The organism is Maribacter dokdonensis DSW-8 (assembly GCF_001447995.1).
GTDB lineage: Bacteria > Bacteroidota > Bacteroidia > Flavobacteriales > Flavobacteriaceae > Maribacter > Maribacter dokdonensis.
The window spans coordinates 403,701-634,386 of record NZ_LDPE01000002.1 but is presented as its reverse complement, the minus strand read 5'-3'; the positions used below and the strand labels follow the sequence as shown (position 1 = coordinate 634,386).

At 36.2% G+C, this 230,686-nt stretch carries 210 protein-coding genes and 1 tRNA gene (2 of these 211 only partly in view); 101 read left to right on the top strand and 110 right to left on the bottom strand.

All coding sequences use genetic code 11. From position 1 onward, the window contains the following. Positions 1-567 carry the 5' portion of an amidohydrolase gene (locus I600_RS12330; RefSeq protein ID WP_058104833.1) on the bottom strand. The gene continues 219 nt to the left of window position 1, outside the view, so only the first 567 of its 786 coding nucleotides appear in the window; it begins with the start codon at positions 565-567; the stop codon falls past the left edge of the window. Positions 568-570: 3 nt separating this feature from the next. Beyond that, complete coding sequence (locus I600_RS12325; protein ID WP_058104832.1) at positions 571-1,035, bottom strand: ankyrin repeat domain-containing protein; 465 nt, start codon at positions 1,033-1,035, stop codon at positions 571-573. A 125-nt stretch (positions 1,036-1,160) separates the two neighbouring features. On the opposite strand from I600_RS12325, the gene I600_RS12320 reads away from it, so the two are divergent. The 3 genes from I600_RS12320 to I600_RS12310 all read left to right on the top strand — a co-directional run bounded on the left by I600_RS12320 (position 1,161) and on the right by I600_RS12310 (position 4,340). Continuing rightward, positions 1,161-3,356: a PAS domain-containing sensor histidine kinase gene (locus I600_RS12320; protein WP_058104831.1), complete on the top strand. Its 2,196-nt coding sequence runs from the start codon at positions 1,161-1,163 to the stop codon at positions 3,354-3,356. 10 nt (positions 3,357-3,366) lie between these two features. Continuing rightward, complete coding sequence (locus I600_RS12315; RefSeq protein WP_058104830.1) at positions 3,367-3,774, top strand: response regulator; 408 nt, start codon at positions 3,367-3,369, stop codon at positions 3,772-3,774. A 158-nt stretch (positions 3,775-3,932) separates the two neighbouring features. Further along, positions 3,933-4,340, top strand: a complete 408-nt coding sequence (locus I600_RS12310; RefSeq protein ID WP_058104829.1) for a response regulator — start codon at positions 3,933-3,935, stop codon at positions 4,338-4,340. 2 nt (positions 4,341-4,342) lie between these two features. Here I600_RS12310 and I600_RS12305 read toward each other — a convergent pair whose 3' ends face one another. Then, on the bottom strand, positions 4,343-5,605 hold the full coding sequence (locus I600_RS12305) for a DUF5689 domain-containing protein (RefSeq protein ID WP_245188883.1): 1,263 nt from the start codon (positions 5,603-5,605) through the stop codon (positions 4,343-4,345). 118 nt (positions 5,606-5,723) lie between these two features. Further along, positions 5,724-8,465, bottom strand: coding sequence for a TonB-dependent receptor (locus I600_RS12300; RefSeq protein ID WP_058104827.1), 2,742 nt, complete (start codon positions 8,463-8,465; stop codon positions 5,724-5,726). Positions 8,466-8,572: 107 nt separating this feature from the next. Between I600_RS12300 and I600_RS12295 the strand changes: the two genes are divergently transcribed. Further along, entirely contained in the window at positions 8,573-9,616 is a 1,044-nt protein-coding gene (locus I600_RS12295) for an endonuclease/exonuclease/phosphatase family protein (protein WP_058104826.1), read from the top strand. A 61-nt stretch (positions 9,617-9,677) separates the two neighbouring features. Here the strand turns inward: I600_RS12295 and I600_RS12290 are convergent, their stop codons facing one another. The 8 genes from I600_RS12290 to uvrC form a co-directional block, all read right to left on the bottom strand. After that, positions 9,678-10,118, bottom strand: a complete 441-nt coding sequence (locus I600_RS12290; RefSeq protein WP_058104825.1) for a hypothetical protein — start codon at positions 10,116-10,118, stop codon at positions 9,678-9,680. Positions 10,119-10,210: 92 nt separating this feature from the next. Beyond that, positions 10,211-12,913 carry a TonB-dependent receptor gene (locus I600_RS12285; RefSeq protein WP_058104824.1) on the bottom strand — a complete coding sequence of 901 codons (2,703 nt, stop codon included), beginning with the start codon at positions 12,911-12,913 and terminating at the stop codon, positions 10,211-10,213. Positions 12,914-13,083: 170 nt separating this feature from the next. Further along, positions 13,084-14,721, bottom strand: a complete 1,638-nt coding sequence (gene pgi, locus I600_RS12280; protein ID WP_058104823.1) for a glucose-6-phosphate isomerase — start codon at positions 14,719-14,721, stop codon at positions 13,084-13,086. Next, on the bottom strand, positions 14,708-16,003 hold the full coding sequence (locus tag I600_RS12275) for a M23 family metallopeptidase (protein WP_058104822.1): 1,296 nt from the start codon (positions 16,001-16,003) through the stop codon (positions 14,708-14,710). The genes pgi and I600_RS12275 overlap by 14 nt, the downstream gene beginning before the upstream one ends. Continuing rightward, entirely contained in the window at positions 16,003-16,974 is a 972-nt protein-coding gene (locus tag I600_RS12270) for a tryptophan 2,3-dioxygenase family protein (protein ID WP_058104821.1), read from the bottom strand. The genes I600_RS12275 and I600_RS12270 overlap by 1 nt, the downstream gene beginning before the upstream one ends. A gap of 7 nt (positions 16,975-16,981) precedes the next feature. Beyond that, positions 16,982-17,761, bottom strand: a complete 780-nt coding sequence (locus tag I600_RS12265) for a DUF3108 domain-containing protein (protein ID WP_058104820.1) — start codon at positions 17,759-17,761, stop codon at positions 16,982-16,984. A gap of 361 nt (positions 17,762-18,122) precedes the next feature. Continuing rightward, positions 18,123-20,390 (bottom strand): patatin-like phospholipase family protein, encoded by a 2,268-nt coding sequence (locus I600_RS12260; RefSeq protein ID WP_058104819.1) that lies wholly within the window; start codon positions 20,388-20,390, stop codon positions 18,123-18,125. A 1-nt stretch (position 20,391) separates the two neighbouring features. Beyond that, positions 20,392-22,185, bottom strand: a complete 1,794-nt coding sequence (uvrC, locus tag I600_RS12255; RefSeq protein WP_058104818.1) for an excinuclease ABC subunit UvrC — start codon at positions 22,183-22,185, stop codon at positions 20,392-20,394. Positions 22,186-22,677: 492 nt separating this feature from the next. Here uvrC and I600_RS12250 point away from each other — a divergent pair, with 492 nt between their 5' ends. Then, a complete protein-coding gene (locus I600_RS12250) occupies positions 22,678-23,247 on the top strand; it encodes a 5-formyltetrahydrofolate cyclo-ligase (protein ID WP_058104817.1) in 570 nt (189 codons plus the stop codon). Here the strand turns inward: I600_RS12250 and I600_RS12245 are convergent. Genes I600_RS12245 through ileS form a run of 4 tightly spaced genes read right to left on the bottom strand, consistent with a single transcriptional unit; the run spans position 23,226 to position 28,382 of the window. Next, positions 23,226-23,903 carry a lipoprotein signal peptidase gene (locus I600_RS12245; protein WP_058104816.1) on the bottom strand — a complete coding sequence of 226 codons (678 nt, stop codon included), beginning with the start codon at positions 23,901-23,903 and terminating at the stop codon, positions 23,226-23,228. The two genes, I600_RS12250 and I600_RS12245, sit on opposite strands and share 22 nt — an antisense overlap. A 33-nt stretch (positions 23,904-23,936) precedes the next feature. Next, positions 23,937-24,557, bottom strand: coding sequence for a DUF4097 family beta strand repeat-containing protein (locus tag I600_RS12240; RefSeq protein WP_157490895.1), 621 nt, complete (start codon positions 24,555-24,557; stop codon positions 23,937-23,939). Positions 24,558-24,596: 39 nt separating this feature from the next. After that, the gene (locus tag I600_RS12235) at positions 24,597-24,980 is read right to left on the bottom strand and encodes a TraR/DksA family transcriptional regulator (RefSeq protein WP_058104814.1); all 384 of its coding nucleotides are present in this window, start codon (positions 24,978-24,980) and stop codon (positions 24,597-24,599) included. 3 nt (positions 24,981-24,983) lie between these two features. Then, complete coding sequence (gene ileS / locus I600_RS12230; RefSeq protein WP_058104813.1) at positions 24,984-28,382, bottom strand: isoleucine--tRNA ligase; 3,399 nt, start codon at positions 28,380-28,382, stop codon at positions 24,984-24,986. 188 nt (positions 28,383-28,570) lie between these two features. Here ileS and I600_RS12225 point away from each other — a divergent pair, with 188 nt between their 5' ends. Beyond that, positions 28,571-28,975, top strand: coding sequence for a hypothetical protein (locus I600_RS12225; RefSeq protein ID WP_058104812.1), 405 nt, complete (start codon positions 28,571-28,573; stop codon positions 28,973-28,975). Between the two features lie 56 nt (positions 28,976-29,031). Here I600_RS12225 and I600_RS12220 read toward each other — a convergent pair whose 3' ends face one another. From I600_RS12220 to I600_RS12205, 4 genes are all read right to left on the bottom strand, one after another. After that, complete coding sequence (locus I600_RS12220) at positions 29,032-31,443, bottom strand: TonB-dependent receptor (RefSeq protein ID WP_058104811.1); 2,412 nt, start codon at positions 31,441-31,443, stop codon at positions 29,032-29,034. Then, positions 31,436-32,164, bottom strand: a complete 729-nt coding sequence (gene recO, locus I600_RS12215) for a DNA repair protein RecO (protein ID WP_058104810.1) — start codon at positions 32,162-32,164, stop codon at positions 31,436-31,438. The genes I600_RS12220 and recO overlap by 8 nt, the downstream gene beginning before the upstream one ends. Before the next feature lie 118 nt (positions 32,165-32,282). Further along, positions 32,283-33,626, bottom strand: coding sequence for an NADP-specific glutamate dehydrogenase (gene gdhA, locus I600_RS12210; protein ID WP_058104809.1), 1,344 nt, complete (start codon positions 33,624-33,626; stop codon positions 32,283-32,285). A 160-nt stretch (positions 33,627-33,786) separates the two neighbouring features. Further along, positions 33,787-34,941 (bottom strand): cystathionine gamma-synthase, encoded by a 1,155-nt coding sequence (locus I600_RS12205; RefSeq protein WP_058104808.1) that lies wholly within the window; start codon positions 34,939-34,941, stop codon positions 33,787-33,789. An 84-nt stretch (positions 34,942-35,025) separates the two neighbouring features. Between I600_RS12205 and I600_RS12200 the strand changes: the two genes are divergently transcribed. After that, positions 35,026-35,763: a DUF3298 and DUF4163 domain-containing protein gene (locus tag I600_RS12200; RefSeq protein WP_167342564.1), complete on the top strand. Its 738-nt coding sequence runs from the start codon at positions 35,026-35,028 to the stop codon at positions 35,761-35,763. A gap of 2 nt (positions 35,764-35,765) precedes the next feature. Here I600_RS12200 and I600_RS12195 read toward each other — a convergent pair whose 3' ends face one another. Continuing rightward, the gene (locus I600_RS12195) at positions 35,766-36,230 is read right to left on the bottom strand and encodes a DinB family protein (RefSeq protein WP_236973340.1); all 465 of its coding nucleotides are present in this window, start codon (positions 36,228-36,230) and stop codon (positions 35,766-35,768) included. A gap of 118 nt (positions 36,231-36,348) precedes the next feature. Between I600_RS12195 and I600_RS12190 the strand changes: the two genes are divergently transcribed. Then, the gene (locus I600_RS12190) at positions 36,349-36,702 is read left to right on the top strand and encodes an arsenate reductase family protein (RefSeq protein WP_058104805.1); all 354 of its coding nucleotides are present in this window, start codon (positions 36,349-36,351) and stop codon (positions 36,700-36,702) included. After that, entirely contained in the window at positions 36,699-37,604 is a 906-nt protein-coding gene (locus I600_RS12185; RefSeq protein ID WP_058104804.1) for a DMT family transporter, read from the top strand. Before I600_RS12190 ends, I600_RS12185 begins: the two co-directional genes overlap by 4 nt. Here the strand turns inward: I600_RS12185 and I600_RS12180 are convergent. Together I600_RS12180 and I600_RS12175 are read right to left on the bottom strand one after the other, a co-directional pair. After that, entirely contained in the window at positions 37,601-38,158 is a 558-nt protein-coding gene (locus I600_RS12180; protein ID WP_167342563.1) for a GntR family transcriptional regulator, read from the bottom strand. The genes I600_RS12185 and I600_RS12180 overlap by 4 nt on opposite strands. A 167-nt stretch (positions 38,159-38,325) precedes the next feature. Next, positions 38,326-38,799 (bottom strand): acyl-CoA thioesterase, encoded by a 474-nt coding sequence (locus I600_RS12175; RefSeq protein WP_058104802.1) that lies wholly within the window; start codon positions 38,797-38,799, stop codon positions 38,326-38,328. Positions 38,800-38,921: 122 nt separating this feature from the next. On the opposite strand from I600_RS12175, the gene I600_RS12170 reads away from it, so the two are divergent. From I600_RS12170 to trxA, 5 genes are all read left to right on the top strand, one after another. Further along, positions 38,922-39,896, top strand: a complete 975-nt coding sequence (locus I600_RS12170; RefSeq protein ID WP_058104801.1) for an NAD(P)H-dependent flavin oxidoreductase — start codon at positions 38,922-38,924, stop codon at positions 39,894-39,896. A gap of 9 nt (positions 39,897-39,905) precedes the next feature. Further along, positions 39,906-40,868: a YheT family hydrolase gene (locus I600_RS12165; protein ID WP_058104800.1), complete on the top strand. Its 963-nt coding sequence runs from the start codon at positions 39,906-39,908 to the stop codon at positions 40,866-40,868. Positions 40,869-41,038: 170 nt separating this feature from the next. After that, positions 41,039-41,518 carry a c-type cytochrome gene (locus tag I600_RS12160; RefSeq protein WP_058104799.1) on the top strand — a complete coding sequence of 160 codons (480 nt, stop codon included), beginning with the start codon at positions 41,039-41,041 and terminating at the stop codon, positions 41,516-41,518. 138 nt (positions 41,519-41,656) lie between these two features. Then, complete coding sequence (locus I600_RS12155; RefSeq protein WP_058104798.1) at positions 41,657-42,346, top strand: DsbA family oxidoreductase; 690 nt, start codon at positions 41,657-41,659, stop codon at positions 42,344-42,346. Between the two features lie 35 nt (positions 42,347-42,381). Then, positions 42,382-42,678, top strand: a complete 297-nt coding sequence (trxA, locus tag I600_RS12150; protein ID WP_058104797.1) for a thioredoxin — start codon at positions 42,382-42,384, stop codon at positions 42,676-42,678. Here trxA and I600_RS12145 read toward each other — a convergent pair. Beyond that, the gene (locus tag I600_RS12145) at positions 42,675-43,778 is read right to left on the bottom strand and encodes a lactonase family protein (protein WP_058104796.1); all 1,104 of its coding nucleotides are present in this window, start codon (positions 43,776-43,778) and stop codon (positions 42,675-42,677) included. The genes trxA and I600_RS12145 overlap by 4 nt on opposite strands. A 160-nt stretch (positions 43,779-43,938) precedes the next feature. Between I600_RS12145 and I600_RS12140 the strand changes: the two genes are divergently transcribed. Further along, positions 43,939-44,190, top strand: coding sequence for a hypothetical protein (locus I600_RS12140; RefSeq protein ID WP_157490894.1), 252 nt, complete (start codon positions 43,939-43,941; stop codon positions 44,188-44,190). 23 nt (positions 44,191-44,213) lie between these two features. Here I600_RS12140 and I600_RS12135 read toward each other — a convergent pair whose 3' ends face one another. Both I600_RS12135 and I600_RS12130 read right to left on the bottom strand, forming a co-directional pair. Then, positions 44,214-45,845: a SulP family inorganic anion transporter gene (locus I600_RS12135; RefSeq protein WP_232231345.1), complete on the bottom strand. Its 1,632-nt coding sequence runs from the start codon at positions 45,843-45,845 to the stop codon at positions 44,214-44,216. Between the two features lie 82 nt (positions 45,846-45,927). After that, complete coding sequence (locus I600_RS12130) at positions 45,928-46,902, bottom strand: phytanoyl-CoA dioxygenase family protein (RefSeq protein WP_058104794.1); 975 nt, start codon at positions 46,900-46,902, stop codon at positions 45,928-45,930. A gap of 144 nt (positions 46,903-47,046) precedes the next feature. Here I600_RS12130 and I600_RS12125 point away from each other — a divergent pair, with 144 nt between their 5' ends. Together I600_RS12125 and I600_RS12120 are read left to right on the top strand one after the other, a co-directional pair. Beyond that, positions 47,047-47,895, top strand: coding sequence for a helix-turn-helix domain-containing protein (locus I600_RS12125; protein WP_058104793.1), 849 nt, complete (start codon positions 47,047-47,049; stop codon positions 47,893-47,895). Positions 47,896-47,977: 82 nt separating this feature from the next. Further along, positions 47,978-48,505, top strand: a complete 528-nt coding sequence (locus tag I600_RS12120) for a DUF421 domain-containing protein (protein ID WP_058105129.1) — start codon at positions 47,978-47,980, stop codon at positions 48,503-48,505. A 54-nt stretch (positions 48,506-48,559) separates the two neighbouring features. On the opposite strand, the gene I600_RS12115 is transcribed toward I600_RS12120, so the two are convergent. Then, positions 48,560-49,477, bottom strand: a complete 918-nt coding sequence (locus tag I600_RS12115; protein ID WP_058104792.1) for a hypothetical protein — start codon at positions 49,475-49,477, stop codon at positions 48,560-48,562. Between the two features lie 110 nt (positions 49,478-49,587). Here I600_RS12115 and I600_RS12110 point away from each other — a divergent pair, with 110 nt between their 5' ends. After that, complete coding sequence (locus I600_RS12110; protein WP_058104791.1) at positions 49,588-50,589, top strand: NAD(P)H-dependent glycerol-3-phosphate dehydrogenase; 1,002 nt, start codon at positions 49,588-49,590, stop codon at positions 50,587-50,589. Here I600_RS12110 and I600_RS12105 read toward each other — a convergent pair. The 3 genes from I600_RS12105 to I600_RS12095 form a co-directional block, all read right to left on the bottom strand. Further along, positions 50,586-52,253 (bottom strand): glycerol-3-phosphate dehydrogenase/oxidase, encoded by a 1,668-nt coding sequence (locus I600_RS12105; RefSeq protein ID WP_058104790.1) that lies wholly within the window; start codon positions 52,251-52,253, stop codon positions 50,586-50,588. The two genes, I600_RS12110 and I600_RS12105, sit on opposite strands and share 4 nt — an antisense overlap. A 139-nt stretch (positions 52,254-52,392) precedes the next feature. Further along, on the bottom strand, positions 52,393-53,883 hold the full coding sequence (gene glpK / locus I600_RS12100) for a glycerol kinase GlpK (protein WP_058104789.1): 1,491 nt from the start codon (positions 53,881-53,883) through the stop codon (positions 52,393-52,395). Positions 53,884-54,031: 148 nt separating this feature from the next. Continuing rightward, complete coding sequence (locus I600_RS12095) at positions 54,032-54,388, bottom strand: hypothetical protein (protein WP_058104788.1); 357 nt, start codon at positions 54,386-54,388, stop codon at positions 54,032-54,034. A 78-nt stretch (positions 54,389-54,466) separates the two neighbouring features. On the opposite strand from I600_RS12095, the gene I600_RS12090 reads away from it, so the two are divergent. The 8 genes from I600_RS12090 to I600_RS12055 all read left to right on the top strand — a co-directional run bounded on the left by I600_RS12090 (position 54,467) and on the right by I600_RS12055 (position 61,248). Continuing rightward, positions 54,467-54,991: a CvpA family protein gene (locus tag I600_RS12090; protein ID WP_058104787.1), complete on the top strand. Its 525-nt coding sequence runs from the start codon at positions 54,467-54,469 to the stop codon at positions 54,989-54,991. A 185-nt stretch (positions 54,992-55,176) separates the two neighbouring features. Next, positions 55,177-55,656, top strand: coding sequence for a CAP domain-containing protein (locus I600_RS12085; RefSeq protein ID WP_058104786.1), 480 nt, complete (start codon positions 55,177-55,179; stop codon positions 55,654-55,656). 267 nt (positions 55,657-55,923) lie between these two features. Continuing rightward, entirely contained in the window at positions 55,924-56,430 is a 507-nt protein-coding gene (locus I600_RS12080; RefSeq protein WP_058104785.1) for a CAP domain-containing protein, read from the top strand. A 111-nt stretch (positions 56,431-56,541) separates the two neighbouring features. Next, positions 56,542-57,084, top strand: coding sequence for a 3-hydroxyanthranilate 3,4-dioxygenase (locus I600_RS12075; protein WP_058104784.1), 543 nt, complete (start codon positions 56,542-56,544; stop codon positions 57,082-57,084). Further along, on the top strand, positions 57,081-57,452 hold the full coding sequence (locus tag I600_RS12070; protein ID WP_058104783.1) for a DUF1304 domain-containing protein: 372 nt from the start codon (positions 57,081-57,083) through the stop codon (positions 57,450-57,452). The genes I600_RS12075 and I600_RS12070 overlap by 4 nt, the downstream gene beginning before the upstream one ends. A gap of 80 nt (positions 57,453-57,532) precedes the next feature. Further along, positions 57,533-59,086, top strand: a complete 1,554-nt coding sequence (gene amaB / locus I600_RS12065; protein WP_058104782.1) for an L-piperidine-6-carboxylate dehydrogenase — start codon at positions 57,533-57,535, stop codon at positions 59,084-59,086. A gap of 579 nt (positions 59,087-59,665) precedes the next feature. Next, positions 59,666-60,574 carry an OmpA family protein gene (locus I600_RS12060; RefSeq protein ID WP_058104781.1) on the top strand — a complete coding sequence of 303 codons (909 nt, stop codon included), beginning with the start codon at positions 59,666-59,668 and terminating at the stop codon, positions 60,572-60,574. A 32-nt stretch (positions 60,575-60,606) separates the two neighbouring features. Then, entirely contained in the window at positions 60,607-61,248 is a 642-nt protein-coding gene (locus tag I600_RS12055; RefSeq protein WP_058104780.1) for a hypothetical protein, read from the top strand. Positions 61,249-61,300: 52 nt separating this feature from the next. Here the strand turns inward: I600_RS12055 and I600_RS12050 are convergent, their stop codons facing one another. The 4 genes from I600_RS12050 to I600_RS12035 form a co-directional block, all read right to left on the bottom strand. Continuing rightward, a complete protein-coding gene (locus I600_RS12050; RefSeq protein WP_058104779.1) occupies positions 61,301-62,299 on the bottom strand; it encodes an acyl-ACP desaturase in 999 nt (332 codons plus the stop codon). 63 nt (positions 62,300-62,362) lie between these two features. Then, positions 62,363-63,097 (bottom strand): metallophosphoesterase family protein, encoded by a 735-nt coding sequence (locus I600_RS12045; protein ID WP_058104778.1) that lies wholly within the window; start codon positions 63,095-63,097, stop codon positions 62,363-62,365. Beyond that, the gene (locus I600_RS12040; protein WP_058104777.1) at positions 63,094-64,176 is read right to left on the bottom strand and encodes a hypothetical protein; all 1,083 of its coding nucleotides are present in this window, start codon (positions 64,174-64,176) and stop codon (positions 63,094-63,096) included. The genes I600_RS12045 and I600_RS12040 overlap by 4 nt, the downstream gene beginning before the upstream one ends. A 56-nt stretch (positions 64,177-64,232) precedes the next feature. Then, complete coding sequence (locus tag I600_RS12035; protein WP_058104776.1) at positions 64,233-65,369, bottom strand: SPFH domain-containing protein; 1,137 nt, start codon at positions 65,367-65,369, stop codon at positions 64,233-64,235. Between the two features lie 185 nt (positions 65,370-65,554). On the opposite strand from I600_RS12035, the gene I600_RS12030 reads away from it, so the two are divergent. Together I600_RS12030 and I600_RS12025 are read left to right on the top strand one after the other, a co-directional pair. Further along, a complete protein-coding gene (locus I600_RS12030; RefSeq protein ID WP_058104775.1) occupies positions 65,555-66,499 on the top strand; it encodes a carbohydrate kinase family protein in 945 nt (314 codons plus the stop codon). Between the two features lies 1 nt (position 66,500). Then, on the top strand, positions 66,501-68,432 hold the full coding sequence (locus I600_RS12025; protein ID WP_058104774.1) for an amylosucrase: 1,932 nt from the start codon (positions 66,501-66,503) through the stop codon (positions 68,430-68,432). Here the strand turns inward: I600_RS12025 and I600_RS12020 are convergent. Genes I600_RS12020 through I600_RS12010 form a run of 3 tightly spaced genes read right to left on the bottom strand, consistent with a single transcriptional unit; the run spans position 68,419 to position 71,228 of the window. After that, positions 68,419-69,555, bottom strand: coding sequence for an ATP-binding protein (locus I600_RS12020; protein ID WP_058104773.1), 1,137 nt, complete (start codon positions 69,553-69,555; stop codon positions 68,419-68,421). The genes I600_RS12025 and I600_RS12020 overlap by 14 nt on opposite strands. Before the next feature lie 44 nt (positions 69,556-69,599). Continuing rightward, positions 69,600-70,352, bottom strand: coding sequence for an SDR family NAD(P)-dependent oxidoreductase (locus I600_RS12015; protein WP_058104772.1), 753 nt, complete (start codon positions 70,350-70,352; stop codon positions 69,600-69,602). Between the two features lie 12 nt (positions 70,353-70,364). Next, entirely contained in the window at positions 70,365-71,228 is an 864-nt protein-coding gene (locus I600_RS12010) for an aldo/keto reductase (RefSeq protein ID WP_082642960.1), read from the bottom strand. Positions 71,229-71,399: 171 nt separating this feature from the next. On the opposite strand from I600_RS12010, the gene I600_RS12005 reads away from it, so the two are divergent. From I600_RS12005 to I600_RS11915, 19 genes are all read left to right on the top strand, one after another. Further along, positions 71,400-72,401 carry an AAA family ATPase gene (locus I600_RS12005; RefSeq protein ID WP_058104770.1) on the top strand — a complete coding sequence of 334 codons (1,002 nt, stop codon included), beginning with the start codon at positions 71,400-71,402 and terminating at the stop codon, positions 72,399-72,401. Positions 72,402-72,502: 101 nt separating this feature from the next. Continuing rightward, positions 72,503-73,369 (top strand): DUF58 domain-containing protein, encoded by an 867-nt coding sequence (locus tag I600_RS12000; RefSeq protein ID WP_058104769.1) that lies wholly within the window; start codon positions 72,503-72,505, stop codon positions 73,367-73,369. A gap of 5 nt (positions 73,370-73,374) precedes the next feature. Next, a complete protein-coding gene (locus I600_RS11995) occupies positions 73,375-75,036 on the top strand; it encodes a hypothetical protein (protein ID WP_058104768.1) in 1,662 nt (553 codons plus the stop codon). After that, positions 75,037-76,035 carry a vWA domain-containing protein gene (locus I600_RS11990; protein ID WP_058104767.1) on the top strand — a complete coding sequence of 333 codons (999 nt, stop codon included), beginning with the start codon at positions 75,037-75,039 and terminating at the stop codon, positions 76,033-76,035. A gap of 1 nt (position 76,036) precedes the next feature. Beyond that, positions 76,037-77,083 carry a VWA domain-containing protein gene (locus I600_RS11985; protein WP_058104766.1) on the top strand — a complete coding sequence of 349 codons (1,047 nt, stop codon included), beginning with the start codon at positions 76,037-76,039 and terminating at the stop codon, positions 77,081-77,083. After that, positions 77,064-77,936: a tetratricopeptide repeat protein gene (locus I600_RS11980; protein ID WP_058104765.1), complete on the top strand. Its 873-nt coding sequence runs from the start codon at positions 77,064-77,066 to the stop codon at positions 77,934-77,936. The genes I600_RS11985 and I600_RS11980 overlap by 20 nt, the downstream gene beginning before the upstream one ends. A gap of 59 nt (positions 77,937-77,995) precedes the next feature. Further along, positions 77,996-79,720 (top strand): BatD family protein, encoded by a 1,725-nt coding sequence (locus I600_RS11975; RefSeq protein WP_058104764.1) that lies wholly within the window; start codon positions 77,996-77,998, stop codon positions 79,718-79,720. Between the two features lie 2 nt (positions 79,721-79,722). After that, positions 79,723-80,484, top strand: coding sequence for a tetratricopeptide repeat protein (locus I600_RS11970; protein ID WP_058104763.1), 762 nt, complete (start codon positions 79,723-79,725; stop codon positions 80,482-80,484). 59 nt (positions 80,485-80,543) lie between these two features. Continuing rightward, complete coding sequence (locus I600_RS11965; RefSeq protein WP_058104762.1) at positions 80,544-80,837, top strand: hypothetical protein; 294 nt, start codon at positions 80,544-80,546, stop codon at positions 80,835-80,837. A 61-nt stretch (positions 80,838-80,898) separates the two neighbouring features. Then, entirely contained in the window at positions 80,899-82,491 is a 1,593-nt protein-coding gene (locus I600_RS11960) for a SulP family inorganic anion transporter (RefSeq protein ID WP_058104761.1), read from the top strand. 136 nt (positions 82,492-82,627) lie between these two features. Then, positions 82,628-83,257 carry a carbonic anhydrase family protein gene (locus I600_RS11955; RefSeq protein WP_058104760.1) on the top strand — a complete coding sequence of 210 codons (630 nt, stop codon included), beginning with the start codon at positions 82,628-82,630 and terminating at the stop codon, positions 83,255-83,257. A gap of 203 nt (positions 83,258-83,460) precedes the next feature. Beyond that, positions 83,461-84,480, top strand: a complete 1,020-nt coding sequence (pheS, locus tag I600_RS11950) for a phenylalanine--tRNA ligase subunit alpha (RefSeq protein ID WP_058104759.1) — start codon at positions 83,461-83,463, stop codon at positions 84,478-84,480. Between the two features lie 9 nt (positions 84,481-84,489). Next, on the top strand, positions 84,490-84,885 hold the full coding sequence (locus I600_RS11945; protein ID WP_058104758.1) for a hypothetical protein: 396 nt from the start codon (positions 84,490-84,492) through the stop codon (positions 84,883-84,885). 48 nt (positions 84,886-84,933) lie between these two features. After that, positions 84,934-85,395 (top strand): hypothetical protein, encoded by a 462-nt coding sequence (locus I600_RS11940; RefSeq protein WP_058104757.1) that lies wholly within the window; start codon positions 84,934-84,936, stop codon positions 85,393-85,395. Between the two features lie 165 nt (positions 85,396-85,560). Further along, entirely contained in the window at positions 85,561-86,046 is a 486-nt protein-coding gene (locus I600_RS11935; RefSeq protein WP_245188882.1) for a GbsR/MarR family transcriptional regulator, read from the top strand. A 94-nt stretch (positions 86,047-86,140) separates the two neighbouring features. After that, positions 86,141-87,226: an efflux RND transporter periplasmic adaptor subunit gene (locus tag I600_RS11930; protein WP_058104755.1), complete on the top strand. Its 1,086-nt coding sequence runs from the start codon at positions 86,141-86,143 to the stop codon at positions 87,224-87,226. Positions 87,227-87,261: 35 nt separating this feature from the next. Next, complete coding sequence (locus tag I600_RS11925; protein WP_058104754.1) at positions 87,262-90,399, top strand: efflux RND transporter permease subunit; 3,138 nt, start codon at positions 87,262-87,264, stop codon at positions 90,397-90,399. 15 nt (positions 90,400-90,414) lie between these two features. Then, positions 90,415-91,818, top strand: coding sequence for a TolC family protein (locus I600_RS11920; RefSeq protein WP_058104753.1), 1,404 nt, complete (start codon positions 90,415-90,417; stop codon positions 91,816-91,818). 17 nt (positions 91,819-91,835) lie between these two features. Further along, positions 91,836-92,408, top strand: coding sequence for a TetR/AcrR family transcriptional regulator (locus I600_RS11915; protein ID WP_058104752.1), 573 nt, complete (start codon positions 91,836-91,838; stop codon positions 92,406-92,408). Between the two features lie 8 nt (positions 92,409-92,416). Here I600_RS11915 and I600_RS11910 read toward each other — a convergent pair whose 3' ends face one another. Together I600_RS11910 and I600_RS11905 are read right to left on the bottom strand one after the other, a co-directional pair. Further along, positions 92,417-92,914, bottom strand: coding sequence for a YciI family protein (locus tag I600_RS11910; RefSeq protein WP_058104751.1), 498 nt, complete (start codon positions 92,912-92,914; stop codon positions 92,417-92,419). Then, the gene (locus I600_RS11905; RefSeq protein WP_058104750.1) at positions 92,908-93,375 is read right to left on the bottom strand and encodes a CYTH domain-containing protein; all 468 of its coding nucleotides are present in this window, start codon (positions 93,373-93,375) and stop codon (positions 92,908-92,910) included. The genes I600_RS11910 and I600_RS11905 overlap by 7 nt, the downstream gene beginning before the upstream one ends. 52 nt (positions 93,376-93,427) lie before the next feature. Here I600_RS11905 and dinB point away from each other — a divergent pair, with 52 nt between their 5' ends. The 6 genes from dinB (at position 93,428) to I600_RS11875 (ending at position 101,786) form a co-directional block, all read left to right on the top strand. Then, the gene (gene dinB / locus I600_RS11900) at positions 93,428-94,531 is read left to right on the top strand and encodes a DNA polymerase IV (RefSeq protein WP_058104749.1); all 1,104 of its coding nucleotides are present in this window, start codon (positions 93,428-93,430) and stop codon (positions 94,529-94,531) included. A 108-nt stretch (positions 94,532-94,639) separates the two neighbouring features. Further along, entirely contained in the window at positions 94,640-95,059 is a 420-nt protein-coding gene (locus tag I600_RS11895; protein WP_058104748.1) for a hypothetical protein, read from the top strand. A gap of 153 nt (positions 95,060-95,212) precedes the next feature. Then, positions 95,213-96,298: an efflux RND transporter periplasmic adaptor subunit gene (locus I600_RS11890; protein ID WP_058104747.1), complete on the top strand. Its 1,086-nt coding sequence runs from the start codon at positions 95,213-95,215 to the stop codon at positions 96,296-96,298. A 16-nt stretch (positions 96,299-96,314) separates the two neighbouring features. Then, the gene (locus I600_RS11885) at positions 96,315-99,557 is read left to right on the top strand and encodes an efflux RND transporter permease subunit (protein ID WP_058104746.1); all 3,243 of its coding nucleotides are present in this window, start codon (positions 96,315-96,317) and stop codon (positions 99,555-99,557) included. Beyond that, positions 99,550-100,998 (top strand): TolC family protein, encoded by a 1,449-nt coding sequence (locus I600_RS11880; RefSeq protein WP_058104745.1) that lies wholly within the window; start codon positions 99,550-99,552, stop codon positions 100,996-100,998. Before I600_RS11885 ends, I600_RS11880 begins: the two co-directional genes overlap by 8 nt. A 263-nt stretch (positions 100,999-101,261) precedes the next feature. Next, on the top strand, positions 101,262-101,786 hold the full coding sequence (locus I600_RS11875; RefSeq protein ID WP_082642959.1) for a PAS domain-containing protein: 525 nt from the start codon (positions 101,262-101,264) through the stop codon (positions 101,784-101,786). A gap of 69 nt (positions 101,787-101,855) precedes the next feature. Here I600_RS11875 and pyk read toward each other — a convergent pair whose 3' ends face one another. The 5 genes from pyk to I600_RS11850 all read right to left on the bottom strand — a co-directional run bounded on the left by pyk (position 101,856) and on the right by I600_RS11850 (position 106,215). Then, positions 101,856-103,298 (bottom strand): pyruvate kinase, encoded by a 1,443-nt coding sequence (pyk, locus tag I600_RS11870; protein ID WP_058104743.1) that lies wholly within the window; start codon positions 103,296-103,298, stop codon positions 101,856-101,858. A 2-nt stretch (positions 103,299-103,300) separates the two neighbouring features. Then, a complete protein-coding gene (locus I600_RS11865) occupies positions 103,301-103,765 on the bottom strand; it encodes an IPExxxVDY family protein (protein ID WP_058104742.1) in 465 nt (154 codons plus the stop codon). A gap of 115 nt (positions 103,766-103,880) precedes the next feature. Beyond that, positions 103,881-104,615 carry a ribonuclease III gene (gene rnc / locus I600_RS11860; protein WP_058104741.1) on the bottom strand — a complete coding sequence of 245 codons (735 nt, stop codon included), beginning with the start codon at positions 104,613-104,615 and terminating at the stop codon, positions 103,881-103,883. Between the two features lie 8 nt (positions 104,616-104,623). Further along, a complete protein-coding gene (fabF, locus tag I600_RS11855) occupies positions 104,624-105,874 on the bottom strand; it encodes a beta-ketoacyl-ACP synthase II (RefSeq protein WP_058104740.1) in 1,251 nt (416 codons plus the stop codon). 107 nt (positions 105,875-105,981) lie between these two features. After that, the gene (locus tag I600_RS11850) at positions 105,982-106,215 is read right to left on the bottom strand and encodes an acyl carrier protein (RefSeq protein ID WP_008269813.1); all 234 of its coding nucleotides are present in this window, start codon (positions 106,213-106,215) and stop codon (positions 105,982-105,984) included. 290 nt (positions 106,216-106,505) lie between these two features. Between I600_RS11850 and purN the strand changes: the two genes are divergently transcribed. The 4 genes from purN to I600_RS11830 all read left to right on the top strand — a co-directional run bounded on the left by purN (position 106,506) and on the right by I600_RS11830 (position 110,702). After that, complete coding sequence (purN, locus tag I600_RS11845; RefSeq protein ID WP_058104739.1) at positions 106,506-107,081, top strand: phosphoribosylglycinamide formyltransferase; 576 nt, start codon at positions 106,506-106,508, stop codon at positions 107,079-107,081. Beyond that, a complete protein-coding gene (locus I600_RS11840; RefSeq protein ID WP_058104738.1) occupies positions 107,081-107,716 on the top strand; it encodes a ribonuclease H1 domain-containing protein in 636 nt (211 codons plus the stop codon). The genes purN and I600_RS11840 overlap by 1 nt, the downstream gene beginning before the upstream one ends. Positions 107,717-107,830: 114 nt before the next feature. Then, positions 107,831-108,757, top strand: a complete 927-nt coding sequence (locus tag I600_RS11835; protein WP_058104737.1) for a PfkB family carbohydrate kinase — start codon at positions 107,831-107,833, stop codon at positions 108,755-108,757. A 46-nt stretch (positions 108,758-108,803) separates the two neighbouring features. Then, positions 108,804-110,702, top strand: coding sequence for an amidophosphoribosyltransferase (locus I600_RS11830; RefSeq protein ID WP_058104736.1), 1,899 nt, complete (start codon positions 108,804-108,806; stop codon positions 110,700-110,702). Between the two features lie 864 nt (positions 110,703-111,566). Here the strand turns inward: I600_RS11830 and I600_RS11825 are convergent. Further along, positions 111,567-112,175, bottom strand: coding sequence for a superoxide dismutase (locus I600_RS11825; RefSeq protein ID WP_058104735.1), 609 nt, complete (start codon positions 112,173-112,175; stop codon positions 111,567-111,569). Positions 112,176-112,294: 119 nt separating this feature from the next. Here I600_RS11825 and I600_RS11820 point away from each other — a divergent pair, with 119 nt between their 5' ends. The 4 genes from I600_RS11820 (at position 112,295) to I600_RS11805 (ending at position 120,863) form a co-directional block, all read left to right on the top strand. Continuing rightward, complete coding sequence (locus I600_RS11820; RefSeq protein ID WP_058104734.1) at positions 112,295-115,390, top strand: UvrD-helicase domain-containing protein; 3,096 nt, start codon at positions 112,295-112,297, stop codon at positions 115,388-115,390. Positions 115,391-115,397: 7 nt separating this feature from the next. Further along, complete coding sequence (kbl, locus tag I600_RS11815; RefSeq protein WP_058104733.1) at positions 115,398-116,591, top strand: glycine C-acetyltransferase; 1,194 nt, start codon at positions 115,398-115,400, stop codon at positions 116,589-116,591. A 113-nt stretch (positions 116,592-116,704) separates the two neighbouring features. Further along, complete coding sequence (locus I600_RS11810) at positions 116,705-118,048, top strand: OmpA family protein (protein WP_058104732.1); 1,344 nt, start codon at positions 116,705-116,707, stop codon at positions 118,046-118,048. A 73-nt stretch (positions 118,049-118,121) separates the two neighbouring features. Next, the gene (locus tag I600_RS11805) at positions 118,122-120,863 is read left to right on the top strand and encodes a PD-(D/E)XK nuclease family protein (RefSeq protein ID WP_058104731.1); all 2,742 of its coding nucleotides are present in this window, start codon (positions 118,122-118,124) and stop codon (positions 120,861-120,863) included. 2 nt (positions 120,864-120,865) lie between these two features. Here the strand turns inward: I600_RS11805 and I600_RS11800 are convergent, their stop codons facing one another. Next, complete coding sequence (locus I600_RS11800; RefSeq protein WP_058104730.1) at positions 120,866-121,576, bottom strand: SDR family oxidoreductase; 711 nt, start codon at positions 121,574-121,576, stop codon at positions 120,866-120,868. Between the two features lie 115 nt (positions 121,577-121,691). Between I600_RS11800 and I600_RS11795 the strand changes: the two genes are divergently transcribed. Continuing rightward, the gene (locus tag I600_RS11795) at positions 121,692-123,032 is read left to right on the top strand and encodes a sugar porter family MFS transporter (protein ID WP_058104729.1); all 1,341 of its coding nucleotides are present in this window, start codon (positions 121,692-121,694) and stop codon (positions 123,030-123,032) included. A 96-nt stretch (positions 123,033-123,128) separates the two neighbouring features. Here I600_RS11795 and I600_RS11790 read toward each other — a convergent pair whose 3' ends face one another. The 8 genes from I600_RS11790 to I600_RS11755 all read right to left on the bottom strand — a co-directional run bounded on the left by I600_RS11790 (position 123,129) and on the right by I600_RS11755 (position 129,304). Next, a complete protein-coding gene (locus I600_RS11790) occupies positions 123,129-124,040 on the bottom strand; it encodes a helix-turn-helix domain-containing protein (RefSeq protein ID WP_058104728.1) in 912 nt (303 codons plus the stop codon). 1 nt (position 124,041) lies between these two features. After that, on the bottom strand, positions 124,042-124,554 hold the full coding sequence (locus I600_RS11785) for a hypothetical protein (RefSeq protein WP_058104727.1): 513 nt from the start codon (positions 124,552-124,554) through the stop codon (positions 124,042-124,044). 58 nt (positions 124,555-124,612) lie between these two features. Continuing rightward, positions 124,613-125,218, bottom strand: coding sequence for an SRPBCC family protein (locus I600_RS11780; protein WP_058104726.1), 606 nt, complete (start codon positions 125,216-125,218; stop codon positions 124,613-124,615). Between the two features lie 29 nt (positions 125,219-125,247). Then, positions 125,248-126,198 (bottom strand): SDR family oxidoreductase, encoded by a 951-nt coding sequence (locus tag I600_RS11775; protein WP_058104725.1) that lies wholly within the window; start codon positions 126,196-126,198, stop codon positions 125,248-125,250. A gap of 171 nt (positions 126,199-126,369) precedes the next feature. Beyond that, entirely contained in the window at positions 126,370-126,771 is a 402-nt protein-coding gene (locus tag I600_RS11770) for a biotin/lipoyl-containing protein (protein WP_058104724.1), read from the bottom strand. A 33-nt stretch (positions 126,772-126,804) separates the two neighbouring features. Continuing rightward, positions 126,805-127,422 carry a hypothetical protein gene (locus tag I600_RS11765; RefSeq protein WP_058104723.1) on the bottom strand — a complete coding sequence of 206 codons (618 nt, stop codon included), beginning with the start codon at positions 127,420-127,422 and terminating at the stop codon, positions 126,805-126,807. Further along, complete coding sequence (locus I600_RS11760) at positions 127,422-127,994, bottom strand: hypothetical protein (RefSeq protein WP_058104722.1); 573 nt, start codon at positions 127,992-127,994, stop codon at positions 127,422-127,424. Before I600_RS11760 ends, I600_RS11765 begins: the two co-directional genes overlap by 1 nt. Before the next feature lie 599 nt (positions 127,995-128,593). After that, positions 128,594-129,304, bottom strand: coding sequence for an endonuclease/exonuclease/phosphatase family protein (locus I600_RS11755; protein WP_058104721.1), 711 nt, complete (start codon positions 129,302-129,304; stop codon positions 128,594-128,596). Positions 129,305-130,124: 820 nt separating this feature from the next. Here I600_RS11755 and I600_RS11750 point away from each other — a divergent pair. From I600_RS11750 to I600_RS11740, 3 genes are read left to right on the top strand one after another with little or no spacing between them, the layout of a single operon-like run. Beyond that, complete coding sequence (locus I600_RS11750; protein ID WP_058104720.1) at positions 130,125-133,214, top strand: SusC/RagA family TonB-linked outer membrane protein; 3,090 nt, start codon at positions 130,125-130,127, stop codon at positions 133,212-133,214. 10 nt (positions 133,215-133,224) lie between these two features. Continuing rightward, positions 133,225-134,952: a RagB/SusD family nutrient uptake outer membrane protein gene (locus I600_RS11745; RefSeq protein ID WP_058104719.1), complete on the top strand. Its 1,728-nt coding sequence runs from the start codon at positions 133,225-133,227 to the stop codon at positions 134,950-134,952. A gap of 11 nt (positions 134,953-134,963) precedes the next feature. Then, complete coding sequence (locus I600_RS11740; protein ID WP_058104718.1) at positions 134,964-136,562, top strand: carbohydrate binding domain-containing protein; 1,599 nt, start codon at positions 134,964-134,966, stop codon at positions 136,560-136,562. A 394-nt stretch (positions 136,563-136,956) separates the two neighbouring features. Here the strand turns inward: I600_RS11740 and I600_RS11735 are convergent, their stop codons facing one another. Next, positions 136,957-138,540, bottom strand: coding sequence for a tetratricopeptide repeat protein (locus I600_RS11735; RefSeq protein ID WP_058104717.1), 1,584 nt, complete (start codon positions 138,538-138,540; stop codon positions 136,957-136,959). Between the two features lie 572 nt (positions 138,541-139,112). Between I600_RS11735 and I600_RS11730 the strand changes: the two genes are divergently transcribed. Continuing rightward, on the top strand, positions 139,113-140,282 hold the full coding sequence (locus I600_RS11730) for a glycoside hydrolase family 117 protein (protein ID WP_058104716.1): 1,170 nt from the start codon (positions 139,113-139,115) through the stop codon (positions 140,280-140,282). Positions 140,283-140,417: 135 nt separating this feature from the next. Then, positions 140,418-141,656, top strand: coding sequence for a glycoside hydrolase family 117 protein (locus tag I600_RS11725; RefSeq protein WP_167342562.1), 1,239 nt, complete (start codon positions 140,418-140,420; stop codon positions 141,654-141,656). A gap of 283 nt (positions 141,657-141,939) precedes the next feature. Here the strand turns inward: I600_RS11725 and I600_RS11720 are convergent, their stop codons facing one another. Together I600_RS11720 and I600_RS11715 are read right to left on the bottom strand one after the other, a co-directional pair. Then, on the bottom strand, positions 141,940-142,938 hold the full coding sequence (locus tag I600_RS11720; protein ID WP_058104714.1) for a LamG domain-containing protein: 999 nt from the start codon (positions 142,936-142,938) through the stop codon (positions 141,940-141,942). Between the two features lie 28 nt (positions 142,939-142,966). Then, on the bottom strand, positions 142,967-143,866 hold the full coding sequence (locus tag I600_RS11715; protein ID WP_058104713.1) for a 3-keto-disaccharide hydrolase: 900 nt from the start codon (positions 143,864-143,866) through the stop codon (positions 142,967-142,969). Positions 143,867-144,172: 306 nt separating this feature from the next. Between I600_RS11715 and I600_RS11710 the strand changes: the two genes are divergently transcribed. After that, positions 144,173-144,724 carry a VOC family protein gene (locus I600_RS11710; protein ID WP_058104712.1) on the top strand — a complete coding sequence of 184 codons (552 nt, stop codon included), beginning with the start codon at positions 144,173-144,175 and terminating at the stop codon, positions 144,722-144,724. Positions 144,725-145,066: 342 nt separating this feature from the next. Here the strand turns inward: I600_RS11710 and I600_RS11705 are convergent, their stop codons facing one another. From I600_RS11705 to I600_RS11690, 4 genes are all read right to left on the bottom strand, one after another. After that, positions 145,067-145,801 carry a flavodoxin family protein gene (locus I600_RS11705; RefSeq protein WP_058104711.1) on the bottom strand — a complete coding sequence of 245 codons (735 nt, stop codon included), beginning with the start codon at positions 145,799-145,801 and terminating at the stop codon, positions 145,067-145,069. Between the two features lie 345 nt (positions 145,802-146,146). Further along, positions 146,147-147,244 (bottom strand): imelysin family protein, encoded by a 1,098-nt coding sequence (locus I600_RS11700; protein WP_058104710.1) that lies wholly within the window; start codon positions 147,242-147,244, stop codon positions 146,147-146,149. A gap of 4 nt (positions 147,245-147,248) precedes the next feature. Then, positions 147,249-148,643 carry a di-heme oxidoreductase family protein gene (locus tag I600_RS11695; RefSeq protein WP_058104709.1) on the bottom strand — a complete coding sequence of 465 codons (1,395 nt, stop codon included), beginning with the start codon at positions 148,641-148,643 and terminating at the stop codon, positions 147,249-147,251. A 109-nt stretch (positions 148,644-148,752) separates the two neighbouring features. After that, a complete protein-coding gene (locus I600_RS11690; protein ID WP_058104708.1) occupies positions 148,753-149,916 on the bottom strand; it encodes an imelysin family protein in 1,164 nt (387 codons plus the stop codon). A 221-nt stretch (positions 149,917-150,137) separates the two neighbouring features. Here I600_RS11690 and I600_RS11685 point away from each other — a divergent pair, with 221 nt between their 5' ends. After that, positions 150,138-151,178: a succinylglutamate desuccinylase/aspartoacylase family protein gene (locus tag I600_RS11685; protein WP_058104707.1), complete on the top strand. Its 1,041-nt coding sequence runs from the start codon at positions 150,138-150,140 to the stop codon at positions 151,176-151,178. A gap of 4 nt (positions 151,179-151,182) precedes the next feature. On the opposite strand, the gene I600_RS11680 is transcribed toward I600_RS11685, so the two are convergent. Further along, a complete protein-coding gene (locus tag I600_RS11680) occupies positions 151,183-153,066 on the bottom strand; it encodes a tetratricopeptide repeat protein (protein WP_209439193.1) in 1,884 nt (627 codons plus the stop codon). A 311-nt stretch (positions 153,067-153,377) separates the two neighbouring features. On the opposite strand from I600_RS11680, the gene I600_RS11670 reads away from it, so the two are divergent. Continuing rightward, positions 153,378-154,985, top strand: coding sequence for a thiol-activated cytolysin family protein (locus I600_RS11670; RefSeq protein ID WP_167342561.1), 1,608 nt, complete (start codon positions 153,378-153,380; stop codon positions 154,983-154,985). A 154-nt stretch (positions 154,986-155,139) separates the two neighbouring features. On the opposite strand, the gene I600_RS11665 is transcribed toward I600_RS11670, so the two are convergent. Together I600_RS11665 and I600_RS11660 are read right to left on the bottom strand one after the other, a co-directional pair. Beyond that, positions 155,140-155,213: transfer RNA gene (locus tag I600_RS11665), tRNA-Ala, on the bottom strand. Between the two features lie 103 nt (positions 155,214-155,316). Further along, the gene (locus tag I600_RS11660) at positions 155,317-156,114 is read right to left on the bottom strand and encodes a universal stress protein (RefSeq protein WP_058104703.1); all 798 of its coding nucleotides are present in this window, start codon (positions 156,112-156,114) and stop codon (positions 155,317-155,319) included. A 53-nt stretch (positions 156,115-156,167) separates the two neighbouring features. Between I600_RS11660 and I600_RS11655 the strand changes: the two genes are divergently transcribed. From I600_RS11655 to I600_RS11625, 7 genes are all read left to right on the top strand, one after another. Further along, complete coding sequence (locus I600_RS11655; protein ID WP_058105128.1) at positions 156,168-156,668, top strand: GNAT family N-acetyltransferase; 501 nt, start codon at positions 156,168-156,170, stop codon at positions 156,666-156,668. A 12-nt stretch (positions 156,669-156,680) separates the two neighbouring features. After that, entirely contained in the window at positions 156,681-158,015 is a 1,335-nt protein-coding gene (locus tag I600_RS11650) for an MATE family efflux transporter (RefSeq protein ID WP_058104702.1), read from the top strand. A 69-nt stretch (positions 158,016-158,084) separates the two neighbouring features. After that, positions 158,085-158,852, top strand: a complete 768-nt coding sequence (locus I600_RS11645) for an enoyl-CoA hydratase/isomerase family protein (RefSeq protein ID WP_058104701.1) — start codon at positions 158,085-158,087, stop codon at positions 158,850-158,852. Between the two features lie 216 nt (positions 158,853-159,068). Next, positions 159,069-159,494, top strand: coding sequence for a hypothetical protein (locus I600_RS11640; protein ID WP_058104700.1), 426 nt, complete (start codon positions 159,069-159,071; stop codon positions 159,492-159,494). A 57-nt stretch (positions 159,495-159,551) separates the two neighbouring features. Beyond that, the gene (locus tag I600_RS11635) at positions 159,552-160,001 is read left to right on the top strand and encodes a 6-pyruvoyl trahydropterin synthase family protein (protein WP_058104699.1); all 450 of its coding nucleotides are present in this window, start codon (positions 159,552-159,554) and stop codon (positions 159,999-160,001) included. 83 nt (positions 160,002-160,084) lie between these two features. Further along, positions 160,085-161,071 (top strand): endonuclease/exonuclease/phosphatase family protein, encoded by a 987-nt coding sequence (locus I600_RS11630; protein ID WP_058104698.1) that lies wholly within the window; start codon positions 160,085-160,087, stop codon positions 161,069-161,071. Between the two features lie 84 nt (positions 161,072-161,155). Then, positions 161,156-161,920: a UDP-2,3-diacylglucosamine diphosphatase gene (locus I600_RS11625; RefSeq protein WP_058104697.1), complete on the top strand. Its 765-nt coding sequence runs from the start codon at positions 161,156-161,158 to the stop codon at positions 161,918-161,920. 484 nt (positions 161,921-162,404) lie between these two features. Here the strand turns inward: I600_RS11625 and I600_RS11620 are convergent, their stop codons facing one another. From I600_RS11620 to I600_RS11595, 6 genes are all read right to left on the bottom strand, one after another. Then, positions 162,405-163,667 carry an MFS transporter gene (locus tag I600_RS11620; RefSeq protein WP_058104696.1) on the bottom strand — a complete coding sequence of 421 codons (1,263 nt, stop codon included), beginning with the start codon at positions 163,665-163,667 and terminating at the stop codon, positions 162,405-162,407. Positions 163,668-163,769: 102 nt separating this feature from the next. After that, positions 163,770-164,132: a hypothetical protein gene (locus I600_RS11615; protein WP_058104695.1), complete on the bottom strand. Its 363-nt coding sequence runs from the start codon at positions 164,130-164,132 to the stop codon at positions 163,770-163,772. Positions 164,133-164,192: 60 nt separating this feature from the next. Continuing rightward, positions 164,193-164,579: a VOC family protein gene (locus tag I600_RS11610; protein ID WP_058104694.1), complete on the bottom strand. Its 387-nt coding sequence runs from the start codon at positions 164,577-164,579 to the stop codon at positions 164,193-164,195. After that, positions 164,576-166,264 (bottom strand): single-stranded-DNA-specific exonuclease RecJ, encoded by a 1,689-nt coding sequence (gene recJ, locus I600_RS11605; protein ID WP_058104693.1) that lies wholly within the window; start codon positions 166,262-166,264, stop codon positions 164,576-164,578. The genes I600_RS11610 and recJ overlap by 4 nt, the downstream gene beginning before the upstream one ends. A gap of 50 nt (positions 166,265-166,314) precedes the next feature. Beyond that, complete coding sequence (locus tag I600_RS11600) at positions 166,315-166,671, bottom strand: four helix bundle protein (RefSeq protein ID WP_058104692.1); 357 nt, start codon at positions 166,669-166,671, stop codon at positions 166,315-166,317. 45 nt (positions 166,672-166,716) lie between these two features. Continuing rightward, entirely contained in the window at positions 166,717-167,145 is a 429-nt protein-coding gene (locus I600_RS11595) for an OsmC family protein (protein WP_058104691.1), read from the bottom strand. Positions 167,146-167,267: 122 nt separating this feature from the next. Here I600_RS11595 and I600_RS11590 point away from each other — a divergent pair, with 122 nt between their 5' ends. Further along, a complete protein-coding gene (locus tag I600_RS11590) occupies positions 167,268-167,870 on the top strand; it encodes a carboxymuconolactone decarboxylase family protein (RefSeq protein ID WP_058104690.1) in 603 nt (200 codons plus the stop codon). Between the two features lie 884 nt (positions 167,871-168,754). After that, complete coding sequence (locus tag I600_RS11580; protein WP_058104688.1) at positions 168,755-168,949, top strand: helix-turn-helix transcriptional regulator; 195 nt, start codon at positions 168,755-168,757, stop codon at positions 168,947-168,949. Positions 168,950-168,968: 19 nt separating this feature from the next. Here the strand turns inward: I600_RS11580 and I600_RS11575 are convergent, their stop codons facing one another. The 6 genes from I600_RS11575 to I600_RS11550 form a co-directional block, all read right to left on the bottom strand. Next, positions 168,969-169,541 (bottom strand): uracil-DNA glycosylase family protein, encoded by a 573-nt coding sequence (locus I600_RS11575; protein ID WP_058104687.1) that lies wholly within the window; start codon positions 169,539-169,541, stop codon positions 168,969-168,971. Between the two features lie 29 nt (positions 169,542-169,570). Then, the gene (locus I600_RS11570) at positions 169,571-169,915 is read right to left on the bottom strand and encodes a HopJ type III effector protein (RefSeq protein ID WP_058104686.1); all 345 of its coding nucleotides are present in this window, start codon (positions 169,913-169,915) and stop codon (positions 169,571-169,573) included. 33 nt (positions 169,916-169,948) lie between these two features. After that, a complete protein-coding gene (locus I600_RS11565; protein ID WP_157490892.1) occupies positions 169,949-170,920 on the bottom strand; it encodes a transporter family protein in 972 nt (323 codons plus the stop codon). Positions 170,921-170,923: 3 nt separating this feature from the next. Next, a complete protein-coding gene (locus tag I600_RS11560) occupies positions 170,924-171,961 on the bottom strand; it encodes a cytochrome-c peroxidase (protein ID WP_058104684.1) in 1,038 nt (345 codons plus the stop codon). 51 nt (positions 171,962-172,012) lie between these two features. Continuing rightward, positions 172,013-172,816, bottom strand: a complete 804-nt coding sequence (locus I600_RS11555) for an MbnP family protein (protein ID WP_058104683.1) — start codon at positions 172,814-172,816, stop codon at positions 172,013-172,015. Between the two features lie 207 nt (positions 172,817-173,023). After that, positions 173,024-173,395, bottom strand: a complete 372-nt coding sequence (locus I600_RS11550) for a hypothetical protein (RefSeq protein WP_058104682.1) — start codon at positions 173,393-173,395, stop codon at positions 173,024-173,026. Positions 173,396-173,567: 172 nt separating this feature from the next. Between I600_RS11550 and I600_RS11545 the strand changes: the two genes are divergently transcribed. Beyond that, the gene (locus tag I600_RS11545; RefSeq protein ID WP_157490891.1) at positions 173,568-175,109 is read left to right on the top strand and encodes a hypothetical protein; all 1,542 of its coding nucleotides are present in this window, start codon (positions 173,568-173,570) and stop codon (positions 175,107-175,109) included. Between the two features lie 16 nt (positions 175,110-175,125). Here the strand turns inward: I600_RS11545 and rsmI are convergent, their stop codons facing one another. Next, complete coding sequence (rsmI, locus tag I600_RS11540; protein ID WP_058104680.1) at positions 175,126-175,797, bottom strand: 16S rRNA (cytidine(1402)-2'-O)-methyltransferase; 672 nt, start codon at positions 175,795-175,797, stop codon at positions 175,126-175,128. 157 nt (positions 175,798-175,954) lie between these two features. Continuing rightward, positions 175,955-176,647, bottom strand: coding sequence for a hypothetical protein (locus I600_RS11535; RefSeq protein WP_058104679.1), 693 nt, complete (start codon positions 176,645-176,647; stop codon positions 175,955-175,957). Between the two features lie 104 nt (positions 176,648-176,751). Between I600_RS11535 and I600_RS11530 the strand changes: the two genes are divergently transcribed. From I600_RS11530 to arfB, 7 genes are all read left to right on the top strand, one after another. Beyond that, positions 176,752-177,396, top strand: a complete 645-nt coding sequence (locus tag I600_RS11530; protein ID WP_058104678.1) for a thymidine kinase — start codon at positions 176,752-176,754, stop codon at positions 177,394-177,396. After that, entirely contained in the window at positions 177,389-178,495 is a 1,107-nt protein-coding gene (gene alr / locus I600_RS11525) for an alanine racemase (RefSeq protein ID WP_058104677.1), read from the top strand. The genes I600_RS11530 and alr overlap by 8 nt, the downstream gene beginning before the upstream one ends. Positions 178,496-178,579: 84 nt before the next feature. Beyond that, complete coding sequence (mscL, locus tag I600_RS11520) at positions 178,580-178,987, top strand: large conductance mechanosensitive channel protein MscL (protein WP_058104676.1); 408 nt, start codon at positions 178,580-178,582, stop codon at positions 178,985-178,987. A gap of 237 nt (positions 178,988-179,224) precedes the next feature. After that, the gene (locus tag I600_RS11515; protein ID WP_058104675.1) at positions 179,225-180,214 is read left to right on the top strand and encodes an aspartate-semialdehyde dehydrogenase; all 990 of its coding nucleotides are present in this window, start codon (positions 179,225-179,227) and stop codon (positions 180,212-180,214) included. A gap of 85 nt (positions 180,215-180,299) precedes the next feature. After that, positions 180,300-182,456: a prolyl oligopeptidase family serine peptidase gene (locus I600_RS11510; protein ID WP_058104674.1), complete on the top strand. Its 2,157-nt coding sequence runs from the start codon at positions 180,300-180,302 to the stop codon at positions 182,454-182,456. A gap of 85 nt (positions 182,457-182,541) precedes the next feature. Beyond that, a complete protein-coding gene (locus I600_RS11505) occupies positions 182,542-183,534 on the top strand; it encodes an ABC transporter ATP-binding protein (RefSeq protein ID WP_058104673.1) in 993 nt (330 codons plus the stop codon). 94 nt (positions 183,535-183,628) lie between these two features. Beyond that, positions 183,629-184,030 (top strand): alternative ribosome rescue aminoacyl-tRNA hydrolase ArfB, encoded by a 402-nt coding sequence (gene arfB, locus I600_RS11500; RefSeq protein ID WP_058104672.1) that lies wholly within the window; start codon positions 183,629-183,631, stop codon positions 184,028-184,030. 11 nt (positions 184,031-184,041) lie between these two features. Here the strand turns inward: arfB and I600_RS11495 are convergent, their stop codons facing one another. The 10 genes from I600_RS11495 to pdxA form a co-directional block, all read right to left on the bottom strand. After that, positions 184,042-185,370, bottom strand: a complete 1,329-nt coding sequence (locus I600_RS11495) for a GntP family permease (RefSeq protein WP_058104671.1) — start codon at positions 185,368-185,370, stop codon at positions 184,042-184,044. A 104-nt stretch (positions 185,371-185,474) separates the two neighbouring features. Continuing rightward, on the bottom strand, positions 185,475-185,945 hold the full coding sequence (locus tag I600_RS11490) for a 3-oxoacyl-ACP synthase (protein WP_317038733.1): 471 nt from the start codon (positions 185,943-185,945) through the stop codon (positions 185,475-185,477). Continuing rightward, positions 185,932-186,543, bottom strand: a complete 612-nt coding sequence (locus tag I600_RS11485; protein WP_058104670.1) for a hypothetical protein — start codon at positions 186,541-186,543, stop codon at positions 185,932-185,934. Before I600_RS11485 ends, I600_RS11490 begins: the two co-directional genes overlap by 14 nt. Before the next feature lie 168 nt (positions 186,544-186,711). Then, positions 186,712-187,830: an NAD(P)/FAD-dependent oxidoreductase gene (locus I600_RS11480; protein WP_058104669.1), complete on the bottom strand. Its 1,119-nt coding sequence runs from the start codon at positions 187,828-187,830 to the stop codon at positions 186,712-186,714. Between the two features lie 84 nt (positions 187,831-187,914). After that, positions 187,915-189,267: an acetyl-CoA carboxylase biotin carboxylase subunit gene (accC, locus tag I600_RS11475; RefSeq protein ID WP_058104668.1), complete on the bottom strand. Its 1,353-nt coding sequence runs from the start codon at positions 189,265-189,267 to the stop codon at positions 187,915-187,917. A gap of 84 nt (positions 189,268-189,351) precedes the next feature. Continuing rightward, positions 189,352-189,849 (bottom strand): acetyl-CoA carboxylase biotin carboxyl carrier protein, encoded by a 498-nt coding sequence (accB, locus tag I600_RS11470; protein ID WP_058104667.1) that lies wholly within the window; start codon positions 189,847-189,849, stop codon positions 189,352-189,354. A 30-nt stretch (positions 189,850-189,879) separates the two neighbouring features. Then, entirely contained in the window at positions 189,880-190,875 is a 996-nt protein-coding gene (locus tag I600_RS11465) for a beta-ketoacyl-ACP synthase III (RefSeq protein WP_058104666.1), read from the bottom strand. Positions 190,876-191,108: 233 nt separating this feature from the next. After that, positions 191,109-191,306, bottom strand: a complete 198-nt coding sequence (gene rpmF, locus I600_RS11460) for a 50S ribosomal protein L32 (RefSeq protein ID WP_058104665.1) — start codon at positions 191,304-191,306, stop codon at positions 191,109-191,111. A gap of 7 nt (positions 191,307-191,313) precedes the next feature. Further along, positions 191,314-191,844, bottom strand: coding sequence for a YceD family protein (locus I600_RS11455; RefSeq protein ID WP_058104664.1), 531 nt, complete (start codon positions 191,842-191,844; stop codon positions 191,314-191,316). A gap of 122 nt (positions 191,845-191,966) precedes the next feature. Continuing rightward, a complete protein-coding gene (gene pdxA, locus I600_RS11450; RefSeq protein WP_058104663.1) occupies positions 191,967-193,019 on the bottom strand; it encodes a 4-hydroxythreonine-4-phosphate dehydrogenase PdxA in 1,053 nt (350 codons plus the stop codon). Positions 193,020-193,079: 60 nt separating this feature from the next. Between pdxA and I600_RS11445 the strand changes: the two genes are divergently transcribed. Next, positions 193,080-193,664: a riboflavin synthase gene (locus I600_RS11445; RefSeq protein WP_058104662.1), complete on the top strand. Its 585-nt coding sequence runs from the start codon at positions 193,080-193,082 to the stop codon at positions 193,662-193,664. An 8-nt stretch (positions 193,665-193,672) separates the two neighbouring features. On the opposite strand, the gene I600_RS11440 is transcribed toward I600_RS11445, so the two are convergent. Then, positions 193,673-194,761, bottom strand: coding sequence for an acyltransferase family protein (locus tag I600_RS11440; protein WP_058104661.1), 1,089 nt, complete (start codon positions 194,759-194,761; stop codon positions 193,673-193,675). A gap of 7 nt (positions 194,762-194,768) precedes the next feature. Further along, positions 194,769-196,580 carry a sodium:solute symporter family protein gene (locus tag I600_RS11435; protein WP_058104660.1) on the bottom strand — a complete coding sequence of 604 codons (1,812 nt, stop codon included), beginning with the start codon at positions 196,578-196,580 and terminating at the stop codon, positions 194,769-194,771. Between the two features lie 75 nt (positions 196,581-196,655). Between I600_RS11435 and I600_RS11430 the strand changes: the two genes are divergently transcribed. Continuing rightward, positions 196,656-197,411, top strand: coding sequence for a sulfite exporter TauE/SafE family protein (locus I600_RS11430; RefSeq protein ID WP_058104659.1), 756 nt, complete (start codon positions 196,656-196,658; stop codon positions 197,409-197,411). Positions 197,412-197,527: 116 nt separating this feature from the next. Beyond that, positions 197,528-199,057, top strand: a complete 1,530-nt coding sequence (locus I600_RS11425) for a GH3 family domain-containing protein (protein ID WP_058104658.1) — start codon at positions 197,528-197,530, stop codon at positions 199,055-199,057. A 1-nt stretch (position 199,058) separates the two neighbouring features. Here I600_RS11425 and I600_RS11420 read toward each other — a convergent pair whose 3' ends face one another. Next, positions 199,059-199,688, bottom strand: coding sequence for a hypothetical protein (locus I600_RS11420; protein WP_317038732.1), 630 nt, complete (start codon positions 199,686-199,688; stop codon positions 199,059-199,061). Further along, positions 199,685-201,109 carry a cardiolipin synthase gene (cls, locus tag I600_RS11415; RefSeq protein ID WP_058105125.1) on the bottom strand — a complete coding sequence of 475 codons (1,425 nt, stop codon included), beginning with the start codon at positions 201,107-201,109 and terminating at the stop codon, positions 199,685-199,687. The genes I600_RS11420 and cls overlap by 4 nt, the downstream gene beginning before the upstream one ends. A gap of 133 nt (positions 201,110-201,242) precedes the next feature. Between cls and I600_RS11410 the strand changes: the two genes are divergently transcribed. Both I600_RS11410 and I600_RS11405 read left to right on the top strand, forming a co-directional pair. Further along, positions 201,243-201,653: an arsenate reductase family protein gene (locus I600_RS11410; protein ID WP_058104657.1), complete on the top strand. Its 411-nt coding sequence runs from the start codon at positions 201,243-201,245 to the stop codon at positions 201,651-201,653. 80 nt (positions 201,654-201,733) lie between these two features. Continuing rightward, positions 201,734-203,290 carry an AsmA family protein gene (locus I600_RS11405; protein ID WP_058104656.1) on the top strand — a complete coding sequence of 519 codons (1,557 nt, stop codon included), beginning with the start codon at positions 201,734-201,736 and terminating at the stop codon, positions 203,288-203,290. A gap of 70 nt (positions 203,291-203,360) precedes the next feature. Here I600_RS11405 and I600_RS11400 read toward each other — a convergent pair whose 3' ends face one another. After that, on the bottom strand, positions 203,361-203,543 hold the full coding sequence (locus I600_RS11400; RefSeq protein ID WP_058105124.1) for a hypothetical protein: 183 nt from the start codon (positions 203,541-203,543) through the stop codon (positions 203,361-203,363). Positions 203,544-203,806: 263 nt separating this feature from the next. Between I600_RS11400 and I600_RS11395 the strand changes: the two genes are divergently transcribed. Continuing rightward, a complete protein-coding gene (locus I600_RS11395; protein WP_058104655.1) occupies positions 203,807-204,856 on the top strand; it encodes a helix-turn-helix domain-containing protein in 1,050 nt (349 codons plus the stop codon). Between the two features lie 169 nt (positions 204,857-205,025). Next, entirely contained in the window at positions 205,026-206,063 is a 1,038-nt protein-coding gene (locus I600_RS11390) for a helix-turn-helix domain-containing protein (protein WP_058105123.1), read from the top strand. Here the strand turns inward: I600_RS11390 and I600_RS11385 are convergent. From I600_RS11385 to I600_RS11375, 3 genes are all read right to left on the bottom strand, one after another. Further along, the gene (locus I600_RS11385) at positions 206,060-206,722 is read right to left on the bottom strand and encodes an SOS response-associated peptidase (RefSeq protein WP_058104654.1); all 663 of its coding nucleotides are present in this window, start codon (positions 206,720-206,722) and stop codon (positions 206,060-206,062) included. The genes I600_RS11390 and I600_RS11385 overlap by 4 nt on opposite strands. Positions 206,723-206,924: 202 nt before the next feature. After that, positions 206,925-207,374, bottom strand: coding sequence for a ferritin-like domain-containing protein (locus I600_RS11380; RefSeq protein ID WP_058104653.1), 450 nt, complete (start codon positions 207,372-207,374; stop codon positions 206,925-206,927). A gap of 50 nt (positions 207,375-207,424) precedes the next feature. Continuing rightward, positions 207,425-207,667, bottom strand: a complete 243-nt coding sequence (locus I600_RS11375; RefSeq protein WP_157490890.1) for a hypothetical protein — start codon at positions 207,665-207,667, stop codon at positions 207,425-207,427. A 267-nt stretch (positions 207,668-207,934) separates the two neighbouring features. Between I600_RS11375 and I600_RS11370 the strand changes: the two genes are divergently transcribed. Further along, positions 207,935-208,147 carry a hypervirulence associated TUDOR domain-containing protein gene (locus tag I600_RS11370; protein ID WP_058104651.1) on the top strand — a complete coding sequence of 71 codons (213 nt, stop codon included), beginning with the start codon at positions 207,935-207,937 and terminating at the stop codon, positions 208,145-208,147. A 12-nt stretch (positions 208,148-208,159) separates the two neighbouring features. Here the strand turns inward: I600_RS11370 and I600_RS11365 are convergent, their stop codons facing one another. Beyond that, positions 208,160-209,236: a DNA topoisomerase IB gene (locus I600_RS11365; RefSeq protein WP_058104650.1), complete on the bottom strand. Its 1,077-nt coding sequence runs from the start codon at positions 209,234-209,236 to the stop codon at positions 208,160-208,162. A 225-nt stretch (positions 209,237-209,461) separates the two neighbouring features. Between I600_RS11365 and I600_RS11360 the strand changes: the two genes are divergently transcribed. Further along, a complete protein-coding gene (locus I600_RS11360) occupies positions 209,462-210,067 on the top strand; it encodes a DUF2652 domain-containing protein (RefSeq protein ID WP_058104649.1) in 606 nt (201 codons plus the stop codon). Between the two features lie 109 nt (positions 210,068-210,176). After that, on the top strand, positions 210,177-210,644 hold the full coding sequence (locus tag I600_RS11355; protein WP_058104648.1) for a Dps family protein: 468 nt from the start codon (positions 210,177-210,179) through the stop codon (positions 210,642-210,644). Between the two features lie 77 nt (positions 210,645-210,721). Here the strand turns inward: I600_RS11355 and I600_RS11350 are convergent, their stop codons facing one another. From I600_RS11350 to I600_RS11340, 3 genes are read right to left on the bottom strand one after another with little or no spacing between them, the layout of a single operon-like run. Next, a complete protein-coding gene (locus tag I600_RS11350) occupies positions 210,722-210,916 on the bottom strand; it encodes a hypothetical protein (RefSeq protein ID WP_036150676.1) in 195 nt (64 codons plus the stop codon). An 8-nt stretch (positions 210,917-210,924) separates the two neighbouring features. Then, the gene (locus I600_RS11345; RefSeq protein WP_058104647.1) at positions 210,925-211,272 is read right to left on the bottom strand and encodes a hypothetical protein; all 348 of its coding nucleotides are present in this window, start codon (positions 211,270-211,272) and stop codon (positions 210,925-210,927) included. Continuing rightward, positions 211,273-211,605: a YtxH domain-containing protein gene (locus tag I600_RS11340; protein WP_058104646.1), complete on the bottom strand. Its 333-nt coding sequence runs from the start codon at positions 211,603-211,605 to the stop codon at positions 211,273-211,275. It abuts the gene before it with no gap. A gap of 199 nt (positions 211,606-211,804) precedes the next feature. On the opposite strand from I600_RS11340, the gene I600_RS11335 reads away from it, so the two are divergent. The 4 genes from I600_RS11335 to I600_RS11325 are packed head-to-tail and all read left to right on the top strand — an operon-like array spanning position 211,805 to position 218,385. Next, positions 211,805-213,166, top strand: a complete 1,362-nt coding sequence (locus I600_RS11335; RefSeq protein ID WP_058104645.1) for an NAD-dependent succinate-semialdehyde dehydrogenase — start codon at positions 211,805-211,807, stop codon at positions 213,164-213,166. 4 nt (positions 213,167-213,170) lie between these two features. Further along, positions 213,171-213,341: a hypothetical protein gene (locus I600_RS19210; RefSeq protein WP_156894544.1), complete on the top strand. Its 171-nt coding sequence runs from the start codon at positions 213,171-213,173 to the stop codon at positions 213,339-213,341. Positions 213,342-213,378: 37 nt separating this feature from the next. Next, a complete protein-coding gene (locus I600_RS11330) occupies positions 213,379-217,119 on the top strand; it encodes a hypothetical protein (RefSeq protein WP_058104644.1) in 3,741 nt (1,246 codons plus the stop codon). A 54-nt stretch (positions 217,120-217,173) separates the two neighbouring features. Continuing rightward, on the top strand, positions 217,174-218,385 hold the full coding sequence (locus I600_RS11325; RefSeq protein WP_058104643.1) for a Pycsar system effector family protein: 1,212 nt from the start codon (positions 217,174-217,176) through the stop codon (positions 218,383-218,385). A gap of 49 nt (positions 218,386-218,434) precedes the next feature. On the opposite strand, the gene I600_RS19560 is transcribed toward I600_RS11325, so the two are convergent. From I600_RS19560 to I600_RS11280, 10 genes are all read right to left on the bottom strand, one after another. Then, positions 218,435-218,560 (bottom strand): hypothetical protein, encoded by a 126-nt coding sequence (locus tag I600_RS19560; RefSeq protein ID WP_262493602.1) that lies wholly within the window; start codon positions 218,558-218,560, stop codon positions 218,435-218,437. A 141-nt stretch (positions 218,561-218,701) separates the two neighbouring features. Continuing rightward, positions 218,702-220,138: a rubredoxin gene (locus I600_RS11320; RefSeq protein WP_058104642.1), complete on the bottom strand. Its 1,437-nt coding sequence runs from the start codon at positions 220,136-220,138 to the stop codon at positions 218,702-218,704. 11 nt (positions 220,139-220,149) lie between these two features. Continuing rightward, on the bottom strand, positions 220,150-223,680 hold the full coding sequence (locus I600_RS11315) for a nitrate reductase (protein WP_058104641.1): 3,531 nt from the start codon (positions 223,678-223,680) through the stop codon (positions 220,150-220,152). A gap of 275 nt (positions 223,681-223,955) precedes the next feature. Next, positions 223,956-224,630, bottom strand: a complete 675-nt coding sequence (locus I600_RS11310) for a response regulator transcription factor (RefSeq protein ID WP_058104640.1) — start codon at positions 224,628-224,630, stop codon at positions 223,956-223,958. 111 nt (positions 224,631-224,741) lie between these two features. Continuing rightward, positions 224,742-226,022 carry an alginate export family protein gene (locus tag I600_RS11305; RefSeq protein WP_058104639.1) on the bottom strand — a complete coding sequence of 427 codons (1,281 nt, stop codon included), beginning with the start codon at positions 226,020-226,022 and terminating at the stop codon, positions 224,742-224,744. A 35-nt stretch (positions 226,023-226,057) separates the two neighbouring features. Next, the gene (locus tag I600_RS11300; RefSeq protein WP_058104638.1) at positions 226,058-226,882 is read right to left on the bottom strand and encodes an ABC transporter ATP-binding protein; all 825 of its coding nucleotides are present in this window, start codon (positions 226,880-226,882) and stop codon (positions 226,058-226,060) included. An 11-nt stretch (positions 226,883-226,893) separates the two neighbouring features. After that, positions 226,894-227,733, bottom strand: a complete 840-nt coding sequence (locus I600_RS11295) for an ABC transporter ATP-binding protein (RefSeq protein ID WP_058104637.1) — start codon at positions 227,731-227,733, stop codon at positions 226,894-226,896. A 17-nt stretch (positions 227,734-227,750) separates the two neighbouring features. After that, positions 227,751-228,851, bottom strand: coding sequence for an ABC transporter permease (locus tag I600_RS11290; protein ID WP_058104636.1), 1,101 nt, complete (start codon positions 228,849-228,851; stop codon positions 227,751-227,753). 33 nt (positions 228,852-228,884) lie between these two features. Beyond that, a complete protein-coding gene (locus tag I600_RS11285; protein WP_058105122.1) occupies positions 228,885-230,273 on the bottom strand; it encodes a CmpA/NrtA family ABC transporter substrate-binding protein in 1,389 nt (462 codons plus the stop codon). 249 nt (positions 230,274-230,522) lie between these two features. After that, positions 230,523-230,686: the end of a Crp/Fnr family transcriptional regulator gene (locus I600_RS11280; RefSeq protein WP_058104635.1), read on the bottom strand. It continues 595 nt past the right edge of the window; 164 of the gene's 759 nt are visible here — the last part of the coding sequence; its start codon lies beyond the right edge, outside the window; the stop codon is at positions 230,523-230,525.

The following is a 230,686-nucleotide window of genomic DNA, read 5'->3' as shown; positions in this document are numbered from 1 at the left end:
CTCTATTGCTCTTGCTTTTAACAGCGCATCCCAAGCTGCAATTCGTTTACCCGGCCAATTTGCCGTATACAATAGCATATCAAAGTTTTGGGTATTTCTGCTCCAAACAGGAAAACGAAGATCATAACATATTAATGGACAAATGGAAAAACCCTTGTACTCAACAATCAACCTTTCGGTACCCGCTGAATATTTTTCATTTTCACCAGCCAATGTAAACGTGTGTCTTTTGTCATAAGACTCAAAATTACCCTCTGGTTTTACAAAGAAAAGCCTGTTGTAATAGCTGCTATCTTCCTCAAAAACAATACTTCCTACAATGGCACAATTTTTAATTGATGCCATTTCTTGCATCCAACGCACTGTTATTGAACCTTCTTCTTTTCTAATATTACTTGGAGACATGGTAAAGCCCGTTGAAAACATTTCTGGGAGGACTATAAGATCTACTTGCTCGGTAATTTGTTCAAATTTATCACTGAACATTTGTCTATTTGCAGCAGGGTTTTCCCAATGTAGCAATGATTGAACCAATGCGATTTTCAAACTATCTTTTTTATCCTCCATAAATTATTCCAGCATATCAACAAAGGCGGTCAATCCTTGTGTTTTAGCATGATCTAATGCAGTATTACCTCTATTGTCCTTAATTGTTTTATCTGCTCCATTGGCTATTAACAGTTTTGCAATCTCTAACCTATTAAATTGTGCAGCGTAAATAAGACATGTTGCGCCCATTGCATTGCGTCCATTCAATTCTGCTTTCTTCTCAATTAATAATTTTGCAATATCAGTAAAACCTTTAAAACAAACACCCATTAATGCCGTATTACCAGAAGCATCTACAGCATCTATTTTCGCTCCCTTTTCCAATAGCAACTTAGCTATCTCCATTTCATCATAATAAGTAGCCAATATTAAAGGCGTAGAACCTCTTGCATCTTTACTATTTACTAGTACCGGGTTTTTATCCAACATTGACCTCACCTCATTAATACTTCCTTCCCTTATGGCCTTAAAAAAAAACTCGTTCATAACTTTTAATTTTTTTCAATTCATTAAAACAATAGTTCATCAAAATTTGATGTAATTTCTTACTGAACAACTATTTTTTCCTACTTTAATGGAAATATGTACCTTTAAATCTAAATTAACATCTTTTGAAAACATTAGCCGTTGACTTTCTTGTAAAAGAGTCCCCCAATGCAATTGCTATCGTGGATACTAAGTTAAACTATATTAGCTATTCTAACCAATGGCTAAGTGATTTTAGTTTACATGAATCCAATTTGACCAATAAACATATTTTTGAAGTCACCCTAGAAACTCCCGAATCTTTTAAAGCAGCTCTTAAAAACGCTTTAAAGGGGGAAGAAAATATCAACGAAGAAGAGAGATTTGTTTTACCCAACGGTGAAATTAAATGGTTAAAATGGAAAATTCTACCCATTAAGAATGATGTAAGCAAGATTGACTGTGTAGTTATTTTTCTAGATGATATAACCATCTACAAGAAAGAAATAGAATTATTGCATAAGGCAGAAGACGTTGCCCGTATTGGTTGTTGGGAACTTGATCTTAAGAGCAGTATGGTTTATTGGACCAAAACAACTAAAGATATACATGAAGTAAGCGAAGATTTTGAACCTAACCTTGAAGACGGTATCAACTTTTACAAAAAAGGAATTCATAGAGAGAATATCACCAATTTAGTCAGCACCGCTATAGCTGAAGGCACACCCTTTGACACAGAGCTGATTATTATAACAGCTACAGGCAAAGAAGTTTGGGTCTGCGCAAAAGGTGAAGTGGAAATGCTAAATGGAAAGGCCGTAAAACTTGTAGGTACATTTCAAGATATTGATGAGCGCAAAAAAATGCAGTTGGCACATGAAGAAATAACGGAAAGACTTAAAATAACAACGGAAACTGCCCAAATTGGTTTATGGGATTATGATTTAATAAATAATAAATTAAGTTGGGACAAAGAGATGTACCGCATTTTTGATGTTAACGAAAATGAATTTTCTGGCGTATTTGAAGCTTGGTCCAATACTATTCACCCAGATGATAAAGAAAGGATATTAACGGCCACCCAAAAGGCTGTAGATGGCATTAAAGATTTTGATGAAGAATTTAGAATTACATTTAAAAATGGAACTGTAAGACACATTAAAGGTTTATCCAAGACCATTAAAGACATCAACGGGAAACCCATTAAGATGACAGGTGCAAATTGGGATATATCAGAGCTCAGAAGTGCCGAATTTAAACTTGCCAGAAGCGCAAAGTCATTTTCAGAGACTTTTGAACATTCATCAATTGGTATGGCATTAGTAGCTCCAGATGGAGGTTGGATCAAGGTAAACAACAGTCTTTGCAATAGTTTAGGATATTCTCCTGAAGATTTTTTAAAATTAACTTTTCAAGATATAACTCACCCAGATGATCTTAATAACGACCTTTCTCTTCTAAATGATGTAGTCAAAGGAAGAAGGGATAGTTACCAACTGGAAAAAAGATATATGCACAAGAATGGCAATATTATTTACGCCATTTTAACGGTAACCCCAGTTAGAAAAATAAATGGGGATATTTCCTATTTCATCTCTCAAGTATTGGACATTTCAAATAGAATCGAGAGTGAGAAAAAACTAAATACATTAGTAGAAGTAACTAAAAGCCAAAATGAAAGCTTAATGAATTTTGCACACATTGTGTCTCACAATTTACGTTCTCATTCTACTAATATGACGATGTTGACAAGATTTTTAAATGAAGAAAAAGATGAGGAAGAAAGGTTAAACCTTAACAGAATGATCACCAGTGCTTCTAAAAGTTTGTCTGAAACCATAACACATTTAAATGATGTGGTACAGGTTAAAACCGGTGCTTTGGAAAAACTACAAAGTATTAGCGTTCTTAATACCATTAACCATATTATCACTAGTATTAATGGTTTATTGGAAGAACAGGATACAACATTAAATATTGATGTTTCAAAAACGCACTTTGTAAACGCTGTACCCGCTTATCTAGAAAGTATTTTTTTAAATGTTCTTACGAACGCCCTAAAATATAGCTCTCCCAACCGAAAACCTTCTATAAAAATTAAATCACAAGTTAAAAACGAAAAAATATTAATCACCTTTATAGATAATGGTCAAGGTATAGACCTTAATAGACATGGAGATAAAATTTTTGGTATGTATAAAACTTTCCATAAGCACAGAGATGCAAAAGGCATAGGACTTTTTATTACCAAAAACCAAATTGAATCTATGAACGGTACTATAAATATTGAAAGTGTTGTAGACAAAGGTACAACCATGTTCATTGAACTGAACCAAGGATAATTAAGATATTATGAAAAAAGTTGAGTTATGCTGTATTATAGATGATGATCCTATATTTGTATACGGCACTAAAAGAATCATAAAAGAAGTAGATTTCGCAGAAAACGTTATAGTCTACTCCAATGGTCAAGACGCTATTGACGGTTTAAAGAAAACATGTTTGGCAGACGAACCTTTGCCAGATGTAATCTTTTTAGATTTAAATATGCCTGTTTTGAATGGATGGGAATTTTTAGATGAGTTTAAACTCTGTAAAAGTAAAAGATCAAAGAAAATCTTAATTTACATCATTAGTTCATCAGTAGACCCTAGAGACCTTGAAAGAGTAAAAGACTACGAACAAGTAGATACTTACATATTAAAACCAATTACGCCAGATGATCTTTCTAAAATTTTAGGTGCAACAGTGGAAAGCTAATTTGTACTAATTTATTTAAATTTAATTGTTAATAATTTGGGTGAACTTTAATTTCTCCAAAGAAAATTCACCCAGTTATTTACATAACTTAGTCATTAACAATTATTTATATTTAAAACCTTAAATCTAATATTAGATTTTTTATTGAACCATTTTAAATGAGCGTATTTTCAAGTTGTTGTATTATTGATGACGACGAGTTTTTCTCCGTAAGCACAAAGACCACTTTAAAGCACTATGATTTCTGTGATAATATCTTATACTACTCAGAAGGTCAAGAAGCTATTGATGGTTTGGTGGGCTTATTAGTGGAAAATATAACTTTGCCCGATGTTATTTTTTTAGATTTAAACATGCCAAATAGAGACGGCTGGTCGTTTTTAGAGGAATTTGAGGCACTACCAATGGATAAAATCGGCCATATCAAAATATATATTACCAGCTCTTTTATTAGCCCAAGTTTTATGGAAAAGGCCAAGAAATATAAATTAGTAAAAGATTACCTAGTTAAGCCCTTAACAGAAGACGCTATTAAAAAAATCATAGCCTCTAATGATAACGTTTAAATTTATCTTGCACCAGGTGTAAAATTCATTGGAGCATTTTGAGTTTCATTTATTGTGCCATTTAAACCAGTGTCATTATAAATTATCCATTCATTTGCATTAAAAACCGTATTACCCATTATAACTTCTTCTTTTCTTAGGGCTCTACCGTCTTCAAATTCATGATTGGTATTACTACCATCTTCACCTATAATACCAAATATATCTATTATACTTCCAAATGGATCCACAAGTACCATATTATCATCACCATTTGAATCTGCAGAAGAGTTGGTACCTCCCGCAAGATCCGGAGCAAAACCGTAAACGTTTTCAAACTCGTCTGCGTTTGGCGAGATAACCAGAAAATTGTTGCCTTCTATAGTTAAACCTGACAAGTCTGTTGTTGAGCTAACCTCCAAACTATTGTTCGTGTACCGTTGTAAAGTCCAACCTTTTAATGATAAACTTTCACTAGAGGAATTATAGAGTTCAATAAAACGGGCTCCAGAATTATTATCAGGATCGGCAATTTCCGATATGAGTAAAAATTCTGAAGTAAATTCATCAACAAAATCTTCACAACGGTCTTTGTCGAATTTTACATCATTTAAATCTCTAATTATAAGCTGAAACTCATTGTCATTATAAGTTAAAACCCCAGTTACCGACCCCATTCTATCCGAAAGTATTTCAGGTTGAAAATCTGCATAACCACTATTGTTCAAAGACAATTCATTATCATTGCAATCAATTAGGGTTCTTATGGTTTCCTCTTCTTCAATAGCAAATGGCTTCCCTAATTCATTTTCTTCAAATTCAACATCATCAATCATAATTAATGTATTGATCATCGTCATATTTAGATCTTGTATCGTTGTTTTTAAAGGCTGAATACCAAAATTATTATCACATGTAGTTAGAACGTGTTCAAAAACTTGATTTTTAGGTAATCTACCTACACTTCTATTCCCAAAAGAAGTAAATACACCACCTACTTTGTAAACACCATTAGATTCACCTAGATACAGGTTTTTTAATTTGATGACTATTTTTTGCCCTACATCAAAGAACAAATGTGAATCCCTTAATTCTAATTCAATTTGCAACCCATCTGTAGGCTCGGCAGGTTTATCTTGAAAATGTATTACATTAAAGAAATTACCTTTTTTATCTGAAGAAACTACATAGCCATATATTGCCAAATCTTCATGAATTTGAACAGTTTCCCCGGCATAAAGACTTATTAGATCGCTTATTTCAATAGTTTCAATTTGCGTATCCAAACAATGAGTATCAAGTATTTCAAAATTTCTATCTTTTACACAAGACATAATTACCAGCAAACAACTGCAACTTATTATTATAAAAAATCGGTGTTTAATAATCATCTATAACCCTTTATTAAAAACTAAAAGCAAAATTTAAAAAATAAGTTCTACCGAATCCGTACCAATATTTTGGCGCAAAAGACGGACTACCACTTAAATTATCTTGCTTTAACTGACCAAAATTTCCATTTCTACTTTGTTCATAACCACCAGTTCTAAAACTGGTGTCAAAAACATTGTTCACACTGGCAAAAACACTTACATATTTTCCATTTTTTAACCATGACTTGCCACCTACCAAGTTCAACAAATAAAAATCATCTAATGATTTTTGTTTTAATAGCTGTTGCACATTCTCGTCTGTTGCATCAGGAAACCTAACCTGTGTTTCTGGGTCTATTAGAAAACTTTGTGTTCTGGTAATCGTAGAAATATTTGCATAATTGTTAGCTAAATAATTAGCGGTCATAGCCACCCACCAATATTTTGGATCTCTATACTCAATACCTGCAGCCATTGCTTTTTGTGGACCTTGAGCCAATTTAAATCCTTTTATTTTTGACTGCCCCAGGAACTTTGTACCAGATATATCTATAAGGTCTTCCCTTGCCCCGGCCGTATCGAAATTAATAGTTACAAATGGGTCACTAGCATACAAATGCTTAGCGACAGATCCTACCAATGATAGTTTAACCGCACTTGATAATTGATACTCTAGACCTAATTCTACACCTAAATGTAATTTATCCAAATCTGTCAATACCTCTTGCACAAAATCTGATCCCAAGCCAGAATCAACAAAGAAAAAATTAACATCTGTAGTATTTTGAAAACGGGTATAAAAACCAGTTAACCTGCCAGTTAGTTTTGGTAAACGTAGAAAGTAGTTAGCATCTATACTTGTGATTTTTTCATTTTGAATATTAGGAACCGATTCATTACTTTCCCTAGGGTTTATAAAGACATTTTGAAGTACAGGTGCCTTATTTATATATGCTGCATTTGCCGCTACCCAGTGCCTACCGGTTATACTATAAGACGCACCACTTTTAAACGCCCAGTTGGAAAATCTGATTTTATCACTGTTACCTAAAGAGTTATTAATAAAGCGTTCATTTTTAAACAGACCTTCTCGTTGATAGTCAACAATAGTATACCTGCCAGAGATAAACGACCTCAAACTTTTGAATTCAGTATTTAACTGTATAAACCCATCTATTTCATTTCCCTTTACATTATAGTTGTAGTTGAAAATATCTCCATTATTCTTATTTAATGCTGAAAACAAATCGTTTTTAGTCTCAGAGAATACGTCTATATCGTTATGATATTCCGCTCCAAGCAAATCAAAAATTTGAGCATAATTTCTTGAATTGAGCGATCTGTATGTCAAGCCCATATCTAATTTAAAATGAGCGTTCAACTCCAAATTCGAAGTCATTCTAGCTGTTAATTGATCATCTTTGGTTACATCATCATAAAGAACATATGCGGCCTCACCGTTCTGACCTATACTAGTATTTGCTACATACAGCTTTTCCCAATCTAATTGTGGCTGACTTAAAAATCCATTTTTAGCCTCTATTGCACTTTCAAAATTAGCTCCTATGGGTGAATTCAAATAAAAACTAGGCAAATACCGATAGTATGTAGGATCTGGATTAGGAGCATTAAAGTACCCTAAACGGCTTCTTGTATACTGCCCAGTTTGATATGCTAATCCAGCATTTAAACGGAATTTTTCAGATTCGTGATGATAATTTAATAAGAACAACGGTTCCCTTATATGGCGGTCTCTTGAATTTCTAATTTTACCATCTTGATATCCCCAATATGGATTATATTTATTTCCTTTTAATTTAAATACTTCCTCCGTTATTGCAGAAGAGCGCCCCCTTCTATTAGATGCAACAATTGCCGTAGCGGAAAATGAATTTTTATCGTTTAAAAAATATTCCATTGTTCCATAAAGGGAATAAGAATCATATAGAGTACCATTAATATACCCTTGCTTTGCCCATCTTCTTGAACCGGATATTATAAATGCGAATTTCTCTTTCTCTACTCCAGAATTATAGGTAGCCATAAGTCTACCACTATAGGTTCTATTTGAAATAGAAGATGACAAACGAGTGCCCGCCCTTAATTTTGAAGGCCTTAAGTCTATATTGGTATTTCCCAATATTCCACCAAAGGTGACCTCTGAAGCTGTTAATCCATTAGAGTATTGTTGATTTCTAATTACGTCGTTTAGCCCGCCCCAATTATTCCATTGAGGTCTACCATCATACAATTTATTCATTGGCAGAGAATTAAGGTAAACCTCTCCATATTGAGAATCATAACCCCTTACCCTAAAAAACGCCTGACCAAAATCAAACGCCGCCCTATTAAGAAAAACATCTTTTGTGGATTGCAGAAGTGCAAGTGCATTAGAATTCACTTCTTCATCTAAAAGTTCGTCATCTGTAATTGTTATTAGGTTAATCGATTTTTCTAGAGTTATATCTCGAATTAAAAAAATATCACCTAAGTCAATATTTTCATCTTCTAAAATAACCGGAATACGCTTGATCGTATATTCTCCTGAAGAAATTTGCAGTATGTATTCTCCTTTGTTGGAAAATGACAGTGAGAATTTACCTGATGCATTGGTTACCATCATAGTATCTTCCCCTTCCAAAAACACAGATACATTGGTGAGCACCATCTTACTTTCATTATCTTTTACCACACCTTGAACCAAAAAAGTGTTTTGAGCCCTAAGCCCAATAATTATAAAAAACAGTAATAAGAATAATGTATGCTTAACCATTAGACAGCTTAATGCCTTATTTATAAGTCATTAAGATACTATTTAAGAAATAATTAACGTGAAAAATCCGTATACTCGTTGATATTTAACACCAAATACATTCAACAATGCGCTTTTTTCAGTCAATATTCTTTTTTCTAACCTTATTGTCATTTGCCCAAGAGCCAGATACATATCAAATAAGGACTATTGCATTTTATAATCTAGAAAATTTATTTGATACTAAAAATGATTCTTTAGTCTACGATGACGATAGAACCCCAGATGGCAAAGATCAGTGGACACCACTACGCTATACTCACAAGATAGAACACATGGCTAAGGTATTATCCGAAATAGGTTCAAAAGAAAACAAGACGGCGCCAGATATAATTGGAGTTTGCGAGGTAGAAAATTTAGGTGTTTTAGAAGATTTAGTTCATCACGAATTCTTATCGGCTTTTAACTACGGCATTGTACATTTTGATTCACCAGACGAACGTGGAATAGATGTAGCTTTACTTTATAAGAAAGATGCTTTTGTTCCGGTCAATTTTAATAGTCATAGGTTATTGTTATTTAAATTAGATGGCAAACGAGATTATACGAGAGATCAATTAATTATCGAAGGTATTCTGGATAATGAGCAAATTTACTTTATGGTAAACCATTGGCCTTCTAGAAGTGGTGGCGAAGCCAGAAGTAGACCTTTTAGATTGGAAGCGGCTAAATTGAACAAAAGAATTATTGATTCCGTCAGAAGATTTAATATTCATGCAAAAATTATAAGCATGGGCGATTTTAACGATGACCCTATTGACCCAAGTTTTAAAAAAGTACTGAAAGTTGAAAAAAACTCCAAAAAGCTGGATTCCACAAGCCTTTATGGACCTATGGAAAAGCTTTATAGAAAAGGAAGGGGCTCGCTGGCTTATAGGGACAAATGGAATTTGTTCGATCAGTTTTATATGACCTCTAGTTTAATCAATAATAATCCCAATGAGGGTTACAGATACTGGAAAACCGGCATATTTACTCCGCCTTACTTACTGGACCCTAAAGGAAGGTACAAGGGATATCCATTACGAACTTATGCCGGTGGTAGTTATATTGGAGGGTACAGTGACCATTTTCCAGTTTATCTCTACCTTATTAAAAAAGTAAATCCATAAAAAAAGAACCAAAATGAATCACATTTTGGTTCTTTAATCGTCAACGTATTACAGTCCAAATTTAATTAAACCATTGTCCCCAAGGAATTCTACTTAGTATGAATAACAACCCAATACCGTAGAAAATCGCAATACTTTTAAATTTCTTATTGCCTTCAACAAATTTCTTATGTCTAGACCAACCCACGGTAATTGATACTATTGCCAAAATATTGATAAAAGGATGCTCTACAGCTAACAAACGTGCTGCAGATGTTAAACCACCCATACCAAATTCTTGTATTGCACTTAATCCACTTGGTGAAACAAAATAGAGGATCAAACCTACCAATAATTGAATATGACATAGGATTAAGGCGAACAGACTTACTCTTAAGTCTTTACCCATATCAAATATTCTTTTTGATACAAGACCAGAGATTGCATTGACAACAGCCAATATTAATACGGCCAATGCTATATAAGCCAAGTAAGAATGAAGTATGTGAATAGTTTCGTACATAGTATATAATTTAAGTTTTAAATGTACTGAATTTTGAGCAAAAAAAACCCTGACTGCACAGTCAGGGTTTAATATTTAAGTAAGAAATAATCTTAGAAACTATAACGAGCACTTACGTTAAAAGTTCTACCAAATCCAAAGAATACTTTGTTATCAGTAGAAATTCCTCTAAATACATCATCTCCTTGTCCTGCAAATGTATTTGTCAACGATTCAGCTATATATTCTGTATCAAAAAGGTTGTTTACGTTAGCAGCAATACTAAGCTTGTTGCTTCCTCCTAAACCAAAAGTGTAATATGCACCTAAGTCAAAAAGTGTATAACTTGGTAAACGTAATGAACCTTGATTATCTGCTGAATCAAAATCTTCTGCATTTAAGAATGCATATAATCTTGAAGCATTGTAAAGATTAGCGCTAATCTTAAGATCCTCAATAGGTCTTACAATCATTTCTAAGTTTGTAGTAAATTGTGCGGCATCACCAACTTTTACACCATCTAGAAATAAAGTAACATCTGGGTCAATAACATTTCTATCATCATCAAGAGCTTGACCAGTTGCATTCCCAGCATACTCCCAATCACCTAAAGATATCATACCTCTAAACTGTACAACATCTGACGCACGGTAATCCGCTTCAATCTCAATACCCTTATGAACTTGTTCAACACCATTAATATTAGCATTACCCTCATCTCCTGTTGGAGTTTCAATGCCAATAGAAACAAATCTATCTTTCCAAGATGTTCTATATAAATTCACCTTTGCTCTGAAATCTCCAAGATTAAGACCATAACCCATTTCAAGACCTAAAATTTTCTCATTGGTTAAATCTGGGTTTAATTCGTTTACAAAATTAATGTAAACTGCATCGAACAATGGTTGTTTAGAATAGTATCCACCATTAAAAAATACGTTATTAGCTTCATTAATATTAAAATTAGCACCACCTTTAATGTTACCTCCTAAAATATTTTCCCAATCAGTTTCTTGTAAAGGATCAGAATCTAAATAGGTAAAATAATCGATTCTTTTAAATCCTTGATTAGAAATACCACCTTGAACAAAAGCAGAAACTACACCATCAGTATATTCAACTTGACCAAATGCACCGGCCCATCTTACAAGACCATCATTATAGTAATCAATCTTCTCTTCATCATCAATACTCTTAAATACATTCAAAATAGAAGAGAAATCAGAATCTACAACACCATTTTGACGTACAGTATGGTTAGGGTTATTAATGTCGTCATCATCAAAATAACCATCAGCTCCTAATAAATTATCCACTCTTCTGTAGTGAATACCTTTGTAGCTTCTTAAATCCAAACCTACATCATAACTCCATTTTTCGTTAATTTGAGTATTCAAATTAGCGATTACACCAAACCAGTTGTGAGAGTTGATAGAAGCTCTTCTTGCAAGACCATCACCAAAGCTTGTAGTGATATATTCGCCATCAGCATTAGGTGATAATTGATAATCGTTACCATCATAAAAAGTAACTGCCTCACCGCCATTAAAGCGTGAAATTAAATCATAATCAACTTGACCTGTTTCAGGAATTCTATATCTACTAGAACTAGCATAACCAAAACCCGGTCCTGCACCAATATCACCTGTTCCGCCACCACGACCAAAAGAAGCATAGGCAGATGTAGACAATGTGGATTTTTCAGAAGCTTTCCATTCCCACGTTAAAGAAGTAATAGGTTTGTGGTAGAAGTTTCTTCTCCAACCGAATTCCTCACCATTCAAAGTACCACCATTATAGTTGTATTTAGCACCGTACTCTAAATGATCTGCCAAAGTAGCAACATTAAAGAAACTTGATGTTCTCTGGTTATGTACTTGTGGAGCTCCAGTTAAAACAAACTGGAAATTATGTTTATCATTTGGCTCATAACCTAATCCAATAAAATAATTATAACCTTCAAATTCAGTTCCCTGAATATAACCATCACCTGAAGTTCTACCTAGTAATATAGAAGCTGCAAAACCTTTATCCGATTTCCCAGTATTGTAAGCAACGTTAGTTTTTAAATAACCATCGTTACCACCACCAAGTGTAACAGTACCACCTTCTTCTTTCTCGGTAGACTTTGTAATAACGTTTATTGTACCACCAACAGAAGAAATTGCCAACTTAGATGATCCTAAACCTCTTTGCACTTGCATAGCAGTAGTAACATCGCCTAAACCAGCCCAGTTACTCCAGTAAACAGCACCATTTTCCATATCGTTAACAGGAATACCATTAACCATTACCGCGGTGTTTCTAGAATCGAAACCTCTAACGTTAACTCTACCATCACCAAAACCACCACCTGTTTTGGTAGCGTAAATAGAAGGTGTAGACTTAAGTATTTCAGGTAATTCTTGAGAACCTAATTTTTCTTGTATTTCAGCTGCTCTAATTGTTGAAACAGCCACAGGAGTTTCCCTATCCTTAGCAATATCTAAAATTCCTGTTACAACAACACCCTCCAGCTCTTCAGCATTTGGTTCCAAAACAATTGAACCAATGTTACCTGTTGAAGTAAAGGCAACTTGTTTAGAATTAAAACCAATGTAAGAAACAACTAAGGTTCCAGACTCGGCACTTGCATTAATAGTAAAGTTTCCATCAAAATCAGTTGATGTTCCGTTAGTAGTACCTTTAACCATTACTGTAGCTCCTGGCAACGGAGTGTTTGTGTCGCCATCTAGTACAGTACCAGAAATAGATCCTTGTGAAAAAGCAGTTACGGTCATTAAAAATGCCGCTAATGCAAAATACATTTTTCTCATTTTTTCAAGTATTTGTTTAGTTTTTAACTTGCTGCAAAAGTCAAGTATTTTTAAAGTTCTAACGTTAAGACAACGTTAAATCAATACCTCAAAAATACCTAAAAACCATACACGATTTACTTGAAAATTAAATAGTTACCCTTTTTTGAAAATCTTTATTGTATTCTAAATTATTTCTTAAAATATTGTAAAAGTCGCAATGTAGAACTGTCGTGATCAGAAATTTCAGAATTTTCAATATCCTTTAATATTGTACCAGCTAGCTGTTTACCTAGTTCTACACCCCATTGATCATAGCTGAAAATGTTCCAGATTATTCCTTGAACAAATATTTTATGCTCATACAAAGCTATTAAAGCTCCTAAAGATTTTGGCGTTAGCTTATCTATTAAAACAGTATTGGTAGGTTTATTGCCGGCAAAAACCTTGAACGGAGCAAGCTTGTCTATTTCAGATTCTGTCAGGTCTTTTTCTTTCAATTCCTTGACCACCTCATCCTTTGTCTTACCGTTCATTAATGCTTCTGTCTGGGCAAAATAATTTGCCATCAACTTATTATGGTGATCTTTATCTCCATGTAAAGAATACTTAAACCCAATAAAATCTGTTGGAATTAATTTTGTGCCCTGGTGAATCAATTGAAAGAACGCATGCTGAGAATTTGTACCCGGTTCTCCCCAAATAATTGTTCCGGTTTCATAATTAACCGCATTACCCGCCCTATCTACACTTTTACCATTGCTTTCCATGATTCCCTGTTGTAAATATGCCGAGAATCTACTTAAATGTTGTGCATAAGGAATTATTGCCTCTGTTTCCGCTCCATAAAAATTATTATACCATACACTCAACAATGCCATGACAACGGGAATGTTTTCTGAAAAATCACTTTCCTTGAAATGAACATCCGTTTCATGGGCGCCTTCTAGCAAAGCATTAAAATTATCATAACCAACTGCCAATGCTATTGTTAAACCTACAGCACTCCACAGTGAAAATCTTCCACCTACCCAATCCCACATAGGGAATACATTGGCAGCATCTATACCAAACTCAGCAATTTTCTCGCTGTTGGTAGAAACCGCCGCAAAATGCTTGGCAATATCTTCTTGAGTACCATGCTTTAAAAACCATTTTTTAATGGTGGTAGCATTGCTCAAGGTCTCCTGTGTCGTAAATGTTTTAGAAACCACTACAAATAAGGTAGTTTCCGGATCTAAGTTCTTTAAAATTTCATGAACATGATCACCATCTACATTACTTACGAAATGAACCGATAAATGATTCTTATAGAACTTCAACGCCTCCGTTACCATAGCAGGACCAAGGTCAGAGCCTCCAATACCAATATTTACCACATCTGTAAAAGGTTTGCCGGTATAACCTTTTAACTCACCACTTATTACCGCATTGGTAAATTCTTTAATATGCTCTTTAACCTCATAAACTTCTGGCATTACATTAACACCATCCACTAACACCTCATCATCTTTTTTTGCTCTCAATGCCGTATGAAGCACAGCCCTACCTTCTGTCTCATTGATATGACCGCCAGTATAATAATCATCTATAGCACCTTTTAAATTTACTTCATCTGCCAATTGCAGCAACAACTGCATAGTTTCATCGGTTATTCTATTCTTTGAATAATCGAACAAAAAATCGTTCCATTGAAGTGTAAACTTCTCTGCCCTATTTGCATCGGAAGAAAATAAAGTTCTTAAATGCGTGCCTTTGGTCTCCTCAAAGTGTGCAGTTAATTTTTTCCAGATATCTGTTTGTTGCGGATTTATTTTACTCAGTGCCATTTTCTTGATTAAGTGTTAGTAAGTCCTCTTCGTTTTCCAATAAAACTTTAGGATATATTATACAATCTAACTGTTCTTTATATGTTGATATATATGTAAAGTAATCTTCTTTTAACGAGTCGTGCAGCGGTTCTGCTTGCGGTAACTCTTCTTTTAACGGATCTACTTGCCTACCATTTTTCCAAAAACGATAACATACATGTGGACCACCAGTATTTCCTGTCATTCCAATCCAACCTATGACATCACCTTGGCGTACAAATTGTCCTTTTTTGACATTTTGTGCCTTCATATGTAAGTATTGTGTTGAATAGGTACCGTTGTGCCTGATCTTTACATATTTACCATTACCACCCCTTCTTGTAGACTCTACTACAGTACCATCTGCAGTGGCCATTATAGGGGTTCCTATCGGCGCCGCATAATCCGTTCCTTTATGTGGTCTTAATTTATAGCCATAATATTTGATTCTTCTCTTTAGATTATATCTAGAAGATAGACGGCCATATTCTACGGGCATTCTTAAAAACGTTCTTCTAAGATTATTTGCATTTTCATCAAAATAATCTACTATACTTCTTAGTGAATCGTTTTCATAGGCAAAGGCGTAAATAGGCTTACCATTATGTTGAAAATATGCAGCCTCAATTGGCTCTGCACCTGCATATACCGTATCGTTTATATATTTCTCGTTATAAATGATTTTAAACTTATCATTCTTTTGTAATCTAGAGAAATCAATAGTCCATGCATATACATTTGCCAGGTTGTGGGTTACATTATAATCTACCCCTTGTTGCAATATTGCTTCGGATAAACTAGATTCAATTACCCCCGAAACTTCTCTTTGCACATACTTTACCTTATTCTTATTCTTATATACTTTAACGGTATCTCTCAAATCTACCACAGTATAATTAATTGGGTCATTTTCATAAATGAATACTTGAGCCTGTGCTAGGGTATCTTTGGACTGCAAAATAACATATGGTTTTCCCACGCGTATTTTACGCACATCAAAACTATCTCTAAAGTTTTCTGAAATAGCCGCCACCTTAGGGTAATCAACTTTATGCTGCTGCATTAATTCACCAAAACTATCACCGTATTTAATGGTATCTAGTTTCACATAAAATTCATCTAGATTAAAACCAAATCTTTCATTTAAGACCGGCTTTTCAACTTCACCTATTTCTTGTGCGATATCTTTTTTTTGCACTTCGGCATCTTTACATGATACCATTACGGTCAAAGCCAAGATTATACCCCAATATTTCTGCATTACTCTCCTCTTGATTTATCTGGATTTAACATATGGTCTACCCATTGTTTGCCCCAATTATTTAGTTCTTGCTCTGTATACAACTCTGGGAAAAAAACTATTTTTTGGAAACTTGGCGGTAAATATTCTTTCCAATTTGTACCTCCAGTTGCCTCAATATCTCCCGTTTCTTTTCTTAAGTACCTATGGGCAGAACCCATGTGCATTAACTGCCAATTAATGTTGGCATTCATATCAAGCATTTTCAACGCATCTATCAATGCTTGATCCTCTCTTTGTTTTTTGGGTAAACTTAAGTATTTATGATATATTGTTGAATTCTCAACTTGTTTTGCAATTCTGATCAATCTAGGCGTGTAACGATATTCAAACTGCTTTAAAGTCAAGGTCTTTTCACCTGTAGCCAAATCTGTTGCCCCTTTTTTCCAATAGATATGTTCATAAAGATCTTCTATAGAGACACCCGGGGATGATTGCTCCCTATCTGATACATGTACCAGGTTTTCCAAAGGAGTGGCATACAATTCTATCATTCTAAATTGAGCAGATTGAAACCCGCTCGCCGGTAAAAGTGCCATACGGTATTGCAAGAACTGCTCACGCTCCATACCTTTTATCATAACACTGAACGATGATATCAATACTTTGTAATAACTATTGACTCTTCTAACTTTTTCAATAAAAAAATCTAGATTTCCACTTTTATCATCTACTAGTTGTTTTTGTTCATGTAAGATCAATTTAAAATACAACTCGGTAATCTGATGGTACATGATAAAAATTTCCTCATCGGGGAAATGAGTTCTAGGTACTTGAAGGCTAAGCAACGTGTCTAAATGAATATAGTCCCAATACGTTAAATAACGCTGATGTAGCAAGCCATCTAAATACGAGCTAAGATCTTGCCCTGAATCCTTGTATTTTTCTTCTAATTTAGAGATTTGGGATTTAATCTTCTCTTTATCTTCCATCTATGGGTTAATCCATTATAATTTTAAACTGATGCTTAAGACCATTATACCCATCTAAATCTGCTTTAATAGCACCTACCGCTAAATCTGCTTTAATTCTAATTGGAATTCTATTATCATCATTTGACACCCATAACGACAAACTTTCCTGCTCCTTGAATACACGACCCGATTGAACCAAAGGCCTAAATTTTAAGCATTCTACTTTACCGTACTTAGTGTTGAGCACTTCTAAACCTAAATATTTTAGTTTAAAGTTGAAGATCCCATCATCATCATAAAGCATTTTAAGGGTAATAGCTTTTCCTATTTCAAGATCTTCCGTTTCATAGTTGTTCCTCAAATAATAAAAAGCGGATATTAAATCCTGTATATTGTCCTCTAGTGTAAAATTAAGCTTTTTCTTGTTTTTCTTATCATTAAGTTCCGCTTTAGATGTATCATGATCAAAGTTTATTTCAACATCTTTGGTATAACCACCTTCGTCAATTTTACGCACAAACCTATACGGCTTACCATCTACCTTATCAAAATAGCTTTCATACGTATCATCTACCTTAAAGAACCAACTGGCAACACCCGTGGTTTCACCATGACCCACTACATGATAAACTGGCTTATTGTTTATAGTGGCAGAATTCACCTGCAAAGTAGCAAAGCTGGCATTTAAAAAACCATAATGCATTCTAAACTTTAACCATTCTCCAGTTTTAAATGCAGATTGAGAACTTTGAGCTTGCACACTAAAAGAGGAAATAATAAGAGCAAGTAAAATTAATCTTTTCATAGTTCGCAGTTTATTGTAAAAATAGCAATAGATAATTTCCCATTACTTTAGTTACAATATCTTAAACAAAATTTATTCCAAAGTATTGTTGTATAAAAAAAGCCCAGTTTAAAAACTGGGCTTTTCCTAAATAACCAACCAAACTTTAAATTATGAAAAACCACTACTTAAAGTTGTAAGGGAACCACCCCTTAGCTGATGTAAATTTAAGGCACTTTACCTTACCCAAAGTACGGTTTAACTTACTTTAACGATAAACTTAACAGTTATTCACACTTCCACTTAATAATTGGGAATCCATTAAGAATTTTAGCTTGAAAAGGTCGAATTTCACTCGAAAAATAATAGTGCTTATTTCACTTTAGAACCAATACCCGATACTTACAAAAAAATGAGAACGATCATCTTCCGGTGTCCAAGAGTACATTAGATTTATTGGTCCTACAAAAGATTCCCAACCGTATCCCACACCATAACCGGAATATGTTGGCACTTTAAACCAATCTCCCGTTCTAAAAAGATCATCGTCTACGTTTGCATAATTGGCGGTGAACAAGGCATGGTTCTTTGGTGCAAATTCATAATCAAGTCTAGCATATGCCTTCACAAAGCTGTTACCCACTAAACTTATGAAATCATACCCCACAAAAGGAACTAAATTGTTAATGAAATCCGTTCCGTAGCCTCCCAAAATAAAATCGAAAGAGGTAACATTAGAGGTGCCCAGCTTAAAACCTCCCTCAGTCTCTACATTTAAAGATAAATTTTTCACCAAAGGTAATGCCATTCCCATTCTAGCTTTGGATATTGAAAAGTCTTTAAAATTATTATTATAATCAGAGGATAAAACATAATAGTGCATATCTCCATTAAAATACAAGCCTCTAGATGGGAAATACTTATCATCATAGGTATCTAATTTTAAAGCTCCAAACGCACTTATATAGTTACTTCTTTCAAAATAAGTTCTTCCATTACTAGCCGTATTACCTGGCAAGCTGTCATCGTCTACATCTCCAAATGTTCTAGTACTAAATTGCAAATGCTTAAACTCCCCACCAAGGGTAAAGGCAAACTCTTCTTTAACTACTGTTTGAACATACAATTGATTAGTAAAATCCGATACGTTCAAATTAATAGAATTCAATTGTGTACCATTACCTACTTCAAAATTACCTTGAATGAGATCAAAGTTGATTTCTTGCTCAAAATCATTGAATCTAGAATTTACACCAAAACTCCAATACGTACCTTTATCAACATAATACTCAAAGTTATACCTAATATTATCTCCCAAAATAAAATCAAATGACGCCACATCATCTTTTGACAATAGTCTCTTTTTGGTAAGATTGATTATAGCCCCACTTTTATACAGATCATCATAATGCGCACCTAATCTTAAAAAGGAAGTATTTCTGGTCTCATCTAATGGCAAGATCAAATCTTCTCCGCCATTTAAATTGTCCAATAATTTATACTTTATAGTTCTAAAATTGCCTGTGGCCGACAAGTTACTAATGCCTTGTTGTAGTTTTTTAAAATCTATGGGTTCATCTAAGTTAAATCTTAATTTTCCTTTTACATACCCCCTTGTATGATTTGTATTACCATCAATAAACAATCTGTTGACCGTAAGCTCTTCTGCCGCACCAACAACCGGAATGGTTCTTTTTTCACCAACACCCCTTGTGGCAAGTTTTTTTAAATCATCTATTTTCAAATTTGCGGCGTCTTCCCCTTTTTTAACTATTTCTGACAGCCTGTTAAAATCAATAACAGAGTAATCTTCTATTTGCGGCTTTATGTAAATATCCGTTTTAGCCGATTTAATTTTCATGTCGGCCACGGTTCTGTAATTATTTATTTGAAGTAAAATTTCGGTAGCGGACAAAAGTGCATCTCGATCAGATAAGTCATGCTGAACATCAACACCAATAATTAACTCGGCACCCATAGCCCTTACCTCATCAATTGGATAATTATTGACAACACCGCCATCTATCAATACCTTGCCATCAATTGCCGTAGGCTCAAAAAGAGAAGGTAAGGTTCCACTAGCCAATATTGCTTCTGGCAGATAACCAGAATCTAAAACAACTTGTTTACCCGTTTCTATATCTGTTGCTATACACACAAAAGGTATAGGCAGTTTATTAAAATCCTCTATATCCTTAACATGGTATAAAAGCCTCACAAATTCATTATAGATATTTTGTCCTCCAGAAAATGCAGGTGGTACGGTAACTTTAAAATTTTTAAAGGGTAAGGTAAGCGCATATCTTTCAGAATCTTCTTTTTCATAAAAAGTTTTTGCGCTTCTTGGAAGGTTATCTTGAATTAAGGAGCCAACATTGGTGACTGTAAAGAGAGAATCTAACTCTCTCGCCGAATACCCAGAAGCATACAAAGCCCCTACAATTGCTCCCATACTAGATCCGCCAATGTAATCTATTTCTATACCTGCCTCTTCTATAACCTTTAACGCTCCAATATGTGCCATACCTTTGGCACCACCACCACTTAGCACCAAGCCTATTTTTGGAGCCTTTTCCACATCTACATTTTGCGCAATCAGTGCCGTTACGCACAACATTGACAGTACAATAAGCGCAAATCTTGAAAACATTCTATTTTTGACGAAAAGACTCATAAATCTTCTTTGCTTTTGATGCACCAACTTCTTGACTTAAACTTTCAACAGATGCTTCTTTGATACGTTTTACCGATTTAAATTTTTTCAATAATTGTTGTGCTGTTTTTTCTCCTACACCATTTATACCTTCTAACTCAGAATTAATAGCTCCCTTACTCCTTTTGTTTCTATGAAATGTAATGCCGAACCTGTGTGCTTCATTCCTTAAATATTGAATGATTTTTAAACTTTCAGATTTTTTGTCCAAGTATAATGGTATGGGATCTTCTGGAAAATATATTTCCTCTAATCTTTTGGCGATACCAACAATTGCAATTTTACCTCGTAAACCTAAAAGATCAAGACTTTTTAGCGCTGACGACAATTGACCCTTACCACCATCAATGACAATTAGTTGCGGTAAAGGTTGCATTTCTTCTTGTAGCCTTTTGTATCTTCTAAATACTACCTCTTCCATGGAGGCAAAATCATCAGGACCTGTAACTGTCTTTATATTATAGTGTCTATATTCTTTTTTTGAAGGTTTGCCATCTTTAAACACAACGCATGCCGCTACCGGGTTACTACCTTGAATATTACTATTATCAAAACATTCTATATGGCGCGGTTCTGCAGACAACCTTAAGTCATTCTTCATTTGAGCCATAATCCTGTTCGTATGGCGATCCGGATCAATTATTTTAATTTGATTGAACTTTTCTTGCCTAAAGAACTTCGCATTACGTTCAGACAAATCAAGAATGCGCTTTTTATCACCAAGTTTGGGAATGGTTACCTTAAGACCAGGAGAAACGGCAATTTTAAAAGGCACATATAACTCTTTTGATTCAGATTTAAATCGCTCCCTGATTTCAACAATTGCCAATTCTAACAAATCTTCATCTTGCTCCTCAAGCTTTTTCTTGATCTCCATGGTATGAGACCTAATTATAGAGCCATGCGACAATTGCAGAAAATTTATATAGGCATACGCATTATCCGATACTATACTGAAAACATCAACATTACTGATCTTAGGATTTACTATAGTAGATTTAGATTGATAATTTTCGAGAACATCTATTTTATCCTTTATTTTTTGCGCCTCTTCAAACTTCATTTCTTCGGCCAAAGCTTTCATCTGTCCTTTAAAATAGGATAACGAAGACTTAAAATTTCCTTTTACAATTTCGCGAATATCTTCAATTTGTCTATCATATTCCGTAATTGTTTGGTAGCCCTCACATGGACCTTTACAATTTCCCAAATGATATTCTAAACATACCTTATACTTGCCAGCATTTATTTTCTCTGCCGATAAATCATAATTACAAGTTCTTAAAGGATATACACTTTTAATTAAATCTAAAAGCACCCTTACCGTTTTCATACTGGTATACGGACCAAAATACTCGGACCCATCCTTAATGACCCTTCTAGTAGGAAAAAATCTTGGAAAACGTTCATTTTTAAGGCACAACCAAGGATAAGATTTATCATCTTTAAGTAATACGTTATACCTAGGTCTTAGTTCTTTAATTAAATTATTCTCTAACAAAAGTGCATCTGACTCCGTAGGCACCACTATGTGTTTAATTGCCTTTATTTTTTTTACCAGAACACGTGTTTTACCATACTCATGATTCTTATTAAAATAAGAAGAAACACGTTTTTTAAGGTTTTTGGCTTTACCTACATATAGTATACTTTCATTACTATCATAAAACTGATAAACTCCTGGACCAGAAGGCAATGCGCTTAATTGTATATTTAATGGAATATCTGTCATAATTCTACACCACTAATTTAGGCTATAATAGGCACTTTATATTATTGATAAACGTATAAATCTTATAAGCATAAAAACACACCTCTAAATAGGAATATGAAATTATTAAAACAATTTTTTAAGAATTAGAAAATTAAAACCACTCGAAATTATATTATTAATAATCCAAAAAAATTCAACACTACTGCAACTACATGGTTTTCAGTTAATTAAAACCTAAAATGTTTATTTATATGCATCATAATGTTAATTTTATAATAAAAATGTGCATTTCAACGATAAAAATGTGCATTTCAAAGATATAGTATCGATTATTTTACCTATTTTTAACTCAACAACAACAATTATTGGCTCATTTACAAATCTAGGATTATGGATAGTTATATCATCACTTTAGGAACTTACCTTGTTTTAATGTTATTTTTTAAGGTATTTTTTGCCGTTGCAGGTAAAGAATAGATTGAAAAATCTATCGTTAAAAATCACTTCACTATGTTGAAGAAAGATTTACGCATAAAATATTCAAGACTTCGAAGTTCCCTAACTCCAGCAGAAATATCTCAAAATAGCATTACCATAGCAAATTCAGTATTGAAATTGCCAATTTGGGATATGCAATACTTTCATATATTTTTGCCGATAGCACAAAAATCCGAAATAGATACTGAAGGCATTATCTCTATTCTTTTAGGTCTTGATAAAAACGTAATTGTCCCGAAAATAATTTCTTCTACAGAATTAGAACACTATTTGCTTACGGACAATACTAAATTTACCACCAACACACTCAATATACCTGAACCCATTGATGGTATAACCGTTGAACCAAAAAAAATTGACGTTGTTTTTATACCATTACTAGCCTTTGATAAAGGCGGAAATAGAATTGGATATGGTAAAGGTTATTACGACCGCTTTTTAAGCGAATGCAGAGAGGATGTAATTAAAATAGGGCTGTCTTTTTTTGAGGCCGAAATTGAAATTGATGACGTGGATACTACAGATATTCCTTTAGATTACTGCGTAACACCCTTAAAATCCTATTCATTTACCTCTTCTTGAGTCCTATTCGAATTTTCTTCCGAGATGGACGACTCTACCTTTTCTTCTTTGTTGAAAGCCCTCTTATTAAAAACCAAAAGAATACCTACACCGGTACTTATTGCCGTATCGGCAATGTTGAACACTGGTTCAAAAAATCTAAAATTTTGCCCTCCAACCATAGGCATCCAAGTGGGCCAGGTAGAATCTACCATTGGAAAGTAAAGCATGTCTACTACCTTACCGTAAAACAATTTACCGTAGGGTTCGTCCGAAAATAAGGTAGCCACTTCATTATAGCTTTCATTGAATATGGCTCCATAAAATACTGAATCCAAAATATTGCCCAATGCGCCGGCAAATATTAAGGAAACTGCCCATATCAATGTATTAGAAGCTTTTTTCTTGATGACATCGAACAACCAATATCCTATTCCCAAAATAGCAAATAGCCTAAAAATGGTCAATACCAATTTTCCTATATTATCTGAAATAGGTAAAACATCGCTTAGCTTTGCGCCCCATGCCGCACCTTCATTTTCAATAAATAATATTTTAAACCAACTAAAGACCTCTACAGATTCTCCTAATACAAAATTGGTTTTGATATAAATTTTACTCCATTGATCAATTATTAATATCAATAGAATAAACAATACGGATTTTTTAATGTTCATGGGCTTTCATCAATGAGCGCAAAAATATAAATATTATTCGGTTTTACTTAAAAGTATATTACCGGTAATGGTTTCCAGCAAAAAAGAGGATGTACCAAAAGGAATAGGGTTCCTAGAAACGTCACCATATTTACTGGCCGTTGTAATATTCGCAGCTTTTGCAACAACACTAATATTACCACTCTGAGTTTTCACTTTAGTACTCCCTAATACATTATTTAAAAAGCATGCCCCATCTGATAAAGAAATATTAACTTCTTTATAAGTACCCTCCACAACTACCCTTGCATTTGTTCCAAAAACTTCCAATTTTTTCTGAATCGGCATTATAATTTTTATGGCTATCGATATTACTTTATGGGCACTTAATTTATCGTTCGGATTTTTAAAATTGGGAGTAAAACCCGTATCTATCAAAAGGGTATTGCCATTGGTAAACACTTCAATTTCTAAATCTTGGCTATACTCGCCTTCTATTTCGGTCTGTACGGTAATTTGGTTATCATTGCTTGTTTCTACTTCAACAATAAAGCAATTGGTAGCATCTACCTGAATTAGTTCTACGTGATCGTCCAATACATTTTTATACACTTTCTTTTGTGCATTGACTGCAAAAGAGCATAATAGTAGACAACTAATTATAAAACCTTTCAAAACTACAGCTATTAAAAAACGCCCCTAAAGGCGTTTTAATTATGATTGCATATTTTTTGCTTCAATACTTAGAGTAGCATGGGGCACCAGTTTTAATCTTTCTTTATTGATTAATTTTCCGGTTACACGACAAATACCATAGGTTTTATTCTCTATTCGTAAAATTGCATTCTTAAGGTCACGAATAAATTTCTCTTGCCTAATAGCCAACTGGGTATTAGCTTCTTTGCTCATAGTCTCTGACCCTTCTTCAAAAGCCTTAAAGGTAGGTGAAGTATCATCTGTACCATTATTACCATCATTCATATAAGCACTTTTTAACAGCTCTAAATGACTTTTAGCTTTCTCTATTTTCTCTTCGATCAATTCTTTGAATTCTGCCAAATCCTTGTCAGAATATCTTACTTTTAAATCTTCTGCCATCTTTTAATGTTTTTCAATAAACAATTTAGTGTTCACCTCGTCAAAAGCAATTTCAACGCCTTTATCCAACTTTTCTTCAAAATTTAATTCGGCCGTCAAAGTTTCTGTTTTAATATACTCAATATTATCTTCTATAGCTACTTCAACAAAACCATCTTTCAATATTTTAACCGCAATTTTATCCGTTACTTCAAAACCTGAATCTTTTCTAATGTTCTGAATTCTATTTACAAGTTCTCTTGCGACACCTTCATTTCTTAATTTGTCATCAATAGTAACATCTAAAGCTACAGTTAATTTACCTGATGTTGCCACCATCCACCCTTCAATATCTTGAGAGGATATTTCTACATCTTGTAACTGTAAAGTAATACTTTTATTTTCTAATTGGATTGTTAATTCGCCATCTTGCTCAATTTTTTGGATATCATTCTGCTCAAAAGCATTGACAACTTGGGCAATTTGCTTCATTTCTTTACCAAATTTAGGACCTAAAGTCTTGAAATTAGGCTTAATACGTTTTACCAATATACCTGAAGCATCATCTAACAACTGAATTTCCTTAACGTTAACTTCAGATTTTATTAATTCTGAAACCGCCTCTATTTCTTCTCGATCTTTGGCATCAAGAACAGGAATCATGATTTTTTGTAATGGTTGGCGTACTTTAATTTTTTCTTTTTGACGAATTGATAATACCAGAGATGATATGATTTGTGCTTTATGCATTTTCACCTCTAAGCCTTCATCAATTACAGATTCATCCGCTACTGGAAAATCTGCCAAGTGCACACTTTCAAAACCTTTTTTAACCGTAGCTTTATTCAAATCTAAATATAGCCTATCCATAAAAAACGGAGATATAGGCGCAGAGAGCTTTGCCACCACATCTAAACAGGTATATAGTGTTTGATAGGCCGCAATTTTATCTGCAGCATATTCGCCTTTCCAAAAACGTCTTCTACATAAACGCACGTACCAGTTACTTAAATTCTCCTGTACAAACTCTGAGATAGCCCTTGCCGCACGTGTAGGCTCATACTCCTCATAAGCACTATCCACCACTTTAATCAGTGAATTAAGTTCAGATAGGATCCAACGATCGATCTCTGTACGTTGATCCAAAGGTATATCTTCTTCAGAGTATGTGAACTGGTCTAGATTTGCATATAGTGCAAAGAAAGAATATGTATTATATAAGGTACCAAAGAACTTACGTTTAACCTCTACAATACCTTCCTCGTCAAATTTTAGGTTATCCCATGGGTTTGCATTGCTTATCATGTACCATCTTGTAGCATCGGCTCCATGTTCGTTCATGGTATCGAACGGATCCACGGCATTACCTAATCTTTTCGACATTTTTTTGCCTTCCTTATCTAAAACCAAGCCATTGGACACTACATTCTTATATGCTACCGAATCAAAGACCATTGTTGCAATAGCATGCAAGGTGTAGAACCAACCACGTGTTTGATCAACACCTTCTGCAATAAAATCTGCTGGAAAAGTTTTTCCTTCGTCTATTAATTCTTTGTTTTCAAACGGATAATGCCATTGGGCATAAGGCATAGACCCACTATCAAACCAAACATCTATTAAATCACTTTCGCGTTTCATAGGCTTACCAGAAGCCGAAACCAAAGTTATTTGATCTACAATGTTCTTATGCAAATCTATTTTATCATAGTTCTCATCGGACATATCGTCTACAACGAAATCTGCATAAATATCCTTTTCTAAAACTCCTGCTTCCAGAGCTTTAGCCATTTCCGACTTCAATTCTGCTACAGAACCTATAATTATTTCTTCTTTGCCATCTTCGGTTCTCCAGATCGGTAATGGAATTCCCCAATACCTTGACCTTGAAAGATTCCAGTCGTTCGCATTCGCCAACCAATTACCAAATCTACCTTCACCAGTTGCTTTTGGTTTCCAGTTGACTGTCTGGTTCAATTGAAACATTTGATCCTTAACATCAGTAACCTTAATGAACCAAGAATCTAATGGGTAATACAAAATAGGCTTATCCGTACGCCAACAGTTTGGGTAACTGTGCACATACTTCTCAACTTTAAATGCCTTGTTTTCTTCTTTTAATTTAATAGCGATCTCAACATCAACAGATCGCTCTGGTGCGGTACCATCTTCATAATATTCGTTTTTAACATACTTACCGCCCAATTCTTTAAGCTCTGGCCTAAATTTTCCCTGTAAGTCTACTACAGGCACTAAATTACTGTTTTCATCCAATACCAACATTGGCGGAATTTCCGGCACTGCTTGTTTTGCCACAAATGCATCATCTGCACCAAAAGTTGGAGCTGTATGCACTATACCCGTACCATCTTCTGTTGTAACAAAATCACCAGCAATTATCCTAAATGCATTTTCTGCATTTTCATATGGCAACACATAATCTAACAGTTGCTCATACTTAATGTTCAATAAGTCTTTACCCTTAAATTCTTTTACGACATAAAAAGGAATTTTTTTATCACCAGACGCATATGACAACAAATCCGATTTCTCCGACACCTGATTGTATTTACCCGCGAATTGTTTCCCTACCAAATTCTTGGCAAGTATAACGTTCATAGGTTCAAACGTATATTGATTATACGTTTCTACTAACACATAATCAATTTTTGGCCCTACAGTTAACGCAGTGTTAGAGGGCAATGTCCAAGGTGTCGTCGTCCAAGCTAAAAAGTAGACAGTACCTTCGTTTTGTAAAAAATCCGGTAAGGTTTCTTCTACTGCTTTAAATTGTGCGGTAACCGTAGTATCCGTCACATCTTGATAGGTACCCGGCTGGTTTAGTTCATGCGAGCTTAATCCCGTACCAGCTTTTGGCGAGTACGGCTGAATGGTATATCCCTTGTATATTAATCCTTTTGAATAAATCTGCTTTAACAACCACCAGACCGTCTCCATGTACTTAGACTTGTAAGTAATGTAAGGGTCTTCCATATCCACCCAATACCCAACTTGCTCCGTCATTGAGTTCCAAACATCAGTGTATCTCATCACAGCCTTTTTACAGGCAGCGTTATACTCCTCAACAGATATTTTTACCCCAATATCTTCTTTTGTAATCCCAAGTTCTTTTTCTACACCCAACTCAATCGGTAGACCGTGGGTATCCCAACCCGCTTTTCGTTTTACTTGATAACCTTTCATGGTCTTATACCTTGGAAAGATATCTTTTATGGTACGAGCCATGACATGATGTATACCCGGCATTCCGTTAGCCGACGGAGGACCTTCATAGAATACATAACTATCTTTACCCTCACGAGTTGATATACTTTTTTCAAAAATGGCATGTTCTGACCAATAGTCAAGTATTTCTTCTGCTACCTTTGGTAAATTTAATCCTTTATATTCTGCGAACTTCATACAAAATGCTTCTAGTACTGGGTTTTAAAGGCTGCAAAATTATAAAATTTTGAGCAAAAAGGAGTGTATTGAACCTACTGAAATGCTTATAAACCACCGTTTAGAACATTTATTAACAAGTTGAACATCCAAAAGTTAAAATTACACGTATATTATTGCGAACAATTAACCATTAAACGTTTACACAAATGAAAAAAGTAATTTTAGGATTATTAGCAATTTTAGCACTTAGTATGTCTGTTTCTTGTAGAGATGCTGCGGATAAAGCCAAATCTGCAACTGAAGAAGCCGGAGCTGCATTAGAGAATGCAGGAGAAGAGTTAAAGGAAGCCGGTAAAGAATTGGAAGAAGCTGGTGAAGGCGCTATGGATGCTGCTAAAGAAGCAAGCGAGAATGCCATGGAAGCTGCCGAAGATGCTGCTGAATCAGTAAAAGAAGCAGGACAAGAAGGTATGGAAGCTGCTAAAAAAGCAGGACAAGACGGAGTTGATGCTGCAAAAAAAGCCGGTAACGATGTAAAAGATGCTGCCAACGAAGCTGCAGATAAAGCCGCTCAAAAAGCTGCAGAAGTTGAAAAGGCGGTTAAACACTAATCATATCCTTTTTATATAATTTTAAAAGACCCGTAAATTACGGGTCTTTTTTTATGTCAAAAATAATAGCCCAAGCCCAAAATAACATTAATACCCGGAGCTACAATACCAGACGAATATGTTCTATAACGCTGGTCCGTTAAATTTTCCACATTAGTGGTTATCTTAATAGTACGAGAAACATCGTATTGCGATCGAAAATTCAATGTGTACCACGATGGTGAAAACGGATTACCATTTTCATCAATTGCATAGATATAATCTTTTTCTTGTTCTGACATCGCAAGATCGTCATATGCCACTTCTCCATTATAATTTACGAATAGATCTGTACGGATTCTTTGGTTTTTCCATACAATATGAAAATCACCAAAAGTGGGTGCCGCATGTCTAGCCGCTGTTTCAGTACCATCATCTTCCTCTTCTACACCTTCGGTTAAAGTTAAATTAGACGATAATGACCATTGTTCTGACAAGTACGCTTCCAACCCAAATTCAAAACCATATACGTAAGCTTTTGCCGCATTTTGTATAGCCTGCACATTACTGAGCTCACCACCATACATTATCTCAGATACACCATTATAGCTAAAATCCCTTCTAACCAAAGCATCAACCAAATAGGTGTAGTAGGCAGCTCCTTTAAGAATGATCTTATCATTGATATTACGCTGAACACCTATTTCGGCATTATACGCATATTCTGGCTCTAAATCTGGATTTGGCACAACCACCGAACCTGGTTCAGAATCAAATATTTTACCGACATCGTCAATATTGGGAGCTCTAAAACCTGTTGATCCATTTAAGGTAACCTGAAGGTTTGCCCTTGGAAACCAGCTAAAACCCAAACTACCCGTTAACGCCCCTGTACTTAAGTCAGCTTTTTCAAAAGGAAAGTCATAAAACGTATCGTCAAAAACAGCATTAACCCAAACATGGCTATATCTTAAACCGGACATTAAGGTGAAATTCGGTTTTGCTTTATATTCACCATTTACATACCCGGCCAAACTTTGCCAAGAAGACCCATCTGGATATCTAGATGCGGCATTTGTTTTTTCATTGGTATTGACATTAAGATCAAAACCATTGGACCTTACTTTGTTATAAATATATTCACTACCATAATAAAGTTTAAAATCACCAATTTTTTTATTCTCGAAATCTACATTGAAATTATACGCATCTACTTGTTCTTTTGTAGTATTTCTTATTTCGTCTTGAAAATCCCTATTAATTCTACTTTCCTCAAAAAATTGATAGGCCATACCAAGTTTTAAACCATCATACACTTTTCCGTTTCCTTTTTTTAGCAGCTGGGCATTACCCATAAACCACTTTTGAGGACCATAATACCATTCGGCCGAACGCAAGCCTAGACCATCACTTGTTGGCCTAATCAACCGGTCATACCTAGAATAGTTGGATGTTTCACTATAATATGCACCCAAATTCAAATCCCATTTAGAATTAGGCTTGAATAAGAATTTCTGCATCATATTAATTTGATCATAGCCCGTAGTTACCTGTTTTTTAGGATTACGGTTTTCTACCAGCTCATCTACACCGTTTACCGTTTGTACATAGTTGTTTCGCAAATATGAATCAGGACCATGTGATCCCATTCTCAAATCTTGAAAATTGTTGTATGTCAAACTAGTGAACGATGCCCATTTTCTCATTCCTAAGTTGACATCTGCATGAACTGTATTTTCACTATTGGCCGATGAAAATCTATAATTTGCTTTTCCGCTAACCAATAGACTGTCGTTTTCAGACAACATTGGTTTGTTCGTGTAAAAATTCATTACCCCTCCAATGGCATCACTTCCATAAATTACAGAGCCCGGTCCAAAAATGACTTCGGTATTCTTTATGGTATAAGGATCTATGGATATTACATTTTGCACGTTTCCTCCTCTAAAAATAGCATTGTTCATTCTTACACCGTCTACCGACAACAGCAATCTATTTGTAGCAAAACCCCTGATCATAGGGCTACCGCCACCTAATTGGCTTTTTTGAACGAATACCTTACCGCTGTTTTGAAGTAAATCTGCGGAAGTTTGGGGCGTGGTAAATGTAATGGAACGTGCATCTAATGAAATAATTTTATTAGGAATATCTCTCTTTTGCTGCTCCCATTTAGAAACGGACATAACTACTTCATCTAATTCTTGGGCTTTCATAACCAAGTACACTTTATTCCCTTGTCGTTGAAGCTGTTGTTTTGTGGTATTGAACTCTTGATAACCAACATGCTTTAACGTAATACGTTCTTTATAACCGAATACCGAAGCATTGAACACCCCGTCAAAATCGGTCAAGGCAATTTTTGATTTATCTTTATTAAATACGGCTACATTGGAAATTTGCTCTTTACTGTCTCCATCTAAAACAGTTATTTTTTGTGCATTACCAAAACAACTAAACAACAAAAGTGCAATAATTAGATACTTAGACATACGTATTAAATACTTCATTTAAAACGGCAAGCGACTTCGGTTTTCTAAATCCCTGTAAATGTAATTCAAAGTAAAGTATTAAGGATTTTAGTAGTTCTTGTCGATTGGTTTTGTTCATTTTTATGGTATGAATTGCATCAAAATTTGTGCCTAAGAAGGATTTAAAAAAATAAATATTTTCACCTTTTAGATTGGGGTTCAATGATTCTTTTTCAGCAAATTCGCCTTCCAACAGATCAAAATAAGGCTTATCTATCTGATATACATCTGGGTAAAATCCCAAAAACCTTGTTAGTGACAACATAAAATACAGATGAAAATTTGCAACATTCCTATGCATATCCAACCACTGTAGAGATGCCTCTAAAAACTCAAATAATTCTTCGTTTCTTTCTTCTTCCCGTATGCTGTTCCCCAGCAATTCCGCTAAAAATAAAGTCATTGCATTTTTTGCCATATCTGCATATAAGCTTTGGTAATGATAAAAAACCTTAGCCTCTTTGAGCGTCTCTAAACTACCTTTGTTCTTGTGGTTGGCAACGATTTCCAGTTGGGTCAACGGCTGAAAATATGCTGTCTTTAATTTACCTTTTTTAGAAGATAGAACTCCTCTCAACAAATATGATTTAATTCCGTCCGATGCCGTAAAAGCTTTAACAATAAGGCTGGTGTCGCCATATTTTATCGCAGAAAATATTATAGCCTTGGTCGTTACCTGCATTTTAAAACATCTATTACACAAAGATAGTTGTTTGGTATTTGGCAAATGAAATGCATAAAAAAATGCGAGAACCTAGTTAGGTTCTCGCATTATAAAATTTATACTTTACGGTTGTAACCTAGATTACACCTTGAGCCAACATAGCATCGGCCACTTTTACGAAACCAGCAATATTGGCTCCTTTTACGTAGTTACAAAAACCATCTTCCTCTTTACCGAATTCAATACATGAATCATGAATATCTTCCATAATATCCTTTAAACGCTCATCTACCTCTTCACGAGTCCAGCTGATTCTTAATGAATTCTGAGACATTTCTAAACCAGATGTTGCTACACCACCAGCGTTTGATGCTTTACCAGGTGCAAACAAAATTTTTGCATTGTTGAATTCATGAACCGCATCTGCATTACAAGGCATATTAGCACCTTCTGCAACACATATACAACCATTCTTTAATAGGTTTTTTGCATCTTGCTGATCCAACTCGTTCTGAGTTGCACATGGCAAGGCAATATCACATTTTACGCTCCAAGGCGTTTCGCCGGCAAAAAATTCTGCAGAAGCATATTTATCTGCATATTCAGATATACGACCTCTTCTATTATTCTTTAGATCCATTACAAAAGCAAGCTTTTCGTCGTTAAGACCATCTTTATCATAGATATATCCGCTAGAATCTGAAAGGGTCACCACTTTTGCACCTAGAAGAATTGCTTTCTCCGCTGCATACTGAGCAACATTTCCTGAACCTGAAATTACCACAGTCTTACCATCAAAGCTTTCATTTTTGGTCTTCAACATACTTTGAGCAAAGTACACGGTACCATACCCTGTAGCTTCTGGTCTAATTTTAGAACCACCCCAAGAAAGACCTTTACCGGTTAAGACTCCAGTAAACTCATTCCGTATCTTTTTGTACATACCAAAAAGGAAACCAATTTCACGTGCACCCACGCCTATATCACCGGCAGGTACATCTGTATTTGGACCAATATGACGATTTAATTCTAACATGAAGGCATGGCAAAAACGCATTACTTCATCATCAGATTTTCCTTTAGGGTCAAAATCAGAACCACCTTTACCACCGCCCATTGGCAGGGTTGTAAGGCTATTTTTAAACACTTGCTCAAAAGCCAAGAATTTAAGGATACTAGCATTTACCGTTGGATGAAAACGTAAACCACCTTTATATGGTCCAATAGCAGAATTCATTTGAATTCTATATCCACGGTTTACATGTATCTCACCATCATCATCTACCCATGCAACCCTAAACGAAACCAAACGCTCTGGCTCAACCATTCTTAAAAGAATGTTCTTACCATTATAAATTTCATGCTTTGCAATATATGGTATTACTGTTTCTGCAACTTCTTGAACTGCTTGAATGAATTCTGGTTCGTGACCATTTCTGGCAATAACCTCATCCATAAATGCTTTAATTTTATTTTCCATAAAGCTATTTGAACTAATTTAAATTATTGATTTCAAAATATAACGGCAAAATTATGCTATTTGTGTAATTTGATTGCTTATTTTTTTAAAATTCGATAAAATTTGTTGTTTTAGCAACAAACTACCTCAACTTACTGCATTTAATTTAACATTTAGGCCATTATGCTATCGCTTGATCTAAATCTGCAATTAAATCATCAACATCTTCTATACCAACGCTTAATCTTATCAAAGCATCTACGATGCCACTCTTTAGTCGTTCTTCTTTCGGAATACTTGCATGGGTCATACTCGCAGGGTGACCAACCAAACTTTCAACACCACCTAACGATTCGGCCAATGTGAATACCCGTAACCTTTCCACGATCTTTATTGCCTCTTCATAACTACCGCCTTTAGGCACAAAAGAAATCATTCCCCCAAAATCATTCATTTGTTCTTTTGCAATCTTATGATTGGGATGATGTTCAAAACCTGGCCAATATACTTTCTCAATTTTTGCATTATTGTACAAGAACTCGGCAATTGCTTTTCCATTTTCACAATGACGCTGCATACGCACATGCAAAGTCTTAATTCCCCTTAACACCAAAAAACTATCCATTGGCCCGCAAACCGCTCCACTGGCATTTTGTATAAAGTACAATCTATCCGCTAATTCTTGGTCCTTAACCACCAACGCTCCTACAACCGTATCGCTATGTCCCCCCAAATATTTGGTTGCCGAATGCATTACGATATCTGCCCCCAGTTCTAACGGTTTTTGTAAATACGGGGTCGCAAAGGTATTGTCTACCGCCAACAGAATATCCTCATCAATGGTATAAGATGCTATAGCCTTAATATCGATAATATTCATCATTGGGTTTGTAGGCGTCTCTACCCAAATCAATTTTGTCTTCGAGTTGATTTTTTCTTGAACGGCATTTGCCCCCTGCATACCTATGAAATGGAAAACTATTCCGAAATTTTCAAATATCCGCTTAAAAATTCTATATGATCCTCCATAAAGGTCGTTTGTAGAAATTACTTCATCACCAGGTTGTAACAACTTTATAACTGCATCTATCGCTGCCAATCCGCTGCCAAATGCCATACCATGAGTACCCCCTTCAATACTTGCCAATGAATTTTCTAAAGCCGTTCTTGTTGGGTTTGCACTTCGTGAATACTCATACCCCTTATGCCCTCCAGGTGTAGTTTGCGCATAAGTTGAGGTTTGATATATTGGAGGCATTACCGCTCCATAACCTGCATCGGGTTTTTGACCACCATGTATGGTCTTGGTGTTAAATTTTAAGTCTTTGGAGGCCATAGTAAAGTATTTACCATACAAATGTATCGTTATCTTTTGGGGAATACAATGAAGGTGTATTTTTACATGAAATCTAAATTTTACATGAAATCTACGCTTTCGTTCCTGCTTTTTGGTCTGCTACTTATTGCTTGTAACAATAAAAACCATCTACCCTTTGAACCCTATACCGTTTCTTCCGATTCTTGCGAGAATTGCACTAAAGTCAAGATAGAAATACCACATGCGACAGCGAACACAAAACTTAGCAAAACTATTAATGCTGCTTTGGAAGGTGAAATTATAGCCCTATTGAATTTTGATGAGAAGAGCGATGCAACAAATTTAGTTGAAGCAAAAAATGCTTTTTTGAAAGATTATGAGGAGTTAAGCAACAAGTTTTTGGAAGAATCAATCCCATGGGAAGCAACAATTGAAGGTGCCATCTCTTTTGAGAACGACACGCTTATTACCATTAATCTTATTTCCTATATCTATACCGGTGGGGCACATGGCTATGGCACCAACAGATTTTTGAATTTCAACAAACTGGAAGGTGCGGAATTATATCAAGAAAATCTATTTCATGACTTAGATGAATTCACCCATTTTGCAGAATCGCTCTTTCGCAAACAAGAAAATATTCCTTTGGAAGGTTCCATAAACAGTACGGGATTCATGTTCGAAACTGAACAATTTTACCTGCCTACGAATATAGGATATACAGAAGACGGACTGTTGTTGTTTTACGAACCTTACGAGATAGCTTCTTTTGCCGACGGACCAATAACCTTGTTGATTCCATTTAGCAAGGCAAATCCCTATTTAAAATACCCCAAGTAACCCTAGGCCAAATGTTTTAACAACAATGATATTTGCCCTATATGTAGCCCTTCATGAAATAAATTAAAAGCTATGGCATCATCAACATTTTTCAGTGTCACCCTTGCACTCGTGGTATACTCTTTAAAAGTTTTAAATAGCTCCGTATTGTAATCTTCTATGAGCCATTCTGCCGTAGATATTAAGAAATCCGCAATCACCATCATCTCTTCATCAGAAGCTGTGCCATCGGGCACTGTACCTTTCATGAACTTATCCACTAAATTATCTGGCACGCGCATTTGAAGTCCACTGAACTTATAAATCAGAATCTGTTGAGTAATCACGGTATGCGCTATATTCCAATACACATTATTATTAAATCCTTTCGGAATTTTTAATAGTTTATCTTTTGATGTTTTTGTCAATATCGCATGTAAGTTTCTACGATTCTGCAACATTACCTGAAAAATATTCTCTGTCATCATTTCACATTTAATACCCAGTAAAAATAGCACAATTAATGTTATTTGGGTTTCTTTGCAGTACCAAAGCCTTTATTGAAAACAATATTAAATACTGCTTACCAGTAAGCCTAGCATTAAAATGAAAAAAATATATCACTTAAGCACTTGTTCTACGTGCCAACGCATTATTAAAGACCTACAACCCCTTGTTGATTTTGAACTGCAGGATATAAAAACCCAGCCTATAACTAATGACCAATTAGAGCAAATGCACAGCTTATCAAACAGCTACGAAGCATTATTTAGTAAAAGAGCGGTATTATACCGTGAGAGAAATTTAAAAGAACAAGAGCTCTCAGAAGATGACTTTAAAAGTCTAATTCTAGAACAATATACTTTTCTAAAAAGACCTGTGATCATTGTAGACGACCAAATTTTTATTGGTAACAGTAAAAAAGTGGTTGAAGCCGCTAAAAAGGCAATACATTCGTGAACAAGCGATTACTAGCTATACTTGCAGCCATTGGTGCCACTACTATATATGCATTGAACCATACGATTGCAAAGGGGGTAATGCCTCATTATGTACAACCTTTTGGTTTTATTATTTTAAGAGTTTTAGGTGCTGCCATTTTATTTTGGCTGATTTCTCCATTAGGACCAAAAGAACGTATTGATCCAAAAGATTATGTACGCATGCTCATCTGTGCACTATTGGGCATGGCAATGAATATGTTAGTATTTTTTAAAGGATTATCACTTTCAACTCCCATTAATAGTTCAGTACTCATTACCACTTCACCAATTATAGTACTGATTTTATCAGCCATCATTTTAAAGGAAAAAATATCTGCCAGAAAAGTTATTGGCATTGTAATAGGATTGCTAGGTGCCTTAGGGCTAATCTTATTTGCTACAGAAGTTAGACAAGATGCGCCTAATATTCCATTAGGCAATTTTTTGATTTTTCTGAACTCTATGTTTTATGGCTCTTATCTTGTATTGGTAAAAGTGCTTATTTGTAAATATCACCCATTTACCTTTATGAAGTGGCTCTTCTCATTAGGGGTACTAATATGTCTACCGTTCGGTTTTGAAGAATTTATGGATATATCGTGGAGCACACTGCCTTTTGAAGCATATTTTGGTATTGGCTTCGTTATTTTAGGAACTACCTTTTGTACGTATCTATTTAACATATTTGCCCTAACACAACTAAAGGCATCAACCTTAAGTGCCTTTGTATACGTACAACCTTTGGTGGGTATTGCTTATGCGGTACTTACTGGACAAGATACTATTACTACCGTAAAAATTGTTGCCGCATGTTTTGTACTGCTTGGAGTTTATCTATCCAGTAAAAAACCAAAAAAACAACAACTTCAAGAACATTAAAGGTGTGACCTCTTACTGTTTTCTAGATGAACGGCTATACTCCTTACCGCTTTTTCCTCATCTCGTTGATGCATGGCAGATACTATGTCCAAATGTTCTTGCATAATTGTTTTTAGAGGTCTATTTAACCCCACTAAATCCATAAAAGGTAAAATTTTTGCAGATTTAAACAATTCATACAATGTTCTATTTCCACAATTTCTGGCAATAAACTCATGAAAATATCTGTCAATTTTATAAAAGACATATGCATTTTGTGGTCCTTTTTCAAAGGGGACCAATAAATTTCTTAAATCGTCGATTTTTGATTGAGAAGCATTTTGAGTAAAAAGCTTAACGGTCATTGTTTCAATTGCCATTCGACAATCGAACATTTCCGCAATTTCCTGTTCAGACAATTCTCTTACAGTAAGACCATTATCTAAACTACCCACCAACAAACTTTCTTGTCGTAACTGCAACAATACTACCGGTATGGTATCGTCTTTAATATTTAATGTATGAGATAACCTATGCTCGGTTATTAATTGACCGGGAACCAATTTTTTGGTCACGATCAATTTTTTTACCCTCCCGTATGTTTCTTGAAATATTTCTTCTGGTAGGCTAACCATAAAGTAAATACATGATTATTGGTTCGTTAAAAACTACAGCTTTTTGGGGGGAACTCAACTGTAATTGTTTCGGTCAACTAAAAATAAGCTATTTAAGCTTGAAAATTCTATAAATTTTTAGGAATTTTCATGAACTTTCTAGAGTCTTCTTTTGTAAGCACTTTGAAATGCTCTCCTTTTTCTATTTCACTGAATTTATTTAATAATTCTTCTGTTAACCCAGTCAGTTTTCGGGTTTTCAAATCTATCCAAGCACCCATCATCTCACACCTTGCAATATTCTCTCCTTTATGGTTATAGAAGTTATGATGAAATTCAAAGAACTTACCATCTTCGCTTAAACCCATAATTTCTAATGAAACCTTTATAGGCTTACCAGGAAATGCCTCTTTAAAATAGTATACATGTTCATAAAAAACTACTGGTCCTATTTCATGAATTGCCATTGTCTTATGATCAAAGCCTTGTTCAATTAAAAAAGCCATACGGGTATGACTCATGAAATTAATATATGCCGAGTTTGCTAAATGCCTATTTGCATCTACATCACTCCATCTTATTTCAAAATCTTTAAAGTACATATTTATAATTTTTTGCTATGCATGCATAATACTTCATAAAAATAACATAGTTTTGAAACCTAAGAAACAAAGAACACCGTTTTTTATAGTTATTTTTAAATTACGTTCTAAAACACATCGATATGGCTGATAAACCTGGTTTTATAAAAGAATTGTCCCTTCCTGCTGTTGCAGCACCAATGTTTTTAATTTCTGGTCCACAACTGGTTATTGAATGTTGTAAAAATGGAATTGTTGGTACTTTTCCTGCCTTGAACCAAAGAACCAGTGAAGGGTTTGAAGAATGGTTAGTAGAAATTAAGTCTGCATTAAAAACCTATGAGGAAGAAACCGGAAAAAAAGCTGCTCCTTTTGGAGTTAACCTAATAGTACACCCAACAAACCCAAGATTAGAAGCTGACATTAAATTGTGCGTAAAACATAAAGTACCATTGATTATCACTTCTCTAGGTGCTGTTTCACAAGTTGTTGACGCCATTCATAGTTACGGCGGTTTAGTTTTTCATGATGTCATTAAAAAACGACATGCCCAGAAAGCTGCCGAAGCAGGTGTAGATGGGTTGATTCTTGTAGCTGCTGGTGCCGGTGGACATGCTGGTACGTTGAACCCAATGCCATTTGTTGCTGAAATAAAAAAATTCTTTAATAAAACCATTCTTCTTTCGGGCTGTATAAGTACTGGTAGAGACATAGCTTCTGCTTTACAAATGGGTGCGGACCTAGCCTATATGGGAACCCGTTTTATCAACACTACCGAAAGTAAAGCCACACCAGAATATCGTAAAATGATTATTGATGCCGGTGCAAGCGATGTAGTCTACACTGCATCTATTTCTGGTGTACATGCCAATTTTTTAGCAGCTAGTTTAAAAGCTGCAGGTATTACCGAAGAAGACCTTAAAAAAGATGTAAAGATTGATTTTGGCAAAGAGCTAGATACCGAGGCGAAAGCATGGAAAACCATTTGGTCCGCAGGTCAAGGTTCTGCCCTTATAGAGGATTCTTCATCTGTTGCAGAATTGGTTGGCAACCTTAAAACTGAATTTAAAGATGCTATTGAAGAGCAGATAAAGGTTCTAGAAACATACCCAAAGTAAAACCTGAAAATGCCCTTAGTACACTCTTCATATAACCCGCCATTATTTTTTAAAAATGGGCATATTTCAACTATTTATGCAGGGTTAATTAGAAAAGTTAATGATTTAGAGCAAATACGAATTCGTATTGATTTGCCCGATACAGATTTTTTAGATTTAGATTGGAGCTATGCTTCAACACCTTCAAAAAAACTGGTCATTATTATTCATGGATTGGAAGGAAGCTCAAAAAGGGCCTATATAAAAGGTAGCGCAAAGATATTGTCTAAAGCTGGTTATGATGTTTGCGCTATAAACCTAAGAGGGTGTAGCGGTGCAACCAATAAACTCTACCGCTCATATCATTCTGGCGCTACAGATGATTTACGATCGGTGATAACACATATTACTCAATTAGATGAATACCACAGCATTTATCTACATGGCTTTAGCCTAGGCGGTAACCTTCTTCTTAAATATTTGGGGGAAAAAAGAGATGTCCCTAACACCATAAAAGGTGCCGTTGCTATATCTGTACCCTGCCAATTGGCAGATTCCCTAGAGCAATTACTGCAGTTTAAAAATGCAATATACGCCAAAAGGTTTAAGGGAAACCTTATACAAAAACTGAAGCTAAAACAGCAATTGTTTCCTGATCATATTTCAAATACCGATATTGAAAATATAAAAACCCTTAAAGATTTTGATGATATCTACACCAGTAGAGCACATGGTTTTAAAGATGCCTTGGACTACTACACACAAAGTAGCAGCTTACAGTTTCTAAAATATATAAAAGTGCCTACCCTAATCATCAATGCCTTAAACGATTCTTTTCTTGGTAAAGATTGTTATCCCATAAATACTGCTAAAAACAACAAGAATATATTTCTAGAAATGCCCAAATATGGTGGGCATGTGGGTTTTTATGGAAAAAACAACTTTACATACTCAGAAAAACGCACTTTAGAATTCTTGGATAGCATCACCTAATATTTTACTTGTACTCACAATAAATATCATAAGTCCATAATAAATTGTTATCCTGTTACATTTATTGATTAAAAACAAGCATACAACTACTCTAAAAAGGTACTGAGACACGTAAAAATTCATATATTAGTCGCTCAATTTACAGACAACACTTAAAATTTAGTAAACGTATGCGCAAATTATTCACTTTATTAGTTCTTGGCTCCATGATAATGAGTTGTGGTGAAAAGAAGGAAGAGAAAAAAGAAGGTTTTGAAATGAACAGGACCAAAAAAGAAACTAAAAAAGAAACAGCAACTGAAGGTGTGCCTGTTGATTTAGATAATAAAGGTGTTGGTCCTATAACCAGTGTTACTTTTGACGATGCTGTTAATGAAGATATGGCTGCTGCCGGTAAAGAAAAATTTCAAGCTATCTGTACTGCATGTCATATGGCAGAACAACGTATGATCGGACCTGCGTTAAAAGGGGTTTACGAGCGTAGAAGTCCTGAGTGGGTTATGAACATGATCATCAATCCAGATAAAATGTTAAAAGAAGACCCTATTGCCAAAGCATTATTGAAAGAATACAATAATGCCATAATGCTAAATCAGAATTTAAACGAAGAAGAGGCTCGTAATATAGCAGAATACTTACGTACGTTATAAAAAACGCCAACCTTAATATATCTAAAGCCCTTTCATAATTTTGAAAGGGCTTTATTTTTTAAAATACATTAGAACATAATACATGTAGGTTTTACCATCTATTTACGACCAATTAGATGTAGTAAAATAGAAAGACATATGAAAAACGATAAAATAAAAATAGATATAGTTTCTGATGTAGCCTGCCCTTGGTGTTATGTAGGAAAGAAGCGATTAGAAAGTGCAATTAAACAATGGGATGGTACCGAAATTGAAGTAGAATGGCATCCTTTTCAGTTAGACCCCAGTATACCAAAAGAAGGTCTGGATAGAGATACCTATCTCACCAATAAATTTGGAAGTTTAGACGGACCCATGGAAATGACCAAACGCTTAGAAGAAAGTGGTAAAGCAGAAGGTATTAATTTTAACTTTGGAAAAGAGTGGTTAGCAGTTAACACCTTGCCATTACATCAGCTTTTACATGTAGCAGGAGAAGAAGGGTTTAAAGATGCTTTGAAAGAACGGTTCATGAGAGCTTATTTTGACGAGAACCTTCATTTGAACGATGTTGACGTTCTGAGCAATATTATGGCAGAATATGATTGGACTGCAGAAAAAACAAATCGTATTATAAATGATGACTCTATTGCTTATGCGGTAAAACAAGAAATAGCTCACTACCAACAACGTGGTGTAAACAGTGTTCCTTTTTTTATTATCAACGATAAATATGGCATTAGTGGAGCTCAACCCCCAGAAGCATTTTTAGAAGCCTTTAAACAAATTGCTCCTCTAAAAATCATAGCTAACGGTGATAGTTGCGACCCTAATACCGGAATTTGCTAATTTAAAACAGTATTTAATTATTAAAACTTAAAGATATGAAAGCATCATTTTCTGATATCATTGGTGGGGAAATTCCAGTATTAGTAGACTTTTTTGCAGACTGGTGCGGACCATGCAAAACTCTTGCCCCTATTCTTAAAGATGTGAAAGAAGATTTGGGTGACGATATTAAGGTAGTAAAGATCGATGTAGATAAAAATCAGACCTTAGCATCTAAATATCAAGTGAGAGGTGTGCCAACCATGATCCTATTTAAAAACGGCAAACAGGTATGGAGACAATCTGGAGTTATACCAAAGAATGATTTATTGCAAATAATAAATTCTAATTAATAGAATTTTAAACATACGGGACTGGGCAAATCAACCTGGCTTACAAAAGTTAGGGTTCCATTTTTTTCATCTCTACTAAAAACAACAATATTGTTGCTTCGTTGATTTGCCACCAGTACAAATTTACCAGAAGGATCTAAAACAAAATTTCTAGGCCAATCTCCTTTTACAGGTTCCCTACCTACTAACTTTAGTTTACCCGTAGTTTCATTTACTTGAAATATAACTACGGTGTTCTCACCTCTGTTTGTACCATACAGAAATTTACCATCGGGTGATAAATGAATATCCGCACAATAACTTCCCCCTTTAAAAGTAGCATCAACAGTATTATATTTGTCCAATTCAACGAATTGCCCTGAAACATCTTTAAAAACAGTTATCGTTGAATTCAACTCATTGATGACATAAAGAAAATTTCCATTTTTGGACGTTACAAAATGCCTTGGACCAGCACCTTCAGCAACGACTAATTCTTCTTGCTCATTAGAATCAAACTTTTCTTCTGTTTCGCTATATATCCTAATCTTATCAAGACCCAAATCAGTTACGACCAACTTATCATTTAAGAACATTGCCATGTGAGCATGTGCCGTTTTGGTCGAATCTAAAATTTTATGATCTATTATTTGAGGATCGTTCCTTAAATCACCATTTTCCAATGTATTATATACCGCCACATTGCCTCCTGTGTAATTTGCAACGGCAACTAACCTTCCAGTTACATCTACACCAACATAACACGGGTTGGCACCATAAGTAGATTGCTCGCTAACCTTAATTAGTGTAGTATCTTTTACACTAAAGGTGGTAATTGAACCTTCATCTTTTTTATAATCGTCTACCTCGCTAACTGCGTATAAGGAATTTCTATCTGGTGAAAACGCTATATAAGAAGGATTCTTAATTTTCGCTGTTAATGATTTGTTCGTCAATTCACCTGTATCAGTATTTAAATTGAATGTATAAATACCTTCACTTCCATTATCTGTATATGTTCCCACAAAAAGAACTTCTTCATTTTCTGATTCTTCCATCTTACAACTGTTTACCACAATCAAACCTAATACGCCCAACAAAAATCCGATACTATATTTCATAAACTTTAATTAAATGGCCAAAAGGCAAGATACTGTATAAATTTTGCCAAAAATATAAAAGAATTGTAAAATCATTAAGAATTATTCAGCTATATGTAACAAAAATCGAATTTTATCAACATATAAGAAAGAGAAGACAATGGGGTACAGCGGACAACCTATGAAGGTAATAAAAGCAAATAGAGCATTACTTAAAAAAAGTAGAAGCTTTAGAGAATTGCGTAAAGATTATGTAAACCATGCCCAAGCAACAAAATTACATTTTAAAGAACTCACCGATGTTGAGCGTAAAAATGTACGAGATAAAATTAGAGCGCAAGCAAAAAAAGATAGCATACAAGAAATAGGAATCTACCTCATTTCTTTTGCTATCGTTTTGGGTACTTTTTATGCCATATTCTATTATGGGTAGACCAGTAACTTAAATCACGATTACTACAAACCCCATAATTTAAAAGGGTTTTGGGTTTCCGGATCCTTATCCTTTTTCTTAGCCAGAGGTTTATCAACCATTACTTTATACGTAGGATCTTCCATTACATTTACGTCTATAATATCATCTGCATTTGCTAATAAGCGAATACAGTCCTTACTCAAATGGCGCAATAAAACTTTCTTACCTACTTGGGCGTAACGTTCTGTAATTTTGTTCAATGCCTCTATACCACTCATATCAGAAACACGGCTTTCCTTAAAATCTATAATAATATGGTCTGGATCACCTTGAACATCAAATTTTTCATTGAAAAGGGTTGTAGAGCCAAAGAATAACGGACCATAAATTTCATAATGTTTTACTCCGTTTTCATCTATGTGTTTTCTAGCTCTAATTCTTTTGGCACTTTCCCAAGCGAATACCAGTGCAGAAATAATAACACCGATTAATACCGCTAATGCTAAATTGTGCAAAAACACCGTAATCAAAGTAACCAATATCATTACAAAAATATCTGATTTAGGCATTCTTCTCAATGCTTTGAAACTTGCCCATTCAAACGTTCCCACTGAAACCATGACCATAACCCCAACCAATGCAGCTATTGGCACAAGTTCTATTACCGGCGCGCCAAAAAGTATGATCAACAATATGGTCAACGAAGCAATTATACCAGACAACCTTGCCCTAGAACCTGCAGATAGGTTAACCAATGTTTGCGCTATCATTGGACAACCACCCATTCCACCAAAGAAACCGTTTAATATATTGGCACCACCTTGCGCAACACATTCTCTGTTACTATTACCTTTTGTACCGGTAATTTCATCTACCAAGTTTAAAGTTAGCAGCCCTTCGGTTAAACCAACTGCCGCCATTATTAATCCATAAGGCAAAATAATTTTGAAGTCCTCAAACGTAAATGGAATTTGCGGTATGTGAAAAGTAGGTAATGTTCCACTTAGCGACTTTAGTTCCTCTCCTGGTAATGTATCTTGATTAATGATATCAACTACCTGCTTGGTATCAATATTGAAAAAATATACTATTAAAAACACAACAATAATTCCAATTAAAGATGCCGGTACCGCCTTTGTAAGCTTTGGAACAAAAACAATTATTGCAATTGTAAATAACACCAAACCTAACATGGTATACATTGCAGGTCCCGTAAGCCAAACCGCAGCATCACCCACACCTACTTTAAATTGATCCATCTGGGCCATAAAAATAATGATGGCCAAACCATTAACAAACCCGAACATTACAGGCTGTGGCACTAGACGAATAAATTTACCGAGCTTTAAAAAGCCAATTATCATTTGAATAACACCTGCCAAAGCAACCGCCCCAAAAACATATTCTAGTCCGTGGGAATTCATTAAGGCCATAAGTACTACCACAGTTGCACCCGCGCCACCAGAAATTAGTCCGGGTCTTCCTCCAAAAATAGATGTGACCAAGCCCATAATAAATGCGCCGTACAAACCTACCAAGGGTGAAAATCCTGCAAGAATTGCAAACATCAATGACTCAGGAATCATTGTCATTGCAACCGTTAATCCTGCTAAGATTTCATTTTTATAGTCTACCTTCTGTTTAAAATCGAATATATTAAGGTACTTCTGCATGCTCTATCATTTAAAGGGCGCAAAAATAAGCCATATTTACCGGCCTCACCACTAACAAGCTAATTATTACCAAATTATCTGTTTACCAGTCTTTTAATCCTAAAAGCTTCTCTCCCAATGGCGATAATTTTGCAGTTTCATATTTAGTCTGCTCCCATTTTCTTGGGTCGCCAGGAAATGCAAAGCCTTCTGGCGCTACCCTATTTTTCCAAGAGTTTATTCTCCAATTCTTAAGAGCCTGGTTTTCTGGCTCAGCGGGCATCATTGAAATATACTGCGCTATTCTAACTTTATCTTTAGATTTATTGGGTCGTATACCATGAGGTTCTGTACTATTGAAAATCAAAAGATCGCCCGCTTTCATTTTTACTTTTACAATTTTATCTTCCAATCCTTTTAAACTGGGTTTAAATCGATCTCGGTCATTGGGCTGGGCCAGTTTCCATGAATCATAATTTCTATATAGCCAGGGTATACACTGAAAACCGCCCATATTCTCATCTTCTTGATCTGCAAGGGCCAAAACACCCTGAACATTCTGGGGCTTTGTTTCTGGATCATAATCCCAATGAATAAATCCCTTTTTATCTACACCTTCCGGCAATGGAAAATTCAAATTTGCACGATCAATGGTTACCCATAGTTTTTCTGTTCCCCAAACGTCTACAAATGCATCATAGACCTTTTGTGTTTGCCTATTGTTCCACATATGTTGATGATTGTATACCTCAACCATACCTGTACCTGTTAGCTCTTTCATTTGCATTTCTGCCCTTGGAGCTGCATACCATGTAGATTTGTCATTGGGATCTTTTTCATCGAACTTCCAAAGAAAACCTGCAGTAGCCTTAGCCTGATCCAACGGAACTGCATTTTTAACTACCACATAGCCGTTCTCTTTCCAAAATTTCCAATCATCTTCACTGAGTACACGAAGCGGCTTTCCATTGGTACGATCATTTAGTTTCTGTTTACTACTAGTTGCCGTAGACGGATTTCCTGGTATATCCACATGAGCTTTGTTGCCTTGCTCTACATTATTTTTTGTCTGTTTCATCTTATAAAATTTAAGTCGTTATACCATAACAAAGCTATTGAGCCTTAGCAACTTAAACTACCGTAATATTGACCTAAATTTGAACAATATTGATTTTGATGGACTTAACACCTTGTATATTGCGCAATTTTGTTACATTTAATTATGAAAGTTGAATTAGAAACCATTGAACCCGCAACAAAAAGTCCGTTCCGTTTGTTGCACGACCCTAAACTGAGTCATCTCTTTTATTGGCACTTTCACCCTGAATATGAAATCGTTTATATTGAAGGGGCAAACGGTACAAGACATGTGGGCGATCATATTTCCGAGTATGAAGAAAACGATCTTGTTCTCATTGGATCCAATATACCACATTTGAATTTTGACTATGGTGTAAAAACCACTTATAGAGAAGAGGTTTTACACATAAAACCCTCTTTTAAAAACACCTATGTAGACCCAATACCAGAATTACAAAGCCTGAATAGATTACTGGACCTATCAAGATATGGCATTGCCTTTCATGGAAATACAAAAAAAGAAGTAGGGGAAATGCTAAAAGAACTGCACACCCTTAAACCTTTTGAATATTTTATGGCCATTATGGCTATTCTTAAAAGACTTTCCCAAAGCAACGAGTTTCAACTACTACATAAGAAACCTTATAAAAATAGATACAGCAAAAAGGAACAAAGTAGAATTCGTGACATTTATGCATTGATCGATGAGCGCTACCAAGGAAAAATCTCTGTGGACGAGGTTGCCAAATTCTGCAACCTGACCAAACCGGCTTTTTGTCGTTACTTTAAAAAAGCCACAGGTAGTACATTTATTGAGTTTTTAAATCAATATCGAATTAGCCAATCTAAAAGAATGCTTTTAACAGGCAAAAACGTAAGTGAAACCTGTTTTGAATGTGGGTTTGAAAGCTTGTCCTATTTCAATAGAACTTTTAAGAAAGTAACAGGAGAAAATCCGTCGGCATTTAAAAAAAGATTGCAGACCCATTAAATGCAGTAGTATTCTATTGTATTGAGTATACTATAGGACCATTGAGTTGCTACCATTAGGTGTAAACCCTAAAACCAACATAATGGAAATTTTTGACCCACTTTCAATAAAAACAGTAATTCAAATATGCTTTGCAGCACTGTTTGTTTACGCATACATGATGTTTATTACCCGAGTTACCGGTAAAAGAACATTTGCAAAAATGACCAGTTTTGATTTTGCAGTGACCATAGCTATGGGATCCATACTTGCAGATGCCGTAAACAAACCGGTAGACAATCTAATGCCAGCTTTAATTTCCTTAGCCTTATTGGCTGGTCTACAAGCTTTGTTCGCTAAATTATTGTCATCTTCTGATGCTGCGCAACAATTTATAACAAACACCCCTATTTTGCTTATGGAAAATGGCACCATATTAAAAAACAACCTTAAAAAGGCATTGGTAAGTGAAGCTGATTTAATGGGTAAATTAAGAGAGGCCAATGTGCTACAATTATCTCAAGTAAAGGCTGTTGTTTTTGAAACTACCGGTGATATTTCTGTACTGCATTCCAACAACCCTATAACCATTGATTCCATCATTATGGGAGATGTGAAATCTCAAGCATAAAAAAATGCCCTCTTCTATTTGAATTGGGCATTCTTAAGACAATCAACCTAAAAACTATTTTGCTTTCTTCCTTTCAACATTCATTGTTGGGTTAGAAGATTTACTTCTTTTTTTACTTTCATCGTATCCTTTACCGGACTTTAAGTACTCTATATATCCCCTGCCCCTAAACTCATAGGTTGTTCCACTATCTGGGTGATATAATTCTATAGTGCTGTCGTTTATGACATATAGTTCAAAGTAATCATCACCAAAAAAATCATAATCCAAGGTCAGCGTTTTTAAAGAGTTATCTCCTTGAACGTTATATACCTGATAATCTCCCTCAAAATCCCACTGCAGATTAGAAATACTTGTATTGGGCGTATCTAATGAAGATCTAAAGAAATTAGGTAGAAATTGCAGGTAATTTTCTTCATCAAAATCATTTAACGCGCCTGTTTCACTTGTATAAATTTTTTCCCACGCATCATACTCCTGCAAAAAGTAATTGATGTTATCGTAGAATACCATGTCATAATCAAAATTGTTGATCTGATATCCTTTTAAATAGTACGAAGTATCAGTACCGGCATCATACAGCTCAATGGTATTATTATTAACGGCATACACTTCTAAAAACCAAGACCCATCAATATCATGGTCAATATCTACAGTACCTCTAAGGGTGCCATATGATCCTACGTCTATACCATAACCACCACCGGTCTTACCTATACCCACTATATTATTGTTAGCGTAAAAGACTCCTCTATCAAAAGAAACCGTAAATGCCCTTTGTAAAAAAGGAATTTCACCATTGCCACGTGTAGCATTGATATCTACATACCAAAGGTCATAGCTCTGTAATACTTGATCGGTATTAAAGGCAGATTCCTCAATGAAATCATCTTCAATAATTACCTCTGTATAACAAGAAACCAACATGGTGGCCAAAAGAAAATATCCTGTAAGTAGTTTTATCGTTTTCATATGATTTCATTTAATTGATTATTTACCTAGAAACAATCTCCATGCCAAATTTTACATAAGACTGATACTAAGCTTATACCAAACATGCAATTTATTGGTAAATTTGCAGTATGAACAATGATGTAAAGTTTGCGGTTTTAGGCGGTGGAAGTTGGGCTACGGCGATTGTTAAAATGTTGACCAACAACCAAGATAGGGTAGGTTGGTATATGAGAAACGATGAAGCTATTGAGCATATTAAATCTCAAAAACATAATCCTAACTACCTTACTTCTGTAGAGTTTAGACCAGAGCAATTAGTATTGACTAGCGATATAAATGAGATTGTAAACTATGCAGATGTTCTAATTTTTGCTATTCCTTCTGCTTTTTTGGTGGGTGAATTAGAAAAGCTGAACAGTTCATTACAGGAAAAAATCATTTTTTCGGCCATAAAGGGTATTGTTCCAGAATCTGGGTTGATCGTTGGCGAACATTTTCATGAAGTTTTTGATATACCATTTGAAAACATTGGAGTAATTACAGGTCCTTGCCATGCCGAAGAAGTTGCTATGGAGCGACTTTCCTATTTGACCATTGCCTGTGCTGATACGGAAAAGGCTGAACTGGTTGCCAACAATTTAGCTTGTTCATACATAAAAACCAGTATCAGTAAAGATATTATTGGTACAGAATATGCCGCAATGCTAAAGAATATTTACGCCATTGCTGCGGGTATTGCCCATGGTCTGGGATATGGAGATAATTTTCAAAGTGTATTGATGAGCAATGCAATTCGTGAGATGAAGCGATACACTAAACGCATTCATAACCTAGATCGTAACATTAATAAATCTGCCTATTTAGGCGATTTATTAGTTACTGGGTACTCTATTTTTAGCCGAAACAGGATGTTCGGTAATATGATAGGTAAAGGGTACACCGTAAAAAGCGCACAGATGGAAATGAGTATGATCGCTGAAGGCTACTACGCAGCAAAAAGTGCTTTTAAGATTAAGGAGAATTTTACAAAAAAGGTAAAGACCCCTATCATAGATGCTGTTTATAAAGTTCTCTATGAAAATAAAAACCCTAAAAAGGTTTTTCTAGATTTAACAGAGAAGTTAGACTAACCTCGCTCCAAAGAGAAATCTGAATGCTCTTTTAATTCTTCTTCCAAAGTTGTTCTCCAACTTTCAACTATATCATTAGATACCCCAAATTTATTCTGGAATTCTTTTAAGATAGGTTCCATTAGGGTTCTAATGCTTTCAATATCAAAATACAATCTACCGGTTCTTCTTATGAAAAAGTCCATTGGGGTTTGTACCATTTCATAATCTATACCAAATGCTACTTCTGCTTTTGCCAACCTTACATAGGAATCAGCCTCTACAATGGTTGCATACAGTTCTAATATTTTCTCTGTCTGCTTACCGTAATTGGTTACCAAAAACCAGGCATCATGTTTTGAAAAGCCTTCATCTTTAATGTTATTGTAAACCTCGCTTATGTATTTTTTTACATGTTTGAATTTTTTGAAATCCACATTACCACACAAAAATATCTTCTCTGTATAACATTCTTTTAATTCGGTATCGTATTCTTCTTCCATTTTCTTGGCAATGCGATCTACAACTCTTTCTGCCATTTTACGATAACCGGTCAACTTACCCCCCGCAATACTGATCAAGCCTGTATCTGAAACAAAAATTTCATCCTTTCTAGATAATTCTGATGCAGATTTTCCTTCTTCATGAATTAACGGTCGTAAACCTGCCCAAGAAGAAACGATATCATCTAACTCCAGATTTATATCCGGGAACATATTGTTAACGGCAGATATTAAATAAATAGCGTCTGCAATATCTGTTCTTACGCGGTCTTTATTATCATTATAGTTGGTATCTGTTGTACCTACATAAGTAACTTTACCTCTTGGTATTGCGAACATCATTCTACCATCAGGTATATCAAAATAAACCGATTGCTTCACCGGCAATTTTTCATATGGAAAAACCAAATGTACCCCTTTGGTCAAATGAAGCTGTTTTCCTTTTTTAGAATTATTAAGACTTCTTAGCTCATCTACCCACGGTCCGGCAGCGCTAATTACATACTTAGATTTAATGGTAAACTCCTTACCCGTAGTTTCATCTGTAACTTTTACCCCAGCAACCTTTTCATTGTCATAAAGAAAGTCGTTTACCTTAGCATAGTTCAAGGCCTGTGCACCAAAAAGTAAACTAGTCTTTATGTTTTCTATAGTCAAACGGGCATCATCTGTTCTATATTCCGCATAATAACCCGCCCCGTTCAGTATCTTTTTTGGCAATAAAGGCTCTAATTTCATTGCTTCTTTTTTCTCGAGCATTTTTCGTTTATCGTCACCAGATACCTGTGCCAGTATATCATAAACCTTAAGCCCTATTGACGTTAACCATTTACCGTAAGACCCATTTTCAATTAAAGGTAACAACATCTTTTCGGGCAGAACCAAATGTGGAGCGAGTTTGTGAACAATAGCACGTTCTGAACCTACTTCTTTCACCAACCAAAAATCGAATTGTTTTAAGTAACGGAGTCCGCCATGTATTAATTTGGTGGATTTGCTACTTGTACCCGAAGCAAAGTCTCCTTTCTCGAGCAGCACTACCTTTAATCCACGCGAGGCAGCATCTAAGGCAATACCACCACCAGTGATACCACCACCAATAACTACCAAATCAAATTCCTCCGATTCTAGATTACCTATTGTTTTTTGGCGTTCTAAATTTGTGAATTTTATATTTTCCATTGGTAGTTTCTATTTAAATTAATATGCTTGTGCTCGTTCCATATTGCAGACAAAAGCCAGTACAAAAAATCAAAGATAGCGTGACCCTTATGCTATTTTATGCTCTAAAGAATTAATTAATTGTAAATTCAATGTGTATTTACTCTTCGTCTTCCCAACCTTTTGAGCGTTCTACCGCTTTTTGCCATTTCTTATATAGGCGCTTTCTTTTTACACGGTCAAAAGTTGGGGTAAATATTTTGTTCATTGGTCTACTCTCATCAATATCTGACTGTTGCCAGAACCCGACCTCTATGCCCGCTAAAAATGCCGCACCCATTGCGGTAGATTCAATAATCTCTGGTCTATGCACCTCTGAATCCAAGATATCGGCTTGAAATTGCATTAAATGGTCGTTAGCACATGCACCACCATCTACCCTTAAGTTCTTAAGTTGAATACCAGAATCATCTTCCATAGCCTTTAAAATATCCTTTGTTTGATATGCAAGTGCCTCTAGTGTTGCTTTCGCCAAATGAGCTTTACCGGTATCACGCGTTAAACCGAATACTGCTCCCCTTGCATACATATCCCAATAGGGCGCCCCAAGACCTGCAAACGCCGGCACCACATAAACCGGGTTTTCACCTTCAATGGAGTTGGCCAGTTCTTCTGTTTCCTTAGCGTCATCTATCAACTCAAGACCATCTCGCAACCATTGTATTGCGGCACCTGCAATAAAAATACTTCCTTCTAAAGCATAGTGTACCTTACCATTTAAACCGTAAGCTATAGTGGTCAGCAATCCGTTTTTAGAAAACTGTGGCTTTTCTCCCGTATTCATTAGCATAAAACAACCTGTACCGTAGGTATTTTTAGCTGAACCTTTCTTAAAACAAGCCTGACCAAAAAGCGCTGCCTGTTGGTCTCCCGCTATTCCTGCAATAGGTATTTTAACACCATCAATTTCATAATCGCCAAAATAAGCAGACGATGGTTTTACTTCTGGAAGCATAGTTTTGGGTATATCTAACGCCTTTAGCATTTTGTCATCCCATTTTAAATTTACGATATCGTAAATCATAGTTCGTGATGCGTTGGTATAGTCCGTTACGTGATTATGTTCTTTGGTCATGTTCCAAACCAACCAGGTATCAATGGTGCCCATTAACAAATCTCCTGCCTGTGCTTTCTTTTTTGCTCCCTCAACATTATCCAAAATCCACTTTACCTTGGTGCCAGAGAAATAGGAATCTATAACCAGACCAGTAGTCTTCTTTACATGCTCCGTAAGACCGGATTTTTTAAGATGTTCGCAAATATCAGCTGTACGTTTATCTTGCCAAACAATGGCATTATAAATAGGTTCTCCGGTATTTTTATCCCAAACCACAGTAGTTTCCCTTTGGTTGGTAATACCAATGCCTATAATTTCTGAAGGCTTTACTTCCTCTTTTTCAAGAAGCTCTTTTAAAACCATCATTTGAGAATCTAAAATCTCTTTTGGATCATGCTCTACCCAACCCGATTTTGGAAAAATTTGTTTGAATTCTTTTTGAACTATTCCTTGAATAATTCCATCATGGTCTACCAACAAAACTCTTGAGCTAGTGGTACCTTGATCTAATGATATTATAAATTGCCTTGACATGTGCTATAGTTATTTCTTTAAATATAGCAGATTTCATACCCAATTCAAACATCAAAAATCTAATGGACAAAGTATATTTCTATTCAAGATAATTTCTCTACCTATACATTTTAGGCAGCTTTTTTACAGAGCATTATTTGCGGTGTAATTACTTTATAAATTCTTTTTCCAGGAAGTAAGAGACAATTGCTTCTTTCATGAGCACCGTTTGCTCACCCGCTTTTAGAGAAGGTAGTTCTTCTAACACATTATAATGTGGCCAGCCATCTTCATCAAAAAAGCTAAACTCATAAAAACCGTAAGGCTCCAACAATCTGCAAATTGCTATGTGCATAAGGTCTAGTTTATCATCTTTCTTATACTTTCTGTGATATTGGCCCAATTCTTGAACACCCACCAAGTAGATGATAGCATCCAATTCTAACGGATCTCCATCAGAAAACTTTTCAGATAGTTTCTCTACTAAATAATCCCAACGTTCTTTTAACTGTATATCCCTTGCCATATCAACCTGCTATCTACTATAATCTAGACCTTGCAAAGGTACAAATCAAAGTTCTATATTTGTCAAAACACTATACGAATGGGACTTTTGGATATTTTACTTGGACTACCGCTCATTTGGGGTCTGTGGAAAGGATATAATAACGGACTATTCATGGAAATTGCTTCTATAGTAGCCTTGGTAGCCGGTATTTTTGGCGCTATTCACTTTTCATATATAACAGGCAACTATCTATCTAACCATTTAGATTGGAATGAACGTAATATGAGTATTATAGCATTTATAATTACGTTGATCCTTATCATTATAGTAGTGAACCTAGCCGGAAAATTATTGACCAAAGTCGCCAATTTTGCTATGTTAGGGTGGCTGAATAAAATAGCCGGTGGAATTTTTGGCACCTTAAAAGTCGCTATTCTATTAGGGGCCGCATTTATCTTTTTTGATCGTATGGATACCACCCTGAACCTACTTTCAGATGAAACCAAGAAAGAGTCTATACTTTACCAACCCATTAAAGATATAGGTGCGTTGATATTTGATACTGTTCTTAAGACAGAAGTAATGCCAGAAGAGTCTAGCGAAGAATCGATGACAATCTAAATTTGATCGTTCAATAATCTTACATATTGTGCACTTTGTCGAATAAGTAATATTGTTCCTCCCCTGTGTTTAATTTTTATATAATATTACGTTATCGATAACCCAAATCGAAAATAGAGAACTTAGAACATTCTCACCTTCTTACCTACTTCGCTACGCCGAGAGGCTAATTAAAAGACACTTATATGAAAATGAGATTGCTTAATGCGGTCACTGTCTTTTTATTACTTTTTCTTGGTTCTTGTACTAGCGAATCTCTTGAAGAAACGCCTGTATTGGAAGCTGAAAATGTTTTAACTATAGAGCAGGACCTACTGGATATTGTCAACACACATAGACTTAGTCTCAACACTAATACTTTGCAGTTTAGCGATGTAGCATATAAATATGCAAACCTGCATACAGATTACATGATTTCTAAAGGTAGCATTAGCCATGACAATTTTAGCTCTCGCGCTTCAAACATAGATTCTGAGATATCTGTTGAAATGGTGGCTGAGAATGTTGCCAAAGATTATGATACCGCACAGGAAGCTTTTGAAGGTTGGTATACAAGTAGTAGCCATAAAAAAACCATGGAAGGAGATTTTACCCATACCGCCATTAGTGTCAAAAAAGATGATTTCGGCAATTACTACTTTACACAACTTTTCTACAAGCAGTAATAATTTTTTTTAACTCCTAATTCGTGAATATCCAACGCTTGAACATGACTGCTTTGGGATGACATGTTCCGTTTTGCAGATTAAGTGGGAAAAATCATATTAAATGCCATTTTTTACGATGTAATTCAAAGTGTATTTTATCGATAAGCGCTGCTATATCAAATAGATGTAGCTTATCGAATATTTTACCCTATCTATAGATGTTCTTCTTTATGAGCTTGTTATCTAAACTACTTTTGACACCTATAAAACAAAATAGTTTCCCCTATGAAAACTTTATTTCCTTTTTTGGTAGTGTTGATCATTTCACTATCATCGTGTTCAAAATATGAGAATTTCGCAGGTTACGAGAGTACATCTGAAGACTCCCTAGAGCAATATACTTTGGCATCTTCAAAAAATCACAGTACACTGGAAGATGAACTTTTTGAAATGATAAATACATATAGAGCTAGTATAGGATTAAATGAAATGGAATTTGAAAGTACCACCTATTATTATGCAACGCTTCATACCGACTATATGATTTCTAAAGGAAATACTAGTCATGATAATTTTACGCAACGTGCAGAGAATATTTCAAAGAGAACCGGTGCAGTTTTTGTAGCAGAAAATGTTGCAAGAAATTATGACACTATTGAAGAAGCTTTTGAGGCATGGTTAGAAAGTCCGGGGCATAGAGTAAATATTGAAGGTGAATACAACTACTCAGCCATAAGCATTAACCAAAATAGCAATGGCGACCTATACTTTACACAGTTGTTCTTTAGATAAAATATCGTAAAATATAATTTTAAGAAGCCTTTGTTGTACAAAGGCTTTTTTTATGCTTAACTTTTCAGTGAGAAACGATCGTTTAATTAACTTTCAATTAATTTCACTGAAATGAGTATACAAGCACCATTTAATCTCAACAAATGGATAGAAGATAACAGAGCATTACTAAAACCTCCTGTTGGAAATAAAAACTTATATAAAGATGCTGGCGACTATATTGTCATGATCGTAGCCGGACCAAATGCACGTAAAGATTACCATTACAACGAAACCGAAGAGCTGTTTTATCAATTAGAAGGAAATATAGAAGTTCACATTCAAGAAGACGGTAAAAAAAGGACCATGAAATTAGGTCCGGGAGATATGTATTTACATCCTGCTAAAGTGCCACATTCTCCTGTTCGCAAAGAGGGATCTATTGGCTTGGTCATTGAAAGAAAACGAGCTAGCATGAATGTTGATGATGGTTTGCTTTGGTTTTGTGACAATTGTAATCATAAACTCTATGAAGCCTATTTCACCCTTCATGACATAGAAAAAGATTTTTTAGCACACTTTAAACATTTTTACAGTTCAAAAGAATTGAGAACATGTGATAATTGCGGCACGGTAATGTCTGTTGACGAACGTTTTATTGCCAAGGAAGAATGATAGTATTAGCTAAAATAATTACAGTACTTGTAGCATTTATTCATGTTTACATCTTATGGATAGAAATGTTCGCATGGACCACTACCGGTAGAAAGGTGTTTAAAAATTTCCCGAAAGATTTATTTATACCCACTAAACAAATGGCGGCAAACCAAGGACTTTACAATGGTTTTTTGGCAGCAGGGTTAATTTGGTCCTTACTGATTTCTGATGGTAACTGGTCATGTAACGTAGCCCTTTTCTTTTTAGGCTGTGTTACTGTCGCCGGTATGTACGGTGCCGTTTCGGTAAGCAAAAAGATATTTATTGTACAGAGTGTACCTGCCTTGGCAGGTATTATTCTATGGTTGATGGTCAAATTTGCCTAGTTGTAATTAGTTCTTCCTAAAGACAAAATTCTTTGTATTTTTGTAATATATCTAACATTAATTGCGTAAAAAGTTATAAAATGTCAAAAATAGCAGCAGATTTTGGAATACATGATGCCCTTAAGGCACTTGGAATTAAAGAGGTAAATGACGGTACATCAACCGGATCAGATCATTTCTCCTCAGGAGATATTATCTCATCTTACTCACCTGTAGACGGATCTTTAATTGCAAAGGTAAAAACGACCACAAAAGAAGATTATGAAAAAGTAATGTCTTCTGCTACCACTGCTTTTAAGCAATGGAGAACAAAACCCGCACCTCAACGTGGCGAAATTGTAAGACAATTTGGTGACAAACTTAGAGAGCTAAAAGAGCCCCTTGGAAAACTGGTTTCCTATGAAATGGGAAAAAGCTACCAAGAAGGTTTAGGAGAAGTGCAAGAAATGATAGATATCTGCGATTTTGCCGTTGGTCTTTCTCGACAATTGCACGGATTGACCATGCATTCTGAAAGACCTGGGCATAGAATGTACGAGCAATACCATTCACTTGGTGTAGTGGGTATTATTTCCGCCTTTAACTTTCCGGTTGCCGTATGGGCATGGAATACAGCGTTGGCATGGATCTGTGGTGATGTTTGTGTTTGGAAGCCATCAGAAAAAACCCCTTTATGTGGTGTAGCCTGCCAAAACATTGCTGCTGAAGTTTTTAAGGCAAATAACCTACCCGAAGGAATTTCCTGCCTAATAAACGGCGATTATAAGATTGGTGAACTTATGACCCAAGATAATAGAATACCGTTGGTATCCGCTACGGGTTCAATTAGAATGGGTAAGATAGTTGCCCAAGCAGTTGCCGCCCGTCTTGGAAAATCTCTATTGGAGTTGGGCGGAAACAATGCTATTATTGTTACACCGGATGCCGATTTAAAAATGACCGTTATCGGTGCCGTTTTTGGTGCCGTAGGAACGGCTGGGCAACGTTGTACTTCAACCAGAAGATTGATTATTCATGAATCTATGTATGACAAAGTGAAAGATGCCGTTGTTGCCGCTTACCAGCAATTAAGAATAGGTAATCCATTAGATGAGAATAACCACGTAGGACCATTGATTGATACTGATGCTGTTTCACATTATAAAAATGCTTTGAAAAAGGTAGTTGAAGAAGGTGGTAAATTAATTGTTGAGGGTGGTGTTTTAGATGGTGAAGGCTATGAAAGTGGTTGTTATGTTAAACCTGCCATTGCAGAGGCAAGTAATGATTTTGAAATTGTTCAGCACGAAACTTTCGCACCTGTTCTCTATCTTTTAAAATATTCCGGTGACGTTGAAAATGCCATCGCCATTCAAAATGGAGTTGTTCAAGGGCTGTCATCTGCAATTATGACCAATAATTTAAGAGAGGCAGAACGTTTTCTTTCTGCTTGGGGCAGTGATTGCGGTATAGCTAATGTAAACATTGGTACCTCTGGCGCAGAAATCGGCGGTGCCTTTGGTGGAGAAAAAGAAACTGGCGGTGGTCGTGAAAGTGGTTCAGATGCATGGAAAGTGTATATGAGAAGACAGACCAATACCATTAATTTTACTACCGAACTGCCATTGGCTCAGGGAATAAAATTCGACCTATAATCAAATCATATTTTCTTTTGCATGTTTATTAACTAAGCAGCTTTTCTATTTGGTGGTTCATGAGACCAACTTCCATGTAATAAAGTTTGAGTGCCCAGTACGATAAACATGCAAAGAAAATTAAAACACTTTTTTACTTTTTTCTTCATTTTCAATACAAATACAGCTGTTTCAAGCTAACAAATTGTATCCTTTAATGGTGTGAAATCTGTACAAATTCATGTAAAAATTGTATAGATGGAAACCTACTTTATAAACTATTGAACATAAAAAAATCCTGTCGACATATTGAAGACAGGATTTTTTAACCAACTAACTCAAAACTTTAAATTGTATAATCAATGCCCAAACTTTGTGGGGAGATGCATACCATTTAAATACTTACGCAAAATTGCAATTAATAGTTGTTGCATGATTAACTTTTTTTACAATCTCACCAACTGATCGTATACTTGGTACTATACGCTACATAACTGTTATTACTATAATGATTGACTGTAAGGCAATTAGGCTCAAATGATTTAACATTTTTAAGATTTTTTTAATAAATTGTGGGCTAAACACTAAACAGTATTAATAATGACAAAAACAATAACGTATTTATTAGGTATGTTGATTACCATTCTAATAGGTACTTATTTCTTTATCACTTGTTGTAGCGAATGTAATGCAACAAGTACGCATGAAGAACCCGCTAAAGAAAAAGTAATCGTAAAAGAACCCTCGGCAACATCTTACCCTTTTGCCATTGATGCAAACGGATTTGCCTATAATACCAATGACAACTACAATTTTAATGTCTCTTCCAATGCTATTTTAATGCCTTTAAGCGCCAACCTTACAAAAGGCATTAATGGTCTTAAGAGCTATTTAGAAGCAAATGATGGCAACGTAGTCAATGTCACCGGTTATTACACAAGTGAAGAAGAGAACAACTCAGCGTTTCCTAATTTAGGTTTAGCAAGAGCCAATGCCATAAAAAATGATTTAGCATCTAAAGGTATTTCTACTGCACAAATAAATACTTTGGGCAAACTAATGGATGACATGGTACCTAAAGAAAATACCTATTGGGGTGCGGCTTCTTTTGATATTGAAGAGCGATCTGTTAATGAAAAGGATGACCTTAATGCCCTTTATGAGAAAATTAAGGCCGACCCGTTAATACTTTACTTTAATACTGCAGAAGCTTCTATTTACCTAGATGCCGAGCAGCGCCAAAAGGTTGCAGATATTTCTAGATATATAGATAAAGTTGAAGATGCAACAGTAAGTGTTGTAGGCCATACCGATGCTACTGGACAAGCAAGTACTAACATGAGGCTAGGGCAAGACAGGGCAGAATTCGCCAAAAACTATCTAATGCAAAACGGTATAGCTGAAAGTAAAATCATTGCTACATCCAAAGGGCAGACCCAACCTATTGCAACAAATACTACCGAAGAAGGCAGAGAAAAAAATAGAAGAACAGTTATTACATTAAATTAAAACATACACTAATCCTATAAATAAGTAAAATCATGAATTTTGAAAATATGAGTATTTGGTGCTGGATAATTCCATTGTTAGTAGGTCTTATCTGCGGTATTTTAGGTTATCTACTCGGTAAAGGTTCTACCAAAGTAATTGACAACTCTGCTGAAATAAACAGTCTTAAAGCCAATAATACAAAGTTAAACGCCCAATTGGCAGAATTGAACAACTTAAAGGCTAGCAACACTAAATTAAAAGCCGATTTAGATGCCTGTAACCAAAAGGTAATTGCCGCTAGCAAAGCCGTACCGCCAACGACAAGCACAAATCTTGGTGCTTCTGCTACAGCAGCATCATTTGCCGCCGGTGCCGCTACAAGTAGCGCCTTAGCTTTTGATGGCGCCGCTGCAAAAGCTGCTTTTGGCAAAACCGTTAAACAAGACGATTTAAAACTTGTAGAAGGTATTGGTCCAAAAATTGAAGGTATGTTCAAAGACCATGGTATTAAAACCTGGAAAGCACTTTCTGAAGCCAGTCTTGAAGATTGTCAGAAAATATTGGATACAGGTGGAACACGGTATAAGATACACGACCCGGCATCTTGGCCAATGCAAGCTAAAATGTGTTATGAAGGTAAATGGACAGAACTTGTTAAATGGCAAGATGAGCATAAACACGGTAAACTATAAATCACCGTTTAGCAAAAAAAATCCCGATAATGAATTATCGGGATTTTTTATTTTATAATGCTCCATTAGCTTCTACCCACTTAAAGTGATATTGATCTTCTGGAAATTTCATTCTTTCCGCAATTCGCTCTAACCTTGCCGGTAATTTAATTAAATAATCACGAGCCTTTTCTGCTTCCTCATTTAAAGAACGTACAGAATCTAACTGCCAATAAGCATTTAATTTGCTTAATATATCTACATAATCCTGTGCTGTATATACACCTAAACGTTGTGCGCAATTTGAAAAATTCTCAAATGCCGATCCAATTGTACCACCGGACTCCCTTAAAAAATGAGCAGGCATTACAATCTTCTTCTTCATCATATCTGCGAAGGCAATCATCATACCAGATGGATCTTCGCCAAAAATAGTCTTAACGAATTCTCTATATGCCAAGTGGTGTCTCATTTCATCACCTGCAATAATTGTACACATTTTACCTAACAGGGTATTTCCTTTCTTCTTAGCCATTTGCCCAACACGCTTGTGTGAAATATTGGTAGCCAATTCTTGAAAAGAGGTATATACAAAGTTCTTATAAGGGTCACGATCCGTACCAATATCAAAACCGTCTGAAATTAAATGTTGGGTGGTCAACTCTATTTCTCTCATATTTACCCTACCGGATAAATATAGATACTTGTTCAACACATCGCCATGTCTATTCTCTTCTGCTGTCCAAGCTCTTACCCATTTTGCCCAACCATTGGTCTTATGATCACCATGTTGGTCTATACCTACTACATCCATCAACCAAGATTCATAGGTTGGCAAAGCTTCTTCAGTTATCGTATCCGCTACCATGGTTACCCAAAAATCATAACCAAGTTCTTTAGACTCTTCTCTAATATCTTTTACTTCTTGTAAAAATGTATCTTTTTCAGAATTTGGTAAAAAATCCGTAGGCTGCCATATATCCTCTGGTTTAATAAGGAAAGAATCCATAAATCCTTCTACCTGAGGCTCTAAAGCCTGCATCACTTCTAATCTTATATTTTTAGTAGACATAGTTTATTTTTTATCAAAGATCGTCATTTAAACAATCCATTTTTAGTAAAGTTAACTGTTTTCTTAGTTTCTACCCTTTTCATTAGGGTAAAACGTATGTACGGGATCGCTTTGCCAGTATTCTTTTGAATCTGCATTGAAAATGGTCAAAGGTCCTTTGAAAGCTGCACCTGTGTCAATATTCCAAACATTGGCCGCTTTTTGCGGTGTAGTTTTACCAATTCTTGTTACTGGTGTATGACCAATATAGATCTCAGAATAATTCTTTAGTCGTTTTGGGTAATGTATATGATCTTCTTCTAAATTTTTGTTCAGAGAAAGAGCTAGCTCCCATAAGGTACGGTCCCAGTAAAACGTTTTTGTAAAATATTCATGCTCAATTCCTTTTAAGTTAGTAAATCCTGCATGTAAAAACAACCTATTTTCGGTATCTAAGTGATAATTCTCTAGACTTTCATAAAAATTGAGATGAATCTCTTTATCCTTGCTAGAAATATTGGCGTAAGAATTGGAAGTAGCTTCACCACCATGCATAAACCAAGTTGGGTTATCCGCTTTACCTGTCAACCATTCATAGCAAAGTTCATCATGATTGCCCCTTAGGTATATGCAATTGTATTTTTTCTTTAATTCTAGAAGGTAATCAATAGTTTCTACCGCTTCACTCCATCCATCTATATAATCCCCTAAAAATATTATAGTATCGTGTTCTGTTACAGCTGCTTTACTAAGCACTTGTTTTAACGCTTGTAAGCCCGAATGAATGTCACCTACAACCAGTGTTCTATTTATATTCATTTAGCAAAAATCGCAATTATGGTGATTATGACAAGTATAAAAAGTACTAAAAAGAAGATTTTCCAGAATGAATATGGCCTATTTCCGCTAAGCACCCCGGTTTGTCCATTTATATAAAAGTTATATTCCTTTCCCTCATATCTGTAGGAGCTTATATAAACAGGAAGCAGAATATGTTTAAATTTCTCGTTAGATAATTTAATGTCGGCATTTGCCACTCGTTGGGTATCGCCACCAATGTCTCTTCTGATCCAGTTATAGGCTATATTTTTGGCTTCTTGAAAAGACTTATGATGACCTTCTTTTAATGAAACGGTATATTTCTCTGTTACAAACCCCGATAAATATTTGGAGTTGAATACCACTAAATCCTTTAGGTTCCAAAAAGCAACCTTTGACGGTATTTCTTTTCTCTTTTTTTCCGATGCACTGATCAAGATGTCATCAACAAACCCATCTACTTTACCAGAAGCATACGTCCATCTTGTTTTACGAACCCTTCTAGTTCTTTTGCCCTTATCACTATTATAGGTCTGATTTTCGTAATAATAATCTCCTCTTTGCCCTTGATAAGACGCAAAAAGACTGGCATCAAAAGTCCAGTAAGGAATATAAAGACCATGCAAACCTTCTGGATCTAATGCTGCTTTTTTCAAATTATCCGGTGCAAACCAAATTTTGCCTACCCAAGATTTAAAAATAGATTGTGCCTTCTTTGCATCCAATTCAAACGGCACCAAGGCACCGGGCAAGATCCAACCTTCTTTTTCAACGTCTTCCCGTATTAAAGGTTCACTACAGTACACACAATTTAATGATTTATAGTTTTCCTCTACATGCTGGTTTGCCCCACAATTTTTACAATGCAATAACTCAATGGTGTCCGTATATGCATTTTCACCAACAATTTTTAAGTAGTGCTCTAGTTCTAGTTCTTCAAAACTGCTCTTAGATTGTTCAATAAATTCTTCATAACCACAATATTCGCAGGTAAGTTGATGGGAACCTGGCTTAAATTTAAGTTCTGCCCCACAATTGGCGCACGCTTTTTTATATTCCGATTGTTGAATATCGTCCATAGAGAGTATACCTTATCTAAAAAAAGAAAGATTGTCCAGTAATTTTTTTACATTTTTTAGACCGTTGGTAAAGGTGGTGGTGTATTACCACCCAAGAAAGATTTTAACTCCTCAATTTCTTTAAGTGCCGCCCAATTTTCCATTCCTTGTTTCCAAATTAAGGAGTCTCTATTAATGGTTCTACTTGCAAAGAGCTCCTTTAATTTCTCAAAAGAAACAGGGCCCAGCTGCTGACCGTTTACGGCATAGAAATAACTAACCTGTGCTGGTATTGGTGGTGGCGCCTGTGGTTGTTGTACTGCTTGACCACCAATTGGCTGTGTTGCCGGTTGCCCCATTAGACCACCCATTTGCTGAGCCAGCACAAAACCCATGCCCATGCCCATGCCAGCACCTGCAGTACCGCCTTCGTTCTTTGCTGCCAGCTCCATAGCCTTGGCCGCTTTGAACTGTGCCAGTTTACCCATGTCCAATTTATCTAAACGGCTGTACTCAAAAATTTCCTTTTTAAGTTCTTCTGGCATAGACACATTCTCAATGTAGAATCGCTCTAATTCTATACCTACCCTATTGAACTCAGGTTGCATAACCTCTTGGCAAGTTTCAGAGAGTTCACTGGTATTGGCCGCATATAACTCTATAGGTAAATTGGCTTCACCAACAGTATCTGTAAATCGGGTTACAATTAAACTTTTTAAATGTTCGTTTACTTCATAATTGGTAAAATTACCATCGGTACCCACTACATCTACTACAAACTTACCTGGATCACTTATTCTAAAACTATAAGTGCCAAAAGCACGTATTTCTACCAGACCAAACCGGTCATCACTAAGCATGAACGGATTTTTAGTTCCCCATTTCTCATCTGTAAACAAACGGGTATTTACGAAATATACCTCTGCCTTGAACGGACTATCAAATCCGTATTTCCATCCTTTTAACGTTGTAAGAATAGGTAGGTTTTGGGTGTTTAGTGTGTACGTACCAGGTTTAAAAACATCTGCCAACTGCCCTTCATTTATAAAAACTGCGGTTTGCCCTTCCCTTACGATCAGTTTTGCGTTATTCTTAATTTCGTTTTGATAACGCTCAAATCTATGTACAATGGTATCATTGCTAGTATCTAACCATTCTACTATGTCAATAAATTCATGACTTAGTTTTTTCTTAATTTCATCAAATATGCTCATAGTCGGTTTGTGTTTTAAAAATGTGCAATTCAAGATATGCAATTAGGCAACAGACCCAAAATACCTTGGGTAATAAATCATAAAAATAAACCGCACACAACTATAATTTAATATTTATTTAAGATTATTTAGGCTGAAGCGACCATTTCTATTTAACTTAGACCTCCTAATTTTCTTTTTGTACTATGAAAAAGGTTTTTTGTATTGGTGAATTGCTGATTGATTTTGTTGCCGAGAACCAAGGCAAAGATTTATCAAAAGCAAAAGAATTTTCCAAAAAAGCAGGTGGTGCACCTGCCAATGTAGCTTGTGCCATTAGTAAGCTTGGTGGTGATAGCTTCTTCGTTGGTGCAGTTGGCAATGATCCATTTGGGTCTTTTCTATTGCGTATTCTTGAAAATGAAAAAGTAGATATTTCGTTAGCACAGAAAAGCGATACCTTCACTACTCTAGCTTTTGTTTCTATTGCCGAAGATGGTGAAAGAGATTTTGTGTTTAGCCGTGGTGCAGATAAAGAGCTTACCTATGATTCTTCACTAAAATCAAATTTTGATAATAATATAATACACTTTGGTGCTGCAACAGCTTTATTGGGAGGTCCGTTAGAGGAAACTTATAGCAGATATCTTTTTGATGGTCTTACCAAAAATGCCATTATAAGTTTTGACCCTAATTATAGAGTTGACCTTTGGAAAAATAAAGAGGACGTATTTATTAGAAAATGCCATCCTTTTATTGAAAAATCTCATTTATGCAAATTTAGCCTTGAAGAAGCCCAACTTCTTTCAGGTAAAGAGGACCTTGAAGATGCTTGCCAAATTTTTCATGAAATGGGAACAAAAATTATAGTTGTTACCCTTGGTGGAGAAGGTACATTATTAAGTACCGAAAAATTCAAGAAGACCATACCTAGTATAAAAGTCTCCCCAAAAGACACTACAGGCGCAGGTGACGCTTTCATTGGCTGCTTTCTTCAACAAATTGCGCAATACTCAAATTTTGAAGACTTACTTACAAACGAAAACCTATTGACCAACATGGTTGCCAGAGCTAATAAAGCCGGCGCCATCACTACAGAAAACTTTGGCGCAATAGAATCCCTACCTACTTTACAACAATTAGATTCTTAATATGAACCAGGCGGAATTATTAAGATTGTTGGCCTCTAGGGACCAAAAGAAGAGAAGTACCCAATCTTTGTTTGATCAGAGGTTAGCTACAAACATTTCTCTTATTAAAACCCAATTTTTCTCTTTATACCAAGAGAAAGAACACAAAGTATTTTTCAATACGCTGTTAAACACCTTAGAATCACTCTTTAAAAACCGACCAAGAGAACTGCAAAATCAAGACATTGACCGTTTAAATTCTGGTAATTGGTACCAAAGCGAACAAATGGTGGGTATGCAAATGTATGTTGATAGGTTTAACAAAGACATTAACGGACTTAAAGATAAACTGCCTTATTTTGATGATCTAGGAATTAATTTTCTACATCTAATGCCTATTACCACCCGGCCAGATGGTGAAAATGACGGCGGTTATGCCGTAAACAGCTATCATGATATTGATAGTAAGTATGGTACCAAGGCAGATTTTTTGGATTTCACCAAAAAGGCACGTAAAAACAATATGTTCTTAATGCTTGATTTTGTTGTTAACCATACTTCAGATGAATTTGAGTGGGCACAAAAAGCAAAAGAAGGTGATCTACATTATCAAAACTATTACTATACCTACCCTGACCGTCATATCCCTGACGAGTTTGAAAAAACCATGCCCGAAATTTTTCCGCAATCTGCACCTGGTAATTTTACCTATTGCCCTGAAATGGAAAAATGGGTAATGACCTGTTTCAATAGTTACCAATGGGATTTAAATTATAGAAACCCAGAAGTGTTCATTGAAATGCTCAGTAATTTAGTTGGACTTGCAAATTTGGGGGTAGATGTTATCCGTTTTGATGCTCTTGCCTTTCTATGGAAAAAACTAGGTACACTGTCACAAAATTTACCGGAAGCCCATACCCTAATTTCCCTTTTTAGAATGTGCTTACAAGTTGTGGCACCTGGTGTTATTCTTTTAGCGGAAGCTATTGTAGCTCCTAGAAATATTATAAAGTATTTTGGGGAAGGCATATTAACCGGTAATGAATGTGAAGTTGCTTACAACGCCTCTTTAATGGCGTTGCTTTGGAATTCAATAGCCACCAAAAAAGCCTCTTTATTGGTAAAAAGCGTTTCTGATATTCCTACAAAACCAGAGGATGCCACTTGGATCAATTACATACGCTGTCATGATGATATTGGTCTTGGCTATGATGATGATTTTGTAAGGGCTATGGGTTATGACCCTACGGCACACAAACAGTTTATTCTTAACTATTATTGTGGAAAGTTAGATTGGTCGCCAGCAAAAGGGCTCATGTTCATGTACAACCCTAAAAATGGAGATGGTAGAATAACCGGAAGTGCCGCATCCTTATTAGGTTTAGAAACCGCACTTGAGCAAAAGAATGATAAAATTATTGACTATGCCATCGCTAAAATTTTAATGATGCACGGCATAATTTTAACCTACGGTGGAATACCCATGATTTATGCTGGTGATGAAATCGCCACTTTAAATGATTATAGCTATGAGCAAAACCAAGAGCATATAAATGACAATAGGTGGGTTAACAGACCTATACAAAATTGGGATGTAGTTTCTAAAATTGAAAAAGATATAAAAAGTGCCCCCTCTATAGTTTATAACGGATTAAAAGATATGATCCGCATACGAAAAGAGCATAGCGTATTTGCCGACACTAACGACCTTAAAGTACATGGTTGCCCTAATGAACATATATTCGTTTTTGAACGTACCAATAAAAACGAAACTATTTGGGTACTGAGTAATTTTAACGAGGTCACCGAGATGATAAACGTAGGCTGGCTACTTTCTATAGGTATTCACACGGGCAAAAAATCTACTGATTTGCTTTCCGGAAAAACATTAGAATTAATACGTAACGAATTACCTTTAAAACCCTACGAGCAACTGTGGATTAAGAATATTTAACTTTTCGTAAAACACGAAGTGCTTCTTTGAGCGAAGCATTTATATTAGGATACTTAGGTTTTAAAATCTGTCTTGCTTTTTCCATGCGCTCCTTTGCTTCTTCAAATCCGTTTAAAAAACATATCAAATAAGAATCTGCCAAATATTTTAATTGCTTTATTTCTGCAATGGTCAGTTCTACATTTTTCTTTGCCTTAATCACCAAGGCATTGTTACTTTCATAGATTTTCTTCAATTCCTCTTTATCATGTACAGGTGGATCAAACAACAAATCGCTTTTAATTTGATAGGTGCCATTTTCACTAAAATTAATGACAACCTTTTCTAACGGGTAATATTTTTGCTTTGCGCCCAAGCCCAATTGCACAAACTCTATTGTGGAAAAAGAATCATTGTCATAGGTTATAGTTACCTCATCTAAATTTGAATAGAAGAGTTTTACTTGCTCGTTGATCAATTCTATATCAACACGATAATAATAGGTAACACCATTGACCACCTTCTTATTACCCGCCCAACAGACTACAAACTGTTCTTTAAAAACTTTATAATCACTTTCAAGATCCTTGTGACGGTGATTAATAAAATCAATTACACCGTCTAACGTAAGTTCAATATTATTCTTGGCGTGTTGCTCAATGGTGGCGACCGCTTCAGAATTAATATCTTTCAATTCAATATCAAACACTTTTGGCAAGCTTATACTGCCTTCCCTAAAGAAAACAGAACCTCCATAATACTTCCAAATGTTTTTTCTGAGCGAGCAGATTTTTCCAATAGATTTTATGGTAACCAAGCCCACAACTTTACCTTCGGGCAAATGTGGAAAAGGAATATTTTCATAAGAGATCAACGGTGGATTATCCAAATAAGCGTTCACTAAATTCTGAATCTTGCTGTCATCAAAAAAATCTACACCTACAATACTATTATCCTCATCTTCAACTCCAATAACAATAAATGAATTATTGGATGGGTTGCTATTGGCCAAAGCACAAACGTGCTTTAAGAATTTACCTTTCCCCTCCTTTTCCCCAATGGCAATGAACCGCTTTTTATCGTAAAAACTGTTCTCATCATTATGTGCGAGCAAGTTTTTTACCAAAAGCCGTTTATTGATCATTTTGAGCTATTTTTCTTAAATGTAAACTTCTAAATATTAATGACCTACGTTTTATCTACAATTGTTGAAGAAGCTTGGGCGGTGGGCATAACTACCAAATCTGCAATATTTACATGATATGGCCTGGTAACTACAAAGTAAATAATATCGGCAATATCCTCTGGTTTTAAAGGTTGAAAACCCTTGTAAACACTATCTGCCCTTTCTTCATCTCCCTTGAACCTTACATTACTGAACTCGGTTTCTACCAAACCAGGGTTAACGGCACCAACACGTACACCTGTACCGTTTAAATCTATCCGCATACCTTGGTTAATGGCATCAACGGCATGCTTACTGGCGCAATACACATTTCCTTTTGGGTACACTTCTTTACCTGCAGTTGAACCAATATTGATGATATGCCCAGATTTACGCGCTATCATTTGCGGTATCAATGCCTTTGAAACATATAGCAAACCCTTTACATTAATATCAAGCATGGCATCCCAATCATCTATACTACCATCTTGTATGGTATCTAAACCATGGGCATTACCGGCATTGTTAATTAGAATATCTATTTGAGAAAATTCACTAGGTAAAGATGCTATGGCCGCATGAACAGCTTCCTTACTTCTAATATCAAAATTCAACGAATGAATTTGTACTTCTTTCCCCAATTCTTTTTCAAGGGCATCTAAACGGTCTTGTCTTCTACCGCACAACACCAAGTTTATTCCTTTTAAGGCAAAATGAATTGCCGTTGATTTTCCTATGCCGCTTGTAGCGCCTGTAATAAATGCTGTTTTTGTCATTTTCTTTTTTAATTATGCAACTTCGTGCCCCTCATTAGCCTCAAGTAAAATAAACCAATCTTGTAACTCCATGTCAATTTCAACGGCATCCATGGCTAGTTTCAACCGTTGTAATGTTGCGGTACCAACCACAGGATGTATAGTACTTGGGTGTTTTAAAATCCATGCCAAGAGCAACTGGTCTTCTGTAGCGCCATACTTTTTGGTCAGGTCTGCCAATACCGTTTTTATCCTAAGATTTGCCTTGGAATCTTCCCTAAAATAACTTCCCAATGGGCTCCAGCTCATGGCTAGTCTGTCAAAAGTTACGCAGTCATCCAATGTTCCATCATTCATTACCCCATTGGACGAAAGTGAAAATTCTACTTGATTGGCTTCTACCTGAATCTCTTTCTCTATCAATTGTATTTGGGAAGGTGAGAAATTGGACACTCCAAATTGTTTGATCTTTCCTTCAATTTTTAGTTTATCTATTGCTTCGGCAATTTCTGAAGGATCCATTAAAGGGCTTGGCCTATGTAACAAGAGTAAATCCAAATAATCTGTCTGTAGCATTTTTAATGACCTTTCTACAGATGAAATAATGTAGCTGGCATTATAATCATAGTGCTTAACCCTATTACTTCTTTCTTTTACGTTGAATTGAATTCCGCATTTACTTATAAGCTGAACATCTTCTCTCTTGATACTACTCTTACTAAAAGCCTTACCAAAATCTTCCTCATTTGTATAATCTCCATAAATATCGGCATGATCAAACGTAGTAATCTTATTTTCAACACAATGGTTCATTAAAGCTATCATTTCAGCAGTAGAAAGTTGTTTTCCCCATTTGCCCCAGGTCATAGTTCCTGCAATTATTCTTGAATATTTCAATATATTGTATTTTGTTTAATGAAATTAAAAAGAAATACCTTAAAACGTTCATAAAAATAAGGGCTTTTCCAATTTTTTAACCTATCATTAACAGCGACTGACTGAATTAATTTTCAATTTGCATAACTGTTAAAATTAGAAGCCTTAACAATCAATAATATAATATTTTAAATGGAAGAAAATACCTCAATTGACATTAGTGCAGTAAATGAGAAAATTGCTCAAGAAAGCGCTTTTATCGATTTATTGATGCTTGAAATGAATAAAGTGATCGTTGGCCAAAAATATATGGTTGAACGATTATTAATTGGACTTTTAGGACAGGGCCACATATTATTGGAAGGTGTTCCGGGGCTAGCAAAAACATTAGCGATCAACACTTTATCAAAAGCTGTTAAAGGTAGTTTTAGCAGAATTCAGTTTACACCCGATCTTTTACCCGCAGATGTTGTTGGTACCTTGATCTATAACATGAAACTGAATGATTTCTCAATAAAGAAAGGACCAATTTTCGCAAACTTTGTTCTTGCAGATGAAATTAACCGTGCTCCTGCCAAAGTACAGTCGGCACTGTTAGAAGCCATGCAAGAAAAGCAGGTGACCATTGGCGATGAAACCTTTGTACTTGACAAACCATTTTTGGTAATGGCAACACAAAACCCTGTAGAGCAAGAAGGTACATACCCATTACCAGAAGCACAAGTGGATCGTTTTATGTTGAAAACGGTTATTGACTATCCAAAAATAAACGAGGAGCAATTGATCATGCGCCAAAATTTAAAGGGCAGCTATGAAACGGTTAATCCTGTTGTTTCCATAGATCAAATACTTAGTGCACAAAAAGCCGTTCGTGAAGTGTATATGGACGAGAAAATAGAAAAGTACATACTTGATCTTGTTTTCGCTACCAGATATCCAGAAAAATACAATTTAGAAAGCTTAAAGCCTTTGATCAGTTTTGGTGCATCTCCTAGGGGTAGTATCAATTTAGGTACTGCTGCCAAATGTTATGCCTTTATAAAAAGAAGGGGCTATGTTGTGCCAGAAGATGTACGTGCCGTAGTACATGATGTATTAAGACATAGAATAGGTATTACCTATGAGGCCGAAGCGGAAAATATTACTTCTGTTGATATCATCAACAAAATTGTAAACGAGATAGAGGTTCCTTAAATACAGTACAACTTATTCAGCATGTGCTTTTTATGCATTGATTTATTTTTGTGCTGAACCAATGATACTTAAAACGGAAACTGTAAACTGTTTACCTTACAATGGATACCAAAGAGCTACTCAAAAAAGTACGTAAAATAGAGATTAAGACAAGACGTCTTTCTGACCATATATTTGGTGGGGAATACCACTCTACCTTTAAGGGTCGTGGTATGACGTTTAGTGAAGTACGGCAGTATCAATTTGGAGATGATGTTAGAAATATAGATTGGAACGTAACCGCTCGTTATAACGAACCCTACATTAAGGTCTTTGAAGAAGAAAGAGAGCTGACCATGATGCTAATGGTAGACATTAGTGGTTCAGAATTATTTGGTACTACCAACCAGTTTAAAAATGAAATTGTGACGGAGATATCTGCCACTTTAGCTTTTAGCGCCTTACAAAACAATGATAAGGTAGGTGTAATATTATTCTCCGATCAAATAGAACTTTTTATTCCGCCCAAAAAAGGTAAAACGCATGTTCTGCGAATCATTAGGGAGTTATTGGAGTTTAAGCCTAAAAGTAATAAAACCAACATTGCCCAAGCGCTGAAATTTTTGAGCAGTGTTATGAAGAAAAAAGCCATTGTTTTTGTGCTTTCTGATTTTATTGATGAAGGATATGAGAAAACTTTAAAGATTACAGGTAGCAAACATGATGTCACGGGTATCCGTATTTATGATGAGCGTGAAGAATCTATTCCCAACTTGGGTATGGTACAAATGGAAGATGCCGAAACGGGCAAATTGCAATTGGTGAATACCAAATCTAAAAAAGTACGCAATGCCTATGCTGAGTTTCACAGAGAGCGTGTTACCTATTTCAAGGAGTCTTTTACAAAATCAGGTTGCGGTGTTTTAGACTGTAGGGTAGATGAAAGTTATGTGAAAAAATTATTGGGCTATTTTAAAAGAAGAGGTTGATACGAATGAGTTATACTAATAGAACAAATAAAATAGGTGTATCGTACTTTTTACGTGTATTACCCGTATTCGTATTTCTATTATGCGGCTCTAAAATGAGCGCTCAAGAAAGTCCACGAATATCCACTGAGATAGATACAACTTTTATAAAAATAGGTGAACAGGTTCAATGGAAGGTTACCGTAGATATAGATTCTACAGACTTTGTAATTTTTCCTGAAGGGCAAACATTTTCGCCATTGGAAACCGTTGAAGCCTTTGCAACGGATACCACTAGAAATAAGGATCGGCTTACGCTCCAAAAAATATACGCATTAACCCAATTTGATTCCGGCGCCTATAAATTACCATCTCAACGTATTGACATCAACGGCACCGGTTTTATGACCGATTCTTCTTTGATCAATGTAGCTACGGTTCCTGTAGATACCCTGAATCAGAAAATGTATGACATAAAACCAATAATCAATGTAGAAAAAAGTAATTATACCTTTTGGAAATACCTACTTATCGGTCTTTTGATCCTTTTGATTTTAGGAGGACTTTTCTACTGGTTCGTCTTACGCAAAAAACCATTGACCGAAGAAGAAAAAGTAGCACTGTTACCACCATACGACAGGGCATTACTTGAACTTAAAAAGTTAGAAAACTCCAAGTATTTAATTCAAGATGAATACAAGCAATATTATTCTGAATTAACCACCATTGTACGTTCATACTTAGAAGAAGATGCCCACGTAACTGCTTTAGAGAGTACCACCGGTCAACTGATCGAAAAGTTAGAACTACTAAAGGATGCTGGCGAATTAAAACTAGATGATGATACTATAAAACAGTTTCAACAAATTTTACAAACGGCAGATTTAGTAAAATTCGCAAAGAACAAACCTTCTACAACTGTTGCTGAACAAGATCGAAAACTGGTTGAGCAAATAGTAGAAAAAACACACGAGGCTTTACCTGAACCTACAGAAGAAGAATTGCTGGAGCAAGCTGAATACCAAGAAGAATTAGAGCGAAAGGCAAAAAAGAAAAAAATACAAATTGCAGTAATATCCGCAGTAGCAGTAATATTGATAGGTATTACCATTGCCGGTGTTAAATTTGGTTTCGGTTATTTAAAAGACACTGTTCTGGGCCACCCAACAAAAGAGCTTTTAGAAGGTGAATGGGTACAAAGTAGCTATGGTTTTCCGCCAATACAATTAGAAACCCCACAAGTACTGGTACGCCAAAAGATAAAATTACCGGCAGAAGCAAAAGCTGCCATAGCGGATATCCAAGCTTTTGAATATAGAAGTCCAATTGCACTTTTTAACATTGGTACAACCAGCATCACTTTAGCACAACAAGATATAGAACCAGAATTTGATAAGACCATTGAACAAATACTATCAAATTTTGAAAGTCAGGGAGCTAAGAACATCATTACCAAACAAGAGGAATTTAGCACTATTAGCGGGGTAAAAGGTGTTAAGGTTTTTGGTAGTGGCAAGTTTCCTATGCCCGAATCGGAAGAATTAATTGATGGCGAATATGCAGTATTACTTTTTGGCGGAAAAGGCTTTCAACAATATGTAATACTCACCTGGTTAGAAGAAGACACATACGCACAAGAAATAGTAGACCGTATTTTAACATCGGTAGAAGTAAAAACAGAAGCATAAATGTTCGATAATATATCATTTGCAAATCCTGATTTCTTTTGGCTGTTCCTATTACTGCCATTGGCAATTGTGTGGTATATCTTTAAACAAAAAGAGCAAACTGCATCACTACGAATTTCTAGTGCCAAAGGATTTAGCCATAACAGTATTTTACCAAAACTTAAACCAGTACTTTTCTTATTAAGATTACTGGCTTTGGGCGCCATTATAGTTGCGCTGGCAAGACCACAGACCGAGGATATTTCTACCAGAACAAAAACTACAAAGGGTATTGATATTGTTATGGCCATAGACGTGTCTTCAAGTATGTTGGCACGCGATCTAAAACCCAATAGATTATCGGCATTAAAGAAAGTTGCCGCAGATTTTATAAAAGAGAGACCAAACGATCGTATAGGTCTTGTTGTATATGCCGGTGAAGGTTACACAAAAACACCTATTACCACAGACAAATCTATAGTGCTCAACGCGCTGTCTGAAATTACTTATGGACAATTGGATGACGGTACTGCCATTGGTATGGGGCTGGCAACCTCTGTAAACCGACTTAAAGAGAGTACGGCAAAAAGTAAAATTATCATTTTATTGACCGATGGTGTAAACAATTCTGGTTTTATAGAGCCGCAGACGGCTGCAGACCTAGCTATTGAATTTGGCATTAAAACGTATACCATCGCTATAGGAACTAACGGAAATGCTTTAACTCCCATACAATACAATCCAGATGGTTCTTTTAGATATGGCATGAGACAAGTAGAAATCGATGAAAATCTTCTAAAAGACATTGCAAGTGCTACGGGTGGTAGATATTTTAGAGCTACGGACAATGAGTCATTGGAAGAAATCTACGATGAGATCAATAAGTTAGAAAAAACCGAAGTAGAGGAATTTAAATATTATCGTTACGAAGAGAAATTTAGATTTTGGGCACTTTTGGCACTAGGGTTGCTTTTGTTAGAATGGATATTAAGAAACACGGTATTTAGAAGCTTTGTATAATATGATACAGTACGACGAAAAAATATATTTCTATTTGCTTATTATCATTCCGGTGATAGTGGTACTGTTCCTTTTGTTATTGGTTTGGAAAAAGAGAACACAGAAAAAATTTGCAAATACCGATCTATTAAAAAGGCTAACGCCCAACCGTTCATACAACAAAGGTGGTATTAAACTTGTGGTATTTATATTGGCCTTGGCTTTATTGATCATTGGTTTGGTCAACCCTAAAATTGGCACAAAACTAGAAACCGTTAAACGTGAAGGTGTAGATATTGTTTTTGCTGTTGATGTCAGTAAAAGTATGCTGGCAGAAGACATTGCCCCCAATCGTTTGGAGAAGGCCAAACGTTTGGTCTCCGAAATTATCAACCAACTGGCAAGCGATAGAATAGGTATAATTGCCTATGCCGGTCAAGCCTACCCGCAACTACCTATTACCACTGATTATGGTGCTGCAAAGATGTTTTTGCAAAGTATGAATACAGATATGCTAACATCACAAGGTACGGCAATTGACCAAGCTATTGAATTGGCCACTACTTACTACGATGATGCCGAACAAACCAACCGGGTTCTATTTATAATTTCTGACGGTGAAGATCACTCAGAAGGATCAACTATAGACGCTGTTGAAGATGCTGCAGATGAAGGAATCATTATTTATACTATTGGTGTTGGTAAAGAAAAGGGAGCTCCTATACCCATTAAAAGAAACGGTATACTAGAAAGCCTGAAGAAAGATAGTCAAGGTGAAACCGTAATTACAAAATTAAACGAGAGTGTTCTAGTAGATATAGCAAGTGAAGGTGACGGACAATATATTGACGGGTCTAACACTGATGCTGCCGTAGAGTTCATAAAAGAAGAATTGTTGAAAATGGATAAAAAAGAATTTGAAGCCAAACAATTCGCAGAATATAAAGATCAGTTTCAATGGTTTATTGGCGGGGCACTATTGCTTCTCTTTTTAGATATTTTTATCTTGGACCGCAAGACAAGCTGGTTAAAGAAACTCAATTTGTTCAATGAGAAAAGAAATGAATAACACAAGCACAATTTTAGTATTACTTCTTGTTTGCTTTTCATCTTTTGCTCAAGAGGTAGACGAGAAGGAAAAAGAAAAAGCTTTAAGGTTATCTACCAATTTAACTTGGGATGGTAACAAGGCTTTATCAGAAGACAATTTTATTGCCGCCGAAGTAGATTACAGAAAAGCGATTTCCAAAAGCCCGGATAATAGCGCCGCACCCTATAATTTAGGTAATGCTTATTATAATAATGAAACGTATAATGAAGCATTTAGCAGGTTTAAGGAAGCTGGTGAGACCTCTACCTCCAAAGCTGACAAACACAAAGCCTACCATAATATGGGCAATGTTTTCATGAAACGTAAAGATTACGCCAAGGCTGTTGAGGCATATAAGGAAGCATTGCGTAACGATCCAACCGATGAGGAAACCCGTTATAACCTAGCTTTGGCAAAAGAGCTTCTTAAAAAAGATCAAGACGAAAATAAACAGAACCAAGACGATAAGGACAAGGACAAAGAGAATCAAGACGAGAATAAAGATCAAGACAAAAAGGACGAAGGAGAAAACGAGGATAAGAAAGATCAAGGTGAAGACGGTGACAAGGGTGATGAAGGGGATCAAGATGAAGAGAAAAAAGATGATAATAGTGAAGGTGACGGGGACAATAAATCTGATCAACAAAAAAAGCCTGAACAAGGTGATGGAGAAAATGAACAGAACCAACAACAACCCAGACCTAACCAACTTTCCAAGCAACAAGTTGAGAACTTATTAAGGGCAATGCAAAATGCAGAGAAAAAGGTTCAAGATAAAATTGATGCCAAGAAAGTAAAAGGTGCTAAAATTAAAAACGAAAAGGATTGGTAGACTTTAAGTCCATAACTAAACTAGGGTTAGTATTAACCGTTTTTCTATCATCTGTTTTGATGATGGCCCAAGGCAATAATGACGTTACTTTTGAAATGAAGTTGAGCAAACCAAAGCTTGGCATCAATGAAAGGTTAAGGGTAGACTTTGTCATGAACCGTGATGGTGATAATTTTAGCCCTCCGGACTTTACTGGTTTCAAAGTTATTATGGGTCCGTCGCAATCTATAAGTTCATCTTGGATCAACGGGGTTAGAAGTTATTCCAAATCATATTCATACACCTTGGCACCTACCGCCAGGGGTAAGTTTACCATAAAACAGGCTACTATTGTTATTGGTGGCGAGACCTATAAATCACTAGCGCAAGATGTTGAGGTTACTGCCGCGGTAGACAAACCAAGCGATCAAATGACCGCTGATGATATTGCCGATGAAAATTTACATTTAGTTGCAGAAGTCTCTAAATCCAACCCATATTTAAACGAAGCTATTACGGTTATTTACAAGTTGTATGTGAGTCCTAATATTAGTGTATCCAACTATCAACCGTTGGACAATCCTACTTACAATAATTTTTGGAGCCAAGACATTAAAGTGAATGCCCTAAGTGCCCAAAATGGTATATATAAGGGAAAACCTTATCGCTATGTCATATTAAAACGTGTAGTATTGTATCCCCAAAAATCCGGTAAACTAGATATAGAACCCTTATCCCTAGATGTTACCGTAGACGTACCCACAGGAAGAAGAGATTTCTTTGGTCAGCGTATGTACGCTCAAACAAATAAAACCGTATCTGCCGGTAATAGGACTATTAATGTGAAACCTTTACCATTAGATAATCAGCCCGCCAATTTTAACGGCGCCGTTGGGGATTTTGATTTTGCCGTAACTACTAGTAAAACAAGTTTAAATGCCTCTGAATCTTTGCAAGCTACCGTAGAAGTTAGTGGAAAAGGAAATCTTAAACTGTTTAAGCTTCCTGAACTTGAACTTCCAAGTGCCTTAGAAGTTTATGAGCCAGAATTTACGGAAGGGGTCAGAACTACATTGGCCGGCATGCAGGGTAAGGTAAGCAACCAATATACCATTGTACCATCATTTAGAGGAAAATACCCAATTCCATCTTTAAACTTTAGCTATTTTAATCCATCAACAGGTAAATATGCCACACTTACCTCAGATGAAATAGTAATCAATGTTTTAGAAGGACCTCTAAGCGCATCTTTCAATGCTTCTGCTTCTACCAATAATCAAAAACAATCGGTTGTCGCCAGTGGAAATCAATTCAATTTTATCAAGTTGAACCCTAATTTATCCGGAAAAGGTTATTCCTATTTTTTTGGTTCCACCTCATTTTACCTTTGGTTGTTATGCCCATTATTATTAATCCCTATTGCAATAGTATTTAGAAAGAAGAGAGATGCAATGGCCGGCGATATTGTAGGTAATAAAATAAGAAAGGCAAACAAATTGGCACGTAAATATTTATCTGCGGCCAGAAAAGAATTGGGTAACAAAGACTCCTTTTATATTGCCTTAGAAAGAGCTCTTCATAATTACCTGAAAGCCAAGTTAAAAATTGAGACCTCAGAGTTCAGTAAAGATAAAATTACCGAATTACTCACTGAAAAAAATATAGACCCTACCACTGTTGATAGTTTTATAGCATTACTTAAAAACTGCGAAGCTGCTAGGTACAGCCCTTTTTCAAATGTACAGATGCAGGCAGATTATGATAAAGCGAGCGAAGTAATTTCTATAATGGATAAACAATTATAAACATGTTCAAAAAGCTAGTTACTCTTATTGGCCTATTTATGGTTCTACTGTGTACCGCTCAGAACGATCAATTGTTTGAGCAGGCTACCGATGCATATAATGCGGGAGATTATGGGAAAGCGGTAAGTTTTTATAACAATATCCTGGATAATGGTAAGCATTCATCTGCCCTGTATTATAACCTGGGCAATGCTTATTACAAACAAAATAAGATTGCAGAAAGTATCTATTTCTATGAAAAAGCCCTGCTACTATCGCCAAATGATCAAGAAATAAAAACCAATCTTAGCTATGCTCAAAATATGACCATAGACGCTATTGATACCATGCCCGAGACTGGTTTGGCTAGACTTTATAAAAACGTTACCGGTAAACTAACCTTTGACCAATGGGCATATTTGGGAATAACCTTCATGATCCTTTTTGTACTACTTTATATTTTATTTTATTATTCCAACTATTCAACTAGAAAAAGATTTACGTTTATTGGTAGTTTACTCGCACTGTTTTTCTGTATAATTTCGGTATTGTTTGCTTACGTGCAAAGAGCTGATTTTGACAAAGACCAACCAGCAATTGTTTTTGCAGAAGAGAGTACCGTTAAAGCGGAACCCAATACCACCAGCGCTGAAGTTTTTGTAATACATGCCGGTACAAAGGTGAATGTTCTAGACCAATTGGAAGACTGGAAAAAAATTAAACTAACGGACGGTAAAACGGGTTGGTTACCGCAAGATGATATAAGATTGTTAAAGGATTTTTAGTACCTTGTTAACAGTTTATACCCGTTTGGGTACTATCTTTACCTTTCTTATTTTAGTATATGCAATTAATCGCACGTTTAACTCTTTTAATATTTTGGCTTTTTGCAATTACTGCACCAAGCATTATTACCCTGTGCGATGTTGAAAACCCTATTGTTATTACCAATTTAAACGAAGAAGAGCAAGAATCCGGTAAAAAATCCTTAGGGGAAGAAAAATTTGTAAATGAAAATTTTATTGATTTTTCATTCATTTCAATTTATGAAAATTCCGTAATTGGAAACAACAATAAAATAGGATATCTAGATTTATATTTAGAAGTCTTTTCTCCCCCGCCAGATTATATTAGTTAATTGTACCGTTTTCAATATTTTAACTAATCTGCCCTTAGTTTAGGGCAAAATTTTGTATTTCATGTTCAAACATATTAAAAGTGATATTCCAGCGAGTATCGTTGTATTTTTCGTTGCGCTACCTTTATGTTTAGGTATTGCATTAGCTAGTGGAGCTCCCTTGTTTTCAGGTTTAATTGCCGGTATAATTGGAGGTGTCGTAGTCGGCGGACTTAGTGGCTCTAAAATTGGTGTTAGTGGTCCAGCTGCCGGATTGGCGGCAATAGTACTTACTGCCATTGGTACTTTGGGCGGTTATCAAAATTTCTTGGTTGCCGTGGTTTTAGGTGGAATTATCCAATTAATTTTCGGTGTTTTAAAAGCAGGTGTTATTGGTTATTATTTTCCGTCTTCTGTTATTAAAGGTATGCTTACCGGTATAGGTATCATTATTATATTAAAACAGATTCCTCACTTTTTTGGATATGACGCCGACCCAGAAGGTGATTGGGCATTTTTTCAAGTTGATGGAGAGAACACCTTTTCAGAAATTCTAAATACCATCAACAATATAAGTCCGGGTGCAACCCTTATTGCAATTATAGGACTATCTATTTTGTTACTATGGGATAAGGTGCTGTCTAAAAAAGGAAAAATCTTCCAATTGGTACAAGGTCCTTTGGTAGCGGTTGCCGTTGGTATTATATTTTATATCGTCACCCAAGATAGTGAAGTACTTGGTATATCTAAAGATCATTTGGTGAGTGTTCCAGTTCCTGAAGATGCAGCATCATTTATTGGTCAGTTCAGTTTTCCAAACTTTAGTGCCATAACCAATCCTCAGGTATGGGTAACAGGATTTACCATTGCCTTGGTAGCAAGTTTAGAAACATTACTGTGTGTTGAGGCTACGGATAAGTTAGATCCACATAAAAATGTTACTCCAACAAACAGAGAATTATTAGCACAAGGTACCGGTAACATCATATCTGGATTGATCGGTGGTTTGCCTATTACACAGGTAATTGTTCGTAGTTCCGCGAACATTCAATCTGGTGGTAGAACCAAGTTATCGGCTATCATACATGGATTCTTGCTGTTGATTTCGGTGATTTTAATACCAACTTTGTTGAATATGATTCCGCTATCGGTTTTAGCTGCAATTTTATTTATTGTAGGTTTTAAACTAGCAAAACCATCGTTATTCATGAAAATGTACAAACTTGGCTGGAAACAATCTATTCCATTTTTTGTAACCGTATTAGGCATCGTATTTACGGATTTACTGATAGGTATTAGTTTAGGTCTTGCTGTTGGTATTATCGTTATTCTTTTAAAAAATTACCAAAACTCTCATTTTTTGCATATTGAAGATAATAGTGATGGTAAAAACAAAATAAAAATGACTTTAGCAGAAGAAGTGACTTTTATTAACAAAGGAGCTATTTTAAAAGAACTTGACAGTTTACCAGAAGGCACCTACCTAGAATTGGATGTTATGAAAACTAGATATTTAGATTATGATATCATTGAAATTTTAGAGGATTTTAGCCTAAAGGCAAAGGAGAGAAATATTGATATTAAGTTAATTTCCAAAAGAGGTGTGGTTGAAAACCCTCCTAGCTATATTGAGTTTTTTAAGCAAAAACCAAAATCTAATTTAAGCTTAAGTTAAACAGTACCTTTAACACACAATAAAAAATAATGTCCATATGACTTACCCAAACTTTATAAACGCTTAAGTTTATAACGCTATTATAGCAGTAGTATTAGGAAAAAATTACTGGACAAATTAAAATATTAAAAACATTATGAAAGCACATACTAAAGAAACACAGGCTACAATGACTCCTGAAAAGTCATTAACTTTTTTAAAGGAAGGCAATGAAAGATTTCAAAACAACCTTAAAGCAAACAGAAATCTGTTAGAGCAGGTAAATGATACTAGTGAAGGACAATTTCCATTTGCAACCATATTAAGTTGTATTGACTCTAGAGTTTCTGCAGAACTGGTTTTCGACCAAGGACTTGGCGATATATTCAGTGTTAGAATTGCAGGTAATTTTGTAAACGAAGATATTCTTGGTAGCATGGAATTCGGTTGCAAATTAGCCGGAACCAAATTAATTGTTGTTCTAGGACATACCAGTTGTGGTGCCATCAAGGGAGCTTGTGATCACGCAAGGCTAGGAAACCTAACGGCATTGATCAATAAAATTGAACCAGCTGTAGAAGCCGTAACTGAACCAGCAGATGAAAGCATTAGAAATTCAAAAAATTTAGAATTTGTAGATAAAGTAGCAGCTAAAAACGTGGAGTTAACTATAGAGAATATAAGAAAACAAAGCCCGGTACTTGCAGAAATGGAAGAAAACGGAGAAATTAAGATTGTAGGTGCTATGTATGATATTGCTTCTGGAGCTGTAGAATTTTATGCATAACCGCAAATACATTTTAACAAAGTATTTAAAAAAACCGATGTACATACATCGGTTTTTTTATTAATGAATGTTCTATCTACATTTTTAATATAAAGGTATTTGTATCATTTTAATTCTATAAACTCTACTTAACCTATATAAACCGCCAAAAACATATTAAACCTCTTGTAAAAGTTTTAAATTTGCGGCTTTAATCAACATTTATGATTGATAATATAAAGAAAGAAATTGCCACAGTAGCTTCGTTCACAGCAGATAATATTGACGCTGTTGAGACATTTAGAATTAAATACCTTGGTAAAAAGGGTATTCTTAATGACTTTTTTGCTGAATTTAAAAATGTACCCAATGAACAAAAAAAGGAATTTGGGCAAACCATTAACGAACTTAAGCAAGCTGCAACCGCAAAAGTTGAGGAATTAAAAGAGGCTTTAGAGAATTCAAAAACAGATGAGCAGTTATATGGTGATTTGACTAGACCAGGCAATCCTATTGAATTAGGATCGCGCCATCCAATATCTATTGTAAAGAATAGAATCATTGATATTTTCTCAAGAATAGGTTTTAATGTTTCAGAAGGTCCTGAAATTGAAGATGATTGGCATAATTTCACCGCATTGAACTTACCGGAATATCATCCGGCAAGAGATATGCAAGATACATTCTTTGTACAAACTGATCCAGATATACTATTGCGTACCCATACCTCATCGGTTCAAGTACGTTATATGGAAAATAATAAGCCGCCTATACGAACTATTTCTCCTGGAAGAGTATATAGAAACGAAGCCATTTCGGCTAGATCACATTGCTTCTTTCATCAAGTTGAAGGCTTATATATAGATAAAGATGTCTCTTTTGCGGATCTAAAACAGACACTTCAATATTTTACCTCTGAACTTTTTGGGAAATCTAAAATTAGACTAAGACCTTCATATTTTCCATTTACTGAACCTAGTGCAGAAGTAGATGTTTATTGGGGATTAGAATCAGAGGCAGACTATAGAATAACCAAAGGTACAGGTTGGTTAGAAATTGGTGGCTGTGGTATGGTTGATCCAAATGTATTGACCAACTGTAAAATTGACCCCAATGAATATTCTGGCTTCGCCTTTGGCGTAGGTATAGATCGTATTGCTATGCTTTTACATCAAATTACCGACATTCGTTTATTAAGTGAAAATGATGTTAGATTTTTAGAACAATTTAAAAGCGCCCTGTAAAACCATTACGTGAAAAAAGATATTGAAATACCGGTTGCCAAAGATGTCCATGTTGCCATGATCCGTGAATGGAACAAAGAGTTTTTGGATAAAGATTGGAATGCCTATATCATTAACGATCGCACCACACCTATTGAGATGACCATGGTCGTTTCAAAAGGATATGATAAAGATCGCAAATCTTCAACTATGAGACATGGCATTGGTGATATGCAACCAAAGTCTTTTAGAAAAATCGAAGTTGTTCAAGAAGATGTTCTAGGTTTGAACAATGAATTTTTTGTCACATTTTATGCCGATAATAAATTGTACGAAAAACGTTTTGTGTTTGAAAAGAATACCGTGACAGAAAATAACTTGGTTAATATTCAATTAATCAATAAAGAGGGCATTTTGGCTAAGTAAGATTTTAAAAGCAACCTATGCGTCATGCGGCTATCTAGTAAATAAAACATGAAACTTAAAATTGTAATCTTATTATTCATCATTATTTTAAACAATGCCTGTGATGTTTCTCAGGAGGGAACAGATTGTGCTTTAGTTGATTGTGCAGTTGGACAATTATTTTCTGTTGAGTTGATCGATAATGACGGTAATAATTTGATAACGAACAACACCTACGCGATTTCAGAAATATCAATAACCACTAATGAATCTAAAATAGATTTAATACCCTTTAACTCTAACGATTTTCTAAATTTTATAGTTGAAGATAAAAGTGGAGAAAGCATTTATACCATACGATTTTCAGAATCTGAAATTGATACGTTAAATCTCAATTTGGTTGAATTGAACCAAACTTCCGTTTGCTGCGGTCCCTACTATGCAGTTCAAAGTGCTACTTATAATGGTGCCGATCATGAGATCCTGCCTAACGAGAATGATGATTTTTTTAAAATTACTGTAGTCAAGTAACAATGGTAAATACTGTAGCATACTACTATTAAAAGCCTACACAACAGATAGTTATTTAAATTATATTCTACCAAATACCGCACAAAATATAATTTTAACACTTTTTAAGTTCTTTTGGTTTGTTTGATACCGAACTAATCATACCTTTGTGCTTTCAAATTAAGAATGATGAACAAAGAACAAAGAAAGCAAGTGTTAATAGAGGAGTTAGGAGTATACTTTGAAACAGAGTATGATCTACCACCTCTTGCTGCCAGAATATTTGCCAATCTTGTGGTAACCGATGAAGATGGATTAACGTTTGATGATTGCCTTGAAAAAAGAGGTGCTAGTAAAAGTTCTATTTCCACATCTTTAAACCTTTTACAACAAATTGGTTTTATCAACTATTTCACTAAATCTGGTGATCGTAAACGTTATTTTAAAGTTTCAGAAAAGGATGCATTCTTTAGTAACAAATTAAAACAATCATTAAAAAAATTAGAAACTGAATGCAAAATGATTGATAAAGTCGCTGAATATAATAAAGAGCACAACATTACAAAATATGAGGAAAACAAAGAGAAAAAAGAAATCTACCTTAACTGTTTAGAAGAAACTAGAAAGATTTTTAAACAAACTATTAATAATCTTAAAAAATTAGATGACTAATTTTTTTATTTAATTAGTTCGTTTATTACCGAACTTACAGAATTAACAAAACCTTAACACGCAAAAACAATCATACAAACAACAACTATCTATCATGAAAAAATTATCGATTATAGGAATATTAAGTTCTGCTCTACTATTGAGCTCTTGCTTTGGCTCATCTGAGCAACCGGCACAAGGTGCTACGGCACCACCGCCACCTAGTTTAAAAGTAGCGTCTCTAAGCCCCGAAACTATAACCGTTTACAACGAATTTTCAACCACCTTAGAAGGAAAGCAAAATGTTGAAATATGGCCAAAAGTATCAGGATTTGTACAAGAAGTTTATGTTGAAGAAGGGCAGAAAATAAAGAAAGGACAATTACTTTTTAAATTAGAAACCCAAACCTTAAATCAAGATGCAAATGCTGCTAAGGCTTCTGTTAACGTAGCACAAGTAGAAGTAAATAAATTGAAGCCTCTTGTTGAAAAGAACATTATCAGTGAAGTTCAATTAGAAACGGCAAAAGCCCAATTGGCTCAAGCAAAAGCCAACTATGAAAGTGTAGCTTCTAATATTGGCTATTCTAGAATAACTAGTCCTGTTGACGGTTATATTGGTGAAATTCCATTTAAAGTAGGCGCATTGGTCAGCTCTAATATGACCCAGCCTTTGACTACAGTTTCTGATATTAGTGAGGTACGTGCATACTTTTCCTTAAATGAAAAAGAGCTTTTGAAGCTTAAGGAGTCTATGCCAAAAAATGAGAAGAACCAAATGGACCTTAGCCAAGCTCCTAAAGTATCTTTAATTATGATCAACGGCGAAGAATATCCCGAAGAAGGAAAAATTGCAATGATCAATAACATTATTAATAGTTCAACGGGCAGTGTTACCGCTAGAGCGGATTTTGACAATAAAAACAACATGCTAAGCAGTGGTAGTACCGGTAAAATTAAATTACCCACAGTTTATGAAAATGCATTTGAAATACCACAATCTGCTACCATAGATTTACAGGGTAAAAAACTAGTTTACATTCTTGAGGATGATAACACAGTAACCACACAACCGTTGAATATTATTGCAAATACGCAACATGGTTTTATCATTAAAAACGGATTGGAACCAGGAACACAAATTGTTCTTGAAGGTGTTACAAAAATTAAAGACGGTATGACCATTTCTCCGGTTAAATAAACATCCGCTATTTCATAATACATAAATAAAGAACAATGTTTCAAAAATTTATTGATCGGCCCGTATTATCTACGGTTATATCGATTATTATAGTAATTCTAGGTGTCTTAGGTTTAAGTACCTTACCTATTGAGGAATATCCAGAAATTGCACCGCCAACAGTACAGGTAACTAGTACTTACACGGGTGCCAACGCAGAGACCGTACTAAAAAGTGTAGTAGTACCATTAGAAGAACAGATAAACGGTGTGGAAGACATGCTGTATATGACATCTAATGCCAGTAACGATGGTAGTGCCACCATAAATGTCTACTTTAAATTAGGAACCGATCCAGATATTGCGGCGGTTAACGTTCAAAATAGAGTAGCTAGGGCAAATAGTGTATTACCGCAAGCTGTAATACAAACAGGTGTAATTACACAAAAGTCACAAACAAGTGCACTACTGTTCTTTTCATTATTCTCAGAAAATGATAATTATGATGCTACGTTCGTAGAAAACTATGCTCGTATTAACCTAGTACCTAAGCTTCAACGTATAGAAGGTGTGGGTAACGTAACGGTTTTTGGTGCCAAAGATTATTCTATGCGTATTTGGCTAGACCCAGCTAAGATGGCCGCCTATAAGCTTATGCCTTCTGATATTCAAGCAGCCTTAAACGAACAAAACCTTGAAGCAGCAACTGGTAAAATCGGTGAAAATGCAGATGGTGTTTATGAATATGTTCTTAAATATAAAGGTAGACTTTCTGAAGAAGCAGAATATGAGGACATCATTATTAGAGCTCAAGAAAACGGACAGTTTTTACGCTTAAAAGATGTTGCAGAGGTAGAATTAGGAGCATTTAATTACGGTACCAAAAATGAAGGTATGGGTAACCCTGGAACAGCAGTTGGGGTTTTTCAAACTTCCGGGTCAAATGCAAACGAAATTATTGACCAAATACAGTCTATATTACAAGAGAGTCAACCAGATTTTCCTGACGGATTAGATTATGTAATTCCATATAACACAAAAGACTTCTTAAGTGCCTCAATAGAGCACGTAGTACAAACCTTAATTGAAGCTTTTTTACTTGTATTCTTGGTTGTATTCCTGTTCTTACAGGATTTCAGATCCACCTTAATTCCTGCAATTGCAGTACCTGTGGCCATTATAGGAACATTCTTCTTCCTATCCCTATTTGGTTATTCTATTAACATGTTGACCTTGTTCGCTATGATTTTGGCTATTGGTATTGTTGTAGATGATGCCATTGTAGTTGTAGAGGCGGTTCACGCTAAAATGGAGGAAGGTGCCACCAATGCAAAAACGGCAACGAAATCTGCGATGTCCGAAATATCCGGTGCCATTATTTCCATTACTTTGGTAATGTCAGCAGTATTTATTCCGGTATCATTCATTAGTGGTTCTTCTGGGGTATTCTACCAACAATTTGGTATTACATTGGCCATCGCCATATTAATTTCAGCAGTTAACGCTTTGACTTTGAGTCCGGCATTAGCAGCACTGTTCTTAAAACCACACAATCCATCAGAAGAACATAAAAAAGGATTGAAGCAACGTTTCTTTACAGCCTTTAACACCGGTTTTGACACTATAACCGACAAATATGTAGGATCCGTAAAAGTATTTGCCAAAAATAAATGGCTTACCATTGGTAGTTTAGTAGTATTCACGGTATTAACCATTTTCATGTTTAGGACCACACCTACCGGGTTTATACCAAATGAGGATAAAGGAATCATTTTTGCCGATGTTACTATGCCTCCTGGTACTACATTGGAAGAAACACAAAAAACCGTTAAGCAATTAGATTCTATTTATGAATCAATGGATATTGTTAAAGCAAGAATGAACATTACTGGCTTTAGTATATTAAACAGTGTTAACGGGGGTTCTTACGGCTTCTCTGTAATTCGTTTACAAGATTGGGAAGAAAGAACAGAACCTTCACAAACAGTAGAGGCTACCATTGGCCAGCTTTTTGCTAAAACGGCAGGGTTAAAAAATGCCCGTATCTTTTTCTTTACACCTCCAGCGGTTAGAGGTTTTGGTAACTCGGCCGGTTTTGAGCTGAATCTACAGAATAAAGATGCAGAAGATTGGCAGTCTATTGGTCAAACGACCAATGAGTTTTTGGCAGCTTTAAATGCACGTCCGGAAGTTCAATATGCTATTACTTCCTTTAACCCTAATTTCCCACAATATGAGCTGCAAGTAGATATTGAAAAAACCAAGTCTGCAGGTTTAGCAGTAACTGATGTATTCAATGCTATGCAAGGATATTATGGAGGACTGTATACTACCGACTTTAATAAGTTTGGTAAGCAATATCGTGTCATGATACAGGCGAAACCCGAAGATAGGGCGAATGAGGAGTCACTGAACCACATCTTTGTGACCAATGCCAACGGAGAATCTGTTGCGGTGTCTCAATTTGTATCGCTACAAAAAATATATGGTCCTGAAATTGTTAGTAGATTCAACTTACTGAATTCTGTAAAGATTAACGGTGCCATGAACCCAGGTTATAGTACCGGTGATGCCATTACCGCTATAGAAGAAGTGTCTGCTCAGGTATTACCCAATAATTACACCTATGAGTACTCCGGACTTACCAAAGAAGAGAATAGCGCTGGTAGTCAAACCATCATCATATTTATATTGAGTTTGGTATTCGTGTATTTCTTGTTAAGTGCACAGTATGAATCTTATATACTGCCATTCTCCATTTTATTATCGCTTCCGGTAGGTATTGCAGGTGCCATTGGGTTTGTTAGCCTGTTTGGTCTAGAAAACAATATTTATTTTCAAATTGCATTAATCATGTTAATTGGTCTGCTATCTAAAAATGCCATTCTAATAGTTGAGTTTGCGCTTCAGCGTAGAAAGCACGGCATGTCAATAATGGAATCTGCCATTGATGGTGCAAAAGCAAGGCTTAGACCAATTTTAATGACATCCTTTGCTTTTATCCTTGGTCTTTTACCATTGGCACTATCCAGTGGAATAGGCGCAGTAGGTAACAGGTCTATCGGTATGAGTGCCGTTGGCGGTATGTTGATCGGTACCATTTTCGGTGTATTCGTAATACCGGCACTATACGTCATTTTCCAATCTATTCAAGAAAGATTTACCGGTGCTCCAAAAGAAGCCATAGAAAAATAAAGAACTATAGAAATCATGAATAAAATAATAGCAAATAAACTTATACTGGTAGCCATACTGCCACTGTTATTACAGTCTTGCTTTACGGCAAAAACGTATGAACGCCCTAGTGTAGAAACAGAGAATCTGTACAGAACAGATAATCTGCCACAAGACAGTATTTCTTTTGCCTCAGTGTCTTACAAGGATCTTTTTACAGATACTTACCTAAGAACTTATATTGAAAGAGGTTTACAGAACAATTTAGATATAAGAATTGCACTGCAGAACATTGCGGCCGCAGAGGCTTACGTAAAACAAGGCAAGGCTGGTTATTTACCTACCTTGAACGGTGCCGCAAGTGCTACAAGAACAGCTAGAACTAGTGAGAACGGACAATTCGGTAGCTTTTTTACGCAACCTTTTAACCAATTTGAAACCTCTGGAACATTGTCTTGGGAGGCAGATATTTGGGGAAAGATCAGAAGTACAAAAAGGGCCAGTGATGCAAGTTACTTACAGACTGTTGCCGCTCATAGGGTGGTAAAGACAAGTCTGGTATCACAAATAGCAACTACCTACTATCAATTATTGGCTTTGGACAAACAAATTTCAGTTACCGAAGAAACTATTGAAACCCGCTCTAAAAGTTTAGAGACCATTACAGCTTTAAAAGAAGCCGGGCAAGAAAACCAGGTAGGCGTAGACCAAACAGCAGCGCAATTGTATAGTGCACAAAGTCAATTATTGGATCTTAAAAATGCTCTTTACAAAACAGAAAACACTTTAAGTATTCTTTTAAGTGAGGCACCACAAGATTATGACCGTGGAACTTTAGATGATCAAAAATTATCTGCCAACATGCAACTTGGTGTACCTGCACTTTTATTACGTAACAGACCAGACATTATGCAGGCGGAATACGGATTGGTAAATAGTTTTGAATTGACCAATGTTGCCAGAAGTAACTTTTATCCATCCATTACCCTATCCGCACAAGGTGGATTTCAAAGTTTAGAATTGGATAATTGGATAGATTCCAGCTCTATTTTCGCAAATTTAGTAGGCGGTCTAACCCAACCTATTTTCAATGGCAGAAAAGTAAGAACTGCCTATGAAGTAGCAAAAGCACAACAAGAGCAATCGCTATTAAGCTTTAAACAATCGCTTTTGGTTGCCGGAAAAGAAGTGTCCGAAGCCTTATATGACTACAATATATCTGTTGAAAAAGAGGCTTTTGTAAGCAAGCAAGTTGTTGCCTTGAAAAGAGCTGAAGATAATTCTGAAGAGTTATTGAACAGTGGCTACCTTACGTATTTGGACCTATTAACGGCAAGAGAAAACTCTTTGAACGCAGAACTAAGTTTAGTGGACAACAAACTTGATCAATTATCTGCTACAGTAGAATTGTATCGTTCCCTTGGCGGCGGATGGCAATAAATCTTTGCTCATAAAAAATGCAGAAAAAAACTGAATATATAGAACAGGCATTACTGCTTTTCTCTAAATATGGATGCAAAAGGGTCGGAATGGATGATGTGGCTGAGACCCTTGGCATCTCTAAAAAAACATTATATGAAGTTTTTGAAAATAAGAATAATCTAGTTCAGGAAAGTGTTTCTCTTTTGCTTAATCGTACCCATGATAAAATAAGCAGGTTTATTCAAATTTCTGACCAAGAGCCAAATCCGTTTAATAATATCATTCATATTTATAATGTAGGACTTAAGGAACTTAGAAACCTGAGTCCTACATTTTTTTATAGTTTAAAAAAATATTATCCCCAGTCCTATATTCTTTACGAAAATTTTACCCAAGCCGTTGTTTGGACCTATGTATTAGATTTGCTTGAAGTGGCAAAGAACAAAGGCCTTTTAAAAGATAATATCAATCTTAAGCTCATATGCGAGTTATTTCTCATTCGAATAAATGAGGTTATATTGCCAAATAGAGACTTTTTTGATAGCTACAGTACAGAGGAACTACTGGAACACTTAATTATGGTACCCTTACATGGTATCAAAAAATAAAATGTGAATTACCGAAGTCCAAAACCTTTGGCCGCCCACCACGGGTGAATTTCTATTTTTAATCTACCCGCTTTTACCATGGGATCTGCGTTGGCCAAACTATCGGCAATTTCCATACTTGGTGTATTGTAAATGGTTATTCCCCTTATATCGCCATCATCACCAAATGGTCCAGAAATATCCGCATATCCCAATTCATACATTTTACCCAAGTGTGCCATATGTAGCATTTGCAAACTATCCGCTACAGCTTTTGGCTGATTACGGTTTGGACCACTTTTTAAAAAAGCAATATAATACTCCTGCATAAGTACCGTGTCTTTGGTTTTCTCATCTACATAATCAAAAATCTGAAAACCCTTCTCAGTTAGTTCTGTTTTCAACTGTGTCGCCGATTTCTTTTCTTCATTGGGCACGTTAGGGCTTAATTCTACTTTCTTTTGATTACATGCCAAAATGAGCATCAATACCAGTATGCCAAAAAAAAGATTCTTACTTCCTACCATAGATTAAAAGGTGTTTTACTTAATTGGGAGTTATAATATTTTACCTCACCGGTGACCTCTACCCCCAACCAAGCTGGTTTTTCAAATAATTCATTCTCATCGTTCAATTCAATTTCAGCTACTGTCAACCCTTCATTTTCATCACGGAATTCATCTACCTCATAAACATGGTTCCCTACCGGCACTTCATATCTATATTTATCTAGAATTCCTTTTTCACACAACTTCAACAGACGCTCAGCATCTACTATAGAAATTTCCTTTTCCCATTCAAACCTAGATGTACCTGAAGCATTGGATTTCCCCTTTACGGTAATAAATCCGGTATCGCCCTTTATTCTAATTCTAACCGTTCTGTTGGGATCTGTATTTAAAAAGCCTTGTACTATTCTAGTTTTAGACCTTGCTTCAGATTTATAATCTTCTGATCCTACCAAAAATTTACGCTCTATTTCTAACATATGAATGGATAAAACTACTATTCATAAACTAAGATAAGTCTTAAATTTGCTTATGCCCAATGAAATGCCTCTTCGAAAAATTATTCATGTTGATATGGATGCCTTTTATGCGTCCGTAGAAGAGTTGGACAACCCAGATTTAAAGGGCAAGCCCTTGGCCGTTGGTGGTAGTGAGAAAAGAGGCGTGGTATCGGCAGCTAATTATGAAGCCCGTAAATTTGGTGTGCGTAGTGCTATGAGCGGATTTCAAGCTAGAAAAAACTGTCCTCACCTTATTTTTGTAAAACCCCGGTTTGATCGTTATAAGGAAATCTCAAAACAAATACGGGCCATTTTCTTTGAATACACAGATTTGGTAGAACCATTGTCACTTGATGAAGCATACCTAGATGTAACCATAAATAAAAAAGGAAACCCTTCTGCCACCATGCTTGCCACAGAAATCCGGCAACGTATTCTAGAAAAGACAGGCTTAAATGCATCCGCAGGAATTTCGATCAATAAATTTATAGCCAAAGTAGCAAGTGATATCAATAAACCTAACGGACAAAAAACGGTTAATCCAGAAGAGGTAATTCCGTTTTTAGAAAATTTAGATATACGCAAGTTTTATGGCGTTGGTAAGGTTACTGCAGAAAAAATGTATAAGCTGGGCATTTTTACGGGCAAGGACTTAAAATCAAAATCCATTGAATTTCTTGCCGAAAATTTTGGCAAAAGCGGTCCATACTATTATCATGTAGTACGTGGCATTCATAATAGTGAAGTTAAACCGCACCGCATACCAAAATCTGTTGGAGCGGAACGTACATTCAACGAAAACCTCAGCAGTGAAATTTTTATGCTGGAAAGGTTAGAGCATATTGCTCAAGAACTAGAAAGAAGACTAACGAAATCTAAGGTAGCAGGAAAAACTATTACGCTAAAAATAAAATATAGCGATTTCACTTTAAACACAAGAAGTAAAACTATGCCCTATTTTATTGCGGACAAAGACCTCATTTTAGAAACGGCTAAAGATCTTCTCTATCAAGAGGAGTTACAAAACTCTGTTCGACTATTAGGCATCTCCTTATCCAATTTAAATACAGAAGATAAGAAAACTAAAAAAGTTGACGATAAATCGATTTTAGTGCAATTAAAGTTTGATTTTTAATTATTCACCCCATTTTTTCGCCTTTTGACCAATAATTGAAAATGTTAACAAAAATTAACGGCTTTTAGTTGTACAGCAACTATAGCTAGAATAATTTTGGCTCCTTAAATGAAAAAGAGTTTTTTAAAATTTCTTCTTTCCATCTGTATACTACTAACTGGTATATACAGCCCTCTATACGGTAACTACAATATAGAGCATACCTCTTTTCAAAACATTCAGCAATTTCAACATGCTATAGGCAATACTCAAGAAACGGTTGCTTTACACAAAACTGTTCTTAAAAACTCATTTGGCAACCTAGATAAGGTAATGGCAATTGAGGCCATTGAAATTGAAGAAGAAGAAAGTAAACAATCTCATTTTCAAAAAGATGTAGCGCAGCAACAAGCTTCTGCTTCATTTTATTTATTAGCTGTTTTATTCTTATTCAGCTATTTTACAAATAGCAGCACACTACAAAAGCTATTTACTTTTCTACCCATAGCAAATAGGCGCTTTGTCCTATATCAGGTATTTCGTATTTAAAATTTCTTCAGGTCAAGTCTCTATTTGACCCAAAACACGTCTACATTTTTTTAGCAGCAGCCAATTTTAAGATGTAATCATCTTCTGCTTTATGAATTGTGCGTGTCTCCACATATTCACATTTTATTTTCCAATCAATTAAATATTATACTTATGACCAAGAGCGTACTCCTGATCGCTACCGCATGCACTTTGTTCATTGTGGCAAGCTGTAATTCTAAAAAAGAAAAAAAAGAAGAGCACACCAAATTCTTAATTACCAATCCAATTAAAAAAGACACTTCTATTACCAAAGATTATGTATGTCAAATACATTCATTTAAACACATTGAACTTAGGGCCCTTGAAAAAGGATATTTGAACGAAATTCATGTAGACGAAGGACAGATAGTGAAAAAAGGGCAAAAAATGTTCAATATAATGCCCAACATTTATGAAGCAGATTTACAAAAAGCAAAGGCAGAGGCTAAAGTTGCCGAAATAGAACTACAAAATACCCAACTTTTAGCTGATGGAAATGTGGTTTCTGAAAACGAATTATCCATGGCAAAAGCCAATTTTGATAAGGCCAACGCAGAAGTTTCTCTCGCACAGACCCATTTAGGCTTTACCAATATTCGGGCTCCTTTTGATGGTATCATGGACCATTTACATGTTAGGGAAGGTAGCCTTTTAGACGAGGGAGAACTACTTACCACCTTATCCGATAATTCTAAAATGTGGGTCTATTTCAATGTACCCGAGGCGGAGTATCTAGACTATATCATGAGTACGGACAAAGACTCTAAAAAAGAGGTTCAACTATTAATGGCCAACAATAAAAGGTTCAACCAAAAGGGAATTGTTGAAACTATTGAAGGAGAATTCAATAATGAAACCGGTAACATTGCCTTTAGGGCCACTTTCCCTAACCCAGATCAGATTTTAAGACACGGTGAAACCGGTAGCGTACTCATGACCATTCCTTTCAATGAAGCTTTGATCATACCACAAAAAGCAACTTTTGAGATATTGGACAAACGCTACGTTTTTGTTCTTGATAATGATAATGTTGTTCACCAAACCGAAATTTCGGTTGCCGCTGAATTGCCTCACCTTTTTGTAGTCAACAAAGGTCTTCAACTAAAAGACAGAATTTTGGTAGACGGTATCAGAATGGTTAAAAACAATGAAAAGATTGAAACCCTATTTGCCGAACCTACCAAGGTAATGTCAAAATTGGCCGTTTACGCCGAATAACCAAAAAACAAAGAACATGTTCAGTAAGTTTATAAAAAGACCGGTATTGGCTATCGTCATATCGGTAATCATAGTATTCGTAGGGTTGCTCTCCATAAAGCAATTACCTATTTCACAGTTTCCGGATATTGCGCCCACAACGGTCAATATCTTTATAGCCTACCCGGGCTCTAGTGCAGACGTATTGGTAAAATCAACGCTTATTCCATTAGAAACCGCAATTAATGGTGTACAAGATATGCGCTATATTGCTTCTGATGCTACAAGTGCCGGTGAAGGCACCATCCGTATCATCTTTGAGCCTGGCACAGACCCTGACCAAGCAGTTGTGAGGGTCAAAACAAGGGTGGATCAAGTAATGCCGTTATTACCAGAACTGGTACAACGTGAAGGTGTTATCATTACTCCTGTACAGCCAAGTATGCTTATGTACGTAAACTTGTATAGTGACAATGCAGATGATCACGAGCTGTTTCTATACAACTATGCATACACCAAAATGATTCCTGAAATTCAAAGAATAGATGGTATTGCAAGTGCACAGATCTTAGGTAGCCGTAAGTTTGCCATGCGCGTATGGTTAAAGCCTGATCGTATGCGTGCCTATAATATTTCTGCCGAAGAAATTCTTGAGGCTATGGAAGAGCAAAGTATTTTGGCACGCCCCGGTAGAATTGGGCAAAGTTCCGGCAAAACCTCACAGTCCCTGGAATATGTTCTCATGTACCAAGATAGGTATGATGAACCTCAACAATACAAAGACATTATTCTTAAGGCAAATGCCGAAGGCGAAATTTTAACGCTTGGTGATGTAGCAGACGTGGAGCTTGGTAGCGAATTTTTTGATATCTACTCTAATCTAGATGGAAAACCATCAGCATCTATAGTATTGAAACAAACTTTTGGTAGTAATGCCAGTGATGTTATAGATGAAGTAAAATCCAAGTTGAACGAACTTAAAAAAGACCTTCCCACTGGTCTGGATTACAAAATTAGTTATGACGTTTCCAACTTTTTAAATGCATCTATAGAACAAGTAATACACACACTAAGAGATGCCTTTATTCTGGTTGCCATAGTTGTATTTCTCTTTTTGGGCGATTGGCGCTCTACCTTAATTCCCATTATTGCCGTACCCGTTTCCTTGATCGGGGCATTTTTTATTATGCAGTTATTTGGACTCTCCATTAACCTAATTACCCTTTTTGCATTGGTACTGGCCATTGGTATTGTGGTTGATGATGCTATAGTAGTGGTTGAAGCCGTACATGCCAAAATGGAAGAAACCCATGTGGGACCTTATGAAGCCGTAAAATTAGTAGTCAACGAAATAGGGGGTGCCATAATAGCCATTACTTTGGTAATGGTTTCGGTGTTCATTCCTATTGCTTTTATGACGGGACCTGTTGGGGTTTTCTACCGTCAGTTTTCTATAACCATGGCAGGCTCAATAATTCTATCGGCTATTGTAGCCCTAACCTTAACACCTGTGCTCTGTGCCATGATTCTTAAAAACAACCATGGTAAACAACGTAAAAAAACAATTGTAGATAAATTCATTGATTGGTTTAATAGAGGTTTTGAAAAACTTACGGGTAGGTATGGTAACATCCTTAATAAAATTGTTGCAAGAAGAGTATTGACCTTTGGTATTCTGGGTGCTTTTTGTGTCGCCATATTTTTCACCAACAAAAGTTTACCTGCTGGTTTTATTCCAAATGAGGATCAAGGTATGATTTATGCCATTATACAAACACCACCAGGTTCTACCTTAGAACGTACCAATGATGTAGCCCATAAATTACAGCAAATCTGTGAAGAGACCGAAGGTGTGGAGTCCGCCTCTTCATTGGCTGGTTATGAAATTATGACCGAAGGGCGTGGATCAAATGCCGGTACGGTGTTGATCAACCTTAAACCCTGGAGCCAACGTCATCATTCCGTTCATGAAATCATGGAAGAGCTAGAGGAAGAAACCAAAGATTTAGGTGCGGTAATTGAATACTTTGAACCACCTGCGGTACCCGGTTTTGGATCCTCTGGCGGATTCTCCATGCGTCTTTTAGATAAAACGGACGGAACCGATTATCACGAATTTGAAAAAATCAACAATGATTTTATGGAAGCGTTGTCTAAACGGGATGAGCTTACCGGACTGTTTACTTTTTACTCTGCCAATTACCCTCAATATGAATTAAAAATCAACAATAAGATTGCCATGCAAAAAGGGGTTTCCATTGATAAAGCCATGGAAAACCTGAATATATTAATTGGTAGTACCTATGAACAAGGTTTTATTCGCTTTGGTAGATTTTTTAAGGTGTACACCCAAGCTGCTCCTGAATACAGGGCATTGCCTTCTGATCTAGAAAAACTGTTCGTAAAGAACGAAGAGGGAGAAATGGTTCCATATTCCGCCTTTATGTCCATGGAAAAGAGACTGGGACCAAATGAGATCACCAGATATAATTTATACAATTCTGCTTCGATAAGAGGGCTTCCTGCTAGTGGTTATACCAGTGGTGATGCTATACAAGCTATTAACGAAGTTGCAGAGCAAACTTTACCTAGAGGCTTTGATGTGGCTTGGGAAGGTCTTTCATATGATGAGGCGCAAAGAGGAAATGAATCGCTCTACATTTTTATGGTGGTATTGATCTTCGTATACTTTGTTCTAGCGGCCCAGTATGAAAGTTTCCTACTTCCGTTCGCCATCATACTATCACTACCGGTAGGTGTTCTTGGGTCTTTCTTTATGCTAAAGGCAATGGGACTAGCAAATGATGTTTATGCACAAATCGGACTCATTATGCTTGTTGGCCTACTGGGTAAAAATGCCGTGCTTATCGTTGAATTCGCAGTTCAAAAAAGAAGACAGGGGAGCACTATTCTAGAAGCCGCCATTGAAGGTGCAAAGGTGCGTTTTAGACCTATTCTAATGACTTCCTTTGCTTTTATAGCTGGACTAATTCCTTTGGTTATTGCACATGGCGCAGGGGCAATAGGCAATAGAACCATTGGTGGGTCGGCAATGGGCGGTATGCTTATGGGTACATTAATAGGTGTACTTATTATCCCTGGCCTGTATTACATTTTCGCAAAAATGGCAGATGGTCGTGGACTTATTAAAGGGGAGTCGGACGAACCCGTATCGGAAGAGTTTATGAGACTAAGCGAAGGTGAAAGTAAAACACGCCAAAAGCTTCGCGAATTAAAGCAAATGATTAAAAAACTAACCAAAAAAGAAGATAATGATTAAGATAAACAATACCATGAAGCATGGTAAGATCCTATTGCTATTTTTAATACTAATGGGTCTCTTCTATTCTTGTGTGCCCACAAAGCAATTAAAATCGGCAAATACGGACTTACCTTCAAGTTTTAATGGTTTGCCCGTAGATACTTTAAATAGTGCTCAATTAAAATGGAGCCATTTCTTTGAAGATGAGCATCTTATTGCATTGATAGATACTGCCTTGGCAAATAACCAAGAGTTGCGCATTATGATGCAACAAATTGATGTTGCCCAGAACGAAGTGAAGGCAAGAAAAGGAGAATATTTGCCTTTTATAAATTATGGTGCCGGAGCTGAAGTAGAAAAAGTTGGCGAATATACCCGTAACGGTGCTGTTGAAAAAAACTTGGATATCAGGGAAGGCGAAGAATTTCCTGAGCCTTTAACAGATTACTCCGCCGGTCTATTTGCTACCTGGGAATTGGATGTTTGGAAAAAACTACGCAATTCCAAAAAGGCCGCCACCTTAGAATACCTATCTACTATTGAAGGTAAAAACTTTATGATTACCAGGTTAATTGCGGAAATAGCCCAATCATATTACGAATTGATCGCATTGGATAATCAATTGGCAATCATTGAGCAAAATCTAGAATTACAAGGTAATGCCTTAACTATGGTCCGGCTACAAAAGCAAGCAGCTAGAGCTACCGAATTAGCGGTAAAAAGATTTGAGGCAGAAGTAGCTAAAAACAAAAGCCACAAATTTGAAGTTCTCCAAGAAATTGTTGAAATGGAAAATAAGCTGAATTTTTTGATAGGTAGACAACCACAGCATATTGCCCGTAATTCAGATAATTTTATAGCAACAGCAATAAATACTATTGATGCCGGTATACCATCACAGTTGCTTTTAAATAGACCGGATATTAGGCAAGCGGAATTTGAACTGGAAGCGGCAAAATTGAATATAAAGGTTGCCAGGGCAAATTTTTATCCTTCAATAGGATTGAAGGCTGGCGTTGGGCTACAGGCATTTAAACCAAAATACCTGACACATACCCCAGAATCTTTGATTTATAGCGCCGTTGGAGATATTGTAGGTCCTTTGATCAATAGAAATGCCATTAAAGCAGATTACAATACTGCAAATTCCAAACAAATACAGGCAGTCTATGAATATGAAAAAGCTGTTTTAGGCGGTTATATTGAAGTTGTAAATATGCTTTCTAAAATTGAAAATCTTGAGCAGAGTTATATGCTGAAAGAGGACCAAGTAGAAGCTTTGACCGCTTCGATCGATTTGTCTACACGGCTGTTTCAATCTGCAAGGATAGAATATATTGAAGTATTGTTGACACAACGTGAAGCATTGGAATCTAAAATGGAATTGATCGAAACCAAAAAAGATCAGTTACTTGCAAAAATAAATGTATACCAAGCTCTTGGTGGCGGGTGGAACTAGCAATACTCTTGTTGAAAACTTAGCAGATAAATCCCCAAAAGTGATAACACACTATTGGGGATTTCTATAAAACCACCAATTTTCAACAAATTTTGGCCATGGGTTGTTCAACCTTTTAAAGATCTATTGCCCAATTATCAAGGATTACTTAAACATTTATAGTAAACCATTATTAAAGTTATTCCCGTAGCAAGTATTTTTCATAGCTTTAACTTCCAAAAACCATGAAAAAATATAGATATTTTTAATCTAAACTATACAAGATGATGGAATTAAGAGATTATGATAATGCACATATCAAGTTTAGAAATAGCTTAAAATTCACCATGTTACCTATTCTTTCATGGGATTTTTATGCTTCTAATTATGAGGAGATCAAAAACCTTGATGAAGATTATAACTCATTGTTATCTTTAGTTTCTACTAATTCTTGGAATATTGATACAAGCATTTTAGATAGAAAATTAAGAACAGAGAAAAACATTGTTGTTGTAACAGATACTCACCTAAACATTGTTTTTGCCACAAAGAACATGTGGAACATGAGCCAATATAGACCTGATGAAATAGTAGGTAAGAACCCTAAAATGTTTCAAGGCGACTTAACTTCTAATTCTACATTAAAAATAGTTTCAAGAGCAGTAAAAGAAAAAAGTCCTTTTGAAGTTACTGTTGTCAATTATAGAAAAGACGGTACTACCTACAATTGTAAAATACAAGGAGAACCCGTTTTTGACCATAATGGCAAGGTGGTTAATTTTATAGCCTTTGAAAAAGAAGTTGCTTAACACTTAAACAAAAAGCATAAAAAAAGGACCGCTAGTTAGCGGTCCTTTTATTTTATGAAAATGGATTCATTAGATATCCTTGGATTCAATTTCAGTAACCCTTAAGGTATTTACCATTCCTTTTTCTTTAATAGGCATGGCCGCAAGACTAATTACCATATCTCCAACCTGTAAATGTCCTTTATTAAAAGCAATGTGGTTAACATCTTCTATGGTATCATCCGTTGATACGAATTTATCATAATAGAATGCTTTAACACCCCACAATAGATTCAGTTGCGTTAAAATTCGCTTATTGGATGTAAATACTAAAATGTAAGCACTAGGTCTCCATGCAGAAATCTGAAAAGCGGTATATCCACTATTGGTCAATGTAGAAATTGCTTTAGCCTTGATATCATTGGCCATTAAGGCTGCATGATAGCATATAGATTTTGTGATAAATCTTTTAGTACGAATGTGTGGCGGATTTTGTGGTACCTGAATTAAATCTGAACCTTCAACGCTCTCTAAAATGCTAGACATCTTTTCAATTACCTGTACCGGGTAATTACCCACCGATGTTTCTCCAGATAACATTACCGCATCCGCACCATCCATTACCGAGTTGGCAACGTCATTTACCTCTGCTCTTGTTGGTGTAAGACTTGTAATCATAGTTTCCATCATTTGAGTGGCTATAATTACAGGTATTCTGGCCTTTTTAGCACGCAACACCAATTGCTTTTGAATTAATGGAACCTCTTGTGCAGGAACTTCAACACCTAAATCTCCACGAGCAACCATTAAACCGTCACAGTATGCAACGATCTTATCTATATTCTCAACAGCTTCCGGCTTTTCTATTTTTGCAATAATCGGAATTTTATGATCAGAATGTTTGTTGATGATATTCTGTAGATCAATAAGGTCTTGACTGAATCTCACAAAAGAAAGTGCGATCCAATCTACTTCCAATGAAATTGCAAATTCCGCATCCTTAATATCTTTTTTGGTAAGTGCAGGTAAAGAAATATTGGTATTGGGCAAGTTTACCCCTTTCTTGGATTTTAAAGGTCCGCCTTGAATTACTTTGGCCAAAACTTCGTCTTCACCATTGGTCTTTACAACCTCGAACATTAATTTACCGTCATCCAATAAAATACGCTCCCCAGCTTTAACATCTCTAGGAAACTCCTTGTAATTCATGTAAACACGTTCTGCACTACCTTCAAAAGGCTCACCTGTTACAAATGTTATCTCATCACCAGGGCTCACTACAACGTCACCTGCCATTACGCCTACACGCAATTTAGGGCCTTGTAAATCCGCTAAAATAGAAGTGTTGGTTTCCATTTCGGCATTTAACTCACGTATCATATTTACACGCTCCTTAACATCTTCATAATCAGCATGTGAAAAGTTTATCCTGAATACATCTACTCCAGCATCAATCATGCTCCTGAGCACCTCTTTCTTGCTAGTTGCAGGACCCAGGGTCGCTACAATTTTCGTCTTTTTTACAGTTGGCATATTTAAAAAATTAGATTGTTCTTTGATTTTAGTTTCTCTGTACTTATTTCATACGCTGCCATAATTCTTGGCAACGATTGTATGTTCTTAATAATAGAATTTATATCTAAATCCTTATCCGTTTCAATCTTTAGAAGATAATCAACATCTTTATACTCAGGAAGTAACCTTGGCGTCTTAAATGTTGTTTCGTTCTTAAATAAATCGTCATGTACAATGCTTTCTTTTTCACTGCTATGGTTGGCAATCAACACCCAGTACATATCATTATACTCGTCATCCCATTCAAAGATTGGAAACGATTTATTTTCAGCAAGATTAAAATTCTTTTTTGCCCTTACAAATTTTGCCTTCATACTTTGGTTTAAACCGTAGGCCAAAGCAAAATCTTCTAAGGTAGTGTGTAAAGCTATAAGGCTAAAGGATTCATCGTAAAAATCATCATTTATTTTAATAGTTGCAGCCATAACTCAACAAAAGGGTAAATATAGAACTTCTAAGCTATAATGCCTAGTTTCATAAATTGATAAAAACACTCTAAAAGTTATTAAAATGTTAGCATTTTACCTTTTGGTAAAATGATCAGCTATCCATTTTATCCTGCAGTGCAAAAAAGGCCCTTTTAGCTGCTCTTTCTTCCGCTTTTTTCTTTGAGGTGGCTCTTGCTTTTGCAACTACATCTCCCCCAATGGAGAGTTTAACGGCAAAATGTTTTAAAGGATCATTTCCGGTATCTTCATAAACATCAAAATCAAAAGACTTCTTTTGTTTCTGACACCATTCGATCACCAAACTCTTATAACTAATGACCCGGCCTTCTAACTGTTCTATATCTACGTAAGGTTCTACCACCCTTTTTTGAATGAACTTTTCACAGTATTTATAACCGCGATCTAAATAAATGGCACCTACCAATGCTTCAAAAACATTGCCGTGTATGTTCTGTCCAAAATGGGATTTAGGTATTCTACTCTGTACAAAATCTATTAATCCCAAGTCTTTACCCAACTCATTTAAATGCTCTCTACTTACTATTTTAGATCGCATTTTAGTAAGGTAGCCTTCATCCCCTGCAGGTACCTCGCTGTATAAATGTTTAGATATTATGGTACCTAGCATTGAATCTCCCAAAAACTCTAGGCGCTCATAATTCATTGCATTACCCTTATCATCCTTTTTGTTCATTGACCTATGAAGAAAGGCCTTTTTATAAATAGATAAGGTTTTAGGTTTGAAACCTAAAATTTTGGTAATTCCCCAAAAAAAATCCCCATCCTCTTTAGGATGGGAATTAAATAAGTTCGTGGGAAAAGGCATATAAAAAATTAATCAATTTTCTTAAAAACTACACATGCATTATGCCCACCAAAACCAAATGTATTGCTCATTGCAACTTTAACATCTCGTTTTTGTGCCTTGTTCAACGTTAAGTTTAAACTAGGATCTATATTCTCATCTACCGTAGTATGGTTTATGGTAGGTGGTACCATACCATGCTCCATGGCCAATATTGAAGCAATTGCTTCAATAGCGCCCGCAGCACCTAACAAATGACCGGTCATTGACTTGGTAGAATTAATGTTTATGTCTTTAGCATGCTCCCCAAATACTTGAGTAATCGCTTTTAACTCTGCCACATCTCCCAAAGGGGTAGATGTACCGTGAGTGTTTATAGCGTCTACATCTTCTATGGACAAGCCTGCATCCCTTAGACAATTTTCCATTACCCTAACTACCCCTATACCATCTGGATGCGGTGCGGTCATATGGTAAGCATCACTTGACATACCTCCACCGGCAACTTCTGCATATATTTTTGCTCCTCTGGCAACGGCATGCTCATACTCTTCAAGAACCAAGGCTCCTGCACCTTCACCTAGAACAAAACCATCCCTGGTTGCATCAAAAGGTCTTGAAGCTGTTTCAGGACTATCGTTTCTTGTTGATAATGCGTGCATTGCACCAAAACCGCCCATACCTGCAATAGTTACTGCCGCTTCACTACCACCTGTTACAATGACATCGCAATGACCCAATCGTATATAGTTCAAGGCATCGATCATTGCATTTGCCGATGATGCACAAGCGGAAACGGTAGTGTAATTAGGTCCCATAAAACCATGCTTAATGGATATGTTCCCCGGGGCAATATCAGCGATCATTTTTGGAATAAAGAACGGATTGAATCTTGGTGTACCATCTCCGTTGGCAAAATTCATTACCTCGTTCTGAAAAGTTTCCAAACCTCCAATACCCGCTCCCCAAATAACGCCTACGCGAAATTTGTCTAATTTCTCTAAATCTAATTTAGAATCACGAATAGCTTCATCTGAAGATACAAGTGCGTACTGCGCAAATCTATCCAGCTTACGGCCTTCTTTTCTATCAAAGTGATCTTCTGTCTTGTAATTCTTAAGCTCACAAGCGAATTTTACTTTGAATTTTTCTGTATCGTAATAAGTAATGGGCGCTGATCCACTTTTACCGTTTACCAAAGCATCCCAATACTCTTCAATATTATTACCAATTGGGGTAAGTGCCCCCAAACCTGTAACTACAACTCGCTTTAACTGCATTTAACTTTGTATTTGTTTAAATCTAAACCAAGCGTAAATTAAAAAAAATTATCCATGCGGAGCATTTACCACATGGATAATTTGAATTCTATTTAAGAAAACATGTTTTACTTAGCTTCTTCTATATAGCTGATGGCTTGACCAACAGTTGCGATATTCTCAGCTTGATCGTCTGGAATTTGAATATCAAATTCTTTTTCGAACTCCATTATCAACTCTACCGTGTCTAATGAATCTGCGCCTAAATCGTTAGTAAAGCTAGCCTCGGTTACCACTTCGTTCTCATCAACTCCTAATTTATCAACGATGATAGCTTTAACTCTTGATGCAATGTCTGACATAATAATATTTGTTTTAAAAATTTAAATTGAAGGCAAAAATAAAAAACTTTGGTTTAATTACACTAATTGTCGTTAAAATGTATGGTAATTTAATAAAATTAAAGACATGTGCTGTAATTTTACCGTATTAATATTTTGTTTCGGTAACGTTGATTAAAGGTATTGAAAAGTAGTGAGGTATTAGAACTATTCTATTTAATCGTTTTTTTTCTAAATTCTGACAAGCTTTAAATTTGCTTTATTTGCCAAACTTAATTTCATTGTTCGTTATCTTATAAAGACCCTTTCTATTGAAAACCAAGAAAATTATACTATTTGCCTCAGGTTCCGGATCTAATGTTGAAAACATTGCCAATTATTTTAAGATTCGCAAAGATGTTACTATATGCTGCGTACTTACTAACAAAAGCGATGCCAAAGTCATTGAGCGTTGTAACAGACTTGGAATCAACGCCTTGTTTTTTAATAGGCAAGCATTTTCAAAGAGTAATTTTATTCTAGATATGCTACAATCACTAGAACCGGACCTAATAGTGTTGGCCGGCTTTCTATGGAAAATACCCGAAGCCATTACCAATGCCTTCCCCAATAAAATTATAAACATACATCCTGCCCTACTACCAAAATACGGCGGTAAAGGTATGTACGGTATGCATGTTCATAATGCCGTAAAAGAGGCTAAAGAGGCGGAAACCGGTATTACCATTCATTTCGTTAATGCACATTATGATGAGGGCGCTATTATACAACAGGTAAAAACTGTAGTGAACCCAAAAGATTCGCCCGAGGATATCGCATCAAAAGTACATCTGTTGGAATATGAATTTTTTCCAAAGGTCATAGACGAATTATTATCTAAGCAGTAATGGGCAAAAAGAAAAAGTTCTATGTTGTTTGGAAAGGTAAAAAGCCGGGTATTTATGAAACATGGAAAGAATGTAAAAAATCCATTGACGGCCATGCCGGTGCCGAATACAAATCATTTGAATCTTTTGAGGTAGCCAAAAAGGCATTTAATGGCACTTACGCAGATTTCAAGGGAAAGAAAAAAACTGCACCTACTTTATCCAAAGCAGAATTAGAAAGAATTGGGCTACCAAATTATCATTCCATTTCTGTTGATGCTGCTTCTAGCGGCAATCCCGGTATTATGGAATACCAAGGGGTTGATACCAAAACTGGTAAAAAATTATTTAAACAAGGTCCTTTTCCTAATGGAACCAATAATATTGGTGAATTTTTAGCCATTGTCCATGGTTTAGCTTTTCTGAAAAAACATAATAGCGCCCGTATCATTTATACAGATTCTAGAACGGCCATGAGCTGGGTGCGTAAAAAAAAGTGCAACACCAAACTTACTCCTAACGCAAAGAACAAAACACTTTTTGAATTTATTGATAGAGCGGTAGATTGGCTGAACAAGAATGAATACAAAACCGTTATCGTCAAATGGGAAACGAAAGCATGGGGAGAAATTCCTGCAGATTTCGGTAGGAAATAAATGGCAATTTATATCAACAATTCGCCTTTGATAACTATTACAATTTGTATTCCATAAACCGTTTTAATTAGCTTATCAAAATCGTATATTTGCAGCTTAAATTTTTTCACATTTATGGGCAAGCTTTTAATAGTAGGTACTGTCGCTTTTGATGCAATAGAAACTCCTTTTGGTAAAACGGATAAAATATTGGGCGGCGCAGCTACCTATATTGGCTTAGCGGCATCTCAATTTGATGTTGATTCTGCTATCATTTCTATTGTAGGTGATGACATGCCTAAAGAATATTTAGACCTTTTAACCGATCGCGGTATTGACATTTCTGCCTTGGAAATTGTTGAAGGCGGTAAAACCTTTTACTGGAAAGGAAAATACCACAACGACCTAAATACCAGAGACACCTTAGTAACGGAGTTAAATACTTTAGAGGACTTTAATCCTGTTGTACCGGAAAGTTATAATGATGCAGATGTGGTTATGCTTGGTAATCTTCACCCAATTGTTCAAATGGGTGTAATCAACCAGATGAAAAAGCGACCAAAGTTAATAGTATTGGATACCATGAATTTTTGGATGGACAATGCTTTAGATGATTTAATGAACGTTATTAAACATATAGATGTAATAACTATTAATGATGAAGAGGCCAGACAATTAACCGGTGAATATTCACTTGTTAAGGCAGCGCAAAAGATTTTTACCATGGGGCCTAAGTATGTAGTGATCAAAAAAGGAGAGCATGGCGCACTTTTGTTCAATGAAGATCAGATCTTTTTTGCACCGGCGCTACCTTTAGAAGAAGTATTTGATCCTACTGGTGCCGGAGATACCTTTGCCGGTGGTTTTTCAGGCTATTTGGCAGCAAGCGGAGATAGCTCTTTTGAGAATATGAAGAAGGCAATTATACACGGTTCTAATCTGGCATCCTTTAGTGTAGAGAAATTTGGAGCGGAAAGAATGTTACAGTTAGACCGAAAAGAAATTAGAGAAAGACTGCATCAGTTTAAGAAATTGACCCAGTTTGACATAGAATTACAATAATCCCCTAGCCCCAAAATATTTTGGGGTTTTTTTAATACCAAAAACAATGAGTGACGCAATTAAGCATGAGTGTGGTATATCTGTAATACGGTTATTAAAACCTTTAGAGTATTACAAGGAAAAGTATGGAACAGCATTTTATGGTGTAAATAAAATGTACTTAATGATGGAAAAACAACATAACCGTGGTCAAGACGGTGCAGGTTTTGCCAGCATTAAATTAGATGTTAAGGCAGGTGAACGTTACATGAGCCGTGTTCGTTCTTGCCAGCAACAGCCTATACAGGACATTTTTGCACAAATAAATGAGCGTATCAATACCGAGATGAAAGAGCATCCGGAGTATGAGCATAATGTTGCCTTGCAAAAAAAGAATATACCTTATATAGGTGAACTCCTTTTAGGTCATGTGCGTTACGGTACCTTTGGCAAAAACAGCATTGAGAGTGTTCATCCTTTCTTAAGACAGAACAACTGGATGCACCGTAACTTAATTGTTGCCGGTAATTTTAATATGACCAATGTTCATGAGCTTTTTGACAACCTGGTTCAACTTGGCCAGCATCCTAAAGAGATGGCAGATACCGTTACGGTAATGGAAAAAATAGGTCATTTTCTTGATGATGCCGTTGCTAAACTATATAAGCAGATAAAAAAAGAAGGATACACCAAACAACAAGCTTCGCCTATTATTGCAGAACGTTTAAAGGTGTACAAGATATTAAAAAGAGCCGCCAAGAATTTTGATGGTGGTTATGCCATGGCAGGTTTGTTAGGCCATGGTGATGCTTTTGTCTTACGGGATCCTAGTGGTATTAGACCGGCTTATTATTACAGGGATGATGAAGTTGTTGTAGTTGCCTCAGAAAGACCTGCTATACAAACGGTATTCAACGTACCTTATGACGAGGTAAAAGAACTTGACCCTGGTGCCGCCATTATCATTAAAAAGAACGGTACTAGCGTCATTCACCAAATTCAGGAACCTAAAGAACGTAAAGCATGTTCTTTTGAACGTATTTACTTTTCTAGAGGTAGCGATAAGGAGATTTATCAAGAACGTAAAGCTTTAGGTAAATTGGTATTTCCACAGATATTGGAATCTATAAATGAAGATATCAAAAACACTGTCTTCTCCTATATACCGAATACTGCAGAAACTTCTTTTTACGGTATGGTAAAAGAGGCTCAAAACTATTTGAACCAGAAAAAAGAAGAACAAATACTTGCATTAGGACCTGCAATTACCGGCGAGCAACTTCATGAAATACTAGAGGTTCGTCCAAGAATTGAAAAAGTAGCCATTAAAGACGCCAAGCTAAGAACCTTTATTACGCAAGATAGCAGTAGAGATGACCTAGTGGCACATGTATATGACATTTCTTATGGTTCTGTAAAAAAAGGAGACAACCTTGTTATTATAGATGATAGTATTGTAAGGGGTACTACCTTGAAAAAGAGTATTCTTAGAATTTTGGACAGGTTATCTCCAAAGAAAATAATAGTTGTATCATCTGCACCACAAATCCGCTACCCAGATTGTTATGGTATAGATATGGCAAAGCTTGAAGATTTTATTGCCTTTAAAGCAGCCTTGGCGTTGCACGAGGACAACAACTCCATGCATATTGTAGAGGAAATTTATAAAAAATGCTTAACACAAGTAGAGAGCCGTGATCAAGATGTCATTAACTATGTAAAGGATTTCTATGCTCCATTCACTGCAAAAGAAATTTCTAAAAAGATCGGAGAGCTGTTGAGTCCAGATGATATCAATGCAGAAGTTTCCATAATATACCAAACCATATCTAGCTTACATGAGGCTTGCCCTAAGAATTTAGGTGATTGGTATTTTACCGGCAACTACCCAACGCCTGGTGGAAATAGAGTTGTAAATAGAGCGTTCATCAACTTCTACGAAGGAAACAATGAACGCGCTTATTAAATAATAATTCGATGAAATGCACACTTTTTATGTATTTCATCGACGAATATAGCATTTTAACGACTGAATAGTCGTTTTGACTTAACCCTGTTTACTTTTAAAGCTACCATAGCATAAGTAGGTTAAGTTCATGGTAAGATTTGGGGCAAAAAAGGTGGAGACTTCTCCGCCTTTTTTATTTTATACAGATTACAGATTGTTATTTTGTAATCCAATTCTTCACAAAGCCCCCTTTAACGTTTTAACGGTACGTTTAACTAGTACTATTTTCAATTGTAGTTAAGCATATTACATTTACAGAACCATAGCATAAGTAGGTTAAGTTCATGGTAAGATTTGGGGAAAAAGGCGGAGCAATGCTCCGTCTTTTTATTTTTGAACCTATTTCATCAAAGCTCTCGTTACCTAAGTATCATTTTCATCTAAAATAGTAGTACAACCTAGGTTTACGACGTACATCGATTAGCTTGCCCAACCACAGTAACATCATTTATATTTACAGAACCATAGCATAAGTAGGTTAAGTTCATGGTAAGATTTGGGGAAAAGACGGGGCTATGCTCCGTCTTTTTATTTTAATGCAACCTAGTTTACTTTCAGGCTGTTATCTATCATAATTCACTAAGAGAAATATAACACGACATAAATAAAAGTGAATTTTTTTCTTAAAATTCCTTTTTTTATTTACTCAATACCAGTAATTTAGTATCGCCATAGCATAAGTAGGTTAAGTTTATGGTAAGATTTGGGACGAAAAGGGTGGAGACTTCTCCGCCCTTTTCTATTTTAAAAACAAAAAAACCACCTATGAAATTTTCACAAGTGGTTTCCTACAAGTTAGTTAGGATTTACTTTACCTTTTCCTTATTTGTTACTAGCATAAAGTTTAGATACCTCATCCCAGTTGATAATATTAAAAAACGCTTCAATATAATCTGGTCTCTTATTTTGATAATTTAGGTAATATGCATGCTCCCATACATCTAATCCTAAGATAGGTTGCCCACCACATTCTACTCCTGGCATTAACGGATTGTCTTGATTTGGTGTAGAACAAACTTCTACTTTACCACCTTCATGAACACATAACCATGCCCAACCAGAACCAAATCTAGTACCTGCAGCAGCAGTAAACTTGCTTTTAAACTCTTCAAAAGAACCAAAAGCACTATCAATAGCAGATGCTAATTCTCCACTAGGCTTACCACCACCGTTTGGTGATAATATAGTCCAGAATAATGAGTGGTTATAAAAACCACCTCCGTTGTTTCTAACTGCACCATTACTCATATCCAAACCTGTTAAGATATCTTCAATAGATTTTCCTTCTAGATCTGTACCTTCAATAGCGGCATTTAACTTAGTTGTATATCCGTTATGATGTTTTGTATGATGTATTTCCATCGTCCTTGCATCAATATGAGGCTCAAGAGCATCATAAGCGTAAGGCAATTTTGGTAATTCAAAAGCCATAATTTATGTGTTTTTAGATTTATATTAATTGTATTTCAAAGTTACGGATTTTAACATTTATATTCACGTAATAATTTGTTAAGAACTGTACAGTAATCCTTAATTTGCAGTAAAAATCAGTGTCTAATTATCCGTTTACCATATATAATGCTTCTGCCGGATCAGGCAAAACGTATGCGCTTGCCAAGGTGTACTTGAAGATTATACTGGCTTCTCCTCAAAATTTCAGAAAAATATTAGCGATCACTTTTACCAATAAGGCGGTAAATGAAATGAAACATCGTATTCTTAACAGTCTTTTTGAGTTTTCAAAAACGACTTCTATGGACCATGCAGCACCATTGTTCAAAGATATACTGAATGAGACCGATTATACTTTTGAGGAATTGCCCGCTTTGAGCAAACTGCGTTTAAAGCAAATTTTGCACAACTATGCTTTCTTTGATATTTCTACCATAGATAAGTTTACCCATAGGCTTATTAGAACATTCGCCAAGGATTTAAAGATCCCTCAAAATTTTGAAGTGGTTCTAGATGTGGACCTGCTTTTACAAGAAGCCGTAGAGCGCGTCATAGGCAAAGCTGGTGAAGATCCTGAATTTACCAAGGTTCTTTTAGATTTTGCACTAGAAAAAATAGAGGACGATAGAAGTTGGGACATTGGTTTTGACCTTTTAAAAATCGGAAAATTAATTTTCGACGAAAACAATGCTGCACATTTAAAGAGCTTAAATGCTATTGAGCTAGGTGATTTTTTAAAACTTCAAAATCACCTTAAAAAACAAACTAAGGATATAGAAAAAAAAGTTGAGGAACTTGCAACCGCTTGTCTTGAACTCATTACCAATGCCGGATTGGATTTTAAAGATTTTCCAAGGGAAACCTTACCCAATCATTTTAAAAAAATAGTTGCCGGCAACTATTTACCAACTCAACTTTACAACAATAAACTAGAAGACAATTTAATTGAAGGTAAAATTCTAAAAGCCACGGTAAAAAATGCCCCTATTGATTTAGCACCTCAACTTTTAGTTTATTATCAAACTATAAAGCAACTTATTTACAAAAGAGGGCTGTTTGCCAATATTAACAGAAACATTGTTCCTTTTGCGCTCTTGAACGCTATTCAAAAAGAATTAAAAATCATTCAAGAAGAAAAGGATCAGTTATCCATATCTGAATTCAACACATTAATTGCAAAGGAAGTAAAGGATCAACCTGCCCCTTTTATTTATGAACGCTTGGGAGAAAAATACCGCCATTATTTTATTGATGAATTTCAAGATACCTCGCAAATGCAATGGGAAAACCTTATTCCTCTTATAGGGAATGCCATGGAAGGCCAAGATGAGTTAGGCAATACGGGTTCTCTATTTCTTGTGGGTGATCCCAAACAAGCCATCTACAGATGGCGTGGCGGTAAGGCCGAACAATTTTTAGAATTGGCGACCCATAAAACACACCCTTTTACCGTACCATCTGATTTGGTTACATTACCAAAGAATTATAGAAGTTACGCGGAAGTCATTAACTTCAACAACAACTTCTTTCAAAGTGTGAGTCCTTTTTTGGAAAATGAGGTTTATCAAGAATTTTTTAAAATAGGCAACCAACAGGAAATCAACCATAAAGAAGGTGGCTATGTTCATATATCTCTTTTGGAAGAGGATGACGATGAGCTTTATGCCGAAACCACTTTAGCGACCATTCAAAAATGTATAGCACAAGGTTATACCTATAGTGACATCTGCATTATTATCAGAAAAAAGAAACACGGTCTATTGCTTGCAGATCAGTTGATGCAGCATAATATACCGGTAGTTTCCTCAGACTCTTTATTGTTGAGCGAGAGCAAAAAGGTTATTTTTCTTGTACAGCTAATTAGGCACTTGGTACAACCCACGGAATTGGAAATTCAATATGAATTACTTCATTTCCTTTCTGAAAACAAAGCTGACAAACACGCTTATATTTATGAGAACCTAGATAATCTAAACAACCATTTCCTAAACGTTTACGGCTTTGATTCTTCTAGATTACGACAAACATCTGTTTATGATGGATTGTCATATGCCATTAAAACCTTTGACCTTATACCTACTTCAGATGCTCACTTGACTGCTTTTATGGATCTTGTTTTTGATGTAGAGCAGAAATTTGGCTCAGATATGCAGTCTTTTTTAGATTACTGGGACAAAAAAGGACATTCGGCAAGCATTAGCACACCAGAAAATATTGAATCTGTACAGATAATGACCATTCACAAATCTAAAGGTCTGGAGTTTCCAGTGGTCATTTTCCCCTATGCAAATTCAAACATATTTGAAGAAATAGACCCTAAATTATGGCTGCCGGTTGATAAAGATGAGTTTCTTGGCTTTTCTGAAATACTGATCAATAAGAAACAGGAAGTTCAAGAATACGGAGAAACCGAAGCCTTGTTGTATTCCCTTGATCACCAAAAATTACAGCTAGATGCGTTCAACCTTTTATATGTTGTTTTAACCAGAGCCGTAAAGGCACTTTTCATAATTAGCGAAAACAAACTTGATAAGAAAGGGGAACACAATACCAATTACTACTCTGGGCTATTCATTCATTTCCTAAAAAGTATTGGTGCGTACCAACAAGATAAATTAGATTACCATTTTGGTGAGTTCCCACTTAATCAAGCCAAAAAAGATCTGGATAACGATCCTCTGACCATACCTTATATATATACCAATAAAGACAGGGAAGATTTTAAAATACTGGCACTGGCAGGAACCCTTTGGGATGAAGGTTTAGATATTGCCATTAATCAAGGTAATGTTATACATTTTATACTGGGTGCCATCCATACCGCAAAAGACCTGGAAAGAGCCATGCAACTGGCATTACAAAAAGGTCTGATCAAGGAACAAGAAGTCAATGAGATAAAGGAAGTTGTAAAAAAGGTCATCTATCATAAAGATTTATCGCAATTTTACACTCAAGATTTTGAGGTGCTGAACGAAAGAGATCTTTTAATGGCAGACGGTTCTACCCAAAGACCAGATAGGGTTGTGCTTAAAGATAACCATGCAACCATTATAGATTATAAAACCGGTGAACGCAATAAGTACTATCACCAACAGGTGAACGCCTATGCCCAAAGTTTTTCAAATATGGGCTACACCATTGATCACAAAATCATTGTGTATATTAATACTGAAATAGAACTAGATTATATATAGAAGGAATATGTACGGAAAAATCAAAGAACATTTACAGCAAGAAATTGAAACGATTAAAAAGGACGGACTTTTTAAAGAGGAAAGAATTATTGTTTCTCCACAAGATGCCGTCATTAAAATAAATACCGGGCAAGAGGTCATTAATTTTTGCGCCAATAACTATTTAGGTTTATCATCACATCCAGAGGTTATACAAGCGGCAAAAGACGCTATGGATACCCATGGCTTTGGTATGTCATCTGTAAGGTTCATTTGCGGTACACAAGATATCCATAAAGAATTGGAGCAAAAAATAGCTCATTTCTATGGTACCGAAGACACTATTTTGTATGCCGCTGCATTTGATGCCAACGGTGGCGTATTTGAACCTTTGCTTACCGCAGAAGATGCCATCATATCAGATTCGTTGAACCATGCCTCAATCATAGATGGTGTTCGTTTATGTAAAGCAAAACGTTATAGATATGCCAATAGTGATATGGCAGATCTAGAAGCACAACTTATTAAGGCAAACGAAGACGGGGCACGTTTTAAGATCATTGTTACGGACGGTGTATTCTCCATGGATGGCATTGTTGCCCCGCTGGACCAAATATGTGATCTAGCCGATAAGTACGATGCCCTGGTGATGATAGACGAATGCCATGCAGCCGGTTTTATAGGCGAAAAAGGAAAAGGTACCTTAGAAGAAAAAGGGGTAATGGGTAGAATTGATATTATAACCGGCACGCTGGGCAAAGCCTTAGGTGGTGCCATGGGCGGTTATACTACAGGAAAAAAGGAAATCATTACGTTATTGAGACAACGCTCTAGACCTTACCTATTTTCAAATTCCTTGGCACCCGCCATTGTAGGTGCCTCTATAAAGGTATTTGATATGTTGGAGAACGACACTTCTTTAAGAGATAAGTTGCAAGAAAATACTGCATACTTCAAAAAAGGCATGATAGCGGCTGGTTTCGACATTGTTGATGGCGATTCTGCCATTGTACCGGTAATGTTATATGATGCCAAACTATCTCAAGAAATGGCAAATAAACTTTTGGAAAAAGGCATTTATGTTATCGGGTTTTTCTACCCTGTTGTTCCAAAAGACAAAGCTCGTATTAGGGTACAACTTTCAGCCGCGCATTCAAAAGAGCATTTAGACGCTGCCATTACCGCATTCACAGAGGTAGGCAAGGAATTAAAAATCGTTTAAATGCACCATTTAATCTATTAAATGCATTAAAAAAAATAGGAAATTGATTTTGTTAATAATATTTAACAAGTTACATTTGCAGCTAATAAACACTTAAACTTAAAAATTTGAACATGAAACATCTTAGCAAATTATTGGTTGTTGTACTACTTGTTGTAGGTATCAACAACATACAAGCGCAAGACGAGAATAACCCTTGGCAAGTGCAATTTGGGGTTAATGCCATTGACGTATATCCAACTTCGGATGTAAGTTCTTTCGGTAATGAATTCTTCAATGCAAACGATCACTGGAATATCTTACCTTCTATTTCTTATGTAGGAGTATCTAAATCTATAGGAGATGGTTTCTCTGTTGGAGCTAGAGGTTCTCTTAACAAAATTAGCAAATTAGGTGACGTTAGTGTTGACGATCTATCTCACTACGCTATAGATGGTACAATTAAATATGATATCATAAAAAGACAAACTGTTCTTGACCCATTCATCGAAATAGGTGGTGGTTATACTTGGATCGATGAAATCGGTGCTGGTACTGCAAACGGTGGTGTTGGTCTTAACATCTGGTTCTCTGAGAACTTAGGTCTTACTTTACAATCTTCTTATAAGCATGCTTTCGAAGATTACTTAGCTCCTCATTTCCAACATTTAGCTGGTATCTCAGTTAAGTTTGGTGGTACTGACACTGACGGTGACGGTATCTACGATAAAGATGATGCTTGTCCAGAAGTTGCTGGTCTTGAAGCATTCAACGGTTGTCCAGATTCTGACGGTGACGGTATAGAAGACAGCAAAGATGCTTGTCCTAACGAAGCTGGTTCTAAAGAAATGAACGGATGTCCTGATGCTGACGGTGACGGTGTTGCTGACAAAGATGACGCTTGTCCTAACGAAGCTGGTGTTGCTGCTTTAGCTGGTTGTCCAGATGCTGACGGTGACGGTGTTGCTGATAAAGATGATGCTTGTCCTTCTGAAGCAGGTCCTGCTGAGAACAAAGGTTGCCCATGGCCTGATACTGACGGTGACGGTGTATTGGACAAAGACGATCAATGTCCTGAAGTTGCTGGTACTGTAGCTAACGCTGGTTGTCCTGAAGTAACTGAAGAAGTTCAAAAGCAATTGAACGATTACGCTAGAACTATCTTATTTGATACTGGTAAATCTTCTATCAAAGCTGAGTCTACTTCAGTAATGGTTGACATTATCACTATCCTTAAAGAATACCCTAACGCTAAATTTACAGTTGAAGGTCACACTGATAGCGTAGGTAGCGAAAAATTAAACCAAAGTCTTTCTGAGTCAAGAGCTCTTTCTGTAAAAGAATTCTTAGTTGACAAAGGAATAGAAGAGTTCAGATTATCTGCAGTTGGTTACGGTGAGTCTAAGCCTATCGCAACAAACAACACTAGAGCTGGTAGAACTCAAAACAGAAGGGTAGAAATCAACTTAGTAAAATAAGTAAAAAACATACCTAAGTGTTTTAATAAAATAAAAGCTCCGCAATATTGCGGAGCTTTTTTATTTTTACATCATGCAGAGCTTTATACAAGATGTAGTACAGGATGTTTTAAAACACAATTCTAACATTGCCAATACCATTTTTATCTTACCCAGTAAACGGGCTGGTGTCTTTCTTAAGAAAGCACTATCCAAATCATTGACCAAAACCATACTTGCTCCTGAAATTTACAGTATTGAAGACTTCATTGAAAAAGTATCCAACCTGGTAACAGCCAATACTACTACCCAGTTATTTGAACTGTATAATGCTTACTTGAGCGTTGGTGACTATGACAAAGAATCTTTTGATTCTTTTTTGAAATGGGGACAGATACTATTACAAGATTTTAATGAAGTGGATCGCTACTTAGTAGATGCCACTGGTCTGTATCAAAATGTTGCCGCTATACAAGAGGTAAATCATTGGTCATTGAACAGTGACAAATCTGAAATGATCGAAAATTACCTTCATTTTTGGCGCCATCTTGAAGAAATATATACCAAATTCAATAATAACCTCATACAAAAAGGTTTGGGACATCAAGGTCTTATATATAAAACATCGGTATCCCAACTATCTGGTTATCTTGAATCCAACAGCAAGAAACATATTTTTCTTGGCTTTAATGCCTTGAACACTGCCGAAAGTATTCTTATACAAACCATTCTTGAAAAAACAGATGCCGCTATCTATTGGGATATTGACCCTTATTTTCTAAAAGACAATATTCATGATGCCGGATACTTTATCCGCCAGTATCAAAAAACATGGAATGTTCTAAAAGACAAACCTCTTGCCGGTCTAACCAATTACTACAATACTGATAAGCACATAGAAATTATTGGTGTACCCAAAAATGTATCCCAGGTGAATTATGTAGGTGATATTTTAAATCACATTCAAGGTAACGCACCAGAAACATTGCAAAACTCAGCCATTGTTCTTGGTAATGAAGAATTATTAAACCCACTATTAAATTCTATACCGGATCATATTCCGGCAACGAATATTACCATGGGTCAAAAGCTAGAGTCTACTACCCTAGCAAGTTTTTTTATAAACCTCATAGAATTTCATGAACAAAAAACAGATCGTGGCTGGTTCTATAAACACCTATTGAATCTTTTGACGCATTCATATACTGTCATATTATTCGATGCAAATGAGGTTTCTACCCACCAATTAATTTCAAAAATAAAGTTGAATAATTGGACCTATATCAACCATGGACAAATAAATGCGCTTTTACCTGAGCATGCCACTGTTTCTTTATTATTTGAAGAGATCAGCAACGACCCCAATAAACTTTTAGAAAACTTTCTAGCCTTAATCACTTCTATGAGAAGCATAGAGGCGGTAAAACAGAATTCATTATTGTTAGAGCAGTTATATAAATTCTATACCTTGTTCAATCAGCTCAAGGATCTTTGCAATAACTTTACCTACATAAACAATTTAAAAAGTCTAAAACACCTTTTTAAACAGTTGTTAAGCTCAGAAACCTTAGATTTTCAAGGAAATCCTATAGAAGGCATACAGATTATGGGTATGCTAGAAAGTAGGTTGTTGGATTTTGAGACCATTATCATCACGTCTGTAAACGAAGGTGTACTACCATCGGGAAAATCCAATAATTCCTTTATTCCGTTCGACTTAAAGACGAAAAACGGATTACCCACCTACAAAGAAAAAGATGCGGTGTACACCTATCACTTTTATCGATTATTACAGCGTGCCAGAAACGTATACATCTTATATAATACTGAGCCAGATGCTTTAGAAGGTGGAGAACGTAGTAGGTTGATCACCCAATTACTAACGGATGATAATAGAAGCGATATCAAAGAAGTCATAGCCACACCTACCATACAACCTATTGCCAAAGAAATTGAGCAGATAGCAAAGACAACTACGCTTACACAACTTATTCGTGAAAAAGCCGCTAAAGGATTTTCGCCAAGCTCTTTGAGCAACTACATTAGAAACCCAATTGATTTCTATAAGCAGAATCTATTGAATATCAATGAGGTCATGCAGGTTGAAGAGACCCTTGCCCCTAATACTTTTGGTACTATTGTCCATGATAGCTTAGAAGAGTTGTATACACCTTTAGTTGGCACAACCCTTACCAAAGAGTCTCTAAACGATATCCGTAAAAATGTAACTACCTCGGTAGCCCGTAACTTTGAAAAAACGTATAAGGAAGGGAACATCAGTTCTGGTAAAAACTATATTTCTTTTCATGTCATCCTTAAGTACATTCAAACATTTATAGATGCGGAAATAACCGCTATTAAAGACCATAGCATTAAAATAATTGCACTGGAACAGTCACTATCAGTACCCCTGGAAATTGCCGGTTTGGACTTCCCCATCACCTTAAAAGGAAAATTAGACCGTGTTGATGAATTTGATGGCGTTACCCGAATTATCGATTACAAAACAGGTAAGGTAGAACGACGAAATGTTGAATTAATGGATTGGGACGTACTTACCGAAGATTATCAATTTAGCAAGGCTTTTCAATTGCTTTGTTACGGATTAATGTTTTTTAAAATGCATCCTGCAGATAACTTAACCATTCAAGCAGGTATTATTTCTTTGAAGAATTTTGCCGATGGTACGTTGTTGTTCGCGCAAAAAGAAACTGCCCGAGGACCCAAAAATCACCTTATTACCAATGAGGTCATTTCTGATTTCGAGCAGCTACTTGGTCAGTTAATTACAGAAATCTGTAATGCCGACATTCCTTTTACTGAAAAAGAAGTCTAAACTTATTTCTTGTCCGGTCTTGTTGGCCTTACCTCTATTTTACTAGGTAAGGTTCTTTCGTTCATCTGTAATAGATCTAACACCAATTCACCAATGTCCTCTGGTTGAATTTTCCATGCATCTTTATCACCTGGCTCATTATGGTTAAAATGTGTTGCCACAGAACCCGGCATTATGGTAGATACTTTTATACCGTACTGTCTAAGATCTAGCATTGCCGCTTGTGTAAAGCCTACCACACCAAATTTTGATGCATTATACCCAGCACCTTGAGCAAAGAAATTGGTACCTGCCAAACTTGCTAGGGTAATATAATATCCTTCTGTTTTCTTCAGGGACGCTACAGATGCTTTTAGGGTATGAAAAACACCACTAAGGTTAACATCTATCATTTGGTGCCATTGTTCTTCGGTCATTTCATCTATGGGTGCAAAATTACCTACACCGGCATTTGCTAGAACAACATCTACTTGACCCCATTTATCCGTTATTTTAGCTACGGCATTTTCTTCGTCTGAAAGTTTAGCTACATTAGATACAATTCCTAAAACATTATCGTTATTAAAATCTTTTAACGCCTGATCTACACTTTCTTGAGATCTACCGCTAATGGCCACTTTCATGCCTTGACCCAATAATGTTTGTGCTACGGCAAAGCCTATTCCCTTAGTGCCTCCAGTTATATAAGCTACTTTATTTTTTAAATCTTTCATTGTTCAATTTTAAAATTGATACAAGTTACCAATTCTTTGATTTTTATGTTAACCCAAAAGATTATGATTTTACGATTTTCATTCATTATATTTAACAACAACTTAACACTCAACAATGAACAGAATTATCGTATGGTCCATTACCGTGGCCCTCGCAGGATTTTTATTTGGTTTTGACACCGTTGTCATCAGCGGCGCAAATGAACCTATTAAACAAATTTGGAACACATCACCTTTATTTCACGGCACCTTTATCATGAGTATGGCACTCTGGGGTACCGTAGTAGGCTCTCTTTTTGGTGGCATTCCCACCAAAAACCTAGGGCGTAAGAAAACGCTGTTATGGGTAGGTATTCTGTTTCTGGTCTCCGCACTTGGCTCTGCCTTGGCGCAAGATCCATATTCATTTTCCCTATTTCGTTTTATTGGTGGTGTAGGTGTCGGTATTTCTTCGGTTGCCGCTCCTATTTACATTTCTGAAATTACATCTAAGGAGAATCGTGGAAAGCTTGGCGGACTTTACCAATTTTGGTTGGTATTCGGTATTTTAATCGCCTTTGTATCTAACTGGTTATTAAAAGGTTTTGATGGTGCAAATGATTGGCGTTGGATGCTTGGTGTAGAAGCCATACCCGCTTTCATTTACACCGCAATGGTATTTACCGTACCTGAAAGCCCTCGTTGGTTGGCTTTACACAAAAAGGATGATGCAGGCGCCTTAAAAATATTAGAGATCATACACTCTAAAGAAAAGGCCGCGCTACAATTGGCAGAGATTAAGACCGATTTACAGCACAGCACCAAAAGTGAAAGCCTTTTTCAAAAGAAATACTCAAAAGTACTTTGGCTCGCTTTCTTTATAGCATTCTTTAATCAATTATCAGGCATCAACTTTGTACTGTATTATGCCCCTGAAATTTTAGAGCAAGCCGGGTTAGGCGGTAAAGAGTCTCTTTTCAACTCGATCGCCATTGGTATCGTAAATCTTGTATTCACCTTTATTGGAATTCGCTTATTGGATAAACTAGGAAGACGACAACTGATTATTATTGGTTCTATAGGCTACATTATTAGTTTGGTTATGGTGGGTCTCTGTTTTCAAATGGATCTGGGATCTACCCTTACACTTACCTTCATCTGTACTTTTGTTGCCTCTCATGCCATTGGGCAAGGTGCGGTAATATGGGTCTTTATATCAGAAATATTCCCGAACAGTGTTCGTGCTTACGGGCAGTCTTGGGGTGTTAGTGTACATTGGGTATTTGCCGCGATCATTACATTGATCACTCCCTTTTTCCTAGATGCTACCCAAGGTGTTCTTAAAGACCATGTTTGGTATATCTACTACTTCTTCTGTGCAATGATGGTATTGCAACTTATTTGGGCAATGACCAAAATGCCGGAAACCAAAGGAGTTTCTTTAGAGGAATTGAGCAAGGAATTGGTGAAAGAATAAAACATCAACCTGTTAAATATTCATCAATTACAAAGCCCTCGTTACATCTGTAATGAGGGCTTTGTAGTCTTTTCCCTTTAATAGTAATGGAAGTATCTAATTCACACTAAACTTTTCACGATAAGCCGTTGGGCTAATACCTTCTTTCTTTTTGAACAACCTTGAGAAATAATGCGGATATTCAAAACCCAACTCATAAGCTACCTCAGCAATACTTTTACTGGGATGCAACAACATATTCTTTGCTTCATCTATTAACAACAACTGCAAATGTTCCGTGGTGGTCTTACCGGTCTCCTTTTTTAAGGTATCGCTAAGATAACGTTGCGAAATTGCCATTTTATCGGCAATCTGTTCTATGCTAGGTATACCATTTTCCTGTAGCTGACCAGATTCTACGTACTCCAACAACTGCGTATTAAACTGTTCTAACAAACTTGTAGAAAGTTCTTTTCTGTTTAAAAATTGACGCTCATAAAATCGATTGGCGTATTTCAACAGGGTGCTCAATTGAGATACAATAATGTCCTTACTGAACTCGTCTTGATTGTTTTGATATTCAATTTCAATATTCTCGACAATGGATTCTATCTGCTTTTCTTCTTTTGGTGAAAGGTGCAATGCCTCATTGACCGAGTACGAAAAGAAACCATATTTTTTGATTTGATGCGCCAACTCCGTTCCTTTTAAAAAGTCCTCGTGAAAGCTGATCGAAAACCCTTTTTGTTCAAATACCGCTGCCTCGTTCCATTGCAATACTTGCCTTGGTGCAATAAAAAATAGCGCTCCGTTATTGAAATCGTATTTTGTACGCCCATAGTTTAAATCGCCCTGTACAAACTTCTTAAAACTAATGGTATAACAATCGTTGGTAATGGGTGGCGAACTTTCCTTGGGGCAAGGTAAAAAACCATCTCCCGTTGCCGAAAATACACTCAACATAGGATGTTCCGGACCAGGTAGTTCCAAATACGCTATATAGGACGATAATGTTTTAAAATGCTGCATACTACTTGTTCATTTCTTTAGCTGCCAATTGTAATTGTTTATTATACCCATCTATTCTTGCGTGGGCAGTACCATCTACCAATAAAATAACCGTCAACATGGCTATGGTGGTAATCATACTTGCTCTCCAAACCGGTGTGCTTACAAACAACAGTAGTATGGCACAAGCTATGATTATGATAGGTATCGCCTTAAAGACAATAGTATCGTATTCTTTTAAAGTAGCTTCGGCGCGTTCTAATTCTGATGCTACAAACGCCGGTGCATCCGTTTGGTAGGCTTTTTCAAATTGGGGAATTCTTGATTTATTGGTAAAAAACAACCCAACACCAATGATTAAAAGTAAACTGCCCGCTACCAATGTAGGAATTATATATGCTCTGGCGATATCTGTTTTACCCAATTGCCAAAACCCCAAGCTTGCCACTAAAAATGCCAGACCGAAGAGCATGAAGAACGGAGTTGAAAATAGTTCTGCCTTTGCCCAATCTGTTGCCGCTTTTAATATATCCATGTCTCTATGATTTAATTGCTCTATTCTACTAAATTAAAATTTAATCTATTGTTTTTGTCTATTTCCTAGACCCTATATTATTTACAATTTTTGCCGGACCTTCTGGAAACCATGTTTTTGCCAAGAAATTAGGAACCGAACCCACCGGAACATAATCTGCATTATAGGTGATTTTAGTGCTTGTATTGTCTACCTTTTCAAATTCGTAAACAACTTTATAGTCCGTCATTCTTTTTACATCATCTTTCTTGTAATCATTTGCAGCAGCTATGGCTGTAAAAACAAGTTTATCCTCTTGCTTTGTCCTATTGATTTTTATCACAATATCACTATCTGCCATGGGCCATGGGGCATCAAAATAATAGTAGGCCAACCATGCATTTTCCGACACTTTTTCTATCTCATGGGTTACCGGGGTTCTCTCCAAGAAGTTTTTATGGTTGGCCGTATTTGAAAAATAGGCATCTAGCGCTTCTAAACTTATATTGGCAGTGGTCTGGGCAACATAATAAAAATGCGTTCCTTCTTCTTCCTTTACCAATTCGTATTTTACTATCGTTTTACCGTCCTTAGCAGTTTCGGTCTTCCAGTTTCTTTCTTGTGAAAAAACGTGTAGTGATGCTAATAGCATTACTACGATACCAATGGTTTTTATCCTCTTCATTTTATTCCTATTTCATTATTAGTTAACTACTACACGTTCCATTCATAACCAACGGCTTCTTCTGAAACTTCCCACAGTTTTTCCATAACGGGTTTGTCCTTGGCGTGAGGTTCTAATTTGCACTCCCCTACGGGACCTGTCCAATAATTTTTACCTGTTGGCCCATAAAAACCAGATTGATCTAAATCTGGCTCGGTGGCACACATGACTTCTGGGTATGCCCCTTTCTCTGCAGATTGTACCATGGGCGTTAATTTCATGATCTGCCAAATAAATCTTGTCAACAAGCTACCGCTGGTCTTGATCAATGATGTTGAAGATGCACCCGGGTGGCATGCGTATGACTTTACACCTGTTTTGCCCGCCGCCTTAAGTCTATCTTGCAATTCATAAACGGTCATGATCTGTGCCAATTTACTTTGACTGTACACGCCGTTTGGGCTGTAGTTCTTGTCCCAGTTCATATCATTGAACTGTATGGTCTTTATGCCCAAATTGTAGCCCATACTGCCCACGGTCACTATTCGCCCTTTTGATTCTTCTATACGTGGGTACAGCAAAGCCTGTAATAAGAAATTACCGTAATGGTTTACCCCTAACTGACTTTCAAAACCATCTTCCGTAAATGTTTGTTTGGGTACTTGCGCAATGGCGGCATTGCACATTAGTGCATCTATTTGTGGAACGTTTTTCAGTATTTCATCTGCAGCTTTCCTAACCGATGCCAATGATGCCAAGTCCATTTCTATATTGCTTACCGGTATGGCATTGCCAAGTTCTTGTTTTAAGGTTGACAACGTATCGGCAACCTTTTTGGGGTTACGGTTTAGCATGACCACTTTAGCCCCTTTTTTCAACAGTATTCTTGCCGCCTCAAAACCAGTACCACTGGTTGTACCGGTAATTATGAATGTTTTGCCCTTGAGGCTTTTGATTCTATCTGGGGTCCACCCTTTTTTACCAAATTGTGTTGTACTCATATCGCCTATTTTTTAAATGTCTAAAAGAATAGGACAAAGGTATATGCGAAGTTGCCGTTAGGACTTACACACATTTTCGAATGTTGTGTACTTTTTGGTGGGATAGTGGGATAGTGGGATAGTGGGATAGTGGGATAGTGGGATAGTGGGATAGTGGGATAGTGGAGAATATTAAATACCTTCTAATTTACATAGCTCATCTCCTGGAACCAAGTCTTTTTTATGTTCACAAACCCAAATTACTTTTCCATTATAGAAACTTTCAAATTCTATGGTAACGGCTTCATTCCCTAATTCACATAACACATCACCAGAATTTACCTTATCGCCAACTTTTACATACCACTTTTCTAAAACCAAAGGCATCTGATTTCCTAAATCTGGAGTTGTACATACACTTACTTCTCCTGTTTTTAGTTCTGGAATGACCACCCTATTCGGTTTTGGACCTTCTCTCCCTATTTCTTCCCTAGTCTTAAAATGAGGATTAGCTTTAAAATCCTCCATATATTGGGCGTTTTTCTTATTATACTCAAAAAGCTTAGCTAAATATGCTTCTATTATTTTTCTCAAATTGTATATGGTTTACTTTTAAGGTGAACATATTTAAGCCAATTCTTCAGATACGAATTCTATAATTTCTCCGTTATCATTTGTTGCCCAAATATGTAATGAATCATAGCCATTACGTTTTACACTTTCAAAATCTATTTTAGTACCGTCTATGAGTTCTAACAGCCCATTCTCATCTACCTCTTCTCTAAACTCATCTTCATAATCAATACCATAGTAAGTGCTTATAGTTATTTCAAAAATTTCATTGCCATTACTATCCTTATACAGATGCTCTAATGGTCTATTGGTAATTTCCTCTTGTGTAAATGTATCGCAAAACATAGCATTGTAACCATGTTTGCAACCATCGAATAACAAAATTTCTTCACCTGAAATTACATCAACAGCTATTAGCAAAGCAGGTGCAAAATTAGTTTCGACAATAAGGTAATTATAATCTTCGTGAAGTTCTCCGTAGTATTTAATTTTAAATTTATTGTTACCTGATGTAGATTTCAATTTTCTGCACCATTCATACGAGTGTAACTCTTTAGGATTTTCAATATGATTGGTAAAACCTTCAAGAAAAGTGGGACCTAAAATGCCATTGTCCGTATTTAATACATGGGACTTACTACTCCCTTTTTTAGACATACCGAAAATGCTCATTACTTTATTTTTATCTGTTTTACCACAGAAGTAAGGGGTATTGCAAAAACACCGTCATCATTCAATAAAAAAACAATATCCTTGGTTTTGCCAATGAGTTTACCCTTCTTCATTTCATTATCTACCATAGTAATGGTAATATCTATTTGATTGGTTATTTTTTTCTTCGTGTATTTACCGTAAAAACCAGCAGATAAAAACAAGTATATAATAAAACTTATAGCTATTACTGTAATTCGGTATTGTTTAAACCACTTCTTTTTATCGCGCCCAAAATTCATTTTTGAATATGATTTAGGCCATCTCTTTAACCAAACATAATCAAGGTAAAATAGCATGGAAATAAATAATGTAGATGCGGCTGCAAAAAAAATGATATAAACATCTGCAAATGGAGCTATTAAAAAATCAAAAACGTCTCCGTAATCAAAAATATTTATACCAAACTCAGCATACTTTTTATAATTAAAAATCATACCTATACCAACAGCCACTAGATAACAAACCGTAATAACAGTCTGTATTTCTTTTATAATTAATTCATAGGTATCTTTTATAAAGCCTTCTTTCATTATCTAATAATAAGGATTAAGGTTAAGTGGAGTACTTTGTCTAGATACATATAATAATAATGTCAAAGAATCTGATGTTAGAATCTATGAGTCCAGAATAATAGTGTTCCAGATACTCAAACAAAAAACATTCCTTTTAAAAAATATGTACTCGATTCCTCCACTAATGATTTATAACCAACAAATGTAAATATGTAACCTATAAAAAGGTACACAATGTAGAAATTAATTGCGCCTTTTGTTATTCTAAATCTAACGTTTAAATAAAAAATCTTAATTTCTTCTTTAGGTAATCCTGTAAGTTTACTTGCTTTTTAATTGTAAAATTCTTTTGCATTATTTGAAGCATTTCGTTTGTTAGAAAAACCTCTGATGAATCTTGATTACAATTATGTACAACATTTGACCTAAGCAGAATGCTGAGGCATGAAAATTTTACGTTTCCGTCTTCGGACGCAGCTATAACTTATTGTCTAATTTTATTTTGCCTTGTCCAAAGCTAAATACAAAAACTTTAGTTACATCATAAATATACACAAACCTTTCGTTTAAGCCCGAAGCCTTTATTGTTCATAGGTTGTGTTAGTATTGGTTATTTTTTACGTTTTGAATTCACAAACAATTGGTAAATGGTCGCTAACCACAATCCATTTTTCCAAAGCACCAACCTCCATTTTTTTGATTCCATTTTGAAAGTCCAAACTCCCAAAAATATAATCAATATGATAAGGTTTTTCTATTTTCCGATGAAGAAAAAATGTTGGTTGAGATTCTTCGCCTTGCTTCTCATTCCAATAGTGGTGATAAAGACTTTTAATTCCTATTTCTTCAAGTTCTTTTACCACATCCGAATGATTCCACCATCTGTCCAATTTATCCCAACACACATTGCTATTAAAATCTCCCAGAATTAAACTTTTGCGGAGTTTCGGTTTGTGAATTTGAAGATATTTCCACAATTGACCAATGTAACCAAATGTTGGTGATTTATTACTATGAGTCCAAACTGCCAATAAATCAAAATCATTATTGACTCTACAGGGTAAAAAATGCTTTACTCTTAAGTCTCGATAAACGTCTGTCCAATTTTTTTTATCTAATTCTATACCCTTCTTCGCGAAAATTCCAATTCCCTTATTTTTTGTGTCCCCAATCCAAATATGATTTTCAGCCCAATTCTTATATTCTGTATGTTTAGTTTCTAATGGATTTTCACATTCTTGAATTACGCATATGTCGGCATCGAAGTCTAGTAAGTGTTTAAACTTATTTCTTAAAGCTCCGTTACAATTCCAAGTTATAATTTTCAAAATGCTTGTTTAAAATGAATGCCAACAACTGTATAAAGCATCTAATTAATTCATACCTAAATTTAAACTCCAAAACGGCAGGGGGAAGTAGTGTTTTAGAACCGACCAACAAGGTAGTATTTTTCTTCCATGGAAAATTACGGGTAACCGTAAAAGAAAGAGAAAAAAGGTATGAGGTAAGAAGTTAAAAGTTCAACATAAGTGCTACACTTTTCGTATTCGTCAAAATGGCAACCTTTTAAGTGATAATACCCTATTTTTCACCACTCTATTCTAAACAAACTGCAAGCATCTGTTCAGGTGTCGTTGAATTTTTTACACCATTTGGGCATTAAATACGGTTATACAGCCATCAAATTGATAAATATTAGCAGGTTTTGCCATATAAATAAGATGCTTCATAATTTGACAAAAACCTAAGCTTAAAATAACATTGAACATCTGAACAAAACCTGAACATACTACCTAGACCAGCACTCTTTATGCTATTTCCAAATACCGCTAAACCTACAGTAAAATGCAGAAATAGCTTTGTTTTCCGCAATTTTTACTTGGCAAAAAAATCAACAAATACTGAAATTCAAAAATTTTAAGAATACACAAAAAAGAACCTGCCAAATATTCTGAATTCTTTGTTTAAAAATAGCCCAAGATTAAAAATAGTAAAACAGTGTCTAGTTTTTATTGAGGGCGTTTTTTATTACTCCTTTTCATAATATGATAATTTCATACCTGAATTTTTTTCAATAATTAAATTATTAATCTATTTCAATGACATATTAATAGTGTCATTAAAATACCAACTACCTAACTCATCATTATGAAAGGACAAAAACCAAAATTTATGAAAATGAGTGCCTTTGTGCTCTACCTATTTTTAGGAATAGGCTGGGCTTACGCACAGAAAACCGTTTCAGGTGTGGTAACGGACCAACAAAACACCCCATTGCCGGGCGTCTCCATAGTTGTTGAAGGATCAGGCAAGGGAGCCGTAACCGATTTTGATGGTAATTATACCATTAATGCCAACGTAGGCGAAACTTTAGTGTTCTCTTACTTAGGTTTTAAAACTATAAAACAAGTAGTTTCCGCTAATACCAGTACCATGAACTTAGCCTTGGAAGAAGACTCCCAACAATTAGAAGAGGTCGTTGTTGTGGGTTACGGTACACAGAAGAAGAAAGAAGTTACCGGTGCGGTTGCTAAAGTAGATTCTGACGAACTGGTTAAAATACCTGTATCTGACATTGGAGCTGCCATTCAAGGTAAAGTTGCCGGTGTAAACATACAAGCGGCAAGTGGTCGTCCAGGGGAAGCCGCAAACGTACAAATTCGTGGATTAGTTTCCTTGAACGGTGGAGAACCGCTATACGTGGTAGATAACATACCCCAAGAAGGAAATCCAAATCTTGCTCCTGAACAAATTGAGTCTATAGACATCTTAAAGGATGGTGCCTCTGCATCGGTATACGGTGTGCGTGGTGCCGGTGGTGTAATCTTGATTACAACAAAACGTGGTAAAAAAGGTAAAATGAAGGTAGACGTAAATATGTTTACAGGTATCCAAAACATTACCTCTGGTACACCATTATCTAACACAACCGATTTTCTTTACGTTACGGAGACCAGTGCAGAAGCTGGGGGTGATGAGCCACTAAATTTTTTAATAGATAGCAACGTATTGGATTGGGATACAAACTTTGTTGATGAAGTACAAAACGATAACGCCGTAGTGCGAAATTTCAATGTAAACTTATCTGGTGGTGCTGAAAATTTAACGTATAACTACAATACTACTTTTTACGAACAAGAAGGGGTTTTGATCAATTCTGGTTTTGATCGTTTAACCAACCGACTTACAGGGCAGTTCACCAAAGGAAAATTTAAAGCTTTTGCTTCCGCTAGTTTAACTACAGAAAATCGTGAGCAAGAACCTTGGAATATATTCGGTTTTGCTATTGGTAATGCACCCCACAGTGCGCCTTTTAGCGTATTTCAACCTAATGGGCAAAATACAGTTCAGTTAAGCGTACAAAACGAAATATTTTATGGCTTTTTAGCGCGCCAGTTAGACAATATTGATGAAAGGGAAAACAAAAGCAATAGTATTGCCTTGAATTTGGAATACGAAATTTTAGATGGGTTAACCTACAAAGTTAATATAGGACGTAATGAGAGTCAGTATTTCAGAAAGTTCTTTCAGCCTCAGTATTTAGCTTTAGATCGTAACGGGGAGTTAAGTTTATCCGCTTCTACACCCAATGCTATTCTACAATACAACCAATGGTTTTCAACAAGAGAAACCATTGAGCACATTTTAAACTATAAAAAATCTTTTGGAAAGCACAATTTAGATTTCTTAGCGGTTGCTTCTTACGAAAAGTACAAATATAGAACCTTGAACACGGGTACGGTTTTTGCCGACGATGCTTCAAATGACGTGCAAGTACTAAATGCAGGAGCTAATCCTACAACTCCAAGTGAATTCAGAAATGTTAATACGTTAGCTGGTAAACTAGGTAGAATACAGTACAATTATGATAGTAAGTATCTTTTAAGTGCAAGTATTAGACGTGATGGTTCTTCTAAATTTGCTCCTGAAAACAGAAACAATAACTTCTATGGTTTTTCAGCAGGTTGGAACGTAAGCGATGAAAATTGGTTTAACTCAGGTACTGTAAACAATTTTAAAATTCGCGGTAGTTGGGCCCAAGTAGGTTTTAACGGTATTCCAGATTACTCTTACATACCCGTAATAGAACCTGGTGTAAATTATCCATTTGGCGCTGATGAAGATTTACAAAACGGTCTAGTACAACGTAGATTTCCTAATGTTAATGTACAATGGGAAACCCAAATTTCATCTAACATTGGTTTTGAGTTAGGCATGTTCAACAACAAGTTAAACCTTACGGCAGATGTCTATAGAAATGATAAGAAGGATATGTTAATTAATGAGTTATCCCCTCCTTCTGCCGGTTTATGGCAACCACGAGCGCAAAGCGTTTATGGTGCCGTGGCGGTCAATGCCGGTAACATGCAGAATAAGGGTGTTGAGGTAGCCGCAAACTATAAGGGTAGCATTGGTGATGATTTAACCTTTGGATTTTCAGGTACCTGGACACTTAACGATAACAAGATCACCAATTTAAATGGTAAAACACTTGGTGCTTCTGGCGGTACGCTTACCAATGCAGATGGTAGTACAGGTAGTGACCCCACTACTTTTTTAAGCGTTGGAGACCCAGCGGGATCATTCTACTTGATCCAAAATGACGGTGTAATTAAAACTCAAGAAGAGTTGGAAGAGTACCAACAATTAGATTTAAGCGCAGTTAGTAGCCCACAACTAGGGGATATAAAATATATTGATGCCAACGGTGATGGCGCTATTAATGATAGTGACCGTGTATTCTCAGGTTCTGGTATTCCACAATGGGAAGCCGGTCTAAATTTTGATTTAGGTTATAAAGGCTGGGATTTTGGTGTGCAAAGTTATTTGGCATACGGTGCAGAAATTTATAACGGTGGTAGGCAAATAGCTTTTGCCGGTGGACGCCATCAAGAGCAAGTATTTCAATGGACACCTCAAAACCCTGATTCTGATATTCCTACCTATAGACAAAGTGGTACCCACTCTAATGTTAGGGCATTTTCAGATTATTTCCTAGAAGATGGAACCTACCTACGTATACGTAACATATCTATAGGATACACTATTCCAAACACACAGGATTTCGGCGTAGATAAAATAAGACTGTATTTAAATTCCGTAAACCCTTTTACGTTTACAAATTATACAGGATATGATCCAGAAGTGGGTGGCGATAACCTATTTCAAAGAGGTGTAGATAATGGTAATTACCCAATTACGCGCCAGTTTATAATGGGAGTTCAATTAAGTTTCTAAAAAAAAGACTATGAAATCATTAAAAAAAATAATTGTAAAAAGTTTTGTTCTTCTTACGCTGGTTGGTGTTAGTTGTAACGAAAACACATTTTTAGACGAACCAAATCCAAATGCGCTTACAGAAGCTAGCTTTTGGAAAACAGAGAGCCATTTTAACTCTGCACTTACATCAGTATATGGTGCGTTGCAATACCGTTCTGTTAGTGGCTCTGAATTGGTACAGGAGTTTGTAATGTCAGATTTAGCTGGCACAGAAGCTTGGTATAGACCGTTTCCGTTTAGAAATTTAACCTATACCAACGGTCAAAATCACTTATCGGAAAAGTGGCAAGAGCTATATGTTGGTATTTTTAGGGCAAATACAATTCTTACTCAGCTACAAACAGTTGACGAAGATATTTTAGATGAGACAACTAAAACTGAAATAGAAGCTCAAGCCCGCTTTTTAAGAGCATTCTTTTACTTTCAGCTTGTGCACACCTATGGTGGTGCAATGATTCATGATGAGGTGGCACAATCTCTAGAAGAGTTAAGTAAAGAGCTATCTTCTACGGCAGATGTGAACGCACAAATTATTATTCCAGATTTAGAATTTGCAATGAGCAATTTACCTGAAACCTGGGAAAGTACCGCGGCAGGTAGAGCTACTTGGGGCGCTGCCACTTCACTTTTAGGTAAAGTATATCTTTATGATGAACAATGGCCGCAAGCCGCTAGTTTATTCAAAGAAGTCATAGATTCAGGTATATATAGTTTAACCAGAAACATTGAAGACAACTTTACGCATTTCAATGAGTTTAACGAAGAATCTATTTTTGAGGTCAACTACTCTTTTGATTTAAATCCTGGAAATAGTGGTTTTGCAGAAGATGATACCTCTATCGGTGGAGCAGGTGCGGAATCTACCACACTAAGTACAGAAGTTGGTCATATTCAGTACGGTGCTTTTAATACCGTATTGGCTTCATATAACCTTCATGAAATGTTGGTGAACGACGAGGTTGACCCTAATAATTCAATTAATGACGGCAACCTAGAGTCTCGTAGAATGAACTATACCATTGCTCCTAGAAACGGTGAAGGAGATTGGTACCTAGCACCTTTTTCTGAAGCAAAGGCAACTTGGGGCGGTGGACAAAGTGCTTACGTAAAAAAGCACTCTAACTGGTATCATATGGACGGTGAGCCTGTACGTGGACGTAGCGGTATCAACTTTAGACATATTCGTTATGCCGATGTTTTACTAATGTATGCAGAAGCTGTAATTAATGCCAACGGTGACTTTGCCACAGCTATTAGCTATGTTGATATGGTGAGAAGTAGAGCTGGTGTTGTCACTTTACAGCAATATATGGATATGAACGGTGGTATGTTTCCACAGCTTCATGTTAGTAAGCAGGTTCATGGCGATCAACCAATGGTTACCGCTAACGCGCAAACTGTTTTAACACATATTCAACGTGTGGAAAGAGCCATTGAGTTATGTTTTGAAGGACATCGTTATAAGGATTTAGTGCGTTGGGGTATCGTAAAAGAAGTTTTTGATGATTTACGTGCCGATGAAATTTGGAGAGAAACAAATCTAGATATTACCGGGCAAGGTGTAGCACCTTTATTTATTTCAGGAAGGGTAAGACCAGATTTTAGTCAATCATCTCAAAACTACAAACCTGAAGAACATAACTATTTCCCTATTCCTTCAGGAGAAGTATTAAACAATCCAAACTTTAACAACTAAAATTACTAGACATGAAAAAATGTAAGTTTTTAAGTATACTTTTTGTTTTCACCTTACTTCTAGTAAGTTGTGAAAAGCAAGAAGAACTAAATTTAAATGACCCTAACCACAGAATTATTGTTACCTCTGAAATGGACTTTGAAAACAAAGTAATTGTTGGTGGGGACATAGACTTTGGAGACATTTCACGTGGTGTAGAATCCAGAACTTGGATCTTACCTAGCAATGCCCTTATTGTTGGGGAAAGTGGAACAACGTCATCTGAAAAAGTCGTTAAAGCGATATTCAATAAAGCAGGCGTATATGATGTGGTGTTGAACCAAACATTTAAGGGTAATGTATACCCAAATGATGATAGTACATCACCTATTGACTCTAGAGAGTTGGATACCACTATTGTAGTAACGGTTATTGATTCTATACAATCGGTACTTAAAGCATTTAGAATAAACCCTGATGGTTCTACCGGTGCTGAAATCAACTTGGCAGACGGTGCTGAAAATGAATTGGAAGCCAGCAACTCTATTCGTCTATCTTATACAGCTATAGGAGAGCCACAAAGTGTATCTTGGAAGTCTGTAGGCGGTAAGCCAAATGCCGTAACCATTAGCGACGATTCTGATGTAGACATGAGATTCAATAGATTAGGGTCTTGGGATATTGAATATATTGCTTCTAGGTTTAGACCAACAGATGCAGATACCCTTTCTTTTGAAAACGTAATAAAGGTTATTCCTTCTACTGCGCCTGTTACTTTGGATAGAGTAGCGGAAAGAAATGATAAAGTTACCCTAGAGTTTAGTAGAGAAATAGATGGTACTTCTGTTAATGCTGGTGATTTTACAGTTAGAATAGAAAACAATACGGATGAAATGAATCCTAAAATACTTACTCCTACAGTTGTATCGGCAACCGTGGATAAAGATGAAGCTACTATTGTTATCCTAGAACTAGATGGAGAACAGCTTTATAATGACGACCAAGTTTTTGTAAGTTACACTCCCGGAGCCTTAAGAACGGTAGACGAAGTAGAGTCTGAAGCTATTTCCGATGCGCTATTAACAGAATTTGATCCTCTAGATAACTTTTATACAACTACTTCTTATGATTACGGTTTTGAAACAACAAATGTTAGTAATTATGTTTACCAAGGATGGGGTGCACCATGGGATGGATTTGATATAAGTATGGACTTATTGAATACCCATACAGGATCGCAAAGCCTTAAGGTTAATTTGAGACCTAATGGTGGTATGATCATTAGACCCGAGTCTGGAGGAAATCCTATTACATTTCCATTAGAAACTGGTAAAACATACGAATTTGGCTATTGGCTATACATTGAAAGTGATTTATCCAATTTACCGACCGGAACCCAATCTGCAGATATTCAGCTTTATGCAGATGACTGGGGTGGACCAGGTTTGATACCAACTACATTTACTTCTGACATGCCTACAGGAAAGTGGATCTACCAAAAGCAAATATTCAAAGCAGGTGCCGGTAGAGATATCTCATGGTTTATAAGAGGGTACAACGAATTTCATGACAATAACCTTGTCTTCTATTTAGATGACTTTTTCTTAGCTGAAGTTCCCGTTAGGCCATAATTATAGACTACGCCATAACTGGTGTATTTAATATTACAAAAGGGCAGCCTTAAATAGGCTGCCCTTTTTATTTGCCAATGTTTAGTCTCATCATTACAGGTACGGTTTTAGAAAAACCAACGGCAATACGTGTCTGTACGTAAAGACCTTTTCTGCCCTATTGTCATTTACAGCGAGATGGCAAAAACAATTAAATCTTTGTGAACAATACTTTTAACTTACCATATTACCCTATGATCAGGCATGTAAGTACCAAATTCAACTACCAAAATGAACTACAAGGATATAAACCTGCTTAAATAAGACTAAAGCTTGGTTGTTGACACCAATTTGTTCATGTTATAAGCCTTAAACTTTACACAGTAATTACTTAAAAAAGAGATTTGTACAGTAATTAAATAGTAGACATAAAATCTATTAGGTTTTCACCTTTTTCCAAATTTAGTTTCTTACGAAGTCTATATCTTGAGGTATGTACACTTTCAATGGTAATACCCAACAGAGACGACATTTCTTTACTGGAAAACCCCAACTTGACCAAAGCACACAATTTTAGATCCGTTTGGCCCAAATTTGGATATTTAGCCCTAATCTTTTCATAAAAACTTTCGTTAATAGAAGTAAACCTGGCTTCAAATTCTTTCCAGTTACCACCTGGGGTGTTTTGAAAACCCTTCAGCATATTATGAATGGCCTTTGTATCTACAGCATCACTCTTAGAGATATTCTGTTTTAATTTAGAAATAAATTCTTCTTTTTCAATCAACTGAAGGGCAGATGCCGTTAGCTCTCTATTTTTAAGCATCATTACCTCATTGGTCTTTTGTTTTTCAAGTTTATGTTTTCTCCTAAGATTTCTAAAAAACAGAACACCGTACAAAAACATAAAAACCACTACCACGCCCATTAAGATATTTTGTAAAAAACCAATTCTTTTCTGGTCTTCTAGCTTCTCTATTCTTACCTCTTTTAGTAATGCCTTTTCTTTTTCTTTTTGAAGTCTATATCTATCTTTTATTCCAAATAAATGTTTGTGGTTTTTACTTTTTCTCCCAAATATGCTTTCATTTAACGCTTGTGCTTTGTCTTTATAGAAAAAGGCTTCTTTAAAGTTATTCTGATCATAATATAACTTAGATAACTCTTCATAATTGAATAGTTTGTAACCCAGATGTTTATTATACATTTCTGAAAACCTCAACGATTCTTTGTAATTTTTTATTGCTTTATCATATTCTCCCCTAAACTTATATACCTCTCCCATTAAGAAATGAACCACCGTTAAATATGAAGGGTTTTTCTCTTCAAAAAATAGCTTGGTCTCGTTCAGTTTGCTCAAGGCTTTTTCATAATTACCCGCTACCGCATCAAAATATCCCTTTTCTGTCTCTACGTAATATGATCTTTTATCTGAACTGATCTTTTTTAATGACAGTTCACAACTATCCAAATATGTTTTTGCCATGACATAATTACGATTTACCCTATAGCAGTTTACTATGGCAAAGTAGTTACTTACCAGATAATCCCTACTTATCTTTTTCTCCTCGACTAGTTTCTTCTTAAGCTCCAACGACATATTGAAGTATCGTAAAGATTCTTCTTCCTTTCTATAGGCGGTATATAGCCAACCCAGTTCTTGATATATTCGTGATTTAGAAATATCATCATTAGATTCATCGGCTAATATCAATGCCTCCCAATACCCATCATAAGACTTACCATAATCCAATACATTGTCATACAAACCAGACAATTGGCAAATACTATTAATTAAATTAATGGTATCCTTTTCTATTGAATAATGAACAATACCCTTTTTAAGATAATAGATGGCGCTATCCAAATTTTTAGCTGTAAGCTGGTTTGCCTTTTCTATGTACTCATTAGTACCATAAGGTTGTTGGGCGGTTACGCACAAACAAAAAAGAAGTACCACTATACTGGCCGGTTTTTGAAATGCTATACGTGTCTTCATATCGTGAAAAATATTAACTGAACAATTTTAAAAATCTAAACACTGTCAAAAATTGCACTGAACATATAGCAAAGTGCAGTTGTGAAAATCAATATAATATTTGCTCAGCTTAAATTCATGTAAATAAGGACTGTTTTTAAGAATGTTCAGTTTTTATTCATTAAAAAATCGAAGATTTTACCCGTATATAGTTAATATTTGTCAATATAATGGCAACATAATTATTAATCCAATATGTAATCGTTGCTTTTCATAAATCACGATCATCACATTGAAAAGCAAAAAATTAAAACGGGGAAAGTAAACACCAATGTGATAAAAGCCAAAAAAATCAAATAGACAGATTAGAAATATTTAAAACATTGAACATGAATCTATGCAGTACAACCTAACAAATGAACATTTTGCAAAATGCAATTATCCATATTATGTACTAAGCGAAAATCTGGATTTAATCATTCGGCTTAACCAAAAGATCCATGCAAACTTTCTATAAAATTCGTATAAATTAAACCACAAATACAATGATCAGTAAAACCAAAACAACCTTATATTCCTTTCTATTTTTCGCAATGTTTATCCTTCAAAGTACAGCCCAGGATACAACATATGACCAAAATATTTTAGACTCTTTGGGGGTAACACAAGAACAGATAGACCACTTGGGCATTACAGATATAAACCACTTGAGCTCAGCTTCTAAAAGAGCTTTAAAATGGCCCGTAGACCTAGGCAATGAATGGTTTATCGAGTTTTCCAATCTAAAGCCCTTAAAAGGAGACTTAGCCTATGAAGAAGGTGTTGTGCGTAGAGATCCCAGTGCCGTCATAAAGGAAAATGGAAAATACTATGTATGGTATTCAAAAAGTACTGGGCCAACACAAGGGTTTGGCGGCGACGTTGAAAACGACAAGGTATTTCCGTGGGACCGCTGTGACATTTGGTATGCAACTTCAGAAGACGGTGAAACTTGGAAAGAAGAAGGTTTAGCCGTTCCTAGAGGTAAAGCCGGAGCATATGATGACCGATCTGTTTTTACCGTAGAGATCATGAAACATGAAGACAAATATTATTTAAGCTACCAGACCGTAAAATCTCCTTACACCGTTCGTGTAAAAAACCAAATTGGCCTGGCTTGGTCCAATTCTCCAGACGGTCCTTGGACAAAGAGCAAAGAACCTATTTTGAGTCCTGCCGATAATGGTATTTGGAAAGGTGAAGAACAAGATAGATTTGCGGTTGAACGAAAAGGTGACTTTGATAGCCATAAAGTTCATGACCCTTGTATTATTCCTTTTAATGGTAAGTTTTATCTGTACTACAAAGGTGAACAGATGGGTGAGGAAATTACATTTGGCGGTAGACAAATACGCCATGGTCTTGCCATAGCGGACAAACCTGAAGGACCATATATAAAATCTCCTTACAATCCAATTAGTAATAGCGGACACGAAATATGTGTTTGGCCATACAATGGCGGTGTAGCAGCTTTAATTACGACAGATGGACCAGAGAAAAATACTATTCAATGGGCGCCAGACGGTATTAATTTTGAAATAATGTCCGTTATTCCCGGAGTTAGCGCACATGCCATTGGCTTAAACAGATCAGCTGACAATGAAAAAGAACCTACCGAAATATTACGTTGGGGACTTTCTCATATGTACAATAGCTGGGATTACCAGAGCATTATGAGCTTTACTTCAGAAAGAAAGACCCAACATAGGGCCAAAGGCGAGTAAAATAATTGTTGAGTTTGTTAAGATAAGGACAGTACGCCATAAGAAGCTACTGTCCTTTTCAATATAATGAATTTTCATGTGCGGCGCATAACCATAAAAAGCCTATCAAATATAAAACCAAAATCTACTTTTTTTATGACAAGAAGAGCCTTCATCACAGTAGTAACCATGATATTTTACGCCATATTAGTGGTAAATTTGACTTCATGCCAGAACCAGGAACCTAAAACTTACGAGAGTGCTTCCTATAAACGTTTTCGTGAAAACCACATTTCTTATGAAAAGTACAACGAGTTCAATACTCAATTTAAGTTTCAAAAAATAGAAGGATTCGAAGATGGAGCTGAACGCTATTACCCGTCTAGCATAATAAAGGCAGACGATCAATATTATATGTGGTATTCTAAGCCCCAATCCAACAGTGAGGTTGTAGGTCCTATTGATGCCAACGATACACTAAGGGCTTTTCATTGGGATCTGTGCGATATTTGGTATGCAACTTCTACCGATGGGCTAAAGTGGGAAGAACAGGGACTTGCAGTTTCCCGTGGCACAGCGGGGCGCTATGACCACCGCAGTGTTTTTAATCCAGATATTTTATTTACAGATGGTAAGTACTATTTAGTTTATCAAGCTGCAAAAAGTATAGAAGATGCACGCTGGTCAAAACAATTTAGAACATCTGGAGATTTTACGCCCAACGTAATTGGTATGTCTGTGGGCAACTCGGCAGCAGGACCATGGAAAGCTTTGGACGAACCAATTTTAAAACCCGGTTCTGAAGAAAGTTGGGATGCGGAAGTAATACATGAACCAACCTTTTTTGTTAAAGGAGGGCAATTTTTTCTATACTATAAAAGTCATGGCCGATTACCATGGACCCCCAATATATCTCCGGGTAAATTTAATAAAGATTATGCCGATATACCTTTAGCTACGGGTGTGGCAATTGCAAATGACCCTAAAGGTCCGTATACTAAATCTAAATACAACCCAGTATTAATGGGCGGGCATGGCAGTATGGTATGGCCCTATCGTAACGGTGTATGTGCAATATTACCAGAAGGACCTGAAAGAAACAGCATTCTATTTTCTGAAGACGGAGTAAATTTTTACCCAAAAATTCAAGGTTTAAACATTCCTAAGGGTGGCGGTGCTTACCGACCTGGGAATTTTACCGATGTAAATACAAGCCCAGGAAAAGGGATAACTTGGGGAATTAGCCACCAATTATATCCTAATTACCATTTTGTTCGTTTTGAATGTGATTTATCTTTAGAAAAAGGCAACAGGGTTCGTAAAGAATACAAAATGATCAAAGAGTACATGAATAACGACTCTTATGATTATAATCCAAAATTAAATATCGATTAAACAACTACTCCCTTAGTGTAATACGATTTTTAAGAAAGATGGGGTCAACATAACATTCGTTTTTCTTAATATATTTCCCGTTGTTTAAACACCCAAGCAACTCTTGTGAAAAAGATAAGATAAACCTACTTCTCCATTTCACCATCAATCTAAAGAATCTATAAAACTTAAATGTATTTAAATAGAAAGAGGCATGGTTTTAACCATGCCCCAAATCCATTTTAAACTAACAAACTGCTTCTTTATTTCATTGTTTCACACTACGTGAATAATTGATGTATTACTACTTTGATTCAAGTTTCCAAGTACGTACCCAATCTACACGCATAGTGTTTTTAGAATTGTCATTTAACTCTTCCTTTTGTGGTAAACCTCCTAAATAACACTCTTCAGATGTCCATAGATCAAATATCAACTCTAATTCTCTTGTGAAATCTTGGTTAGTAGTGACAACACCAGCAGGCTCTCCATTTAAATAAAACTGAACCGTTCTGGCATCTTTCCACCAAGCACCAACAATATGGTAGGTTTCATCCCAAGTTTTTCCTTTATTAGGATTGGCATCCGATAACATTCTAGTATCAAAATTATCTTCATGCCTTTCTGTAACACCACTTTTAGCTATAAAATACTGTGAGTTCATTTGGGTAGGAAAATCCCATGGAGTCCATGGATAGTTACTTGGTTTGGTAGATTGATCACTACACTCAGGAGTAGGGTTTGCGTTGCTTTCCACAATATCTATCTCATCCCTATCATTGATATCGCCATTGTTCAACCAAAATGTATTGAACGCCGAAATGCTGGAAGTTTTCATACTACACTCTGTATACATAGGATAACTTATTTTGGTTTTAGAATGTACCCTAGCCGTTTGAAACCATTGAGAACTGTTCTCATCTAAAGTGGCCTGTATATTTAATTGGCCATCTACCACGCTAGAGTTTTCACTACGCATAGAAACTGGGGTGTTACCGTAATTCCAAAATGAATTAAACCACTTGTCCTCGTTCCACGTATCAAACTCATCTGACATGGCTTCTACTTTCACCCACTCCATACCTTCTGGAGTTTCATCTACAACAGACACGAAAGAAGGTAGATCAGGGTCTAGATCAGAAAGTTGAAATGGTTCAATTTCATCTGCCTGGTCTTCATCATTTTCCTCTACTTGTTCTGGGTTTTCCGGATCTTTTACCATTTCCTCTTCATCACTAGAACTTGATGAACATGCAATAAATGCACTAATAATACTTAAAATTAGAAATACGTTGAATTTCATATGATGCTATATTAATTGTTTGATCTGTTTAAAAAAGTGCCTTTTGCTGCTGTGTTAGCGAATCTATCTGCCTTATTTTGATGTCCTTAAAAAATAACTCTGCAGCTTCACTCTGTAATTGAATCTTTCCTTGGATCAGTGGTATTTTTTCACCGTTTTCACCTATGTATCTTGAATTTTTTAAAATCATGACCACCTCTCCGTTTACAATATGCAGGCTTTTGCCTTCGTAACATATTAGATCTAGCGTGTTCCACTCGTCATGGGGTTTTTCATAATTACCGCTTCGTAAACAATAATTGTTGTACTGACTACCCATGCCAATAGGCAAATACTCTTGTGATTCATGTGCCAATGGATCTAAAACAGATTCTGGTTTGTATGCCCTAATATCCATTGCAGAATTAGCTTGACTCCAAAAATCTCCTGTATGCCCTTCCATTATTTGAAATTCTTGAGAAAGCATCCATGAACGCCAGTACTCAACAGCCATAGGCCCTACAGAGTGATATAATATTCCGGAGTCTTTCAACAGATCCTTTCGGTAGGCCCATTTTTTATCTCCCCACTTGTACTTTAATTGAAAGTGATAATTCTTATACTCCTTTTTAGTTATCAGGCAACCATAATATTCTCCCGTATTCTTGATAATGGTTTCTTCGCCCTCTTGTAATGTTGAAAAAACCGTATAATCTTTATTGTTTAACCCAATTGGGGCAATTTCTTCACCATTTTCATCTAAGGGTACAGAACCATCATAACCTGGTTGATGTTGGTAACTTAAATAAGTATCCCACTGAGTTAGATCCTCATCTATTAATTCTTCCCACTCATATGTTTCTTCTAGATTTTTTTGTTCTTCATTTTTTACCTCTGAACAGGAAATCACAAGGAAAAAAAGTGGTAAATAAAGTGTACAATGTTTCATATTACTTGTTGTTGATTAAGTTATATGCCTTGTAGATTGCCGGTCAATATAGAGACCCAATTTCATTCAAATAATTGAATTTTATTGAACATCCCAAAGCGTGTGAGTATGGTAATTTTACAAAGAAATATTCACCAAGAGATAAGATTGAACATGTAAAGCTTCATTGTTCAGTTTTTATTGAAGCTCTCTTGATTATGTTTAAGTTTGCTCATTACAAGCATTGTAAATGTTCAGTTTTTGTTAAGCCATTTTGAGCTTAAGGTTCATCCATAATATCATAGTTTTAACAAAACGATATTTATTATGAAATTTGATTATAACCACAGTACAAAAAACCATGAACTACAACGTCTAATTTGTAAAACTTGCTTCTTTATAGCTTTTGTTTTAACAAGTACCTATTACGGCTTTGCACAAACATCTGATTCTTCACCTAGCGAAATTGAAATGATAGGTTCTGAAAAAGCAAGGGTTACCGGTTTAAAGTACATTAGTGTACATGTATTGGAACTTGAGAAAACCCTAAAATTATATCGAGAAATATTAGGTTTTAAAATGGCTGATGCCGAAGTACTTCACGGACCCGGACTTGAAGGTATGTTGGTAATGAAACTTAAGGCAGATGATCTAACTATTGGACTATCTTTAACGGCTCCAGAATTTATAGACACCATTGGACCTATAGGAAACACCAACCATAACCACTTTATGCTAAAAGTAAATGATATAGCTCCTATTGGTGATATGCTGAAAGAAGAAGGTTACGAACTGGAAAACGAAAACTACGCTCGTGACAAATACACCTTTTTTGTAGGACCCAATGGAGAAATTATTGGGCTTTCCGGTTGGGATTAATGTATATTGTAATCAATTCACTAGATAGTATTTTCCTTTAATGTAAAAAGGGAATGTATAAGAGAAAATGGTACGAGGTACGAAGATTTAAGTACCAAGTATTTAGTATAACGTGATTAGGAGTTAGAAGTTAGGAGTTAGGAGTTAGGAGTTAGGAGTTAGGAGTTAGGAGTTAGGAGTTAGGAGTTAGGAGTTAGGAGTTAGGAGTTAGGAGAAAAAATGGTATAAAGTTCTTAGTACAAAGTATTAGGTAAATTATTTTTAAAAGTAACATCTAAGTACTTCGTACTTAATACTTAATACTTGATACTTGATACTTACTTACTACTATAAACTAAACCACTATCTATATTCCGGATTTTCAAATTCCCAGCGCTTGCCATCGTCCCATTCAGTGCGAGAGTTTCCGTAATTGGGGTAGCCTTTATTGTCTTTCATCATTCTGGCTAAATGTAACAGATTATAGGTCATAAAGGTGGTATTTCTGTTGGTGAAATCGCTATCAAAACCTACAGGTTCTTTAAGGTCTTCGCCTTTCCATTTGGTATCGCCATAGCTTGGTCCGGGTCCTACTTTACCGATCCATCCACTATCTGCTTGCGGCGGTATAGAGTAGCCCACATGTTGCATGGAATATAAAATACCCATGGCGCAATGTTTAATACCATCTTCATTTCCGGTAATAATACAGCCCCCTACTTTACCATAAAATATATACTGACCCTTTTCGTTGGTCTCACCACTCATGGCATACAAACGTTCAATAAGCTTTTGGGCTTCAGATGATTTTTCGCCCAGCCAAATTGGTGTGCCAATAATGGTGATATCCGCATTTAAAATACGCTCGGCTATTTCTGGCCATTCATCAACATCCCAACCATGTTCTGTCATATCTGGATATACACCACTTGCCACCTGATGATCTATAAGCCTAACCTCATCTATTTTTACCTTTTCTTTGGTCATGATCGCTTTTGATACTTCCATCAACTTTTGAGTATGACTTTCCTGTGGCGATTTCTTTAGCGTACAGTTAATGTATATCACTTTTAAATCGCTAAAATCTGTCTTTTTCATACCCTATGTTTTATGGAATTTTATGGTGCTAGTACCATGGGCAATTTCGGGATATTAGGATTAATTTATGTGTCCGTTCACATATAAAATTATCCTATTTCATTATAATTTTCTGAATATCAATATGTTTTGAGTAGTTTTCTACCTTAACGGGCAGATGTCTCAATTATTTACAGCATAGGGAGTTCCGCATAAAAATTTGACGTTTTAATACCCATTGCAAAGTACGAGGTACTGAAAATAAACGAGGTTAAAAGCACTTAGTGATAATTCCTTGCTTTTAACCTCAATTATAATAGCTCTACTTAACTATGTAGAGAGTTTTATCTTCTTTACGGATACTTTTTAATCTCCGTCCGTATCATTAAACGTTACTACAATACTGGCCGCACTGGAAAAATCTGTTTTAAGCAGGCCAATAATGGTTTGCAGGTCTGTTCTAAGGGTTTCAAGCGCGGTAACATCAGACACCAAAATATCTTCAATAGCGCCATCCATAGCCTCTAAATCGTTCATAGCTACCACGAATGCTTCTTGCAATGCCGTATCGATTTCAGGCCTGTCCAAAACCTCTATCAAATAATCGTCTAACCCAAAACCAGATTCACCTTCATACTCGCCCAAATAGCTATTATACAATGTATTTAGGTTTACGATCAAGGCTTCTTTACTAGTTCTACTCCTATACGCTTCAAAATAGGTTACAGCATCTGTTTCCGCATTTAATGCTTCTTCTATCTTGGTGCCTTTCATACCTTCTAAAGAAGCTATTATTGCATTTACCACTTGGTTCTGACTACCATTGACACCAGTCTCTAAGTTGCTTTTAAAACTAGGCTCCACCCCTTCCCAAAAGGTTTGTAAAAAAACGGCTTGTTCCGCTAAATTCTCTATCAATGCCAACAGGTACTGCATACGTCTTTCAGCATGTTCAGCTATGGTCAACTCGGTAAGTATATTTGCATTGGTATCATGAAACAACAAATACTCAATGGCGCTATAGCCCTTTGTATTTGCGCCTACGCTAGAGACAAAGGCACTATTCAATGTTTCTTCACCTTCAATATTCTCTTCCAAAGCCTCAAAATTTGTAGGCCATTGATTGATTCTGGTATGGATAAACGAGCTCTGTATAGCGCCTAAGTTAAATACTTCATTGCTTTTCCAGTTTAAAAATGCCGTTTTCCACGCCTCTTGCAAAGCAACCAGCTCGCTTTCCGTAGCATTAGTTTCAAAAGCTAAACTTTGTGTTACCAAATTATTTAAAACGGCCACATGTTCTGCCTGGTTTACTTTGATCTGATAGTCATATAATGCTGTGATCTGTTGGCTACGCCCTTCTTCAACGGGCAATAATGTGGGTTCTTCATTGGTTACGCTATCATCATTACCACATGAAAATGCGAACAAAATCACCGCCATGCCTAAAATTTTCTTTTTCATAATCTTAAAGTGTATTCAAAAACTGAATAATTTTATCTCTTTCTTCTGCTGAAAGTTCCTTGAATTTTTCTTTTGAAGCCAAAGCTTCACCTCCGTGCCACAAAATGGCCTCTTCTATATTTCTTGCCCTACCATCATGTAATAGATTGGTATGGCCGTTTACTGTTTCTATTAATCCTATGCCCCATAATGGCGGTGTTCTCCATTCATTTCCGTTGGCCTCAAAATCTGGCAGTCCGTCCGCTAGCCCATCTCCCATATCATGTAACAACATATCTGTATAAGGGCGAATGGTCTGGTTGGCCAAGGCATCTATTTCATAAGTGCCTGTCTCCAACTTTGGAATGTGGCATTTGGCACAGTCTATACTTACAAACAGCTCTTTACCCTCTAACACATTTTGATCATCTACATCTCTTCTTTCCGGTACGGATAAAGATGCGGCATAAAAAGTGACATTTTCTAAGTTATCATCGGGAATTTCAGGTGTTCCACCATTGGGGTAATCATCACAATCTAAAGGATCCGGACAGTTTTCATTAGGGAAAAGAGATGACGTTATACCCAAGTCGCCAGAAAATGCAGCGGCTACCTGTTGTTTTATATTGGGCTGATTGGCTTTCCAACCAAAACGACCTACAACACGGGTACCCGTTTCAACATCGTAGACCCTATTGATCTTGCCTGAAATACCATCACCATCGGCATCATTGGGATCGGCATAGCTCAATAACGTTGCTTCCGGTATAGCATCTAAAAGTCCCAAACCGATCATTTGATTGGCCACTCTGGGCGATATTCTTGTTGCTGCACTTAAACCCCCATAGCTTAAACCGGTAAACGAATATTCCGGCACCTGTAAAGCTACTTCTGTACCGTCAGCATACGTTTCGACCAATGGTGTATAGGTAACAATAATAGTACCTTCTTTATCTACGCTTAAAATAGAATTGTCTTGAAATTGTGTACCGTAAATGGGATCACCTATGTTTTCTCCATTTTCATTGGTTTGCAAAATACCCAAACGAAGTAAAAGTCCGCTAGAAAACTCGCCGTCATACACTGGTGGTCTGCCCCTGCCATCCTTAAAATGGCAACCAGAACAATTTCTTGCATTGAAGAAAGGACCTAGACCATCTCTTGCAGTAGTAGATGCCGGTGCAGTTACCCAACTTTGGTTAAAGAGTGAATTGCCCACCCCAAAGGTTACACGCTCATCAAATGTTAGATCCGGGGAAGCAAAGCCAAAGGCTTCTGCAGAAAAATTACTTGATGATGTGGTACCGCCCGAAAGTTCTTCACCTTCCTCTGCCATTAATGGAACCATTACCTCATCTGTACTACATGAGCTTACCACCACACCCAGTAAGCATAAAAACCCTATTGAAATTTTGTTCATTTTATATAACGACAAAACTGGATTCAAAAAAAATCCAGTTTTAATTTATCATTCTGCTATAGAGGATTGCACAACACAATCCTTTAAATAACAACTCTATAGACTTCTTTTAGTTGATACCCAAAGCAACTTTAGCCTCTAAAAGCTTGTCACCAAAAGCAACCAACGCCTGTACCGCTGTTTGTACCTTTGCACCTTCTACACTAGACTCACCATCAACGATCGCCAAATCAAATGGATCCAATGTTGCATCAACATCGGTAACCGCGGTTGCCAATAAAGCATCTAGTTCAGTTGCAAGATCCGCATCTGCCTCTTCTATCAAATCTTGTAAAGAGTTACCATCTACACTACCGTAAGCTCCAGTGTATACGTTTACGATACCTGCCAAATTCAATCTAATGTCCCTGTGGGTGTTATCACTAAAACATGAGTGCTCATCTTCTTGATCTTGGTTCTGTAGGGCCACTGCCATACGCTCAATAGCCAACTCACTTCTAGAAAGCTCAGCTATACTACTGATGATGTTATCCAATGCTTCATCTTCGTCCAAAGCCAAAAAGGTTGATCTGTAGTCACCGCTCCACTCATCAATAATAATCTGCAAGTGATCCGTCAACAAATCTGCAACGATCGCTAAATACTCTCTTCTACGATCTTGGTTGGCAGCCGTACCACCATCTACAAAGTCTGTATATGCTCTTTGACCTGCTAAATTCTCAGAAGGTGCCGTTAAATCTTGACCCCAAAGCAAAAATTCAATGGCATGGTAACCAATAGCAACGTTTTCTTCGCCACCATTACCGTTTTCACCAGTTAAGATTTCTTTTGTCAATGTTGGAAAATCTGCAAGGTTGTTTATAATACCGGCATCAACATCTCCTTCAACATAATCAATATATGCCTCGTCTAAAGGCCAAGAGTTTAAATACCCTTCAATTTCTTCGGTATCACCCGTATCTATAGGTCCGTTTGCAAATCTAAACGCCTCTGAAGGACCATAGCTTTCCCTTGAAGTTAACCATGCTTCTTTGGCCGCCTCAAAATTTTCTTCTGTTGGTGTTGCCACAAAAGTTTGTATAGCTACGTTCATAGCTTCTGCATCTACCAAAGCTGCTTGATAATTGGCCAATACCAAATCTGCGTAGTTTTCTATTACAGATGATGCCTCAATAGCTTCGTCTACTACAACTTCTGTTGTTGAATCATCATCTGATGAACAACCTAATACTATTAGACCGATAAAACCTACCGCCAGAATAACTCTTTTCATTATATTTTATTTAGATTTATTTTAAATAGACGGCAAATCTAAATCATCACCTAGACAAGAGCAAATTATTTTTAATTATTCTAAATTAACATAACAAATTTAACATTTGGTATCAACATGACCTTATTTTAGAAAGAGAAATAACGTTGAATAGGTAATTAAATAATGTCTTTTTAATACTTTGGTCTTGTCATACACATCACATAGAAAATAAACGTTTCATGCAAAAGCTATTCTTTACCCTTTTCTTGTCTTTTTCCCTGTGCTCAGCAATAGCCCAAAACACTTTTAAAGATGTGTTCTCCAACGCTAATAGACCATTAAAGGAAAACATACGCATAGCATTTCAAGACGCTAGAAATAACAAAACCTTCTTGCCCATATCTATACTAAAGGGAAAAAATAAAGGACCGGTTTTCACCATTGTTGCCGGCGTTCATGGGTTTGAATATCCACCCATTGTTGGCGTACAAGAGCTCTTGAGAGAAATTGATGTTGACAAATTGAACGGTACTTTAATTATTATACCCATTGCAAATACCAGCTCTTTTTTCTCGAGAACCTCTATTGTAAATCCGCATGATCAAGTGAATTTAAACGGTGCGTTTCCTGGAAAATCTACCGGTAGCGTTACGCAAAAAATAGCTGATTTTATAACAACGGACATTATACCCGCAAGTGATGTTTTTATAGATATACATGGCGGAGGTGTCAATGAAGATTTAATTCCGTTTGCGCTTTTCTACGACAACCCCAATTATCCGGAACAGACTAAAAAGGCAAGGAAACTTACAGAGATCAGCGGGTTCGAGTATATAGTTTCATACCCTTTTAGTTTAAGGGACGATGAGCCTGCTAAATATGTCTTTAAACAAGCTTCCCAAGATGGTAAAGTAGCCTTGAGCTTTGAAAGTGGCAAATTGGGCAATGTTCAGAAAGATGCCGTACGTTTCATAAAAAATGGAATCTATAATATGCTTGACCATTTAAACATGTACGATAACGATTCCGAGCCAAGTGACAATCTTGTGCAACTCAACAATCAAACCTATTTAAGCGCTACCGAAACAGGGCTTTTCTACAGTAATCTGAAAGCGGGAGATACCGTTAAAGAAGGTGATATTGTAGGCTACACCACAAATGAATTTGGCGAAAAACTTAAAGAGTACAAAGCACCTACATCAGGTATTATTTTGTACAAAATTTCAACCCCACCAGTTAATATTGATGATACTTTAATGTGTATTAGTAAGCGTTTGTAAATAATCAAAGTGAATTCAAAAATTGGTTTAGATCGGTTTCTTTATCTAGCCCAAGTTTCTTTTTTAGGCGGTATTTAGATTTTAAAATACTATCTGGTAGTACGTTCAAGGTGGCTGCAATTTCTTTTGTGGTCAGGTTCATTCTGAGAAAAGCTGCTAATCGAATTTCTTTTTCTGAAACGTCAGAAGATAAAGTCTTTAGTTTCTGGTCAAAGTCGTTATGCACTTCAGAAAAATAAGTTTTGAATACCTCCCAATCTTTGTCAGAAGCATTCTCTTTCTTTAATAGCATGACAATACGCCTAAATTCTGTTTTAAATTTATCTGGCGAATTTTTTATATTCTCCAAATTCTCTTTTAACTCTTGAATAAACGTGTTCTTTTGAACTAGATGCAAGGTCTGGCTCGTGAGTTCTTTTTGCTTATACTCAATTTCCTTCTTATAAATTTCCTCTTGTTTTTCCCTTTCGGCCTTATTCTTCTTCATGCGTTGCCGAAACCCAAAGAAAAGTAATCCTGATAGAGCCAGTCCAGATATGGCTCCACCGGCATAGAGGCCTTTGGTCAATTTATCCACTTTGGCTTTTTCATTAAGTGTTTTTATCTCCTCTAGTTGAAGTACTATTTCTGCTTCTTTTTTTTCTGTCTCGTAGGATATTTGAAGCCGCTCAATTTGTTTCGACTTTTCCGAGGTGAAAAGGCTGTCACTAAGTATTTGAAATTGCCTCTGATCATCCAGCGCTTCTTTAAATAACCATCCTATTTCGTAAGCTTTTGAGCGATATCGTAAAGCCATCTTTAACTGATCCATGGATCTAATCGAATCAGCAAGGTGTATTGTTCGGTTCAAGTAGGTAATAGATTTATTAAAATCACCTTTCATCGCATATGCATTCCCTATTTCCCCCATTGCACTGATAATGTTGAAGTATGAGTTGCTGGTTTTATTCATTTCGACACACTTCAGTAAATTTTTAATTGCCAAATCATAGTTACCTTGTTTTGCAAGGACCATACCTATATTGGCAAGGGCATTGGCAGTATTATCATCAAACCCAAATTTCTCGCTAATCGCTTTACTTTGTTGATAATATTCTAGAGCTTTTTCATGTTCTTCCATTTCTACATAAGAATTGCCAATATCCACCATTGTATAAGCTTTATAGAGATTGTCGGCAGTATCCTCATACACCCCTAAGGCCAGATTAAAGTTTTCGATAGACTTGGTGTAATTTCCTTGATAATAATTAACCTTTCCTAATTGTCGATATAGGTCCGCTTTTCGGAAAGGTTCTCTATCGATTGTATCCAGAACCTTTAATGCCTTAATCGTACCTATTATTGCTTTTTCGTAATCCCCTTTATTTATATAGGTATTTGCTATATCCCCTATGGATATACCATACTGTAGATAACTCTTGCTTTGTAAGTACATATTTGAAACTGAATCCTTAAGCTTTATGGAATAATCATAATTACCTATGGCATCCTCAATTTGTGCTAGGTTGGAAAGGGAATTGGTCAGAAGTAATTTATCTGTTAGTTTTTCAGCGAAATCTATGGCTTTTCTATAATAGATTCGAGCTGAATCATTGACATTGGTTATATAAAAATAGTTGCCCATGCAATAGTTTCCAATGGCAATTCCCTTTGAATAACCTGTATTGTTTGACAGCTCCAAAATCATATGAGCATTTTTTTTTGCGACTGACTGATTATTGTATAATTGCATATTAAATAATTCTTTAAGTGTTGCAACTTTTTCTTTGTGCCCCAATTGCTTTTCATAAACCTGACTAAGACTGTCTATTCTCTCTTGACCTTGGAGTTGGGCTAGAATTGAAATTGGCGTTGCAAGAATTATTAAAAAAATGATTTTCATTTTCATAATTACAATGGTTTGGTTTTCACTAAGATAAATCATAATTCTCTTCATAAAACATGTGCATCTTTGCTAGAAAAATCCTTTGTCCATAAAAAGGTTATACTTTCTTGGAGATCATAGCTATAAATAAAATATGTAAACCGTTGAATATAAAGGGTTTTTGAATTTTTTATGATTTTAGGTTTTTTATGCTGTCCATGGTGTAGTTCATCGAAATCCAAGTTGCTTGTCCATACTTTGTCCATGGACAAAATTAGGGATGGGATCATTTCTACTCTAAGTTTGGAATGTTGAATCCTGAAAAACAAGAAGTTATGAAAACAAATCATTTAAATTTTAAAACCATAAGCGTACTATTGTTAAGTACAATATTATTGACCTTTGTAGGATGTAATAAAGATGAAGTACTTCCTGATGACCCAAGCTCACCAAAGTTTTCCAATAATGATGCCGATGACTTTAATTCTGCAGTGGCCAATCTAAGTGGATTCAACCAACCTGAGGAGTCGAGTATCGTTGAGACCGCCTCGACCAATCCCGAACGTGAGGGAACAACGGAATTTGAATGCTTTACCCAAACATTCAAGGGAGCACCCGGTTTTAGTGAATTGTTCACGTTGGATCCAACTACCGATGTCATATATCCAGGATCTATGTTAAAAGGGGAAACCATACCTACTGGGGAATATGCGAGGATCAACAAGGATCGTGCGCCAATTACCATGTCAATTTCGCTAAACAATGTCAAAGGAAAGACTAGTGTAACTGTTAATAACCCAAATTTGCTAAGTGAGGTTAGAGCTGGTGTTAATGAATTGCTCAACCTTGAAGTTAAAGGTGCTACTCCTGCACAGTTAGAATTTGATAAGTCTCAAGTCTATTCTGAACAGCAATTATCTATAGCCCTTGGAGCAAATTATCGCGATAAAACCAAAGACATTTCGGGTAGTTTTGATTTCAATACCACAACGGTTAAGAAAAAGTACGTGCTAAAATTTATTCAAAAATATTTTACTATTGATTTGGACTCCCCAGGTCAAGTTCCAAGCGATCTTTTTACTGATCTTCCTAGTATTGAAAGTTTGGGATCCACAAGCCCTGTCTATGTTTCAGCTGTTACATACGGTCGTATGGTATTGTATACCGTGGAGTCTGATTATAGTATAACGGAAGTAGAAACAGCCTTTAATGCGGCAATAGAAGCGGGTGAAAAAGGAGGAGATTTTAACCTTGATGTTGATTCAAAGAATGTTCTTGAAGAGTCTAACATTAAGGCATTGATAATTGGAGGCAATGGTGCTAGTGCGGCCCAAACTATTGGCGGAAATCTTGAAAAAATTTATGATTATATTGCAGCTGGCGGCAACTATTCACCAGAAGAATCTCCCGGTTCCCCTTTATCCTATAAATTAAATTATGTAAAAGAAGGTTTTCCTGCAGCAAATGTAGTTCTTGCAACGGAATATCAATCACGAAATTGTGATGTTGCCTATCCAGAATATCTAGCAACCATTGTTAACATTACGGGTACACAATTTACCGATACAGAGGTAAATGGTAAACTAAGGGTGAAAATGTGGGTTGGAGGGGAACGCCTTGACATTAATGAGAACGGCATAGATGATGGTAAAACTTGGAGCGTGGATACCGATAATTTTGTTGATGTACAAAACAATAAAACACATACAATTAATGAATCATACACCTTTAGGCCATACAGACCAAATATGGCAACGGATTATGTTGAATGTTCAGGAGAATTATATGATTATAATGGTATTTTTGGTAATGAAAGTTTGGGTAATGCCGGAGGAATAAACCCTGTTGTTCTGAATAGTTTAAAACTCAACGTTCCTGATACTACATATTTAAATTTTAAAAAGGGAATTACAGCACAGTTTATTATTATAAGAAAAAAATAAAACAAAAAAAGCTTCCAATATGGAAGCTTTAAGTGGAGAATACCGGATTCGAACCGGTGACCTTCCCGAAAGCCTTCGGGACGCTATTCCTTTAATTACACTATTTACATAAAACCAGAAAAAAGCCCTCACTTTCGTGAAGGCTTTAAAGTTGTGGAGAATACCGGATTCGAACCGGTGACCTCTTGCCTGCCAGGCAAGCGCTCTAGCCAACTGAGCTAATCCCCCTTCAATATTGATTGCTTAAAATTGCTTGATATTCACATGGTGAAAACCCCAATTTTCAAGAGGATCAAAGGAAATACATTTTAACAACGTATCAAAGTACAATTTAATCTTTCTTTACACTGAGCACCAATACGGGTACAGGGGCAAAGAACTCTGATTTTGAAATGGTACTTTTTTCCCATAATTTCTTAAAAAAACCTCTTTTTCTTCTAAAAACACATAATAAATCGGGGTGTTTTGCTTGAAAATGTTCCAAAACCCCATGATATGTGGTTGGATTATCCGTAAAGGTTAATTGTGAACTAATGTCCATTAACGCCGTATTGATCTTTAAATCATCATCTGAATACCCAGGCGTTTTCACCATTAAAAGATTCACTTTTGCATTATGCTTGTTCTTTATTTCAATTAACGGATCAAGTATTCTCTTTCTTTTTAAAATACCTGATTTAAAGGCTACCAATATATTCTCAAATGATTTATAGGCAGTTCCTTTAGGGACGATCAGTGTAGGTATATTGGTTCTTTTGATAATGGCCCCAGAGGTATGCCCCAGGTAATATTCTTCTTGTATATCATTACTTCTAGGTGCTAAAATGATAAGATCAATACCTATACCCTTATCAATTTCCCTTAACCCATCTTTAAGCTCGCCATTAAAACTTGCAATTTTGATAGATACATCTTTGGTATCTACCGTAGCTATAACCTCCTTTAATCGTTCTTTAGAATTCTCAGTAACTTTTTGGGTAACGTTCGTAAGGGTTCCCGTTTTTCCACTGACGTTGAAAACTTCCATTACATAAATATCCGCACCAAAGTCTTCTGCAAAATTAACGGCATATTGTAAAGTTTCGTTCGCATTTGTTGAGGTCCCTATAGGAACAAGAATATTCATCATGATAAAAAGTATTGATTATAACTCTAAATTTACAATTTAATTAAATGGCTTTTATGATAGCACCTGCAAAGATATCGCAAATACCCGAAATTTTAACCATGACCAATGCCTGTAGAATTGCCATGGAAGAAAAAGGTATTTACCAATGGACAACGGAATACCCTTCTAAAAAAGCATTTGAAAAAGATATTGAGCGTAATGAACTTTATGTACTTTTAGAAGAGGATGCCATTATTGGCTGCATTGTACTATCGCAAGTAATGGACGATGAATATAAAAATGTTGTCTGGTTAACAGAAAACGGCAACAACTACTATGTTCATAGACTAGCGGTACACCCTAAATATCAAGGCAGGGGCCTTGCACAGCAATTAATGGATTTTGGCGAAAACTTTGCACGTAAAAATAACGCCCTATCAGTAAGGTTAGATACCTTTAGCCAAAACAAAAGAAATCAGAAATTTTATGAGCAACGTGGTTATGTTAAATTAGAGGATATCTTTTTTCCCAAGCAAAGCGCACATCCTTTTCACTGCTACGAACTTGTACTATAGAATCTATATTTTTTGAAAACTTCCGTTAATTTTAAATCTATAAATGCCTTGGCCATACCCGCAACTATAGCAGGTATAGCAGAACCTTTATTATCCATTACCGATACCGCTATAGTGGGGAATATTCCGGTTGACGGACTAGAATCTCTTGCCGCAGCCGGTATAGTAGGTTCTTTTCTTTCTATGCTCATTTGGATTTTAGGGCAAACACGTAGTGCTATTTCTGCCATAATATCACAGTATTTGGGCGCTGGTAGAATAGAAGAGGTCAAAACCCTGCCCGCACAGGCCATTTACCTCAATATTGCTCTAAGTATTTTAATTTTGCTCTCTACCATTTTTGTCATTCAAGAAATTTTTGAGTTGCTAAATGCCTCGGGAAAAATACTGCAGTATTGCATTAGTTATTACAGTATTCGCGTTTGGGGATTTCCCTTGACCTTATTCGTTTTTGCCGTAATGGGTATATTTCGTGGATTACAAAATACCTATTGGCCCATGGTCATTGCCATTACAGGAGCTCTATTAAATGTAATTTTCGACTTCGCCTTTGTATACGGTATTGATGGCTTTATACCAGCAATGTATTTAGATGGTGCGGCCTATGCCAGTTTATTGGCGCAAAGTATTATGGCCATTATGGCATTTTATTTACTTTGGACAAAGACAGATATTAGTCTAAAGCTAAGGCTACCCATTCACCCAGAACTTGGTAGATTAGTGGTTATGAGCCTAAATCTTTTTGTTCGTGCCATAGCATTGAATACGGCTCTTATCCTTGCTGTTAGAGAAGCAACTGCACTGGGCGATAAGTATATTGGCGCACATACCATTGCTATTAACCTTTGGTTGTTCTCAGCTTTTTTTATCGATGGTTTTGGTGCCGCCGGTAATATTATGGGCGGTAGATTGCTGGGAGAAAAAAATTATGATGCACTTTGGTTATTGGCTAAAAAAATAACAAAGTACGGACTCGTAGTCAGTGTAGTGATTATGGCATTTGCCGGTATTTTTTATAAACCTTTAGGTGCCCTTTTTTCTAATGAAAGTTTGGTGCTATCCGCATTCTATGCCATATTCTATATCATTATTTTAGGACTGCCCATAAACACCATTGCCTTTGTGCTTGACGGAGTCTTTAAAGGTCTGGGCGAGATGAAATATTTACGAAACACCCTGCTCGCGGCTACTTTTTTAGGGTTTGTTCCTATGTTGTTTTTAGGTAAATACCTCCATTGGGGGCTAACGGGCATATGGCTGGCCTTTACCGTTTGGATGTTTATTAGAGGTGCCTCTTTAGTGTGGAAGTTTAGAAACAAAATCAAACCTTTATTGCAAAATCAGTAATTTTGTATTCAATACCTTAGGGCAATCCCTAATACAAATCGTCTCGATTATCGAGCAAAAAAAGATGCTATGGTCACCACAAGAAAAAATGGAAGTTTATATACAAGAATAGATGGTAAAGTTGCACATGTAGAATTTGGGCACCCTGCCAGTAACTCTTTTGTTTCTGAACTTTTAGAACGCCTAACCGATACTATTAATGAACTTTCAGAAAACGAGGGTATTTCTGTTATCCTTTTAAAATCTGAGGGAGAAAAGGCTTTTTGTGCCGGCGCTTCTTTTGATGAGCTGTTAGAGGTTTCCAACTTAGAAGAAGGTAAGGCATTCTTTAGTGGTTTTGCCCACGTGATAAACGCTATGCGTAAATGTAAAAAGGTCATTGTTGGCCGTGTACATGGTAAAACTGTTGGTGGCGGCGTAGGTCTTGCCGCAGCTTGTGATTATGTGTATTCTAACGTGAACTCATCAATTAAACTTTCTGAGCTTAGTATTGGTATTGCTCCGTTGGTTATTGCTCCTGCCGTTGCCCGTAAAATAGGAAATGCGGCTATGGGCGAAATGTCTTTAGCCCCTACGGAATGGAAGAGTGCTTATTGGGCTCAAGAAAAAGGACTGTTTAACAAAGTATATGACAATGCCCAAGAAATGGACAAAGAACTTGATTTCTTCATTCATAAATTGGCAAGCTATAATCCTGATGCATTGACCGAGTGGAAGAAAGTTTTATGGGAGGGCACCGACCATTGGGATACTTTATTGACAGATCGCGCATCTATTACCGGAAAATTAGCGCTATCGGAATTTACCCGTAACGCGTTGTCAAAATTTAAAAAATAGACAATAACCGAAACAGCCTGTCGTTCTGTTTCTAAATCATTATTATGGAATTCTTTCAATTTTTAAACGGTAACCTTGTATTTCCAATTCTAGCACTTTTTGTTTTGGTCATTTATTTTGTAAATAAAGTCCGCGCAAAAAGAAAATACAAAAGGTAATGCTGTACCACCACGCAACTAATCGGTATTTATTCATCTTTTAAGAAAATCCGTTTTTATGTTCGCAAAAATTACATTGATACTTCTATCCTTCTTTTTATTGACATGTAGTGATAAAAATGAACCTGATACTGAGGTAGTAGATTGTTCCTCAACGGTATGTACCTTAAATTTTGTAACTATTACCGTGAGCATTAAAGATACATCTGATAATGCCGTAGTTTTAGATAGTTTTGAAGTACTAGACACTGCAACCGGTGAAAATTTGGCAAAAGATATAAGTGCCGAAGAATACCACAGTGATCAAGGCATAAACCCACTGATAAGCGATGCACACCGCATTCAATATCAAAATAAGACTACTACCCTAACTTTTAAGGGTTATATTAATGATGAGTTAGTGGTAAACCAAGAATTTAAAGTGGGAGCAGATTGTTGCCATGTTAGCTTAATCACAGGAAATAGAGAGATTGTATTAGATTAATTTCTTCTGTATAAATACGTTTATACTTTCCCTACCTTTGCCATATAATTATTGGTTATGAGCAAAATTCGCATTACAAAACAATTTAACTTTGAGACCGGTCATGCACTGTATGGTTATGATGGTAAATGTAGAAACGTACATGGCCATAGCTATAAATTATCCGTAACCGTAATTGGAAGCCCTATTACCGATACCAACCATGTTAAGCTGGGTATGGTGATAGATTTTGGAGACCTTAAAAAAATAGTGAAAGAAGACATTGTTGATATTTTTGATCATGCTACCGTGTTCAATAAAAATACACCACACGTAGAACTGGCCAAAGAATTGACCGATAGGGGACACAATGTTATTTTAGCGGATTACCAACCTACCAGTGAAAATATGGTGATAGATTTTGCAGCCAAAATAAAATCGAGGTTGCCAGAGAATATTTCTTTGTTTTCCCTAAAACTTCAGGAAACGGATACCTCTTTTGCCGAGTGGTACGCAAGTGATAATTAAGTTCATCTAAACTTTACACTTCAAATGCCGTTCATCATTATAAATTGCTTTATTTTGAGAGTAATTCCTTAATATATAGCAACATGACCAAACATCATATCTATTGGTGGAATCTTGAAAATTTGTTCGACATTGAAAATTCGCCTAGAAGAAGCGAATTTTTAAACAACCATTTAGGGAACGAACTTAAAGGTTGGGATGCTACCATTCTCAACCAAAAAATTGCCAATCTCACCGCTATCATTTCCAAATTCAAAAATGGTGAAGGTCCGGATATTCTTGGCGTTTGTGAGGTAGAAAACGAACATGTAATTGAATTGCTGATATCTGCCATGAGCACGGCATTACAAAAAAATTACGGTTTTGTTATTTCTGAAGGGGATGATAAACGAGGTATAGATACTGCACTTATTTATGACAAGACCAAATATGGACCAGAACAGTTGACCTTTAGCCTTCGTATCATTAAAAGAAATACTACACGCGATCTATTTCAGGTACATATAAATACTGCCAACGGCAATAAGCTTATTTGTATTCTTAATCACTGGCCATCAAGATCAGGAGGTGAGCTAACAAGCGAGCCTTTTAGAATAATGGTCGCGGAAAACCTATCATATTGGATTGAACGCATTTACGAGGAACAGGGCAGCGATGCCAATATTCTATTAATGGGCGATTTCAATGACAACCCTTACAATAAAAGTATAACCAATTATTTAATGGCCATTAACAACAAGGCATTGGTTAAAAGCAATAGGGTGCGGTTAAAGTACTTCTATAACTTAATGCATCGGTTTTTAGATGCACAGATCGGTACTTTTGTATTTGGCAACACCTATAATATGCTAGACCAGTTTATGATCTCTAAAAGTATTTTATCAGAAAAATCAGGTTTGCCGTTTAAATTGAGTACCGTAGAAATTATTGCATACCCTGAACTAACTTCCGGTGCTTACCAAAAACCTGTAAAATTTGGTAGACCAAACGCTTCAACCTTCAACGTAAATGGTTTTAGCGATCATCTCCCCATTAAAATTGTATTGAACGAAAAAGACCCAACTGTTTAAACCAAGTTCACAAACACCTGTATGTACTTATTTTGATCAACGTATTCCCTAGGTACGCAAAACAGTTATTATATTTACATTCTGATGACGAACATTGAACTTCCAGCAGGGAAAAAAGTATACTTTGCCAGTGACAACCACCTAGGTGCACCTACTATGAAAGAAAGTAGAGTGAGAGAACTTAAGTTTGTGCGTTGGTTAGATACCGTTAAAAAAGATGCAGGAGTCATTTTTTTGATGGGCGATCTGTTCGACTTCTGGTTTGAATACAAGACCGTAATACCAAAAGGATTTACCAGAACCTTGGGGAAGCTAGCAGAACTGTCTGATGCAGGTATACAAATACATTATTTTGTTGGCAACCACGATCTTTGGATGAATGGTTACTTTGAGGAAGAACTGAATATACCTGTTTATCATAAACCACAACAATATACCATTAACGGAACATCATTCTTTATTGGTCATGGTGATGGTCTTGGACCGGACGATAAGGGGTTTAAAAGAATGAAAAAGGTGTTTACCAACCCCGTAGCAAAATGGTTCTTTAAGTGGTTACACCCCGATCTTGGCGTTCGTTTGGCAAAACATCTATCTGTTAGCAATAAATTGATCAGCGGTGATGACGATGCTAAATTTTTAGGAAACGATAAAGAATGGCTTGTACTATATGCCAAACGAAAATTAGAAAGCCAGCATTTTGATCATTTTATTTTTGGACACAGACATCTGCCATTGGAAATTGAATTAAAGAAAGATTCAATGTACACCAACCTAGGAGATTGGATAAAATATTACACCTATGCCGAGTTTGACGGTTCAAAACTTTCGTTGAAAGAATTCAGCTGAATTCCATCAAAATCATCGATGAAATGCAATATTTAATTTGTAATCCTTTTCTTACAACAAGAATTGAGCAGTTCACAACAATAGTTTTATAAAACTTAGCTTTCAACATACCTTTACAGTGTTAGTTAGTTTAAGTGTTGTATCCCAAATCTTCACATTACCTACAAGTTTCCCCACTTGAAGATTTAAACCCTTAAGTGTTACTTAAAAGAATAGCCCCTACGTTTAGGGGCTTTTTTTATGACCTAATACTTGCAAGTCCCACATATCAAAATTGTGTAACTACTTGCATCAACTTCCCATAAAAATTGGCAAAAAATAGAATTTGGTTTTATCTTTACGCACAAGTTTAGATAAAGTGTTTATTCCCAATACTATAACTGACCTACGAGAATGCTACCACTTTACGACGAAAGTCTTAAGTACTACTTACAATATAAAAAAGCCCTTTCATTAGGGCTTTTTTTAATAACACTATAAACCATTAATTTTCATGGTCTTCTACATCTTTCTGTAGATCTAATTTTCTAAACTTGGGCGAAACAATTGCGGTAAGACCTACCGTAAGTAGCGTCATGCTACCCCCAAAAACCACCGCTGTTACCGTACCCATTAGCTTTGCCGTAACACCGCTTTCAAAAGCACCTAGCTCGTTAGATGATCCTACGAACATAGAATTTACCGATGCTACGCGGCCTCTCATATTATCGGGCGTTTTTAATTGTAAAATTGTCTGTCTAATGATCATGGACACTCCATCTACCGCACCACTTAAAAATAAAGCAATAACGGATAGCCAAAAATAGGTAGACAAACCAAATACGATCATACATACACCAAAACCAAATACAGCAAGCAACAATTTTTTACCTGCATTCTTATGCAATGGAAATCTCGTTGATCCTAACATGGTTATTGCGGCGCCCACTGCCGGTGCTGCCCTAAGTACCCCAAAACCTTCTGATCCAACATGCAGTATATCTTGTGCAAATATGGGCAATAACGCTACGGCACCACCAAATAATACGGCAATCATGTCTAAGGTAAGGGCACCCAATACCGCTCTGGTCTTAAATACAAATGTTAGGCCTTCCTTTAAACTTTGAAAAACGGGTTCTCCAATCTTAGGATTAAGAATTGGTTTCTTTGAAATATTGAAAAGTGCCGTTAACGCCAACAAAGAAAATCCGAAAATTACGCACATTGACCAGTGTACTCCTATAATACTAATGGAAAAACCTGCCAATGCCGGACCTAATACTGATGCCATTTGCCAAGTAGTACTGCTCCAAGTTGCTGCATTAGGGTATATTTTTTTTGGAACGATCAATGCAATCAATGAAAATATAGTGGGCCCTAAAAATGCTCGTACCAACCCACCACAGAAAACCAAGGCATAAATACCATATAAAATGGTTTTGGTTTCATAGGTTTCTAAGACCGAAGGCAGACTTAACATAAACAGTCCAAAACTAATGACCGAGAAACCAAATATACATTTTATCAGTAGGTTTCGTTTTTCTTTCTGATCAACTATATGACCCGCAAAAAGCGCCATGCCCACTGCCGGTATTACCTCCATTAAACCAATGATGCCTAATGACAATGGGTCTTTGGTAATGGTGTATACTTGCCATTCTATCACTATAAATTGCATAGACCAAGCAAAGACCATAGCAAAACGAACTAGTAGAAAAATATTGAACTCCTTAAATCGTAAGGCAGCATAGGGATCGTTCACGCTCATATAGCTTTCGGTAAATTGACCTCAAAGATATTTATTAATAAAATGGTCAAATATGATTTAGGCAACAAATATGGTAATTAATGATGCGTGGATTTTTGCATCTTATTCAATACCTAATTCACCAAAGAAAGAATCCAATTCTAACCTAAACATTGTGCCGTTGATCAGATCTCTAATCTCAATAGCTTCTTGATAGCTTACGGCAAAAGTTATTTGATGTGCAGGAGAATTTAAAAGTAATGATCGGCAAGATTCCTTTGATTTACAGTCGCCGCATAAATTACCCTTTCCATTTTCAATGGTATGTGCAATGCATTTAGAAAAATAGCGTAATTCACTAGTGGTCAATAGTAACCCAATATCCCTGAAAATCACCTGAACTTTGTTCGATTCACGGGGTTTATCACGTTTCCATTGAAAGGCAATACCAAAATCGTTCTGATAAATGGGGTTTATATCGTTCATAAGATGTAAATATTTATATAAAAATAACAATCTTATTTAGAACAATTATAAATAATAATGTTAAATGGTGATTTCTATCTGATTTCCTTCAGGATCCAAGATGACACTTTCGTAATACCCATCACCGGTAGTTCTTGGTTCTCCTGCAATAGTAAACCCATCTTTTCTAAGTTCTTCGGTCAAGGTATTTACCCTCTTTTTTGAGCCAACCGATATGGCAAGATGGGCGTAACCAGTGTAGGTAACGTTCATGTTACTAGTTGGGTCAATTTCTGGTTTATGCATAATCTCTAACCGGGCACCTTCATCAAAGCTCAAGAAATAAGAAGTGAAGTTTTTACTAGGATTATGGTATCTCTCCCCTGAAACAGCATTAAAATATTTTTCGTAGAATTTGCGCATCGCCTCTACATCAGATACCCAAATGGCGATATGTTCAATTCTCATTTGATATCCTTTAGCTTCAATTGCAAACTAACATTGCCCTGCCATTCATTTTCGTCAATAGAAAAAACGGCGTTAAAAGGTTTTCTTCCTGTTACCAACGATAGCTTATCCCCCATATTAAAACCAATGCCGTCAATTTTATGACTTTCTTGCTGAACCACGGACAATTTCAAATGTGCTTCTTCTTTACCCACTCCCTTGGCATAACCGGTATCTTGCAGATTTTCTGCCATAAAAACCGGTGACATATTCCCTGGACCAAAGGGTGCAAATTGCTTTAATATGCGCATTAGCTTAGGATTAATATTCTTTAGCTCAATAACCGCATCAATGGTAATTTCAGGAATCAGCATTTGTGGGTCAATAGTTTCTTTGACCACTTTCTCGAACTGATGCTTAAAATTATTATACTGCTCTTCTAATAAAGTTAAGCCCGCAGCGTATTTATGACCGCCAAACTGTTCTATATAATCTGAGCATCCTTCCAAGGCATTATACACATCAAAGCCTCTAACGGATCTTGCAGAAGCGGCCAATTTATCGCCGCTCTTGGTAAAAACCAAAGTAGGTCTATAGTAGGTTTCGGTTAATCTTGATGCTACTATACCAATAACGCCCTTATGCCAAGTATCTTTATATACCACAGAGGTAAAGCCTTCTTGCTCTTCATTTTCTTGAATCTGTCCTAAGGCCTCTATCGTAATTTCTTGATCCAGCCCTCTTCTATCCGTATTGAACTTTTCAATTTCAGAAGCAAATTGAATGGCTTGATCCATATTGGTTTCCGTTAAAAGATTTACGGCATGTTGCCCATGCTTCATTCTACCGGCAGCATTTATTCTGGGAGCTATTATGAACACTACATCTGTAATGGTCAATTCTTTTTTATTGATTTGATCAATTATAGCTTTAAACCCAATTCTGGGCTGTTGATTGATAACCTGTAAGCCATAATAAGCCAATATCCGATTCTCCCCAGTTATCGGTACAATATCCGCTCCAATTGCAGTTGCCACTAAATCAAGGTAATAGATGACATCATCTATAGTTTCTCCTCTACGTGAGCCCAATGCCTGGATCAGTTTAAAACCAACACCACAGCCACATAACTCATCATACGGATATGAACAATCTTCTCTTTTAGGGTCTAAAACAGCTACAGCACTTGGTAATATTGTACCAGGTCTATGGTGGTCACAAATAATAAAATCTATTCCTTTTTCTTTAGCGTAGGCTACTTTATCAATTGCCTTTACCCCGCAATCCAGAGCAACGATCAAAGTGAAATCATTATCCTCGGCAAAATCGATTCCCTTAAAAGACACTCCGTACCCTTCATCATAACGATCAGGAATATAGGTTGCTACATTAGGATAATAACTTAACAGATAAGATGACATTAATGCAACTGCCGTGGTACCATCTACATCATAATCGCCATACACTAGAATGTTCTCTCCGTTGGCAATAGCTTCTTCAATTCTTTCCACGGCAATATCCATATCCTTCATAAGAAAAGGATCGTGTAAATCACTCAACTGCGGGCGAAAGAAATGCTTTGCCTCCTCAAAGGTCGAGATACCCCTTTGCAATAATAATTGCGCCACCAAACTATCAACATTAAGCGCATTGGCCAAAGTGTCAATATCTTCTTGTTTCGGTTTTGGTTTAATTGTCCAGCGCATTCTTTAAAGTTCAAATTCAAAAATCAAGTTCAAGTTCAAAAAACATCAATTCAATTCTGCTTTTTGTTTTTAATTATTGTTGCTATAATTCTTATTAATTGTTCTAATTCACCTAATAATTCAGTTCTTATTACTTGCTTACCATAATCAACTTTAGATAAGATTTTAAGATTGACTCTAGATTCCTTTAATTCTTTTAAAGAAATAGAAGCTTTATTTATATAATCTCTATCTGAGTTTGTCCCCTGTGCCTCTCCAAAATTAAGAGCAGAACTACCTGTAGATCGTAATAGTTGATTACCATAATACTGACCAGTCATATCAGATGGTAAGTCTTTGCAAAAAAGTACAATGTTAGCTGCAAAATCAACTAACCTATCTTCAAGGTCAAACTTTTTATCCGGCATAATGTTTTATTTGAACTTGATTTTTGAATTTGTATTTGAGTTTTTCTAGTTCTTATGAAAAACAGTCTTAATCTCCAATTCAGCAAATTGTCTAAACATCTCCATTACTCCGCAATACTTTTCAATGGATAGGTCTACTGCTCTTTGCAGTTTTTTCTCCGCTAAATCTGCACCGTGAAAATGATACTCAATCACTACCTTATCGTAGTACTTGGGGTGTTCATCCGTAAGATTTGCAATGGTTTCAATATGAAACTCATCTACCTCTAACTTCATTTTTTTAAACATGGCCGCAACGTCTAGTCCTGAACAACCGGCCAATGAAGAAAGCATAAGTGCTTTTGGTCTTAACCCACTACTGTCACCACCATCTTCTTTGGCAATATCAATTTTTAATGAATGCCCAGATGGATTGTTACTTTCAAAGGACATGTTACCCAACCATTTCGTGCTAATATGATTTGTTGTACTCATAATTTTTTGTTTCTTGTAGATTACAAAAATACAACAATAAAGGCTGTTTTAATATCCAATGTGGTGAACTCAATGGCCAATAATCAATTAACACAACTTAAATAAATACTTAAACAAAACGTATGGCATTAGTTACACCTCTTGACCCAAATCATGATCCAGAAACCAAAGAATTGGCTGCATTTTTCAATGAAACTTTAGGATTTTGCCCTAATTCCGTATTAACCATGCAGCATAGGCCTGCAATTTCAAAAGCGTTTATAAATTTGAACAAAGCCGTTATGGCAAATGAAGGCCGCGTAACCTCTGCCCTAAAAAGAATGATTGCATGGGTGAGTAGCAACGCTACGGGTTGTAGATATTGCCAAGCTCATGCTATACGAGCTGCAGAACGTTATGGTGCGGAACAAGAACAGTTGGATAATATTTGGGAATACAGAACACACCCTGCGTTTTCCGATGCAGAACGTGCCGCTTTAGATTTCTCCTTACAGGCCTCACAGGTACCTAACGGTGTTGATGCCGAAATAAAAGAACGTTTATACCAACACTGGAACGAAGGGGAAATTGTTGAAATGCTAGGCGTAATCTCCCTCTTTGGATATCTTAACCGTTGGAACGATTCTATGGGCACATCTATTGAAACGGGAGCTGTTGAAAGTGCCGACCAATACCTAGGTAAACATGGCTGGGAAAAAGGAAAACATGACGGATCGGTTTATTAGCAATTAGCAATTAGCAATTAGCAATTAGCAATTAGCAATTAGCAATTAGCAATTAGCAATTAGCAATTAGCAATTAGCAATTAGCAATTAGCAATTAGCAAAAGTTAAAAATTTTGAATAACAGGAGCTAGTTGACTGCTGAAATAATTTCATTGAATAAGAAAATGTATCGAGAACCCTTCGACAGAGCTCAGGACATCGCCTTTTGGAACACGAAAGCTTCTCGATACTAATTTTCTCGTGCCTCAAAAATTTACTCGAAGTGATCATTAAATACTTGTATCGATTACATAAGTCTTGTTTTAAACTTTATTGAGAAAGTAGCCGTAACCATCTAAATTTGGTAACGCTATTTACCATATTACAATATGTATATATAACCTTAAAACTCTTTACTATTAATTAATATAGCTATTATTTTTGTCATTATGTAAATTATTATGTACTTTTAGTCTATAATAATAGACTATGAGTTTACAAATACTACCTAATAAGTTTAAAATAGTTGGACTATTTACTTTCTTTATTTTCTGCGGAATACCTTCAATTATTTCTTTTTTTATGGGATTTACCCAACCTTTTGAAAGCAATGAAAATTCACCATTTCTTTATGAATTATTGAACCCTACCATAATGAAATATGCGAATATTTTGACGATTCTAGGGATGCTGGTTTACATGCTAGCTAAAGAAAAGATAGAGGATGATTACATTACCAAATTAAGGTTAGAATCATATCAATTAGCCACTATAATATGTTTAGCGATTACCTTCATTTTACATTTAATCAATGCTGAAATGATGTTTAATCTATCCTATCCCCTATATATCTTCATTATTATATTTCTGATTATATTTTATTTCAAAAAAAGACAATTACACTAATGAAAAACCTGGTAAAAGTAGAACGAGCTCGATTGGATCTTACTCAAGCAGATTTAGCAGAAAAACTAGGGGTTTCAAGGCAAACTATTCATGCAATTGAAAAAAATAAATTTAACCCTTCAGTAATTTTAGCAATTAAAATGGCAAAATTGTTCAGCCTTAGTGTAGAAGAATTATTCTTAGTAGAAGAATAACTCATTCATGTTTATAAAATTAGCCTAAAATTTCAGCAACCAATTTCTGCAATTCCCCAACCACCTTTTCTTCGAACCAAGGATTTTTACTTCGCCAAAAACGATTTACTGGTGATGGATGCGGTAAAAGGAAATACTTTGGCAAAAACTCTTCGTAGTACAACACATTCTCCGTCAAGTTCTTTTTAGCTTCTTGGCCCAAATATTGGTCTTGCGCATACTTGCCAATAAGTAGAATGAGTTTTACATTCTTGAACTCTTCCCACACTTTTGGGTGCCACAACGGGGCGCATTCTTTCCTTGGGGGTAGATCACCTGTTTTACCTTTGCCAGGATAACAGAATCCCATCGGTAATACGGCAAAATTTCCGGGATTGTAAAATACTTCGTCTGAAACACCTAACCATTCTCGTAGTTTTTTACCGCTTGGGTCGTCCCATGCCTTATTCTCGACATGGGCTTTTCTACCAGGTGCTTGACTCACCAATATTATTTTAGAATTCTTATTTCCTGCAACAATTGGTCTAGGTTCTAATGGCAAGTGTGCCTCACAAACCGTACAATTTCTTATTTCAACCAATAATTCTTGCATGGGTTTATGATAAAGATTCTTTACTTATTCTATAATAACTTCAATGCTTCGCCCTCAAAATGCAAACCTTCAAAACCGGTCTCTATAAAATTTCTAATATTCTGATGAGAGTCTCCTTTTAAATCCAATAATACCTCATCAAAATAATAAGAACCAAAACAAACCAAGGTCTCTTCTTTTGTAAGACCTTCTTTGATTGCAAACGAAAATAATTTGCACGAACCAGAGTTTTGGCCAGCTTCATTTTTCACTTCTCCATTGGTAAATGCCGTAGGCGTAAAACTATATTTAGAATCTATTACCTGCATAGTGTCTGAAAAAGATATTTCTTTTGGTGCTGCAGTTAGTTTTTTCTTAAACTCGACTAATGTCATGGTCAGTTATTTAGGTTTTTAAAAGGTTATCTATCATATATTGATATTCAAATATAATGAAACCCTGTTTTTTACCTCAACTTTACCTTCATTCAAATTTTGCGAAATGGGCAGCATACTAGAAAACCCAAGTGCATACCTGTTATAATTTAACTCTACGCCCAATCGCCCAAAATAGACATTGCCACCGGTATCTGGTACCGCTAAACTAAACTGTAAATTCTCTTCAAAAAATTCGCCTCCAACACCTATTTGCGGAGTAAGGGATACAGATGGGGATACATAGTAGGTCTTATATGTATTTAAAGCTACATTCCATTGATTTCCAAATTGATACTTTTTACTGTTCTCCGTTTTAATGGTATAGTTTACTAAAGTGGACAAGCCCCAATTTCTATGGCTAATACCATAATTGGCAGCCAAAATATAATCCCAACTTCCGGTACCTAATTGAAAACTTGGATTTACACTACCCTCAATATTTGTGGCATCAAAACTACCCGTAGGCAATTTTAGACCTCCACCAATTTGCAAGGCATGTTCCGGTTTTATAGAAATAATACTATCTGGTGTTTGCCGTAGTACATTGTAATATGCCAAAACAGTAGCATCACCTATGCCCGTTATGGTCTGCTCTGTATTATCTGCAAAGGTTCTGTTATGAAAATGATACGGCAACAGGGCATTGATCAATACCCTTTTCCCAACCGGGAATTTTCCCCAGGCCTGTACCGTATTGAAGTTTTCGTTGATCCAAGGGGAATTATCAAAAATACCATCTCTTGAACGATACTTCTGACCTATATATCTCAAACCTACGAAATTATTGTTCAGCCCTGTTCCAAAACCCATGCTACCACCGTTACCCCCGCAGCCACAGGTGTCGCAGAAATATTCAAATTCGGTATTTTTCCAAATACAATCAGATCCTACTTCTGGCAAATCATTTGCTTTGGCACTAAATAGTCCGCCAAGCAACAACATATATATTATAATCTTGTTCATTTTTTAATATTCTGAAAATCGTTCGTCGTTTATAAAAGTCTCATCTGTCAGTAGTTCAAAGAAGGCCAATAGTCCTTCTTTTTCTTCATTGTTTAATGCTAATCCAAGTCCGTCATCCGTTCTTAAAGAATCATCCAATGTTTCTGAATCTACCACGCCATTGGCATAAAAATTCAGTACGGATTCTAGGCTACCGAACCTACCATCGTGCATGTAAGGAGCCGTTAGTGCTACATTACGTAAACTGGGCACTTTAAACTTGTAATTATCATGAACACTACCGCTAACCTCAGCCCTACCAACATCGTTCAATTGAGGATTGGGAGGCAATCCATTGTTTCTAAAACTACCATCGGTAAATAAATCAGTGGCATGGCAAGTAGTACACTTTTGTTGAAAAACCGTTAAACCATATGCTTCAACTTCGGTTAATTCCCCGCCCTCTTCATTTCGTACAAACTTGTCATACTTAGAATTTGAGGAAATCATCATGACCATAAACTGGGATAAGGCCTTTAAAAAATTCTCCGCGTTTACACCACCTTCTTCAAAAGCATTTTCAAACTGTTGCTGATATTCACTGTCCGCTATGAGTTTATTGATGACTCCCGTCATGGTCTCCCCCATTTCTACCTCATTGGTTATAGGTATAATTGGAAAAAGGTCTAAATGCGATGTAGCTCCATCCCAAGCAAATTCATTAAAAAATGCCATGTTAGCAATGGCAGGCGTATTTCTTGTGCCTTCCAAATCATTTACACCGTGACTAAATTGATGACCGTGGTGAGTGAACGCAAAATTTTGCTCATGGCAGAACCCACAAGAGATAAACCCGTTGGAAGAGAGTTTACCATCATAGAACAATTTTTTACCCAACTCAAAACCTAATTGTGTTGGCGGGTTGGCTTCTATGTCATACACCAAATCAGGGAAATTCTCAGGAACTTCTACCGTCAATAAGGAATTCTCCAATGGTAGATATTCCTCATTATTGCAGGACACCAAACACACTAACAGCAATACCCAAAATAGATATTTCATCTGTTTTAATTTTAAAACAGGGCCGCTAAAATTTAGCGACCCCATATGTGATTAATGTGAGTGATCTGATCCGTTATGGACGTGATCTACCGTAAACATACTTGCCGTATTTAAGGCCACCAATGGCGACTTTTCTTCGCTTACCATAATTACCGACTGTTCAGAAAGTGATAATTTATGCGCTCCGTCTAAAATAGCATTGGCATCTGCCACTAGGTGAACAATGGGAGACATTTCATCACTCACCAAAGCATCTGTACCCAGGCTTAGGGTAACTTCCTTATAATTATCCAAGCTTGAACCATGACTACCCATATGCACCTTAAAATCTGTTGTTTCGGTCACGGTTTCCGAAGTAAACGTTCCTTCGAAATTCAAAAACTTATAGCCTGCCTGCCATGACCACATCATATTGGTCTCTTCGGCTACGGTTAAAAAATCGCCCTGACCTTCAGCACCTTGAAGGTACTTTTCTTGATCTACACCCACACCAAAAGTGATAGACACATAGGTTCCCGCAGGTATGTTCTCTAACACTACCTCTGTATTACCGGTTTCTTCACTGGTAACAAAGTAGCTGTCATCTTTTTCATAAATAAAGGTTTCACCTTGATCATTGGTTAAACGAAAATTACTGACAATATAATTGAGCCTTGTAATTGTCAATGTTTCATTTTGGGAATTGGTATAGCTAGATGTTGCCAGTAAAAGATCATCTGATCCCACACTGTTATCAAACTCAAGCGTTACACTGTTCTCGCCAGTTAACTCCGTAGCAGTATCATCATCGCTGCTACAACTAACGAATACGGTTAATACTAAGGTTATTGCTAATATTTTATATATAGATTTCATCTGTTGATATATTATTGTGAATGCAGAAGCCATGTAAAACTGGCTTGTTACATTCTTGTCATTGTAATGGTTTCACCTTATGCACAGGCATAAGATATTTTTAAATAAAATAATTGATCAGTTACCCCCGACTTCAGGATTTGAGCCGTGGTAATAACACATAGCTGGGCATCACTTTAAATAAGCTTGCCTAATCTACAATGCTATTTAGGAGATGAAATTTGGTGGACGAAAAACAGTAGATATAAACTGTTGTTCGTTCAAGTTAGGGTGCATTGAATCCAATGCTGTTTTGATCAATACACTTTCAAAATCAACATCAAGAATATTTACAAAGCCAATAGGATATTCGCGAAGATCGGCAGAAGGTATATCTTGATGATCTTTTTCTTGTTGCTCTTTAATCATTTGTGCCAAGTAACATTTACCATCACAATTAAGCATGGGCTTGTCTTTATTGATACACAGTACTTCAGCAATATAATCTTGATTTAACACATACTCTAACACAGGCAATACCGGCTTTACCATTGCAGTGAGGTAAAGAAGGATAAAGGTATATGTGAGAATTTTTTTCATGCTAAACTGGAGTAAAGGTAATTCTCATTTTGAAAATTTCTTATTTATTTCTCCAAATTAACACTTAGGGCTATTGATTTTGAATGATTTGGGTGAACAGCGTTTTATGAGTATCAGAAAATCAGAAAAGAAACGTTATATTTCAATATACAAACCCTTTTGCATTTATAATATGAGCAATAGACTCCTAAGGTTATCTTCGATTAAATTCACATTTTCATTCTTGTTTATCTTTATTATAGCCTGCTCTTCAAATGAGGACATCGTTATTGATAATGATGATGATCAAATAACCGAGGAGGTCGAAGAACCGGAAGAAGAAATTGTAGAACCTTTACCAGAAGGACCATCAGAGCAAGAAATATTGCAATCAAAGAATGATTTACTTCAGCTTTTAATTGAGAATACATTAAACAATGGAGTAAAAAAGACTTGGCACATTTCAAGCGCTTCATTAGTTAATGCTACGGGGACATTAGATGTTACCGCTAATAGCAACATTTTGGATGATGAATTTATTTTTACGTCTTCTAATTCTTCCGATGAAGTATCAGGTATTTTAACCTGGAAAAAGAGAAAAGGTATAAACCATATTGCTGATGCAAATTCATCAATCGCGAATGATAATTATTCGTCGCCTGTGGAGCTTGACTTTATTATTAATGATAATATAGAAATAGTACATCCAGATTTCACACTGATTAAGGACACTGAAAATACAATTTCCGGTGAAATTATAGTTGATGAAGCCACTAATTCCAAATTAATGGTTTCATTGGTCCAAAAAACTAGTGACGATTATAAAATAGCTCCCACTAACATTAACTTTAAATCATTTGCAAATTTCAACAATATTACCAGCTATGGTAAAACTACTGGATTTGTAGGGAGCAATAACACCAACAGTTTATATCTATCTTACCGTGATGATAGCAGTTACCCAAGAGTTAGAAGGGTCTACAAATATGATATTAATTCGCAGGTTCTGGATTCTACCGAAATAACGTATACTGGTTCCGAATTTACCTCAAGCAGATTACATTTAATTGATGATCAATTAGTGGTTGTGGGTTCAGGACGAGTATCAACAATGAAAAATACATTGGATTCTGAAATTAGTACCTACCCATATGCTTCTAATTTATCAAGAGCTGGTTCTGCAGCCGTTGATTCTCAAGTGTATTTACTTGGAGGAGATTTAACTGTTCTAGACAATCCAAAAGTTCCTTTCAAAATTCGAAGTTTAAACAACAGCACTTATGATTTACAAGATGTTTTTACCATAGAGGAATCAAGGACTATTGCAGAAGGAGAAATAGTTGATTCTGATTTATATGTTTTTGGCGGATTAGTTGAGAACTCAAATCCATATGAATTAATTAAAACCGGTTTTAAATACAACTTGGATAATGGCTCTTTAGATTATTTTGATTTACCTAAAGGAATATTTGAAACTACAGCTTGCAGATATGAGAATCTAATCTTTGTTTCAGGTAAATTACCTTTTGTGGAGAATGAGCCAAACTTCTTTTTTGGTGTCTTAAATGTAGAAACAAATTCTTTTATAGAAACCTCTATCAATTTTGAAAGTATAGATCCGAGTTTGGTGGATATTGAAGGCTTAACTATTGTTAACGATACTTTATATATTGCTGTAGAAAATATTTCAAATTCTAAAATTGTTGTAGAATATGTAGATTTAAATTCACTTTAATTTAAGTGTAAAACTATTATTTATTCCCCCCAACAATAATAACAATCTCACCTTTTGGCGGTTTTTCCGTAAAATGATTTAAAACTTCTTCGGCAGTTCCACGAACGGTTTCTTCGTACAACTTAGTTAATTCCCTTGATACGGAAACCGGTCTTTCTGCACCGAAATATTCAACAAAATTTCCTAATGTCTTTACAAGTTTATGTGGAGATTCATAAAAGATAATGGTGCGTGGTTCTTCTGCCAATAACTTTAAACGTGTTTGCCTTCCTTTCTTTACCGGAAGAAATCCTTCAAAAACAAATTTGTCATTTGGCAAACCACTGTTGACCAATGCAGGTACAAAAGCCGTGGCTCCCGGTAAGCATTCTACCTCAATACCTGCTTCTACACAGGCACGGGTCAATAAAAATCCAGGATCTGAAATTGCCGGCGTGCCAGCATCGGAAATCAATGCAATATGCTCCCCTACTTTTAGTTTTCCCACTAAAAAATCGACCATTTTATGCTCATTATGCATATGGTGACTCTTCATTGGTGTACCAATTTCAAAATGATGCAAGAGCTTTCCACTGGTACGGGTATCTTCCGCCAGAATCAAATCTACCTCTTTAAGAACCCGTATGGCCCTTAAGGTCATGTCTTCTAAGTTTCCTATAGGTGTTGGCACTAAATACAGCTTTCCCATTCGTTTTAAAGTGAACAACCTCAAGGCACGACCTCGAAGCATTGTATTGAAAATTTAATTTAGATTTAGATGCAAGCGTAGATTTGATTCAACTCTTGATTATCGTATAAAAACCCCAACACAAGTGCTGGGTCTATGATATTTAGTTTTATAACTCTTAAGAAAATCTACGAGAAACCAATTCTATGAATCGTTCTTCAAACGCTTCTTTTCCTACCCAATTATTGTAATCAGGTTTCACCATATTCTTTATAAACGCAATTGACCTTTCTTCAGTATCAATAGTATTCAATTGCGACAACACACGGTTATAATCTTCCATACTATCATTGAACAAATGCTTTACAAAAGCCAAGCGATCATTTAAATCTACCTTTACATTACTTTTTGCCAAGCGATCATTAAGCGACTTTGGTAATGCTTCGGCCTGCTTTAGATCTGCTTTTGTAGGGGTGAACAATTCTTTGTCATTCTTCATTAAATCGGGCTTTGACATAAATTCTGTCAAAACATCTTCTAATTCATCTGTGCTGGGCATTTCAGAAACAAAACCTTTAATGGTATCCATACCTGGGTATTGAATAATATCCTCTTCATGTGGATTACTTTCCGGTACAGATTTATTAGAATCCAAAACGGCATTTGCCATTTCCTCAAATTTTGCCGCTATCGCATTTTTAGAAACATCTACTTCCATGTCATTGAGCTCTACCTCAATGAATTTTAATACTGCTAATTTTTCATACAAGTTCTTAGAAATCTCATACAAACTTGTAACATCATCTAAGTTCTCCGCAGTCAAAATTTCTGTAGATAACTTTCTCAATTCCAGTTTCAACTTGTTTTTCATAGTACAATTTTTAAGGTCAAGACCTAAATAGCAGGATTTTTAAATACCTTTATCATCTTTAAAGAATAAACGAAAATCCACTTATTTTCGTCTAAAATTACAAAATGTTTCTTGAAAACACAGTTAATCATAAAGAACAATTCGGCTGGATAGAAGTCATTGCCGGGTCTATGTTTTCTGGAAAGACAGAAGAACTGATCCGTAGACTTAAACGTGCCCAATTTGCCAAATTAAAGGTTGAAATCTTTAAGCCAATGGTTGATACCCGTTATGATGATGAAATGGTGGTATCGCACGATGCAAATGAAATTAGGTCTACTCCGGTACCCGCGGCAGCCAACATTCGTATTTTGGCAGACACTTGTGATGTTATAGGCATTGATGAAGCTCAATTCTTTGATGATGAAATAGTTACCGTTTGCAACGACCTTGCCAATAAAGGGGTAAGGGTTATTGTTGCAGGTCTGGATATGGATTTTAAAGGAAAACCTTTTGGACCTATGCCTGCGCTTATGGCCACTGCAGAATATGTTACCAAAGTACACGCCATTTGTACACGTACCGGTAATTTGGCCAACTACAGTTTTAGAAAATCGAGCAACGATAAATTGGTGATGCTAGGTGAGGTTAATGAATATGAACCCTTAAGCCGTGGCGCTTATTATAAAGCCATGCTTAAAGAGAAAGTGAAAACGATCGATGTAAATTCCGAAGAGGTAAATACGATCAAAAAAAGCGAAAATGGCTAAGGCAGAAGAGACCGTTTTAGAGATCGACCTAAAAGCACTTGGTCATAATTACAATGTACTCCGATCAAAAATAAAGCCCGAAACCAAATTTATGGCGGTCGTAAAGGCATATGCCTATGGTAGCGATTCGGTCGCTATTGCCAAACACTTACAAGAGTTGGGTACAGATTATTTTGCAGTTGCATATGTTAACGAAGGCATTACCCTTAGAGAAGGTGGTATTACCGCACCCATTTTGGTTTTACACCCACAAAAAGTACATTTTACAAGTCTAATTGAACACCGGTTAGAGCCTAGCATATATTCGCAATCTATTTTGACCGATTTTATTGCTACGGCAAATGCTATGAACATCGTAGACTACCCCGTACATTTAAAATTTAATACTGGACTAAACCGATTAGGGTTTTCTGCAGATGAATTGCCCATAATTGCAAGTCTTGTTGAACAACAAAAAGCCATTAAAATTGTGGCGGTATTATCACATTTGGCAGCAACCGAAGATCATGATGAAAGAGCGTTCACCAATTTGCAATTACAACGATTTAAGAACATTTGCCAGCAGGTGGACCAACTTTTTAAGGATAAACCGATTAAACATGTATTAAATACTTCGGGTATTATAAATTACCCAGAAGCGCAGTACAATATGGTGCGAAGTGGAATTGGCTTATATGGTTACGGAAACGAACCAGAAGTTGACGCTACGTTACAACCCGTAATGACCTTAAAAACCATAATTGCCCAAAAACACGTTATTTCTGAAGGTGAGTCTGTGGGTTATAACAGAAAATATACCTCCAATTCCAAAAGAATTACCGCAACTTTACCCATAGGGCATGCAGATGGTATAGGTAGAGAATACGGTCATGGTAAAACTTTTGTAAGCGTTAACGGTCAATTGGCTCCAATAATAGGTAATGTTTGCATGGATATGATTATGATAGATGTTACTTCTATTGCATGCGATGAGGGCGATGAGGTTATTATTTTTGGAAAACCCTTACCGGCAAACGAATTTGCCGAAACCGCACAAACCATTTCATATGAACTTTTAACAGGTCTTTCACAGCGAATTAAAAGAATAATCGTTCACTGATTTGTTAACATTTATTTAAGGAATCGCTTTTTTTTGTAAATTGCCTCACTTATTATATTTAACCATTAATAAAAACAATAGAACATGTTAAAAGAATTTAAGGAGTTTATTATGACAGGTAATGTCATAGATTTAGCCGTAGCCGTATTACTTGCAGGCGCTATGGGATTAGTTGTTAGCGGTTTCGTTAGCGATGTAATGATGCCAATTGTTGGTCATTTTAGTGGTGGACTTGATTTCGCCGATATGAAAGTTGTATTGGATGAAGCTGTTGTTGCTGCCGATGGATCAGTGACCAAACCAGAGAATGCTATTCTTTACGGTAAGTGGATCAATGCTATCATCAACTTGGTTATCGTTGGTTTTGTATTATTTATCATTGTTAAAGCTTACAACAAAACTAAAACTCCTCCTGCTCCAGTTGAAGAGGCTCCAAAAGGACCTACTGCTGAAGAATTACTGGTAGAGATTAGAGATGCTTTAAAAAAATAATTTAAGATATACCCTTGGAAAAGGGAACCGTTGCACTGCAACCTATTTTAATTTAAACCGTCAACGTTGTTTCGCTAACAACATTGACGGTTCTTTTTTTATCCACTATCCAAGTCCACTCTACTAATTAATTGTTACAAATAAAACATTTTGTTATATTTTGATTATTCTTTTCTTTTTTGCTTGTGCAAGTACTTGTAATACGTATTTTTGCCGCTTAATATAATTGTTTCACAAATGAAAGTAGCTGTTATTGGTGCCACAGGCATGGTAGGCGATGTAATGTTGAAAGTATTGGCAGAACGTAATTTTCCGTTAACGGAATTATTATTGGTTGCCTCTGAGCGTTCCGTAGGTAAGAAAATGACCTTTAAAGGAAATGAATATACGGTTATAGGCTTAGCAGATGCTGTAGCTGCAAGACCCAATATTGCCATATTTTCTGCCGGTGGCGACACTTCTTTAGAATGGGCTCCAAAATTTGCCGAAGTTGGTACTACGGTCGTAGATAATTCTTCAGCATGGAGAATGGACCCTACAAAAAAATTAGTGGTTCCAGAAATCAATGCCCATGAGCTTAGCGCTGAAGATAAAATTATAGCCAACCCCAACTGTTCTACCATACAATTGGTCATGGCGTTACACCCATTACATAAAAAATATAAAATGAAACGTGTGGTCGTTTCAACCTACCAGTCTGTTTCTGGTACGGGGGTAAAAGCAGTTAAACAGCTGGAGAATGAAATTGCCGGTGTTCAGGGCGAAATGGCATACCCTTATCCTATTGGTAGAAATGCCCTGCCCCATTGCGATGTGTTCTTAGAAAATGGTTATACAAAAGAAGAAATGAAACTGGCCCGTGAGCCACAGAAGATTCTTGATGACCGTACATTCTCAGTTAGTGCAACCGCTGTTCGTATTCCTACGGCAGGTGGGCACTCAGAATCTGTAAACGTGGAATTTGAAAATGATTTTGAATTAAACGAGGTGCGCCAATTATTGAACGAAATGCCAGGTGTTACGGTACAAGACAACCCAGATACCAATACCTACCCAATGCCAATTTATGCTCATGACAAAGATGAGGTATTCGTTGGGCGTTTACGTAGAGATGAAACTCAAAGAAACACTTTGAATATGTGGATCGTAGCAGATAATCTTAGAAAAGGTGCCGCAACAAACGCTGTTCAAATTTCTGAATATTTAGTAGAAAAAGGCTTAGTTTAATTTATACCCTTAGAACGTTAAAACCTTCAAAACTTCACAGTTTTGAAGGTTTTTTTATGGTATTTTAGTACAAACTGAACTACACATGAAAAATGTTATACCGGCGCTCTTTGCTGTTGCGCTAATTTCTTCTTGTAAAAACGAATCTAAACCAGAACCCATTATCGTGAATTACCCTGTTACCGCAAAAGTAGATACCGTAGACACTTATTTTGGCACCGAGGTCAAAGATCCATACCGCTGGCTTGAAGATGATAGAAGCCCAGAGACAGAAGCTTGGGTAAAAGATCAAAACAAAACTACATTTGGCTACCTAGAAAAAATTCCATTTAGAAACGACCTTAAAAACCGATTGGAAAAATTATGGAATTATGAGAAATTAGGGTCTCCGTTCAAAAAGGGAGATTACACCTATTTCTATAAGAATGACGGCCTACAAAATCAATATGTTGTATATAGGGCTAAAGGAGATGAAGAACCTGAGGTTTTTTTAGACCCCAATACCTTTTCTGAAGATGGCACCACTTCTTTAGCAGGATTAAGTTTTACCAAAGATGGATCTTTAGCTGCCTATCTCATTTCAGAAAGTGGTAGCGATTGGCGAAAAGCTATTATTCTCAATGCCGAAACCAAAGAGGTTGTAGAGGATACCTTAATTGATATAAAATTCAGCGGACTTTCTTGGAAAGGAAATGATGGTTTTTACTATTCTAGTTATGACAAACCAAAAGGTAGCGAACTCTCTGCCAAAACAGATCAACATAAAGTATACTATCATAAACTGGGTACTCCACAAAAAAATGATGAACTTATTTTTGGCGGTACACCTACAGAAAAACATCGTTATATTGGTGCCAGTGTTACTGAGGACAACAAGTACTTATTGATCAGTGCATCGGTTTCTACTTCTGGAAACAAATTGTTTATAAGAAACCTTGAAGATCCAAATGGATTGTTGATACCTATGGTTGAAAACACGGAATCTGACAACTATGTAATTGACAATGTTGGTTCAAAACTATACATTGTAACCAATAGAAATGCTCCCAATAAAAAAATAGTAACGGTAGATGCCAGTAACCCCGAAGCTAAAAATTGGGTAGATTTTATCCCAGAAACCGAAAATGTATTGAACCCCAATACAGGTGGTGGCTATTTCTTTGCAGAATACATGGTTGATGCTATCTCAAAGGTTTTTCAGTATGATTATGAAGGCAAACTTATACGTGAAGTAGAATTACCAGGTCTTGGTTCTGTTGGTGGTTTTGGTGGTGAAAAGGAAGATAAGGAATTGTATTTCTCATTTACCAATTACAATACGCCGGGATCAACTTTTAAATATAATGTAGAAAGTGGTACATATGAGCTGTATTGGAAACCGAATATAGATTTCAATCCTGAGAACTATACTTCGGAACAGGTTTTCTATAGTTCTAAAGATGGCACTAAAGTACCAATGATCATTACCTATAAAAAAGGAACCGAACTTAATGGTGAAAATCCGACTATTCTGTACGCCTACGGTGGATTCAATGTTAGTTTAACTCCGTCTTTTAGCATCGGTAATGCCGTTTGGATGGAACAGGGTGGAATTTACGCCGTACCCAATTTACGTGGTGGTGGTGAATATGGCAAAAAATGGCATGATGCGGGAATAAAAACTAAAAAGCAAAATGTTTTTGATGACTTTATCGCAGCTGCAGAATATTTAGTGGACAACAACTATACTTCAAAGGAGTATTTAGCAATTCGTGGCGGCTCTAATGGTGGTTTACTTGTTGGCGCAACAATGACCCAAAGACCAGATTTAATGCAGGTAGCGCTACCTGCAGTGGGTGTAATGGATATGCTTCGTTATCATACATTTACCGCTGGTGCCGGTTGGGCCTATGACTATGGTACCGCAGAAGATAGTGACGAAATGTTCCAGTATTTAAAAGGCTACTCCCCTGTACATAATGTAAAAGCAGGTACTGCATACCCTGCAACCTTGGTAACTACCGGCGATCATGACGATAGGGTAGTGCCTGCACATAGTTTTAAGTTTGCGGCAGAACTACAGGAAAAACAAGCAGGGTCTAACCCAACTTTAATCCGTATAGAAACCAATGCAGGTCATGGAGCAGGTACACCAGTTAGCAAAACCATTGAACAATATGCCGATATTTTTGGGTTCACCCTATTTAATATGGGATACTCAGAGCTACCCAATAAAACTGTTTTAAAGGAATTTAAGGAGTAAATATTTTTTTAAATCAATAAATCATCGAAAAATCCGTTTCAAATTGGAACGGATTTTTCAATTTTACAGTTCTAAGCACAAAAGCATGTTACGAGTAGAGAACCTATCATTTTCTTATGACAAACTTCCAGTATTAGCGTCTATCGATCTGCGTATTCAACGTGGTGAACATGTGGCTATCATTGGAGAAAGCGGTTGCGGAAAAAGCACCTTGTTGAAGTTAATGTATGGGCTAATGGATCTGGAACAAGGTGAGATTTTTTGGGAAGATGAGCCAATTTTAGGTCCTGCATTCAACTTGGTTCCAGGTATGCCTTTTATGAAATATCTTTCTCAAGATTTTGATTTAATGCCTTTTATCTCTGTGGCAGAAAATATTAGCCAATACCTTTCTGTTTTTTATCCAGATGAATTAAAGGAAAGAACTCAAGAGCTTTTAGAGATGATAGAACTCACAGCATTTGCAGATAAAAAAGTAAAGACACTTAGTGGCGGTCAACAGCAACGTGTAGCACTGGCAAGGGTTCTGGCTCAAAAACCAGAGGTATTGCTTTTAGATGAACCTTTTAGCCATATTGACAATTTTTTAAAGAACAGTTTACGCCGTAACATCTTTAATTACTTAAAAGAACATAGAATTACGACTATTGTTGCCACGCATGATGTTAACGATGTTCTACCGTTTGCAGACAGAGCTGTTGTACTACGTGATAACAAGATCATTGCAAGGGCAAGACCTATGGAGTTATATAAAAACCCTAAAAGCTTATATGTAGCATCGCTCTTTGGTGAAGCCAGTATGATCTCTATAGATGTGCTTAAAACGTATGCCAATACCAAAAGAAAAATAATTGTTTATGCACATGAGTTTAGGGTTTCACCCTCCTCTGGTTTTCATGTTACCGTAGAAAAAGCATATCCTATGGGCAGTCATTATTTAACCGAAAGCAAGAGTGATGACAATGAAACTATCTATTTCAATGCGGACAAGCTATACCCTAAGGGGAAAGAGGTGTTTTTAAATGTAGCCATTGAAACCATCAATCAGCGTATACAAGAAGCTGCATCTAATCTATAGAGTAATAGCTATGTTTTCAAATTCATAGTATAGTATCTATTACGCCACTACATAGAACGCTTTACTTTTTGACTACATTTACAAAAAGCATATTGTGAACCAAGAACAAATTCTTAATGAACTCCAGTTTAAAGCTATTAGAAGTAGTGGTCCCGGTGGTCAGCATGCAAATAAAGTATCTTCTAAAGTAGAATTGTCGTTTCAGATAGCAGCTTCTGACGGACTCACAGAACGACAGAAAAAAAGGCTTCTTTTAAAATTAGGCAACAAACTCAGCAAAGAGGGCGTTTTGATTTTACAGTGCGATGAATCCCGGAGCCAACACAAGAATAAAGACTTGGTCATTAAAAGATTTTTTAAGCTTCTGGAAAAATCATTGATCGTACCCAAAGCACGAAAGAAAAGTAAGCCCACCCGTTCTTCTATAGAAAAAAGATTGAAAAGCAAGAAAATTGCTTCGCTCAAAAAAAACAACCGAAGTAAACCAGATTATTAAACGCTGTATTTTTAAACGAATATAGTGTAGAATACAAATACAGTTATTGCTCCTGTAAGACCAAGAACGCCCGTACCTAATCCAAAAAGTCGATATCCTGTTTTTACGTTCATACCACTCATTTGTGTTACTACCCAAAAAAAGCTGTCGTTCGCATGGGAAATTACCGCAGAACCCGCCCCAATAACCACTACGACCAAAGCTTTTTGTATTTCTGTATCAAAACCCAAAGAGGACATCATAGGCATTATGATAGATGCCGTAGTTACCAATGCTACGGTAGATGAACCTTGTGCAGTTTTTAAGGCCGCAGCTAAAACAAAAGGAAGAAAGATACCCATATTATAATCGGTCAAGGTTTGCCCTAGAATATCGGCTATGCCCGAGTTCTGTAAAATTTTACCAAAAATTCCTCCAGCCCCAGTAATTAAAAGTATAGACGCAGCGTCTTTGATAGCCTTACCTACCCACCCCGCAGAAGAAAGCATATCGTAATTTAATTTTTTGGGCAAGAGCAGACATAAGAATACGCCGATCAATAAAGAAATAACCGGCTCACCCACAAAATTGATGAAATCCAAAAGTCCGTTTTCTTGACCAATGTTCATGGAATTCAAGACGGATTTTAAGACAATTAATAAAATAGGGACCAAAATAGGAATAGAGGCCTTTAAAGCGCTTGGCGAATCTTTAATTTCTTGTTCTGCTTCTAGCGCATCTTCAACATTGGGCGTTATCATTGTTTTTGAAGCATACTTTTTGGCAAATATGATACCGACAACCAAAGCGACTATACTGGTGGGAAATCCAAATGCGATGACCAAACCTAAATCTGCACCCAAAATACCTGCCGCCGCTATAGGACCGGGTGTTGGTGGTACCATAGTGTGCGACGCCATTAAACCCAAACCCAATGCTATTGCCGGACCGGCAATGGAGATTTTGGCTTTCTTGGAAAGACTTTTATTCAGAGGATGTAGCAACATAAAACCACTATCTGCAAATACCGGAATAGATACGATATAACCAATAATACCCATTGCCGTGGGTACCCGTTTTCTACCTATCCACCCCAAGACTTTTTCTGCAATTGCAAATGCACCACCGGTATGCTCCAAAAATGCACCAATAATTACTCCCAGTACAATAATCAGCCCTATTTTACCAAGTGTACCCCCAAAACCATCATTTATAGATGTAATGATATCGCCATAAGGCATACCAGCAAAAATCCCATATAAAATAGATATGATAAACAAGGCTAAAAAAGCATGGATCTTAAGCTTAGTCGTCAATATAATTATGGCAATGACCGCAATAAGTAAGTAGAATATTTCCATGATTTACTGACTAAAAATTTACTTGAATCAAATGTTACCTGTGATTAAAAAAAGCTATTTAATATAGCACTATAAGTTAGCTAAAATTTAAGCACAAAGGTTCATCAATGAACATCAATGATAGTTAGTTCTTTACCATTAAAACTAAAAACATCCCCTACTTTTTTACCAAAGACAAGCTTACCAATAGGCGTTGCCGCAGAAATACAGTAGACGGACTTACCCGTACCCTTAAATTCGCCTGCTGATATAGCAATGAAATATATGAACGAGTCTGTAATGACAAGACTTCCCAAACCTACAGTTTCTGCATTTCCTTCCTTTGGGACCTTAGATAATAGTTGCTGGGTTTTTTCAAGTTCAGCCAGCTGCTGCCCTAGTTTTTCCCGTTCTAACTGAATCATGGCACGACCGGTTTCATGCTTGTCACCAGCACTACTTTTGGTCTCTGAGGTTAAAGCCGTTTCAAGTTCCTTGATCTGACCTTGAATTCTCGCCAACCTCTCGTTAACGAAAAGAACACAAAAGTTGTAAGCGTCTTTTTTTAGATTTTTAAGTGAATCAATTTCCTTCAATGTGATACAGATCTGCCAGTTTATAGATCAAGTAATTTACAATTTGATTATCACTTTCACCAGCACTGAGCATCTTTTGAATCTCAATTTCATTTTCTGCCTTAAAATATTCCAAATCACCAGAGCGGTCTTCGCTAAAAATATTCCAAGATTTTAACCCGCTAAGCATTGCTTTATGTGCTTCATAGCGATTTGTAATCGCTTGTGCCCTCTTCTTGTCTACTTTTAGTGCTGTTTCATTATCCTTTAGCATCTTGTAGTCTGCTGTAATTTTAGCATCTGCTTTTTCCGCTTCGGTAATAATTTTAAAATAGGCTTTTGAAACTAAAGACTCATATGTGGCATTGAATCCGGAAACCTTTGTTTCCTCTTCTGCTAAAGTCACTTCAGTGTCTGTACTGGCATATAAATCATCTTTGGCATACTCATTATTTGAAATGAGAGATTGTTTCCATGCTTCGCTCTTAATATGCTCTTTCCATACCCTGGCATATTCTCGCTGATAATCGGTTTTTGTCAATCCACAACTTGTTAAACAAGTAAAACCCAATACAACTGATAGCACAGCCGTAGCAATTCTATTAAATAATGTTCTCATATAGTATACATGCTATTACAAACCTTCTTAAAAGTTCACTGTTCTAGGGCAAACTTATAAGCGCATTTAGGGTAATAGATAATCTGAGGGGGCATACAATTTATAAATAAAAACAAGAGTACACCTCTCTTTTGGACAAGATTTAAAAAAACAGGTTAAATGGTGCATTTATTCGCTGACCAAACGTGCTAATTTTTTACCAATTGTGGTACCTATGGCAATGCCCATACCACCTAAACGCACACCACAAAATACATTAGCAGATACTTGTTTTACAATGGGTTTCTTTTGTTGACCAACACCCATAATACCGCTCCAACTATAATCTATTTCAAATGCCGTTTCAGGTAAAATGATATTGGCAAGCAGCTCTTTTAGTTTATTTCCTACCAAACTTGTAGTTCCAAACTCGGTAGTCTCCTCTGTTTTAAAATCTAGATTTCTTCCGCCGCCCAATAAAATACGGTCATCAATATTTCTAAAATAATAATACCCTTCTTCTAAGTGGAACGTGCCTTTAATGGCCAAATTATTTATCGGTTTTGTAATTAACACTTGTGCTCTTGCCGGTTTTACATTTTCCGATAGTAATTGGGCGGCAAAACCATTTGTGGCTATTAACAATTTCTTGGTCACAAATTCTATGTCGTCTGTTTTAACCGTTACGGACGAGCCTGAATCTTCAAATGTTTTTACCTGTGTAGAATTTAGGATTCTGATGCCTTTTTGATGCGCCAATTGTACCAAAGAACACATCATTTTACCCGTGTTTATTTGTCCTTCAAAAACTTGTGAAATGTAGTTTTTATGAAGCCCTTTAAAACCAAAATCATTTGGAGCTATTTTGAAAGCATTCTTCTTAAACACAGGGTATAGTAACTCATTGATGGCTTTCATCTTCTGTATACATCTCTCATATAAGGCTAAATCTTTTTCCAGAAATAATTCATGTCCACCATTATTTTGATATCCTATGGCAGCATCACCCAAAATAGTACGAAGCGATTGTATGCCATTGAACCTATCTTGTACCAATTGCACCACTTCTAGTTCTGTATGTGTTTTAAGGTCCGATAAGATTTCCGAAATACTGCCAAAACAGGCAAAACCAGCATTCTTTGTACTAGCGCCTTGCGGCAGTTTTCCTTTTTCCAGTACTAGAATATGTGCTTTTGGATGTTGCCTACGCAATTCTAAAGCACAATTTAAACCTACTATACCACTACCCACGATTGTAAAATCGATATTAGAAAACCATGATGTACGTTCCCAGTAGCTTAGATTCATTGTACTATTTTGATTGTGATATAAGATAGAAATTCCATCACAAAATAGAACAAAAAAACTCCAACATTGCTGTTGGAGTTTTTATTAATGTTCTTTTGGAGGATCCATTTTAAAATCATCCATAAAGGCCGTAGTATAATTACCCGCCAAATAATCTGGGTGATCCATTAATTGCCTATGAAAAGGTATGGTGGTTTTGATCCCTTCAATTACGAACTCATCTAAGGCGCGTTTCATTTTATTGATTGCCTCTTCCCTAGTTTGGGCGGTGGTAATCAACTTAGCGATCATTGAATCGTAATTTGGAGGAATACTGTACCCACTATACACGTGGGTGTCCATACGAACTCCATGACCACCTGGTGTATGTAAGGTCGTAATCTTACCTGGCGATGGTCTAAAATTATTATAAGGATCTTCTGCATTAATTCTACATTCTATAGAGTGTAGTTTTGGAAGATAGTTCTTACCAGAAATTGGCACACCAGCGGCTACCAATATTTGCTCACGAATTAAATCATAATCTATAACCTGCTCCGTAATTGGGTGCTCTACCTGAATACGTGTATTCATCTCCATAAAATAGAACTTACGGTGCTTGTCTACCAAAAATTCAATGGTACCTGCACCTTCATATTTTATGTACTCTGCAGCTTTAACCGCAGCCTCACCCATTTGCTCCCTTAACTTGTCTGTCATGAAAGGTGAAGGAGTCTCTTCCGTTAACTTTTGGTGACGACGTTGTACTGAACAGTCTCTTTCTGATAAGTGACATGCCTTACCGAATTGATCACCGACAATTTGAATTTCAATGTGACGAGGTTCTTCGATCAGCTTTTCCATATACATACCACCGTTACCAAAGGCAGCGGTAGCCTCATTTACGGCACTATCAAAAAGCTCTTCCATTTTGTCTTCAGACATTACGGCACGCATACCTTTACCACCACCACCGGCAGTTGCTTTGATCATTACCGGGTAGCCCATTTTTTTGGCTACTTTCTTGGCATCGGCAACATCTTTTAAAAGACCATCTGAACCAGGTACACAAGGTACACCTGCCTCTTTCATGGTTTGCTTGGCCGTAGCCTTATCACCCATACGATCAATTTGATCGCCAGATGCTCCAATAAATTTTATATCGTGTTCTGCACAGATACGTGAGAACTTTGAGTTTTCAGATAGAAAACCGTACCCTGGGTGTATTGCATCTGCATTGGTTATTTCAGCAGCAGCAATAATGTTAGGGATCTTTAAATAAGATTCGCTACTAGCGGCAGGACCAATACATACAGCTTCATCTGCAAAACGAACATGCAAACTTTCTTCATCGGCCTTGCTATAAACGGCTACCGTTTTAATACCCATTTCTTTACAGGTACGGATAACACGCAAAGCGATTTCTCCCCTATTGGCAATCAGTATTTTTTTAAACATCTTTTAAATTTTAAGTTCTTGGTTCTACATGATTCTTACACACCGTTCAATAACGGCATCTAACAATGACTACTCAAAATTTAGTTAAGAAGGGTCTACCAAAAATAATGGCTGATCAAACTCAACTGGAGAAGAGTCATCTACCAAAATCTTGACAATTTTACCAGAAACTTCAGATTCTATATCATTGAACAATTTCATTGCCTCAATAACACAAAGTACATCGCCGGTCCCTATAGTATCTCCTACCTCAACAAATACTGGTTTGTCAGGAGAAGGTTTTCTGTAGAAAGTACCAATGATCGGAGATTTGATCGTGATGTATTTATCATCATCCGCTTTTTTCTGCTCAGCTTCAGATGCGGCCGCTGCAGGTGCAGCTACTTCTGCCGGTGCAGCTGCTACAGGAGCAGGTACGGCAGGTTGAGCCATAGGCATTGTATGCACATAGGTTGGCTCAGAATTACCAGTTAAGCTTCCGGTACGGATGGTAATCTTTATATCATCCGTCTCGAGTTTTACCTCGCTAGCGCCAGACTTGGCAACAAACTTGATAAGGCTTTGAATTTCTTTAATATCCATATTTCTCTAAGTTATAATTGGTAGTTGATGTTAGTTATACGCCCATTTAAGGTAGATAGAACCCCAGGTAAAGCCGCCACCAAAGGCTGCGAAAACCAAGTTATCCCCTTTTTTAAGCTGTTTTTCGTAGTCGAAAAGTAAAAGTGGTAATGTACCGGATGTGGTATTACCGTAGCGCTGAATATTCATCAACACTTTTGAATCATCTACACCCATTCTTTTTGCTGTGGCATCAATGATTCTCTTATTAGCTTGATGTGGCACCAACCAGTCAACGTCTGACTCGGTAAGATCATTTCTATCCATGATCTTGGCCGCTACATCTGCCATATTTGAAACCGCAAATTTGAACACTGTTTTTCCTTCCTGAAAAATATAGTGCTTTTTATTGGTTACACTTTCAATTGTGGCCGGCATTAAAGATCCACCGCCTTCCATGCCTAAAAACTGTCTTCCTGTACCATCTGCCCTAAGGTATTCATCTTGTAGACCCAAGCCTTCGGTATTAGGTTCAAAAAGTACTGCTCCGGCACCATCACCGAAAATTATACAGGTTGTTCTATCTGTATAATCTATTATAGATGACATTTTATCTGCACCTATAAGTAATACCTTTTTATATCTACCTGTCTCAATATGCCCGGCAACCGTTGACATTCCAAAAAGAAAACTGGAACATGCCGCTAATAAATCATAAGCAAAGGCGTTTACAGCCCCAATTTCAGAAGCTACGAAAGCTGCCGTAGAAGCTACCATACTATCTGGTGTAGCTGTTGCTACAATGACCAAATCTATTTCGGCAGCATCAAGCCCTTTCTTTTCCATAAGGTCTTGGGCCGCTTTAATGGCTAAATATGAAGTACCTTCCCCTTCTTCCTTTTTTAACACCCTTCTTTCCTTAATACCTGTTCTGGTAGTAATCCATTCATCATTGGTGTCAACCATTTCCTCAAGCATTTTGTTCGTCATTACAAACTGGGGAACATAGCCTCCTACTGCGGTAATAGCTGCTGTAATTTTGGTCATACTTTATTTGCTTTCTTGTAAAAAACTTAAAAAACGAGTCAAAAGTCATGAAAATTAGTGATTTTCAACGACTTTTCGCCTAAAGTTATCGGGTTTTTGAAAAATTGCAATTGATAGCACTAAGGCTATAACCTTTTAAATTATCTGAGTTACAAGGTGATAAAATACAAATTGGACTAAAAAAAACTCCCTACTTCTAATGAAGTGGGAGCTTAGTATATTGTAAAAAAGTCTTAAGCTTCTGCTTCTTCGGTTTTATCAACCAAAACTTGACCTCTATAATGTAATTTACCTTCGTGCCAATGTGCTCTATGGTAAAGGTGTGTTTCACCTGTAGTAGAATCTTTTGCTAAAGTAGGTGCTACCGCTTTATAATGAGTTCTTCTCTTGTCTCTCCTTGTTTTGGAAATTTTTCTTTTAGGATGTGCCATTTAAACCTTATTTATCCGTTAATAGTTTCTTTAATTCATCCCATCTGGGATCGTTTTCTTCTTTGTTTGATCTTTTCTCTTTTGGTTGAAGCTCGTTCAATTTATCCAACACTTCAGATTGTAAAGTGCCATCTTCAATACCAGGGTGTATTCTTTTTTGCGGAACCGCCAACACCAACATTTCATACACATACTGTGCAATGTTCAATTGATGTTCACCATGAGGAAGAATCAAAATTTCATCATCTTCATCGTTATACTCCTCACCGAATTTTACCACCAAATGTAAATCTCCACTTATGGACTGATCGTATGGTTCACTGGTAATATCACAAGCTACATTAACTGTTCCCGATGCGTTCATATCAACCTCCATCATTGTACTTGTTTTATGAAGTACTACATCTAAACTGATGCTGGCTGCGTTAAATTCATCGTATCCAAAAGAATCAAAGAACGTATTGTCAATCTGGTAATTAAAGTTGTGTTTTCCTTGCTTCAAACCTGAGAAAGGAATATTGAACTCCTTTTGCTTCATCACGTACACACTTAAATTAACACTAATCGCCCATAAAAGGCGGGTGCAAAGATACTATTATTTTAATAAAAGACAATAGTTATCAACTATTTATCTTTATAACTTTTTTATTGTACCAAAATTTAACGTTCTCTCTTTAAACGCTGCTTTTTTAATACATCTTGTGTTAGCTCTTGATATTCTGTTCTGTTCTTAAAAATGTTCAATGCCATGAACACAGCTTCTTTAAAAGAACTTTCATCTGCAACACCTTTACCAGCTATCTCAAATGCGGTACCGTGATCGGGTGAAGTTCTTACTTTATTCAATCCGGCGGTAAAATTGACTCCTTGCCCAAACGATATTGTTTTAAAAGGTATAAGACCTTGATCGTGATATGCCGCTAAAATGGCATCGAATTTTTTATAGGCGTCAGAACCAAAAAAACTATCGGCAGAATATGGACCAAAGACCAAATGTCCCTTTTCGGCCATTTCTTTTATGACAGGTTTTAAAACTTCATCATCTTCTTTGCCTATTACTCCATTATCACCACTATGCGGATTAATACCCAGCAAAGCTATTTTTGGCTTGCGAATACCGAAATCCATTTTCAATGATTTCTCTATGGTGTTGATCTTATCACGTATTAACCTAGGCACTATAGCGGCAGATACGTCTTTTACGGCCACATGATCTGTAAGCAAACCAACCTTTAACGTATCTGTAACCATAAACATTAAACTTTCACCTTCTAGTTCTTGCGCTAAAAAATCTGTATGCCCTGGAAAATTAAACTCCTCAGATTGTATATTGTTCTTATTTATGGGTGCCGTTACCAATACATCTATATCTCCATTCTTTAAAGCCTCCACTGCTGCTTTTAATGATTTAATAGCATACTCGCCACCTGCTTTGGTCGCTTGACCAAAATCAACCCTAGGCACTTCTTTCCAAACATTTACAATATTGATTTTATTATCTATTGCTTTTGAAGCATGAGGTATACCATTGAAAGCAATATTTAATTTTAATTGTTTCATTTGAAAGGAAACGGTCTTATTTGAGGCAAAAATAACCGGTGTGCAAAAATCTAACATTCTACTGTCCTCGAATGTTTTTAAAGCGACCTCACAACCTATACCATTTAAGTCTCCTATAGAGATACCTAACCTTATTTTCCTATTTTCGTCCATGATAATCTGTACCTTTGTACTCAATTTTGAATTTTCAAAATTACTTAAATTAAACGACACATGTTTACGGGAATTATTGAAACATTAGGTAAGGTCACCGCTCTTGAACCTAAAGGTGGCAACTTGGACATTACGATAGCATCTAGTTTAACTCCAGAGCTTAAAATTGATCAAAGCGTAGCTCATAACGGTGTATGTTTAACTGTCGTTAGCCTTACGGATACTACTTATACGGTTACCGCAATTGCCGAAACGTTGAGTAAAACCAACCTTGATACACTTAAGATAAATGATACGGTCAACCTTGAACGTGCTATGATCTTGGGCTCTAGATTAGATGGGCATATTGTTCAAGGCCATGTAGATCAGACCGGGGAATGTACAAGTGTTCGAGAAGATAATGGAAGCTGGATTTTCTCTTTCACCTATGATGCGGCAACTGGTAACCCCACTATTGAAAAAGGTTCTATTACTATAGATGGTACAAGCTTAACCGTAGTTAATTCTGGCAAGAATACTTTTGAAGTTGCCATTATACCTTACACCTACGAACACACTAGGTTTAACACCTATAAACCGGGCACCATTGTAAACTTGGAATTTGATGTTATTGGCAAGTACGTAGCAAAATTGATGATTAAGTAAGCCTATTGCTACACCTTTATAAATATCTTTTTCTGATATAGGATATAGCCCACAAGACTATAGAACAGTACTACACTTAGCCCATATAATAAGGATGAAGTTTCTAGCGCAAGAAAGTCATGGACATATACTTTTTGAAACAACCAACCGTGTAATGAGGTGTCGCCCACTTGTATTTGACCCATCACCTTGCTAATGAAGCTAGAAAGAAAATATATTACAATAGCATTTGCTCCTGCATATCTGAATATAGATCCAAATTCAATTTTCTTTACATCTGTCAGGTAATATATAAGTGCCAAAATAAGGTTTGCCCAACCTGCAGTGACCAATACAAAACTGCTTGTCCATAGTGCTTTGTTAATGGGGAACACTAGATCCCACATATGCCCTATGATCAAGAAGCTACCGCCTATGCCCATTAGAATAGTGGCTTTCTTTTCTTGCTTAGCGGTTAGTATCAATCCTGTAAATACCCCTAATAAAGAACTGGCAATAGCTGGTACTGTACTTAACAAGCCTTCTGGATCGTAATCTGCCTTATAGTTATGCGTACCAAAAACTTTTACATCTATCCAGTTTGCCAAATTATTGGGTGCTCTTTCCAAGGTGGATGCCACTCCTTCTACAGGAACGAACGTCATTAATAACCAATATCCTATTAGTAATACCGCCGTTACCCAAATTAGTTTTTTCCAACTTAGGTTAATAAACAAAATAGCTGTTAAAAAGAATACCACTCCTATACGTTGTAATACCCCAGGAAATCTAATGTCCTTGAAATTTTTAAAGAATGAGTAATGAATTAAAAATGCCCCTAAGAAAAGACCCAAAGCAATTAACTTCAATGCCCGGATCGCAATTTTTTTATATGCTTTTACATCAACCGTTCTGTTCTTATAGGAAAAGGCTATTGATGTACCAACAATGAACAAGAAGAACGGAAAAACCAAATCTGTTGGTGTATAACCGTGCCAATCTGCATGTAAAAAAGGCCCGTACACATTTGACCATGTTCCTGGTGTATTCACCAATACCATTAACAGTATGGTAGCTCCTCTAAAGATGTCGACCGAAACAATTCTGTCCTTCTTCATGCTGATCTTATAAAATATTGCCTTTTAAGCGATTCCATGCTTTTACCAGCAATACACCTGCTATTATTGAAACAACCGTTAATACGATTGCTTGGGTAGTTCTACCATAGATCCAATATCCGGTAGCGAACATGATCGAATAGATCAATAATACACCTAATAACATTGCGGTTACCCCTGCAGGCACGCTCCATTTTTCTTTATCCTTTACAATTTCCACTGCATCGGTTTTTGCTTCATCAACTACTTTGGACCAACCCGGTCCACCTGGTTGTATTTTTCTGTAGAAGCTTCTCAACGTTTCATTAGACTCTGGCTGCGTCATAAATGTAGCGATCAACCAAATAATGGTTGTTACCACTACTATAAATATATATTCTGACCAATCTGGCAACAAACCTGTTTCGGTAGCAAATAAATATGCACCTACTGGAGTTAATTTTAAGATGATCGAAATAATACCCGATGCAAACATTGCCGTAATCTCACTCCATGCATTAATCCTCCACCAGAACCATCTAAGTATAAAAATCAGCCCTGTACCTGCTCCGAATGCCAATAGCACATCGAACAGCTGTAATGCGTTTTGTAGCAATAATGCCAGTGCAGCACTGAATATCATTAATACTACGGTTGAAATTCTACCTACTGCTACCAATCGCTTTTCAGATGCATTAGGATTAATCTGTTGTTTATAAAAATCATAAACGATATATGAAGAGCCCCAGTTCAATTGGGTACTAATGGTACTCATGTAGGCCGCCACCAAAGATGCTAAAACAACTCCTAACAATCCGCTTGGTAGTTTGGTCAACATTGCCGAATATGCTAAATCATGACCTAATTTATCTGCCGTTACATTAGGGAAAGCTTCTTGTATACTTGCTAGATCCGGGTATACTACAATAGATGCCAATGCCACTAAAATCCATGGCCAAGGTCTTAATGCGTAGTGCATAATGTTAAAAAAGAAGGTTGCCCCAATAGCATGGTTCTCATCTTTTGCTGCCAACATACGTTGAGCAATATAACCACCACCGCCTGGCTCAGCACCTGGATACCAAGAACTCCACCACTGTACGGCCAGCGGTATTATGAATAAAGTTATCAATGCTTTCTTGTTACTGAAATCTGGCAATATGTTCAATTTCTCTGTTACATTTTCATTCGCCATTAAAGCTTCAATTCCTCCAACTTCAGGAATATTCACTAAATAATATGCTGCTCCTATGGCACCGGCCATGGCAACAAAAAACAAAAGGAAATCTGTATATACCACACCTTTGAATCCGCCTAAGGCACTAAAGGTAACCGTTATAAGACCTGCACTGACCACGGTTTGCCATGGTTCTAGACCCAGCATTATACTACCTATTTTAATTGCTGCCAAAGTTACCGCAGACATGGTAATCACATTAAAGATAACGCCCAAATAAACTGCCCTGAACTTTCTTAAAAAACTTGCCGGCTTACCACCATAGCGCATTTCATAAAACTCTAAATCTGTATTTACGTTAGATTTACGCCAAAGTTTGGCATAAACGAAAACGGTCAACATACCGGTAATCAAAAAACACCACCACACCCAGTTCCCCGAAACTCCATTAGTACGAACAATATCTGTCACCAAATTGGGGGTATCTGTTGAAAATGTCGTCGCTACCATTGAAAGACCTAATAGCCACCACGGCATAGTACGGCCTGATAGAAAAAATTCTGAAGAGTTTTTACCTGATTTCTTTGACACATATACTCCTATTCCTAAGACAAGAGAGAAGAAAACTATAATAAATGCATAGTCTAATGTACTGAGTTCCATAAGTTGGTTTTAGGTTGATTGTTAAAGATATATTATTTTAGGACATTTTTATATCTAATACGCTAAACGTACTACGTGCTACTATCAATAACTTCTGAAATTACCCCAACGGCCTGGATTCTTGCTTCTATAGCCACCTTTATCATAGGATTATCCAAAGCGGGAATAAAAGGCATTGCCGTTTTAAACGTTACGATCATGGCGTTGGCATTTGGCGCAAGACAATCCACGGGTATGGTAGTACCGTTACTGGTTCTCGCCGATATTTTTGCAGTAATTTACTATAACCGATACACACAATGGAAATATGTTTTTAAAGTATTGCCATGGATGTTGGTCGGACTTTTAATAGGGGTTTTTATTGGCAATGAATTGCCTGAGAAATTTTTTAAAATAGGTATGGCCATCATCATCATCATTACCGTAGGTATGATGTTCTATTGGGACCGTAAAAAAGACAAGAACGTACCATCACATTGGTCGTTTGCAGGTTCTATTGGTACCATTGCAGGTATTACCACCATGGTGGGAAATTTGGCGGGGGCCTTTTCCAATATTTATTTTTTAGCCATGCGCCTACCTAAAAATCATTTTATTGGCACTGCGGCTTGGTTGTTCTTGATCATAAACATTATTAAACTACCCTTTCACTTTTTTGTTTGGAAAACCATTTCCGTAGAGTCGTTACAATTAAACTTGATGCTCTTGCCTGGCATTCTATTGGGTTTCTTCGTAGGGGTCAAATTTATTAAATACATTAAAGAAGCATTTTTCAGAAAAATGATTTTGGTGTTGACCGCTGTAGGTGCGGTGCTTATTATGCTTAGTTAAATCTTGCTTATTTTCAAATAAAGCTTAATAAAGTCCACATATTTCAGATTAGGGTTAATCTTTATCTCTACCCAGACCTACCTTTATAGCCATTAATCTAGAAACACTTTTGGCTCATGAATATCATAGGAAACTTTATTAAAGGGGTTATCAATGTTACCGATAAAATTGCCGGTGAAGACAACCCTATTGAAGATCAAAAGTCTGTGCTTCAAAACCTATTGGAAACGGCAAAAGACACTTCTTTTGGTAAAGCGTATGCGTTTGAAGATATTCTAGAGAGTAACAACCCTCAACAGGCATTTCGTAATGCTGTTCCTTATTTTGATTATAATCAGATCAATGACGCTTGGTGGCATAAATTACATGAGGGACAAACCAATGTCACATGGCCGGGTAGTCCCGATTATTTTGCACTGAGTTCCGGTACTACTGGAAAAACAAGTAAACGTATTCCCGTAACAGATGCCATGATAGATGCCATAAGACAAGCAGGTATAAAGCAGGTGCTGGCCATTTCAAACTTCGATCTTCCGGCAGATTTCTTTGAAACCGGCATTTTAATGCTGGGCAGTTCTACGGATTTGGTTGAAAACGATGATCATTTAGAAGGTGAAATCAGTGGTATTAGTGCCAGTAACATTCCGTCATGGTTTAGTGGTTATTATAAACCTGGAAAGGAAATTGCCCAAATTGATGATTGGGACGAACGCGTTGCAAAGATTGCCGAAAAGGCTGCGGACTGGGACATTGGAGCGTTAAGCGGAATTCCTTCTTGGATAGAACTAATGCTGAAGGAGGTCATTAAAAAACACAACCTTAACAACATTCATGAAATATGGCCCAATCTACAGGTCTACACATCTGGTGGAGTGGCTTTTGGTCCCTACGAAAAGAGTTTTAACGCCTTAATGGGCAAACCCGTTACGGTAATTGATACCTATTTGGCATCTGAAGGGTTTATCGCCTTTCAAGCAAGACCAGAAACCGATGCCATGAAGTTGGTGACCGACAATGGTATTTACTTTGAGTTTGTTCCTTTTGATCCAGATTATATTCTTGAAGATGGTTCTCTTGCTCAAGATGCACCATCATTAACTCTTTCTGAAGTTGAAAAAGGACAAAACTACGTGCTCATTATCAGTACGGTCAGCGGTGCTTGGCGTTACCTAATTGGAGATACCATAGAATTTACAGATGTGGAACGTGCCGAAATAAAAATTACGGGGCGCACCAAATTTTTCTTAAACACCGTGGGTTCACAGTTATCTGTCAATAAATTGGATGATGCGCTACAAGATATCATGGAAACCTTTGACATTGAAATACCAGAATATACCCTTTGTGCAAAAAAGTACGATGATGGTTTTTACCATACATGGTACCTAGGCACTACCACTACTCAAAACCCTGAAAAGATTGCGGAAAAACTTGACAAATCATTAAAAGCTGCCAATAAAAATTACAAGGTTGCCAGGTCTAAAGCTTTGAAAGGAGTGAAAGTATTCACGGTAAATCCAGAAGTTTTTTACGATTGGAACGATAGTAACAAAAAGAAAGGCGGACAAGTAAAAATGGAGCGAGTTATGAAAGAGGAAAAGTTTGCCGAGTGGGAAGAGTTCGTTAAAAAACATCATAATATTTAAGCTACTCGTTAAGTGCGGCGTCTCTCTCTTCTACCAATACCATTATTTCTTCTGGGGATAGATAGAAATTCTTAATTCTATCCACATATTTTTGGGTTAAGCCAGCTTTCTTTAAAATGAACTCTTTTGTAGCTAGTATATAGGTTTCCATACCGTGGTTTACCGCATAAGAATCTGCACGGCGTTCTGCTTCACGTATATAATTTTTAGAGGTTATATATTTAAACCCAAATGCAATTAAATTCAAACCACTCCGCTGTTGATAATCCATCACATGCCCAAGTTCATGACCCAACCATCCGATCATAATTTCTGACGGAATGTCTTTGGTATAGTACACAGAATCGGCAATTTTTATTCTTTCGCTTATCAATATTTTATATGACCTGTTTTTCTTTGATTTAAAAACACTCCAAAAAGAAGGTTGTGCCTGCATGGTAGACTTTTTAATGTTCTTCTTGAACTTAAATTCAATAGCAACATCTGTAAGTTCCGGATAATGGGAAAGCGCAATTTTTGCTTCTTGGGTTATTACTTCTGGAATTATATGTTGTGCAGATGCAACCATAGGGAAACTGAATATAAATAAGATTAAATAGTTTAATTTATTGATGGATGCTGATGTAATCATAAAAGCGGACTAAAGAATTTGGCAAGCCCTTCTAAAAATTTACTGAACGGTGACCTCTGCCTAAATTTTTCTAAATCTACTTTGACTTCTTCCGTACAGTGTTTTGTAAACAGTTTTTCTATATGCGATGCTTTTTCTTTATCGTATAAAATAGCATTGGTCTCAAAATTGTGCTCAAAACTTCTGTAATCAAAATTACCTGAGCCTACGGATACTATTTCCCCATCAATAATAATGACCTTGCTATGAGAAAAATCTGGTCTTAAATATATATTGGCGCCCACTTCAAGTAATGCTTCAAAAGTTGAAAACATACTATATTGTGCTAACAATGAATCTGAAATCTTAGGGGTCAACAATGTGACCTTTACTCCGCTCAATGCCGCAATTCTTATGGCTTCCAAGACCGGCTCACCAGGGATAAAATAAGGGTTGGCAATGCAAATACTCTTTGTGGCTATATTGATCATTGCCAAATATTGCTGCATAATTGCAGGGTATCTAGAATCTGGTCCGCTTGAAATAATCTGCGCAACCGTTTTGCCAGAAGAGTCTACTTTGGGAAAATATTTATCCTGTAGCAACAATTCTTCTTTACCTGCAAAATGATAATCCTTTACAAAAACACGCTGCAAGCTATTTACTGCCGGCCCTTTGATCTGTACATGCAAATCTTGCCATATTCCCAGCTCTGACACTGGCTTCATATACTTATCGGACACATTGAAACCACCGGTAAAACCAACGTTACCGTCTATGATTACAATTTTTCTGTGATTTCTATAGTTAAGGGTAAACAGAAGGTTTCCAAAACGAATGGGCATCGTAGAAAATGCTTTTACCCCAATATCCTTAAATCGCTGTACTCTTTTACCTCGCATTGAATTACTACCAAAAGAATCATACAACATTCTAATTTCTACACCTTCTTTTACCTTCTCTTTGAACAGTTCATAAAACTTGTCTAACAACATTCCATCTTCTAAAATATAGTATTGGATGTGTATGAATTTCTTAGCCCCTTTAATGGCTTTGAATATGGCTCCAAAGGCTTCTTCTCCACTATTGAGCAAGGTTACCTCATTACCTTCATAAGGGGCAAAATAACTGTTCTTTCTTATTAGTGATGCTAATTTATCTCTCTTGTAGTCATCAAAATCATGAACGCTTTGTTCGCCGCCCTCCAACTCTTTATAGGTTTCAGAATATAATCGTCTTTTCTCTGTTTGTTTTAATTTAAACAGCTTGAACTTTCTTCTGTTAATACCGAACAAATAGTATAACAGCGGACCCAAAAAAGGAAATATTATAACAGACAAAGACCAACTAATCATCTTAGTTGCCCTTGATCCATTGAAAATAATATTGACGATACTCCACACCGTTACCGCTATATATGCAACCCAAAAAAAAGTATTCACCACCTTATAAATTGTTTATCAACAATATACTATAAAATCGCGCGGCGTACCCCCTAATTAACCTTTCAAGATATTTTTAGTTTTAAACGAGTTAATTACTCGTTGTGGTTGTGAGTACTTTTAAAAAAAAGTGATGGGAGTAATTGCTATGGATAAAAAACAGATAACCCTTTATTACAGTTCAGAAAATTCAATTGGTAAGCAATTGAACGCTTACGTGGAATCTTCTGGTAAAGAACATTTAACAATAGATATCTCTAAGACAAATGTCACCGGCACCCAATGGGCAGAGCTGGCAGATGGCCTAGGCAAGACCATCTCTGAATTGATAAATACCGACCACCCGGATTTTAAGGATGAGTATGGCGATAAAACCGTTAATTTAGATGATGATGGTTGGTTGAAAATTTTAGATAAAAAACCTAGTCTTTTAAAAAATGCCATTGTCATTAAAGGAAAAGATTTCATAGAACTTACCAGCGCATCGGATTTTAAACAATATATGGACCCTGACAGCGCGGGTATAGAAAAGCCTTATAAGTAGCAAGGTCCTAAATCCCATTTTAGAATCTACTTCTCAACAAATAGGTGCTTTACCTTTTGTTACGCTCTAACTTTTACCTTATGTCAAAGATTTTAAAGTGGCTAGTTGTTATTCTCATTTTCTCCATAGGTAGTTATATGCTTGCCGAATGGAAAATGAAGCATGAAATCATCAGTTTTTTAGAGCGAAAAGTACCCGATCACATTAATTTTTCATATGATGAACTTGCAATAAACCTATTAGAGGGCAACATTGCTTTTACCGACGTTGCCGTAGTCAGTTTAGGCAAGCAAACCTCTTCGTGCGAAATAAGAGTAAATGCCAACGAGCTTTCCATTGAAGGATTTAGTTACTGGAAAATACTTTTTCAAAAGTCTGTTCATATAAAAACCTTGACACTGTCAACACCTCATCTTCATTTTAAAACTTGCCCAAAAGACCCTAACAACGTAGTTGCCAACAAAAGCAATCCCATTAATCTCCTGAAAGAAATTTTTGTTGAAGAATTAAAGTTCGAATCTGGTGTTGTGGAAATTTGGGACGCCAATGAAGAAATTGAACTCATTTCAGTAGCATCTTTAGGTCTTCATTTAAAAGATGTAGCTACCGACCCCGAGACAATTACCAAATATGTTCCGTTTACATTTTCTAATTATCAAATAGAAATAGCGCAATTTAAAGCTCCCCTTGGGGAATACGAAAATCTGCAAATGGCCTCTTTAGTGATGAACAATTCTTCTATAGACATGACTGATATTTCTCTTTTAACCAAGTATTCTAAAGCAGAACTCAGTAAGCAAATTACCTATGAGAGAGATCATGTAAGCTTAACAATTCCGGCTATTTCTATCAACGATCACAATTATGTGGCCAACAAAGATTCACTTCAAATTAATTTCAAAGAAGTAAAATTCATAGAGCCCAACTTAGAAATTTATAGGGATAAGTCTCCATTGGAAGATTTAAGTACAAAGCCACTTTACGGTACACTATTAAGAAAATTACCCTTTATGATCGCAATAGATACCATTTTAATTAAGCAAGGAACAATTGTTTATAGAGAAGATGCACCTAATAATGTAAAAGCGGGTGCTTTACGATTTACTAATTTAAATGCAGATATTAATAATCTATCCAATTTGACAACAGTTAACGATACAGTAAGCATAAAACTCAACGCGAATTTAATGGATGCCGGTGCACTGCACTTAGATTGGAAGTTCAATGTGAACGACCCACATAATTCTTTTTTAATATCTGGCAAGCTTTCAAATTTTTATACTGAAAAGCTAAACGATTTTCTTGTGCCTAACTTAAGAACTCAAACTACCGGAACCATTGAACAACTCTATTTTACCATATCGGGTGATAAATACACCTCTAGCGGAGACATCAAAATGCGATATGAAGATTTTAAATTTCAATTGTTGAACAAAGAAAGGAACGGTGTAAAAAAAGTGCTTTCCTTTATTGGTAATTTATTTGTTAACGATGGCTCAAAAGCAGATGAAAACGGTTTTAGGTATGGTACAATTTCCGTTGAACGCACACAACATAAATCGTTTTTCAATTATTTGTGGATAAACCTACAAGATGGCCTAGTAGATGTACTTACCAGCAATGGCAAAAAAGAATAGTCTAAAGGTCAAACATAAAAAAGCCAGATAGAAAATCTATCTGGCTTTAAATTTCATAGCAATTTTTATACTAGTTGTCGTCAGTAGCATCTTCTACCGCATCTTCAACTTCTTCTGCACCGTCTTCAATACCATCACCAACATCTTCAATACCTTCTTCCATTTTTTCTCCTGCTGATTTTTCTTCTCTACAACTGATTGCAACGCCAACAGTCATAATAGCAAATAAGAACATTAATAGTGACTTTCTCATAATATAGATTTTAATAATTAGGTTAATATTTTGATTGTTCATAATGAAATGCTCTAAACAGTATCTCATTATTGTTGGTACAAAAATGACACTAATACCCTGTTTTGCTTGGTTGTAAAAAATTAAATCTTAACTCATCCAAACAATATGGCTAATTGACTAACATATAATTCATTACCTACATTTTTGTGTTAATCTAAAACCTTATTAAGCCAAATATCCTTTCGTAAATTGACTTATCTTGTACACATAATCCAATTAGTATGGGTACAAAAAAAGAGTTTAAGGAGTTGAACGTGGTTGATATCGTAAAGGATATTGCCCACAGATTAGATGTTGATTATAGGGAAGAGAACAATGAAATTTGTATGGATATCCCTAAAGAGGCTGGTACCGGTCATATAAAAGCAATTAGTTTTTCTCATGGTGTGGGCATTTTAGATGTTGATATTACCCTTAAGAAAGACACCCGGTTTGTGCTTAATCAATCTTTAGTGCAGCCATTGGAAATTGTATTTAATAGGGAAAAGAGTATTTGGCATGAGTTTGAAGGCCAAGAAAAACTAACAGAAATAAAGCATTTAGAAAGTGCCATTTTTTCTTGTAACAGTAAATACGGAAATGTACTTACACTTAAAGCCGAAGAACCTGTTTGCTTCTTTAGCTTAGAGATCAACAGAAAATTGTTCGAAGAAAAAATTGAGTCTTTTTTACCGGAAATGAACGAAGACCTAGAGGGTCTGTTTAGAGATGTTAACGGTATTAACCTTTTTTTTCACAAAGCTCATTATAGCCTTGATATTGCAAAATGTATTGAGGAAATCAACCAAACGGAAGATCAAGGTTTTACAAAAAGTGTATTTATTGAAGGCAAATGCTATGAAATACTGGCACACCATCTAAGGCAATATGTAGATGATGCCTCCCCAAGCGAAAAAAGAACAATTCTTAGACAGTCTACCGTTGTTAAAATAGAACACGCCGCAAATATTATAGATGAGAGTTTAGACCAGGCACCAGATGTTTTAACACTTTCAAAAAAAGTAGGCTTAAATCAAAATACACTACAAAACGGTTTTCAAAGCTTATTTGGACTTTCGGTCAAAGAATATTTGCAAAACAAACGCATGGAAAAAGCCAGACATTTAATGGAAAGTACTCATTTGAACATCACTGAAATTACTTATAGAATTGGTATTACCTCTAGAAGTTACTTCTCTAAATTGTTCAAAGAACGATATTCAATGTCGCCAAAACAGTATATGCAAAAATTAGAAGCTACCAAGGAAAAAGATGATACCACTGCTATTTAGATATGCTTTTTAAAATTAATCAAAGTTGCTTTCATTCATTTTTTAACATTTCATACAAAATTAAAAGTACCCATTTGTGTCAATTAACATTTCAAAAGTGTTAACCTAATTCTGCTTTTTACAGTTGTTTTGTAGTATACAATTACCAGTGTATACCAATGATAAAACAATGAGGGAGTTGATTATAAATAGTACTAAGTCAGAAAACATTTTTACCCAGATACAAACGTGTTTGCAGGGTAAACTTAAAGGTGACTGGGGCGAAAAAATCATAACCTTCAATAATAGCACAGGAAAAGGTACGCTGAGAACCATTGATTTTAATTGGGGCCTATCTCTAATTGATTGTGATATTAAGCTCAACGAAGATGTAAAAATTGTGTTTGATACCGATGAACTATCTCCAATTGAATTCATTTTTATTACAAAAGGCTATTTTGAGTATAGCGAAAACTACACCGATGCTTTCAATAGGCTTAAGCAGTTTCAAAATACGATTATCTCCCATAAAAGAAATGCCAAAAAAACATTTCTATTTCCAAAAGGTGAGCATTTAAAAATCAATTTTATACGGGTAGAACGTCAAGAGTATCTACAAAAGAAGAACAATGACATTTCGCAATTAAATCAATTATTGGTTTCAATTTTCAATGACAATGAATGCAACACCGCTTTTCAGCACGGTGGTAGTTATAGTCTAAGAATTGCGGAAGAAATAAAATTGCTCAACAACATAGATATTGACAACGGCATGCTAAGATCCTTATCACTAGAGGGTAGGGTCTATCTTATACTATCTCTACAATTATTAGAACATAAAAATTTTGAAGAAAATATGAATTTACCTGAAGCTATTTCTAAAGAGGATATTCTAAAAATTCACAAATTGACCACTTATATTATTGAAAATATATCCGAGAATATATCAATTACCACCTTAAGTGAAGAGTCTGGACTTAGCCCTAAAAAATTACAATTAGGTTTTAAAATTTTATATTCAAAAACAGTCAATGAGTATGTACGATCTTTAAAGCTTGAAATTTCCAAGAATTACCTAAAAAATTCCGATCTCTCCGTTTCAGAAATAGTCTATGCCATAGGTATTAAAAGTAGAAGTTATTTCTCTAAAATTTTCTTTGAAGCATATGATATACTACCAACCGAGTATAGAAAGCATATAAAGAACAAAAACTCATCTATACGTTAATTTTCAGGATACTCGCAAGAGTTGAGCATGCTATCGTATGATATGTCTTGATTAAAAAGACTTTTAGCAATCGGTCTTACCGCAAGATCTGTTCTATGCGGTGGTCTTAATAGTGCTTTAGCTTGTTCTACTGAAATATCACCAGATAGCCATTCTTGTTTATCTTCATGGTCTATAATGCTAGGCATGTAATCCACTAAATTCTGATAGTCTATAACCACTTCTTCCAGTGGTCCTGTAAGTAACGAACATGTTAAAAACCCATCGTCCAAGATGGTATAAATACCTGCCAGGTATAATATTTCACCGTTTGTTCTACTAACGTGGTACGGATAAATTTCTCCATTTCTTAGTACTGATGTAAAGAAACCTGTAACGGGTATTATACACCTTCTGTTTAAAAAAGAATCATGATACCAGATTTCAGTATCCATCTTATGGGTGGGTATATTGAGTGTATTGTTCAGTTTTTGAAAAAGCTCCCAATCCTCATTAAAACTACTGGGCAATAGACCCCAGATAGCTAAAGATATGGTGTTTGGCTCATCCATAGTTACTATGGGTATAGACACTTCCGTTAGACCGCTGATAACAACTTGGGGGGTATATAAATTGGGATATTTGAACAAAGCATTTACGTCTCGCTCTATCTCCTTCATCTTTGCTGTATTCGAAATTTTAAAATACATATCAATCTTTTGCTTTAGACATAAAGTTCAGTTATTTAGCAAGGATCTCTTATTGCAGAAACTAAAAATGATGACGCATTAAAAATAAGTTTATGTACTACTTAAATTCTTGCATACAATCCAAAAAAAAGAGGCTTAAATAAGCCTCTTTCATTAGTTTAAACACTATTGTTTATCGTGCGTCTTCTAAAATTTTAATATTGGACAAACCATTTTTGATCGCCTCTTTTTGACTTCTTAAAATTGTAGCCGTGGTAGACGGTAAGGAGGTATCTTCCAATACATCTTCATACTCTTCAATAGCTGCTTTTTCACCTCTAATAGCTTCTTCTAACATGGATTCTGCATTATCAAGTGAAAATAAGGCTTTAACGTCCATCCAAGCTCTGTGTGCTTTACCGGTAATACTATCACCCTTATCAATTTTCTGACCAAATGACATAATTTCTGTTTTTAACTCATGACCAAAATCATAACGTTGTTTTGCCTTTGATTCAAAAAACGCCTTTAATTGAGGGTTATCAATGTTTTCGGCCGCTTTTTTAAAGCCTTTCTCGGCATCATAGGTTTTCTCCAACAACTCATTTAATTTATTTCCAACTTCTTCTGTATATGTACTCATTTTATATAGTTTTAATTACGTGACCTCTTTTTTAAAGATGTTGATCACTATTACATCTTGTAAAATTTATTTCTGTTTTTAAAATCTTGTAATTTTCTTTTTAGCTCGTTCAAATCTTTCGCTTTGCTTTGATCGGAATACATCAACATATGATCTAAATCAATTTCGCAAAACTCATCTCTTTGGGTTTTGCTCAAATCATCAACAGTATTATCGATCAAATATTCACTTACCAAAAAACCTAGATACCCTAGACCTATCATTATCGATATCCCTATAACAAAATCTATCATCGTATTGTTTTGATATCAAATATATACGTGATCATCGGTTCTTTTTATCCTTAAAAAAGGAAGCATTAACTCCTTTGAATTGGGTTAATATTCAGGTGTTTAGAGCAAAAAATAAATGCGGCATTTCACACAATAATTTCAAATATTATAGAAATTGCAATATCAAATTTTAGTTCTCGTGTTTGTGCCCCTGAAAAAGGTAATTTCCATCACTGGTTCTCCAAAAAACTAGAAGTGATGGAAATGCACAAACAACAATAAATAAGTATGATAAGAAAAGGTACAGTAGTAAAATGGTCATGGGGTAATGGTACTGCAGAAGGTACTGTTGAAGAAACATATATATCTAAAACCACAAAGACCATAAAAGGAAGTGAGGTTACTAGAAATGGCAGTAGTGACGATAAAGCACTATATATAAAACAAGATGATGGTGATTACGTTCTAAAAAGTGAGAGCGAGGTTGACCGCGCCGATTAAGGTGAAAATACCCTAATTCTTTTTGGACAAATTCAATAACGGATTAAAATCCGAAATTAATTTTATCAATGCTTTCTCTGCCGCTGTTTGATATGCTGACGAGGACTGTTTCTCCAAATTCTGAAATACCTTATGTAACCCTCCATTTTCATAAGTGCTTACCACGTATGGGTGCACATAATACTTCTTACAAACATTTCTGGTATTACCAAGAGCTTTGGCCGTGGCGTCAAAAGCCTTGATTACATTCTTTTTAATTTGGGTTTCATCATTGGTTGGTGCATTCTCTAGCAATGACTCAAAAAAGATAATGGTGCCAGACCAAGTTCTAAAGTCCTTTGCAGTAAACAGGTCTCCGCTTATTTCTTGTAGATACTCATTGACCATACCACTATCTACATTGGTTTTAATTCCGTCCTCGTCAAAAAATTGAAAAAGATTCCAACCCGGTATCTCCTCGCATTGAAGTACCAACCTACGCAAACGTTTATTGTTAAGAGTTATGCTATGCTTTTTGCCCTTTTTACCTATAAACTCAAACTTTAATTTGTTCTTACTGGTTTTTAAATGCTTGTTTCTAAGTGTAGACAGCCCATAGGTCTTGTTTCTTTTGGCATATTGTTGATTACCTATACGAATATGCGTTTCTTCCATTAACCTAACTATAAGTGCAAGTACTTTATCTTTTGGCCAGCCTTGTAATTGTAGATCTTCATCTACCTGTTTGCGTATATTGGGCAATGCCTGCCCAAAATGATGCATTCTCAAAAACTTGGTACGGTTTCTTACCCTTAGCCAAAGTTCATGATACCTATATTGCAATCTATGTTTTAAGTCATAGCCCACTGCTTGTAAATGTGCGTTGGCTATCGATGCTATTTTAACTTCTTGCCAGGCAGGTGGAATTACTAACTTTTTTATCCTTTTTAATTCAGTTTCTTTTTGCAAAGGTTTATTCTTCAGCAAATACAGAAACTTGTCTTTTTCTTTCACCCTTTGTATGGTCAAGGCTTCTCTATCTACATATTTTAACTGCATATGGGCAGCAATATCATGGGGCTCACTAGCCAATAGTTCTGAATAATTCATTTTTAGAGAAGTAAAGTGAAACGTATCTATTTTTGTTTATACTTTTTAATGTATCATGAAACAAAAATAAATAATGAGGTCATCTTTTTAGTGCCCAAAAAAACTGTTTTATAGCCTAAATGACTTTTCACTTGCTAGTTGGATTGTGATATCATTTTTATGAAACGAGGTCTTTTTGATAATAGAAGTTCTCTACCTTGCCCCAATATCTTTATACTGCCGCATATGAAAGGATCACCCATGTTAATTTGTATACCAGACATTAGTGGCTTTACTGAATTTATGAGCGAAACGGATTTTGAACTAAGTTCAAAAATTATTCCTGCGCTTTTAAATCAGATCATCTACACGAATAAGATCGGATTAAAAGTTTCTGAAATTGAAGGTGATGCCGTACTCTTTTTTAAGACCGGAGAAATGCCATCATTACAAGCACTCATTGAACAGTGTAGAATATTCTACACTGAATTCTATAAAGAATTGGATGCGTTGAGAGAAAAATATAAGAAAAACAAAGATGCCGCTTCCATACCGGAAATTTTAGGTCTTAAAATAATCCTGCATTATGGAAAAGAAATAGCATTGACCAAGGTTGGCAACAGCATTAAGCTGTTTGGCGAAGACCTTATCATTGCCCACAAGCTTTTAAAGAATAAGGTAAGAATGAATGAGTATTTGCTATTTACCGAAGGCTTGACCAATTTCTACAAAGAGAACAATTTGGATGATCAATTTGATTGGGGTTCCTTAAAACAAAACTCTACCGAGTATGAACATGTTGGTGAAATAAACTATTCATACATTAACCTAAAGCCCCTTGTAAAGCCTTAATAACACTACTAACGTTAAAAAAGGTTAAAGTGTTGATCATTAAGCTTTCTGGGTCAACACCCTACCGTTAACATGATTAATTTTGTACTAAACAATTAAACAAATTTTTATGAGCTACTTAGATATAAAATCAAAGGATATTAAACCAATTGTCAATGAATTAAATACATTGTTGGCAGATTACAATCTCTACTATCAAAACTTAAGAGGCTATCACTGGAATGTGTCCGGTAAAAACTTTTTTGACCTACACATTAAGTTTGAAGAGCTGTATACTGATGCTAGAATAAAAATTGATGAAATAGCTGAACGTATTTTAACGTTAAGAGATAACCCAACCAGTGAATTTTCAAAATATTTTGAAATGTCGTCCATCAAAGAAACGTCTTCCCTGATCTCTGATACCGAAATGGTAAAAAATATACTTGATCAGCATGAGACCTTATTAAAGCAGATGAGCAAGGTTGTTAAAGTTGCAGAAGCTGGTGGCGATGAAGGAACCATTGATATGATCGGTGGATACATTGGCGAAATTGAAAAAGTAAGTTGGATGTTAGATGCGTGGACCAAAGAATAACATCAACAAACATTACACATAAAAAAAGCACCTCATTAAATGAGGTGCTTTTTTTATGCTTTTTAAATGGTTATATTTTATTTGACCACTTTACGTACCAAATAAAGCATTCCAAATTTTTTGGCAGCGGAGATTGCAGTGGAAACCCAGTTGTACGGACTCAAATCTTGTTTTACGTCATTCTTTATGCCCTTAAGTTCTTCTAAAGCAATTTCACGCTCTAATTTCAAGCGCTTTAAATGAAACTCTACTTCCTCAAAATTTTTATACATAGCTCTATTTAATTAAAGAATTTGACCGACAGCTTTTTCACCAACAGATTATCAATTTTGCTCCTAAATAAATAGGCCAATATCAATAAAAGGATAAAGAAAGCACCGGCAATTAGACATGCGCCTACCATACTATCAATAATCTTTGCCAAGTACACAACGCCGGCAACCGTAATAAAAACAAGTGCCATAAAACCAAGACCACCAAATACAGCTGTTTTCAGCAGCATACCAGTGGTCATAGTTAATTGTTGAAACACTTTTAGCCTGTAGTACTCTTGGGTTTTTTTATAATAAACCTCTCCTACATCAATAGCTTTATTAGACGTTTCGTTAAGTGAATCAATTACTCCCATTTATACTGTTTTCTGCAGTTTCTTATTTTTGGTCTTCAACTCGGCCAATTTTTTCTCCAATGTTGAAATAACATCTTCGGTTTTATAACTTATATCTGAAACCAAAGATTCTACCCTGGTATCTAAAGTCTCTCTTTCATCAGACATTTTTGAAACTACTCTGTTCTTTAGATCTAAAGCACTTTCTGTAAAATTATCTCTTGTAGATGCTGCTTGATCTGCAATTAATCTTCTTGTATTCTCACCCTTATCCGGTGCATAAAGAATTCCTAAGGCTGCACCAATGGCAGAACCTGCAATAATTGCTAATAATGTATTTCCACTATTGTTCATATTTTAAATTTTAGATTAAACGTTTCTTTTATTCAATAATAGCGGTCTAGCTATCATCTTCAACAAAGTTCTTTAATACCTATACAATTACTTAACTCAAAACCTTATAATATTGACCGTAACAATACCTAACTTAAAGGGTTAAGAATAATATGGAACGCATTAATACACACAACCCCTTACACCTAAATTTGCCGTTATGAAAGATTACGATTTAAAAAACCCATACACTGGCGATACCATAGCTACTTACACTTTAGATGATAGCAAGTCTATACAATCTAAGTTAAAGAAAGCATTGGAAATCCAAACTTCATGGGCCAACATGGAATTTGAAGATAGATGTCAATTGTTGACCAATGTGGCCGAGTTGCTTATAGAACGTAAAGAGGAATACGCCAAGCTAATGACCCAAGAAATGGGCAAGCCAATATCACAAGGCATTGCCGAAATTGAAAAGTGCGCTTGGGTCTGTGATTTTTATGCTTTAAATGCCGAGGACCTTTTAGCCGATGAACTTATTGATACAGATGCAAATGAAAGTTTTATTAGTCATGATCCCTTAGGATGCATTTTGGCCGTTATGCCCTGGAATTATCCATTTTGGCAAGTGTTAAGGTTTGCAGCACCTACATTGACCGCTGGTAACACCGCTTTATTGAAACATGCAAAAAACGTTACGGGATGTTCTCTGGCCATAGAGCAATTGTTTTTAGATGCCGGATATCCAGAAGGGTGTTTACAAAGTATAAAATCAGGTCATGAAGAAATAGAAAAACTTATTGCCCACGAAGGTATTAAGGCCGTAACCCTCACCGGAAGTGAGAAAGCAGGTAGGTCTATTGCCCGTACAGCAGGTGAAAATCTTAAAAAATCTGTCCTGGAACTTGGTGGGAACAATGCATGTATTATATGGGAAGATGCTGATCTGGACCAATATATATCAACAATGGCCACTGCACGTATGCAGAATACGGGGCAAAGTTGTATTGCCGCAAAAAGGTTCATTGTATGTGCTGATATTTATGATGACTTCATAGAAAAGTTTACCGCAGAAATTAAATCTTTTAAAGTAGGTGACCCAATGGATAAAGATACTTTTATTGGTGTTATGGCGCGGGAAGATTTGGCTGAAGAACTTCAAAAACAAGTACAGGATTCCATTGATATGGGTGCAGAAATTATTTTGGGCAATGAAAGAAATGGCGCCTATTTTTCCCCTACCATACTTACCAATGTCACCAAAGAAATGCCAGTGTTCAAAGAAGAAACTTTTGGTCCTGTAGCTGCTATTACCAAAGTGGCAAATAGAGAAGAGGCAATACAATTAGCGACCAATTCTAGATTTGGACTGGGTAGTATGTTATTTACCCAAGATATAGATAGTGCCATGGATATGATATCACAAATTCCAGATGGAGCATTCTTTATCAATGACATGGTGAAATCTGACCCTAGATTACCATTTGGAGGTACAAAAGCTTCCGGTTATGGTAGAGAACTGTCTAGGGAAGGCATATTGGAATTCGTTAACAAAAAAACAGTATACATTAAAAAATAAAAACATGAAAGAGAATACAAAAGAGACAAAGTTCGTAAAAGAACCCGAAGAAGAAACCAGGGAATTTATCCTTCAGAAAAACAAAAAAACAAAACTGGGCGTAACCATTTTAATATCATTTTTGGTCATTCTCATAATTGGGATCATTGTTTCAAACGTGTTTTTTACCAATTAAAAAAACCTCTTAGACCAGTATCAACTTAAACATTTATATGACCAACCCACCATACCATTCTTGGGCAAATTATTTGACCGTAAAACCTTTTAGTATTCTAATTGCTTTACTGTTTATATCTTCTTGCGCAACATACAAAGAGCAAAGCAATATTCACAGTGACTCAACTGTGGAAAATACAAATGATATCACCCATACCTTCTACATTGCAGGCGGTCTGGGCAATGCATCTTCGGTACCTAACAATGCACTTTTACAGCGCTTTAAAGAAGAGCTAGATCTAGCTACAGAAAATAGTACGTTGGTCTTTACGGGTGATAATATATCTCCAGAGACCAATAATTGGCTGATCGATAGCCTTTTTATTCAACAACAGTTGGATCTTTCATCTAATTTTAAGGGAGAAACCATATTCTTGCCAGGTAATAACGAATGGAAAAGTTATAAGCTAAACAAGATAGAAAAAGTAGAAAACTATCTAAAAGATGTTGAAAGACAAAACACTGCAGTACTTCCAAATAATGGCTGCCCTATAGAACACAAGGTCATAAATGACGATCTTGATCTTATTTTAGTGGACTCTAAATGGTTTGTATCCAACTGGTCCAGAATTGAAGATATCAACAAAAAGTGCTCTGATATTATTACCCGTAGAAGATTTATGGAGGAGTTGGAAGGGTACATAGGCGATGGCCAAGGCAAGAATATTGTCATAGCTATGCATCACCCCGTATTTACCAACGGTACCTACGCTGGTAAAACAACGGTTAAAGATCACGCTACACCGCTACCGTTAGTGGGTACTATTAAAAATGCCGTGATGGACTTGGGTGCGTTTGATCCTGAACATGTAAATTCCAGAAGATATAATTATCTACGTATTGCAGTAAGTGCCTTGGCACAGGCCAATGATAGAATTACCTTGATTTCCGGTCATGAAGAAAGTCTGCAATTATTGGAAGGTGGTGGCATTCACCAAATAGTAAGTGGCTCTTTAGGAGAAAAAAGTGCTGCCAAATTAACAGCTGGTAGAATTACCGCCATAGGTGGTTCTATTGATTATCATGGTGAATATGTGTATGGCGAGCGTGGCTTTGCAAGGCTAGACTATTTTAAAGATGGTAGTTCTAAAGTAACGTTTGTTTCTGAAAACGATCTTTCATCTAGCAAGACCTTTAATGTCCTTTCTAAAAAAGAACCTGAAAAAGAATTTGATCAATTTACAGTAAATGGTAAGGAAATAGAAGAGACCAATATCTTAGACGACCCAAAGGATTATAATAAAAGTGGATTTTATAAATTTTTGTGGGGAGAGCGTTATCGCAACTATTATGGTAAGCCTGTAGAAGCCCCCATAGTTCAATTAGACACCCTTTACGGAGGTCTCTCGGTTGTTAAAGAAGGAGGCGGACACCAATCTTTCTCCCTTCGTTTAGAAGATGCAAACGGCAAACAATATGCCATGAGATCATTAAAGAAAAGCGCGCTTAAGTTTTTAAAATTCAAGATTCCGGGCATATCGTATAATACGCAAGATTATCAAGATACTTGGGCAGAAAAAGCAATTTCAGATTTCTTTACCACTGCCCACCCATACATGCAGCTGGTCATTAATCCCTTAGCTAAATCCGTAGGAATAAACCATTCTGATACAGATTTGTTTTATGTTCCAAAGCAAGACAGCCTTAAACAATTCAATGAAAACTATGGTGATGAATTATATTATATAGAGCGTAGACCGTCTGAAGAACAAGCACATTATAAGGGCTATAGAAGAACAATCCATGAAAATTCCGGTGAAGTGGTAGACTATGAAAGTACTACGGATATGTTAGAAAAAATAAAGAGCGATGAGTCTTATTGGGTAGATGAAAAGAGCTTTATTAGAGCTAGAATTTTCGATATGCTTATTGGCGATTGGGACCGCCACCAAGATCAATGGAGGTGGATCGAATATGAAAGTCCGGATGGTGAGAAAGAGTTTATGCCCGTTCCAAGAGATAGGGACAATGCATTCCCAAGGTTCGATGGCAAAGTAATCCCTTTTGTACAGTGGTTTGTTCCCGGTACAAGAAATTGGGAAACCTATGATGAGGATGTAGATAATGTAAAATGGCTGAACCTTTCCGGTAACAGATTAGATAGAACATTGGCCACTAGTTATGGACCAGAGGCATGGGTAGAAGAGGCAAGAGCCATACAAGATGGAATGACGGCAGAGGTTATAGAAAAAGCCTTTAAACGTTTGCCCATGGCGGTGCAAGATGAAACTTCAGAATATATTAAGCAAAGTTTAAAACAACGACTAGAAACATTGCCTAAAACCGCTGAAGCGTATGCAAATTACCTTAATAAAATTGTAGCCGTACTCGGTACCGAAAAAGACGACATCTTTACCATGACCAGAATGAAAAATGGTGAAACCAAGGTTGTAGTAAAACGTATTTTAAGTGATGAAAAAAATGAATTGGTCTACTCAAGAACATTCAATGATAGTTTAACGAAAGAAGTCTGGATCTATGGTTTAGGTGATGATGATGTTTTTGTTGTTGAAGGTGAAGAAAACCCTAAAACCAAATTAAGAATAATTGGAGGTTATGGTGACGATACTTACACCATAGGCAATAAGAAAAAAGTAAAATTGTACGATTGGGAACATGAAAAGATTGATATTCAAGATCAAAAACCTAAAACCCTATTAACCGATAATTATAAGACGAACACTTTTCATTTTAGATATTTTGAGCCTAATACCAATGTATTGGTGCCCACATTAGGGTTTAGAACGGACGATGGTTTTTTTCTAGGAGCATCAAACACCTATACCCAAAAAGGAATAGACGGTAATTCATTTAGACAACAGCATAGCATTAGTGCCAATTACTACTTTAATTTTAAGGCTGCTGAACTGTCTTACTCCGGTATTTACGGAAGTGTTTTCCCCGGATGGAATTTTGAAACAAGTGCCTACTTTGCCAATGATCGTTATGTAAAGAACTTTTTTGGCTTTGGTAACGAAACTGTAAACAATGAAGATGCCCTTGATAGAGATTATTATAGAGGCAGAATTAGAATGTTAAAGGCAAGTGCCGGTTTAGCATATTACAGCCTTCGTATCAGAGGGTTATTTGAGTCGTTTAAGGTAGATGACAACCCAAACAGATTGTTCAATAGCAACAATCTTAATAATGAAATATTTGAAACCCAAAACTACGGAGGACTAGAATTGACGGGGGAATATGATCGTGATGATGCAGGTGATTTTCCATCAAAAGCTATTTACTTTGGCTTCTCCGCTGGTTATAAAATGAATATCGCCAATAATGACAACAAGTTTGGTTATGCTTCTTTGAAAGTAGGTTTTGACCATAAATTAGAACATAAGGGAAACCTTGTATTTAGTACTACTGCGGAATACAAAGGACTTTTTGATTACAATGATGTATATTTTTACCATACACCCTCTATTGGTGGTGGTAACGGACTTAGAGGATTTAGGGATGAACGTTTTACCGGCAAGTCTTATTTCTACCAATCTTCAGATCTTAAACTGAAACTAAAGCGTTACATAACCGCTGTATCTCCTGTAACCATTGGTATGTACGGTGGGTTTGATTATGGTAGGGTATGGATGCCCAATGAAAGTTCAAATGTTTGGCATACTTCCCAAGGCGGCGGTTTTTGGATCAGCAGCTTAAAGGCACTTACGTTTAATATTGGATATTTTAATTCTAAGGAAAGTAATCTTATTCAGGTTGGTTTTGGTCTATCAATTTAACATAAGCAGATAATTTTTGTACATTTCTAAAGTATTATCTTTTTCATTAAACTTATGTCTACAATAGTTTCAAAAGCCGAAGTATTTGCCACAGATCTCTTGACCGGCAATATTGACCCAAGATTTTTATATCATAATCTTAGGCACACCCAACGTGTTGTAGAGAGTACTAAAGAATTGATCGAAGGAGAAAATATTTCAGACGAAGAAAGTGAACAATTATTGGTTGCCGCCTGGTTTCATGATTTGGGCTACACAAAATCTTACACCGATCACGAAGAGCAAAGTTGCCTATTGGTAAAAGATTTCTTGGCAGAACATAAAATGTCCGTTTCCTTCTCAGAAGTTGTTTGTAGCCTTATTATGGCCACTAAAAAAAATTACGAGCCAGTAAACGAATTAGAGAAAATAATTCGCGATGCAGACTCATCACACTTTCATATTAAAAATTTTGTTGCATCTACAGAGCTTTTACGTGAAGAACTCGCCCTTATTGGCAAACAAAGCTTTACAACGGCAGATTGGCGCAAAGAGAATATAAAATTCTTACGTACCAATCATCGCTTTTATACAGATTATGCCATAAATAATTGGCAAAAGGGAAAAGATAAAAATATTAAGAGGCTCATTAAAGCGAGAAAAAAGCACAAAGAGCTCGTAAAAAAAGAAAGTTTAAAAGCTAAGTTCAAAGGAGAACTGCCAGATAGGGGAATACAGACATTGTATAGAGTTACGTTACAAAATCATTTAAAACTTAGTGATATTGCAGACACCAAAGCAAACATTCTATTGTCCGTAAATGCCATTATCATATCTATGGCGCTCGCTAATTTGGTGCCCAAATTAGACAACCCCACAAACGATTATTTATTTTACCCTACCTTTTTGTTCATCGTTTTTAGTGTAGTTTCTATGGTAATGTCCATTATTGCCACAAAACCTAACGTAACCACTGGGCAGTTTACAGAAGAAGAGGTTACCACCAAAAAAGTCAATTTATTGTTCTTTGGTAATTTTCACAAAATGAAACTAGAGCAGTACAATTGGGCTATGAAAGAACTTATAAAGGACAAGGATTATATATATAGTTCTCTAACTAAAGACCTATATTTTCTGGGTGTGGTCCTGGAAAGAAAGTATCGCATTCTAAGATGGACATATACCATTTTTATGATAGGTATGGTATTATCTGTAATCGTGTTCGGTATTGCTTTAAAATTCTACGGACCAGACCGCATACTTGAACTTCCTGTAATGCAACCATAGTAGAAAACTGGTAAGGCTGATTACGGTGTTTTTTCAATAACTGTAAAGATTAAATACCAAAAGCCATAAACAGTACACATAACATAATACCGATAACGGCAATTACAATAGTGAACTTTAATGCTTTGGCCAATACCGGTTCTTTACGGCTTTCATTTATATTTACCCTGGTCATGAGTGTTGGTTTATTTAGAATAATACCACAAAATTATGGCTTCACTTTTTTAAGTTTTAACTCCAAAAGCGAATTTATTACCTCCATTAAATATACACTAACTTATTGAATATAGGGCAAGTAGAAAATCATATAGTGTTATTAGCCCATTTGTATCATGGCTTCCTTAAACTTTGATTTAGGAGCGGAGCAGACCGGGCACTCATATGCCTCACTTATATCTTGAAATTTTGTGCCGGCAACTATATTGAAATCTTCATCTCCAAATGATTCATCATATACCGTAAAGCAATCTTGACATTGATATAACTGCTGTTTAGTTTCAACCACCTCAACATCTGTAGTTTTTTCCAAATCGTCAACTTGCCCTAGTTGGTCAAAATACATCTTACTCAACTCCATTAACAGACCGGGCAGTTCTATTTTATCAATATCCTGGGCGTAGGTAATATACTTTTGACTATTGGGATCAAAATGTTCAAAATGTAGCACATTGTACGTTGGGCGAACTTCAAACTCTTTAACAATGGTGGGCAAGCTGTTCTTTTCAATAATCACCGAGGCAAAGTGCGAACGCTTACCCACTTCATTGCTTATACCAAAAGTAAGACCGTAGGTACTAATATCATTTTGATCAAAACTTCTGACCAAATATTTTTTAAGCTCAAGGGCTTCACCGTCATCAATTGGTACGTGCCAGTTCATCTCTAACTGAGAGTGCCTAACATTAATTCCCCTTTTGCCCAAAAACCTTTCAAGTTCTGGTCTACTTGATTTTTTAATTCCTTTTACCACGAAAGATTTCCAGGGTGTAATACAGATTTTACCAATACTGTTATCTAAACAAAAACCACAAAACGCCTTTAAAAACGATAGGTCATATTTATTATTTCTCCAGTACAGTCCCAACCAATAAAGATCGGTACCCAACCGGTTCATACCCTCATAGTACGGGAAGGTCTGAAAAGAAACCTTTAATTCCTTTTCCATGGTTTTATTGTTCGTCTCCAAGTTTTTGTTCATTACAAAGAACAACTCATCTATATCTGAAATGTCTTCATGAATTTCCTCTATTTGCTTTGAAATGGAATTTATATCCCAACTATAGATCAAAACCGGATAAAAAGCAGATGATTTCCAGTGTGGAAGTTTAATGTTTAAATACCAATAATCTTCTTGATCAGATGCAATAAAATTGAGATTGCCACTAAAAATAGGTACTAGTCTTTGTTTAGGATCAGTAATATTGATTTTGAGTTTTGGCAAAAAATCAAAACCTTCTAAAATATATAAATACGTAGACCCCTTTAACCAGTGGGTCATGTCAAAAATATCTGCAGATACGTAAGAGCTTACAATATTCTGATACGATCTATTGGCAATGATATCAGTATTGAATTTTGAAATACTTTCCAATTGCTCTTCTTTGGCATCTTTCAACGGAAACAAAATATCTTGTCTTGAACCAAAGTTTACACTGGTTAGACCGGCAGACTCTAGCATGGTAATTATATCCTTTAATTCGCCCGGGGAAGTAACCCCTCCCTTGATCAATATTCTATGAAGATCATCGTTCATATCTTATCATTTTAATTAGCCAATACAAGCTGTTTTTGTAATAACTCCTTAATCTCTGGCTTACAGCTACCACAGCCCAAACCTGCACCTGTTTCTGAGCATAATTTGTTGAACTCGGAACATCCGCCATTAATAGCATCAATAACATTACCTTCACCCACTTGACTACAGGAACAGACCAATTTACCCTTTAACGGAACAGAGGTAGAAGCGCCACGCAACAGCTCATCCCGCTTTTCAGAGAGTTCAATTTCCTCTTCTATGAGCCTTTTAAATTCTGCAAATTCATTTTTATCGCCCATTAAAATGGCACCTTTAAGCGTGTCGTCTTTTACGATACATTTCTTATAAAAGCGCTTGCTGACATCCATTAGAATAATTTCTTCATACGATGGATCCCCTAACGGTGAGTTGACCATGCCAATGCTGCAGAGATCTAAATTTTCGAACTTTAAAATATTCATTAAAACAGAGCCGTTGTAAATACTGCTGAAATCGCCAAGAATAAAATTTGCCGCAATATCAGCTTGTTGTTCAGCTGCCGACGTAATTCCGAAAAGTGAATTTTTGTATTCCGCTATTTCACCTAGTGCAAAAATAGAAGGGTCGCTACTTTGTAAGTATGAATTTACAACGACTCCCCTACGGGTATGAACCCCAGTCTGTTTTGCCAATTCTATATTGGGCCTAGTACCAATGGCATACACAATGGCATTACATTGAATGGTTCTACCAGTTTTTAGATTTACTAAAAGACTATGTTTTTGGCCCTTATCCTCAAAAACGGTACTTACCTCATTATCAAAATAGAGGTTTATGCCGCGCTCCATTACATCTTCTGCCAGTAGCCTACTTGCAACACTATCCAATTGACGTTCCATTAAACGCGGTGCCCTTTGAATAATGCTAATGTTGATGTTGATCTTTTTCAATGCCGCTGCAAGCTCCAAACCTAAAAGTCCGCCACCTACAATGACCACATTCTGATCTTTTGCCTTTAGACCGGTTTCCGCTAAATATTTTCTAAGTTTATCGGCATCGCCTCTTTCACGCATGGTAAAGCGACCAGGTAATTTTATTTGAACATCACTAGGGATAAATGCCCTACTACCCGTTGCCATAATAAGCAAATCATAAGAATGCACATTACCCAAAGAATCTAAAATCGTCTTTTCATCTGCATTGATATTGTCTATACAAATACCGGAATGCAAGGTGACATCTAGCTTTTGCAACTCACCTTCCTTCAATTTTTCCAAAGCTTCCCAAGAAAGTTCATCACTAACATATTCCGGTAGTAGAACCCTATTGTAAAAAGGATCTTTTTCCTTTGAAAACACATGAAGTTCATCTTCTGTATTTTTTTCTCTGTAAGATTGTATGAAACGATATGCAGCGGCACCGGCACCTACGACTACTACCTTCTGCTTCTCTTTTACAAATTTGGAGACCTCAACCGCACAGTATTTAAAATCCGGCTCTTTAGATATTGGGTCTACCAAATCGTTGGTCAGGTTATTTGCCCTACCAAAATCATTGTTCAATACTTTACCCCAATGCATTGGTAAAAAAACTACCGATTCTCTTATATCATAGTTGAGCTGTACCTTCACCTGTACCTGCCCACGTCTGCTTTTGACCACTGCAATATCTCCATCCTTAATTTTTCTTAAGTAGGCATCAACAGCATTCATTTCTAAATAAGGTTGTGGAATATGGGTCAATAACCTCTTAACCTTACCGGTCTTGGTACGGGTATGCCATTGATCGCGAACCCTACCTGAATTTAATATTAATGGATATTCGTTATCCGTTTCCTCTGACTTGTTATAAAGCGTTGATGGGGCATTAAAATGTGCTTTTTTATCATTGGTGAAAAATTTACGGTCTGTAAATAATCTAGGTGTCCCCTTATGTGTTTTGTGCGGTACGGGCCATTGAAAACTACCCTCATTGATCAACCTTTCATAAGATAGACCAGATATATCTATTTCCGTGCCTTTGGTAAGCAAACAATGCTCATCATAGACCTCACTACTATTTGCATAATCAAATCCTGTATAGCCCATTGCTTGTGCAAAACGCCAAATAATCTCTGCATCTGGCAAGGCCTCTCCTGGCGCATCTATTACTTTTGGCAGATAACTAATTCTTCTTTCAGAATTGGTCATGGTACCTTCTTTTTCTAACCAACCCGCCGCAGGTAGCAAAAGATCGGCAAATTTAGTCGTCTCCGAGTTATGTGATATGTCTTGTACCACCACGAATTTTGCCTTTTTCAATGCTCTTTCTACCTTTTTTACGTTGGGCATACTAACTGCAGGATTGGTACAGATGATCCAAATGGCCTTTAGTTTTTCTTCATCCAAGGCATCAAACATTTCTGTAGCGGTATACCCTGGTTCTGCCTGAATTTCCCCACCTCCCCAAAAGTCGGACACTTCTTTTCTATGCTTAGGGTTACCCAAGTTTTTATGGGCTGCCAATAAACTGGCCATACCACCAACTTCTCTACCCCCCATGGCATTTGGTTGCCCTGTCAATGAAAACGGACCAGAACCAGGTTTTCCTATTTGACCTGTTAATAACGATAGGTTTAATAACGAAACATTTTTAGCAACACCTATAACACTTTGGTTCAGCCCCATGGTCCACATACTAATGAACTTTTTGGCATTGCCTATATACTCTGCCGCTTTACGTATATCCGCTACTGGAATACCACATTTTTTAGCCGCCTCTTTGAGCGTTAATGTATAAGCCATTTCTTTACACGCTTCAAAATTTGCTGTGTGTTTTTTAATAAAGGCAACATCTATTTTTCTTTTATCTATTAATCTACGCGCAATGGCATTAAATAAAATTACATCGGTACCCGGTAAAATCTGCAAATGTAAATCTGCCCCAGCACAGGTTTGGGTTTTTCTAGGATCTACGACAATTACTTTAACCTGCGGATTTTCTTCTTTATGCTTTTCCAATCTTCTATATAAAATAGGATGGCACCAAGCCGGATTTGCTCCTGCTATTAAAAAACAATCTGCCAATTCTATATCCTCATAACAAATTGGAACGGAGTCTTCCCCTAAAGTTTTCTTATATCCTACTACGGCAGAACTCATGCACAGTCTAGAATTGGTATCTATATTATTTGTGCCTATAAAACCTTTGGTCAATTTGTTTATTAGATAGTATTCTTCTGTTAGGCATTGGCCTGACACATAAAATCCCACACTATCTGGACCGTGTTTTGCAATGATACTCTTAAAAACCGCCGCAGCACGTTCAAAGGCGGCATCCCAAGAAACACGTTGTAATGGGTGATTGCGGCTCCACTTCATCTCTGGATATAAAATTCTATCTGTAGTGTCTTGCGCTACGTAATTTAGATTACGCCCTTTGGTACAAAGCATGCCCTTATTTGAAGGATAATCAGGGTTACCATCTACGCTTATTGTTCCTTTTGCATCAACGTCTACCAACATACCACAGCCTACACCGCAATAAGAACATATTGTTTTATGAGTTTTAGTACTATTCATTTTACCAGAGATAAAGAATGGTTTAGAAGTATACTGCAAATTATAAAAAGTACGTATAAATACGTACTTTTTTATGATAAATGTTTTGCCTAAAAACTAGTGATTCAAAATTAAAACGGACAAATACTGAGAATAAGTCAAAGAATAGCATTCTAGAGCTAATACCCGTTAAAGTATTAAACCTCAGCTCTATTTGAAAAAGAGTTGTTTATCATCATATCCGTTTTAGGCTACAGCTCTCTTTTGTAGCACAACAACCTCAAATACAAACGATATTAAATTAAATTATACTTCTGCGATTTTTTAGAAAGATCAATGAGGTTTTTTACATCCATCTTACGCATTAAATTAAAACGATGCGTTTCAATAGTACGCTTACTATTCTGAAGCTTTTCGGAAATTTGCTGATTGGTTAAGCCAGAGAGTACCAACTCTAACACTTTTAATTCTTTATTGGTAAGATCAAAAACATTTTCACCTGTCTTTTTTGGTGTTTCTTCTTTTTTTACAATCTCATTTTTGCTGCCCAAAAGATTGTTTACCAATACATTACTAATATCTCCGCTAAAATATTTACCACCTTCCCTAACGGTATGTATAGCTTTAATGAACTCTGATTTATCAGTATCTTTCAATAAATAACCATTGGCGCCGGAGCTAATGGATTTCAAGATATACTCTTCAGAATCATGCATTGACAAGATTATAGTTTTCACCGAAGATTTGCTTTGCGTCAATTCGGCAACGGCATCAATACCGTTCATAACGGGCATTCTAATATCAATGATCAAAATATCGGGATTTACTACCCCTACCAAATCAATGGCCTCTTTACCGTTAGACGCTTCACCAATTACTTGTAGATCAGACTCTGTTTCCAATAAAGAACGTATACCGTCCCTTACCAAAGCGTGATCATCTGCCAATACTATTCTTGTTATTTCACTCAAAATATAGGTAATTATACGTATGCCGCTAAATTACATATAATTTTAAAAAAATACGGTCTATACAAAAAGTGCTGTATAGACCGTAAAACCAAACTAATTTAAGTTCTAATATTATTCTTTTTTGGTATTCAAAAATTGAGGCTTGATGGTTAACTGTACCCATGCCCAATTTTGGCTACTGGCAGCTAGATCTTCTGTAATTCCCTTAAGTTCATACATACCATCTGCAGCGAACATTTGAGAGTACCCGATTGCCAAACCGTAGCCTTTGAATTTTTTCGCAAATACCAAATCAATTTCAGTACCCAATGATTTCTCGCCACTTGGTAATTCTTGCTCGCCACTAAAGTTCAACACCTTTACCAATAGGCTAGACTGCTTGCCTAAATCGAATTTTGCACTCGCATGAATATCAAAAAGACCTACAGAATTGGCATGGTTACCCACGTAGAAATAATCCATAAATCCGTTGAACTTATGGTTGGTACCGTACAATGGAAAAAATGCCTCAGTTTTGTCCGTAGTATCCGCTTTATTACCACTGATTACTTCTGTACCAATACCCAACGCTACTTTATCACTTGCTTTATAACCCAATTCCAAACCTAATAAATAGGCACTAGATTTTACTTCGTTTTGTCTTTCTCCCGTTTGTAAAAACAAGTTGGCATTAGCATTGAACTTTCCTTGCTTAAAATTTAAGTGTGTACCTATTGTTTGCAAATTGCTTACACCGTCTGCAGCGTCTGTATCATCAAAATTTTGAAAGCCATTGTTCAGGGCTAAGAAACTTGCCGAAAAACCATCCCATTGTTGTTTTGCATATACATATTGCATGGTCTTATAGGTAAAAAATCCTGCTGTATTATATGCCGTACCTACAGACTGAAAACCTGTTGGGTTGTCAAAATCTTGACTAAAGGCCAAACCTATGTCCAAGATAAATTTATCTTTCTTGTACTTTAATAATCCGGCATCATGGTTTCTTCCTTGCTGTGCCCAATCTAACCCGCCAAATATTCGTTGGTCATCATAAGATATCACCTGACGGCCCAATTTAGTAGACCAACCTTTTCCTAAATTTATATTTGCCCATGCTTCAAATACGGCAAAAGAATCGTTTTGATCATCTGGTAGAATTTGTCTGTTCTCTCCCCAAACCATTACATCTTGTAGGCTTAGGTAAAACTGATACGCCTCAGATTCATACTTGGCATTTAAACGAGCACGTGTAGAAATGGCGAATCCGGCATCTGCCGCATCTGGTATTAAACTACCAAAGCCATGTCTGTATTCCGTTCTTGGTCTAAACTGACCATCTAGTGTAAATTGTGCATATATGGCGTTAGCCGTTAGTAATAATAGGGTGATGATTAGGTATTGTTTTTTCATAATCTTTATAATTAAAATTTTGAGTTAGTTAATGGTTAGTGTTCAAGAAAATCTATTAAGTGTTTTCTGTAGGTATAATAATCGTCGCTTTCCAAGACAGATTTGCGAGTTCGTGGTCGTTCAAAGTCAATGGAGAGTATATCCCCAATTTTTGCCCTAGGCCCACTGGTCATCATAATAACACGATCAGCTAAAAAAATGGCCTCATCCACATCATGGGTAATCATGACCGCCGTAATTTTCTCCTTGTTCCAAATTTCTATGAGAATATCTTGCAACTCTCCCCTGGTCAACGAGTCTAGCATTCCAAAAGGTTCGTCTAACAACAATACTTTTGGTTTAATGGCAAAGGCTCTTGCAATACCTACACGTTGTTGCATGCCTTGAGATAGTTCTGATGCTTTTTTATGAAAGGCATTCTCAAGACCTACTTTGTGTAAATAGTATTTGGCAATATCTTCTCGCTGTCCTTTAGTGGCTTGAGGAAAAACCTGGTTGACCCCTAACAAGACATTCTGAAGTGCGGTCATCCAAGGCATTAAGCTTGGAGATTGAAAAATAACCCCCCTATCTGGACCCGGACCTTTTACCGGATTTCCCAGAACTGAAATATTACCGCCAGAGATAGGATTAAGACCTGCTATCATGGAAAGCATGGTTGTTTTACCACATCCTGAATGCCCAATAATGGTTACGAATTCTTCTTTTAAGATCTGTAAATTCAAATCTTCAAGAACTACGTAGTCCCCTTTTGGCGTAGGGTACACTTTTTTTAAGTCGGCCAAATCTAGCATTACCTTGGATGGGTAGATAATACCGTTCTCTGAATATACTTCGTTAGATTGTTCTATTGTATTCATTTTCCAATTCTTTAAGCGACAAAACTTTTTGGTGTAAGCTCTGGCAATTTATATTCTACATTAGATACCGTTTTTCTCTCTTCGCCTATATCCATTAGATATTCTATAATGGCATTTCTGGTTTTCTTGTAAACAGGATTGTCATTCATGGCCGTTTTATCCCTTGGCCTTTCTATATCTATTTTAAACTCCGGACCCAAAGTTGCGTTTGGTCCTGGCTTAAGAGGTATTATTCTATCTGCCATGTAAATACCTTCATCAACATCATTGGTAATCAATAATGCCGTACGCTTGTCCTGGCTCCAAATATTCAAGATCTCATCTTGCAGATTACCTCTGGTCAAAGCATCTAAAGCTCCTAAAGGTTCATCCATAATGATCATCTCAGGGTTCATGGCCAAGGCACGTGCAACCGCTACCCTTTGGCGCATTCCTCCAGAAAGCTCTTTAGGTCTTTTATTGATTGCGGGACTAAGACTTACCATAGCCACATACTCCTTTACCCTTTTCATTAAATCCGCTTTACTTTCTTTTGGAAAAGCTTCTTTTACCGCCATGTAAATATTTTGCCCTACAGTTAACCATGGCAATAGCGAATAGTTTTGAAAAATAACTCCACGTTCATGGCTGGTATCGGTTACCGGTTTTCCTTTAAAAAGTACTTCGCCGCTTGTTGGCTGCAATAAACCGTTGATTAAATTTACCAAGGTGGTCTTACCGCTACCCGTAAACCCTACAATGGCAACAAATTCTCCTTCATCCATGGTGAGGTTAATGTTAGACAGTACTTCTGTACTTCCATCTCCTTCACCATAGGTTTTGTATATATTATTTAGTTCTAAGTATGCCATGCTCTTCTTTTTATAAATTATGCCATCTCGTTTTTGTTGAAAGAAACCATGTTCTGTACGGTCAACATCAACCTATCCAATAAAAACCCAATGATACCTATGACAAACATGGCCACAATGATTTTTGAATTGGAGTCGTTGGCACCATTCTGGAATTCCTCCCAAACGAAAAGACCTAAACCTTGACTTTGTGCAAGCAATTCAATAGCGATCAAAACCATCCAGGCAACAGAAAGGGTAATTCTTAGACCTGTGAAAATTAAGGGTAACGAAGATGGCAGTATTACTTTGAATACTTTTTGAAACGTGCCTAACTTCAATACTTTGGCTACATTGATATAATCTTTATCTACCGATGATACCCCCATTGCCGTATTAACCAAAGTTGCCCACATGGCACATAGCCCAACACTGATAAAAGAAATAACAAAGGCATTATCTGAACTATCGCCTATGTACAAAGTTTTTACGATCATAAAAACCAATAAGTACCATACTACAGGCGATACTGGTTTAAAAACTTGGATAAACCAGTTGAACGCACTACGTAAAGAAGGACTAAGACCTATTATGATACCTATGGGCACAGCAATCAACAATGCCAACAGAAAACCTGCAAATACCGTTTTAATACTAGTAAGTACAATATCTATAAATGACGCCCTACCCGTATAAACAATAGGATCTTTGCCCTGAGCAATTAATTTTTCATTGGTAGCCGACAATTTTTCTGCAAACGCAGCCTTGTCCGCTTTTATAACTTGGTGATCTGCGACCAAAGATTTTAAAGATGCCCAAACCTGTGTAGGTGATGGTAGGGTGTTGGGCTGGCAACTACTGTCACCCGACTCTATACAAGCTCGTTCTGCCGCTGCAGCTTCTTCACCCCGTTCTTGCAACGCTTTTTCTACCTTGTAATCTGCCTCTTTGTTGTAAAGGGCTTTAGATCCCATATGCCATAAACCTATAAACAATAAGATGGATAGAAGTGTTATCCCAGCATTCTTCATAGATTTTATAATGCCATCCTTTTTTACACTTGGTGTAAGTTTTAAAAGTACCTGCTTAAAACTTGCAGACATGCTTTTTTCGTTTTTTAAGACCATTTCTTGCTCCATAATAATTTGTTTAAAGTCAATGAATAAATGTGCTTACTTTTTGTCTTTGTTACCTATAGAAAAACTATTGATATACCCAATTGGATCTTTGGCATCATAGGTTGTACCGTCTATAAAATCTGCCGTAGGGGCTTTGTAGCCATCTGTTGCAGGTATATCCGTTGCAGGAATTTGACCTTCGGCAACCAAAAGATCCGCAGCCTTTTTCCAAATGTCAGGTCTGTAGATATCCTTAATGGTACTAGCGTACCAGTCTGTAGTTTTAGCTTCTGGAATTTGTCCCCATCTACGCATTTGAGTTAAGAACCAAATTCCGTCAGAATAGAAAGGATATGTTGCGTTGTACTTATAGAATACATTGAAATCTGGCATTTCTCGCTTATCTCCTTTTTCGAATTCAAAAGTACCGGTCATAGAATTTGCCAATACTTCTTTTGGCGCACCTACATATTGAGACATAGAAAGGATCTCAACCGCTTCTGCTCTATTAGAAGGCTCATCTAACCATTTACCGGCTCTGATCAATGCTTTTGTAACCGCAATTGCCGTATTAGGGTTCTGCTCTACAAACTGCTTGGTCATTACAAATACTTTCTCAGGATTATTCTTCCAAATATCATAGTTGGTAGTAACCGGAACACCTATTCCTTTAAATACCGCTTGTTGGTTCCAAGGCTCACCTACACAGTATCCGTAAATAGTACCGGACTCCAATGTAGCCGGCATTTGTGGTGGAGGTGTAACAGAAAGTAAAACCTCTGCATCTATTTGCCCTTGTACATTATCTGCAGTATACATCCCTGGGTGAATACCTGCTGCAGCCAACCAATAACGCAATTCGTAATTATGGGTAGATACCGGGAAAACCATTCCCATTTTAAAAGGTTTCCCTTCATTTTTATAAGAGGTAATTACAGGTTTTAATGCATCTGCCTTAATAGGATGAATTGGCTTACCATCTGAATCTGCCGGTACATTTGGTTTCATTTTTGACCAAACATCATTGGATACCGTAATTCCATTTCCATTTAAATCCATAGAGAACGGAGTAACCAATTCTGCTTGTCTACCAAAACCTGCTCCTGCAGCAATTGGCTGACCTGCCAACATATGTGATCCGTCTAACTGACCGTCAATAACACGGTCCAATACATTTTTCCAGTTAGATTGTGCCTCGACCGAAACAAAAAGTCCTTCCTCTTCAAAAAAGCCCTTTTCTTTTGCAATGGCCAATGGTGCCATATCGGTCAATTTTATAAAACCAAAAGTTAACTGTGGCTTTTCAATATCCAGCATTTTTGTATTTGAGGCTACAGCTTCTTCAGAAACCGATTCGGTTTTCTTACTTTTTGTATCTCCACAAGCGGTAAATACCAAAGCGAGGGAAAGGGTTAAAATAGATGAAGTAAAAATGTTTTTCATAATCATATCATTTAGTTTTCTACGTATTAATACTTATTTAAGCAAATATATACGTAAGCTAAATTTTCGTTAATGCTATTAGGTATATTTAAACCTCTTTTTGCACCATATAATTAACCCTTTAAAACACATATCATTTACTGCGAAAAAGCAGTTTTCACAACTAACAATCTCTTTATCAATAGTATATAAATACTGAGGACATTGAGAATAACTACGTAAGTATGTGTGATTAGATAGTACGTACTATTAACTATCCAAATAGAAATTGTGCTCTGAGATTTCTTTTTTAAGCAATGCTATATCAGCAATACCAATTCTTTTGCCTTTGGTAATCAATAAGCCCTCTTTTTTGAGAATAGAGAACATTCTTATGACCTGCTCCTCGGTAGTACCCGCATAATCTGCATATT

Excerpts from the sequence above, each read along its gene's own strand:
- I600_RS12325 (WP_058104832.1), bottom strand. The coding sequence starts at position 1,035 with ATGAACGAGTTTTTTTTTAAGGCCATAAGGGAAGGAAGTATTAATGAG.
- I600_RS12315 (WP_058104830.1), top strand. The coding sequence starts at position 3,367 with ATGAAAAAAGTTGAGTTATGCTGTATTATAGATGATGATCCTATATTT.
- I600_RS12310 (WP_058104829.1), top strand. The coding sequence starts at position 3,933 with ATGAGCGTATTTTCAAGTTGTTGTATTATTGATGACGACGAGTTTTTC.
- I600_RS12300 (WP_058104827.1), bottom strand. The coding sequence starts at position 8,465 with ATGGTTAAGCATACATTATTCTTATTACTGTTTTTTATAATTATTGGG.
- I600_RS12295 (WP_058104826.1), top strand. The coding sequence starts at position 8,573 with ATGCGCTTTTTTCAGTCAATATTCTTTTTTCTAACCTTATTGTCATTT.
- I600_RS12290 (WP_058104825.1), bottom strand. The coding sequence starts at position 10,118 with ATGTACGAAACTATTCACATACTTCATTCTTACTTGGCTTATATAGCA.
- I600_RS12285 (WP_058104824.1), bottom strand. The coding sequence starts at position 12,913 with ATGAGAAAAATGTATTTTGCATTAGCGGCATTTTTAATGACCGTAACT.
- pgi (WP_058104823.1), bottom strand. The coding sequence starts at position 14,721 with ATGGCACTGAGTAAAATAAATCCGCAACAAACAGATATCTGGAAAAAA.
- I600_RS12275 (WP_058104822.1), bottom strand. The coding sequence starts at position 16,003 with ATGCAGAAATATTGGGGTATAATCTTGGCTTTGACCGTAATGGTATCA.
- I600_RS12270 (WP_058104821.1), bottom strand. The coding sequence starts at position 16,974 with ATGGAAGATAAAGAGAAGATTAAATCCCAAATCTCTAAATTAGAAGAA.
- I600_RS12265 (WP_058104820.1), bottom strand. The coding sequence starts at position 17,761 with ATGAAAAGATTAATTTTACTTGCTCTTATTATTTCCTCTTTTAGTGTG.
- I600_RS12260 (WP_058104819.1), bottom strand. The coding sequence starts at position 20,390 with ATGTTTTCAAGATTTGCGCTTATTGTACTGTCAATGTTGTGCGTAACG.
- uvrC (WP_058104818.1), bottom strand. The coding sequence starts at position 22,185 with ATGACAGATATTCCATTAAATATACAATTAAGCGCATTGCCTTCTGGT.
- I600_RS12250 (WP_058104817.1), top strand. The coding sequence starts at position 22,678 with ATGTTGAAGAAAGATTTACGCATAAAATATTCAAGACTTCGAAGTTCC.
- I600_RS12245 (WP_058104816.1), bottom strand. The coding sequence starts at position 23,903 with ATGAACATTAAAAAATCCGTATTGTTTATTCTATTGATATTAATAATT.
- I600_RS12235 (WP_058104814.1), bottom strand. The coding sequence starts at position 24,980 with ATGGCAGAAGATTTAAAAGTAAGATATTCTGACAAGGATTTGGCAGAA.
- ileS (WP_058104813.1), bottom strand. The coding sequence starts at position 28,382 with ATGAAGTTCGCAGAATATAAAGGATTAAATTTACCAAAGGTAGCAGAA.
- I600_RS12225 (WP_058104812.1), top strand. The coding sequence starts at position 28,571 with ATGAAAAAAGTAATTTTAGGATTATTAGCAATTTTAGCACTTAGTATG.
- I600_RS12220 (WP_058104811.1), bottom strand. The coding sequence starts at position 31,443 with ATGTCTAAGTATCTAATTATTGCACTTTTGTTGTTTAGTTGTTTTGGT.
- recO (WP_058104810.1), bottom strand. The coding sequence starts at position 32,164 with ATGCAGGTAACGACCAAGGCTATAATATTTTCTGCGATAAAATATGGC.
- gdhA (WP_058104809.1), bottom strand. The coding sequence starts at position 33,626 with ATGGAAAATAAAATTAAAGCATTTATGGATGAGGTTATTGCCAGAAAT.
- I600_RS12205 (WP_058104808.1), bottom strand. The coding sequence starts at position 34,941 with ATGGCCTCCAAAGACTTAAAATTTAACACCAAGACCATACATGGTGGT.
- I600_RS12200 (WP_167342564.1), top strand. The coding sequence starts at position 35,026 with ATGAAATCTACGCTTTCGTTCCTGCTTTTTGGTCTGCTACTTATTGCT.
- I600_RS12195 (WP_236973340.1), bottom strand. The coding sequence starts at position 36,230 with ATGATGACAGAGAATATTTTTCAGGTAATGTTGCAGAATCGTAGAAAC.
- I600_RS12190 (WP_058104805.1), top strand. The coding sequence starts at position 36,349 with ATGAAAAAAATATATCACTTAAGCACTTGTTCTACGTGCCAACGCATT.
- I600_RS12175 (WP_058104802.1), bottom strand. The coding sequence starts at position 38,799 with ATGTACTTTAAAGATTTTGAAATAAGATGGAGTGATGTAGATGCAAAT.
- I600_RS12170 (WP_058104801.1), top strand. The coding sequence starts at position 38,922 with ATGGCTGATAAACCTGGTTTTATAAAAGAATTGTCCCTTCCTGCTGTT.
- I600_RS12165 (WP_058104800.1), top strand. The coding sequence starts at position 39,906 with ATGCCCTTAGTACACTCTTCATATAACCCGCCATTATTTTTTAAAAAT.
- I600_RS12160 (WP_058104799.1), top strand. The coding sequence starts at position 41,039 with ATGCGCAAATTATTCACTTTATTAGTTCTTGGCTCCATGATAATGAGT.
- I600_RS12155 (WP_058104798.1), top strand. The coding sequence starts at position 41,657 with ATGAAAAACGATAAAATAAAAATAGATATAGTTTCTGATGTAGCCTGC.
- trxA (WP_058104797.1), top strand. The coding sequence starts at position 42,382 with ATGAAAGCATCATTTTCTGATATCATTGGTGGGGAAATTCCAGTATTA.
- I600_RS12145 (WP_058104796.1), bottom strand. The coding sequence starts at position 43,778 with ATGAAATATAGTATCGGATTTTTGTTGGGCGTATTAGGTTTGATTGTG.
- I600_RS12140 (WP_157490894.1), top strand. The coding sequence starts at position 43,939 with ATGAAGGTAATAAAAGCAAATAGAGCATTACTTAAAAAAAGTAGAAGC.
- I600_RS12135 (WP_232231345.1), bottom strand. The coding sequence starts at position 45,845 with ATGCAGAAGTACCTTAATATATTCGATTTTAAACAGAAGGTAGACTAT.
- I600_RS12130 (WP_058104794.1), bottom strand. The coding sequence starts at position 46,902 with ATGAAACAGACAAAAAATAATGTAGAGCAAGGCAACAAAGCTCATGTG.
- I600_RS12125 (WP_058104793.1), top strand. The coding sequence starts at position 47,047 with ATGAAAGTTGAATTAGAAACCATTGAACCCGCAACAAAAAGTCCGTTC.
- I600_RS12120 (WP_058105129.1), top strand. The coding sequence starts at position 47,978 with ATGGAAATTTTTGACCCACTTTCAATAAAAACAGTAATTCAAATATGC.
- I600_RS12115 (WP_058104792.1), bottom strand. The coding sequence starts at position 49,477 with ATGAAAACGATAAAACTACTTACAGGATATTTTCTTTTGGCCACCATG.
- I600_RS12110 (WP_058104791.1), top strand. The coding sequence starts at position 49,588 with ATGAACAATGATGTAAAGTTTGCGGTTTTAGGCGGTGGAAGTTGGGCT.
- I600_RS12105 (WP_058104790.1), bottom strand. The coding sequence starts at position 52,253 with ATGGAAAATATAAAATTCACAAATTTAGAACGCCAAAAAACAATAGGT.
- glpK (WP_058104789.1), bottom strand. The coding sequence starts at position 53,883 with ATGTCAAGGCAATTTATAATATCATTAGATCAAGGTACCACTAGCTCA.
- I600_RS12095 (WP_058104788.1), bottom strand. The coding sequence starts at position 54,388 with ATGGCAAGGGATATACAGTTAAAAGAACGTTGGGATTATTTAGTAGAG.
- I600_RS12090 (WP_058104787.1), top strand. The coding sequence starts at position 54,467 with ATGGGACTTTTGGATATTTTACTTGGACTACCGCTCATTTGGGGTCTG.
- I600_RS12085 (WP_058104786.1), top strand. The coding sequence starts at position 55,177 with ATGAAAATGAGATTGCTTAATGCGGTCACTGTCTTTTTATTACTTTTT.
- I600_RS12080 (WP_058104785.1), top strand. The coding sequence starts at position 55,924 with ATGAAAACTTTATTTCCTTTTTTGGTAGTGTTGATCATTTCACTATCA.
- I600_RS12075 (WP_058104784.1), top strand. The coding sequence starts at position 56,542 with ATGAGTATACAAGCACCATTTAATCTCAACAAATGGATAGAAGATAAC.
- I600_RS12070 (WP_058104783.1), top strand. The coding sequence starts at position 57,081 with ATGATAGTATTAGCTAAAATAATTACAGTACTTGTAGCATTTATTCAT.
- amaB (WP_058104782.1), top strand. The coding sequence starts at position 57,533 with ATGTCAAAAATAGCAGCAGATTTTGGAATACATGATGCCCTTAAGGCA.
- I600_RS12060 (WP_058104781.1), top strand. The coding sequence starts at position 59,666 with ATGACAAAAACAATAACGTATTTATTAGGTATGTTGATTACCATTCTA.
- I600_RS12055 (WP_058104780.1), top strand. The coding sequence starts at position 60,607 with ATGAATTTTGAAAATATGAGTATTTGGTGCTGGATAATTCCATTGTTA.
- I600_RS12050 (WP_058104779.1), bottom strand. The coding sequence starts at position 62,299 with ATGTCTACTAAAAATATAAGATTAGAAGTGATGCAGGCTTTAGAGCCT.
- I600_RS12045 (WP_058104778.1), bottom strand. The coding sequence starts at position 63,097 with ATGAATATAAATAGAACACTGGTTGTAGGTGACATTCATTCGGGCTTA.
- I600_RS12040 (WP_058104777.1), bottom strand. The coding sequence starts at position 64,176 with ATGGACGATATTCAACAATCGGAATATAAAAAAGCGTGCGCCAATTGT.
- I600_RS12035 (WP_058104776.1), bottom strand. The coding sequence starts at position 65,369 with ATGAGCATATTTGATGAAATTAAGAAAAAACTAAGTCATGAATTTATT.
- I600_RS12030 (WP_058104775.1), top strand. The coding sequence starts at position 65,555 with ATGAAAAAGGTTTTTTGTATTGGTGAATTGCTGATTGATTTTGTTGCC.
- I600_RS12025 (WP_058104774.1), top strand. The coding sequence starts at position 66,501 with ATGAACCAGGCGGAATTATTAAGATTGTTGGCCTCTAGGGACCAAAAG.
- I600_RS12020 (WP_058104773.1), bottom strand. The coding sequence starts at position 69,555 with ATGATCAATAAACGGCTTTTGGTAAAAAACTTGCTCGCACATAATGAT.
- I600_RS12015 (WP_058104772.1), bottom strand. The coding sequence starts at position 70,352 with ATGACAAAAACAGCATTTATTACAGGCGCTACAAGCGGCATAGGAAAA.
- I600_RS12005 (WP_058104770.1), top strand. The coding sequence starts at position 71,400 with ATGGAAGAAAATACCTCAATTGACATTAGTGCAGTAAATGAGAAAATT.
- I600_RS12000 (WP_058104769.1), top strand. The coding sequence starts at position 72,503 with ATGGATACCAAAGAGCTACTCAAAAAAGTACGTAAAATAGAGATTAAG.
- I600_RS11995 (WP_058104768.1), top strand. The coding sequence starts at position 73,375 with ATGAGTTATACTAATAGAACAAATAAAATAGGTGTATCGTACTTTTTA.
- I600_RS11990 (WP_058104767.1), top strand. The coding sequence starts at position 75,037 with ATGTTCGATAATATATCATTTGCAAATCCTGATTTCTTTTGGCTGTTC.
- I600_RS11985 (WP_058104766.1), top strand. The coding sequence starts at position 76,037 with ATGATACAGTACGACGAAAAAATATATTTCTATTTGCTTATTATCATT.
- I600_RS11980 (WP_058104765.1), top strand. The coding sequence starts at position 77,064 with ATGAGAAAAGAAATGAATAACACAAGCACAATTTTAGTATTACTTCTT.
- I600_RS11975 (WP_058104764.1), top strand. The coding sequence starts at position 77,996 with ATGATGGCCCAAGGCAATAATGACGTTACTTTTGAAATGAAGTTGAGC.
- I600_RS11970 (WP_058104763.1), top strand. The coding sequence starts at position 79,723 with ATGTTCAAAAAGCTAGTTACTCTTATTGGCCTATTTATGGTTCTACTG.
- I600_RS11965 (WP_058104762.1), top strand. The coding sequence starts at position 80,544 with ATGCAATTAATCGCACGTTTAACTCTTTTAATATTTTGGCTTTTTGCA.
- I600_RS11960 (WP_058104761.1), top strand. The coding sequence starts at position 80,899 with ATGTTCAAACATATTAAAAGTGATATTCCAGCGAGTATCGTTGTATTT.
- I600_RS11955 (WP_058104760.1), top strand. The coding sequence starts at position 82,628 with ATGAAAGCACATACTAAAGAAACACAGGCTACAATGACTCCTGAAAAG.
- pheS (WP_058104759.1), top strand. The coding sequence starts at position 83,461 with ATGATTGATAATATAAAGAAAGAAATTGCCACAGTAGCTTCGTTCACA.
- I600_RS11940 (WP_058104757.1), top strand. The coding sequence starts at position 84,934 with ATGAAACTTAAAATTGTAATCTTATTATTCATCATTATTTTAAACAAT.
- I600_RS11935 (WP_245188882.1), top strand. The coding sequence starts at position 85,561 with ATGATGAACAAAGAACAAAGAAAGCAAGTGTTAATAGAGGAGTTAGGA.
- I600_RS11930 (WP_058104755.1), top strand. The coding sequence starts at position 86,141 with ATGAAAAAATTATCGATTATAGGAATATTAAGTTCTGCTCTACTATTG.
- I600_RS11925 (WP_058104754.1), top strand. The coding sequence starts at position 87,262 with ATGTTTCAAAAATTTATTGATCGGCCCGTATTATCTACGGTTATATCG.
- I600_RS11920 (WP_058104753.1), top strand. The coding sequence starts at position 90,415 with ATGAATAAAATAATAGCAAATAAACTTATACTGGTAGCCATACTGCCA.
- I600_RS11915 (WP_058104752.1), top strand. The coding sequence starts at position 91,836 with ATGCAGAAAAAAACTGAATATATAGAACAGGCATTACTGCTTTTCTCT.
- I600_RS11910 (WP_058104751.1), bottom strand. The coding sequence starts at position 92,914 with ATGGTAGGAAGTAAGAATCTTTTTTTTGGCATACTGGTATTGATGCTC.
- I600_RS11905 (WP_058104750.1), bottom strand. The coding sequence starts at position 93,375 with ATGTTAGAAATAGAGCGTAAATTTTTGGTAGGATCAGAAGATTATAAA.
- dinB (WP_058104749.1), top strand. The coding sequence starts at position 93,428 with ATGCCCAATGAAATGCCTCTTCGAAAAATTATTCATGTTGATATGGAT.
- I600_RS11895 (WP_058104748.1), top strand. The coding sequence starts at position 94,640 with ATGAAAAAGAGTTTTTTAAAATTTCTTCTTTCCATCTGTATACTACTA.
- I600_RS11890 (WP_058104747.1), top strand. The coding sequence starts at position 95,213 with ATGACCAAGAGCGTACTCCTGATCGCTACCGCATGCACTTTGTTCATT.
- I600_RS11885 (WP_058104746.1), top strand. The coding sequence starts at position 96,315 with ATGTTCAGTAAGTTTATAAAAAGACCGGTATTGGCTATCGTCATATCG.
- I600_RS11880 (WP_058104745.1), top strand. The coding sequence starts at position 99,550 with ATGATTAAGATAAACAATACCATGAAGCATGGTAAGATCCTATTGCTA.
- I600_RS11875 (WP_082642959.1), top strand. The coding sequence starts at position 101,262 with ATGATGGAATTAAGAGATTATGATAATGCACATATCAAGTTTAGAAAT.
- pyk (WP_058104743.1), bottom strand. The coding sequence starts at position 103,298 with ATGCCAACTGTAAAAAAGACGAAAATTGTAGCGACCCTGGGTCCTGCA.
- I600_RS11865 (WP_058104742.1), bottom strand. The coding sequence starts at position 103,765 with ATGGCTGCAACTATTAAAATAAATGATGATTTTTACGATGAATCCTTT.
- rnc (WP_058104741.1), bottom strand. The coding sequence starts at position 104,615 with ATGCCTTTTCCCACGAACTTATTTAATTCCCATCCTAAAGAGGATGGG.
- fabF (WP_058104740.1), bottom strand. The coding sequence starts at position 105,874 with ATGCAGTTAAAGCGAGTTGTAGTTACAGGTTTGGGGGCACTTACCCCA.
- I600_RS11850 (WP_008269813.1), bottom strand. The coding sequence starts at position 106,215 with ATGTCAGACATTGCATCAAGAGTTAAAGCTATCATCGTTGATAAATTA.
- I600_RS11840 (WP_058104738.1), top strand. The coding sequence starts at position 107,081 with ATGGGCAAAAAGAAAAAGTTCTATGTTGTTTGGAAAGGTAAAAAGCCG.
- I600_RS11835 (WP_058104737.1), top strand. The coding sequence starts at position 107,831 with ATGGGCAAGCTTTTAATAGTAGGTACTGTCGCTTTTGATGCAATAGAA.
- I600_RS11830 (WP_058104736.1), top strand. The coding sequence starts at position 108,804 with ATGAGTGACGCAATTAAGCATGAGTGTGGTATATCTGTAATACGGTTA.
- I600_RS11825 (WP_058104735.1), bottom strand. The coding sequence starts at position 112,175 with ATGGCTTTTGAATTACCAAAATTGCCTTACGCTTATGATGCTCTTGAG.
- kbl (WP_058104733.1), top strand. The coding sequence starts at position 115,398 with ATGTACGGAAAAATCAAAGAACATTTACAGCAAGAAATTGAAACGATT.
- I600_RS11810 (WP_058104732.1), top strand. The coding sequence starts at position 116,705 with ATGAAACATCTTAGCAAATTATTGGTTGTTGTACTACTTGTTGTAGGT.
- I600_RS11805 (WP_058104731.1), top strand. The coding sequence starts at position 118,122 with ATGCAGAGCTTTATACAAGATGTAGTACAGGATGTTTTAAAACACAAT.
- I600_RS11800 (WP_058104730.1), bottom strand. The coding sequence starts at position 121,576 with ATGAAAGATTTAAAAAATAAAGTAGCTTATATAACTGGAGGCACTAAG.
- I600_RS11795 (WP_058104729.1), top strand. The coding sequence starts at position 121,692 with ATGAACAGAATTATCGTATGGTCCATTACCGTGGCCCTCGCAGGATTT.
- I600_RS11790 (WP_058104728.1), bottom strand. The coding sequence starts at position 124,040 with ATGCAGCATTTTAAAACATTATCGTCCTATATAGCGTATTTGGAACTA.
- I600_RS11785 (WP_058104727.1), bottom strand. The coding sequence starts at position 124,554 with ATGGATATATTAAAAGCGGCAACAGATTGGGCAAAGGCAGAACTATTT.
- I600_RS11780 (WP_058104726.1), bottom strand. The coding sequence starts at position 125,218 with ATGAAGAGGATAAAAACCATTGGTATCGTAGTAATGCTATTAGCATCA.
- I600_RS11775 (WP_058104725.1), bottom strand. The coding sequence starts at position 126,198 with ATGAGTACAACACAATTTGGTAAAAAAGGGTGGACCCCAGATAGAATC.
- I600_RS11765 (WP_058104723.1), bottom strand. The coding sequence starts at position 127,422 with ATGAGCATTTTCGGTATGTCTAAAAAAGGGAGTAGTAAGTCCCATGTA.
- I600_RS11760 (WP_058104722.1), bottom strand. The coding sequence starts at position 127,994 with ATGAAAGAAGGCTTTATAAAAGATACCTATGAATTAATTATAAAAGAA.
- I600_RS11750 (WP_058104720.1), top strand. The coding sequence starts at position 130,125 with ATGAAAGGACAAAAACCAAAATTTATGAAAATGAGTGCCTTTGTGCTC.
- I600_RS11745 (WP_058104719.1), top strand. The coding sequence starts at position 133,225 with ATGAAATCATTAAAAAAAATAATTGTAAAAAGTTTTGTTCTTCTTACG.
- I600_RS11740 (WP_058104718.1), top strand. The coding sequence starts at position 134,964 with ATGAAAAAATGTAAGTTTTTAAGTATACTTTTTGTTTTCACCTTACTT.
- I600_RS11735 (WP_058104717.1), bottom strand. The coding sequence starts at position 138,540 with ATGAAGACACGTATAGCATTTCAAAAACCGGCCAGTATAGTGGTACTT.
- I600_RS11730 (WP_058104716.1), top strand. The coding sequence starts at position 139,113 with ATGTTTATCCTTCAAAGTACAGCCCAGGATACAACATATGACCAAAAT.
- I600_RS11725 (WP_167342562.1), top strand. The coding sequence starts at position 140,418 with ATGACAAGAAGAGCCTTCATCACAGTAGTAACCATGATATTTTACGCC.
- I600_RS11720 (WP_058104714.1), bottom strand. The coding sequence starts at position 142,938 with ATGAAATTCAACGTATTTCTAATTTTAAGTATTATTAGTGCATTTATT.
- I600_RS11715 (WP_058104713.1), bottom strand. The coding sequence starts at position 143,866 with ATGAAACATTGTACACTTTATTTACCACTTTTTTTCCTTGTGATTTCC.
- I600_RS11710 (WP_058104712.1), top strand. The coding sequence starts at position 144,173 with ATGAAATTTGATTATAACCACAGTACAAAAAACCATGAACTACAACGT.
- I600_RS11705 (WP_058104711.1), bottom strand. The coding sequence starts at position 145,801 with ATGAAAAAGACAGATTTTAGCGATTTAAAAGTGATATACATTAACTGT.
- I600_RS11700 (WP_058104710.1), bottom strand. The coding sequence starts at position 147,244 with ATGAAAAAGAAAATTTTAGGCATGGCGGTGATTTTGTTCGCATTTTCA.
- I600_RS11695 (WP_058104709.1), bottom strand. The coding sequence starts at position 148,643 with ATGAACAAAATTTCAATAGGGTTTTTATGCTTACTGGGTGTGGTGGTA.
- I600_RS11690 (WP_058104708.1), bottom strand. The coding sequence starts at position 149,916 with ATGAAAAGAGTTATTCTGGCGGTAGGTTTTATCGGTCTAATAGTATTA.
- I600_RS11685 (WP_058104707.1), top strand. The coding sequence starts at position 150,138 with ATGCAAAAGCTATTCTTTACCCTTTTCTTGTCTTTTTCCCTGTGCTCA.
- I600_RS11680 (WP_209439193.1), bottom strand. The coding sequence starts at position 153,066 with ATGAAAATGAAAATCATTTTTTTAATAATTCTTGCAACGCCAATTTCA.
- I600_RS11670 (WP_167342561.1), top strand. The coding sequence starts at position 153,378 with ATGAAAACAAATCATTTAAATTTTAAAACCATAAGCGTACTATTGTTA.
- I600_RS11660 (WP_058104703.1), bottom strand. The coding sequence starts at position 156,114 with ATGATGAATATTCTTGTTCCTATAGGGACCTCAACAAATGCGAACGAA.
- I600_RS11655 (WP_058105128.1), top strand. The coding sequence starts at position 156,168 with ATGATAGCACCTGCAAAGATATCGCAAATACCCGAAATTTTAACCATG.
- I600_RS11645 (WP_058104701.1), top strand. The coding sequence starts at position 158,085 with ATGGTCACCACAAGAAAAAATGGAAGTTTATATACAAGAATAGATGGT.
- I600_RS11640 (WP_058104700.1), top strand. The coding sequence starts at position 159,069 with ATGTTCGCAAAAATTACATTGATACTTCTATCCTTCTTTTTATTGACA.
- I600_RS11635 (WP_058104699.1), top strand. The coding sequence starts at position 159,552 with ATGAGCAAAATTCGCATTACAAAACAATTTAACTTTGAGACCGGTCAT.
- I600_RS11630 (WP_058104698.1), top strand. The coding sequence starts at position 160,085 with ATGACCAAACATCATATCTATTGGTGGAATCTTGAAAATTTGTTCGAC.
- I600_RS11625 (WP_058104697.1), top strand. The coding sequence starts at position 161,156 with ATGACGAACATTGAACTTCCAGCAGGGAAAAAAGTATACTTTGCCAGT.
- I600_RS11620 (WP_058104696.1), bottom strand. The coding sequence starts at position 163,667 with ATGAGCGTGAACGATCCCTATGCTGCCTTACGATTTAAGGAGTTCAAT.
- I600_RS11615 (WP_058104695.1), bottom strand. The coding sequence starts at position 164,132 with ATGAACGATATAAACCCCATTTATCAGAACGATTTTGGTATTGCCTTT.
- I600_RS11610 (WP_058104694.1), bottom strand. The coding sequence starts at position 164,579 with ATGAGAATTGAACATATCGCCATTTGGGTATCTGATGTAGAGGCGATG.
- recJ (WP_058104693.1), bottom strand. The coding sequence starts at position 166,264 with ATGCGCTGGACAATTAAACCAAAACCGAAACAAGAAGATATTGACACT.
- I600_RS11600 (WP_058104692.1), bottom strand. The coding sequence starts at position 166,671 with ATGCCGGATAAAAAGTTTGACCTTGAAGATAGGTTAGTTGATTTTGCA.
- I600_RS11595 (WP_058104691.1), bottom strand. The coding sequence starts at position 167,145 with ATGAGTACAACAAATCATATTAGCACGAAATGGTTGGGTAACATGTCC.
- I600_RS11590 (WP_058104690.1), top strand. The coding sequence starts at position 167,268 with ATGGCATTAGTTACACCTCTTGACCCAAATCATGATCCAGAAACCAAA.
- I600_RS11580 (WP_058104688.1), top strand. The coding sequence starts at position 168,755 with ATGAAAAACCTGGTAAAAGTAGAACGAGCTCGATTGGATCTTACTCAA.
- I600_RS11575 (WP_058104687.1), bottom strand. The coding sequence starts at position 169,541 with ATGCAAGAATTATTGGTTGAAATAAGAAATTGTACGGTTTGTGAGGCA.
- I600_RS11570 (WP_058104686.1), bottom strand. The coding sequence starts at position 169,915 with ATGACATTAGTCGAGTTTAAGAAAAAACTAACTGCAGCACCAAAAGAA.
- I600_RS11565 (WP_157490892.1), bottom strand. The coding sequence starts at position 170,920 with ATGAACAAGATTATAATATATATGTTGTTGCTTGGCGGACTATTTAGT.
- I600_RS11560 (WP_058104684.1), bottom strand. The coding sequence starts at position 171,961 with ATGAAATATCTATTTTGGGTATTGCTGTTAGTGTGTTTGGTGTCCTGC.
- I600_RS11555 (WP_058104683.1), bottom strand. The coding sequence starts at position 172,816 with ATGAAATCTATATATAAAATATTAGCAATAACCTTAGTATTAACCGTA.
- I600_RS11550 (WP_058104682.1), bottom strand. The coding sequence starts at position 173,395 with ATGAAAAAAATTCTCACATATACCTTTATCCTTCTTTACCTCACTGCA.
- I600_RS11545 (WP_157490891.1), top strand. The coding sequence starts at position 173,568 with ATGAGCAATAGACTCCTAAGGTTATCTTCGATTAAATTCACATTTTCA.
- rsmI (WP_058104680.1), bottom strand. The coding sequence starts at position 175,797 with ATGGGAAAGCTGTATTTAGTGCCAACACCTATAGGAAACTTAGAAGAC.
- I600_RS11535 (WP_058104679.1), bottom strand. The coding sequence starts at position 176,647 with ATGAAAAACAAGTTGAAACTGGAATTGAGAAAGTTATCTACAGAAATT.
- I600_RS11530 (WP_058104678.1), top strand. The coding sequence starts at position 176,752 with ATGTTTCTTGAAAACACAGTTAATCATAAAGAACAATTCGGCTGGATA.
- alr (WP_058104677.1), top strand. The coding sequence starts at position 177,389 with ATGGCTAAGGCAGAAGAGACCGTTTTAGAGATCGACCTAAAAGCACTT.
- mscL (WP_058104676.1), top strand. The coding sequence starts at position 178,580 with ATGTTAAAAGAATTTAAGGAGTTTATTATGACAGGTAATGTCATAGAT.
- I600_RS11515 (WP_058104675.1), top strand. The coding sequence starts at position 179,225 with ATGAAAGTAGCTGTTATTGGTGCCACAGGCATGGTAGGCGATGTAATG.
- I600_RS11510 (WP_058104674.1), top strand. The coding sequence starts at position 180,300 with ATGAAAAATGTTATACCGGCGCTCTTTGCTGTTGCGCTAATTTCTTCT.
- I600_RS11505 (WP_058104673.1), top strand. The coding sequence starts at position 182,542 with ATGTTACGAGTAGAGAACCTATCATTTTCTTATGACAAACTTCCAGTA.
- I600_RS11495 (WP_058104671.1), bottom strand. The coding sequence starts at position 185,370 with ATGGAAATATTCTACTTACTTATTGCGGTCATTGCCATAATTATATTG.
- I600_RS11485 (WP_058104670.1), bottom strand. The coding sequence starts at position 186,543 with ATGAGAACATTATTTAATAGAATTGCTACGGCTGTGCTATCAGTTGTA.
- I600_RS11480 (WP_058104669.1), bottom strand. The coding sequence starts at position 187,830 with ATGAATCTAAGCTACTGGGAACGTACATCATGGTTTTCTAATATCGAT.
- accC (WP_058104668.1), bottom strand. The coding sequence starts at position 189,267 with ATGTTTAAAAAAATACTGATTGCCAATAGGGGAGAAATCGCTTTGCGT.
- accB (WP_058104667.1), bottom strand. The coding sequence starts at position 189,849 with ATGGATATTAAAGAAATTCAAAGCCTTATCAAGTTTGTTGCCAAGTCT.
- I600_RS11465 (WP_058104666.1), bottom strand. The coding sequence starts at position 190,875 with ATGACCAAAATTACAGCAGCTATTACCGCAGTAGGAGGCTATGTTCCC.
- rpmF (WP_058104665.1), bottom strand. The coding sequence starts at position 191,306 with ATGGCACATCCTAAAAGAAAAATTTCCAAAACAAGGAGAGACAAGAGA.
- I600_RS11455 (WP_058104664.1), bottom strand. The coding sequence starts at position 191,844 with ATGAAGCAAAAGGAGTTCAATATTCCTTTCTCAGGTTTGAAGCAAGGA.
- pdxA (WP_058104663.1), bottom strand. The coding sequence starts at position 193,019 with ATGGACGAAAATAGGAAAATAAGGTTAGGTATCTCTATAGGAGACTTA.
- I600_RS11445 (WP_058104662.1), top strand. The coding sequence starts at position 193,080 with ATGTTTACGGGAATTATTGAAACATTAGGTAAGGTCACCGCTCTTGAA.
- I600_RS11440 (WP_058104661.1), bottom strand. The coding sequence starts at position 194,761 with ATGAAGAAGGACAGAATTGTTTCGGTCGACATCTTTAGAGGAGCTACC.
- I600_RS11435 (WP_058104660.1), bottom strand. The coding sequence starts at position 196,580 with ATGGAACTCAGTACATTAGACTATGCATTTATTATAGTTTTCTTCTCT.
- I600_RS11425 (WP_058104658.1), top strand. The coding sequence starts at position 197,528 with ATGAATATCATAGGAAACTTTATTAAAGGGGTTATCAATGTTACCGAT.
- I600_RS11420 (WP_317038732.1), bottom strand. The coding sequence starts at position 199,688 with ATGATTACATCAGCATCCATCAATAAATTAAACTATTTAATCTTATTT.
- I600_RS11410 (WP_058104657.1), top strand. The coding sequence starts at position 201,243 with ATGGGAGTAATTGCTATGGATAAAAAACAGATAACCCTTTATTACAGT.
- I600_RS11405 (WP_058104656.1), top strand. The coding sequence starts at position 201,734 with ATGTCAAAGATTTTAAAGTGGCTAGTTGTTATTCTCATTTTCTCCATA.
- I600_RS11400 (WP_058105124.1), bottom strand. The coding sequence starts at position 203,543 with ATGAGAAAGTCACTATTAATGTTCTTATTTGCTATTATGACTGTTGGC.
- I600_RS11395 (WP_058104655.1), top strand. The coding sequence starts at position 203,807 with ATGGGTACAAAAAAAGAGTTTAAGGAGTTGAACGTGGTTGATATCGTA.
- I600_RS11390 (WP_058105123.1), top strand. The coding sequence starts at position 205,026 with ATGAGGGAGTTGATTATAAATAGTACTAAGTCAGAAAACATTTTTACC.
- I600_RS11385 (WP_058104654.1), bottom strand. The coding sequence starts at position 206,722 with ATGAAGGAGATAGAGCGAGACGTAAATGCTTTGTTCAAATATCCCAAT.
- I600_RS11380 (WP_058104653.1), bottom strand. The coding sequence starts at position 207,374 with ATGAGTACATATACAGAAGAAGTTGGAAATAAATTAAATGAGTTGTTG.
- I600_RS11375 (WP_157490890.1), bottom strand. The coding sequence starts at position 207,667 with ATGATAGATTTTGTTATAGGGATATCGATAATGATAGGTCTAGGGTAT.
- I600_RS11370 (WP_058104651.1), top strand. The coding sequence starts at position 207,935 with ATGATAAGAAAAGGTACAGTAGTAAAATGGTCATGGGGTAATGGTACT.
- I600_RS11365 (WP_058104650.1), bottom strand. The coding sequence starts at position 209,236 with ATGAATTATTCAGAACTATTGGCTAGTGAGCCCCATGATATTGCTGCC.
- I600_RS11360 (WP_058104649.1), top strand. The coding sequence starts at position 209,462 with ATGAAAGGATCACCCATGTTAATTTGTATACCAGACATTAGTGGCTTT.
- I600_RS11355 (WP_058104648.1), top strand. The coding sequence starts at position 210,177 with ATGAGCTACTTAGATATAAAATCAAAGGATATTAAACCAATTGTCAAT.
- I600_RS11350 (WP_036150676.1), bottom strand. The coding sequence starts at position 210,916 with ATGTATAAAAATTTTGAGGAAGTAGAGTTTCATTTAAAGCGCTTGAAA.
- I600_RS11345 (WP_058104647.1), bottom strand. The coding sequence starts at position 211,272 with ATGGGAGTAATTGATTCACTTAACGAAACGTCTAATAAAGCTATTGAT.
- I600_RS11340 (WP_058104646.1), bottom strand. The coding sequence starts at position 211,605 with ATGAACAATAGTGGAAATACATTATTAGCAATTATTGCAGGTTCTGCC.
- I600_RS11335 (WP_058104645.1), top strand. The coding sequence starts at position 211,805 with ATGAAAGATTACGATTTAAAAAACCCATACACTGGCGATACCATAGCT.
- I600_RS19210 (WP_156894544.1), top strand. The coding sequence starts at position 213,171 with ATGAAAGAGAATACAAAAGAGACAAAGTTCGTAAAAGAACCCGAAGAA.
- I600_RS11330 (WP_058104644.1), top strand. The coding sequence starts at position 213,379 with ATGACCAACCCACCATACCATTCTTGGGCAAATTATTTGACCGTAAAA.
- I600_RS11325 (WP_058104643.1), top strand. The coding sequence starts at position 217,174 with ATGTCTACAATAGTTTCAAAAGCCGAAGTATTTGCCACAGATCTCTTG.
- I600_RS19560 (WP_262493602.1), bottom strand. The coding sequence starts at position 218,560 with ATGACCAGGGTAAATATAAATGAAAGCCGTAAAGAACCGGTATTGGCC.
- I600_RS11320 (WP_058104642.1), bottom strand. The coding sequence starts at position 220,138 with ATGAACGATGATCTTCATAGAATATTGATCAAGGGAGGGGTTACTTCC.
- I600_RS11315 (WP_058104641.1), bottom strand. The coding sequence starts at position 223,680 with ATGAATAGTACTAAAACTCATAAAACAATATGTTCTTATTGCGGTGTA.
- I600_RS11305 (WP_058104639.1), bottom strand. The coding sequence starts at position 226,022 with ATGAAAAAACAATACCTAATCATCACCCTATTATTACTAACGGCTAAC.
- I600_RS11300 (WP_058104638.1), bottom strand. The coding sequence starts at position 226,882 with ATGAATACAATAGAACAATCTAACGAAGTATATTCAGAGAACGGTATT.
- I600_RS11295 (WP_058104637.1), bottom strand. The coding sequence starts at position 227,733 with ATGGCATACTTAGAACTAAATAATATATACAAAACCTATGGTGAAGGA.
- I600_RS11290 (WP_058104636.1), bottom strand. The coding sequence starts at position 228,851 with ATGGAGCAAGAAATGGTCTTAAAAAACGAAAAAAGCATGTCTGCAAGT.
- I600_RS11285 (WP_058105122.1), bottom strand. The coding sequence starts at position 230,273 with ATGAAAAACATTTTTACTTCATCTATTTTAACCCTTTCCCTCGCTTTG.